The sequence below is a fragment of the Gammaproteobacteria bacterium genome, from assembly GCA_016200485.1.
Taxonomy (GTDB): Bacteria; Pseudomonadota; Gammaproteobacteria; order Tenderiales; family Tenderiaceae; genus JACQEP01.
In genome coordinates this window covers 57,672-288,357 of the sequence record JACQEP010000004.1, presented here as the reverse complement: position 1 = coordinate 288,357, position 230,686 = coordinate 57,672, and the positions used below count along the sequence as shown (strand labels likewise).

Annotated in this window: 231 protein-coding genes, 2 tRNA genes, 2 pseudogenes and 1 CRISPR repeat array (2 of these 236 only partly in view); of the genes and pseudogenes, 164 read left to right on the top strand and 71 right to left on the bottom strand. The window is 51.8% G+C overall.

Annotation, left to right across the window (positions count from 1 at the left end):
- The 25 genes from HY272_02010 to HY272_01890 all read right to left on the bottom strand — a co-directional run.
- On the bottom strand, positions 1–1,311 hold the 5' portion of the coding sequence (locus HY272_02010; GenBank protein ID MBI3771471.1) for a hypothetical protein. Its footprint begins 750 nt before the window's first position; the window shows 1,311 of its 2,061 coding nt (coding positions 1–1,311); it begins with the start codon at positions 1,309–1,311; its stop codon lies beyond the left edge, outside the window.
- On the bottom strand, positions 1,304–1,558 hold the full coding sequence (locus HY272_02005) for a DUF1799 domain-containing protein (GenBank protein MBI3771470.1): 255 nt from the start codon (positions 1,556–1,558) through the stop codon (positions 1,304–1,306). The genes HY272_02010 and HY272_02005 overlap by 8 nt, the downstream gene beginning before the upstream one ends.
- 35 nt (positions 1,559–1,593) lie before the next feature.
- Positions 1,594–1,962 carry a hypothetical protein gene (locus HY272_02000; protein ID MBI3771469.1) on the bottom strand — a complete coding sequence of 123 codons (369 nt, stop codon included), beginning with the start codon at positions 1,960–1,962 and terminating at the stop codon, positions 1,594–1,596.
- A complete protein-coding gene (locus HY272_01995; GenBank protein ID MBI3771468.1) occupies positions 1,962–2,225 on the bottom strand; it encodes a hypothetical protein in 264 nt (87 codons plus the stop codon). Before HY272_01995 ends, HY272_02000 begins: the two co-directional genes overlap by 1 nt.
- On the bottom strand, positions 2,215–3,171 hold the full coding sequence (locus tag HY272_01990) for a hypothetical protein (GenBank protein MBI3771467.1): 957 nt from the start codon (positions 3,169–3,171) through the stop codon (positions 2,215–2,217). The genes HY272_01995 and HY272_01990 overlap by 11 nt, the downstream gene beginning before the upstream one ends.
- Complete coding sequence (locus HY272_01985; protein MBI3771466.1) at positions 3,171–3,605, bottom strand: DUF1834 family protein; 435 nt, start codon at positions 3,603–3,605, stop codon at positions 3,171–3,173. The genes HY272_01990 and HY272_01985 overlap by 1 nt, the downstream gene beginning before the upstream one ends.
- Positions 3,602–4,108 carry a phage virion morphogenesis protein gene (locus HY272_01980; protein ID MBI3771465.1) on the bottom strand — a complete coding sequence of 169 codons (507 nt, stop codon included), beginning with the start codon at positions 4,106–4,108 and terminating at the stop codon, positions 3,602–3,604. The genes HY272_01985 and HY272_01980 overlap by 4 nt, the downstream gene beginning before the upstream one ends.
- Positions 4,108–4,521: a DUF1320 domain-containing protein gene (locus HY272_01975; GenBank protein ID MBI3771464.1), complete on the bottom strand. Its 414-nt coding sequence runs from the start codon at positions 4,519–4,521 to the stop codon at positions 4,108–4,110. The genes HY272_01980 and HY272_01975 overlap by 1 nt, the downstream gene beginning before the upstream one ends.
- A complete protein-coding gene (locus tag HY272_01970; GenBank protein MBI3771463.1) occupies positions 4,521–4,844 on the bottom strand; it encodes a hypothetical protein in 324 nt (107 codons plus the stop codon). Before HY272_01970 ends, HY272_01975 begins: the two co-directional genes overlap by 1 nt.
- A 3-nt stretch (positions 4,845–4,847) precedes the next feature.
- A complete protein-coding gene (locus tag HY272_01965; protein MBI3771462.1) occupies positions 4,848–5,228 on the bottom strand; it encodes a hypothetical protein in 381 nt (126 codons plus the stop codon).
- 2 nt (positions 5,229–5,230) lie between these two features.
- The gene (locus HY272_01960) at positions 5,231–5,458 is read right to left on the bottom strand and encodes a hypothetical protein (GenBank protein MBI3771461.1); all 228 of its coding nucleotides are present in this window, start codon (positions 5,456–5,458) and stop codon (positions 5,231–5,233) included.
- Positions 5,455–5,688, bottom strand: a complete 234-nt coding sequence (locus HY272_01955; protein MBI3771460.1) for a hypothetical protein — start codon at positions 5,686–5,688, stop codon at positions 5,455–5,457. Before HY272_01955 ends, HY272_01960 begins: the two co-directional genes overlap by 4 nt.
- 22 nt (positions 5,689–5,710) lie before the next feature.
- On the bottom strand, positions 5,711–6,754 hold the full coding sequence (locus HY272_01950; GenBank protein ID MBI3771459.1) for a hypothetical protein: 1,044 nt from the start codon (positions 6,752–6,754) through the stop codon (positions 5,711–5,713).
- Positions 6,751–7,254 (bottom strand): hypothetical protein, encoded by a 504-nt coding sequence (locus HY272_01945; GenBank protein ID MBI3771458.1) that lies wholly within the window; start codon positions 7,252–7,254, stop codon positions 6,751–6,753. The genes HY272_01950 and HY272_01945 overlap by 4 nt, the downstream gene beginning before the upstream one ends.
- Complete coding sequence (locus tag HY272_01940) at positions 7,251–8,105, bottom strand: hypothetical protein (GenBank protein MBI3771457.1); 855 nt, start codon at positions 8,103–8,105, stop codon at positions 7,251–7,253. The genes HY272_01945 and HY272_01940 overlap by 4 nt, the downstream gene beginning before the upstream one ends.
- Complete coding sequence (locus tag HY272_01935; GenBank protein ID MBI3771456.1) at positions 8,105–8,437, bottom strand: hypothetical protein; 333 nt, start codon at positions 8,435–8,437, stop codon at positions 8,105–8,107. The genes HY272_01940 and HY272_01935 overlap by 1 nt, the downstream gene beginning before the upstream one ends.
- Positions 8,437–8,850 carry a hypothetical protein gene (locus tag HY272_01930; protein ID MBI3771455.1) on the bottom strand — a complete coding sequence of 138 codons (414 nt, stop codon included), beginning with the start codon at positions 8,848–8,850 and terminating at the stop codon, positions 8,437–8,439. Before HY272_01930 ends, HY272_01935 begins: the two co-directional genes overlap by 1 nt.
- 223 nt (positions 8,851–9,073) lie before the next feature.
- Entirely contained in the window at positions 9,074–10,009 is a 936-nt protein-coding gene (locus HY272_01925) for a major capsid protein (protein ID MBI3771454.1), read from the bottom strand.
- Positions 10,010–10,021: 12 nt separating this feature from the next.
- Complete coding sequence (locus tag HY272_01920; protein MBI3771453.1) at positions 10,022–10,369, bottom strand: DUF2190 family protein; 348 nt, start codon at positions 10,367–10,369, stop codon at positions 10,022–10,024.
- Between the two features lie 10 nt (positions 10,370–10,379).
- Entirely contained in the window at positions 10,380–11,534 is a 1,155-nt protein-coding gene (locus HY272_01915; GenBank protein ID MBI3771452.1) for a hypothetical protein, read from the bottom strand.
- 230 nt (positions 11,535–11,764) lie between these two features.
- Positions 11,765–12,007, bottom strand: coding sequence for a hypothetical protein (locus HY272_01910; protein ID MBI3771451.1), 243 nt, complete (start codon positions 12,005–12,007; stop codon positions 11,765–11,767).
- A gap of 135 nt (positions 12,008–12,142) precedes the next feature.
- The gene (locus HY272_01905) at positions 12,143–12,574 is read right to left on the bottom strand and encodes a hypothetical protein (protein MBI3771450.1); all 432 of its coding nucleotides are present in this window, start codon (positions 12,572–12,574) and stop codon (positions 12,143–12,145) included.
- A gap of 474 nt (positions 12,575–13,048) precedes the next feature.
- On the bottom strand, positions 13,049–13,408 hold the full coding sequence (locus HY272_01900) for a hypothetical protein (protein MBI3771449.1): 360 nt from the start codon (positions 13,406–13,408) through the stop codon (positions 13,049–13,051).
- The gene (locus HY272_01895; GenBank protein MBI3771448.1) at positions 13,405–14,178 is read right to left on the bottom strand and encodes a hypothetical protein; all 774 of its coding nucleotides are present in this window, start codon (positions 14,176–14,178) and stop codon (positions 13,405–13,407) included. The genes HY272_01900 and HY272_01895 overlap by 4 nt, the downstream gene beginning before the upstream one ends.
- On the bottom strand, positions 14,153–14,527 hold the full coding sequence (locus tag HY272_01890) for a helix-turn-helix transcriptional regulator (GenBank protein ID MBI3771447.1): 375 nt from the start codon (positions 14,525–14,527) through the stop codon (positions 14,153–14,155). Before HY272_01890 ends, HY272_01895 begins: the two co-directional genes overlap by 26 nt.
- A gap of 119 nt (positions 14,528–14,646) precedes the next feature.
- Between HY272_01890 and HY272_01885 the strand changes: the two genes are divergently transcribed.
- From HY272_01885 to cas6f, 34 genes are all read left to right on the top strand, one after another.
- Positions 14,647–14,874 carry a hypothetical protein gene (locus HY272_01885; protein ID MBI3771446.1) on the top strand — a complete coding sequence of 76 codons (228 nt, stop codon included), beginning with the start codon at positions 14,647–14,649 and terminating at the stop codon, positions 14,872–14,874.
- Positions 14,871–15,104: a hypothetical protein gene (locus tag HY272_01880; GenBank protein MBI3771445.1), complete on the top strand. Its 234-nt coding sequence runs from the start codon at positions 14,871–14,873 to the stop codon at positions 15,102–15,104. The genes HY272_01885 and HY272_01880 overlap by 4 nt, the downstream gene beginning before the upstream one ends.
- Positions 15,101–15,346, top strand: coding sequence for a hypothetical protein (locus tag HY272_01875; GenBank protein MBI3771444.1), 246 nt, complete (start codon positions 15,101–15,103; stop codon positions 15,344–15,346). The genes HY272_01880 and HY272_01875 overlap by 4 nt, the downstream gene beginning before the upstream one ends.
- Positions 15,343–15,825 carry a hypothetical protein gene (locus HY272_01870; protein MBI3771443.1) on the top strand — a complete coding sequence of 161 codons (483 nt, stop codon included), beginning with the start codon at positions 15,343–15,345 and terminating at the stop codon, positions 15,823–15,825. The genes HY272_01875 and HY272_01870 overlap by 4 nt, the downstream gene beginning before the upstream one ends.
- Entirely contained in the window at positions 15,822–16,826 is a 1,005-nt protein-coding gene (locus tag HY272_01865) for a hypothetical protein (protein ID MBI3771442.1), read from the top strand. The genes HY272_01870 and HY272_01865 overlap by 4 nt, the downstream gene beginning before the upstream one ends.
- Positions 16,827–16,832: 6 nt before the next feature.
- Positions 16,833–18,533, top strand: a complete 1,701-nt coding sequence (locus HY272_01860; protein MBI3771441.1) for a DDE-type integrase/transposase/recombinase — start codon at positions 16,833–16,835, stop codon at positions 18,531–18,533.
- Positions 18,534–18,575: 42 nt separating this feature from the next.
- Entirely contained in the window at positions 18,576–19,547 is a 972-nt protein-coding gene (locus HY272_01855) for an AAA family ATPase (GenBank protein MBI3771440.1), read from the top strand.
- 2 nt (positions 19,548–19,549) lie between these two features.
- Complete coding sequence (locus HY272_01850) at positions 19,550–19,765, top strand: hypothetical protein (protein MBI3771439.1); 216 nt, start codon at positions 19,550–19,552, stop codon at positions 19,763–19,765.
- Positions 19,762–20,016 carry a hypothetical protein gene (locus HY272_01845; GenBank protein ID MBI3771438.1) on the top strand — a complete coding sequence of 85 codons (255 nt, stop codon included), beginning with the start codon at positions 19,762–19,764 and terminating at the stop codon, positions 20,014–20,016. The genes HY272_01850 and HY272_01845 overlap by 4 nt, the downstream gene beginning before the upstream one ends.
- A 100-nt stretch (positions 20,017–20,116) precedes the next feature.
- Positions 20,117–20,338, top strand: a complete 222-nt coding sequence (locus tag HY272_01840) for a hypothetical protein (GenBank protein ID MBI3771437.1) — start codon at positions 20,117–20,119, stop codon at positions 20,336–20,338.
- A complete protein-coding gene (locus HY272_01835; protein ID MBI3771436.1) occupies positions 20,329–20,871 on the top strand; it encodes a hypothetical protein in 543 nt (180 codons plus the stop codon). The genes HY272_01840 and HY272_01835 overlap by 10 nt, the downstream gene beginning before the upstream one ends.
- Positions 20,868–21,260 carry a hypothetical protein gene (locus HY272_01830; GenBank protein MBI3771435.1) on the top strand — a complete coding sequence of 131 codons (393 nt, stop codon included), beginning with the start codon at positions 20,868–20,870 and terminating at the stop codon, positions 21,258–21,260. The genes HY272_01835 and HY272_01830 overlap by 4 nt, the downstream gene beginning before the upstream one ends.
- Positions 21,257–21,784, top strand: a complete 528-nt coding sequence (locus HY272_01825) for a host-nuclease inhibitor Gam family protein (GenBank protein MBI3771434.1) — start codon at positions 21,257–21,259, stop codon at positions 21,782–21,784. The genes HY272_01830 and HY272_01825 overlap by 4 nt, the downstream gene beginning before the upstream one ends.
- A gap of 141 nt (positions 21,785–21,925) precedes the next feature.
- Positions 21,926–22,372 (top strand): hypothetical protein, encoded by a 447-nt coding sequence (locus tag HY272_01820; protein MBI3771433.1) that lies wholly within the window; start codon positions 21,926–21,928, stop codon positions 22,370–22,372.
- 10 nt (positions 22,373–22,382) lie between these two features.
- Entirely contained in the window at positions 22,383–22,667 is a 285-nt protein-coding gene (locus tag HY272_01815; GenBank protein MBI3771432.1) for a hypothetical protein, read from the top strand.
- 5 nt (positions 22,668–22,672) lie between these two features.
- The gene (locus HY272_01810; protein MBI3771431.1) at positions 22,673–23,119 is read left to right on the top strand and encodes a regulatory protein GemA; all 447 of its coding nucleotides are present in this window, start codon (positions 22,673–22,675) and stop codon (positions 23,117–23,119) included.
- Positions 23,112–23,522 (top strand): hypothetical protein, encoded by a 411-nt coding sequence (locus HY272_01805; GenBank protein MBI3771430.1) that lies wholly within the window; start codon positions 23,112–23,114, stop codon positions 23,520–23,522. The genes HY272_01810 and HY272_01805 overlap by 8 nt, the downstream gene beginning before the upstream one ends.
- A gap of 76 nt (positions 23,523–23,598) precedes the next feature.
- On the top strand, positions 23,599–23,778 hold the full coding sequence (locus HY272_01800; protein MBI3771429.1) for a hypothetical protein: 180 nt from the start codon (positions 23,599–23,601) through the stop codon (positions 23,776–23,778).
- Positions 23,775–24,281: a peptidase M15A gene (locus HY272_01795; protein MBI3771428.1), complete on the top strand. Its 507-nt coding sequence runs from the start codon at positions 23,775–23,777 to the stop codon at positions 24,279–24,281. Before HY272_01800 ends, HY272_01795 begins: the two co-directional genes overlap by 4 nt.
- A 58-nt stretch (positions 24,282–24,339) precedes the next feature.
- Complete coding sequence (locus tag HY272_01790; GenBank protein MBI3771427.1) at positions 24,340–24,588, top strand: TraR/DksA C4-type zinc finger protein; 249 nt, start codon at positions 24,340–24,342, stop codon at positions 24,586–24,588.
- Positions 24,585–24,821: a hypothetical protein gene (locus HY272_01785; protein MBI3771426.1), complete on the top strand. Its 237-nt coding sequence runs from the start codon at positions 24,585–24,587 to the stop codon at positions 24,819–24,821. Before HY272_01790 ends, HY272_01785 begins: the two co-directional genes overlap by 4 nt.
- Position 24,822: 1 nt before the next feature.
- Positions 24,823–25,320, top strand: a complete 498-nt coding sequence (locus HY272_01780) for a DUF1804 family protein (GenBank protein ID MBI3771425.1) — start codon at positions 24,823–24,825, stop codon at positions 25,318–25,320.
- A gap of 181 nt (positions 25,321–25,501) precedes the next feature.
- Positions 25,502–27,115, top strand: a complete 1,614-nt coding sequence (gene terL, locus HY272_01775) for a phage terminase large subunit (protein MBI3771424.1) — start codon at positions 25,502–25,504, stop codon at positions 27,113–27,115.
- Positions 27,116–27,308: 193 nt separating this feature from the next.
- Positions 27,309–28,811, top strand: coding sequence for a DUF935 family protein (locus tag HY272_01770; GenBank protein MBI3771423.1), 1,503 nt, complete (start codon positions 27,309–27,311; stop codon positions 28,809–28,811).
- Entirely contained in the window at positions 28,801–29,364 is a 564-nt protein-coding gene (locus tag HY272_01765) for a hypothetical protein (GenBank protein ID MBI3771422.1), read from the top strand. Before HY272_01770 ends, HY272_01765 begins: the two co-directional genes overlap by 11 nt.
- Before the next feature lie 2 nt (positions 29,365–29,366).
- Entirely contained in the window at positions 29,367–30,611 is a 1,245-nt protein-coding gene (locus tag HY272_01760; protein MBI3771421.1) for a minor capsid protein, read from the top strand.
- Positions 30,612–30,887: 276 nt separating this feature from the next.
- The gene (locus tag HY272_01755; GenBank protein ID MBI3771420.1) at positions 30,888–31,649 is read left to right on the top strand and encodes a DNA adenine methylase; all 762 of its coding nucleotides are present in this window, start codon (positions 30,888–30,890) and stop codon (positions 31,647–31,649) included.
- A gap of 383 nt (positions 31,650–32,032) precedes the next feature.
- On the top strand, positions 32,033–32,899 hold the full coding sequence (locus HY272_01750; protein MBI3771419.1) for a hypothetical protein: 867 nt from the start codon (positions 32,033–32,035) through the stop codon (positions 32,897–32,899).
- 114 nt (positions 32,900–33,013) lie between these two features.
- Complete coding sequence (gene cas1f, locus HY272_01745) at positions 33,014–33,994, top strand: type I-F CRISPR-associated endonuclease Cas1 (protein MBI3771418.1); 981 nt, start codon at positions 33,014–33,016, stop codon at positions 33,992–33,994.
- Positions 33,991–37,272, top strand: a complete 3,282-nt coding sequence (cas3f, locus tag HY272_01740) for a type I-F CRISPR-associated helicase Cas3 (protein ID MBI3771417.1) — start codon at positions 33,991–33,993, stop codon at positions 37,270–37,272. The genes cas1f and cas3f overlap by 4 nt, the downstream gene beginning before the upstream one ends.
- A gap of 76 nt (positions 37,273–37,348) precedes the next feature.
- Positions 37,349–38,662, top strand: a complete 1,314-nt coding sequence (gene csy1 / locus HY272_01735; protein ID MBI3771416.1) for a type I-F CRISPR-associated protein Csy1 — start codon at positions 37,349–37,351, stop codon at positions 38,660–38,662.
- On the top strand, positions 38,655–39,626 hold the full coding sequence (csy2, locus tag HY272_01730; GenBank protein MBI3771415.1) for a type I-F CRISPR-associated protein Csy2: 972 nt from the start codon (positions 38,655–38,657) through the stop codon (positions 39,624–39,626). Before csy1 ends, csy2 begins: the two co-directional genes overlap by 8 nt.
- 12 nt (positions 39,627–39,638) lie before the next feature.
- Complete coding sequence (gene csy3, locus HY272_01725) at positions 39,639–40,664, top strand: type I-F CRISPR-associated protein Csy3 (GenBank protein ID MBI3771414.1); 1,026 nt, start codon at positions 39,639–39,641, stop codon at positions 40,662–40,664.
- A gap of 3 nt (positions 40,665–40,667) precedes the next feature.
- Positions 40,668–41,234 carry a type I-F CRISPR-associated endoribonuclease Cas6/Csy4 gene (cas6f, locus tag HY272_01720; GenBank protein MBI3771413.1) on the top strand — a complete coding sequence of 189 codons (567 nt, stop codon included), beginning with the start codon at positions 40,668–40,670 and terminating at the stop codon, positions 41,232–41,234.
- A gap of 130 nt (positions 41,235–41,364) precedes the next feature.
- A CRISPR array of direct repeats spans positions 41,365–42,834; the repeat unit is 28 nt; unit sequence GTTCACTGCCGCATAGGCAGCTCAGAAA.
- Positions 42,835–42,870: 36 nt separating this feature from the next.
- Here cas6f and ppsA read toward each other — a convergent pair.
- Together ppsA and HY272_01710 are read right to left on the bottom strand one after the other, a co-directional pair.
- A complete protein-coding gene (gene ppsA, locus HY272_01715) occupies positions 42,871–45,246 on the bottom strand; it encodes a phosphoenolpyruvate synthase (GenBank protein MBI3771412.1) in 2,376 nt (791 codons plus the stop codon).
- A 92-nt stretch (positions 45,247–45,338) separates the two neighbouring features.
- Entirely contained in the window at positions 45,339–46,970 is a 1,632-nt protein-coding gene (locus HY272_01710) for an alpha-D-glucose phosphate-specific phosphoglucomutase (protein ID MBI3771411.1), read from the bottom strand.
- Positions 46,971–47,292: 322 nt separating this feature from the next.
- Between HY272_01710 and htpG the strand changes: the two genes are divergently transcribed.
- The 5 genes and pseudogenes from htpG (at position 47,293) to HY272_01685 (ending at position 54,862) form a co-directional block, all read left to right on the top strand.
- Positions 47,293–49,188, top strand: a complete 1,896-nt coding sequence (gene htpG / locus HY272_01705) for a molecular chaperone HtpG (protein ID MBI3771410.1) — start codon at positions 47,293–47,295, stop codon at positions 49,186–49,188.
- A 70-nt stretch (positions 49,189–49,258) separates the two neighbouring features.
- Positions 49,259–49,651, top strand: coding sequence for an RNA-binding protein (locus HY272_01700; GenBank protein MBI3771409.1), 393 nt, complete (start codon positions 49,259–49,261; stop codon positions 49,649–49,651).
- Positions 49,652–49,655: 4 nt separating this feature from the next.
- Positions 49,656–50,094, top strand: a pseudogene (locus HY272_01695) (NUDIX hydrolase).
- Positions 50,095–50,265: 171 nt separating this feature from the next.
- The gene (locus HY272_01690; GenBank protein ID MBI3771408.1) at positions 50,266–53,688 is read left to right on the top strand and encodes a PAS domain S-box protein; all 3,423 of its coding nucleotides are present in this window, start codon (positions 50,266–50,268) and stop codon (positions 53,686–53,688) included.
- A gap of 70 nt (positions 53,689–53,758) precedes the next feature.
- Positions 53,759–54,862, top strand: a complete 1,104-nt coding sequence (locus HY272_01685) for a ferrochelatase (protein ID MBI3771407.1) — start codon at positions 53,759–53,761, stop codon at positions 54,860–54,862.
- A gap of 23 nt (positions 54,863–54,885) precedes the next feature.
- On the opposite strand, the gene HY272_01680 is transcribed toward HY272_01685, so the two are convergent.
- Genes HY272_01680 through HY272_01670 form a run of 3 tightly spaced genes read right to left on the bottom strand, consistent with a single transcriptional unit; the run spans position 54,886 to position 56,511 of the window.
- Positions 54,886–55,185, bottom strand: coding sequence for a SemiSWEET transporter (locus HY272_01680; protein ID MBI3771406.1), 300 nt, complete (start codon positions 55,183–55,185; stop codon positions 54,886–54,888).
- Between the two features lie 3 nt (positions 55,186–55,188).
- Positions 55,189–55,923 (bottom strand): UDP-2,3-diacylglucosamine diphosphatase, encoded by a 735-nt coding sequence (locus tag HY272_01675; protein MBI3771405.1) that lies wholly within the window; start codon positions 55,921–55,923, stop codon positions 55,189–55,191.
- 3 nt (positions 55,924–55,926) lie between these two features.
- Positions 55,927–56,511, bottom strand: a complete 585-nt coding sequence (locus HY272_01670) for a peptidyl-prolyl cis-trans isomerase (GenBank protein MBI3771404.1) — start codon at positions 56,509–56,511, stop codon at positions 55,927–55,929.
- 94 nt (positions 56,512–56,605) lie between these two features.
- On the opposite strand from HY272_01670, the gene HY272_01665 reads away from it, so the two are divergent.
- The 3 genes from HY272_01665 to HY272_01655 all read left to right on the top strand — a co-directional run bounded on the left by HY272_01665 (position 56,606) and on the right by HY272_01655 (position 59,898).
- Positions 56,606–58,027, top strand: coding sequence for a glutamate--tRNA ligase (locus HY272_01665; GenBank protein MBI3771403.1), 1,422 nt, complete (start codon positions 56,606–56,608; stop codon positions 58,025–58,027).
- Positions 58,028–58,270: 243 nt separating this feature from the next.
- On the top strand, positions 58,271–59,656 hold the full coding sequence (locus HY272_01660) for a cysteine--tRNA ligase (protein ID MBI3771402.1): 1,386 nt from the start codon (positions 58,271–58,273) through the stop codon (positions 59,654–59,656).
- A 56-nt stretch (positions 59,657–59,712) separates the two neighbouring features.
- Positions 59,713–59,898, top strand: coding sequence for a hypothetical protein (locus HY272_01655; protein ID MBI3771401.1), 186 nt, complete (start codon positions 59,713–59,715; stop codon positions 59,896–59,898).
- 13 nt (positions 59,899–59,911) lie between these two features.
- Here HY272_01655 and folD read toward each other — a convergent pair whose 3' ends face one another.
- The 7 genes from folD to HY272_01620 form a co-directional block, all read right to left on the bottom strand.
- Positions 59,912–60,769, bottom strand: coding sequence for a bifunctional methylenetetrahydrofolate dehydrogenase/methenyltetrahydrofolate cyclohydrolase FolD (gene folD, locus HY272_01650; protein ID MBI3771400.1), 858 nt, complete (start codon positions 60,767–60,769; stop codon positions 59,912–59,914).
- A gap of 87 nt (positions 60,770–60,856) precedes the next feature.
- Entirely contained in the window at positions 60,857–62,128 is a 1,272-nt protein-coding gene (locus HY272_01645; protein MBI3771399.1) for a BamA/TamA family outer membrane protein, read from the bottom strand.
- 171 nt (positions 62,129–62,299) lie between these two features.
- On the bottom strand, positions 62,300–63,868 hold the full coding sequence (locus HY272_01640) for a phosphoethanolamine--lipid A transferase (protein MBI3771398.1): 1,569 nt from the start codon (positions 63,866–63,868) through the stop codon (positions 62,300–62,302).
- Positions 63,869–64,224: 356 nt separating this feature from the next.
- Positions 64,225–65,430: an ABC transporter permease gene (locus HY272_01635; GenBank protein ID MBI3771397.1), complete on the bottom strand. Its 1,206-nt coding sequence runs from the start codon at positions 65,428–65,430 to the stop codon at positions 64,225–64,227.
- A complete protein-coding gene (locus HY272_01630; protein ID MBI3771396.1) occupies positions 65,430–66,137 on the bottom strand; it encodes an ABC transporter ATP-binding protein in 708 nt (235 codons plus the stop codon). Before HY272_01630 ends, HY272_01635 begins: the two co-directional genes overlap by 1 nt.
- Complete coding sequence (locus HY272_01625) at positions 66,134–67,390, bottom strand: efflux RND transporter periplasmic adaptor subunit (GenBank protein MBI3771395.1); 1,257 nt, start codon at positions 67,388–67,390, stop codon at positions 66,134–66,136. Before HY272_01625 ends, HY272_01630 begins: the two co-directional genes overlap by 4 nt.
- A 144-nt stretch (positions 67,391–67,534) precedes the next feature.
- Positions 67,535–68,404 carry a LysR family transcriptional regulator gene (locus HY272_01620; GenBank protein ID MBI3771394.1) on the bottom strand — a complete coding sequence of 290 codons (870 nt, stop codon included), beginning with the start codon at positions 68,402–68,404 and terminating at the stop codon, positions 67,535–67,537.
- Between the two features lie 263 nt (positions 68,405–68,667).
- On the opposite strand from HY272_01620, the gene leuC reads away from it, so the two are divergent.
- From leuC to HY272_01580, 8 genes are all read left to right on the top strand, one after another.
- A complete protein-coding gene (gene leuC, locus HY272_01615) occupies positions 68,668–70,086 on the top strand; it encodes a 3-isopropylmalate dehydratase large subunit (GenBank protein MBI3771393.1) in 1,419 nt (472 codons plus the stop codon).
- Between the two features lie 133 nt (positions 70,087–70,219).
- Complete coding sequence (gene leuD / locus HY272_01610) at positions 70,220–70,858, top strand: 3-isopropylmalate dehydratase small subunit (GenBank protein ID MBI3771392.1); 639 nt, start codon at positions 70,220–70,222, stop codon at positions 70,856–70,858.
- A gap of 45 nt (positions 70,859–70,903) precedes the next feature.
- Entirely contained in the window at positions 70,904–71,284 is a 381-nt protein-coding gene (locus HY272_01605) for a GxxExxY protein (GenBank protein MBI3771391.1), read from the top strand.
- A gap of 47 nt (positions 71,285–71,331) precedes the next feature.
- Positions 71,332–72,408 (top strand): 3-isopropylmalate dehydrogenase, encoded by a 1,077-nt coding sequence (gene leuB / locus HY272_01600; protein MBI3771390.1) that lies wholly within the window; start codon positions 71,332–71,334, stop codon positions 72,406–72,408.
- A 93-nt stretch (positions 72,409–72,501) separates the two neighbouring features.
- The gene (asd, locus tag HY272_01595) at positions 72,502–73,614 is read left to right on the top strand and encodes an aspartate-semialdehyde dehydrogenase (GenBank protein ID MBI3771389.1); all 1,113 of its coding nucleotides are present in this window, start codon (positions 72,502–72,504) and stop codon (positions 73,612–73,614) included.
- A 10-nt stretch (positions 73,615–73,624) separates the two neighbouring features.
- Positions 73,625–74,641: an aspartate-semialdehyde dehydrogenase gene (locus tag HY272_01590; protein ID MBI3771388.1), complete on the top strand. Its 1,017-nt coding sequence runs from the start codon at positions 73,625–73,627 to the stop codon at positions 74,639–74,641.
- 186 nt (positions 74,642–74,827) lie between these two features.
- Positions 74,828–77,449 (top strand): FimV family protein, encoded by a 2,622-nt coding sequence (locus HY272_01585; protein MBI3771387.1) that lies wholly within the window; start codon positions 74,828–74,830, stop codon positions 77,447–77,449.
- Positions 77,450–77,531: 82 nt separating this feature from the next.
- Positions 77,532–78,239, top strand: a complete 708-nt coding sequence (locus HY272_01580) for a hypothetical protein (protein MBI3771386.1) — start codon at positions 77,532–77,534, stop codon at positions 78,237–78,239.
- Between the two features lie 74 nt (positions 78,240–78,313).
- Here HY272_01580 and glgB read toward each other — a convergent pair whose 3' ends face one another.
- On the bottom strand, positions 78,314–80,506 hold the full coding sequence (gene glgB, locus HY272_01575) for a 1,4-alpha-glucan branching protein GlgB (protein MBI3771385.1): 2,193 nt from the start codon (positions 80,504–80,506) through the stop codon (positions 78,314–78,316).
- A 160-nt stretch (positions 80,507–80,666) separates the two neighbouring features.
- Between glgB and glgC the strand changes: the two genes are divergently transcribed.
- The 3 genes from glgC to malQ are packed head-to-tail and all read left to right on the top strand — an operon-like array spanning position 80,667 to position 85,115.
- A complete protein-coding gene (glgC, locus tag HY272_01570) occupies positions 80,667–81,932 on the top strand; it encodes a glucose-1-phosphate adenylyltransferase (protein ID MBI3771384.1) in 1,266 nt (421 codons plus the stop codon).
- Positions 81,933–81,963: 31 nt separating this feature from the next.
- Complete coding sequence (locus HY272_01565; protein MBI3771383.1) at positions 81,964–83,634, top strand: glycoside hydrolase; 1,671 nt, start codon at positions 81,964–81,966, stop codon at positions 83,632–83,634.
- A 17-nt stretch (positions 83,635–83,651) separates the two neighbouring features.
- Positions 83,652–85,115 carry a 4-alpha-glucanotransferase gene (gene malQ, locus HY272_01560; protein ID MBI3771382.1) on the top strand — a complete coding sequence of 488 codons (1,464 nt, stop codon included), beginning with the start codon at positions 83,652–83,654 and terminating at the stop codon, positions 85,113–85,115.
- Positions 85,116–85,558: 443 nt separating this feature from the next.
- Here malQ and HY272_01555 read toward each other — a convergent pair whose 3' ends face one another.
- The 3 genes from HY272_01555 to HY272_01545 all read right to left on the bottom strand — a co-directional run bounded on the left by HY272_01555 (position 85,559) and on the right by HY272_01545 (position 90,185).
- Entirely contained in the window at positions 85,559–87,169 is a 1,611-nt protein-coding gene (locus HY272_01555) for a methyl-accepting chemotaxis protein (GenBank protein ID MBI3771381.1), read from the bottom strand.
- Positions 87,170–87,412: 243 nt separating this feature from the next.
- On the bottom strand, positions 87,413–89,971 hold the full coding sequence (glgP, locus tag HY272_01550) for an alpha-glucan family phosphorylase (GenBank protein ID MBI3771380.1): 2,559 nt from the start codon (positions 89,969–89,971) through the stop codon (positions 87,413–87,415).
- A 127-nt stretch (positions 89,972–90,098) separates the two neighbouring features.
- Positions 90,099–90,185 (bottom strand) — tRNA-Leu (locus HY272_01545).
- A 234-nt stretch (positions 90,186–90,419) separates the two neighbouring features.
- Here HY272_01545 and queA point away from each other — a divergent pair.
- Complete coding sequence (queA, locus tag HY272_01540; GenBank protein ID MBI3771379.1) at positions 90,420–91,451, top strand: tRNA preQ1(34) S-adenosylmethionine ribosyltransferase-isomerase QueA; 1,032 nt, start codon at positions 90,420–90,422, stop codon at positions 91,449–91,451.
- Here the strand turns inward: queA and HY272_01535 are convergent.
- Complete coding sequence (locus HY272_01535; protein ID MBI3771378.1) at positions 91,448–92,071, bottom strand: DedA family protein; 624 nt, start codon at positions 92,069–92,071, stop codon at positions 91,448–91,450. The genes queA and HY272_01535 overlap by 4 nt on opposite strands.
- A gap of 155 nt (positions 92,072–92,226) precedes the next feature.
- On the opposite strand from HY272_01535, the gene tgt reads away from it, so the two are divergent.
- The 4 genes from tgt (at position 92,227) to secF (ending at position 96,585) form a co-directional block, all read left to right on the top strand.
- Complete coding sequence (tgt, locus tag HY272_01530) at positions 92,227–93,342, top strand: tRNA guanosine(34) transglycosylase Tgt (GenBank protein MBI3771377.1); 1,116 nt, start codon at positions 92,227–92,229, stop codon at positions 93,340–93,342.
- A 71-nt stretch (positions 93,343–93,413) separates the two neighbouring features.
- Positions 93,414–93,743, top strand: a complete 330-nt coding sequence (yajC, locus tag HY272_01525; GenBank protein ID MBI3771376.1) for a preprotein translocase subunit YajC — start codon at positions 93,414–93,416, stop codon at positions 93,741–93,743.
- Between the two features lie 35 nt (positions 93,744–93,778).
- Complete coding sequence (gene secD / locus HY272_01520; GenBank protein MBI3771375.1) at positions 93,779–95,635, top strand: protein translocase subunit SecD; 1,857 nt, start codon at positions 93,779–93,781, stop codon at positions 95,633–95,635.
- A 14-nt stretch (positions 95,636–95,649) separates the two neighbouring features.
- Positions 95,650–96,585, top strand: coding sequence for a protein translocase subunit SecF (gene secF / locus HY272_01515; GenBank protein ID MBI3771374.1), 936 nt, complete (start codon positions 95,650–95,652; stop codon positions 96,583–96,585).
- 53 nt (positions 96,586–96,638) lie between these two features.
- Here secF and HY272_01510 read toward each other — a convergent pair whose 3' ends face one another.
- Positions 96,639–98,012 carry a GGDEF domain-containing protein gene (locus HY272_01510; GenBank protein MBI3771373.1) on the bottom strand — a complete coding sequence of 458 codons (1,374 nt, stop codon included), beginning with the start codon at positions 98,010–98,012 and terminating at the stop codon, positions 96,639–96,641.
- A gap of 401 nt (positions 98,013–98,413) precedes the next feature.
- Here HY272_01510 and HY272_01505 point away from each other — a divergent pair, with 401 nt between their 5' ends.
- The 12 genes from HY272_01505 (at position 98,414) to HY272_01450 (ending at position 108,909) form a co-directional block, all read left to right on the top strand.
- On the top strand, positions 98,414–99,670 hold the full coding sequence (locus tag HY272_01505; protein ID MBI3771372.1) for a serine hydroxymethyltransferase: 1,257 nt from the start codon (positions 98,414–98,416) through the stop codon (positions 99,668–99,670).
- A 29-nt stretch (positions 99,671–99,699) separates the two neighbouring features.
- Complete coding sequence (gene nrdR, locus HY272_01500; protein MBI3771371.1) at positions 99,700–100,254, top strand: transcriptional regulator NrdR; 555 nt, start codon at positions 99,700–99,702, stop codon at positions 100,252–100,254.
- A gap of 227 nt (positions 100,255–100,481) precedes the next feature.
- On the top strand, positions 100,482–101,552 hold the full coding sequence (ribD, locus tag HY272_01495) for a bifunctional diaminohydroxyphosphoribosylaminopyrimidine deaminase/5-amino-6-(5-phosphoribosylamino)uracil reductase RibD (GenBank protein ID MBI3771370.1): 1,071 nt from the start codon (positions 100,482–100,484) through the stop codon (positions 101,550–101,552).
- 138 nt (positions 101,553–101,690) lie between these two features.
- Positions 101,691–102,353 carry a riboflavin synthase gene (locus tag HY272_01490; GenBank protein ID MBI3771369.1) on the top strand — a complete coding sequence of 221 codons (663 nt, stop codon included), beginning with the start codon at positions 101,691–101,693 and terminating at the stop codon, positions 102,351–102,353.
- A 6-nt stretch (positions 102,354–102,359) separates the two neighbouring features.
- Complete coding sequence (gene ribB / locus HY272_01485; GenBank protein ID MBI3771368.1) at positions 102,360–103,472, top strand: 3,4-dihydroxy-2-butanone-4-phosphate synthase; 1,113 nt, start codon at positions 102,360–102,362, stop codon at positions 103,470–103,472.
- A 196-nt stretch (positions 103,473–103,668) separates the two neighbouring features.
- Complete coding sequence (gene ribE / locus HY272_01480; GenBank protein ID MBI3771367.1) at positions 103,669–104,148, top strand: 6,7-dimethyl-8-ribityllumazine synthase; 480 nt, start codon at positions 103,669–103,671, stop codon at positions 104,146–104,148.
- A gap of 43 nt (positions 104,149–104,191) precedes the next feature.
- Positions 104,192–104,635 carry a transcription antitermination factor NusB gene (gene nusB, locus HY272_01475; GenBank protein ID MBI3771366.1) on the top strand — a complete coding sequence of 148 codons (444 nt, stop codon included), beginning with the start codon at positions 104,192–104,194 and terminating at the stop codon, positions 104,633–104,635.
- Positions 104,636–104,933: 298 nt separating this feature from the next.
- Positions 104,934–105,908: a thiamine-phosphate kinase gene (thiL, locus tag HY272_01470; GenBank protein MBI3771365.1), complete on the top strand. Its 975-nt coding sequence runs from the start codon at positions 104,934–104,936 to the stop codon at positions 105,906–105,908.
- A gap of 64 nt (positions 105,909–105,972) precedes the next feature.
- Entirely contained in the window at positions 105,973–106,374 is a 402-nt protein-coding gene (locus HY272_01465; protein ID MBI3771364.1) for a phosphatidylglycerophosphatase A, read from the top strand.
- 298 nt (positions 106,375–106,672) lie between these two features.
- Positions 106,673–107,680: a hypothetical protein gene (locus tag HY272_01460; protein ID MBI3771363.1), complete on the top strand. Its 1,008-nt coding sequence runs from the start codon at positions 106,673–106,675 to the stop codon at positions 107,678–107,680.
- A gap of 319 nt (positions 107,681–107,999) precedes the next feature.
- Entirely contained in the window at positions 108,000–108,401 is a 402-nt protein-coding gene (locus tag HY272_01455) for a hypothetical protein (protein ID MBI3771362.1), read from the top strand.
- A 25-nt stretch (positions 108,402–108,426) separates the two neighbouring features.
- Entirely contained in the window at positions 108,427–108,909 is a 483-nt protein-coding gene (locus HY272_01450; protein ID MBI3771361.1) for a hypothetical protein, read from the top strand.
- 112 nt (positions 108,910–109,021) lie between these two features.
- On the opposite strand, the gene HY272_01445 is transcribed toward HY272_01450, so the two are convergent.
- Positions 109,022–109,231 (bottom strand): cold-shock protein, encoded by a 210-nt coding sequence (locus HY272_01445; protein ID MBI3771360.1) that lies wholly within the window; start codon positions 109,229–109,231, stop codon positions 109,022–109,024.
- A 758-nt stretch (positions 109,232–109,989) separates the two neighbouring features.
- Here HY272_01445 and HY272_01440 point away from each other — a divergent pair.
- Both HY272_01440 and HY272_01435 read left to right on the top strand, forming a co-directional pair.
- Complete coding sequence (locus tag HY272_01440) at positions 109,990–110,580, top strand: DUF3820 family protein (GenBank protein MBI3771359.1); 591 nt, start codon at positions 109,990–109,992, stop codon at positions 110,578–110,580.
- Positions 110,577–110,834 carry a hypothetical protein gene (locus HY272_01435; GenBank protein MBI3771358.1) on the top strand — a complete coding sequence of 86 codons (258 nt, stop codon included), beginning with the start codon at positions 110,577–110,579 and terminating at the stop codon, positions 110,832–110,834. Before HY272_01440 ends, HY272_01435 begins: the two co-directional genes overlap by 4 nt.
- Before the next feature lie 121 nt (positions 110,835–110,955).
- On the opposite strand, the gene HY272_01430 is transcribed toward HY272_01435, so the two are convergent.
- The 6 genes from HY272_01430 to HY272_01405 form a co-directional block, all read right to left on the bottom strand.
- Positions 110,956–113,385, bottom strand: a complete 2,430-nt coding sequence (locus HY272_01430; GenBank protein ID MBI3771357.1) for an EAL domain-containing protein — start codon at positions 113,383–113,385, stop codon at positions 110,956–110,958.
- Positions 113,386–113,633: 248 nt separating this feature from the next.
- On the bottom strand, positions 113,634–114,440 hold the full coding sequence (locus HY272_01425) for a GTP cyclohydrolase I FolE2 (GenBank protein MBI3771356.1): 807 nt from the start codon (positions 114,438–114,440) through the stop codon (positions 113,634–113,636).
- 3 nt (positions 114,441–114,443) lie between these two features.
- The gene (queD, locus tag HY272_01420; protein ID MBI3771355.1) at positions 114,444–114,827 is read right to left on the bottom strand and encodes a 6-carboxytetrahydropterin synthase QueD; all 384 of its coding nucleotides are present in this window, start codon (positions 114,825–114,827) and stop codon (positions 114,444–114,446) included.
- Positions 114,828–114,844: 17 nt separating this feature from the next.
- Positions 114,845–116,740 carry a 1-deoxy-D-xylulose-5-phosphate synthase gene (gene dxs, locus HY272_01415; protein MBI3771354.1) on the bottom strand — a complete coding sequence of 632 codons (1,896 nt, stop codon included), beginning with the start codon at positions 116,738–116,740 and terminating at the stop codon, positions 114,845–114,847.
- A gap of 176 nt (positions 116,741–116,916) precedes the next feature.
- Positions 116,917–117,819: a (2E,6E)-farnesyl diphosphate synthase gene (gene ispA, locus HY272_01410; protein MBI3771353.1), complete on the bottom strand. Its 903-nt coding sequence runs from the start codon at positions 117,817–117,819 to the stop codon at positions 116,917–116,919.
- Positions 117,812–118,057, bottom strand: coding sequence for an exodeoxyribonuclease VII small subunit (locus HY272_01405; protein ID MBI3771352.1), 246 nt, complete (start codon positions 118,055–118,057; stop codon positions 117,812–117,814). Before HY272_01405 ends, ispA begins: the two co-directional genes overlap by 8 nt.
- Positions 118,058–118,176: 119 nt before the next feature.
- On the opposite strand from HY272_01405, the gene HY272_01400 reads away from it, so the two are divergent.
- From HY272_01400 to parC, 10 genes are all read left to right on the top strand, one after another.
- On the top strand, positions 118,177–118,599 hold the full coding sequence (locus HY272_01400) for a rubrerythrin (GenBank protein MBI3771351.1): 423 nt from the start codon (positions 118,177–118,179) through the stop codon (positions 118,597–118,599).
- A gap of 55 nt (positions 118,600–118,654) precedes the next feature.
- Complete coding sequence (locus HY272_01395) at positions 118,655–119,995, top strand: Fe-S oxidoreductase (protein ID MBI3771350.1); 1,341 nt, start codon at positions 118,655–118,657, stop codon at positions 119,993–119,995.
- A 16-nt stretch (positions 119,996–120,011) separates the two neighbouring features.
- The gene (locus HY272_01390; protein MBI3771349.1) at positions 120,012–120,596 is read left to right on the top strand and encodes a DUF3501 family protein; all 585 of its coding nucleotides are present in this window, start codon (positions 120,012–120,014) and stop codon (positions 120,594–120,596) included.
- Positions 120,597–120,767: 171 nt separating this feature from the next.
- Complete coding sequence (parE, locus tag HY272_01385) at positions 120,768–122,657, top strand: DNA topoisomerase IV subunit B (GenBank protein ID MBI3771348.1); 1,890 nt, start codon at positions 120,768–120,770, stop codon at positions 122,655–122,657.
- 240 nt (positions 122,658–122,897) lie between these two features.
- Positions 122,898–124,529, top strand: coding sequence for a methyl-accepting chemotaxis protein (locus HY272_01380; protein ID MBI3771347.1), 1,632 nt, complete (start codon positions 122,898–122,900; stop codon positions 124,527–124,529).
- A gap of 141 nt (positions 124,530–124,670) precedes the next feature.
- Positions 124,671–125,642, top strand: a complete 972-nt coding sequence (locus tag HY272_01375) for a c-type cytochrome (protein ID MBI3771346.1) — start codon at positions 124,671–124,673, stop codon at positions 125,640–125,642.
- Between the two features lie 21 nt (positions 125,643–125,663).
- Complete coding sequence (locus tag HY272_01370) at positions 125,664–125,996, top strand: methylamine utilization protein (protein ID MBI3771345.1); 333 nt, start codon at positions 125,664–125,666, stop codon at positions 125,994–125,996.
- A complete protein-coding gene (locus tag HY272_01365) occupies positions 125,996–126,655 on the top strand; it encodes a c-type cytochrome (protein ID MBI3771344.1) in 660 nt (219 codons plus the stop codon). Before HY272_01370 ends, HY272_01365 begins: the two co-directional genes overlap by 1 nt.
- Positions 126,656–126,728: 73 nt before the next feature.
- A complete protein-coding gene (locus tag HY272_01360; GenBank protein MBI3771343.1) occupies positions 126,729–127,406 on the top strand; it encodes a c-type cytochrome in 678 nt (225 codons plus the stop codon).
- A gap of 121 nt (positions 127,407–127,527) precedes the next feature.
- Positions 127,528–129,783 (top strand): DNA topoisomerase IV subunit A, encoded by a 2,256-nt coding sequence (gene parC, locus HY272_01355; GenBank protein ID MBI3771342.1) that lies wholly within the window; start codon positions 127,528–127,530, stop codon positions 129,781–129,783.
- On the opposite strand, the gene HY272_01350 is transcribed toward parC, so the two are convergent.
- A complete protein-coding gene (locus HY272_01350) occupies positions 129,747–131,558 on the bottom strand; it encodes a SulP family inorganic anion transporter (GenBank protein ID MBI3771341.1) in 1,812 nt (603 codons plus the stop codon). The genes parC and HY272_01350 overlap by 37 nt on opposite strands.
- Positions 131,559–131,817: 259 nt before the next feature.
- On the opposite strand from HY272_01350, the gene htpX reads away from it, so the two are divergent.
- From htpX to HY272_01325, 5 genes are all read left to right on the top strand, one after another.
- On the top strand, positions 131,818–132,699 hold the full coding sequence (gene htpX, locus HY272_01345; GenBank protein MBI3771340.1) for a protease HtpX: 882 nt from the start codon (positions 131,818–131,820) through the stop codon (positions 132,697–132,699).
- 211 nt (positions 132,700–132,910) lie between these two features.
- Positions 132,911–133,231 (top strand): c-type cytochrome, encoded by a 321-nt coding sequence (locus tag HY272_01340; GenBank protein MBI3771339.1) that lies wholly within the window; start codon positions 132,911–132,913, stop codon positions 133,229–133,231.
- 187 nt (positions 133,232–133,418) lie between these two features.
- Positions 133,419–134,102 (top strand): response regulator transcription factor, encoded by a 684-nt coding sequence (locus HY272_01335; GenBank protein ID MBI3771338.1) that lies wholly within the window; start codon positions 133,419–133,421, stop codon positions 134,100–134,102.
- Positions 134,099–135,448, top strand: coding sequence for a GHKL domain-containing protein (locus tag HY272_01330; GenBank protein ID MBI3771337.1), 1,350 nt, complete (start codon positions 134,099–134,101; stop codon positions 135,446–135,448). Before HY272_01335 ends, HY272_01330 begins: the two co-directional genes overlap by 4 nt.
- Before the next feature lie 179 nt (positions 135,449–135,627).
- Positions 135,628–135,801, top strand: a complete 174-nt coding sequence (locus HY272_01325; GenBank protein MBI3771336.1) for a hypothetical protein — start codon at positions 135,628–135,630, stop codon at positions 135,799–135,801.
- Between the two features lie 14 nt (positions 135,802–135,815).
- On the opposite strand, the gene HY272_01320 is transcribed toward HY272_01325, so the two are convergent.
- The 3 genes from HY272_01320 to lon all read right to left on the bottom strand — a co-directional run bounded on the left by HY272_01320 (position 135,816) and on the right by lon (position 139,472).
- On the bottom strand, positions 135,816–136,610 hold the full coding sequence (locus HY272_01320) for a fused MFS/spermidine synthase (GenBank protein MBI3771335.1): 795 nt from the start codon (positions 136,608–136,610) through the stop codon (positions 135,816–135,818).
- A 9-nt stretch (positions 136,611–136,619) separates the two neighbouring features.
- Complete coding sequence (locus HY272_01315; protein ID MBI3771334.1) at positions 136,620–136,955, bottom strand: DUF2591 family protein; 336 nt, start codon at positions 136,953–136,955, stop codon at positions 136,620–136,622.
- 117 nt (positions 136,956–137,072) lie between these two features.
- Positions 137,073–139,472, bottom strand: a complete 2,400-nt coding sequence (gene lon, locus HY272_01310) for an endopeptidase La (protein ID MBI3771333.1) — start codon at positions 139,470–139,472, stop codon at positions 137,073–137,075.
- Between the two features lie 247 nt (positions 139,473–139,719).
- Here lon and HY272_01305 point away from each other — a divergent pair, with 247 nt between their 5' ends.
- Positions 139,720–140,322, top strand: coding sequence for an NUDIX domain-containing protein (locus HY272_01305; protein MBI3771332.1), 603 nt, complete (start codon positions 139,720–139,722; stop codon positions 140,320–140,322).
- Positions 140,323–140,428: 106 nt separating this feature from the next.
- On the opposite strand, the gene HY272_01300 is transcribed toward HY272_01305, so the two are convergent.
- Positions 140,429–141,781 (bottom strand): MFS transporter, encoded by a 1,353-nt coding sequence (locus HY272_01300; protein ID MBI3771331.1) that lies wholly within the window; start codon positions 141,779–141,781, stop codon positions 140,429–140,431.
- 130 nt (positions 141,782–141,911) lie between these two features.
- On the opposite strand from HY272_01300, the gene HY272_01295 reads away from it, so the two are divergent.
- The 8 genes from HY272_01295 to HY272_01260 all read left to right on the top strand — a co-directional run bounded on the left by HY272_01295 (position 141,912) and on the right by HY272_01260 (position 151,780).
- Positions 141,912–142,307: a DUF1249 domain-containing protein gene (locus tag HY272_01295; protein ID MBI3771330.1), complete on the top strand. Its 396-nt coding sequence runs from the start codon at positions 141,912–141,914 to the stop codon at positions 142,305–142,307.
- 856 nt (positions 142,308–143,163) lie between these two features.
- The gene (locus HY272_01290; protein ID MBI3771329.1) at positions 143,164–144,489 is read left to right on the top strand and encodes a methyl-accepting chemotaxis protein; all 1,326 of its coding nucleotides are present in this window, start codon (positions 143,164–143,166) and stop codon (positions 144,487–144,489) included.
- A gap of 15 nt (positions 144,490–144,504) precedes the next feature.
- Positions 144,505–144,996, top strand: a complete 492-nt coding sequence (locus HY272_01285) for a purine-binding chemotaxis protein CheW (protein MBI3771328.1) — start codon at positions 144,505–144,507, stop codon at positions 144,994–144,996.
- Positions 144,986–146,236, top strand: a complete 1,251-nt coding sequence (locus HY272_01280) for a hypothetical protein (protein ID MBI3771327.1) — start codon at positions 144,986–144,988, stop codon at positions 146,234–146,236. Before HY272_01285 ends, HY272_01280 begins: the two co-directional genes overlap by 11 nt.
- Positions 146,237–146,251: 15 nt before the next feature.
- Positions 146,252–146,932: a purine-binding chemotaxis protein CheW gene (locus tag HY272_01275; protein MBI3771326.1), complete on the top strand. Its 681-nt coding sequence runs from the start codon at positions 146,252–146,254 to the stop codon at positions 146,930–146,932.
- Between the two features lie 8 nt (positions 146,933–146,940).
- Positions 146,941–149,715, top strand: coding sequence for a hybrid sensor histidine kinase/response regulator (locus HY272_01270; GenBank protein ID MBI3771325.1), 2,775 nt, complete (start codon positions 146,941–146,943; stop codon positions 149,713–149,715).
- Positions 149,712–150,758, top strand: a complete 1,047-nt coding sequence (locus HY272_01265; protein MBI3771324.1) for a chemotaxis response regulator protein-glutamate methylesterase — start codon at positions 149,712–149,714, stop codon at positions 150,756–150,758. Before HY272_01270 ends, HY272_01265 begins: the two co-directional genes overlap by 4 nt.
- Positions 150,755–151,780, top strand: coding sequence for a diguanylate cyclase (locus HY272_01260; GenBank protein ID MBI3771323.1), 1,026 nt, complete (start codon positions 150,755–150,757; stop codon positions 151,778–151,780). The genes HY272_01265 and HY272_01260 overlap by 4 nt, the downstream gene beginning before the upstream one ends.
- Positions 151,781–151,792: 12 nt before the next feature.
- On the opposite strand, the gene HY272_01255 is transcribed toward HY272_01260, so the two are convergent.
- Together HY272_01255 and ccsA are read right to left on the bottom strand one after the other, a co-directional pair.
- Entirely contained in the window at positions 151,793–153,076 is a 1,284-nt protein-coding gene (locus HY272_01255; GenBank protein MBI3771322.1) for an HlyC/CorC family transporter, read from the bottom strand.
- 19 nt (positions 153,077–153,095) lie between these two features.
- On the bottom strand, positions 153,096–153,899 hold the full coding sequence (ccsA, locus tag HY272_01250; protein MBI3771321.1) for a cytochrome c biogenesis protein CcsA: 804 nt from the start codon (positions 153,897–153,899) through the stop codon (positions 153,096–153,098).
- A gap of 147 nt (positions 153,900–154,046) precedes the next feature.
- On the opposite strand from ccsA, the gene HY272_01245 reads away from it, so the two are divergent.
- From HY272_01245 to HY272_01200, 10 genes are all read left to right on the top strand, one after another.
- On the top strand, positions 154,047–154,814 hold the full coding sequence (locus tag HY272_01245; protein MBI3771320.1) for a 3',5'-cyclic-nucleotide phosphodiesterase: 768 nt from the start codon (positions 154,047–154,049) through the stop codon (positions 154,812–154,814).
- Positions 154,815–154,848: 34 nt separating this feature from the next.
- Entirely contained in the window at positions 154,849–156,210 is a 1,362-nt protein-coding gene (gene ffh / locus HY272_01240; protein ID MBI3771319.1) for a signal recognition particle protein, read from the top strand.
- Between the two features lie 104 nt (positions 156,211–156,314).
- Entirely contained in the window at positions 156,315–156,560 is a 246-nt protein-coding gene (gene rpsP, locus HY272_01235; GenBank protein MBI3771318.1) for a 30S ribosomal protein S16, read from the top strand.
- Positions 156,561–156,604: 44 nt separating this feature from the next.
- The gene (gene rimM / locus HY272_01230; protein MBI3771317.1) at positions 156,605–157,117 is read left to right on the top strand and encodes a ribosome maturation factor RimM; all 513 of its coding nucleotides are present in this window, start codon (positions 156,605–156,607) and stop codon (positions 157,115–157,117) included.
- 16 nt (positions 157,118–157,133) lie between these two features.
- Positions 157,134–157,892 (top strand): tRNA (guanosine(37)-N1)-methyltransferase TrmD, encoded by a 759-nt coding sequence (gene trmD / locus HY272_01225; protein MBI3771316.1) that lies wholly within the window; start codon positions 157,134–157,136, stop codon positions 157,890–157,892.
- A gap of 26 nt (positions 157,893–157,918) precedes the next feature.
- Positions 157,919–158,263, top strand: a complete 345-nt coding sequence (gene rplS / locus HY272_01220; GenBank protein MBI3771315.1) for a 50S ribosomal protein L19 — start codon at positions 157,919–157,921, stop codon at positions 158,261–158,263.
- A gap of 17 nt (positions 158,264–158,280) precedes the next feature.
- A complete protein-coding gene (locus HY272_01215) occupies positions 158,281–160,056 on the top strand; it encodes a hypothetical protein (protein ID MBI3771314.1) in 1,776 nt (591 codons plus the stop codon).
- 10 nt (positions 160,057–160,066) lie between these two features.
- The gene (locus HY272_01210) at positions 160,067–160,552 is read left to right on the top strand and encodes a methylated-DNA--[protein]-cysteine S-methyltransferase (GenBank protein MBI3771313.1); all 486 of its coding nucleotides are present in this window, start codon (positions 160,067–160,069) and stop codon (positions 160,550–160,552) included.
- Positions 160,536–161,459 (top strand): site-specific tyrosine recombinase XerD, encoded by a 924-nt coding sequence (gene xerD, locus HY272_01205; GenBank protein ID MBI3771312.1) that lies wholly within the window; start codon positions 160,536–160,538, stop codon positions 161,457–161,459. The genes HY272_01210 and xerD overlap by 17 nt, the downstream gene beginning before the upstream one ends.
- A 59-nt stretch (positions 161,460–161,518) precedes the next feature.
- Positions 161,519–162,238: a DsbC family protein gene (locus tag HY272_01200; protein ID MBI3771311.1), complete on the top strand. Its 720-nt coding sequence runs from the start codon at positions 161,519–161,521 to the stop codon at positions 162,236–162,238.
- Between the two features lie 194 nt (positions 162,239–162,432).
- On the opposite strand, the gene HY272_01195 is transcribed toward HY272_01200, so the two are convergent.
- The 7 genes from HY272_01195 to flgA form a co-directional block, all read right to left on the bottom strand.
- Positions 162,433–162,924 carry a DUF934 domain-containing protein gene (locus tag HY272_01195; protein ID MBI3771310.1) on the bottom strand — a complete coding sequence of 164 codons (492 nt, stop codon included), beginning with the start codon at positions 162,922–162,924 and terminating at the stop codon, positions 162,433–162,435.
- On the bottom strand, positions 162,908–164,563 hold the full coding sequence (locus HY272_01190) for a nitrite/sulfite reductase (protein ID MBI3771309.1): 1,656 nt from the start codon (positions 164,561–164,563) through the stop codon (positions 162,908–162,910). Before HY272_01190 ends, HY272_01195 begins: the two co-directional genes overlap by 17 nt.
- A 157-nt stretch (positions 164,564–164,720) precedes the next feature.
- A tRNA-Arg gene (locus HY272_01185) sits at positions 164,721–164,796 on the bottom strand.
- A gap of 98 nt (positions 164,797–164,894) precedes the next feature.
- Entirely contained in the window at positions 164,895–165,623 is a 729-nt protein-coding gene (locus tag HY272_01180; protein ID MBI3771308.1) for a flagellar brake protein, read from the bottom strand.
- A 73-nt stretch (positions 165,624–165,696) separates the two neighbouring features.
- Positions 165,697–166,191 (bottom strand): flagellar protein FlgN, encoded by a 495-nt coding sequence (locus HY272_01175; GenBank protein ID MBI3771307.1) that lies wholly within the window; start codon positions 166,189–166,191, stop codon positions 165,697–165,699.
- A 21-nt stretch (positions 166,192–166,212) separates the two neighbouring features.
- Complete coding sequence (gene flgM / locus HY272_01170) at positions 166,213–166,536, bottom strand: flagellar biosynthesis anti-sigma factor FlgM (protein ID MBI3771306.1); 324 nt, start codon at positions 166,534–166,536, stop codon at positions 166,213–166,215.
- A gap of 110 nt (positions 166,537–166,646) precedes the next feature.
- Positions 166,647–167,348, bottom strand: a complete 702-nt coding sequence (gene flgA / locus HY272_01165) for a flagellar basal body P-ring formation protein FlgA (protein MBI3771305.1) — start codon at positions 167,346–167,348, stop codon at positions 166,647–166,649.
- Between the two features lie 141 nt (positions 167,349–167,489).
- Between flgA and HY272_01160 the strand changes: the two genes are divergently transcribed.
- The 17 genes from HY272_01160 (at position 167,490) to HY272_01080 (ending at position 183,369) form a co-directional block, all read left to right on the top strand.
- Positions 167,490–168,431 (top strand): chemotaxis protein CheV, encoded by a 942-nt coding sequence (locus tag HY272_01160; GenBank protein MBI3771304.1) that lies wholly within the window; start codon positions 167,490–167,492, stop codon positions 168,429–168,431.
- Between the two features lie 73 nt (positions 168,432–168,504).
- Positions 168,505–169,392 (top strand): protein-glutamate O-methyltransferase CheR, encoded by an 888-nt coding sequence (locus HY272_01155; GenBank protein ID MBI3771303.1) that lies wholly within the window; start codon positions 168,505–168,507, stop codon positions 169,390–169,392.
- 178 nt (positions 169,393–169,570) lie between these two features.
- Positions 169,571–169,975 carry a flagellar basal body rod protein FlgB gene (flgB, locus tag HY272_01150; GenBank protein ID MBI3771302.1) on the top strand — a complete coding sequence of 135 codons (405 nt, stop codon included), beginning with the start codon at positions 169,571–169,573 and terminating at the stop codon, positions 169,973–169,975.
- 2 nt (positions 169,976–169,977) lie between these two features.
- Positions 169,978–170,391, top strand: coding sequence for a flagellar basal body rod protein FlgC (gene flgC / locus HY272_01145; GenBank protein MBI3771301.1), 414 nt, complete (start codon positions 169,978–169,980; stop codon positions 170,389–170,391).
- Positions 170,392–170,407: 16 nt separating this feature from the next.
- Complete coding sequence (locus HY272_01140) at positions 170,408–171,100, top strand: flagellar hook assembly protein FlgD (GenBank protein MBI3771300.1); 693 nt, start codon at positions 170,408–170,410, stop codon at positions 171,098–171,100.
- A 20-nt stretch (positions 171,101–171,120) separates the two neighbouring features.
- Positions 171,121–172,365: a flagellar hook protein FlgE gene (flgE, locus tag HY272_01135; GenBank protein MBI3771299.1), complete on the top strand. Its 1,245-nt coding sequence runs from the start codon at positions 171,121–171,123 to the stop codon at positions 172,363–172,365.
- Between the two features lie 19 nt (positions 172,366–172,384).
- Positions 172,385–173,128 carry a flagellar basal body rod protein FlgF gene (locus HY272_01130; GenBank protein ID MBI3771298.1) on the top strand — a complete coding sequence of 248 codons (744 nt, stop codon included), beginning with the start codon at positions 172,385–172,387 and terminating at the stop codon, positions 173,126–173,128.
- 24 nt (positions 173,129–173,152) lie between these two features.
- Positions 173,153–173,938 carry a flagellar basal-body rod protein FlgG gene (gene flgG / locus HY272_01125; protein MBI3771297.1) on the top strand — a complete coding sequence of 262 codons (786 nt, stop codon included), beginning with the start codon at positions 173,153–173,155 and terminating at the stop codon, positions 173,936–173,938.
- Between the two features lie 24 nt (positions 173,939–173,962).
- Positions 173,963–174,682 (top strand): flagellar basal body L-ring protein FlgH, encoded by a 720-nt coding sequence (flgH, locus tag HY272_01120; GenBank protein ID MBI3771296.1) that lies wholly within the window; start codon positions 173,963–173,965, stop codon positions 174,680–174,682.
- A 20-nt stretch (positions 174,683–174,702) separates the two neighbouring features.
- On the top strand, positions 174,703–175,812 hold the full coding sequence (locus HY272_01115; protein ID MBI3771295.1) for a flagellar basal body P-ring protein FlgI: 1,110 nt from the start codon (positions 174,703–174,705) through the stop codon (positions 175,810–175,812).
- Between the two features lie 13 nt (positions 175,813–175,825).
- Positions 175,826–176,749 (top strand): flagellar assembly peptidoglycan hydrolase FlgJ, encoded by a 924-nt coding sequence (gene flgJ / locus HY272_01110; protein MBI3771294.1) that lies wholly within the window; start codon positions 175,826–175,828, stop codon positions 176,747–176,749.
- Positions 176,750–176,809: 60 nt separating this feature from the next.
- Positions 176,810–178,714, top strand: a complete 1,905-nt coding sequence (flgK, locus tag HY272_01105) for a flagellar hook-associated protein FlgK (GenBank protein MBI3771293.1) — start codon at positions 176,810–176,812, stop codon at positions 178,712–178,714.
- Positions 178,715–178,738: 24 nt separating this feature from the next.
- The gene (flgL, locus tag HY272_01100; protein ID MBI3771292.1) at positions 178,739–179,626 is read left to right on the top strand and encodes a flagellar hook-associated protein FlgL; all 888 of its coding nucleotides are present in this window, start codon (positions 178,739–178,741) and stop codon (positions 179,624–179,626) included.
- Between the two features lie 239 nt (positions 179,627–179,865).
- Complete coding sequence (locus HY272_01095) at positions 179,866–180,051, top strand: hypothetical protein (protein ID MBI3771291.1); 186 nt, start codon at positions 179,866–179,868, stop codon at positions 180,049–180,051.
- A gap of 5 nt (positions 180,052–180,056) precedes the next feature.
- Positions 180,057–181,067 carry a motility associated factor glycosyltransferase family protein gene (locus HY272_01090; GenBank protein ID MBI3771290.1) on the top strand — a complete coding sequence of 337 codons (1,011 nt, stop codon included), beginning with the start codon at positions 180,057–180,059 and terminating at the stop codon, positions 181,065–181,067.
- The gene (locus tag HY272_01085) at positions 181,060–182,637 is read left to right on the top strand and encodes a B12-binding domain-containing radical SAM protein (protein ID MBI3771289.1); all 1,578 of its coding nucleotides are present in this window, start codon (positions 181,060–181,062) and stop codon (positions 182,635–182,637) included. The genes HY272_01090 and HY272_01085 overlap by 8 nt, the downstream gene beginning before the upstream one ends.
- Positions 182,638–182,670: 33 nt before the next feature.
- The gene (locus HY272_01080) at positions 182,671–183,369 is read left to right on the top strand and encodes an acylneuraminate cytidylyltransferase family protein (GenBank protein ID MBI3771288.1); all 699 of its coding nucleotides are present in this window, start codon (positions 182,671–182,673) and stop codon (positions 183,367–183,369) included.
- A 131-nt stretch (positions 183,370–183,500) separates the two neighbouring features.
- Here HY272_01080 and HY272_01075 read toward each other — a convergent pair whose 3' ends face one another.
- The 7 genes from HY272_01075 to HY272_01045 are packed head-to-tail and all read right to left on the bottom strand — an operon-like array spanning position 183,501 to position 192,093.
- Entirely contained in the window at positions 183,501–184,550 is a 1,050-nt protein-coding gene (locus tag HY272_01075) for a nucleotidyltransferase family protein (protein ID MBI3771287.1), read from the bottom strand.
- A complete protein-coding gene (locus HY272_01070; protein ID MBI3771286.1) occupies positions 184,547–185,197 on the bottom strand; it encodes an acetyltransferase in 651 nt (216 codons plus the stop codon). Before HY272_01070 ends, HY272_01075 begins: the two co-directional genes overlap by 4 nt.
- Positions 185,194–186,279: an N-acetylneuraminate synthase gene (gene neuB, locus HY272_01065; GenBank protein ID MBI3771285.1), complete on the bottom strand. Its 1,086-nt coding sequence runs from the start codon at positions 186,277–186,279 to the stop codon at positions 185,194–185,196. The genes HY272_01070 and neuB overlap by 4 nt, the downstream gene beginning before the upstream one ends.
- A complete protein-coding gene (neuC, locus tag HY272_01060; protein MBI3771284.1) occupies positions 186,276–187,430 on the bottom strand; it encodes a UDP-N-acetylglucosamine 2-epimerase (hydrolyzing) in 1,155 nt (384 codons plus the stop codon). The genes neuB and neuC overlap by 4 nt, the downstream gene beginning before the upstream one ends.
- Positions 187,423–188,598, bottom strand: coding sequence for a LegC family aminotransferase (locus tag HY272_01055; GenBank protein MBI3771283.1), 1,176 nt, complete (start codon positions 188,596–188,598; stop codon positions 187,423–187,425). Before HY272_01055 ends, neuC begins: the two co-directional genes overlap by 8 nt.
- Entirely contained in the window at positions 188,598–189,611 is a 1,014-nt protein-coding gene (locus tag HY272_01050) for an SDR family NAD(P)-dependent oxidoreductase (GenBank protein ID MBI3771282.1), read from the bottom strand. Before HY272_01050 ends, HY272_01055 begins: the two co-directional genes overlap by 1 nt.
- Positions 189,604–192,093, bottom strand: a complete 2,490-nt coding sequence (locus HY272_01045; protein MBI3771281.1) for a DUF115 domain-containing protein — start codon at positions 192,091–192,093, stop codon at positions 189,604–189,606. Before HY272_01045 ends, HY272_01050 begins: the two co-directional genes overlap by 8 nt.
- Positions 192,094–192,463: 370 nt before the next feature.
- Here HY272_01045 and HY272_01040 point away from each other — a divergent pair, with 370 nt between their 5' ends.
- The 41 genes and pseudogenes from HY272_01040 to motD all read left to right on the top strand — a co-directional run.
- Positions 192,464–193,291 carry a flagellin FliC gene (locus HY272_01040; GenBank protein MBI3771280.1) on the top strand — a complete coding sequence of 276 codons (828 nt, stop codon included), beginning with the start codon at positions 192,464–192,466 and terminating at the stop codon, positions 193,289–193,291.
- 85 nt (positions 193,292–193,376) lie between these two features.
- Complete coding sequence (locus tag HY272_01035; GenBank protein MBI3771279.1) at positions 193,377–193,742, top strand: flagellar protein FlaG; 366 nt, start codon at positions 193,377–193,379, stop codon at positions 193,740–193,742.
- A gap of 76 nt (positions 193,743–193,818) precedes the next feature.
- On the top strand, positions 193,819–195,126 hold the full coding sequence (gene fliD / locus HY272_01030) for a flagellar filament capping protein FliD (GenBank protein ID MBI3771278.1): 1,308 nt from the start codon (positions 193,819–193,821) through the stop codon (positions 195,124–195,126).
- 56 nt (positions 195,127–195,182) lie between these two features.
- Complete coding sequence (gene fliS, locus HY272_01025) at positions 195,183–195,605, top strand: flagellar export chaperone FliS (protein MBI3771277.1); 423 nt, start codon at positions 195,183–195,185, stop codon at positions 195,603–195,605.
- Between the two features lie 9 nt (positions 195,606–195,614).
- A complete protein-coding gene (locus tag HY272_01020) occupies positions 195,615–195,968 on the top strand; it encodes a flagellar protein FliT (protein ID MBI3771276.1) in 354 nt (117 codons plus the stop codon).
- Positions 195,969–196,087: 119 nt separating this feature from the next.
- Positions 196,088–196,621 (top strand): PilZ domain-containing protein, encoded by a 534-nt coding sequence (locus HY272_01015; protein MBI3771275.1) that lies wholly within the window; start codon positions 196,088–196,090, stop codon positions 196,619–196,621.
- Positions 196,622–196,816: 195 nt separating this feature from the next.
- Positions 196,817–198,259: pseudogene (locus tag HY272_01010) on the top strand (sigma-54-dependent Fis family transcriptional regulator).
- A 121-nt stretch (positions 198,260–198,380) separates the two neighbouring features.
- The gene (locus HY272_01005; GenBank protein MBI3771274.1) at positions 198,381–199,601 is read left to right on the top strand and encodes a HAMP domain-containing histidine kinase; all 1,221 of its coding nucleotides are present in this window, start codon (positions 198,381–198,383) and stop codon (positions 199,599–199,601) included.
- Positions 199,598–200,935 carry a sigma-54-dependent Fis family transcriptional regulator gene (locus tag HY272_01000; protein MBI3771273.1) on the top strand — a complete coding sequence of 446 codons (1,338 nt, stop codon included), beginning with the start codon at positions 199,598–199,600 and terminating at the stop codon, positions 200,933–200,935. Before HY272_01005 ends, HY272_01000 begins: the two co-directional genes overlap by 4 nt.
- 15 nt (positions 200,936–200,950) lie before the next feature.
- Positions 200,951–201,271 carry a flagellar hook-basal body complex protein FliE gene (gene fliE / locus HY272_00995; protein ID MBI3771272.1) on the top strand — a complete coding sequence of 107 codons (321 nt, stop codon included), beginning with the start codon at positions 200,951–200,953 and terminating at the stop codon, positions 201,269–201,271.
- A gap of 27 nt (positions 201,272–201,298) precedes the next feature.
- The gene (gene fliF / locus HY272_00990; protein ID MBI3771271.1) at positions 201,299–202,891 is read left to right on the top strand and encodes a flagellar M-ring protein FliF; all 1,593 of its coding nucleotides are present in this window, start codon (positions 201,299–201,301) and stop codon (positions 202,889–202,891) included.
- Entirely contained in the window at positions 202,884–203,897 is a 1,014-nt protein-coding gene (gene fliG / locus HY272_00985) for a flagellar motor switch protein FliG (protein ID MBI3771270.1), read from the top strand. The genes fliF and fliG overlap by 8 nt, the downstream gene beginning before the upstream one ends.
- On the top strand, positions 203,890–204,549 hold the full coding sequence (locus tag HY272_00980; GenBank protein MBI3771269.1) for a flagellar assembly protein FliH: 660 nt from the start codon (positions 203,890–203,892) through the stop codon (positions 204,547–204,549). The genes fliG and HY272_00980 overlap by 8 nt, the downstream gene beginning before the upstream one ends.
- Positions 204,530–205,909 (top strand): flagellar protein export ATPase FliI, encoded by a 1,380-nt coding sequence (gene fliI, locus HY272_00975; protein MBI3771268.1) that lies wholly within the window; start codon positions 204,530–204,532, stop codon positions 205,907–205,909. The genes HY272_00980 and fliI overlap by 20 nt, the downstream gene beginning before the upstream one ends.
- A 21-nt stretch (positions 205,910–205,930) precedes the next feature.
- The gene (gene fliJ, locus HY272_00970; protein MBI3771267.1) at positions 205,931–206,374 is read left to right on the top strand and encodes a flagellar export protein FliJ; all 444 of its coding nucleotides are present in this window, start codon (positions 205,931–205,933) and stop codon (positions 206,372–206,374) included.
- A gap of 226 nt (positions 206,375–206,600) precedes the next feature.
- The gene (locus tag HY272_00965; protein ID MBI3771266.1) at positions 206,601–206,903 is read left to right on the top strand and encodes an STAS domain-containing protein; all 303 of its coding nucleotides are present in this window, start codon (positions 206,601–206,603) and stop codon (positions 206,901–206,903) included.
- 47 nt (positions 206,904–206,950) lie between these two features.
- Complete coding sequence (locus HY272_00960; GenBank protein MBI3771265.1) at positions 206,951–207,313, top strand: response regulator; 363 nt, start codon at positions 206,951–206,953, stop codon at positions 207,311–207,313.
- 15 nt (positions 207,314–207,328) lie between these two features.
- On the top strand, positions 207,329–209,464 hold the full coding sequence (locus HY272_00955) for a chemotaxis protein CheA (GenBank protein MBI3771264.1): 2,136 nt from the start codon (positions 207,329–207,331) through the stop codon (positions 209,462–209,464).
- Between the two features lie 26 nt (positions 209,465–209,490).
- Positions 209,491–210,015: a chemotaxis protein CheW gene (locus HY272_00950; protein MBI3771263.1), complete on the top strand. Its 525-nt coding sequence runs from the start codon at positions 209,491–209,493 to the stop codon at positions 210,013–210,015.
- Positions 210,016–210,078: 63 nt separating this feature from the next.
- Positions 210,079–210,909 carry a protein-glutamate O-methyltransferase gene (locus HY272_00945; protein MBI3771262.1) on the top strand — a complete coding sequence of 277 codons (831 nt, stop codon included), beginning with the start codon at positions 210,079–210,081 and terminating at the stop codon, positions 210,907–210,909.
- Positions 210,906–211,556: a chemoreceptor glutamine deamidase CheD gene (cheD, locus tag HY272_00940; protein MBI3771261.1), complete on the top strand. Its 651-nt coding sequence runs from the start codon at positions 210,906–210,908 to the stop codon at positions 211,554–211,556. Before HY272_00945 ends, cheD begins: the two co-directional genes overlap by 4 nt.
- Before the next feature lie 15 nt (positions 211,557–211,571).
- Positions 211,572–212,651 carry a chemotaxis response regulator protein-glutamate methylesterase gene (locus HY272_00935; protein ID MBI3771260.1) on the top strand — a complete coding sequence of 360 codons (1,080 nt, stop codon included), beginning with the start codon at positions 211,572–211,574 and terminating at the stop codon, positions 212,649–212,651.
- 86 nt (positions 212,652–212,737) lie between these two features.
- Positions 212,738–214,054, top strand: a complete 1,317-nt coding sequence (locus HY272_00930) for a flagellar hook-length control protein FliK (GenBank protein MBI3771259.1) — start codon at positions 212,738–212,740, stop codon at positions 214,052–214,054.
- 223 nt (positions 214,055–214,277) lie between these two features.
- Entirely contained in the window at positions 214,278–214,805 is a 528-nt protein-coding gene (locus HY272_00925; protein MBI3771258.1) for a flagellar basal body-associated FliL family protein, read from the top strand.
- A gap of 4 nt (positions 214,806–214,809) precedes the next feature.
- Positions 214,810–215,805: a flagellar motor switch protein FliM gene (fliM, locus tag HY272_00920; GenBank protein ID MBI3771257.1), complete on the top strand. Its 996-nt coding sequence runs from the start codon at positions 214,810–214,812 to the stop codon at positions 215,803–215,805.
- Between the two features lie 14 nt (positions 215,806–215,819).
- Positions 215,820–216,245: a flagellar motor switch protein FliN gene (gene fliN, locus HY272_00915; GenBank protein MBI3771256.1), complete on the top strand. Its 426-nt coding sequence runs from the start codon at positions 215,820–215,822 to the stop codon at positions 216,243–216,245.
- An 85-nt stretch (positions 216,246–216,330) separates the two neighbouring features.
- Entirely contained in the window at positions 216,331–216,738 is a 408-nt protein-coding gene (fliO, locus tag HY272_00910; GenBank protein ID MBI3771255.1) for a flagellar biosynthetic protein FliO, read from the top strand.
- A complete protein-coding gene (gene fliP, locus HY272_00905; GenBank protein MBI3771254.1) occupies positions 216,735–217,475 on the top strand; it encodes a flagellar type III secretion system pore protein FliP in 741 nt (246 codons plus the stop codon). The genes fliO and fliP overlap by 4 nt, the downstream gene beginning before the upstream one ends.
- A gap of 3 nt (positions 217,476–217,478) precedes the next feature.
- Positions 217,479–217,748, top strand: coding sequence for a flagellar biosynthesis protein FliQ (gene fliQ / locus HY272_00900; protein MBI3771253.1), 270 nt, complete (start codon positions 217,479–217,481; stop codon positions 217,746–217,748).
- On the top strand, positions 217,741–218,535 hold the full coding sequence (gene fliR, locus HY272_00895; protein MBI3771252.1) for a flagellar biosynthetic protein FliR: 795 nt from the start codon (positions 217,741–217,743) through the stop codon (positions 218,533–218,535). The genes fliQ and fliR overlap by 8 nt, the downstream gene beginning before the upstream one ends.
- 2 nt (positions 218,536–218,537) lie before the next feature.
- The gene (flhB, locus tag HY272_00890) at positions 218,538–219,683 is read left to right on the top strand and encodes a flagellar biosynthesis protein FlhB (protein MBI3771251.1); all 1,146 of its coding nucleotides are present in this window, start codon (positions 218,538–218,540) and stop codon (positions 219,681–219,683) included.
- Between the two features lie 25 nt (positions 219,684–219,708).
- The gene (gene flhA / locus HY272_00885; GenBank protein ID MBI3771250.1) at positions 219,709–221,775 is read left to right on the top strand and encodes a flagellar biosynthesis protein FlhA; all 2,067 of its coding nucleotides are present in this window, start codon (positions 219,709–219,711) and stop codon (positions 221,773–221,775) included.
- A gap of 53 nt (positions 221,776–221,828) precedes the next feature.
- Positions 221,829–223,004 (top strand): flagellar biosynthesis protein FlhF, encoded by a 1,176-nt coding sequence (gene flhF / locus HY272_00880; protein ID MBI3771249.1) that lies wholly within the window; start codon positions 221,829–221,831, stop codon positions 223,002–223,004.
- A 47-nt stretch (positions 223,005–223,051) separates the two neighbouring features.
- On the top strand, positions 223,052–223,867 hold the full coding sequence (locus tag HY272_00875; protein MBI3771248.1) for a MinD/ParA family protein: 816 nt from the start codon (positions 223,052–223,054) through the stop codon (positions 223,865–223,867).
- A gap of 21 nt (positions 223,868–223,888) precedes the next feature.
- Positions 223,889–224,635 carry an RNA polymerase sigma factor FliA gene (locus tag HY272_00870; GenBank protein ID MBI3771247.1) on the top strand — a complete coding sequence of 249 codons (747 nt, stop codon included), beginning with the start codon at positions 223,889–223,891 and terminating at the stop codon, positions 224,633–224,635.
- A gap of 79 nt (positions 224,636–224,714) precedes the next feature.
- Entirely contained in the window at positions 224,715–225,107 is a 393-nt protein-coding gene (gene cheY, locus HY272_00865) for a chemotaxis response regulator CheY (protein MBI3771246.1), read from the top strand.
- A gap of 39 nt (positions 225,108–225,146) precedes the next feature.
- Positions 225,147–225,878 (top strand): protein phosphatase CheZ, encoded by a 732-nt coding sequence (locus HY272_00860; protein ID MBI3771245.1) that lies wholly within the window; start codon positions 225,147–225,149, stop codon positions 225,876–225,878.
- Positions 225,879–225,888: 10 nt separating this feature from the next.
- On the top strand, positions 225,889–228,018 hold the full coding sequence (locus HY272_00855; protein MBI3771244.1) for a chemotaxis protein CheA: 2,130 nt from the start codon (positions 225,889–225,891) through the stop codon (positions 228,016–228,018).
- Positions 228,019–228,027: 9 nt separating this feature from the next.
- Positions 228,028–229,089 carry a chemotaxis response regulator protein-glutamate methylesterase gene (locus HY272_00850; protein MBI3771243.1) on the top strand — a complete coding sequence of 354 codons (1,062 nt, stop codon included), beginning with the start codon at positions 228,028–228,030 and terminating at the stop codon, positions 229,087–229,089.
- Positions 229,090–229,092: 3 nt separating this feature from the next.
- Complete coding sequence (locus HY272_00845; GenBank protein ID MBI3771242.1) at positions 229,093–229,833, top strand: flagellar motor protein; 741 nt, start codon at positions 229,093–229,095, stop codon at positions 229,831–229,833.
- Positions 229,834–229,941: 108 nt separating this feature from the next.
- Positions 229,942–230,686, top strand: partial view of a flagellar motor protein MotD gene (motD, locus tag HY272_00840; GenBank protein ID MBI3771241.1) — the 5' portion only. 344 nt of this gene lie beyond the right edge of the window; the window shows 745 of its 1,089 coding nt (coding positions 1–745); its start codon is at positions 229,942–229,944; its stop codon lies beyond the right edge, outside the window.

Below are 230,686 nucleotides of genomic sequence, written 5' to 3'. Positions count from 1 at the left end.
GGTGTAGTTATCGCGAACAACTTGTTCGGCGGCGGCGAGGCGATCTATGTACGCATCATTGACGGTCTTGGTCTGTTCAACGACCAGCTTGGCCATCGCCTGGCCATATTCCTCGGCGGACTGCGTTGCATCGGGATAAGCCTGGCGGGCCAGTTCGTACATGTATTTGCCGTATTCTTCGGCGGTTTCCAGATCGCGCCGCGAATCGCGAGGGCGACCTTTGTTAGTAGCGGGTGGCGGCAAAGCTGGCGCGGCTGGCGCCGCATTGCCCGGCTTGCCAATGCCTTCAAGCTTGGCCACGAACGCTTCAGTCTCTTTTTCAATCTGCTGCCGCTTTTCGCGGCGGGCTTCAAGAATGGCGTCGAGACGATCAAACATACCGGGGCCGACTTCTAAATTTAAAATTGCACCCGTCGCGCCGATGACATCACCCAGATCAATGAACTCCTGTTTCAATTTAAACAGCGTGAACGCACCGACCTTGGCCCAATCGGGCAACTTATTTGGGTCTTTAATGAACTCATCGAGGGCGATTGTTGCCTGATTTAACTCTTCCGTAATATCGCCGATTAGGTCGTTTAATCCCGCCTTACCGATGCTTCTGGCCAATGATCCTGCCGCATCGCCAAGGTTCGAGAATTTGCCGCCCAACGTATCCATCTGCCGCGCCATACCACCGGCGAAATCCTCTTCACCAATCCGCCGCAAATACTTGGTGATCTCTTCCGCGTTGTTTCCCACGATGGTAGTGACGCCCTTGAACCTGAGCGCCACCTGATCGCCCTGCACGCTAGCCTTGATGCCGAATTCTTTCAGCCGCTCGAATTCTCCCGTCGCGGCATCGGCCACTGCCTCGATCATTTGATCGAGTGACTTACCCATCGCCGAGGCTGTGTTGCCGTATGACCGGAGAGAGTCTTCTGAGGCATCCAGTCCAAGTGCCTTTAATTTGATGAAGGCTTCGACCACTTCTTGCAATTGGTAGGGTGTAGTGGTTGCGAATTTTTCGATCATCGAAAATGCTTGATCAGCTGCGGCCGTAGAACCTGTGACCGTGACCAGGCTGGCGTTTAGCCTTTGAAACTCCGCATTGATGTCAACGATATTCTTTACAAGATTCAAAGCGCCATAGGCCGCGAATGCGCCGTAGAGCGCTTTGACTTGTCCGGCTAAATGAGACAACCCGGCGGCCGACTTTTCAGCCGTCTTGCTAAATTGCGCCGTCTTGGCATCGACCTGATCCAGCGTGGCTGCATACTGCTTGCCGTCGACGGTGATGACAATACTTAACTCGGCAACTTGTTTACCCATTCTGCACCAGCATCGCCCCTTCGATCACCGCCAATAATTCCAGACTCAGATCCACATCCCAGCCACGCTTCTCGATCACCGGCAAAAACACATTGAAGTCCAGCCCGGTCGCGCCTTCGAATCCCGTCCGCCATTGCCGCTTGAGGGTTTGGTACAGCGCCCAGAGCGGCGCTTCCCATTCCAGTAGCGGCGGCATGTCGCTTTCCTCCGGCTCCTCGCCGAGATCGGCAAGCGCCTTTAACGCCATTGGTCCGCCCGAGCGTATCCACTCGACTCGGGCGGTCAGGCGTTTTTTGCGTCGTCGACCTCGTTGGCTAAATGCAAGGCAAGCCCCTTCACCTTGCCAAACACGAATGTCTGCGCGACATCGATGAGCATGAACTGATCGATGGCGTCGGGTGTGCATGCTGCTGGCTCACGCTCGGCGTTGACCACACCGCTCCAGCCCTTGATGCAGTGTTTTCCGACCAGTTGCGCGTAGCGGGTCACGTCGCGCTTCACGTCGGTGAGCTTGCCTTTGTCATCACGCACCTCGATCACCGTTTCGCGCACCAGTTTTTGATCGACATCTTCGGGCAATGGAATCAGCTCCAGCGTGATTCCAGCCTCTGGCCATTTCACTTCTTGTTTGGGTGCACCCAGCATCAACATCAGTTTTTCTCCCGTGTCATTCCATACGTTTTATCCAGTGCATCGATGAGCGTGGGATCGGTGACTGTGACGCGACCGCCTCGCACTTCCAGCATCGCGCCGTCGATTTCGATATCGCGCTGCTGATAATGCGCATCGATGAACGTGACGCCCTCTCCCTCGGCAACCGCTCCATGCGTTGCCCTACCTCGCGCATCCATGCGCTCGTTACCCTCTCCCGCTAGCGGGAGAGGGGATTCAGTCTGAGCACTCTTATGACGCATAGCTGGCAATCCCATTCACAAGCACGATGGTCGGTGCCGCGCCGCCGGAGTGGGCGCGCCAGTTGGTATCGATCAACAACCCCTTGCTGGTTGGCACCTTGTGCTTGGGTTTATCGAACTCGACATTGGCGATATTCACGGTCAGCGAGTTATCGCCAGCGGCGTTCTTGCTCACCAACACCAGCGGCTTGGAGGTGTGGCCTTCCATGTAGTCCATCACCGCAGAATCGCTGCCGAATAACGCTGTCAGACTGCCACTGATCGATGGCAGACCCAGAATGTGAGCGCCGTACCCAGCGAGTCCATCTGCAATATGCACCGACTCATGATTATTACTGATGCTGATGTTAGCCGCTGTGACACGACCTAGCGTATTGGATCCGGAGACATCGTAAATATTCCCCGCCTTTTTACAGGCGCGGTTGGCGGCAAAGCTGGTGGGGGAGGCATGAAATACCGCACTCGGGCGCGGAACCACTTCCACTGCTGGTGCCAGATCAAGGCTCATGTTCTGATCGCGCTCAGCGATATTCCAGCTGATCGAGTTGATCACAGTATCCAGCCAGCGGCGATATTTGGGCGCATCGGTGTACCCCAGATCCAACAATGCAAACGGCCGGTCGCTCAGGCCGAGCGTGAAGGTATGCGTGTATGGCCCGGCACCGGTCGTCACCGGCGCACCCAACAATAGCGCCAGCCATTGGCCGATGTCGTTGAGGTCGAGCGGCGCGTTAAGCTTTGCAGTCCACGCCTCATCGGAATCCCCGAGCTTCGCGCCCAGCGGCGACGAGTTGTCGATGGTATTGTTCTCGGCATAGGGTTCGCTATCACTGATTTCAAGATCGAGGAATTTCATCTTGAACGCGGCAGGTGTCGGCGCGGTGCGCGCCACCAGCTGACGCTGCAGCAGCAGTTGTGAATTTCCGCCTTTGTAATTGGTTGGCATTAGTAGCTCTCCTCAGTGGCAGCAGTAAATTGAATGGCATAAATGGCGTCGAGCTTGGTGACGCGCACCGCGCCGATCTCGACCAGATTGAAATAACCGCAGCCGCCGGGCGCGTAGCCCAGCAGTGCGGTCGCGGCTTGCTGGATCATGGCGTAGGCGCCGTCATCGGCTTTGCGCGCTGCGCCGAAGCCGCGCAGATTGCGAGTCTTCACAAACACAGTGACAGTGACATCGCCCTCCTGATAACGGCTATTACCCGCCTCAGTGTCATAGGCTGCACCGTTGATCAGCGTATAAACGGCGGGCAATGGGTCAGAGGTGTTTTCCAGCACCTGCTCTTCATATTCCAGCGTGGCGATGGTGCGTAACCCGGCGCATTGATCCTGCAATCGCGACAGCACGGCATCATCAAGAATTGTTAAATCCAGATTCATCGCGGCATCACTCCCTGCACATAGCTGCGCATGATGTGGTCGACCTCGATGCGGTCGGTGCGGCTCAGACCAAGGAACGGACGGGCGGGAATCTTGACCTTGCGCCCGCGTCCGGCCATGTCGCCAAACTGGTGAATGGCGCCGTATTTCCTATTGGTGCCGATGGCGACGGAATCGCCGCTGACGTTATAAGTGATCGAGCCCATCAGGTGCCCGCGATCAATCAGCGGCAGCATGTTGCCAAGCGTTCGTTGTGCACGGGACGTCAAGCCGCCGCGTTTTTTAAATGCCTTGCGGCCGCCGATGCGCGCCAGCTTGGTGACATAGGACAATGGCTGCCACTTGCTGCCGTCCGGCGCTTCGCTCTTGCGGAAACGCGCCTTGGTCGCGCTCACCACATAACTGCCGATCTCCGCAAGCATCGCCTGTCGATCCAGCGCTTGCAGTTTGCGCAGCGCGGCGCGGACTTCTTCGTCGTGAACGATGAGCTTTGCCCCAGCCATTAGTATGTCTCCCAGTCGTGATTGCTCACGCCTTGTGACGTAGTGACACGCATGCCGCCCACGGCCTGGGTATCCTGTTCGCCCAACGTCGCCTTGCCGCTGGCGATGTCGCGCAGCCAGGCGATGGCCTTGTCGTGATTCTTCTCGGCGTGTTCCGGCGCGCCGTTGGAGTAGAGATAAAACAGCACCAGGTCACCGCAGATACGTTTCAACGGACTGGCGTCAATCAGCGCCTGCGCCAGCGGCAGGCTGTAGGCCTGTTGCAGATAGCTGTCGATGGTGGCACCGGCGTCGGCGATCGCCTCATCCAGCACCGCAGTATCGATCTGGCCACGGTTCAAACGATCAGTGAGCTGCTCCAGCTCGGTATTACCGAAGCGGTCGATCAGCTGTTTGCGGGTGATATAGGTCATCAGTTTTGTCCTCGCACTGCGGCAGTGACCTTGTCATTCCATTCGCCATAGACATTGTCCGTGACGCTGAAGGCCTCAACGATCAGGTCATACTCTGTGCCATCCGTCAGCACCAACTGATGTGACACGCGGCCGACAAAGCGGCCATTCGCGCCCGCATATGTAAGCGCCACCGGCCAACTATCGCCACTCACATTCACACCGCCGGACTTAATCGTGGCGCGCACGGTATACGCCCCATCGAGCAAGGCGCCAGACTCAGCGTTCTTGAGCTGGGCCAGCTCGATGGTGTTGGTGTTGCGGATGTAGAGCAGTTCAGGCATCGGTTACACCGCGTTCAGGGTGTTCGTTATCGTCAACTGCCAGCTCTGCGCCGAGGTTTTTGTGCCGAGCGCTTCGACCTTGCGGTTCATCATCGTGCCTGCCGATGCGGCGTTGAAGACGCCCCATTCGGCCCAGGCCCAGTTGGCGTCGGCCGTACCGAACAGTGAGCGGAACGTCAGCACATTCGCCGAGCGCTGTGGGTAGGTGGCCTCCATCGCCTTGCGCAGCTTGTTAGTCGCGGCTTGCAAATCGGTTTGCGTCGCTGCAAATACGGCAGTGGAATCGCCTACCCCAAGGTAGGCGTTGGCGGCATTGAACGCGGTGACGGCTTCACCGATGGATTGCTGTGCGACATAGTCGCGGAATGCATTTGTCATTCCCATGATTAAGCCTCCTGCGGCGCGTGGTTGACGGTGGCAATGACGATCTCGGCCGGCTGCAGCCGGAACAGTGCACAGGCATCATCAAAGCTCAACGCTTCATCGGCTTCATTCACCGGACATCCGTGGCCATGCAGGAACACCATGCGGGCGTGGTCGTGATTCACATCCACAATGCCCGGCTCATAGCTTTTTTCACCACAAAACCCTGAGTGATGCATATTCATCTTCATACACGTGGCTCCTCTTTTGCCAAGATGGCGTAGCCATTGCCGTCGCCAGTAAACAATTTGAGCGTGTCGCCCTCGCCCTTACGGTAGGTGATGGCCGTCTCAATCCCATCGCCGCCCTCGATGATCTCGGCGGGCTCCTTGACTTCGCCTGGCGCTGGCGGCTCGCCATCGAACTTCACCAGTTCGAAGCGCTGCTCTGTAATTTGTGCCTGCATTTTTTCGTTGCGCATTAGTTCACCTTTGTCTTGCCGTTTAGCGTTGAGTAACTGTAATCGATGCCGACAGCGTTGGATAATTTTTCAGTGCCGCCGCGAGCGTGGGATAAATGCTGAGCTTGGCTGTGAGCCGCGCGATAATGCTGCCGATCGCCTGTCGCGATGCCGAATCGGTCACGGACACTGCCAACGTATCGAGCGCCTGGATTAACCCCAGCAGCGTGGTTTGTTCGGCCACGCTCAGATCGAGCGTGTCGGCGCGGTTCAGTGATGCCAGGATGCTGACGGATTCGGCCACGGAAACATTGAGATCATCGGCGCGGGCGAGCAACGCGAATACGGCCTGCGCGGCGTCGGTGATTGAAACGCCGAGCGCGTCTGCCAGCTGTAGGGCGACCACAATATTCGTCAACCCTTCGGTCAGTGACAGGCTCACCGTATCGCCCGTGATCAGAGTGACTTGAATCGTTGCACCATCCGTCACTGACATCGTCACGGCATCGCTGCGCGCCAGCGTGGAGAAATTGTTCGACACATCGACAATCGAGATATTCAGAGCATCCGTCCGCGCCAAGAGCGCGAACACTGCCTGCGTGGCATCCGTGATCGAGATGCCGAGGGTATCGGCCAGTTGCAGCGCGACCACAATATTAGTCAACCCCTCAGCGGTGGACATGCTCACGGTATCGCTGGCTGCCAGGCTTACCAGCAGATTGCTGACATCGGTGACAGACATATCCAGCCCGTCGGCGCGGGTCAGCAATGAGAGAAGATTCACTGCCTCGCTAATGGCGAGATCGAGCGCATCGGTGCGGTTGCTGGAGAGTTGACTGGTTTGCGCATCGGTAATGGCAGCAGAGAGGGTATCTGCAGTGGCGATCACGACTGAAACCGTCTGAACCGTGTCGGTGATTGAAATGTCCAGCGCGTCGGCCAGGCTGGATAGAAGTACCGACCCGGAGACGTCACTCAATGACACAGACAATGTATCACTGGCTGTGATCAGTGTTGGGCCGCCACCCGCACTAGCCTGTGTGGTACCCAGTGGGATCGTGCCAAAGGGTGCTGATCCGAAACTCATAACGCGGGCCAGCCCGTTGACCAATCATAGGCCAGCGCATCCGCGAAATTCGTCGTCGAACGCACAGCATCTTTATGCAGCCCCGCGACACCGGCAATGGTCGCCTCTAGCATTTGGAGCGCAGTGGATTTCGCCATCACGCGATCTACGACTGCTTGCAACGGCACATTGCGAATCTGTGCCTCGACAGTCAACAGCGGCGCCGCATCGCTGGCGTTGCCGCTCGCCGTATAGGCGCGGGCCTCGGCAATTTTCAGGCTCCAGCTAGACATTTCCGCCGCTGATACTCCGGCGGTCGCCCGCTCGCGCACTGTCGCGGCGTGCGCGTCGATGGCAGTGCATATTTCAGCCTGCGTGTCGGCGAGCATGTAGCCGTCAATGATCGTCTGGACGGCGGCGTCATTGCTCGATATCCACTCGCCATTGCGTTGCTCGAGCCAATGACCCGAGGCCGCGATAACTCGATGAAGCCCCGACCCTTTTTCGGCGTACGTAATCATGCGGACCCCAGTACGATTAATGGCGAATTTGAGTTGCTGAACATGAAGGGCGGCGAAACCGGGTCAGGCAACGCTAACCAACCGGCGGAGACATCCTTATACGTATAGGTATTTTGCAACAACGAGGCATCCATGCCGACCGGTGAAAACGATGCTGCGGATGCGGGCGATGCCAACATTGCTGGGACGCCATCACTGATGGCGGCGGCGTAATACCAGCCCGGATTCAGTCGTTTAGTACTGAAGGTTGAGGTCTTTTTGCCCGTGGTGCCCGCGTCTATATCGGTCGATTCCAGTATCAGATTATTCGGATAACCCGAAAACGCATCGATATCGTAGAGGCCGATGCGGATTTTTTTCCCCGCCGCCGCGGTCGATACATAGCAGATGAGCGAATTGACAGCGATCATGCCCTGCGTTAGGTACGGTGTTGCATATAGTCGATTCGCACTCAGCGTTACAGTAGCGCCGCCAAACCCGGCAATGTGTTCCGACGCAACAAACGCGCCCACAATGTTTGAAGATACTGCAGGCATCGTCGCGTTAAAATTGCCGGCAATTGCAGTGCATATTACATCTGCGCTCGCTCCTGAGAGCACCAATTTCGTCGGCGTCGCGGAATTATAGACGCCGGAGGCATAGGTCGCGAGTACCTTATATCGCTGTAACGTGTTGCCAGCCAGCACGATACCCAGTCCCCATTCCCAATTGTTACCATCGTGGATCGCGTAACTACACAGACTATTGATTGCGAATGCGTCACTAAAACGCACAAAGCCGGTGACGGCTGACAATGTCACGGTGCCGTTCCCTGCCGTTATAGTTGTCTCTTTTATGCCGTTTGCGTGCATTATTTGTCCCCGGTTTTCACATAGCCGTCGTGATCAATAATCCACCCGAGTGATTTGCTGCTCACATCTGCGACTGGACCATCGCGGAATTCGTGCGGTTGCCAGTGATGTAATTCGCTGCCCTCATGGCGCATGATCAATAAATGCGGAACTCGCAATCCGCGCCACCGCGCACGTGACCACCGAATCACTAAATATTTCGCCTCGCCGCGCAGCCAGCGTGGCAATGCGTAACTCACACAATTGCGGCCGCGCAGAATGACAGCTACCGCAATGGCCATCATCGTTACGATGATCAACGCGATCACGCCGATGATGGCCAGCACAAACATCAGGCGCTGTCCTTCGGTTGCAACATCGCCCACGCCGCATCGCGCTCGGCGGCGGTGACTTTCACTGCCCAACCCAGAATTTCATTCAGCGCGCTGACGTCCGGCTTTTTGTCCTTGGTCCAGTGCGCCATGCTGTCCGCATCGAGCTTGGCGATTGCCTTAACGATTTCTGCCTGGCGGCCGATTGGAGTCGTAGGTTCGTCGGCGCTTTCAGTGGTTTTGGTCTTGAGCTGGACAACTTTGCCGCTCGTATCGCTGCCCGCATTATCTGCAGCGGCTTCTTTAGGCTTAATAGCATTCACCGCCAGCAGTGAGTCCGCATGTTTGCCGTCGAGTTCGATGTCGGCGCCGATGGCGTAGCCTTCGCCGTCGTGATTGATCGGCGTCAATGCTTCGTAGCGTTTCTGGGTCATATTGGGTTCCTCGGGTTAATCCCAACTCCCGGCGCAGATGCGCCGGGAGACTGCTTGGGTCGGGCGGTTACCGGCATGGCTACGTTTGGTCGCGGGCCGATATCCATGCTGTACGGCCAACACACCTCAGGCAGAGCCGCCCTTCATCCTCATCATCACGGTATTCAATCTGGTCTCTCCCAGCGTCACGCCTGGATCAGCGGCGTTCCCGCGGGGAATCCCGTTACGCCACGGCATTGGTGATCAGATAACCGGCGCTCGCACCTGCGATCACAGGCGAGAGTTCATCGGTCACTGGGTACACCCAGCTCTTGGCGTTGCGATCCTGGTACGGCGACTCGACGATCGGGTAGCCGCGCAGGCGGTAGGTGTAGCCGTAGCTCGGCAGGCCCATGTCAACCAGACCGCCGACTTCGGTGTAGGCCACTACTGCATGTTTGCCCCACACGTCAGTCATGGCGCCGCTGGCGTCTTCATACACAGCTTCACCGACCATCACGCGCTGCACACCGAACAACGATGCCAGCAACTCGGTGGTCACCACGTCGCGCCCGGTGTACTTGATGCGGTCGATGATCGAGGCGTGCACTTTGAGTGCATTGAACGCCTTGGCCGAGAGCAGCACGGTGTTGGGGCGACGACCGATCAGGCTGCGCACTGCTTCCTTGGCGGTCTCGATATTGGCGATCGGCGTCGACGCCGCATCGTTCCATTGCGAGGTGCCGGAGAGCGTGGTCTTGTTGCTGGCGGCGTAGTTGGCTGCGGTGGTCGCCAGATCGGCCTGCGCCTTCTCGTTGCGGAGAGCGATGATGTTCTGCGTCTTCATTACCGCGATACGTGCCATGTCGATACTGGGCACGGCATTCGCTTCTTCCATGAGTTCGAACGGCACCAGGCCTTCGAGCGCATGTTGCTCCAGCGCAAACGCGCTGCCCTGATAACCGTACTGCACGCGCTTGGTGTTGCCGCCTGGCACGCGGCCCGTCGCATACAGGCGGAAGTCTTCCTTGTTGAAGGAGATGATCTTGCCGCCGCGTTGTTCGACGGGCACGACCGGGAACAGCGATTCGCCTACCAGGTCGGCGTTCTTGTAGCCCTGGGCTACGGTCGTCAGGATCGGGTCAATGACGCGAGCCTGGCTGGGAGTTAATTGCGGCATGGTTCAGTCTCCTTATGCAGCGTTTGGAATCAAAAGTACTTCGATGAGTTGGTCGGCGGCAGTCGCGGCTTCCAGCGCGATACCCACCTTGGCGCCGGAGACTGCCCAGGTAATGGCCTTGCCATTGGCGTCGGACTTCACCGTGGCGCCAGCGGCCACAGCGGCGCCTGCTGCGATGACAGCGGTGCCGAGGGCATCCACCGGAATCTTTTCGCCGGACACACCCGCCGTGCGCGCACCGCCCAGCGTGTTGACATCGGCGCCTGCCTGCGCACCCGCCGGAGTGACGAAGCGGTTAGCGGCGACGGTGCCGGTGAGGGTCACCGCCAACGTCAGCAATGCAATGTTCTGTTGACTCATGGATAGCTCCTTATAGCTTGCTGACGGCGGACACCGCCGTCATATAATCGGTGCCCGGATGGGCGGCTTGGTAATCCTTCGCCTTCTGGTGCTTCGCGAGCTGTTCGCCATCCACTGCGTGGCCCTGTGGCGCTGTGAACTCGGCGCGTTCGCCTTTCACGTTTTCAGCGGCGCTCTCACCCAACGCTACTTGCTGCGGCACGGCGCTGACAAAATCCTTAAACCACTGCAGCGGCGACTTCTTGATCTTCTGCGCCTTATCACCTTCACCGGCGCTGAATTCGAACTGCGCCTCGGTGGCATCGGAGAGCTGCAGCATGAAGTCCACCGCGCCTTCTGCTTGAGCAGGCGTCAGATGGCTGCCTTTAACGAAGGCAGAGAATTCACCCTGCAGGCGTTGACGGCGTTCGGCGTCAAGCTGCTGTTGCAGCGTGGTTTGTTGTGCGCTGAAATCGGCCTGCGCCTTTTTAACAGCGGCATCGAGCGCTGCTTGATGTTCTTCTGGTGTCACGATGGTTTCTCCTTTGTTGGGAGCGGAAAAAATAGATGAAGGTTTGGCGTTGTCGTTCATGATGCTGTTGGCGTGATCGGCCAGGCTGCTGACTTCGTAGTCCGGCATCACGCGGTCGGCTTCTTCGGCGCCAAACTTCTCGATCAGGAACTCGCGCATCCGGCGCATCATCCGCGCCAAGATGTTCGGCGTAACCCAATCCGCCTCGAAATCGAACACCTCACCCTCGGCGCGGGCTGAGTAGTTCATCGCATCGAGCGCAATGGCCGGGCGCTTGGCGCCCAGGAAGCCCACGTGTTCGAGGGCGAAGCCGTTTTGCGGTGTCTTATAGACGCGCACCGAGCGCTTGCGATAGGCGCCATCCTCGGCAGCCTTGGAGAACTCCGGATGCACATCGCGGAACTTGGCGAATAACGAATCGCCATCACGCTTCAATTCATTCACCCAGCCGTAGGCGGGATCGTTGACCTGAGGGTGACCGATCACAATGGGCGCGGCAGTGGCGGCACTATGATTAGCCACCATCTGGTCCAGTTCATCGTTGGACCAGGTGCGGCGCGTGCCATCGGATGACACCTGCTCGCCCGCACGAAAGACCTCGATGAAGTCATCGAAGCCGCGAAAATCAGAGTGGAGAACGTTTGCCTTTGACATGCCGCCATGATGGCAGCGGCGAAGGTGTTTATTGAGTTGCGAAAAATTTCACAGGTGGGAATATTCAGGTAGCAGTAATAGCGTGCATCTTGCAGGCGTTTACGTCAAGCGCCGTCTGATACCAATGTAGGGCGGGTTAGCGCAGCGTAACCCGCCGGATGGAGAATAAGAGAATGAACATGCAGTCCGAATTAAAAGTTTCTCTACGCAATAAAAGCGGCGCCAACCTATTACTTAAGCCCATCATTGGGCAAGAGGGCGATACCAACTTCATTCAGATAGCCTGCTTCGCCTTTGATGAACTCCAAGGGCATGCCGGGGATAAGGATGTAATTGATCACCCATCCACCCGCGAACTTCATTTTAATTTCGATGGGGACGGCCACACCAGAGAATCTGACCTCTACTTTTTTCCCGACAGGAGCACTTGATATGGCGTTTGAAATAAACTTTTCTAACTCAATCTCTGTCATTGCATCCTCCTTCTGTTGACTCAACTTCCCCACGGGCGCGCCAAGCACGCCCACCCTACATGGATTACAAGGAGACCACCATGAAACCGATATCCACCGCAATGATCAATGAAGCCAGGGCTCGAGCATTCAGCATCAATGCCCTTTCACCGAGGGCGATGGCCGCCCTGCCGATAATTCGAGCAGAGATCGGTCGGCTGCTGGAAACGGAAGCTTCATTCGCCCAAGCCAAACCAGCATTAGAAAGATTAATTGATCGGCTTCGTTCAGACCTGCCGGCGCCGTGAGAGGGCGCACGCCCTCAATCTCATTATGCATTGCCAACTCCAGCCTCTGCTGGTGACGCTCCAACAATACACGCCACGCCCCCGCAGAGATGCCGCTCCAGGCGCCCGCGCCTGGAGCTTTAACATAGGCGGCAATGGCGGAGTCCGCCTCCTCTTCGAAGGCCTCATCATACTCCAGCTTGCGGATGTCCATCAGGCGCGCGCGAAACATATCATTCAACGGCCACAGCAATTCAATAACACGCCACCAACTTAAATATTCACCTTGTTCATCGTTCATTTTTCCCTCCTCACCATAACGATTGATGAAAAAAGGGGCGCTGTTCGCGCCCCGTTTGTATTTTTGCCATAGCCCCGGCACCGTATATCGTTTTTAAATGGTTTTTAAATGGGGTTAAGGCGCGTGGACGGGATGGAACACCCAAAACCTAGGTAAGGGTGGCGGGAATCCCGGCGAAGCGCCTTAAGGTGGCGTTTTCGGGCCATTGGGCGACCAGGATATTTTTATTTCGAGCAGGGCTGCAATATCAGTTGCCAGCTCATCCAACGAGAAATGGACGTTGCTTCTTCATTTTTCCCTCCTTTCCGATTGCCCGCCCCGGTTCCGCTGGCGCTCCACCCAAGCGGCGGCGCTGGCAATAGCGTTTAAAGGCCTTTGAAACCCCTTGAAAAACCGTTTTCATGACCGCATCCATACAAGGGCCGCACCCGGAGGGGTGTGGCGGCTTGTGGGGCGTTTGGCTGGGGGGGTGTTTTAAGGTAGCCTGGATGGAGTGCAATAAAATTCGCTGATCTCCGCTTGTGTAGGGCTTTTGTTCTGATGTACCACCTCTTCAATATCAACAAACCGGACAGCGGCGAGCTGGCTTCCATTGCGCGCCAAAATACCGCAGGCCCACCGAGCAAACATTGAAGACCCCCATTGTTTTTCTCGACGAAGCACCCCGATATTCATATGGTCTGGCGATACGTATAAATCTTTTACAAAGACCGACTGTCTAAACTCATCCATTGCCTTCCTGTCGGCTGGAGTTGAATTATCGCCGGACGCATTCGCCGCACAAAAAAACAATGCTTCGAAGATCAGCAACGCGAATCCATTCATCTTTTTCATACATATCCTTTTTTGAGGATCGCCTCTACTTCGAGCAGCGCTGCGACATCAATTGCAAGCTTATCCAGCGCAGGAAGCGAACATGTTTTTGCAAAGACCATGCACCTGTCCACCAAGGCATTCATGAGTTCTTCTTTCCCAGCCTTAGCTAATAACTCATCCACATTATCACCCCAGACTTCGCGATCTCTGTACATCTCCTGCTCATCCACCCTTTTTTGTAACTTCAAGCCAACAGCATGATTAGCGTCGGTGAGTACTTGATAGTAAACCGCACATTCGAACTTCTTTATCCGCTGCATTACAGAACACATATCCCCCAAAATTACCGACCGATCCATCGCAGCAAGCCCCTGCTGTTCCTGCCTGGTACAATGAGAATATTCTTTGGCAATCCTCACTGGCGCATTAATGAGCAGCTTTTTGAATTCAACCATTGCCTCTGGGCATCGATCTGCTAGCAGCAAATAAGACGGGGGGCGAAGGAATGTTTTAATTGGATAAGAGGTTGTTGATCGCGCCATCAGTCCATACGCCTCCTGAAGCAGCGATATAGCTTCATCCATGCTCTTCTCATTCCTCTTTTGAGTAGCATCCTTCAGCAGTTGATCCGCCCGCGCTTCTTCAGACGTATCCGGCCTAACAGTTACCTCGGAAACAGTGAGGGTCATTGCTGGCTGATTATTTTTATTACCCCCAAATAACGTATTCCAAAACCCCATGATTACCCCCCCTTGTTTATCTTTATTGGTCTTGCTTCTTTCGTTCACGCACACCACGGGCGGTTCCTTTGCTCACATCACTTTCCAGCTTGGCATGCAAATAGGCGCGTAGTTGGCCCTGCGCTACCTCGCTCAGACTGCGGTAGCCATCCATCACTTCGCGCTCCTGCAGCGTTAGCAACAGCGGCTGAGGGCCATCAATACCGGGACCGACCAGGACATAGAACACATCCAGCCCCTTACCCATCAGTATCGCTAGAGCTTCAGGTGGGATTTTGGAACCATTCTCCCACGCTGAAACAGTCGCCTTTCTTACCCCGCACAGTTCCGCCACATCCCCCTGCTTCAGACCAAGACGCTCTCGTTCCTCAATAAATCTTTTGTAAACCGTATCCATATGTATTGACGATACGGTAAACCGTATCTATACTCCTTTCAACGGCTGCGAATTTACAGCCCGACACCCCAAAAAATGGCAGCCCTGCCAGGCCGCCCCCAATATTCAAGGAGTCCCCCATGCACTGGGCAGACATCTACTCACTGATGGTGAAGGCTGGTTGGCCCCCCTCCAAGATGGCCAAGTACCTCAAGGTGCAGCCGTCAGCCATTAGCCAGGTCATTCGTGACCAACACCGTAGCCACAAAATAGCAAGCTTCATTTCTAAAGTCACCAACACCCCGCTGCACCGCCTGTTTCCCAATGGCCGGTATGACACCCCGAGCAAAAGAGGGGCGGCGGCATGAACACCTCAGTCGACTTTAACGCCACCCCGTCATCCGAAGAGCTGCTGCCCTACATAAAGGTAACCGCTCAATTCCTGGCCGATGGCCAGTTCACACTGGCACAGATCGGCGACATTCATAAATTCTCTCTGGAGATGTGGCGGACATTCGAAATCCCCGGATATGCCCTCGGGATGATTGCCGCAAGCGTGATGGGCCTATCTCCAAATCACGCCGGAGGTGCCGCATGACCCCCCTCACCCACATCGACCCCACCCACACCCATGTCTGCGAGGTGCTGCGCGAGATCGGCAGCCACTCCGATTGCAACTTCGACTATACCGCAGGGCTGGCCCGCCGCCTGACGCAGTTTGGCCCCATCGAGGACTTGACCGTGCGCGAGCTGCTGGAACGCTGCCGCGCCCATAACGACTACTACAACCATTTGTTTGCGCCCTTGGCGTCTATTTCGAAAATGGAGATGAATGAATGAGTGATCAAAACGTAATTGATTTACCGAAGCTGAGCAATCGCGGCTGGCGCTACACGCGCACACAGGCACCGCGTGTGCAGGATGAATTTGAGGCGGATGTGTGTCGCGGTCTCTATTTGTGGATTGACTGGTATGACAACGACTACAACGTGGGGAATAGCCCATCAATCAACGCCTCGCAGCTCCCCCCTTATGAGGCAGCGCTTGATGACCGCGAAGAGGTGGTTCGTGTACCGCTGGAGCACTTCATCCGCGCTGGCGCGATGTGGCTGCTCGGCGCTCATGGCAATAACGGCGCAACCCTGACGTTCGAAAACAGGCCTCAACTTGATGCCTTCAACAATTCGCTGGATAGCTATGCCTCCATGCTGGAGCGACTGGCGCAGGAGGCGCGCAACCTCAAGATCAACGACGCCGACCTGACGGTTGCATGGGATGAGAAGGCGTGGCAACGGACCGAAGAGGGAGCGCATCAATGAGCAAGACCAAACAGAGTACCACCCCGGCCCCCGCCGCCAACATTGCCCTGGCGCATGACGACGAGGCGCGCATCATTGCCAAGCGGGTGCTGGCGCTGCAAGACCAGGTGCAATGTAATCTGCCAGTGGCGGAGGGCCGGCCGCTGCACGGAGAGGCACTGAATGCATGGCTAGAACGAGAGGAGTTACAAGAGGATTTTGGCAAGGTCGGGCGTGGCATCGGCTATCTGCTCAAAAAGAAGGAGCTGGGCCACGGCGCATTCATGGGATGGATAGAGGACCGGGGCCGCAGCTACCGGAGCGTTAACGAAGACATCAAAGTAGCGAGCATGCTGGTGCATCTGTCAGAGGCAAATATGCGGCGCGCCGCAACTTTGCCACAACGGAAGCTGGCCGCCCTGGCCAGCGCCCCCGCTCCGATGATCGACGACCTGTTCGCCTCTGGCGCCCTGGATGAAGCCGCAGTCATGAACCGCGAGGAGCTGCGCGAACTGATCAATCTGCGCCAGCAGCTGGAGAAGAAGGCCGCCAAGGAGGCGGAGCTGCGCGAGGTGATTGCCGAGCAGGATGAGGCGCTGCGCCGCCGCCAGCTGCTGCCGGAGACCAACCAGCATGTGCTGGAGCTGCGCCGGGCGGTGCTGGACGAGACCGAGGCGCTGCGCGCCAACGCCCACACCTTGCAGTCGGTGATGGAGCGGGTGGCGCTGCTGCCGCTCGACCTGCCGCGCGCCGAGTTTGACGCCATTGTCCATCCGCTGATGTACGCCCTGCAGGGGCTGCATGCCACGGCGAGCGCGCTGTTTGCCCACGGCTTTGACCGCTTTGCGGATTACCACGCCGACATCGACGTGCTCCCGCCTCAACTGGCGGAAGAGGATGCGGCACGCGGGCAGCGCCAGTATCAGTCGTTCATGGCCATTGCGGAGCAGCGCGCCAAGCATCGGCAGATCGACCTGTCGCTGCAACCCCGTCGCGGCCGCCCACGCAAGCAGCAGGGGTAGCCACCGATGAGTCACAGATTAGCCGTTAAGCGGCCGCCACACCTGCGTGTAGTGGGGGCCACAGAGCCAGACCCCGAGCCTCCTGTGTTGTCTGCCAGGCAAGAGCAGAAGCAGTACGCCCTGGTGGTGGTGATGCGCTACGTGCGCAAACTACGCGCCGGGCTGGGGACTGACTCCATGAACCCGAGCATTGACGAGTTTGTTCGCCAGTTCAATAAGGGGCTGCTGCCGGTCACGTTGCTGACGGCGCTGGTGACGTTGCGCCCTACCAGGATCGGCGCCTGCCCTGATCGCGCCACGCTGTATCGCTGGGACAAGCAGTACACGAAGTACCTCCAGGGTGAGCGGCTGGCGGGGGCGCCAAAGCACAAGGGGAGCCAGCGTCAGGTGTACGAGTGGGAGCCGCGTGCGCTGCATTATCTGTATAGCGCCAATGACGTGAAGCCTGCGTGGATCGCCAAGATGCTGCAACAGGAGGGGATCAAGGATGCCACCCCGGCGCGCGTCAGGAGCTGGCATAAAACATTGCCCGCCGACGTGCGCAACAATCGCAGCCGGTTGGGTGACCTCAAGTACGACAGCACTCAACGCCCCTATGTGCGCCGCACAGTCGAGCATATCGCTGTCGGGGACTGCTACCAGTCGGATGGGAACATGATGCCGATCTATTTGCAGCACCCGACGGGCCAGCGTCCGGCGCGCTACGAGATCACGCCAGCCATTGATGTGCGCAGCCGTTATCTGGCGGGTTATTGGTTGTCGGAGTCTGAATCAGCTGTCTCCACATTGCACGCGCTGACCGATGCCATCATCAAGAACAACCATGTGCCGCTCGATGTGCAGGCGGACAACGGCCCCGGCTTTTCAAACAAGATGGTGCGCCGTTTTTATGACCGTCTCGGCATTGATCCTACACACCCGCGGGCACGCAACCCAAAGGACAACGGGTACATCGAGCGCTGGCACCAGACATTACAGAACGAGTTCCTGCGCCGCTTCCCCGGTTACTGCGGCCCCGGCAAATCACCCGAGGCGCTGAAGAAGTATCTGGCCGCCGTCGAACGCGGCGAGATTCAATTGATGACGCTGGAACAGTTCCGGGTCGAGCTAGATCAGTTTATCCGCTGGTACAACGAAGAACGCATCCACCATGAAGTCGGCGGCACCCCCGCCAGCCTATGGCAGGCACTCCAGCCGCGCCCGCCGCTGGAGATCGAGCACGCATTCTTTTGGGATCATGCGTCGCGCGTCGTGCAGCGCTGCGCGGTCAGTCTGCTGAATCGCGAGTATCTGAACAGGACGAGCCTGGGCGCTTATAACCAGGAGCGCGTGATCGTCGAATACAACATCTATGACGATAGCTACGTGCGCATTCTGGACGGGCAGGAACGCTGGATTTGTGATGCCCAAAAAATCAAGAGCGCCCCTTATCGTTCCACCTCCGCAATGGAAGACAAGAGAATCAAGGCCGAGAGCAATGCACAACGACGCCTGGATTTAAAGAAAGAGGAGAGAGCACGCCGCGCCCAGCGCGGGATCGACGCCGATCAGGCCAGTCATGTCATCGAAGACATGGGCCTCAACAACACCTTCACCACGATTGAATCATTCGGAACCGAGATCGACCCCTTCGGGTCGCTCCCGGAATTTGAACCGGCGCGCGGGGATCGGCTGGACGCCAATCTGTTCGATCCCTTTGAGCCTTGATGCAGCACTTTCAACAACGTCAACAACAGGAGGAAGTATAGCATGAGCAAGGAAATCAGTTACCCGGCCCACTATCAGGCCGAGGATGTACAGCAGTGCCGGCGCATTCACGCCTGGCTGGCGGTGGGGTCGCACAGCCAGGCGGAGCTGGCGCGGGCCGCGGGGGTGGATGGCAGCACGATGAGCCAGGTGATTAATGGCAAGTTCCTCTCGCCGCCCGCGAAGTGGCTGCTGAAACTGGTGGATGCCATCGACAGTCAGCTGGAGCGTGACCGCTCGGGCCGGGCGGACATCCCATTCTGCGAGACCTCTATTTACAAGAGCGTGGATCGCATCTGCCGCCGCGCGCATAGCGATCAGGATATCGGTGTTTATTACGGCGCGGTGGGCATCGGCAAGACCACAGCTCTGCGTGAATACGCCCGCCGTTCGCCCAGCGCCATCATCGTCGAGGCGTTCGACGGCATCGACAACTCCACCTTTGTGCGCATGGTGGTCACCGCCACGGGGACGGTGATTGCGCCGAGCGCGAGCCTGGCGACCAAGATCGACGCGGTGATCAATGCACTGCGGACCACTGACCGGGTGATTCTGGTGGATGAGGCGGACCACCTGCCGGACAAATCCTTCGGTGCGCTGCGCCGCATCTCCGACATCGCCCAGGTGGGGGTAGTCCTGGTGGGCAACATCGAACTGCTGGCGCGACTGACGGAAGCCACGGGCTGCCGCAAGCAGCTGTGCGACCGCGTGGGGTTCTGGCCGTCCGTCGCCGAGCAGGTCAGCGGCGATGACATCCGCATGATGGTGCACGCCTATTTAACCGGCGATGAAACGCTGGGTGAAGAGGTGTTAAAGGCGTTTGAAAAACACTGTAAAGGCCGCGCCCGTCCCCTGCGCAATTTGCTGCGCAACACCTGGCGCTATGCGCGCAATAACAAGACCGCCATCACTGCGTCATTAATCAGCGACATCAACAGCAAGACGATGGCCGGCCTGCATGCGATGAGGGTTTGATCATGCAAACGTTCAGCGATGAATACATTGAGCATTGGGGCAACGAGTTTGAAGCGCGTGAACTATGGCGCTATGGCGTTTTGTTTGAGGCATTCCTGAACTATCCGCGCGAAATTCTTGATGCGGTATCACGAAGGTCACGACCGCTGTTCGCTAGCACTCGGCGGTTTGGCGCTGAAGCTGACGTCAGTCACGTAAACATGGAGGTGGCGCAATGAGAAACCGGATTCTCTACAACCTGACGCTTGCCGAGGTCGCGACGATGAAGCTGCAGGAAATGGGTATCGATGTCGCCTGCATCGATGTCACGGAGATGCGCCCCAAAATCTGGCTGCGCGGCCGCGACGAAGATTTGCGCGCCAAGCTGGGCGGCGGTCTGCACATGATTCGTCCCGCCGCCAGCGGGCGCGAGGTGGTGATGGCGACCTCGTTTGAAAATTGCCAATTACATTGGGGGTGCGAGCTATGAACGGGTGGATGGTGTTAGCGATCTGGACAGGCATGTTTATGGGTATGGTCATCGGATTGTTGGTCTCCGCACTGATGGGTGCGAATGAGGAGCATCACTGATGATGCTCGCCACACAACCCGTGCTGCACGTAGTCAGCAAACGCTATATGGCGTCAGTAGGTCTGTGCGGATTTGCGATGTGGGGCCAGGACATGCCTTACGGCGAGCGCAAATATCTGCTATCCGCGCATGTCTCCCGTCTGCTGCACTGGCGGGCGATGACCGTGATCGTGGGCCCGCTGTTCCTGCAATTCAGTTGGCGGGCGCGGCAATGGGCGTGATGGGCGTGTGCCCCGATTGCGGCTTCAAGTTCACGCTCGACGCGGCGTTGCAGGATGCGCATGCACGCCAGGCATTGGCGGCGGCGCTGGAGATTGCGCCGTCGCTGGCCAGCCGCATTGTTGCCTATATGGGGTTGTTCAGTCCTGGGTGTCGTGCGATGCGCATGGATGCGCTGGCGGCGCGATTGAATGAATTGGCGGCGGCCATCAAAGCGGCTGAGGTACAACGTGACGGCCGCAGCTGGGCCGCACCACTCGACTACTGGCGCGAAGCCATCGACCACATGCTCGGCACCCGCGACAAGCTGCGCCTGCCGCTCAAGGATCACGGCTATCTCTTCGCCGTGGTCGCCAACATGAGCATGAAGGCGGCGGGCCAGAAAGAACAAAAGATCGAACAGCAACGCCGTGTGCGCCCGGAAGGCAACCGGACAGGTACGCCACAGCCCGTTGACCAGGCGGCACGCAGAGCGCTCGCCGACCAACATTTGGCAAAAATCCGTGGCCGCAAACATTCAGGGGAGATTTCATGATCGATATGGATCGTCAGGTCATCAAGGAACGAGTGCTCGACATCCTCAAGCAACATGTCGGGCCGAATAACTGCATCAAGAAGGAAGCACTGTGGTCATCTGCCACCGGCGACGTGATTATCCCTTGGCGGCGCATCGACCAAACTCGCCCGCTGCGCTCAATGATTGAAGCGCTGCAACGCGCGGGCGAACCGATTGCTCATAAGTCCGGCAAGGGCGGCGGCTATTTCTATGCCGACAATCCGGACGATCTCACCGAAGAAGCCGACTGGCACCACGTGCGTGCCATGTCATCCCTGCGCCGCGAGAAAGCGCTGCGGAAAATCACCACCCCCGAGCTGCTGTCGCAAGTGGCGCTCGAACTTAACCAAGAGGAACCAACGCAATGAGCAAAGTAACCCGCATTAAAACCGAGGCAGTGCAATCCCGCGTGCCGCAGAGCCGCGAAGAAGCTGTCGACGCTATCGCCGAGATCGGTCGCCGTCAACGCGAGCGCGCCCGTATTCAAACCATCATGAACGATGAACTGGCGGCGATTCGCCAGAAATACGAAGAGGAAGCGCGGCCACATGCCGACGCCATCTCTGCACTCACCGAAGGTGTGCACACCTGGTGCGAAGCCAACCGTGACACGCTCACCCAGGGCGGCAAGGTGAAAACCGCCAACCTCGCCAGTGGCGAAGTACGCTGGCGCATGCGGCCGCCTTCCGTCTCTGCGCGTGGCTTGGACAAAGTATTGCAGGCACTCAAGGATTTACAGCTCTTACGTTTCATCCGCATCAAGGAAGAGCTGGATAAAGAAGCCGTGCTGGCCGAGCCAGAGGCAGTGCAGCACATCAAAGGCATCTCGATCCAGCAGAAGGAAGACTTCGTGATCGTGCCGTTTGAAACCGAGTTAGAAGAAGTCGCGTAGTCAACACATCGTACCCGCGCCACGCGGGCGGTGCGCTGACTGAGCCGACACATCAGCAGCAGTGCGGGTCTAGTCCCTTCCAACCGGATGACCGCGCCGACTAGCCCCCGTAAGGGGCGATTTTAACGAAGAGAGAACACGATGATCAGATACATAATTGCCTTCATGCTCCTATTATCGGCGCCGTCATTGATGGCCGATGAACGCGCCCTTTGGCTGAACATGGGTGGCGTCAGTTGGCATCCGGGTACCAGCGGGATGAACGGCCGTAATCCTGGCATTGGCGTGGAACTGGAACTCGACAAGCAGAGCTTCATCGCAGCGGGCAAATATCGCAATAGTTTATCGCAAGATTCACATTACATCGTTTATGGCTGGCGGCCTTATGAGCACGGGTCGATCAGCGGCGGCGCCTTCGCTGGAGTGATCGATGGTTACAAATGGCGCGATGGCCGCATGATCCCGATGGCCGCGCCCTACATGATGATCAAGAGCCGCTGCGTCGCGCTGAATCTGATTTTCATTCCGAAGGTGGAAAAGCATGTCGCGTCGACGGTGGCGCTGCAGGTGAAATTTAAAATCAAGTAAAGGGGGATGTATGTCTGAGGAATATCGACCAAGCAATGGCACTGAGGGTGAATGTTTTATCGCAGCCTGGTGTGATCACTGCGAACGTGACAAGGCATACCGTGATGGATACGGTGATGGTTGTCCGATCGTCAGCGCGACTTTTATTTACAACGTTAATAATCCTGAGTACCCAAACGAATGGACATACGATGCAAACGGCAAACCCTGTTGCACGGCGTTTGTTCCTGTGGGTGAGGTCATACCGCTCAGGGATGATAAGACCGTTGATATGTTCGAGCAAGAGCTAGGATAAAGCCGATGACCAACAACCGCCACCGTTATTACACGCTGCTCCAAGTCGGCCGTCAGCAGCTCGGCTGGGACGATGATGTTTATCGCGCCTTCCTGGCCGCGCACGGCGCGAAAGAGCAGGATGGACATGTGTCTGCCACCACGATGTCGATCGGCGCGCTGGTGGCTGCTGTGGAGGCGATGAAAGCCAAGGGATTCAAGCCCGCCTCCAAGCGTAGCAGCGGCAAAACCGAAGATTGGCGCACCGCACGCGTCAATAAAATCATTGCGATCTGGTGCCAGCTGGCTGACGCAGGTGTGATGTATGACCGCAGTGAAAAGGCGATGCTGAAATTCTGCGCCGCAATTACCGGTAAAGCTCGCCTGGAGTGGGCATCATCACCAGATCTGAATCGTTGCATTGAAGTGTTGAAGGACAAGGCCCGTCATGCCGGGGTGACGTTGAATGGATGATCTGCAGCTGGTCGATCCGGCATTGCTGCCGCCGCGCATCAAGCGACTGATCGCGATCATCGGACTGCCTGAGACATTTCTGCTGCTCCAGCGGCGCGGCGGCGTACCGTGTTACATCCCCACGACCATCGAGCATTCGCAGCAGCTCAAGGCGATTCTGCAACCTGAATCTATCGCGGCGCTGGCCAAGTCTGACCTGGCCGGGCAAACGATCGAGTTGCCGAAGGATGACAAGATCGTCAAGCAACTGCGTAACCTCGCTATCCGTGCCGCCGTCGCGCGATCGAATAAAATCCGGACAGCGAGAGATTACAAACTCAGCCGTCGTCAGGTGATCAATATCTGCCAGAGCGACAACGAAAATCCGACGCCTGATTTATTCGGCAAAACGGGATCACAATAAGCCGCTCACCTGATTCTGCGGTTTGCGAATTATTTCACATCCTCGCAAACGTTAACCTCTGCGCCATGATCCCGTCATGGCCATCACACCACAAAACAAACGCCCACGGCACTATGCCGCCGAAATCATCCTCATGCGCACACGCGCTGAGCGTGCGGCCGCGTTGGAGAAAGTGCCGCCCGAGTGGCTCGGGTTGATCGAAGCACATGTGCGCAATCATCTCGCGCGGCAACGCCACCGGAAGGCGGCGGCATGAAGCGCATCCAGCTCTCCCGCAACTTCTTCCTTGATGAGTTCACCCGTTCCGATATCGCTGCGCGTAACGGCATTATGATCAATGTTCCATTAGAGTCGATTGAGTTTTACAACCTTACCCAATTATGCCTACAGGTGTTGCAACCCATCCGTGACGCATTAGGCCCGGTGCATATCACTTCTGGTTATCGACCGCCGCTCGTTAATAAATGGGTAAACGGCTCAAAGGACTCTGACCATTTGCGAGGCCAAGCGGCTGACTTTGTCGTGGCTGGGCACACGCCGTTGCAGGTCTGTGATTTGATCGCGGCCAACCTCGATACCTATCACCAACTGATCCACGAATTCGGGCAATGGACGCATATCGCGTGGCATCCCGGTAAGGCGCTGTGTGATCAGATGACGGCGATCAAGATGCCGCGCCTAACGCGAAAACCTAAGACGATTTACGTCCCCGGCATCTGGTCAATGGATGACGCCCTGGAGATCGCGCGTGGCGAGTGATTATTTTGGACAAGGAGACCGTTATGAAATTTAAATTCTCGTGGCTGGGGGCGCTGTAATGCTGGAACGTTTTGCTGACCCCATCGATGCCGCCAGCGACTTCACCGATCGCCTGAATCAATCGGCCATTGAGCGTGAACTGACGCAGACCAAAACAACAGAGAAGCCGTTGATGATCGATGGCCTGCCGTGTTGCCGTGACTGTGGCAACACAATTCCGATCAATCGGCTCGAAGCAAAACCGGATGCGGCGCGGTGTACCGAGTGCCAGTGTGTTCACGACAAAAAGAAAGGTGGTTATCGATGAGTGGCAATGATCAGGTCATGCTGATGCTGGGTGAAATCAAGGGCGAGTTGACCGGCATCCGGTCGGCGGTGGATAAGCAAGGGGTCAAGATCGACGGTATTGATGACCGATTGCGTAACGTCGAAACACAAGCCGCCCGCAATGGCATGGTCGCGGGAGGCGTTTCCGGGCTCGGCATAATGCTCATCGCCGAAGCGGTCAAGGCCGCAGTCTTCAATAACCACGGAGCATGATGTGGCGCATCCACAGGAAATCCGCGCAGTCGTAAGGCGCGCCTATATCTTTGAGCGATTATCACTGGACGCGGCGGCCGACAAGGCCGACGTGAGTTATGGCACCGCGCGCAAATGGAAACGTGAAGCGGCGGAGACGGGTGATGACTGGGACAAGGCGCGCGCGGCTTCACGCCTGGCCGAGAGCGGATCCAGCGCCGTGACGGCGCAATTGCTCGAAGACTTCGTGCTGCTGTTTCAAACCACGGTCGAACAAATCCGCGATGGCGCTGCCAATCCATTGGCCAAGGCGCAGGCGCTTTCACAACTCGCTGACGCCTACACCAAGACCATGAAGGCGGCCGGTGGCGGCGATGCGAAACTGGCGAAACTGGCGGTGGCGCTGGAAGTGATCGAAGAGTTGGCCAAATTTATCCGTGAACATTACCCGCATCAGCTTGAAGCGTTCGCGGCGATTCTGGAGCCATTTGGGCAGCGAGTGAGCGAGGTGTTTGGGTGAGCGTTATTTTATTCATTGTATTGCTGCTTGTTTGGTGCATCGGTTATTTCGTCACCGAAGTAGCGATAGAGGCAATTGGGATGTGCGCTGGGGTTGAAACTAAAAACACCATCGCTCGCCGTGCGGCCATATTTTTTTCATGGCCACTCTTGGTCTTGTGGTTTCTGTTTATTGACCGCTAATGGCCAAACACTCGCCCAAGAATTTCCTCCTCAGCCTCTCCCTGCTGGCCGATGACCTGCGCCGTATCATCGAGGCGGAGGTCTCGGGATTCACCGTTGACCCCGCCGCCTCGGCGCAACGTAGAAATCAGGGGCGTGACAGCCTCGAATTTTTTGCGCGCACCTATTTCCCGCACTATGTCAAATATGAAAACAGCCTGCTGCATGAATTTCTGTATCAGGAGCTGCCGGTGATCGTGAACAGTCACGCGGGTGAGTTGCTGGGTGTTGCGGCGCCGCGTGGTGAGGCGAAGTCAACGATCACGTCACAGATCTTCGTGATCTGGTGCATTGTTTTCCAGTTGAAGCATTTCATTCCCATCATCATGGACGCCTTCGACCAGGCGGCGACGATGTCGGAGGCAATTAAGGCAGAGCTTGAAGCCAATCCACGTTTGCAAATGGACTTTCCGGAGGCCGTGGGCCAGGGTCGCGTGTGGCAGCAGGGCGTGATTCTTACAGCGCAGAACATCAAGGTGCAGGCCTTCGGTTCCGGTAAGCGCATGCGCGGTTTGCGGCATGGCCCGCACCGGCCCGACCTGGTGGTCTGTGACGATCTGGAAAATGATGAAAACGTGCGCAGCCCGGAGCAGCGCGACAAGCTCGAATCGTGGCTGAAAAAGACCGTGCTCAAATTGGGTGCCGCCGATGGCTCGATGGATGTCGTCTATATAGGCACCGTGTTGCATTACGACTCGGTGCTGTCGCGCATTCTGAAAAACCCGCTGTGGCGGACCAAGCGTTTTCAGGCGGTGATTGAATGGCCGCACCGCATGGACTTGTGGGACAAGTTCGAGGAATTTCTGCTCAATGAGGGTGAGGATGCCGCGATGGCGTTCTACCGCGAGCGGCAGGCAATGATGGATACGGGCGCGGTGGTGAGCTGGCCATCGGCACGGCCGTTACACCGCCTGATGATCGTGCGTGCGCGCGACGGGCATGAGGCATTTGATTCCGAGCTGCAGAACGATCCGATCAATTCCAAGGATGCGCCCTTCGGCACGGTTCAATATTGGGTGATGCCGTGCCGGGATTGGATATTTTTCGGTAGCGTCGATCCTTCGCTCGGCAAGAATAATAAGGGCCGTGATCCCTCGGCGATTCTGGTGGGTGGTTTTGATCGAGAGCACGGCATTCTGGATGTGGTCGAGGCCGCGATCGCCAAACGCTTGCCGGACCGGATCATCGAAGATGTGATCTCAATGCATGTGGAATATCACTGCCTGGTGTGGATAGTGGAAGCGGTACAGTTCCAGGAGTTCCTGCGCACTGAGCTGGTCAAACGTTCCGCTGCGCGAGGTACACCGGTGCCTGCCGTGGGGGTCACGCCACACGCGGACAAAGCACTGCGCATCGAATCCCTGCAACCGCATGTCGCCAACGGCTTGATTCGTTTTCATCCCAAGCAAAAAACATTACTGGAGCAGCTGCGTCACTGGCCCAAAGCCGATCACGACGATGGACCTGATGCGCTGCATATGTTGTGGATGGCCGCCATCAGCCGCATGGGCGGTGTGCCCACAATCGCCACGCGCGGGCGGCGCAATACGACAGATTTGCGGAGGTATGGATGAGCTTCGTACCCGCACCATCACCATGCCCTAATTGCGGGCGCGTGGACTGGATAACGAATCATGGAAACCTGTACGCAAAGTCATCGCTCGCGGAGTTAATACTGAAGGCCAATCGTGAATATGTGCGCGCGGGGTTGCTTCCAGATGAATGGGATGCGTTCGACAAATTATGGGAACAGGCGAGTAAACAACTATGAACACCACCGACCTCAAAAACGCCAGCCGCCAGAATCTCGCCCGCGAGATTGCGACGCGCGATACCGATCCGAATTTTTTCTCGGCCCTCACCGTGCTGCCGAACCCGGATACGGTGCTGCGGCGGCTGGGTAAAGCTGACGAAGCCTTCGATGCGATCATCTCCGATGCCCATGTGATGGGTGAGCTGCGCGTCATCCGTTCGGCACTGTTGGGTTTCGAGTGGCGGTTGCAGGCGGGAGGTGAAACGCCCGCCGATGTACGTGCGCTGGAGTTGTGCGAGCAGTTCATGAAGGTGCGCCCAGCATCTGGCCTGCGCTGGCCGGACGTGCTCTGGAACATGGCGCAAGCGGTGTTCCGTGGTTATCAAGCCCATGAGGTGGTGTGGGCGCGGCAGGATCAATATCTGATGCCCTCGGCGGTGGTGGATCGCCCGTCGCGTCGTTTTGCGTTCGACATCAACAACACGCTGCGATTGAAAACGCGCTCTCAGCCGATGTTGGGCGAAGAACTCGGTCCCTATAAATGGTTGTTGACCCGCCACATGCCGAGCCACGACAACCCCTATGGCGTGGCGCTGTATTCGAGCTGTCTCTGGCCCTACACCTTTAAGCATTCCGGGTTCCGCTACTTCGTGAAGTTCTGCGAGAAATACGGCATTCCGTGGGCCATCGGCAAATATCCGCCCGGCACGTCGCAGGCCGATCAGGACGCGCTGGCCGATGCGCTGGCGAGAATGGTGGAAGATGCCGTGGCGGCGATTCCCGATAACGGCACGGTAGAGCTGTTGGAATCCAGTTCCAGCGGTCAATTGGTGCATGAGCGTCTGATCGACATCAGCAACCGCGAGATGAGCAAGGCGCTCACCTCACAAACACTGGCCACCGAGATCCAGGGCCAGGGTTCCCGCGCGGCGGCGGATACTCATCGTGGCCGTGAGCAGGATGTGAACGAGTCCGACCGCACCATCGTCGCCGACACAATGAGCGAGTTGTTCGCCTGGATCACCGAAATCAACATCGCCGGGGCGCAGCCGCCACGCTTCGAGTTTTACGAAGAGGCCGACGCGCGCCAGGACTGGGTGGAGGCGATCGACAAGGCGCGCGGCTATATCAATATCCCGGCCGCGTGGGCTCATGAACGATTGCAGATTCCCATGCCTCAAGAGGGCGAGGACGTGCTGCCGCGCACCGCTGCTGCACCCGCCATGCCGCAACAATTCAGCAGTCATTCCTGCCCGCATTGCAGTCATGATTTTGCGGCGGATGCCGGAGGCGATGCGATCGACCGCCTCGCCGATCAAGCCGCCACCGAGGCCGACAACATCATCGCCGACATGGCCGCGCCGATTCGTGAATTACTGAATCAGGTGGAGACGCTGGAACAGTTCCGCGACGGGCTGGTGAAGCTGTATCCCAAAATCGACGATCAGCGGCTGGGAGAGTTGACCCAGCAGGCGTTGATGGTGGGGATGTTGAAGGGGGTGGATGATGCTGGCTGATGTGGCCGTGCTCTTCGCCCGCGCTGACAGCAATTACAAGGCTCTGATTGGTTGCGACGTGTGGGATGAAGAAAGGGATGCCACGGGCTGGCCGGGCGGCCAGCCCGTGGTAGCTCATCCACCGTGCCGAGCTTGGGGACGGCTACGGACATTCGCCAAACCACGCGAAGGTGAACGCGAGCTGGCCTTATGGGCTGTTGAACAAGTGAGACAGTTTGGCGGGGTGCTAGAGCACCCCGAAGCATCTCTGCTGTGGCTGACGGCTGGACTCCCTGCGCCAGGCGAACGCGATGAGTGGCGGGGGTGGACACTACCTATACATCAGCACTGGTGGGGGCATCGGGCAAAAAAAGCGACGTGGCTTTACATTGTAGGTTGTGACCCGGCGAATGTGCCGCCGATACCAATTAGACTGGATGAGCCGACGCATGTGGTACAAAGCAGGAAGCGTAGCGGCTACCGCCCACATATAACCAAGGCGGAACGCGAGCACACGCCGCTGGTATTTGCTGAGTGGCTGTGTGAATTGGCACGTCGCTGTGGGGGGGCATAACAGTGTCTGAACCGCAATACGGCAGCGTCCCGTTTCAGGAAGCCATCGACCATTTCCGTGGCAAACTCAATTTGCCCACGGAGTACTGGGATCAGATCGCGGGCGAAACCAACGCCAAAGCATTCACCGTCGCCGGAGCTACCAAGCTTGATCTGCTCAAGGATATCCGTGCGGCGGTCGACGACGCGATCGCTAACGGCACTACCATCACCGATTTCCGCAAGCAGTTCGATGAGGCCGTGGCCAAGCATGGCTGGAGTTACAAGGGCACTCGCGGTTGGCGCACGCGCATCATCTATGACACCAATCTGCGCACCGCCCACGCGGCAGGGGCATGGCAGCAAGCCCAGCGTACCAAGAAACGGCGGCCCTATCTGCAATACATGACTGCCGGTGATTCGCGCGTGCGGCCGCAGCATGCGATGTGGGATGGTACGGTGCTACCCATCGATGATGCCTGGTGGAGTACTCATTATCCGCCGAATGGCTGGGGCTGCCGTTGCACGGTGCGGACGTTGTCGCAACGTCAAATGGAGCAAGAAGGGTTAGTAGTCTCTAACGCCCCCGCGCTGGATCCAACCGAACGCATCAACGTTGTCAGTGGTGAGGTCTACGGTGACGTGCCCAAAGGCATCGATGTCGGCTGGGATTACAACGTCGGCAAGGCATGGTTGGGGCCGGATATCGCATTCGGTGAAGCAGTGATGCAAATGCCGGTGGATTTACGGACTACGGCGCTCGCTAACGCCAGCGATCTGGTACCGCATTTGACGAATGATTTTTCCCCTTGGGCCAATTCATTGCTCACTCGCAAGCGCCCGTTGGGTGAGATTAAAACGGTGGGCTATTTATCACCGTCATCCGTCGACGGATTGGTCGCCCGAGGCAAAGCACCGACCACGGCCGTGATTACCATCACCGATAAAGATGTCATGCACATGCTGCGTGACGCCAAGGACGGACGCCACATCCCGGCAGATATGGTTCGCGCGCTGCCTGAGTTTCTCGATAAACCAGAAGCCGTCCTTTATGACAAGCGCGACCATAGTTTGCTGTATGTGTTCAGCACACCAGGGGAAGATCGGCGCAGTAAATTGGTGATGAAAGTTAACTACAAGATCAAAGCCAGAACCACGGGCGGTGGCCGTCACTCTGCGCAGACTAATGCGATTAGTCCAGGCGGTTTGGTCGAACTGCGAAATCTGAAAGACGCGAACTTTTACGAATTGGTGGAAGGGAAAATATGACCGCTCAGGAGGTACGCCACTTCCCTCGTAAGAGTAGCCCGCTACCAGGGCGGGATTACCCAACCGGACCGGCGATTTCCCGGTTGTCAGAGCGGTCAATACGAATTATCGGCCCATCCGGGCCAATTTTCAAGGAGAAGGACGCGACCAGGAAGGTGTTAGAGCACCGTCCCGGCCGCCAACCCACGGTAACTCAGACCGTGAGCCAGCCAAGGCGCCCCCGCCGCGATCGCAGCCGGGTAAGCCTATCACAATCAACACCAAAAAGAGGCTCACATGACACACCCGATCATCCCCTGGATTGGCGGCAAACGTCGCCTGGCTAAACACCTATTACCCATCTTCCCGGCGCACGACTGTTACGTTGAATTATTCTGCGGCGCGGCGGCCCTCTTTTTCATGAAGGAGCCCGCCAAAACCGAGGTAGTCAACGATATCAACGGTGAGCTGGTGAACTTGTACCGGGTCGTTAAGTATCATCTGGAGGAATTCCACCGCCAATTTAAACATGCCCTGGTCAGCCGCCAGATGTATGAGTGGTTGCAAATGACCCACCCGGAAACCCTGACCGATATCCAGCGGGCGTCCCGGTTTTTCTACCTGCAAAAAATGAGTTTCGGCGGCAAGGTACATGGCCAAACCTTCGGTACCGCCCCCAGCAGCCCACCACGATTGAACCTGCTGCGCCTCGAAGAAGATCTGAGCGAAGCCCACCTCCGGCTGTCCAGATGTTACATCGAGAACCTGTCCTGGCTAAGATGTTTGGCAAAATACGACCGGGAGTACACCCTGTTCTATGCCGATCCCCCGTATTGGGAGACCGAGGGTTATGGGGTGGACTTCGGTTTAGAGCAGTATGAGGCACTGGCCGAATCCGCCAGGACGATCAAAGGCAAGATGATCATCAGCGTCAACGACCACCCAGAGATGCGGCGAGTGTTTTCCGGGCTGACAATCTCGACCGTAGACATCCCCTACACCGTCGGTGGTGGCGGGCGCGCCAAATTGGCAAAGGAGTTGATTATTAGAAACTGGTGAAGAGGGTTTAGGGCGGCTTTAAAGTGTCATCAATAGCCACTTAATGGTGATTTGAAGACACTTTATTACCAGTATTCTGGCTAATTATTGCTGGTAAAAATGGTCGATTTGCTATTTTTTGTCGCATTTTCACTGTTAAATTTAATCTAGGCCGTTTTTGTGTAACTGTTTGTTATTAGGCGAAATCTGGCGCGTTTTTTGTTTGAGTCCGTTATCGCATTTCTGTCACCACCCCACATGGATGGCGGAAGATAGGGCAATGCAGGAGCAATTGCCGGGATGCACGAGGTAGGGCAACGCATGGAGCAGTTGCCGAGGAGAGGGTAATTGCCCGGCTTTTCCAGACCTTCAATCCACCCTCCATATCAGAGAGATGTTGATAAATGAAAACCGACATGGCGCTGTTCGAAAGCCATCAAATCCGCCGGGTCTATGACAACGAGTCGGAAACCTGGTGGTTCTCCGTAGTCGATATTGTTCAGGTGCTTACACAGCAGCCCGATTTCCAAGTAGCCCGGAACTATTGGAAAGTATTGAAAAATCGTCTGGCCAAGGAAGGTAGTGAAGTGGTTACAAATTGTAACCAGTTGAAAATGGCCGCCGCCGACGGCAAGCAACGCCCCACCGATGTCGCCACCGCCGAAACCCTGCTCCGTCTGATGCAGTCCGTCCCCAGCCCCAAGGCAGAACCGATCAAATTATGGCTGGCCAAGGTCGGTTACGAACGGATGCAGGAAATGGCCGACCCCTCACGCTCGCTCGACCGCGCCCGCGAAACCTGGAAACAACATGGCCGCAGCGACAAATGGATACAGCAACGCATGACCGGGCAGGAGAGCCGCAACAAACTCACCGACTACTGGGCCGACCACGACATAAAACAGGGTGAAGAGTTTGCCATCCTCACCAACATCATTCATCAGGAGTGGACTGGCGTAAGCGTAAAACAACACAAAGAAATGAAAGGACTTAAAGATCACAACCTGCACGACCACATGACCGAAGCAGAGCTGATCTTCACCGCACTGGCCGAATTGTCCACCCGTCAGATCGCCGAAAGCACCGATGCCACAGGCATGAAAGAAAATGAAAACGCCGCAAAGAGTGGCGGCGGCATCGCCAAACGGGCACGCAAAGAGCTGGAAAGCAAAACGGGTAACAAGGTGGTTTCAGGCAGTCATTATTTACCGGTCACCAGAAACAAACAGCTGACAAAATCCAAGGCGGCCAAAAAGAAGAGAAAGAGCTGAGCAGCCTGATTATGAATTCGGTGGTGAAGGAGACGGTGTGAGCGGGATAGAAAATGTAGGGCGGATGAGCGTTTTTTGCGTAATCCGCTGGATGGGGATAGAGAGATAGGAAATATGGATGACATATCACCCAGCGATTTAAAAAGTGTTTTGCACTCCAAGCGTGCCAACATCTATTACCTGCAACATTGCCGCGTGCTGGTGAATGGTGGGCGAGTGGAGTACGTCACTGATGAGGGCAAGTCATCCCTCTATTGGAATATCCCCATCGCCAACACCACCTGTGTTTTGCTGGGGACAGGAACCTCGATCACCCAAGCGGCGATGCGCGAATTGGCCAAAGCTGGTGTGCTGGTGGGTTTCTGTGGTGGAGGCGGCACACCGCTGTTCAGCGCCAACGAAGTGGATGTGGAGGTTGCCTGGTTATCACCACAAAGCGAATACCGACCCACCGAATATCTTCAGTGCTGGGTACGTTTCTGGTTTGACGATGCACTGCGCCTTGAAGCGGCCAAACGTTTTCAGCAGGCGCGACTGCAACGTCTGGAGCAGCAGTGGCTGAATAGTCGTCCCCTCCGTGAGGCAGGTTTTGATATATTGCGCAATCTGCTTCAACCCCTGTTGGAACGCACCGCAGCTGCCATTGAAGTGGCACCCAGTACCAATGATCTGCTCACCCTTGAAGCTCGTCTGACCAAGGAGCTTTTTAAAATCGCCGTGCGCACGGTGGGATATGACGAAGAGTTCACCCGCGCCAAAAATGGTACAGGCTCTGATCCAGCTAATCGCTTTCTCGATCACGGCAATTACCTTGCTTACGGACTTGGCGCCACAGCCACATGGGTATTGGGACTGCCTCATGGTTTGGCGGTGCTGCATGGCAAAACACGGCGAGGTGGTTTGGTGTTTGATGTTGCCGATCTGGTGAAAGACGCCACTATCCTGCCGCAGGCATTTATTTCCGCCATGGCCGGACATGACGAACAGGAGTTCCGCCAAGCCTGCATCGAAGGGCTGACCCGCAATGAGTCACTCGATTTTATGATTGATACCCTGAAGGCCATTGCAACGGAGTTGGGGAGCAAAGCTCAATGAATGTATTGCTTGTCTCTCAATGCAGCAAACGGGCGCTGAGTGAGACGCGCCGTATTCTCGATCAGTTCGCGGAACGCCGGGGTGATCGCACCTGGCAAACCCATATCACCAGGGATGGGCTGCAAACCCTGCATAAAATGCTGCGCAAAACCGCGCGTAAAAATACCGCTGTCGCGTGCCATTGGATCAGAGGTAAAGACCACAGCGAATTGTTGTGGATCGTGGGTGACGCCACGCAATTCAATGCCCAAGGGGCCACGCCGACCAATACCACGCAACGCAATGTGTTGCGCAGCCAGGATGAAAACGATTGGCACAGTGGTGAGGACATTCGTCTGATCGCCTCATTGGCAGGGCTATTACACGATCTGGGCAAGGCTAATGATGCCTTTCAAAAAAAGCTCAAAAGCAAAACTCCTTTAGCAGATGCCTATCGCCACGAATGGGTATCGCTACGACTGTTTGAAGCCTTTGTGAGCGGCAGCAGTGATGAAACGTGGCTGCAACGCTTGGTGGAATTGACGCCGGAGAAAATGCCGGTCTGGTTAAATGAAATAAAGAGTGATGGCCTTGGTAAATCACAACGAGGCCCGTTCAGAACCTTCGACAACAAAGCGCCATTGGCAAGTCTCATAGGTTGGTTGATCGTCAGCCATCATCGTGTGCCAGCACCGATAGGGGATGATCATCCTTCGTTAGAACAGCTGGGCGAATTGCCAAGGAGTATCGCTGCAAATTGGTGTGGTGCAAGAGAGGTAAGCGAACAAGAGCGAGCCGCGTGTTGGTCGTTCAGAAAAGGGTTGCCCTTCGCCAGTAAACACTGGTGTGAACACGCCAGTAAACTTGCCAAAGCCATATTGCAACGCCCGCAGCTGCTTACCACCGACTGGTTTGAAAACCCTTATGTCGTGCACCTTTCGCGCATGGCGCTGATGCTGGCTGACCACTACTACTCAGCGCAAGAGAGCCACAGCCGTTATGGCGATGCCGATTTTCCGTTGATCGCCAATACCCTGCGCGATGGCAGCAACACCCCCAATCAACGTCTCGATGAACACCTGATTGGAGTAGAGATCAACGCCAGCCGAATCATGCAGGCGTTGCCGCGTATGGGTCATCAGTTACCACGCATTGCTCGCCACAAGGGCTTTTGCCAGCGCAGAAAAATTCCCCGGTTCCGCTGGCAGGACAAAGCCTTCGATCTGGCATCCAGCCTTCAGACCAAGAGCAGTGAACAGGGCTTTTTCGGCATCAACATGGCCTCAACGGGGTGCGGTAAAACACTCGCCAATGGCCGCATCATGTATGGCCTGGCCGATCCTCAACAGGGGGTGCGTTTCAATATTGCGCTGGGGTTGCGAACACTCACGCTGCAAACCGGTGATGCCTATCGCACACGTTTGGGCTTGGGAGATGAGGACATGGCCGTGCTCGTCGGTGGCGGCCCTGTCCGCGAGTTGTTTGAAAAACAGAAAGAGCTTGATCGACAGGAGAGCTCGCTCGCCCAGCGTGGAGCAGAATCCAGCGAAGGACTCATCCCGGAGAGTAACCACGTCCATTTTGAAGGCAGCCTGGAGGATGGCCCGCTCAACAAATGGCTAAGCAGCAACCACGATGCGCAAAAGCTGCTGAACGCACCGATTCTCGCCTGCACCATCGACCACCTGATGCCAGCCACCGAAAGCACCCGTGGCGGCCACCAGATTGCGCCCATGTTGCGATTGATGAGTTCAGACCTGGTGTTGGATGAGCCAGATGACTTCGCCCTGGAAGATCTGCCAGCGCTCACCCGCTTGGTGCATTGGGCGGGCATGTTAGGCAGCCGGGTTCTGCTCTCATCCGCCACGTTGCCACCTGCGCTGGTACAGGGATTGTTCCAAGCCTATTTGGCCGGGCGCAGTGTCTATCAAAAGAATCGCGGTCTGCACGGATTGGCAGTCAACATCTGCTGCGCCTGGTTTGATGAATTAAATACGCCCCAAAGCACTCTTTGTGACGCAGGGGACAATTATCTTCAGGCCCATTTGCAGTTCGTAGATAAGCGCCAGACCCAACTGGCCAAAGCCGCGCAACAGGAGCAACGCCGCAAGGCAGTGATCAAACCGCTGGAGATAGCCCTGGGGCAGACGCGGCCAGCGATCTGCCAAGCCTTGGCTGCCGAACTACATCAACAGCTCCACGCCTTGCACGCCGCTCACCACACCCCTGACCCCATCACCGGCAAGCGCGTAAGTTTCGGCCTGATTCGCATGGCCAATATCAACCCGCTGGTACAGGTGGCCCAGGCGCTCTACACACTGGGCGGGCAGAGCGATTGCCATGTTCATCTCTGTGTCTACCACGCGCAGCATCCACTGCTGGTGCGCTCCGCCATTGAGAAGAGGCTGGATAAACTGCTTAACCGCAACGAAGACCACGACATCTTTGCCGATGCCGAACTGCGCCAGATACTGGATCAGTTGCAGGAGCAGAATCACCTCTTTGTCATCCTGGCGACTCAAGTCGCCGAAGTGGGCCGCGATCACGACTACGACTGGGCCATCGTCGAACCCTCCTCCATGCGCTCCATCATCCAGCTGGCTGGACGGGTGCGACGCCATCGCCAAGGCATGGTGGAAAGTCCCAATATCTATTTGCTCGATACCAATGTCCTCCATTTGGAAAAGCCAGGGGAGCCAGCATTCTGCCGCCCCGGATTTGAAAGCAACCACTTCAGATTGGAGAGCCATCGTACCAGTGGCCTGCTGACGCAGGATCAGTTAGCTGTCATTGATGCCAGTAGCCGCATTCGTGAGCGCGAACCGTCAAACCCAAAACAGAATCTCGTGGACCTGGAACACGCCTGCCTGCACGACCTGATGCTCGGGGCAAAGGAGGGGGATCAACAGATTCGCTTGCCCGCCCTCTGGTGGTGGCAGACCCGCGCCAACCTCAGCGCATACCTGCAAAACAGACAACCGTTTCGTTATGACCCGGACGACAACCAGCGCTACGCCCTGTTGCTTGATGATGATGGGCAGATTGAATTTTGTCAGTACCTGCCCAATGGCGTTGTTAATCACGTTAACAATCTTTTGCACCGCATAGAGCTAATTCAAGGCCCTCGCATCAGCTTTTGGGGGGCGCCTGATTATTTGGCGGCAGTGAGTGAGCTGGCAGAGTTTCTCAACCAGGACGAAGCAGCGTGTGCCCGGCGCTATGGCTACATTGATCTGCCAGAGGATAAGAACGGAAAGGGGTGGAGTTACGATCAGGCGTTGGGGTTTAGCAAATATTGAATGAGTTTCAGGATGGAAGTTTTGATTTAACAACATAACGAAGTATTGAAATCAGTGCGTCAATTGGAGGGTATGAATGGAAACAGATGATCAACATAACGAGAGCATTGTCCAGATAAGGGCGGTAATAGCAGGCTTTCTTCAAGAACGCCTCCAGCCCAAACTGGAGAAGCTCAAAGAGGATGAGGAGGAGAAGCGCCAGGAGTTGGTCGAGGCACATGTGCCGGAGACCTGGATTGCCGATGCTGCCCGCCGCGTTGGGCAGATTCAGCAGGTAACTCATGCGATCAAATATATCCACTCAGATGCCAAAGGCACCAATCTGAGTGTCTTGGGTAATCCGCAGTCGGGAGAGTTGCTTGTCGGCACCCATACCGCGCCTGAGCAGTGCCCGCCCGATGTGGTGGGTAATGCAGCCGCGCTGGATGTGTATAAATTTCTGCGGCTGGAGGTGGATGAAAAAAACCTGCTCGCCAGGGCTGCCGAAAACGATCCGGCGATGCAGGCCGCTTTGTCTGCCAATAGCGAGCTTGCTTCAACATGGATGGAGAGCTTCGCCAAGCTTGCCGAAAGCTCAGGAACGCCCACGTCGCATAAATTGGCCAAGCAACTCTATTGGCCGGTAGGCGATGGGCAATACCATCTGTTAGCACCGTTGTTTCCCACTTCGCTAGTGCATCATGTCTGGAGCACTGTTCGTGAAGACCGTTTTTCAGAAGCGGCCAAGGCGGCGCGTGATGCCCGGCGCAACGATCAAGAGCACGCTCACGGTTATCGTGAATATCCCAACATGGTTATCCAGCAGTTCGGGGGAACCAAGCCCCAAAATATCAGCCAGTTGAATAGTGAGCGCTATGGCGAAAACTATCTGCTCCGTTCGGTTCCACCGAGCTGGCAGTCCGATCAGGTTAAACCGCCCTTGCGCGTAGAGAGCGTATTCGATGGCTGGTTTGGCCGCCGTCCCCGTGTGAAAGAGTTGATGCGCATTCTGCGCGAGTTTCTCTATCGCGTGCAGGATGTTAACAACATGCACGTTCGCAATAAGCGCATTGAACTGGTGGGCTATATCGTCGATGAGCTGTTGTCATTCGCGGCGGAGCTGCGCGACATCGAAGAGAGCTGGACGCTGCAAAAGGAGTGCAAGCTCAACATCAACGAGCGGTGTTGGCTTAATCCATATCGAACGCATGAGGATGAGGAGTTCCGGAAAACGTATGTCTGGGGCGATTGGAAAGAGGCAGTGTGTAAACGCTTTGCCAATTGGTTGAATGCCGGGCTGAGTGATCCCAAGAATCCATTGCCTTTTGGTGATGCAGCTGCGGGTCAATGGCAATCGGATTTAGATAAAGCGTTACGTATGTTGCATCTGGAGGTGGAGAGTTATGAATAATCCCGATGCCGTTATTCTCCTGCCCTGTTTGCAGGTGCAAAATGCCAATGCCGTCTCTGGCCCGCTGACCTGGGGCTTTCCATCGCCCACTGCCTTTGCCGGTTTTATACACGCCATGCAACGCAAGGTTGCGGATGAACTGGCGCTGAGGTTTGAAGGGGTGGGGATTGTCTGCCACCGTTTTGAGCCACAGGTAAGCCGTCCCGCTGGCAAATATACCCAGGTGTTTAATCTGACTCGCAACCCGCTGACGAAAGATGGTTCCACCGCCGCCATCGTGGAAGAGGGGCGTGCTCACATGGAGATAAGTCTGCTTATTGCCATTCAAGGCCGCATTGATAGCGATGAGATTGAGTTTGTTGCGCAACGCTTGATGCAAGTTGCGCACACCATGCGTTTGGCTGGAGGAAGCCTGTTGCCGCAACGGCAAGGCAAGCGTTATGAGCCACAGCTCCTTATGCTGCCGCAAAGTGAGGTTGAGCGTGACGCCATCTTCCGCAAATTAAAACGGCGGCTGCTGCCTGGGTTTGCGCTGGTACAGCGCGAGGATCGTCTGGCGGACCATCTTGGCGAAATGCGGGCAACGAATGCCAATGCTAACGCCCTGGATGCCCTGCTCGATCTTGCGCGGCTGAATATAGAACCAGATCAGCCCAACCCTGATAAACCGGAGGAGAAACAGTGGGGTATCCGCAGGCATCCCGGCTGGCTGGTGCCTATTCCGGTTGGTTACGCGGCCATCTCAGCGCTCTATCAGCCGGGCGAGGTGCTCAACGCCCGCGATGATGGCACGCCATTCCGTTTCGTTGAGAGCCTCTATTCATTGGGCGAGTGGGTGAGTCCGCACCGTTTAACTTCATTGCAACAACTTCTATGGCATCACCACTCAGACATAGAGCGCGGTCTCTATTGCTGTGTGAATCACTATTCAAATCAACCAGACACCATTAACAATATCGTTTAAGGAGAAGACATCATGGTAGACAAAACAGCTTCCGTATTGGCATTCGAACGCAAACTAGACCCTTCCGATGCGCTCTTTAGTGCAGGCCGTTGGGATGGCAGGGAGAATGGTCATCAATGGCAGGTTGTTGAGGTGCGCGCAAAATCGGTGCGTGGCACCATATCAAATCGCCTTGCCACCAAAGACCAAGATCCTGCAAAGCTGGATGCCTCTATTCAATCCCCCAATCTGCAAACAGTTGATGTGGCGACATTGCCCAATGATGCAGACACCTTGCGCGCCCGTTTCACACTCAAGGTGCTCGGTGGTGCAGGTACGCCATCCGCTTGCAATAGTATGGAGTATCAAAAACAGTTACAGACCACTGTTCAGCAGTATGTCGAAAACAATGGTTTTGCCGAATTGGCGCGTCGTTATGCACACAACATAGCCAATGGCCGCTTTTTGTGGCGCAACCGGTTGGGGGCTGAGCAGGTGGTTGTGCAGGTTAATCATCTTCAGGATGGCAAACAGATTCAAAGCTGGGAATTTGACGCACTGAATTTTTCACTGCGCAGTTTCGATGTGCCGGCAGCGGCAAAAGCCAACTTCGATGCCTTGGTGGAAGTAATCAAAAATGGTCTCGCAGGAAAGGCATTTGCGTTGCTGGAAATAATCGCCTACGCCCGTGTAGGGGATGGCCAGGAGGTCTACCCATCCCAGGAGTTGATTCTGGATCGTGGCGACAAAAAGGGCCAAAAGAGCAAAACCCTTTATAAAATAGATGGCGTCGCCGGAATGCATAGCCAGAAAATCGGCAATGCTCTGCGCACTATTGATACCTGGTATGAGGATGTCGATGGCATCGGCCCGATTGCGGTAGAGCCCTATGGATCGGTGACATCACAAGGTAAGGCCTATCGTCAGCCCAAGCAAAAAACGGACTTCTACAACCTGCTGGATGGCTGGGTTCTCAAGGGCAAAGCGCCGGAGCAGGGCAATCAACACTACGTTATGGCGACATTGATTCGGGGCGGTGTATTTGGTGAGAAGGACTGATTCATGGATCACTACCAGAACATAAAGATACTCCCTGACCCGGAGTTTCCTTCGCATATGTTAATAAGCGCCCTGTTCGCCAAGTTGCACCGGGCCTTGGTGCAACTTGATAGTAACGCTATTGGCATCAGCTTTCCAAAAGTGGACAACGGGAAGCCGTCACTGGGAAACCTGCTGCGCCTGCATGGAACAGCAACGGCACTGCAAGCCCTGGAGGAACAAAACTGGTTGATGAAGATGCGCGATCACATCGAGGCTGGCGAAGTGATGCCAGTGCCCGCCAATGCACAACACTGCCGGGTAAAAAGGGTGCAGGCGAAATCCAGTGCTGAGCGGTTGCGTCGCCGCTACTGCAAACGCCATGAGGGGGTAACGGAGCGGGATGTTGTCGCACTAATCCCTGACAGTGTGGAGGCAACCCTTTCGTTGCCATACATGCAACTCAAAAGCGAAAGCACAGGGCAAAGCTTTCGCCTGTTCATAGAACATCAATCGCCTCAATCACAACCCGTGACAGGCATGTTCAACAGCTACGGCCTAAGCACTCAGGCAACAGTCCCTTGGTTTTGACCCTTTTTTAGGGTGAACAAGTTGAGGCAAATAAAAACAATCACTTACGCCCGCCCCTAGAAAAAGGGGTGGGCTTCCTTATTTGGGAAATGCTCTTTAACAATTAGGAAGTTACAATTGGTTGGTTGTAGTTCACTGCCGCATAGGCAGCTCAGAAAATAGCCAATGCCGGTACGGCGTTGAATGGCGCGTTCACTGCCGCATAGGCAGCTCAGAAAATGAAACACAAACACCCGTCACCATTATCGAAGTTCACTGCCGCATAGGCAGCTCAGAAACGATCAGCGTATTAACCTAGAGGCGCATGCAAGTTCACTGCCGCATAGGCAGCTCAGAAAGTACTGCTTTGCCAGTTCCCACAACTGCACGGGTTCACTGCCGCATAGGCAGCTCAGAAAAGCAACACGGCGTGATCTGGGGCGTGGCCAGCGTTCACTGCCGCATAGGCAGCTCAGAAAATCCAGTCCATTCATCGCCGATCAATCCAATAGTTCACTGCCGCATAGGCAGCTCAGAAAGACAACGAAGGCTATCCTCAGCGGCCCTTTAAGTTCACTGCCGCATAGGCAGCTCAGAAACAAAGCCAAGCCCAAAGTTAAGCCCAAAGCCAGTTCACTGCCGCATAGGCAGCTCAGAAAAATGACTCCGTTCATCAATGCGTCGAGCTTTTGTTCACTGCCGCATAGGCAGCTCAGAAACGCCGAAATGGTAGACCCATAATCATAAGTTTCGTTCACTGCCGCATAGGCAGCTCAGAAAATTGATAACGGCTCTTACATTCATGCCAATCGTGTTCACTGCCGCATAGGCAGCTCAGAAAGCCAACCCGGTGAGTACGGTCAAATCTGTGCTGTTCACTGCCGCATAGGCAGCTCAGAAAGTTGGGGCGGGGAATGTCGCTACGCCGTTATTGTTCACTGCCGCATAGGCAGCTCAGAAAACCGGAATCCAAATGGCTGGTAATGCGGCGGAGTTCACTGCCGCATAGGCAGCTCAGAAAGTAAAGATGACCAGTAACGCGAACGCGACAGAGTTCACTGCCGCATAGGCAGCTCAGAAATTATGGTCGTGATGTTTTCATTACGATCGTCGGTTCACTGCCGCATAGGCAGCTCAGAAAACATACTCGCCCGCCATCAATCCCAGCACACGGTTCACTGCCGCATAGGCAGCTCAGAAACGCCTGGTGCGCTTGCCGACGGGACGCGCAACGTTCACTGCCGCATAGGCAGCTCAGAAAGATGACGTGTCTATGCGCTCGGCATTGCTCGAGTTCACTGCCGCATAGGCAGCTCAGAAAACGCAGAATCAAGGCTCGATCGGCGTAGGTGTGTTCACTGCCGCATAGGCAGCTCAGAAATCATTACGCCGGCGAGAGCTCCGCAAGGATGGGTTCACTGCCGCATAGGCAGCTCAGAAAAGTGCCACCTGGGATTGGGGACGATGACAAAAGTTCACTGCCGCATAGGCAGCTCAGAAAGCAAGACCAGGTCAATGCCGGGTATCCGATATGTTCACTGCCGCATAGGCAGCTCAGAAAAGTTTCCGGCGTAGCCTGTCAGATGTTACAGCGTTCACTGCCGCATTGGCAGTCTTCGGGGACGGAGCACGGTTCGGTTAAAAATTTTCCAGCGATCTAGTTTTTTATTTTCTCCATCTCCAACACCACCTGCGTCATGCGCAATACGCTATCTGGATTGAGCGAGATTGATTCTATGCCTTGTTGCACCAGCCATTGCGTGATTTCGGGAAAGTCAGACGGTGCCTGGCCGCAGATGCCGACATATTTACCCTGACGGCGACAGGCGTCAATAGCGAGTTTCATGAGGGCTAGCACGGCTTCGTTGCGTTCATCGATGCCGGTGACCAATCCCGAATCACGATCGACGCCGAGTGTGAGTTGGGTCAGGTCATTGGAGCCGATGGAGAAGCCATCGAAGTGTTCCAGAAATTGATCGGCGAGCAGGGCGTTGGCGGGGATTTCGCACATGATATATATGCGCAGGCCATTTTCGCCGCGTTTTAATCCTTCAGCGGCCATTAATTCCAATACTTTTTTGCCTTCCTCAACGGTGCGGACAAAGGGGATCATGACGGTGACATTGTTGAGCCCCATCGTTTCGCGCACCATCTTTAGTGCGGCGCATTCGAGGCGGAAACATTCGGCGAATTCAGCGGACGGATAGCGATAGGCGCCGCGAAAACCGATCATTGGATTTTCTTCTTTCGGTTCGAAGCGTTCGCCGCCTATCAGGGCGGCGTATTCATTGGATTTGAAGTCGCTGGTGCGAACGATCACCTGGCGTGGGTAAAAAGCAGCAGCGATGGTGGCGATGCCTTCGGCGAGGCGCGTGATGTAATAACTGCGGCGGTCGGGATAACCGGCAGTGAGTTTGTCGATAGTGTGGCGCGTGGCTTCGTCGAGTGTGTTGTATTCAAGCAGGGCGCGCGGATGAATGCGAATGGTGCTGTTGATGATGAATTCCAGTCGCGCCAGGCCGACACCTTCCACCGGCAGCCGCGCGGTTTCAAAAGCGATTTCGGGATTGGCGAGGTTAAGCATGATCTTGGTGCGTGGCTTGCCAAGTGCGCTCAGGTCAATCTCTGATTTGCTGTAACGTTGTGCGCCCTCGTAGACAAAGCCACTGTCACCTTCGGCGCATGACACCGTGATGTCCACGCCACTGTGAATGCGCGCGGTGGCGTCGCCGGTGCCGACGACGGCCGGGATGCCGAGTTCGCGCGCCAGGATGGCAGCATGGCAGGTACGGCCGCCACGATTGGTGACGATGGCGGCGGCGATTTTCATGACCGGTTCCCAGTCGGGGTCGGTGATGTCGGTGATCAGGATTTCGCCGGGTTGCAATTCATGCATCTGTGCCGCTTCAAGAATCACGCGGGCCTTGCCGACGGCGATTTTCTGGCCAACGCTTTTACCGGTGACGAGAACCTTGCCACGGCTTTGTAATTGAAACACTTGCTGGATGTTCGCGTCTTGTGTTGTTTTTACTGTTTCTGGTCGCGCCTGGACGATAAATAGTTTTCCGCTATCGCCATCTTTGGCCCATTCGATGTCCATCGGCCGGCCATAGTGGTTTTCGATGGTCACCGCATAGCGTGCCAGTTGCAGTACCTCGTCATCGGAAATTGCGAAGCGGGCGCTGTCTTCCTGGCGCACAGCGACATTTTGCGTTGACAGGCCGACCATCGATGAGGAGGTATAGATCATTTTGATCGCTTTGCTGCCGAGCTGGCGCTTGATGATCGGGCGATGTCCGGTACTCAGCGTTGGTTTGAAGACATAAAACTCATCGGGATTGACTGCACCCTGGACGATGTTTTCACCAAGACCATAGGCGGCGGTAATGAACACCGCATCACGAAAGCCGGATTCAGTATCGATCGAGAACATGACGCCGGAAGTGGCGATATCCGAGCGCACCATCTTTTGTACGCCGATCGACAGTGCAACACTCATGTGATCGAAGCCTTTATCGACGCGATAGGAAATGGCGCGATCGGTGTAGAGCGAGGCAAAAACCTGCTTGCAGGTTTGCAGCAAGTTTTTACCGCCGCGAATATTCAAATAGGTTTCTTGTTGACCGGCAAACGAGGCAGAGGGCAAATCTTCGGCGGTCGCAGAGCTACGCACAGCGACATCAGGATTGGGGCCGTATTCCGGTTCCATTTCCTGATATGCTTGCCGAATCTCGGCGGCAAGCTCAGGCGGCAGTTCGCCATGCAAGATCCAGTGCCGGATTTGGGCGCCGGTGCGGGCGAGGGCGGTGACATCACGGGTATCGAGTTGCTCCAGTGCCGCGGTAATGCAGCCAGTGAGGTGGTTGTAGTCGAGATAATCGCGAAACGCGGCGGCAGTGGTGGCAAAGCCGTTGGGGACAAGCACACCCTTGGCTGAGAGCGTGCGGTACATTTCACCGAGCGAGGCGTTTTTGCCCCCGACCAGCGGCACATCGTTGATGCCAAGTTCATTGAAGCGGCGGATGTAGTTCATAAGAACAGGGTAAAGGGAAAAGGGGAAAGATAAAAGGGGCGCCGCAGGCGCTCAATCCCTTTACCCTTTTATCTTTCCTCTTTTCCCTGGGGTCAAGTAATCACCGTCGGCTTATCGCGACCCGTATACCGTTTCACGCCTGCAATCTTGTCGGCAATCCCAATCAAATCGGCCAGCGCCGCTTGCGCATCAAGGGCTTGCTTACTCGGATCGGCTTCGTAACGTTCCAGATAGATACGTAGCGTGGCACCCTCAGTGCCAGTGCCGGAGAGACGAAATACAATGCGGCTGCCATCGGAAAAACCAATCCGTACCCCTTGTTTGCGGCTGACCGAGCCATCGATCGGATCGGTGTAGCTGAAATCATCGGCGAAACTGATATGGATGTCGCTGAACTTGCGGCCGGGCAGACTTTCCAGCTGATCGCGCAGTTGTTCAATCATGGTTTCGGCGGGACTAAGCTCGATGCCTTCATAGTCATGACGCGAATAATAATTGCGGCCATATTGATGCCAGTGGTCGCGGACAATTTCACTGACACCCTGGCCACGCACTGCCAGCACGTTGAGCCAGAACAGCACGGCCCAGAGGCCATCTTTTTCGCGCACATGACTGGAGCTGGTGCCAAAACTTTCTTCACCGCAGAGTGTGACGCGACCGGCGTCCATCAGATTGCCGAAGAATTTCCAGCCGGTCGGGGTTTCAAAACATTCAATGCCGAGTTGTTTGGCAACGCGATCGACGGCCTCGCTGGTGGGCATCGAGCGGGCAACGCCTGCTAGACCCTTGTGGTACCCCGGTGCCAAAGTGGCGTTGGCGGTGAGCACGGCGAGACTGTCGCTGGGGGTAACGAAGAAATTGTTGCCCAGGATCATGTTGCGATCGCCATCGCCATCCGAGGCGGCGCCAAAGTCGGGCGCATCGTCGCCGAACATGATCTTCACCAAATCTTCGGCATAGGTCAGGTTGGGGTCGGGGTGGCCACCGCCGAAATCGGGCAGCGGCACGGCATTCATCACGGTGCCGGCCGGTGCGCCCAGCGTTTCTTCAAGGATCGCCTTGGCGTAAGGGCCAGTGATGGCATGCATGGCGTCAAAGCGCATGCGGAAGCCTTTATTGAACAGTTCGCGGATCGCCTTGAAATCGAATAACTTGGCCATCAGGTCGGCATAATCGGTGACCGGGTCGATGATCTCGACCTTGGTTTTGCCGAGGGTGGTGGTGCCGAGCATTGAAAGCTCGATGGATGGGCTGTCAATGGTCTGATATTGGCTGATGGTTTTGCTATGGTTATAAATGGCCTCGGTGACCTTTTCCGGCGCCGGGCCGCCGTTGCCGATGTTGTATTTGATGCCAAAGTCGCCATCCGGACCGCCGGGATTGTGGCTGGCCGAGAGGACGATACCGCCGAAGGCCTTGTGTTTGCGGATCACGCATGAGGCCGCTGGCGTCGAGAGTAGCCCGCCACGGCCGATCAGAATGCGGCCAAAACCATTGGCCACGGCCATGCGGACGATGGTCTGAATGGCGTGATCGTTGTAATATCGCCCATCCCCGCCAACAACGAGGGTTTTGCCTTGATAGCCTTCCAAACTATCGAAGATAGACTGGACGAAATTCTCAAGGTAATTAGGTTGTTGGAAGACCGCAACGCGCTTGCGCAGGCCCGAGGTGCCGGGCTTTTGGTCAGTAAAGGGCGTGGTGTTAACGGTATGTGGGTTCATACAAATACTGTAACCCATAAGCATCGGATATTGAACGGGGATGGCGCTTGAATTTTTTGAAGGGAGCCCCCATGTCGGGATGATTCCCGGAATATTCCGTAGGAAACAATCATTCGCCATATAGGGGCGCATGAAAATACAAAATTCCAACGCGGAGGCGCGGAGACGCAGAGGTGAAACAGGGTGATTCCCCGGCATTTTACCCTCTTCCTAACCCTTTCTCTGCAAAGGGGAAGGGACTTGATATTGGATTTTTTCTCCGCGTCTCTGCGCCTCCGCGTTGGATTTTTTAGGATTTTATAAAATTGGAAGGAGACATTGCATGACAGTAGGCGCACATAAAGAAACCCTAGGTTTTCAGACTGAAGTGAAACAGCTGCTGAAGCTGATGATTCACTCCCTCTATTCCAATAAAGAAATATTCCTGAGGGAATTGATCTCCAATGCCTCGGACGCCTGTGACAAATTGCGCTTTGAAGCGCTGACTGATGATGCCCTGCTGGCGGACGGCGGTGAATTGCAAATCCAGATCGAATTCGATAAAGACGCGCGCACGCTCACCGTGCGTGACAACGGCGTGGGTATGAGCCGTGAAGAAGTGATCGATAACATCGGTACCATCGCCAAATCCGGCACGCGCCAATTTTTTGAGTCGCTGACCGGTGATCAGGCCAGAGACGCGCAATTGATCGGTCAATTTGGTGTTGGTTTCTATTCTGCGTTTATCATCGCCGACAAGGTGACAGTATTAACCCGTCGCGCAGGCATGGGGCCGGAGCACGGTGTGCGCTGGGAATCTGCGGGCGAGGGTGATTACACTATCGAGACTGCTGAACGCGCGGTACGTGGTACAGAAGTCACTTTGCATCTGCGCGCTGGGGAAGATGAATTTCTGGATGATTATCGTCTGCGCAGTATTATTCGCAAGTATTCCGACCATATAAGTCTGCCAGTGCGGATGCGTGCCCAGGATAAGGACAAAAAAGATGAGTGGGAAACCATCAATTCCGCCTCTGCCTTGTGGGCGCGGCCGAAGAGCGAGATCAAGGCCGAGGAATACGACGAATTCTACAAGCATATTGGTCATGACTATGAATCGCCGTTGGCACACGTGCACACCAAGGTCGAAGGCAGCAGTGCCTATACCTCGCTGTTGTTTGTGCCAAAACGCGCGCCGTTTGATTTGTGGGACCGTGAACGGCGTCATGGTATCAAGTTATATGTGAAGCGCGTATTCATCATGGACGATGCCGAGCAGTTAATGCCGAGTTATCTGCGCTTTATCCGTGGCGTGGTCGATTCCGACGATTTACCGCTCAATGTGTCGCGTGAAATCCTGCAACGCAATCCGCAGCTGGACAAGATTCGCGCTGCCTCGGTGAAGAAGGTGCTCGGGTTGCTCGAAGACCTGGCCAAGAATGATGTGGAAAAATACAAGCAGTTCTGGGGCGAGTTCGGTCGAGTGATGAAGGAAGGCCCAGCCGAGGATTTCGCCAATCAGGAACGTATTGCCAAGCTGCTGCGTTTTGCCTCGACGCATAATGATGATGCAAGCCAGACGGTATCGATTGAAGATTACGTCGGCCGGATGAAGGAATCGCAGGAAGTGATTTATTACATTACGGCGGATAGTTTCGCGGCCGCCAAGAACAGCCCGCATCTGGAAGTATTCCGCAAAAAGGGTATCGAAGTTCTGCTGATGTCTGATCGTGTCGATGAGTGGATGATGTCATCGCTGCATGAATTCAACGGCAAGAAATTCCAATCAGTGGCCAAGGGCGATTTGGATCTCGGTAAGCTCGAGGATGAAAAAGAGAAAGAGCAGATCGACAAGGCCGCTGATGAATACAAGGATCTGATCGAACGCATGCAGAAAGCCTTAGGGGATAAGGTCAAGGAAGTGCGGGTCAGCCATCGCTTGACGCGTTCGCCGTCATGTCTGGTGGTGCAGGAACACGATATGGCGCTGAGTATGCAAAAAATACTTAAACAGGCGGGTCACAGCGTACCATCATTGCAACCGGTGCTGGAGATCAACCCGGCGCATCCATTAGTCACACGTTTGCGCAGCGAGACGGCCGATCAACGTTTTGGTGACTGGAGTCATGTGTTGTTTAATCAGGCGCTGCTCAGTGAAGGCGGCCAGCTTGAAGATCCGGCGGCCTTTGTCAGTCGCTTGAACGACTTGTTGCTGTCGGTGGCGGGACAGAGTTCCTGATCTGACAGATGGATCAACGCAGGAGTTCAGGTAGGGGCGGGTTTTAAACCTGCCCCTATGTTTTTGTCACATGAATGAATCCGCCAAAATCCGCATCGACAAATGGTTATGGGCAGCGCGCTTCTATAAAACGCGCAGCCTCGCCACAGCAGCCATCGATGGTGGCCATGTCCGTATTAATGGTGAGCGTGCCAAACCCTCTCGTACAGTGAATATCGGAGACGAGCTCACACTCCGCAAGGATGTGTATGAGTTTGTAGTGGTTGTTACCGGCATCTCATCCCAAAGAGGCCCTGCCAGTACCGCCCAAACTTTGTATCAAGAAACCGAGGCCAGCCAAACTGCGCGGGTGAAGTTGGCGGAACAGCGGCGGTTGGATGCATCGCTTAATGTAGCGAGTGCTGGCCGACCTGATAAGCGAGCGCGGCGTAAAATCATTCGTTTCATTCGCCAGGAAGATTGAGCCCATGCCCGTTCCCCAAACGCCACTCGTTGCTGCTGACATTATCATCGAACTTATAGATCGTCCCGGACAACCTGTTATTTTTATCGAGCGCCACCATCCGCCCTTGGGCTGGGCCTTTCCTGGTGGCTTTGTCGATATCGGCGAGAGTGTTGAACAGGCAGCGGTGCGTGAGGCCGAGGAAGAAACCGGACTCAAGGTACAACTTAAAATTTTACTCGGGTGCTACTCCTGCCCCGATCGAGACCCCGCGCCGCCATACCGTCAGCCTGGTGTATGTGGCTGAAGCAAGCGGTGAGCCACGGGCGCAGGATGATGCCAAGTCGATTCTGATACGCGATCCCCTGGCCCCACCGTCACCCTTGGTCTTTGATCATCCGCAGATTCTGGCGGATTATTGCCGGTATCGGGAGCGGGGGATGGTGGCTCCGTTGCGGTTATGAGCCCCTGGTGTAAAACCGTATCTGGCTATAGATACATAAAACTAAAAGACTGGTTCAGTCGTTAATAATTCCATGCTAAATTAAAGGCCGAATATACTGAAATTTCAGGAATACATATCGGTTGATCGATAGCTGTTGATGTAGATTCTGATTGCATTTGGGGTGCATGCGTTGATGATTTACCTTGTGGCTTGTATACGCCGTCACCTTTGGGCCATAGTTGGCCTGTTTTGGGTCATCATTTCAGCTCAGGCCGGTGAGTCATTCAAGATAGGTGTCTATGACGCCAAGCCTGTAGCTTATCGGGCGGCGGATGGCAGCTATCGTGGATTGGCGATAGAGGTGTTGGAAGAGGTGGCCAGAAAAAATGACTGGTCGCTTGAGTATGTCGCGGCCCCATTGCCTGAATTATTGGCCCGAGTCGAGCATGGTGGCGTCGATATCGTTGTCGGTGTCGCCGATGTCAGAGATCGCAGTCGGCATTATCTTATGTCACGCGAAACGCTGGTCAGTAACTGGGGTGTGGTTTATGGCACTCCGCAAGCAAAGATAGAAACCTTTCTTGATCTGGCTGGCAAGCGCATCGCCATGATGGGTGGCAGCAATCAGAGTGTTGAATTGAAAAGAGTACTGCATCAATTCAATGTCAGTTATTCAGAGGTTCCCGCCATTGATTATGGCGAGGCGTTACGATTGGTGGAAGAGGGGAAGGCAGATGCCGGACTGGCGGATAGATTCTCAATTATTACGCGAGATGAAAGCCAATTAATTGTACCGACTCCCATCATGTTTAATCCCGTTGAATTGCGTTATGCGGTACGCGCGGGGTTGGATGGCGTGCTGGCCAAGATTGATGATGAAGTTAGATCCGAAAAGCTTAACCCCCATTCTTTATTTAATAATTTTTTTGACCGTAGTCTAGGCGCTGGTCAACACCTTTTCAATTATGTCTCGGCGAAATGGCTGGCGATCGGCGTTGTTGTGTTGGTGGTTCTGCTGTCGATCATCAGTGTTTTTCTGCGGCGCGAGGTGGCGCGCCGTACGGGTGAATTGAGGCAGAAAACAATTGATCTGCGGAAGGCACGTTATGAACTGGAGCAGGATAAGGAGTTTCTGACGGCACTATTGCACAGTTTGCAGAATGGCGTCATGGCGTGTGATGCAGATGGCAGACTCACGGTGTTTAATCGCGCTGCTCGTGATTTTCAGGGATACAAAGAGAGTGAGTTGCCCAAGGAACGGTGGGCAGATATCTACAATCTTTATGACGATGATGGCCGGCTCAGATTGGGGATTGAGCGTAATCCATTGTATCTGGCGTGGCGCGGGGCAACACTGAATGATCTGCAGGTGACTTTGATCCCGCCTGGGGGGGAGCCTCATACGGCGATGGTGAGTGGGCAACCTTTTTATGGTGCCGATGGCAAGAAGCTGGGAGCGGTAGTCAGTTATCATGATGTGACGGAATATAAACGCGTTGAGGGTTTATTGTTGCGACGCAATGCCGAGTTCGAAGCCGTTTTTAAATCCATTCAGGATGTCGTGATCTACGTCAATAGAAGTAATCGGATTATGATGGTGAATCCGGCTGCGCAAGAACTATTTGGATATTCTCAAAAAGAATTAATCGGCAGTGAGGTAGGGGTATTGTATGCCAAGGATCGGCAGTACGCAGAGAATGGCGTAGATGAAAATTTGTGGCGCAATAATGGATTAATACCAAGCGTGGCTTGTAGCCGTAAGGATGGTTCAACGTTCATAGGTGAGACCACGAGTGGTCAGGTAATGGATGCTGCGGGCAACAAGCTTGGCAAGATTATCGTTGTTCGCGATATTACCGCGCGTCTTGCGGCTGAAATGGAGGTGAGGCGTAGCAATCGCGCCTTGAAGGCAATCAAGGCGGCGAATGAGGCAATCGCCTATGCGCAAAATGAGGAGCAATTGTACGCCGATATTTGCCGGGTTTGTGTTGGAGAGGCTGGTTATCGTATGGCCTGGATTGGCCTGGCTCAACATGACAGTGAAAAGCGGATTGTGCCAGCCGCATCGGCGGGTTTCGATGATAACTATTTGGAAACTGCGAAGATCACCTGGGACGAAAATGATACCGGTCGTGGTCCAGCGGGGCGAGCGCTTCGGACAGGACAGCCAGCGATAGTGAGATTTGTCGATTCCGATCCTTCGTTCATGCCTTGGCGGGCGGCGGCGGAAAAACGTGGCTATCGTTCTGTGGTGGCTATCCCGTTGTTTATTTCAGGTCGTCCTTATGGGGTATTGGTAATATACGCGACTGCTGCAGATGCCTTTGACGAAGAAGAGGTGCGCCTCCTTGGCGACTTGGCTTCTGATGTAATCTATGGTGTCGGTGCGTTACGGGCTCATCATGAACGCGAGCAGCTACAACGCCAATTGCGCCAGGCGCAGAAGATGGAGGCGGTAGGCCAATTAACGGGTGGCATCGCCCATGATTTCAATAATATTCTCGCCAGTGTATTGGGCTATGCCGATCTTGCGCTGTTTGAAAAGAGTGTGCAGCAGGATGAACGGGTAAAAATGTACATGGAAGAAGTGATTAATTCTGGCAAGCGGGCGCGGGATTTGGTCGCCAAGCTGCTCGCCTTTAGTCGTGGTGGTAATGAGCCGGTACGTCCCATGCCGGTCGGAGTGCTGTTGAAGGAAACATTGCAAATGTTGCGGTCTACGCTGCCCGCAACAATCAAAACTGATTTATTGATTGATCCTGAATTGCCATCTGTGATGACTGATTCTGTGCAGTTTCAGCAGGTGATTTTGAATTTATGTATCAATGCACGCGATGCGATGTCAGAGGGTGGGGTGATCGGCGTCACTGCAAAAGTGGCGGTAACAACCGCTATTTGTACCTCGTGTCATACCCCATTCTATGGTGACTTTGTTGAAATTTCGGTGGGCGATACCGGTTCCGGCATCGATGCTGATTTATTGTCCAGAATTTTTGATCCTTTCTTTACGACCAAGGAAGTGGGTAAGGGGTCGGGTATGGGCTTGTCGGTGGTGCATGGCATTGTTCATAGTATGGGCGGACATTTACTGGTGGAAAGTGAGCCTGGTAAGGGGGCGGTGTTTAAGATTTATCTCCGTCGTGCTGAAGGTAAACCGAATGCACAGACGGATGATCTTGTAAGGAATCCTGAGTATGTTGAGCTACAGGGGCGTATTTTAGTGGTGGATGATGATATTGCTGTGGCGCGAATGATGGAGCACACCCTCAAACAGCGTGGTTTGGAGGTGGAGGTTGTTACCGAGCCAAAGCGCGCCATTGAATTATTCGAACTCAAGACGGATGCTTTTAATCTTGTGATTACGGATTATCAAATGCCTGGAATGACTGGAGTAGAGCTTGCCAGCCAGTTATTGAAAATGCAGCCTTCGTTGCCGGTGGTGCTATATACGGCATACAGTGATGTGACGATTGAGAACCGCTCGCGCGATGCCGGTGTGGCCAAAGTGCTGCACAAGCCGGTGGATATCCATGAACTGTTGCGTACGCTGGATGAGCTGTTGCATAGCGAAGAAAAGGTCATTTACCTCAATAATCCTCGTTTACGCCATTGATGACATATCCCGGAGTATGTTGTTCATGCGTTATACTTGCGGTAACTGATTGAGAAAGGCGGGGAAAACAGTGTCTTACCAGGGTATTTCCAATTATAAGCATGACAGTATTGATGCCCTTGGCATTTTGGTATGCAATCTTGGTTCGCCGGATGCGCCTACCCCCGAGGCAGTTCGTCGCTATCTCAAGGAATTTCTATCTGACCCGCGGGTGGTTGAAATGCCGCGTTGGTTATGGTGGCTGATTCTGAATGGCGTCATTCTCCAGATACGTCCCAGAAAATCTGCGCATATGTATCAATCGGTCTGGACTGATGAGGGGGCGCCTTTGTTGAAAATCTCTCGGCGTCAGTCAGTGGCGTTACAGTCTGAATTGGAGCAACGCCTGCGCGGTCCGGTACGGGTGGTGTTGGCCATGCGCTATGGTAATCCGTCCATTGCCGCCGGGCTGGCGCAATTGCGCGATGCCAACGTGCGGCGGGTGCTGGTGTTGCCGTTATATCCGCAATATTCTGCCCCCGCGACAGCCGCTGTTTTTGATGCCGTCGTCGATGAACTCAAGACTTGGCGCTGGGTGCCTGAATTGCGGTTCATTAATAATTATTGTGACGATCCTGCGCACATCAATGCCTTGGCCGCCAGCATCCATGAACATTTTGACCGGCACGGCATGCCACAGAAATTATTGTTTTCCTTTCATGGTATGCCCAAGCGTTTTTTCCTGAACGGGGATCCCTATTATTGTCAGTGCCAGCGAACCGCGCGCCTGGTTGCGGAAAAACTCGGTCTGAAAGAGGAGCAGTGGCAACTGACCTTTCAATCGCGCTTTGGGCGAGATGAATGGCTCAAACCCTATACCGATAAAACCCTGGAGGCATTGCCAGGAAAAGGCATCAAGCGTGTAGCTGTAGTATGTCCCGGATTTTCCGCCGATTGTCTGGAAACTTTAGAAGAAATCGCCGTGACTAATCGTGCATTTTTTTTAGGGGCCGGTGGTGAGCGTTACGATTATATTCCGGCACTCAATGATCGTGCCGATCATATTCAGGGGCTCGCCGATCTGGTTTTGAAGCATATTCAGGGTTGGCCCGAGGCCGATCCTGATTGGAATGCCTCGCAAGCCATGCAGGTGGCTATGGAGAGGTGTAAGCGAGCGGACGCCAAACGTTTGTAGGGTGCGCCATGCGCACCTGTTATTCACAAGCCACGTTCATCCGTAGCTTTGAGTTTCTGTCTCTGTTGAACAATGTCTTTAATCTTGAGCCAAAGAATGAAAAGTGCCAATGCCAATGTAATTATATTGGCAATAATCACGGGTTTCGATCCAATCAGCACGCCGTAGACCAGCCATAACAAAACCCCTGAACTGAATAGCAGGAACATCACCAAAGAAATATCGGCCGCCGAGCGCGAGCGCCAAGTATTGATCACTTGCGGGATGAAGGCGAGGGTGGTGAGCGCCCCGGCCAGGGTGCCGATGAGATCAACGTTGATCATGTTTTAGACGGTTATTTTTTGGTGGTTGAAATGCAGTTGCCATGATGCCGGATTGCACTCCAGCCAGCTATCCTGCTGATACCAATCGCCGAGTACGATGCGTTGTGCGCGTGATCCATCCAGCATTATTTCATGTAGAGCCGGGCGGTGAGTGTGGCCGTGAATCAGCCGTGGTACCCCGTGATGTTGCATCACCGCGGTTACCGCGGCGGGTGTCACATCCATGATCTCCATTTGCTTGGCATGACTGAGGCGCTGGCTTTCTTGGCGATAATGGCGTGCCGTCGCCAGCCGTTGTTCAGCGCTCAAATTGAGAAATTGTAGCTGCCAGGCGGGATCACGTACCTGGCTGCGAAAGGCCTGATATTCATGATCATCGGTACAGAGTGTGTCGCCGTGCATCAATAATGTTCGCTGCCCATAGAGATCAATGACAGTTGGATCACTGAGCAGTTGGCAACCGGTCGCGGCTTCAAAATCCGCACCCAGCAGAAAATCCCGATTACCGTGCATCACATACACCGGCACGCCGGATTTCGTCAGCTCACGCAATGCCGAGATAGCAGGCTGCTGGTCGGCGGTGATCACATCGTCGCCGACCCAGGCCTCGAACAGATCGCCCAGGATGTAGAGCGCCTCGGCATGGCGCGCCTGGTCATCAATAAATCTGATAAAACGTTCGCTGATCCCGGGGTGTTCCTCCCCCAGATGGATGTCGGCGATGAATAATATCGTCATGAATTATTTGGTGGTTCCAACCACCGTCGCCTTGGTAATGATCATCGGGCTTTGTGGCACTTCAGCCGGGAAGGGGCCACCGCTGCCGGTTTTGACCTTGGCGATCTTGTCGACAGTCTCCATGCCCTCGATCACCTTGCCGAAGACGGCATAGCCGTAGGGGTCAAAGCCGCCGGGATTGAGGCCCTGGTTGTCCACCAGATTGATGAAAAACTGGGAGGTGCCGGAGTTCGGATCCATGGTGCGGGCCATGGAAATGGTGCCTCGATCATTTTTGAGCCCGTTTTTGGCCTCGTTCTTGATCGGGGCGCGGGTCGGCTTTTTGGTGTAATCCTGGCTGAAACCACCGCCCTGGATCACAAATCCCTGAATCACCCGGTGAAAGATCGTGCCATCATAGAACCCGGCCTTCACATAGCCGAGAAAGTTTTCGACGGTGACAGGTGCCGCTTTGGCATCCAATTCCAGTAGAATACGGCCCTGATTTGTTTCGAACAGGACCTGTGGCTTAGTGGCATCGGTCGCCATGGCAGCAGAGCAGAAGGCCAGCAGGCCGGTGAGAAACAGGCGTTGGAATAATGATTTCATGGGAGACTCCTGTGATGTCCGCAGATGGATAAGCAACGCCCAATGATAGCGATTTGTGCCCATAGGCAAAAGCTAAAGATGAAGTAACCCAAAAATGACAATGACCATGAAAACCCGTTTTGCCCCCAGCCCCACCGGCTTGCTGCATATCGGCAATGTCCGTACCGCCTTGTTCAATGCCTTACTGGCACGCGGTCACCAGGGGACGTTTCTGCTGCGCATAGAAGATACCGATCAGGAACGCAGTCGCGATGAATACACCGAGGCCCTGAAGTTCGATCTGCATTGGTTGCAGATGGGCTGGCAGGAAGGGCCGGATGTCGGTGGCGAACACGCCCCCTATGCCCAGTCGCAGTGCGACGAGATTTATCGCCATTATTTTGATGAATTGGAAAAACGCGATCTGGCCTATCCCTGTTTTTGCAGCCAGCGCGAACTGGATTTGTCGCGCAAGACACAGTTGTCGGCGGGCCGGCCGCCGCGCTATGCCGGTACTTGTGCCCGTTTGTCACCCGCTGAGCGTGAAGCGCGCATTGCCAAGGGATTAGTCCCGACCTTGCGCTTCCGGGTACATGACGGCAACAGCGTTGAGTTCGATGACTTCGTGCGCGGACCCCAGAAATTCAGCACTACCGATATCGGCGACTTCATTATTCGTCGTGCCGATGGCAGCACCGCATTCTTTTTTAGCAACGCCATTGATGACGCGCGCATGGAAGTAACTCATGTACTGCGCGGTGAAGATCATCTCACCAACACGCCACGCCAGATTTTGTTGCTGCAAGCGCTGGGGCTGCGCATTCCCGGCTATGGCCATATCTCGATGATCGTCGGCGATGATGGTGCGCCGTTGTCGAAACGCCACGGTAGCCGTAGTGTGCGTGAATTGCGCGAAATGGGCTTTTTGCCGCTGGCGGTGGTGAATTATCTGGCACGGCTCGGTCACTATTACGAAGACGCGACCCACATGAGCTTTGATGAGTTGGCGGCGCGCTTTGAGTTGAGCAAGCTAGGCCGTTCACCGGCGCGTTATGACTACGGCCAGTTGCTTTATTATCAACAGGAGGCTGTGGCGCGTTGCGATGATGAAAGTCTATGGCAATGGATGGGCAGCGAAGTGCAACAGTTCGTCCCTGCTGTCCAAAAAACCGCCTTTGTCGCTGCCGTGCGGCCGAACGTCGTGTTGCCACCGGATGCTGAGCGCTGGGCGCGCATCCTGTTTGTCGATCCGCTCGAACTGAGCGAAGAGGCGAGGGTGTCAGTGGAAGAGGCGGGTGCTGCATTTTTTGAGCACGCGCTTAACGCGCTGGCAACGCATGGCACCGAGTTCAAGGCCGTGGCCAATGGCATCAAAGAGAGCCTGGGTGTTAAGGGCAAGGCGCTGTTTCATCCCCTGCGTGCGGCATTGACCGGTGTGATCGATGGTCCGGAGATGGGACAGATATTGCCGTTGTTGTCAGTCGAGCGGGCACGAGCTCGGTTGCAAATGTGCCGTGATCTTTGTGCTCGGCATTAGCCTGATCGGGTAGAGCTGATCCTGTTAGGAGGCGGGGTGGCGCGTAGCGACGCGAGGGCATGGATGCCCGAGGTAGGGCTTGGCGGGAGCAGTTGCCGAGGGTGGTGGTTGCTGGAAGATGCAATGGTGTATGGTTTCTCAAACACATCACCCCGCCCTTTGGGCACCCCTCCTCATTTCATGAGGAGGGGAGATAAAACATAATCATACGATGACCAGTTAGATTTAAGGCGATTTTTTACCATGCTAAAAATTCACAACAACCTCACCAAACAAAAAGAAGTCTTCAAACCGATTGAGGACGGCAAAGTAAAAATGTACGTCTGTGGCATGACAGTCTATGACTATTGCCATGTCGGTCATGCGCGCGTGTTGGTGGTGTTCGATATGGTCGTGCGGTATCTGCGCTATCTTGGCTATGACGTTACTTACGTCCGCAACATCACCGACATCGACGACAAGATCATCAAGCGCGCCAGTGAAAACCGCGAACACATCAATGACCTCACCGGCCGCTTTATCATCGCCATGCATGAAGATGCCGATAAACTGGGTGTATTGAGACCAGATCATGAGCCACGCGCCACGGCCTCCATTGACGATATTGTTACCATGATCAAGATACTGGTCGACAAGGGGTACGCCTACGTCGGCAGCAATGGTGACGTGTATTACGATGTCAGTAAATTCGAAACCTACGGCCAGTTATCCGGCAAACGGCTGGAAGATTTGCGCGCCGGTGCCCGTGTCGAAATCTCTGAAGCTAAAGATGATCCGCTGGATTTCGTGTTGTGGAAAATCGCCAAACCTGGCGAACCGAGCTGGCCATCACCCTGTGGCGCAGGCCGTCCCGGCTGGCACATCGAATGTTCGGCGATGTCGACGCAATGTTTAGGCAACCATTTTGATATTCACGGCGGCGGCCTCGATTTGCAGTTTCCGCATCATGAAAACGAAATCGCCCAGAGCGAAGCGGCGACCGGCTGCAAATTCGTCAATGTCTGGATGCATAATGGTTTTGTCCAGATTAATGAAGAAAAGATGTCCAAGTCGCTGGGCAATTTCTTCACGCTGCGCGAAGTGTTAAAACAATACGCACCTGAAGTCATTCGCTATTTTATTCTTGCCAGTCACTATCGCAGCCCTTTGAATTACGCTGATCAAAACCTTGATTCGGCCAAGGCGGCGCTGGATCGTTTCTACACATCGTTACGCGGCGTGAATGTAGGTCAAGTTAATGACGGCGGCGAATACGAGACACGCTTCCGCACAGTAATGGAGGATGATTTCAATACGCCGGAAGCCATGGCGGTGTTGTTTGATCTGGCCAATGCGCTAAATCGTGCCAAGGTAGAGCAAAACAATGTCGAGATTGCGCGTCTGGCAGGTGCGTTGAAATATTTGGGTGGTGTGCTGGGTTTGTTGCAGGATGACGCCGACGTTTTCCTCAAAGGCGGTGTTAGTAATGGAGGATTGAGTGACGCGGAGATCGAAGCGTTGATTCAACAACGCCTCGATGCCCGTAAAGCTAAAAACTGGGCTGAGGCCGATCGCGTTCGCAACGAGCTGCAAGCCAAGGGTATCATTCTTGAGGATGGCGCCGGCGGGACCACCTGGCGGCGGGGTTAACAAAGGTTAACTTCTAGGGGTACGGCTTCAAGCCCAGTCCCCTAACGGCCGTTATATTGAGCATCAACCTGATGCTCAATACCATGATAATCAACCAGAAAATAGAACAAGTCGCGACCCGGATTTCCCTTACTTGCCCCTGGCTCAAGCGGGTCGGTTTTTATGGATTTTTATTCTTTTTAATCAAAGGCTTGGCGTGGCTGATTGTGCCGGCCGTTCTGCACTACATGGGGACGCAATAAGCCCAAAAGGGTTTTAATCCTGTCTCAGGCTTTCCGCCACATATAAGGTATTCTGCAATAGCGTCGCGATGGTCATCGGCCCGACGCCGCCGGGGACGGGGGTAATCCAGCCCGCGCGTTTGGCTGCACCTCCATAATCCACATCGCCTACTAGTTTGCCGCTATCCAGCCGATTAATGCCGACGTCGATCACCATCGCACCCTCCCTGATCCATGCTCCAGGAATAAAATTGGGTTTGCCGACGGCTACCACTAATATCTCGGCGCGGCGCACGTGGGCCTCCAGATTTTTGGTGAAACGGTGACAGGTGGTGACGGTGCAACCCGCTAGCAGCAGTTCCAGGCCCATCGGCCGGCCGACGATGTTGGAGGCGCCGACGATGACAGCCTCTTTGCCTTTGAGTTCTTCGCCGGTGTGTTCCAGCAGTGTGATGATGCCCCAGGGAGTGCAGGGGCGCAGTTTGGGGAGGCGCTGTGCCAGCCGGCCGACGTTATAGGGATGGAAGCCGTCAACATCTTTGTCTGGCGCGATGCGCTCGATCACCATTTCTGTATCAATGTGCTGCGGCAGCGGTAATTGCACCAGGATGCCATCGATCTCGGGATCGTTGTTCAGGCGATCGATCACGGCCAGCAGTTCGTCCTGGGGTGTCTCTGCCGCTAAGTCATAGGATTTGGAAATGAAGCCGACTTCGGCGCAGGATTTGCGCTTGTTACTGACATAGACTTGCGAGGCGGCATCGGAGCCCACCAACACCACGGCCAAGCCAGGCGCTCGCTGGCCCAGGGCCAGACGATGCGCGACCCGTTGTTTGACGTTTTGGCGGATGTGGGCGGCGATGGCTTTGCCATCAATGATTTTTGCAGCCATGAGCGAGCGTTTTGTGGGGTCTGGGAATCTGCACAGAATACCAGAAATGGCTTTATTGATGAATGCCTGGCGCAGACCTGGGTGTTGCTACCCCGGATTGTCCACCGAGAACATGCTCCACGGATAGGTGATGAAGAGCTGACTCTGCATGCCCTCTTCACCATTGGCGAGGTCGAGGCGGATGATGACGCCGGAGAGGATCACCCGAAAACCGATGCCATAACTGCTGCGGCTATCCTTGAGCAGTTCATTGCTGTGATCGGTCACCATGCCGCGTTCCCAAAAAGCGGCTAGCTGCATGCCGGTGCGAATCCCCTTGGCGATGAAGATGTCGAACGGCGTCCGTTCATCGGTTAGATTCCAGCGATACTCCGTGCCATAAAACAACACCTGTGAGGCATAGAAGCGGTAGTTGTCGAAGGCACGCAGCCGCTGTGTGCCACCCAACGGTGAGGCGGTGCCATAACGGTTCTGGGCGATGAGGCTGTTGATACGTTTCTTTTCGGTAGTGAGACATTTATCTCGTTCACCGCCGACCGGGTATTGTGAGCAATTCAGACCAGAGGTCTGTTGGAGTGTGGCGTAATCGGTCTCGCCCTTGCGAGTGACATGGGTCCGCGAGTGGAAGAGGTTAAAGGCCAGCGTATCCCAACGCCGCATCGGTATGTAGTAAGAGAGGTTGTAATCGGTCACCCAATAATGGCTCTCATCGGCGGCAGCATCGCGCGGTAGCTTGGCGGCAAATTCGAAGCGCACTCCATTGCGTGGATCAAGCCGGTCATCGGTGAGATCAACAGAACCGCCCAGCGCATAATCGGTATTCTGCTTCCATTGTGTATCCACCCCTGCAAAGGCCTTGCCGTCCTTGTCGAGAATCTCATGCAGGCGGTTGCGGCCCCTCAGGGCGCGGGCGAAGAGCTCATAACGGCGTTCATCCAGCGTATAGGTCAGTTGTCCGAGGATGTAACTCCCCTCGATCTTGGGGCGGATCACATCGTCCGGATCGGAGTTGATACCCCGGTCATAGGAAGTAGGCGCCACCAGATAATCGTTGTATCCGACATCGAAGATTAGCCGTTGTGGCAGGAGGTGGTAATCCAGCAAAGCGGCGCCTTTGGCTTCAAAATCTCCCTGGATGTAATAGCCAGTAAAGTCGGCATCGTTACCCGCGATGTTCAGCACACTAGCTCCGCCACCTGCGGCGCTGCCCAGGCCGGGAATTTCACCAACGATGGGATAGACGTAATAACCGAAGTCTTTGCCGAATTGATCTTTGCGCCGCTCGATTGCGGCATCGCATAGCGCAGATGTCAGCAGCAGAATGGCGGAGATATATATCGAAATGGGAGAGACACGCATCGTGAAGCCCCTGAGTTTCCCCTCGCCGGGGCATATTTGCTGTGAACGGTTGTCTGCTTAATTCTAGACCATACGGTTAGGAGCGCGTGAAGTATTCTTGTGTTGCGGGGGAGATTTAATGGGATGGAATAGGGTAACTTCCTGAAATTCAGCTAAGGCGCTGACACCACGTCAGGAATGTTTCCTGCAAGCGTGCGAAATATCCTGATCCGCCTTGTAGACGCTGGTTTTGACATCCAGCAATCCCAGAACAGAATGAAACAGATTGTCGTGCGAATATTCGCGGGCGCTGTTTTGTCTGAGGCAGGTTTCATCGATGCCATAGGCTTGTTTGTAACCGTCTGACAGCCAGAGCATCATGGGGACATGTTTCTGATCTTCGGGAGCGATCATGTAAGGGAGCCCATGCAGATAAATGCCGTTTTCTCCCAATGATTCCCCGTGATCGGAGACATAGAGCATTGCTGAATTGAATGTCTTGGCATTGTTTTTCAGCAGCTTGATGGTATGGGCCAGAAAATAATCGGTGTACAGAATCGTATTGTCATAGGCGTTGACAATGGTCTGTTGCTCACAGGATTGGACCTGATCTTGCTGGCATTCGGGCGTGAACTCGGTGAAGGAGGGTGGATGCCGCTTCGAATAGGCGGGGCCGTGTGATCCCTTTTGATGCAGGACAATAACAACATCGCCTTGTGCCTTATCCAGATAGTCCTGGAGCTTGTTCAGCAAGATTTCGTCATAACATTCATCTGGGCGACAGAGCTCAGGTATTTTCAGAGACGACACATCCTCTTGTGCCACGCGGTCACAGACGCCCTTGCAGCCGGAATTATTGTCGCGCCATAAAACATCGATGTTGGCATGTTTTAGAACGTCAAGCAGGTTTTCCTGTTCGGATGCTGCTTGAATACTGTAATCGCTCCGGCCAAGCAGAGAGAACATGCAGGGTACGGATTCGGCGGTGGAGGTGCCACACGATGAAACATTATTGAAGAAAATGACATTCTGTTCGCGGGTGTAGCGATTTGTATCGCGCGCGTAGCCGCCAAGGGAGAAATGCCGTGCCCTGGCGGTTTCACCGACGACAAAGATGAATACGGATTTTTTACCTCTTTTCTGCCATGTGCTGGCCTGGCGTGCCTCGGTTCCGATCGGCGTGAGCCTGACAGGCGCGTCATGAGCCGATGTCGTTTGAGTGAACCTTGCCAGGGAATAGAGTGGATAGCTGGGATTCATGTAGTAGCGCAGTTCGTGGTGTTCGCGCCCGATGATCGAGAGATCTTTGTAAAATGCAATTGCTAGCAAACTAACGATGGCGAGGCTGGCGGTGATGTAACCGCCTTGCCACAAGAGATGCTTGGTGAATGGTTTGTATTTGAGTTTGGTGAAGACAACGATTGTTGCGGGCAGCAGTCCAAAGAAAACCAGATACGCCAACATTTTCCAGGAGAGTAGTTCGGTAGCTTCTCGTGAATCGGTATCAGCAACGTTCTGAATCATCCGGTCATCAATGATGACGTTATAGGTGTCCAGGAAATAACCTGTGAGCGAGGAGCTGATGAGCATCAAGATCAAAATGGGCTTGGTGAGATGTTTGATGGCAAACAGGGAAAGCAACAGATACAAGCTGGAAAAGAGGATGACGACCACTACCAGGTAGAGCAAGGCGCTGGGTATCGATGCAGTACCGATGATGCTGGATAGCGAGGAATAGAAGCGCTGGTTGTCAGAGATCAATATGAAAATCGCACATAGAAACACTATCTTAAATACATTGTGCTCCGTATTTTTCCAAGCGATGATTTTGGCACCAATTTTTTGTTTAAAAGCCAACCACATATATTCGTATTGAAACTCGGTTTAATTTAAGCCTAAAGCAACTAATAAGCTGCTTTTTTGTACAGCAAGTAGAATAACCATTGGACAGGTAATTATATCCAATTGGATTCAGGTTTTATTACCTTAATTTTTGTATTTTACTTCTCGGGGACGATTTAGGGTGGGGCGCCTGCCGTTGTTTGGGCAGTTTGGGGGTAAAGATTACCATGGAAGAGCCACTGACTCCATATATTGTGTTCCTTCTGCATAGTGAATTACTCGTGCCTTAATGCGTCGATGGGGTTTAGCTGTGCCGCCTTGCGAGCCGGGAAGTAGCCGAATACTACGCCGACGGCGGCCGAGAACAGGAAGGCCTCCAAGATGATGCCACCATCGGGCATGAAAGGTACCTGCAGCGCGCCAGCGATGAGGTAGGAGGCGAAGACTGCCAGCACGATGCCAACGATGCCGCCCACGGATGACAGCACGACGGCTTCCACCAGGAATTGGCGCTGGACTTCACGCTCCAACGCGCCGATGGCGAGGCGGATACCGATCTCGCGGGTACGCTCGGTGACGGAGACGAGCATGATGTTCATGATGCCGATGCCGCCGACAATCAGACTTACGGCAGCCACGGCGCCAAGCAGGGCGGTCATGATCTGGGTGGTGCCGGTCATGGTTTTGGCGATCTCTTTCATGTCGATGACGCTAAAGTCGTCTTCTTGGCCGCTGCTGATGTGGCGGCGTTCGCGCAAAACGCGCTCAATGTCGTCGCTAACTGAGTCAGTCGATGCGCCTGCGCGGGCGGAAACAAACATTGAGTTGACGTCCTGATTACCTGCTATGCGGCGCCAGAAGCTGCGCAAGGGAATGAGGACGATATCGTCTTGATCTTGCCCCATGGCGGATTGGCCTTTGGTGGCAAGCACGCCGACGACTTGGCAGGAAATACTTCCCAGGCGAATGCTGGTACCGATCGGATCCTGCTGACCGAACAGTTGCTGGCGCAGGCTTTCGCCGAGCAGGCATGCTGCTGCCCCGGCGCGCAGCTCACCGCTGGTGAAATTGCGTCCCGCCGCCAGATTCCAATTGCGCACGGTGAGGTATTGGGCATCGATGCCCGTGACGTTGGTGGACCAGTTGGCGTTGCCATAGACCGCCATGACCGATTGGGCCGATGAGGCCGAGACCCCCGCAATCGACGGGATGTCACGCCCCAGCGCTTCCGCATCTGCCAGATCAAAGGGCTTGGCCGATTCGCGCGCGCCAGGGCGGTGGCGCTGGCCTGGACGCACTATGAGTAAGTTACTGCCCAGGCTTTCGATCTGAGCCGTGACCTTGGCGGTGGTGCCGTTACCAATCGTCACCATGGTGATCACCGCCGCCACACCGATGACGATGCCAAGCATGGTTAACGCCGAGCGCATCAGGTTGCGGCGGATTTCGCGCAGTGCTAGCGATAACGCACTCCACCACATCAGCGTGTTCCTCCATTGAATTCATCACGTTGGATCGTGTCGTCGAGAAACTGCACGACACGTTTGGCAAAGGCGGCGATGTCTGCTTCGTGGGTGACCATGATGATGGTGATATTCCGTTCGCGATTGAGATTACTGAGTAGCTGCATGATCTCGTGGCCACGCTGGGTATCGAGATTGCCGGTGGGTTCGTCAGCTAGCACCAGGGCAGGTTCGGTGATTAACGCGCGGGCGATGGCAACACGCTGTTGCTGGCCGCCAGAGAGTTCGGCTGGCGTGTGATTTTCACGGCCTTCGAGTCCGACAGCGGCCAATGCCGCACGGGCGCGGGCGTGACGCTCGCGGGTGGGAATGCGGCGATAAATCAGCGGCAGTTCGACATTCTCCAGCGCCGTAGTGCGGGCGAGCAGATTAAATCCCTGAAACACAAATCCAATGTAGTGACGACGCAGCAATGCCCGCTGATTGCGCGATAGTTGTTCCACGGGTTCGCCATGAAACAGATATTGCCCGTTGCTGGGTATATCGAGACAACCGAGGATATTCATGCAAGTGGATTTTCCCGAACCGCTCGGTCCCATCATGGCGACGAATTCGCCTTCGCGGATCGTCAGATCAACATCGTGCAAGGCATTGACACTTGCTGCGCCGCGGCCGTAGGTCTTGCTCAAGCTGCGCAGGGCAATCAGTGGCCGATCATTGTTCATCGCGCGGGTCCAGTCGCCACATCCACCAACAAGGCAGTGCCGGGCTGCAGCTCGCCAGTTGTAACTTGTGTCATGCGTCCGTCACTGGCGCCAGTTTTGACATCGACTGGCGTGGGCACATTGTTTTGCAGCAGCCATACCTGTTTCTGCTTGTTTTTGCCTTGGGCTTGTTCATTGCGATCGCGCCGGCCCCAACGCGGAAAAAGCTGGTCGAGCAGGCTGCGTTGTTCTTTGGCCTGAGTCACAGGCGGAGTGAAACGCAGTGCTGCATTGGGTACCAGCAGGGCATCATGAATCTGTTCGACCATGACTTGGGCGGTGGCCGTCATGCCTGGGCGCAGGGCGAGATCTTTGTTGTCGAGCGCCAGCACCGTCTCATAACTCACTACGCCCCCCGTGGTTTGGGGTGCCAGGCGTACTTGGATAATCTTGGCCGGAAAACTCCGGTCGCCGTAGGCATCCACGGTAAAGGTCGCAATCTGGCCAACGTGTATTTGGCCGATATCGGCTTCATCAACCGAGACATGCAGCTCCATCTGGCTCAGGCTTTCCGCGAGTGTGAAGAGCACAGGGGCTTGCAACGAGGCGGCCACAGTCTGGCCGGGTTCGATATTTCGTTTAAGCACAATGCCGTCAATCGGTGAGCGAATGGCGGCTTTAGTGAGTCGGGTCTGTTCGGCATCGAGTGTGGCCTTGGCTTGCGATACCTGTGCCTTCGCGCTGGACTGGTCGGCCACGGCACGGTCACGGGCGGCGCGGGTGGCTTCCATATCCTGGGATGGGCACAGCCCCTGTTGTGCCAGTGTCTCACAACGTTTCAGTTTCAATTCGGTTTCCTGAACCGTTGCATTGGCTTGCAAGACGCGCGCTTCGGCAACGTCCAACGCAGCACGGACTTGTGTGACGCGCGCCTGTTGTTCGTCGGTGTTGATACGCGCCAGTACCTGGCCACGTTTGACGCGATCATTGAAGTCGACAGCAATCGATTCGATGGTGCCGGAGATCTCGCTGCCGACATCGACCTGATTCAGTGGCGCCAGGGTGCCAGTGGCAGTAACCGTGACTGTGAGGTCTCCACGTTGCACCTCGGCAGTGATGAACTGTTGCGGCGCCTTGGTGTTGCCTTTGAAGAAAAACACGGCAATCAGCCCGATGATAACGAGCGCGATTACAGTGATGATCAACCCGCGGCGACGCGGAGCCTGCTGGGCCAGCAGTTGCTGAAGGTTGGTAGCCGGTTGCTTGTTGCTCATGCGCGAGTGGCTCCTGTCGGAATGTGTGTCAGATATCGGCTGATTTTAGAGGTTACCGACTGACCTATAAAAGCAGGGAATTTCAAAATTGGACAATCCATGAACATTTTCGTTTGTACATCAGCATAAGTGAAATAAAACAGCTTAGGTAGAGGTCGCACACGCCTCGATCAACGCGCGCGCCGCATTGGAGAGCGTGCGCTGCGGGTGACGTACCACGCCTAAAGTACGTTTTACCGCGAATTCTTTGTTGCGTCGCACGTGCAGGCTGCGGTCGAGCATGGTCTCAGGCAAGAAACTCCAGCCCAGACCGATCGACACCATCATCTTGATCGTTTCCAGGTAATTGGTTTCCAGGACGACGTGCAGGTTTCTGGCCTGAGCCCCAAGTTTTTGCTCGATCAGTTCGCGAGTGAAGGTGCCATGAGCGGGGAGAATCGCCGGGTGCTGGCACAGTTGGGCGAGTGTAATCTGTTTTTTTCGGCTCAAGGGATGGTCGGTAGCGGTGACCAGGTGCAGAGTATCCTCCCACAACGGCAATAATTCCAGCGTGCTATGGCGTGGATCGGGCAGAGTGACAATGGCCAGTTCCAGTTCACCGTGTTCCACCGCGCGGCAGGCGGCTTCGGAGTCCATGAAGCGTAAATCAAGCTGTACGTCGGGGTGGGCGCGAGTATAACTGCGTAACACCGGAGGTAGTCGGTGGAGGCCGATATGGTGGCTGGTGGCGAGGCTGAGGCGGCCGCCGATCTCGCCGCCAAGGTTGGCGATCGCGCGGCGGCTGTCTTCTATAGCGTTGAGGATCAGGCTGGCGTGTAGTTGCAGGGCGCGGCCGGCCTCGGTGAGTTCGATGCGATGACCGATGCGGTCGAAGAAACGGGCGTTGAGCTCCTGTTCCAGTGCCGCGATGCGCTTGCTCACCGCGGGTTGCGTGAGAAATAGTGATTCGGAGGCGCGGGTGAATGAGCCCTGTTCGGCGACGGTGAGAAAGGCCTGGAGTTCTTCGATATTCATATATCTATTTTAACTATTCCTAAAAGTTATGCAATTAATAAAAAACATGAATTAGTATTATGATTTGTATGGAGGTACTATAGGGATCGTGATGGAACCTAGGGAACCTCTGATTAATTTGATCAAGCAGATGGATGCAAGGCGCAAATGGGCGAAAAAGCGGAGTTTACACGCAGTAAATGAGCATTTTGAGCCCATTTGCAACGCCGCAGACGCTGCTTCAGCGGATTAATCAGAGGTTCCCTAAGAATATGGAGTGATCCGTGGCAAGCAAGACCTTGTACGACAAATTGTGGGATGCCCACGTGGTGCGTCAGAACGATGATGGCAGTTGCTTGATCTATATTGACCGGCAGCTGGTGCATGAAGTGACCTCGCCGCAGGCGTTCGATGGCTTGCGCATGGCGGGCCGCAAGCCGTGGCGGGTGAGTGCCAATCTGGCAACGCCGGACCACAACGTGCCGACCATCGGCCGTGATCAAGGCATCGCGGGCATAACTGATCCGATTTCTAAATTGCAGGTCGAGACGCTGGACGACAACTGCAATTACTTCGGCATCACCGAATTCAAGATGAATGATCTGCGGCAGGGCATTGTTCATGTCGTTGGTCCGGAGCAGGGTGCAACGTTGCCAGGTATGACGGTGGTGTGTGGTGATTCGCATACGTCGACGCATGGCGCACTCGGCGCCTTGGCGCACGGGATTGGAACGTCTGAAGTTGAGCACGTGATGGCAACGCAGTGTTTGATTCAGAAAAAATCGAAGAACATGCTGGTGCGAGTGAACGGCAAGGTCGGTTCAGGAGTAACCGCTAAGGATATCGTGCTCGCGATCATCGGTAAAATCGGCACGGCCGGTGGCACTGGTTACGCAATTGAGTTCGCCGGCGAGGCGATCATGGATCTTTCCATCGAAGGCCGGATGACGGTTTGTAATATGGCGATCGAAGCCGGTGCCCGTGCCGGGATGGTGGCTGTCGATGACAAGACCATTGAGTATGTGAAAGGTCGCCCCTATGCGCCGAAAAGTGAGCAGTGGGCGCAAGCGGTGGCAGCATGGCGTGATTTGCACAGTGATGCGGATGCCAAGTTCGACGTCGTAGTTGAATTGAATGCCGCGCAGATTAAGCCACAAGTCACTTGGGGTACGTCACCGGAGATGGTCGTGGCCATCGACGGTAAGGTGCCCGATCCGGCGGCGGAAAAAGATGCAGTGAAGCGTACCGGCATGGAAAAGGCATTGGCCTACATGGGATTGGCGGCGAATACACCCATCAATGAAATCAAGGTTGATATAGTCTTCATAGGTTCCTGTACCAATTCGCGGATCGAAGATTTACGTGCCGCCGCAGCGGTTGCCAAAGGACGCAAGGTGGCGGCCAATGTGAAGCAGGTGCTCGTGGTGCCCGGATCCGGTCTGGTGAAACAACAGGCCGAAAAAGAAGGGCTGGATAAGATTTTCATCGACGCTGGTTTTGAGTGGCGTGAGCCGGGTTGCTCGATGTGTCTGGCAATGAATGCGGATCGCTTGGAACCGGGTGAGCGTTGCGCCTCGACATCGAATCGTAATTTTGAAGGTCGCCAGGGACAGGGCGGACGCACGCATCTGGTGAGTCCAGCCATGGCGGCAGCGGCTGCAATTGCAGGTCATTTTATCGATGTGCGGGAACTGAAAATCTAAGATCTAACGCGGAGGCGCAAAGAATTTATAACTGGGTTTCTCTGCGTCTTTGCGTCTCGGCAACCGCTCCATGCGTTGCCCTACCTCGCGCATCCATGCGCTCGTCCGTGTTGGGTTTTGAAAGGCGAATGATATGAATAAATTTATAACACTTAACAGTTTGGTAGTACCGCTGGATCGGCCGAATGTCGATACCGATGCCATTATTCCGAAGCAATTTTTGAAATCGATCAAACGTGTTGGTTTCGGTCCTAATTTATTCGATGAATGGCGTTATCTCGATCATGGCGAGCCGGGAAGGGATAATAGCAAGCGGCCCTTGAATCCTGAGTTCGTGCTCAATCAATCACGTTATCAGGGTGCGAGGATTTTGCTGGCGCGCGATAACTTTGGTTGCGGTTCATCGCGTGAGCATGCGCCGTGGGCGCTGGAAGACTACGGTTTCCGGAGTATCATTGCCCCGAGTTTTGCCGATATTTTTTACAATAATTGTTTCAAGAACGGCATTTTGCCGATTGTGCTCTCTGCGACGGTGGTAGATGAATTGTTTAAAGAAACGGTAAAGACCGAAGGTTACCGTCTGGAAATCGATCTGCCTAATCAAAAGGTGGTTACCCCGTCCGGCGAATCATTTGCCTTTGAAGTAGATGCCTTCCGCAAACATTGCTTGTTAAATGGTCTGGATGATATCGGCTTGACTCTGCAGCATGTGGATGACATCAAGGCCTATGAAGCAAAGCGTAAGGTTGTCGCGCCCTGGTTGTTTACTTAAGAGCGATTAACCGCAAAGGACGCAAAGGAACGCCAAGGAAAATAAATGAATGCAGAAAAGATTGGGAAAATTATTCTTGATTGTGCATTTAAGGTTCATTCGGCATTGGGGCCTGGGTTGTTAGAAAGCGCCTATGAAGCATGTTTGGCTTATGAGCTTGCTAAGCAAGTGGATGTGAAACGCCAGGTTGGTTTGCCTGTGCATTATGATGGATTGAAACTTGATGTGGGATATCGGATCGATTTGCTGGTTGCGGATGCCGTTGTAATGGAGCTGAAAGCGGTAGATAAGATTACTGATATCCATTTGGCTCAGCTTCTGAGTTATCTCAAGCTGGGAGATTATCGTTTGGGTTTTTTGCTTAACTTTAATGTAAAACATATGAAGGATGGCTTGAAGCGGGTTGTGAATCAGCTGCAATCTTAGCGTTCCTTTGCGTCCTTCGCGGTTTATGATGATTTTTGAGAGAAAATATGACCAAAAAGATAGCTGTACTACCCGGTGACGGCATCGGCCCGGAGATTGTCGCCGAGGCAGTGAAGGTGTTGAAATGCCTGAGTGCTGATTACGGTTTGAAGATCGAGCTGGAAGAGGCGCCCATTGGCGGCGCGGGTTACGATGCCGCTGCTGATCCCTTGCCAGAGCAAACATTGAAGCTGGCCAAGCAGGCAGACGCGGTGTTGCTCGGTGCCGTCGGTGGCCCGAAATACGATACCTTGCCTCGCGACAAACGGCCGGAGCGTGGTTTGTTGCGCATCCGCAAGGAACTGAATCTGTTTGCCAATCTGCGACCGGCATTTTTGTATCCTGAGTTGGCAGATGCCTCGACACTGAAGCCGGAAGTGGTGGCTGGACTCGACATCATGATTGTTCGTGAACTGACGGGGGATATTTATTTCGGTCAGCCGCGTGGCATTGAAGTGCGCAATGGTGAGCGCGTTGGATTTAATACCATGCTTTATTCGGAATCTGAGGTGCGGCGTGTCGCCCATGTCGCCTTCAAGAGTGCGATGAAGCGTAACAAGAAGCTGTGTTCGGTCGAAAAGGCCAATGTCTTGGAGTGCAGCGAGTTGTGGAAAGAAGTTGTGATCGACGTTGCCAAGGAATATCCACAGATTGAGTTGTCGCACATGTATGTCGACAACGCGGCGATGCAGTTGATACGCAATCCGAAGCAGTTTGACGTGATTGTGACCGGTAATATCTTCGGTGACATTCTGTCGGATGAGGCTTCTATGCTGACGGGTTCCATCGGCATGTTGCCGTCTGCTTCCTTGGACCAGAATAATAAGGGTATGTATGAGCCAATCCACGGCTCGGCGCCGGACATTGCCGGTAAAAATATTGCCAATCCACTGGCCACGATTCTGTCGGTAGAGATGATGTTGCGCTATTCTTTGAATGAGCTTGCATTGGCGGATTGGATCCGGAACGCGGTTAAGCAGGTGTTAGGGCAGGGATATCGAACCGGGGATATTTATACCGAGGGCACCAGGAAGATAGGTACCTGCGGCATGGGTGACGCTGTGGTGGCGGCGTTACGGGTTTAAAGGCTGTTTACCGCGAAGGCCGCAACGTAACGCAAAGTAGAAACAATTTTTTACTTTGCGGCTTTTGCGGTTCTAATCTTTGAGGAATAAAAAATGAAAAGAGTAGGGCTAATCGGTTGGCGTGGGATGGTCGGTTCGGTACTGATGCAGCGGATGCGTGAAGAGCGGGATTTCGATCATATCGATCCCGTATTCTTCACCACTTCACAGATCGGCGGCAAGGGGCCGGATATTGGTAAGGACGTGCCGCCGCTCAAAGATGCTGGTAGCATCGACGATCTCAAGGCGATGGATGTGATCATCACCTGCCAGGGCGGCGATTACACCAAGGATATTTATCCGCAATTGCGCGGCGCAGGTTGGAAAGGTTATTGGATCGATGCCGCTTCTGCCTTACGCATGAAAGATGATGCCATCATCGTTCTCGATCCGGTTAACAAGCATGTGATCAAAGATGGCTTGAAGAAAGGCATCAAGACCTATGTCGGCGGTAACTGCACCGTATCACTGATGCTGATGGCGATTGGTGGCTTGTTCGACAAAGGTTTGATCGAGTGGATCAGCCCAATGACCTATCAGGCGGCTTCCGGTGCCGGTGCGCGTAATATGCGCGAATTGATTCAGCAAATGGGCGCGGTGAATGGTGAAGTTAAGGCGCTGGTGGATAACCCGGCGTCGGCGATACTTGAAATTGACAAGAAGGTTGCTGATTTCCTGCGTTCCGATCGTTATCCGCTTGAGGCCTGGCCGGTGCCGCTGGCGGGGTCTTTGATTCCATGGATTGACGTGCAACTCGAAAGTGGCCAGAGCAAGGAAGAGTGGAAGGCGCAGGTCGAATGTAACAAGATTCTGGGCCGTAGCGACAAGCAAATTCCAATTGATGGTTTGTGCGTGCGTATCGGCGCCATGCGTTGTCACAGTCAGGCGCTGACGATCAAGATGACGAAGGATGTTTCGCTGGATGAGATTCATGGCATCATCGCTGCACATAATGATTGGGTGAAAGTAGTACCCAATGATCGCGCGATCACCATGCGTGAGTTGACGCCGGCGGCGGTTACCGGGACCCTGACGGTGCCCGTAGGTCGCATGCGCAAGCTGAATATGGGGCCGCAGTATTTGTCTGCATTTACCGTGGGTGACCAGTTGTTGTGGGGGGCGGCCGAGCCGCTACGCCGCATGTTGCGTATCTTGTTGGAACATTAAGGAGTTGGCGGTGAATCAGGGTGTGAATGTTGCCGTCGTCGGCGCGACGGGTACGGTCGGCGAGACTTTGCTTGAAATTCTCGAGGCGCGAGCCTTTCCTGTGGCTAATCTGTATCCGCTTGAAGAAATGGATGCGGCCGGTGGCCGGGTGCAGTTCGGTGGCAAGAATCTGCGGGTGGAAGATGTCGCCAAGTTTGATTTTTCTCAAACTCAGATCGCATTTTTTTGCGCCAGTGCACGTGTGTCGCGCGAATTTTCCCCCAAGGCTGCTGCTGCCAATTGTGTGGTGATTGACCGAACGCCGGAATTCCGTCTGGAAGAGGATGTGCCGCTGATCGTGCCGGAGGTCAATGCAGCAGCACTTGCCAATTTCCGCGACAACAACATTATTGCTATGCCAAGTTGCATGGTGATACAACTGGCGATGGTGCTTAAACCTTTGCATGATGCAGCCGGCGTCGAACGTGTCAATGTGGTGACTTTTCAAGCAGTGTCGGGTGCCGGTCAGTCGGGGGTGGGGGAATTGGCAAAGCAAACGGCTAATTTGCTCAATGCCCAACCTATTAAACCGAAACTCTTTCCCAAGCAGATTGCCTTCAATGTGATTCCTCAGGTCGGTGATTTTGAGTCGAATGGTTACAGTGAAGAGGAAATGAAGATCGTCACCGAAACCCGCAAGCTTTTTGGTGATGCGATACAGGCGATTAACCCGACAACCGTGCGTGTGCCAGTATTTTTTGGCCATAGTGCCGCCGTGCATATCGAAACTAAAACCAAGCTTACCGCTGAGGCCGCGCGCGCCTTATTGAAACGGGCTCCGGGGTTGATGGTGTGTGACGATGGTCATTATCCGACCCCTGTGAGTGATGCAGTAGGTAAGGATAAGGTCTGTGTTGGACGAATTCGGGAAGATTTGTCACATTCCAAGGGTTTAGATTTGTGGATTACGGTCGATAACGTTCGCAAAGGAGCGGCTTTGAACGGTATTCAGATCGCGGAAATTCTGTTAAAAGAATATCTGAACTGAGTCGCAGGACGGGAAGGCCGGCCTTCCTGAGGATGGAAAAAGGATATTTTCCATTCGGACCACAGGGATTCAATAGCGATTTATGAAACTCACAACACAGCCGTTATATAGATCAACGGTCACTAATGTGTGATGCATAAACGAGACGGAAAATTGTATAAGGGATTGAAAATACGGAAGTTGGCCGTGGCTCTTGGAGCCTGCCTGTGGGTGCCGGCCGGAGCTTATGCCTTGGGAATGGGCGACATCTCGGTTCAGTCTGCTCTCAATGAGCCCTTAAAGGCAGAAATCAAACTACTGGCAACCACTCCTGCCGAGCTGGAAGGGTTGACGGTGCAATTGGCGACCAATGCCGCTTTTGAAAAGCTCGGTGTGGAGCGTACTCCGGCCTTGGCCAATATTGTGTTTGAGGTCATCAAACAGGGGCGTGGCGCCCCCTACGTCAAACTCAGTTCCAATCGCGCGATACGTGAACCCTTTCTTGATTTTGTCGTCACCGTCAACTGGGCCAATGGCCAGATGTTGCGCGAGTATACCCTGCTGTTGGATCCACCTGTCTTTGATGCTGAAGAAAAGGCGATGCCGGTTGAGGCGCCGACGACAGGCTCGGCAAAAATTGAGCGTGAACAGCCCGTTGTCGTTGCGCCGCGTGCGCAGCCGGTAGCACCGTCTGCAGCAGTAGGTAGTTATGGGCCAACGCAACGTACGGATACCTTGTGGACGATTGCCAAACGGATGCGATCGAATGATTCCGTGGGCATCGCACAAATGATGGTGGCACTGGTGAAAGAAAATCCAGAAGCCTTCATGGGGGGCAATGTAAACGGGCTGAAGGCCGGCTACATATTGCGTGCCCCGGAGATGGATGTGATTGGCGCGCTTTCCAAAGATGAGGCGGTCGCCGAGACCAATCGCCAATATCAGCAGTGGTTGGCGAGTGGCCATCGTGGTTCGAATGTCATGGCGGGTGTCAGACAGGAAGTTGCGGGACAACAAGCTGCCACAGCAGCCGAGTCGACGCCAGCAACATCGAGCGCGGTAGCGCCTAATTCAGCGGCTACACCTTCTGCGAATGCGCGGCTGAAGTTGGTGACGCCGGATGAAACTCAGACGGCGAATGGATTGGGTGGTACCGGTAAGAGTGGCAAGGGGGGATCCTTGCAGAAAGAGCTGGCCATCGCCCAGGAAACCGCCGAGGCAATGCGCCAGGAGAATACCGATTTGCACAATCGTGTTGCGGAGCTGGAAAAGCAAATCCAGGCCATGCAACGGCTGATTACGCTTAAGGACGATACTTTTTCGGCGCTGCAAAGCGGCGTGACGCAAGGCACAACGCCGCAGGTAGGCGCAGCAACACCGGAAACAGTGGGACCGGAAGTGGCGCAACCGTCACCAGCAGCTCCCACGCCAAAGCCGAAGCCGGTTTCTCAGCCTGAACCCGAGCAAAGTTTTGTTGATCAGTTGTTGGCTGATCCAAAGCTTTTAGGTTTGGCGGTGGGCATACCTTTATTGTTGGTGTTGGGTGTGGTTGCGTATCTGCGTAAACGCCGGCAAGGTGCTGTTGATGAACCGATCCCTGGCGGTGTTTCGTTTGAATCGCTTGTGGCAGCTAAATCGCAGACCAGGTCGTCAGCGGCGCCCGCTGCGGCGGCAACGGTATCGAGTACTCCTGGCAATGAATTTGAATCCGCTGTGGCTGGGGTGCCGGAATATTCAACTTCCGATATCGGTTCCATCCATACTGAAGAAGCCGATATCGATCCCGTCGCCGAAGCAGATGTCTATCTTGCCTATCGCCGTTATGAGCAGGCCGAGGTATTGTTGAAAGAGGCGATACGTAATCATCCAGACCGGAGTGAACTCCGGTTGAAATTGATGGAGATTTATCACACCACCAAGAATAAGGAAGCTTTTGAAGCCCAGGCAGAATCTCTGTATGCCATGGCAGGCGGGCAGGGTAATCAAGTGTGGTCGCAAGCGATTGAGATGGGGCGTGAGTTATGTCCGGAACATCCATTATTTGCCGAAGCGGGTGCTGCGGTAGCGGCAGTCGATGCTGAGCCGGGCGCTACTTCTGGCGCTGATAACAACCTCGAGTTTGATGTATCAGCGGCATCTGCAACATTGAGCGATGCTGATCTTGCTGCGAGCCTGGATGTGGGGGATATGAATGCCCTGGATACCAAGGCTGGCGATGCATTGAATCTGAATCTTGACCTGCCAGGTGAGATAAATTTTGACCTGGGGACTGAACCAACGGTTGCCAAAAATACGGATTTGGATTCGTCGCTGGAACAACGTGCCGATGATTTGTTGTCTTCGCTTGTCAGTGATGAGACTGTTGCTGCCGAGTCTGTAGTGGGTTTGGGTGAATCCAGTGAATGGACGCTGGAGGCAGCGGTTTCCGAATTTGGCGGACTCGATCTCAAATCAGAGATGCCGCCGGAAGAACATGTCGCCGTGACGCCTGTTGATGCGGAACATGTGGAAGTCAATAAAAACTGGGGATTGGAAGAAACGGCGGCGGAGATGGGCGATGTAACCGTGGTTGCTGAACAAACTTCAGTGGCCAATCAGGAGTGGAATCTGGATGAAGCGGTTTCTCAATTTGGCCCCATCGAAGAAGAGCTGGAATCAACGGTGTTCGACAGTTCCGACGATGTCGTGGGAACGAAATTGGATTTGGCCAAGGCCTACATCGACATGGGTGACCAGGCGGGGGCGCGCACGATTCTCGATGAGGTTGTTGTCGAGGGGAGTGAAATGCAACGCCAAGAGGCCCAGCACTTAATTCAGCAGATTGGTTGATCTGAATAAACCATAAACCGCGCTTTTTCGCAAAAACACGAATATACGCGTAAGTTCGGATCGTTTTTCAGGAAGATTTTCGATGAGTTGCAAAATAATCGAAGCGGTTCATCCAGTCATCCGTATTGCAGCCTTTTTGATTTTTAGCCTGTCAATTTCGCTGGGTTCAATCAATCAGTTTTATCTCGCCCTCGGTCTTATTTTGATGCTCATTGCCTGTAATGGCGGGCGCACGATGCGTGTTGCATGGCCGATGGTATGGCGATTGCGTTGGTTTTTCCTTTCCATAGTGTTGATTTATTGCTGGCTAACGCCTGGTCAGAGCCTCTGGCAGGGTGCGCCGGAGTGGTTGCCGAGCAGGGAAGGGCTGGCACTTGCTGTGCATCGGATTGCGGTGCTGGTGCTGATCGTGACTGCGGTGAGTTTGTTATTGTTGACGACGCAACGTGAGCCGTTAATCAGTGCGCTTTATTGGTTGGTGTCGCCGTTGCGTTTGTTCGGGGTGAACCCGGAGCGAATGGCAGTGCGTATTGTGATGACCTTGGAGTGTGTGAATGAGGTGCAATCACTCGTGGCAGGGCAGGTGAAGTCTCTGCCCTCGCAATCATCAAAGCTGGCGCAATATGGATCGGCCGCGGCCACGATTTTCAGTCAGGTGGTACGCCGCGGTGATGAAAGCGTGTGTACGACTATTGAATTGGAAATCTCCGCCAGGCCATCAGCGCAACAATGGCTATTGCCATTGGGATTGGTGCTAAGTTTTTACGCGGTGAGTTATATTGCCATTTAACAGTTTGTCAAAAAACCTGATCACAAGGGCAAAAATCAATCGTAGGGGCGATTCATGAATCGCCCCTACATTATTTAACCAATCCGTCGCAGCACAACCCCGGCCAATGGCGGCAGCGTAAACTCTATGGAGTGGGGGCGCCCCATCCATGGAATGGGTTCTGAGACCAGCCCCGCGCCATTGCCCATATTGCTGCCACCATAATAGGCAGAGTCTGTGCAAAGAATTTCCTGATAAACACCTGCCTCGGGTACGCCGATACGATAACGTTCGCGAGGTACTGGTGTGAAGTTCAGTCCGACGATGACGAAGTCATTATGGCTGCTGTGGCGTAAATAAGTGAGTACCGATTGCGCGGCATCATGGCAATCAATCCACTCAAAACCCGCAGCTTCGAAATCGAAATGATGCAGCGCCTTATTTTCGCGATACATGCGATTGAGATCACGCACCAGGGTTCGAATCCCCTGGTGCAGTGGGTAGTCAAGGACATACCAATCCAGGGTATCGGCGCTGTTCCACTCCTGGCCCTGGGCGAATTCGCAGCCCATGAAAAGTAGTTTTTTGCCGGGATGAGTGAACATGTAGAAATACAACAACCGCAAGTTGGCGAACCGTTGCCATTCGTCCCCCGGCATCTTGTTGAGCATGGAACCCTTGCCATGCACCACTTCATCGTGTGAGAACGGCAGGATAAAATTTTCGGTGAAGGCGTAGAGCAAGCTGAAGGTCAACAGGTCATGATGATAATGGCGGTGGATAGGATCCTTGCTGAAATATTGCAAGCTATCGTTCATCCAGCCCATGTTCCATTTGGTGCTAAAGCCTAGTCCGCCGAGATAAACGGGGCGCGACACCATTGGCCAGGCGGTGGATTCCTCGGCCATGATCATGGTGCCGGGGTGGCGTTGATGAGTGGCTTCATTCAATTGGCGCAAGAAGGAAATCGCTTCGAGGTTTTCCCTGCCACCATAGATGTTGGGTACCCATTCGCCTTCGTTGCGGGAGTAGTCGAGATACAGCATCGAGGCGACGGCGTCGACGCGCAGGCCGTCGATGTGGAATTCTTCAAGCCAGTAAAGAGCGCTGGAAAAGAGGAAATTGCGCACCTCATTGCGGCCATAATTGAAGATCAATGTGCCCCAGTCGCGATGTTCGCCCAGGCGTGGGTCTTCATGCTCATACAATGCCGAGCCGTCAAAGCGGGCGAGTCCGAAGGCATCTTTCGGGAAATGGCCTGGCACCCAGTCCAACAGAACGCCGATATTGTGACGATGACAGTAGTCGACGAAATAGCGGAAATCATCGGGCTTACCGAAACGGCTGGTGGGGGCGTAATAGCCTGTCGCTTGATAACCCCAAGAGCCATCAAACGGGTGCTCGGTGATAGGCAATAACTCAATGTGGGTAAAGCCAAGGTCACGCACATGGCCGACAATGCGGTGCGCAAGTTCGCGATAATTTAGAAAGTTACCCGCCTCATCTCGCTGCCAGGAGCCAAGATGGACTTCGTAAATAGACATCGCTTCGTGAAGCCAGCTGTTTTGTTCGCGAAGGTGCAGCCAATTCTGATCTTGCCACTGATATTGGCTGGGATCGGTGATGATTGAGGCGGTGCCTGGGCGCAGTTCGAAATATTGACCATAGGGGTCTGACTTGGTCAGCAGTTCACCGCTATTGCGGTTGCGGATTTCAAATTTGTAATAATCGCCGCTGTGCAATCCGGGAATGAACAATTCCCAGACACCGGTATCGCCGCGCACGCGCATCGGATGGCGGCGGCCATCCCATTCGTTGAAGTCGCCCACGACGCTGATACGTTCGGCATTGGGAGCCCAAGTGGCGAATAACACCCCCTCGATGCCTTCGTGGACGTGGGGGTGTGCACCTAAAATTCGATAGGCATGCCAGTGCTTGCCTTCGCCAAAGAGGTGAAGGTCAAATTCTGAAAGTACGGGTGGAAAACAATAAGGGTCGTACTGAATGTGGGTTTGATTGTGATCGTCTTGCCAGCGTAGCCGGTAAAGATCCTTGATCTTGTCAGTAGGCCCCCGCCATTCGAAAATATCCGTGCCGGGAAGACGTTCCAAGGTGATATTGGTATCGGCAATTCCCACTGTGCGGGCGCGGGGAATAAAAGCTCGGATTAACGATTTACCATCGCTCAACGTGTGGCGCCCCAACACTGCAAAAGGATCGTGATGGCGAGCCTCGATGATACGGCTAATGTCCGACGAAAGTGTAATACCGTCCACAGCGATTCCCATTTTGGAGGCCACAATGGCCGCTATAATTTTAAGAGGAAACCTGAGCAGATTTTCCTTTATTATCTACGTTTGATGATAGCATAAGTTTTATTCTTCTCGTGCCGTTAATGACTGAGGGCACGGGTAGGGATTATGAGGCATAACTCGTGAGGGAGGGACCATGACACTAGAGGATACCCGGTTTGTGAGCCGTTTGACGCGAGATACCTTGGCACTGATCCTGGCTGGTGGGCGTGGCACGCGCTTAAAGCAATTGACGACCTGGCGCGTAAAACCAGCCGTGCCATTCGGCGGCAAGTTTCGGATCATCGATTTCCCGCTTTCGAACTGTATTAATTCGGGCATACGCAAGATCGGCGTGCTGACGCAATATAAATCTCACTCACTGATCCGGCATATTCAGCAGGGGTGGGGTTACTTTCGTGGTGAATTCGGCGAATTCGTCGAGTTGTTGCCAGCCCAGCAGCGGATAGAAACCTCCTGGTATGAGGGTACGGCCGACGCCGTATATCAAAATCTCGATATTATTCGCGGCCACATGCCTGAATATGTGTTGATCCTGGCGGGGGATCATATATATAAAATGGATTATGGTCCGATGATTGCGGAACATGTGGCGAACAATGCCGACATGACGATTGGTTGTATTGAGGTGTCTTTGGATCGAGCGACGGCCTTTGGTGTGATGAATATCGATGCCGATAATCGCATCCGTGGCTTCGAAGAAAAACCTGAACAACCGAAACCAATGCCGGGAAATCCCGATGTTGCGCTGGCGTCGATGGGGATTTATGTGTTTAATCGTGATTTTCTGTTTGAACAATTAGTTCGCGATGCCGACTTGCCAGGATCGTCACATGATTTTGGTAAAGACATTATTCCTCACGTGCTGGAGAAATATCGTATCTTCTCCTATTCCTTCCGTGATGTGCAGTCCGGACGCCAGGGGTATTGGCGCGACGTGGGAACCGTGGACGCCTTTTGGGAGGCAAATATAGAGTTGGCATCAGTGACGCCGGAATTAAATATGTATGATTCGCGATGGCCAATTTGGACTTACCAGGAACAGCTGCCTCCCGCCAAGTTTATTTTTGATGATGATGGGCGTCGTGGCATGGCGGTAGACTCGATGGTGTCCGGAGGCTGCTTGATTTCGGGGGCGACAGTTCGCCACTCAGTATTGTTTTCGAACGTTTATGTGCATTCGTTTAGCACTGTGGAGGAATCAGTGGTGTTGCCGAATGTTGAGATTGGAAGAAACTGCCGTATTCGACGTGCCGTCATTGATAAAGGTTGTTCTATTCCTCCGGGCACTGTGATTGGTGAAGACCTTGCTGCCGATAGCAAGCGTTTTCATGTCAGTGAAGGCGGGATAGTACTAGTATCCCCGGAAATGCTGGGGCAAGAATTACACTATGCCCGTTGATCACAAGTTAAAGCTGGTGTTGTGTTGGCACATGCACCAGCCAAATTATTTCGATCCCGTTACCGGGGAGTACAAGCTTCCCTGGACTTATCTGCATGTCATTAAAGACTATGTCGATATGGCCGCGCATCTGGAGGCAGTGCCAGATGCGCGGGCGGTGGTTAATTTCGCCCCCATCTTATTGGAGCAAATCGAACATTACACGCAACAGGTGCATCAATATCTGAATCATAATGGACGCCTGGCGGATCATTTGCTGGCCGCCTTGGCGTCGCCAGCGTTGCCAACGGAGGCCGAAGCGCGCGCGATTTTGGTAAAAGCGTGCTTGCGGGCAAATCAGCAAACTATTATCAAACGATTTCCGGCCTATGACCGGCTGGCGGGGTTTGCGCTGCGGTTGTTGGAGCGCCCTGATGAATTTAAATACGTCAGTGATCAGTATCTCGCGGACATCGTGACCTGGTATCACCTTGGTTGGTTGGGTGAGACGGTGCGTCGCAGCGATGCGCGCGCCAAACAGCTAATAGAAAAAGCCGAGGGGTTTACCTACCATGATCGGCATCAACTGGTGGTGATCATTGGTGAGTTACTGGCGGGTGTATTGCCGCGTTATCGCCGCCTGGCAGAACAAGGCCGTATCGAATTGTCGATGACGCCTTACGCGCACCCAATTATGCCATTGTTGCTGGACATTGAAAGTGCGCGTGAAGCGATGCCGAATGCGATTTTGCCCTTGATGGAAAAATACCCGGGGGGAAGTGAGCGCGCGCAATGGCATGTCAGGCAGGGGCTCGCCTCTTTTGAGCGTATTTTTGGTATTCGTCCACAGGGTTGCTGGCCGTCTGAAGGTTCCGTGAGTGATGCGACTTTATCCCTGTTGGCAGATCAGGGATTAAAATGGGCAGCGAGCGGCGAGAGTGTATTGCGCAACAGTCTGGCACGTCCTGAGACGTTGCCCGAAGTACGTGAGGCAAAATCCATTCATCGTCCCTATGCGACGGCAAATGGGCGCATGACCTGTTTTTTTCGCGATGACGGGCTCTCCGATCTGATTGGATTCTCGTATTCCAAATGGCATGCGGATGATGCGGTCGCGGATCTGGTGCACCATCTTGAGAATATTGCAACCGCGTGTCATGGTCAGCCCGATAGCGTGGTATCTATTATTCTCGATGGCGAGAATGCCTGGGAATATTATCCAGAGAATGGTTATCACTTCCTCAGCGCACTATATAAACGTCTGAGTTCTCATCCGCGTATTGAGCTAACGACATTTTCTAATGTATTGAAGAAAATAGAACCGCTTGCCCGATTGCCAAGAGTGGTAGCGGGCAGTTGGGTCTATGGCACGTTTTCCACCTGGATCGGTGAGCCCGACAAAAATCGTGGCTGGGATATGTTGGCCGATGCCAAGCGTACCTATGATCGTGCCATTGTCCAAAAACAATTTTCCGGAGAACAGCGTCAGGCGCTGGATCGTCAGTTGGCAGTATGTGAAGGTTCGGATTGGTTTTGGTGGTTTGGTGATTACAATCCAGCGGAAGCGGTACGCGATTTTGAATATCTCTATCGATTGCAGTTGGCGACGCTTTACGAATTGTTGGATGAAGAACCACCGGAATATTTGGCCCATAGTTTCACCCGTGGGGGTGGTAATCCGACGACGGGGGGAGTGATGCGCCCCGGGCAGGAGATTAAGTGAGCGATCATCGGTCGCCGATGGGACGCCGTCGCGCTGGAGTTCTCTTGCATCCCACTTCGCTGCCAGGTGGTATGGGTAATGGTGATTTGGGACCCGATGCCTATCGTTTTGTTGAGTTTCTCGCCACGGCCGGAATCAGCCTCTGGCAGATGTTGCCGATTGCGCCGACGCATGGTGATTTATCGCCTTATCATGCCTTGTCAGTCCATGCCGGTAACCCATTATTAATCAGTCTTGATTGGTTGATCGCGCGCGGTTGGCTAGATGCCGAAAAGGTGCCAGCGCATGTTGAGGCACGAGGTTATCGCTATCAGCGATTGAATGAGGCGTGGCGCGGATTTCAGGCGCGCGCGACTCAGCAGGAGCGTGAGGAATTCGGGCGTTTTCAGCTGGGACAGAGTCACTGGCTGGATGATTACGCATTGTTCCAGTCGTTGCGCAAATTACACGGCGGCAAGAGTTGGCTGGATTGGCCCGCCGAGTTCCGTGATCGTGAGCCCAAAGCGCTGGCGCGCGCGCGCAAGTCCTTGTCAGAGGATATCGATCGTATTCGCTTCGAACAGTTCATTTTTCACTGGCAATGGCGAGAATTGCGTCGGTATGCCAGTGATCGCGGCGTGCTGTTGTTTGGTGACATGCCGATTTTTGTTTCGCACGATAGCGCAGAAGTGTGGGGACATCCTGAATATTTCGCGCTTGATGAAGCAGGGCAGCCGCTCACTGTCGCAGGAGTGCCGCCGGATTATTTCGCGGCGACGGGGCAACGCTGGGGGAACCCTCATTATCGTTGGGAGCGGATGGAGGCCGATGGCTTTAAATGGTGGAAGGCACGCATTGCGACTCAACTGGCGTTATTTGATTGGGTACGCATCGATCACTTTCGCGGTTTTGAGGCTTATTGGGAGATTCCGGCACATTCCCAGACTGCAATCGAAGGTCGTTGGGTGAAGGCGCCGGGCGAAGCCCTGTTTCAATCGTTGCAGGAAACGTTTGATCCACTGCCGCTGGTTGCGGAGGACCTTGGGATTATTACGCCCGAGGTTGAATCTTTGCGTAAACAGTTTCGGTTGCCTGGCATGAAAATCCTACAATTTGCCTTTGAGGGCGGTGCAAGCAATCCCTATTTGCCACATAACCATCAGTCTGATTTCATTGTTTATACGGGTACGCATGATAACGATACGACTGTCGGTTGGTACAATAATCTGAATCCTGATTTGCAGGTGCGAATCCTTGATTATCTAGGTCAAACCAATGAGTTCATGCCTTGGGCCTTGATCCGCTGTGCCTTGGCCTCTGTGTCGCAGGTGGCGATCATTCCGTTACAAGATATATTGGGTCTGGATGGAAAGCACAGAATGAATATGCCAGGTACCACTAGCAATAACTGGACTTGGCGTTTTTCATGGGATCAATTTGAGCCGTCGACGGCGGAGCGGCTGCGTCATATGGTAGAGACATACGGCCGTTTTGTGCGTTGATCGGCTAGTGTAGATATCAAAAAGGGCGTGAGCGGCGAGTTAAGCCCTGTTATCGCTCAGAACAAATCGATATTGTCATTCTTGCTGGCAGGTGCGGAGGTTGGTCGTGCAACTTCAGTGTGTCGTGAGCCTAGTTGTTCGGCCAAAACGAATTTCTTCACTAGGTTATCCAGATAAACTGCTTCACGATAGTGTCGCTACCTCGTGACCAATTTATGGCGTCCATGCCATAAATTGACTCGCTGACGCGACAACTGATTCCTTTTGCCCCGACCGTCCTGCGTCCGCTACGTCTTCGTACAACATCGTTCGCTTCGCTCTCTCATGGCACTCAACATAGCTACCACAATGACTCTACGGCGACTATACCCGCTGCCGCAGCCTCTACGTCGCTCGCTATCGCTCTCAACTCCGAGTCCACGGACGGGGTCGCCTATCGGGGACTAACCGCCACCGCTTCGCTCTCCTTGGCGGTCAGCGTCGGCTACTGTTTCGATCTCGTCGGAGGTTTGTTTGGAACTGTATGAGGTTTGTTCGGCAACCTGACTGATGTTCAGAATGGTGTTGGTGATTGCTTTCGCGGTTGCTTGCTGATCCTTCAATATTTCGGCGATTTTTTTATTCACTTCACGGATTGTCGTTGCTGATTGCGTAATATTGCTTAAGGCGCTACGCGCCTCAAGGGTCTGTGAAACGCTCACGTCTGCCCGGTTGCAGCCTTCCATCATGGCCGATGCTGCGCTACTCGCGCTCGCTTGAAGTTTTTCGATACGCTGATTGATATCTTGCGTGGCAGCTTGTGTGGTCTGCGCCAGTTTGCGGACCTCGTCAGCTACTACAGCAAACCCCCGTCCCTGGTCTCCGGCACGTGCGGCCTCGATGGCAGCATTGAGCGCCAGCAGGTTGGTTTGATCTGCAATACCACGAATGGCTTCGACGACCTGTCCAATGTTTTGGCTCTCGTCCTTGAGCGCCTCGATCAGGGTCGCTGTCTGTTTGATATCATTGGCCAACAACTTTACTGCGGCTACCGACTCATCGAGCACTTTGCCGATGACTCCAATTTGTCGGTTCACATCCTCGGCGGTTGTTACGGCCGTCCCCGAGTTTTCGACGGAGGCAAGCATGGACTGTGACATTTCGTTCATTGAGAGGTTAACCTGGTCGGTATCATCGCGCTGACTCTTTACCCCTTCGCTAGTCATGCGTGACACCATTGCGACGCGTTGTGCAGTCTCCGCCAATCGATCCGCCGCAACCCTTACATTTGCAATCAGTCTGCCAAGTTGTTGTGCCAGTTGTCTGGCGGATTCTGCGATATAGCCTGCTTCATCATTGGCTTTATGATCTATAACGACAGTGAAATCGCCATCTTGCAGTTTCTTCATACTTCCCGCCAGATTAAATATGGGTCGGGTAAGTTGTCTATTAATAACAAAATAAATAAATGCACCACCTAGCAATAGGGTGACGATCTCGACTGCCATCCCGATATTCATTTTTATTTTAATTTGTCGCAAGATCTCTTCACCACGCGTCTCCGCCGCCAGATCTACTGCAGCTGAAGTCTCGTACAATAGAGTCATGGCTGGTCTGTCTATGCCCTTAACGCTGTTATCCGCAGACTGGATGTTGCGATAACTACTCTGCTGCAAGATATCGATAGCAGCTTGATACTTCTGGTGATTTGATTCGTGCATGGCCAAGAACCCATGCAATTTTTGCTTGACTATGTCTGAGGGAATGTCTTTGATGGCAGTGTTGGTGAGCTCGACTACTTTGGCATATTGCGCCTCATAAATATTCCAGCGCTGCTTCAGGTGCGTGTCATCAGCGCCCCGCAGTAGGACATTCTTCCATTCATGGACCTCTGTTTCAAATGCAATCTGGGTTATGAAAATTTCATCCTGTGCGCTATCCAGATGCCGAAGCTCGGCATACATTGCCTCTATGCTGGCAGACGATGACATTATGGTGTAAAGAGTCGAGAATCCCACAATGATGCTACTTAGAATGAACAGGAGCAGTAGTTTCGTGCCCAGGCCAAAACGCATGTAGTTATTCCCCTTCCATGTCTGTTACGCAAAAGTATGCTTTAGATATTAAATAGTAATATTGGTATCGGCCGATAATGTTGCCAATAAACAATGTTATAGCTAGTGTTGTTTGGATGATGCTGTGCGCAATGAGCGTTGAAATAGCCCCGCGTGGGAGGGGCCGTTTAGGGTGCCGTAGCGATGGAAAATGCTCAAGGCGTAGCGAACCACAGGTGGGGGTAGTAGTGTGTGTCTAGTGGTTTAGAGCCAAAGCATCAATCCCGTTTCAAAGGGATGGCTCAGCGACCGGTGATAGGGATAGCAACGAATTTTGTAGTATTGCAAGCCAGCCAAGACCGGGTGAAGATCAATCGTGAATATGGTCTCCCCCTCGTTATTATGGCTGCTGGCAGTGAGTGGATGGCATGAATGTACTTTGAATTCACGATTACCATCTTCCCCGCCGAGCAGACACTCAACAATCACGTCACTGGCATTCAGGTCATGCAATGAAGCGGCGATCTGAATCGGCAATGTAGCGCCGGTTTTGATTTCCTCAATCGATTCGTCCAAACGCCGGATGCTGACATGGGGCCAGGCTTGGCGGATTTTGTGTTTCCATTGCGCGAGTTGTCGTGCAGGATTGCCATTGTCGGCGCCGAGCGCTCTTCGGGCCTTGCTGGCGGGGTAATAATAATTACGCACATAATCCATGACCATGCGTTGAGAGTTATAACGCGGAATAATGGATTTCATCGAAGCCTTGGACATTTTGATCCAGTCATCAGAATGGCCGTGACCATTGCGTTTGTAATACAGAGGTATCAAGTCATCCTCGACGATGTCGAGCAATGTATCGGCTTCCTCGTGGTTACGATAGTCTGCTGAATATTGCGAGCCATGTGGACGAATTGCCCAGCCATTATCACCGGTGTAACCTTCGCCCCACCAGCCATCGAGGACACTCAGATTCACCACGCCATTCATGCCTGCTTTTTGGCCTGACGTTCCGCTGGCCTCCAGTGGATATTCCGGCGTGTTGACCCAAACGTCTACGCCGGCCACCAGTTTGCGCGCCAGTTCGATGTCGTAACCTTCGAGCAATAGTAATCGCCCCTCGAATTCCGGCCGCTTTGACAAATCATGAATGCTGCGGATCAGATTTTGGCCGGGCTGATCGCTGGGGTGTGCCTTGCCGGCGAAGATCAAGATCATCGGGCGTTCAGGATTATTGACCAGACGTGCGAGGCGTTCCGGATCGGATAAAAGGAGTGTTGCCCGTTTGTAAGTGGCAAACCGGCGGGCAAATCCCAGCGTCAGAATATCGTTGCCATTGGGCGTGAGAAAGCGAGTGACTCGATCAATCTGTACCTCGGAACAACAATTGCGACGGAGCTGGATGGTCAAGCGATGTTTGAGTTCGGCAAACAATTCCGATTTAAGTGATTGACGCACGCTCCAATAGGTGTAATTGGGGATGCTGTCGATGCGATGCCAATATTTTTCATTGAGTAATGCATTTCGCCATTCAGCGCCAAAGCGGATATCAAAAAGGCTGGTCCACTCGCGCGCGATGAATGTGGGTAAGTGCACGCCGTTGGTGATATGGCCGATCGGATTTTCCTCATGAGGAATTTGTGGCCAGATGTAACTTTCCATGCGTGAAGCAACCTGACCATGAATACGGCTGACACCATTATGAAAGCGTGAACCGCGCAGTGCCAGGGAAGTCATGTTGAAACCACGATAATTAATTGGTGAACTGCCCAGTTCAAGAAAACGCTCCATGCTGATTTCAAGCTGAGGAACGTAGCTGTTGAACAAAGGCTTGATCAAGTCGTGATCGAAGATGTCATGCCCAGCAGGGACAGGCGTATGGGTTGTGAAAATGGTGCCCGAGGCGACTAATTCCAGAGCGCTGTCGAAGTCCATGTCTTGGTTGATGTGTTCACGGCAACGTTCAAGGATATGAAAGGCGGCATGACCTTCGTTGATATGCCAGGCGCTGGGTTGGAGGCCCAGGGCACGGATGGCGCGAACGCCGCCGATGCCGAGGACGATTTCCTGCAGGATACGAGTATCGGAACCGCCGCCGTAGAGTTGATAGGTGATGGAACGATCCTGACGATTGTTTTCAGGGAGATCGCTGTCGAGCAGGTAGAGATCGATATGGCCCGCCTTGGCGCGCCAGAGTTTCAGACGAATTTTGCGTTCCGGTAATTCAATCTCAACATGGATCTCCTGCCCCTCGTCGTTGAGCGCCGGTTGTACGGGCAGGTCTGCGAAATTGGTCGGCATGTAATGGGCAATTTGCTGTCCCTGAGCGTCAATGGTCTGGGTGAAATAACCTTGACGATAGAGCATGCCAATCGCAACGAAGGGGATGCCGAGATCGCTGGCTGCCTTACAGTGGTCGCCTGCCAGAATGCCCAGGCCGCCCGAATAAATGGGCAGGCTTTCGTGAAAACCAAATTCGGCGCAGAAATAAGCGATCAGATCGCGTCCCGGCTGGAGCAGGGTGTCGGTCGTGGTCAGTTTGCGCGATCGATGATAAGCGTTATAGGCGGAGATGGCGCGCGTGTAATCTTCGATATAAATCGAATCCTGCGCGGCTTCGTCGAGGCGCGATTGGGCGACGCGACGCAAGAAAACTTTTGGATTATTGCTGCACGCACTCCACAGTTCAGTATCAAGCCGGGCAAAGAGGGAGCGGATTTGCCGGTCCCAGCTGTACATCAGGTCATTGGCGAGTTCTTCAAGACCTTTGAGTCGTTCGGGAATGATCGGTTGAACTTCAAGAGAGTAACGTGTGCCAGCCATGCTTTTTATTGATTCCGTTTTTCGCAGTGATGCTGCAAGTGTAAATTTAAAGAATAATTATACCAAGATGCAAGGTGCATCTGTGGTGATCGGTATCATTAATTTTGGGCAAGGCACAGCAAGTGCCTGGTGCCGGGAGAGAGAATCGAACTCTCATGATGTCACCATCACTGGATTTTGAGTCCAGCGCGTCTACCAATTCCGCCATCCCGGCGCGGGGAGGTGCGTAGTATAGCCGATTTGGCGCGATCGGCAAGTAGTGGATGGGGGTTAAAGATCCAACGCGGAGGCGCAGAGGAAAAACTCCAAAATAAACGGTTCGTTGATACCTGCCCTGTGGCTTCAATGATCCCCCAAGCATTGGCTCTTCTCCGCGCCTCTGCGCCTCCGCGTTGGATTTTACGCCTTGAATTTCCCCGCGAGCGATAACCTGCTACCATCGCCGCCCATGCAGCGCAGTGACTTTCATTTTGAGCTGCCGCCGGAGCTGATTGCCCAGCGGCCATTGGCGGAGCGTTGTGGCAGCCGCTTGCTGGTGCTGGACCATGGTTCGCATCAGCGTGTGGATCGTCAGTTCAGCGATATCGTCGATTTGCTCGCGGCGGGTGATTTGCTGGTATTCAACGATACCCGGGTGATCCCTGCACGACTGTTCGGCGTCAAGTTGAGCGGCGGCAAGATCGAGGTGCTGGTCGAGCGGGTCCTGAACGAACACGACGTGCTGGCGCAGATTCGGGCCAGTAAGTCTCCGAAACCGGGTTCGACATTGCAGTTGGACGGTGGCATCAGCGCCGAAGTGCGAGCCCGTCATGATGACTTATTCGAGCTACGGTTTCTTGATCCTCGGCCAGTGTTGGAGATTTTGGACGCCGCCGGACATGTCCCGCTGCCACCCTATATAGACCGGGCCGATGATACCCATGATCTCCAGCGTTATCAGACCGTCTACGCGCGGCGGCCTGGTGCGGTAGCAGCGCCCACCGCCGGGCTGCATTTCGATCAGCCCTTGCTTGATCGATTGCGCGACAAAGGGATCGAGTCGACTTTCGTCACCCTGCATGTGGGGGCGGGAACGTTCCAGCCAGTACGAGTTGATGACCTACAGCACCATCGGATGCACGCCGAGCGGGTCGAGGTTGGCGCCGAAACCTGTGCCGCTATCGAACGGACCCGGCAGCGCGGTGGCCGGGTGGTGGCGGTTGGCACGACTGCAGTACGGAGTTTGGAAGGGGCCGTGAGTGACGGCCAACTTAAACCGTTCCAGGGTGAGACGCGGCTTTTTATTACGCCGGGGTATCAGTTCCAGGTGGTCGATTGCCTGGTCACCAATTTCCATTTACCTGAATCGACCCTGTTGATGTTGGTCTGCGCCTTCGGGGGTTATGAATCAGTGATGGCGGCGTATCAACACGCAATCAGGCAGAGGTATCGCTTCTTCAGTTATGGTGATGCGATGTTTGTTACGAAACAAGCAATTTAAGCTGTCCGCCGGCCGTTTTTGATGTGCCGGTAGATATACCAGCCAATGGCTGCCGCCAGGATGACGCCGATCAATACGTCGAAGCGGTGAAAATAGACGCCTAATGTTTTCCAGTTTTCACCGAGTTTCATGCCGATCCACGCCAGCCCCCAGCTCCAGATGTATGATCCGGCGAAGGTGTAGACACAGAACCGTCCCAGCGCCATGCGGCTGATACCGGCAGGAAAGGCGATGAAGGTGCGGATTACCGGCAGCAGGCGGCCGATGAAAATAGTGATGTCGCCATGGCGCTGAAACCAGCGGTCGGCCAGTGCCAGGTCGTGATGCGACACGAGGACATAGCGGCCATATTTTTCCACCAGCGGCCGGCCGCCCTTCATACCGACGTAATAAGCCATCAGCGAGCCCAGCACACAGCCCACCGCCCCCGCCAGTGCCACGGCCCACAGCTCCATGGTCTGCATGTAAACCAGATAACCGGCGAACGGCATGATGATTTCGGAAGGCAGAGGGATGCATGCGCTCTCGATCGCCATCAGCAGCACAATGCCGCCGTAGCCCAAGTGTGAAATAGTGGCGATGATGAAGCCGGCGAGTACGGCAATAATTTTTTCAATCATTCTGCGTGTGCTTTCGGTAATAATTAATGTGCCGCGATTCTAGCATGTGAAGCTTACTGCTCTGTTATCAAGATCGGCAATACGCACACTGGATGACGAAATGAGGGTCACAGTGGGATAATGGCGCCCCCGTAGATTGGATAGCGAAAGACAAAATGCAGTTTGAACTATTAAAAACCGATGGTGCCGCCCGTCGCGGGCGTATGACTTTTGAGCGTGGCACAGTGGAAACGCCGGCCTTCATGCCCGTGGGGACCTATGGCACGGTGAAGGCGATGCTGCCGGAAGAACTGCGTGAGCTAGGTGCTGAAATTATCCTTGGCAACACCTTTCATCTGATGCTGCGCCCCGGCACCGAGGTGATCCGGGCCCACGGTGACCTCCACGATTTCATGAACTGGCAGGGGCCGATCCTGACCGATTCCGGCGGCTTTCAGGTGTTCAGCCTGGGCGAGATCCGCAAAATCAGCGAAGAAGGGGTGAGTTTTCGCTCGCCGGTCAATGGCGATGCCGTCTTCCTCGACCCCGAGACCTCGATGGCAGTACAGCGGGCGCTGGGCTCCGACATTGTCATGATCTTTGATGAATGTACCCCGTATCCGGCCACTGAGCAGCAGGCGCGCGAGTCGATGGAACTATCCCTGCGCTGGGCCAAGCGTTCAAAGGCCGCTCACGGCGATAACCCGGCCGCCTTGTTCGGCATCGTGCAAGGGGGGATGTATCCACCGCTGCGCTCGGTTTCCATCGCCGGGCTGCGTGAAATCGGTTTTGACGGTTATGCCATCGGTGGTCTCTCCGTGGGTGAGACTGAGGCTGAGCGGGTCATGATCCTCGACCACCTCATGCCCGAGATGCCGGAGGACCGGCCCCGTTACCTGATGGGGGTGGGCAAGCCGGAGGATATCGTCGAGGCGGTACGGCGCGGCATCGACATGTTCGATTGCGTGATGCCGACCCGCAACGCCCGCAACGGCCATCTGTTTGTCCACGGCGGGGAGATCCGCATCCGCAATGCCCGTTATCAAAGCGATACCCGGCCCCTGGATGAAAACTGCAGTTGTTACACCTGCCGCCACTACAGTCGCGCTTATCTGCGACATCTGGACAAGTGCAATGAAATCTTGGGCGCCCACCTGAACAGCATCCACAACCTCTACTATTATCAGGAACTGATGAAGGGCTTGCGGCAGGCAATCGCTGCCGGGCAACTGGAGGCATTTATCAAAGACTTTTATGCCCGTCGCAGCCAAGGCCGGGAAGCTGTGGCATAATGACGGCCTTTCACGGGGACGCTGTTCCCCGCGCTGGGAATAATCGATAAAACATAAGGAAGGGGTAAGCCATGAGTTTTCTGATTTCCGATGCCTGGGCACAACAAGCACCCGCAGCGGGCGGTGAAGCTGGCCTGATCAATTTTGTATTTCTGATCGTAATTTTCATTATTTTCTATTTCCTGTTGCTGCGCCCGCAGATGAAACGCGCCAAGGAGCACAAGAAAATGTGTGAATCATTGTCCAAAAACGATGAAGTGGTGACCAATGGTGGCGTTGTCGGCCGCGTAAGTAAAGTCGATGACAACTTCATTTCGTTGGAAGTAGCGGAGGGTGTTACGATGCAAGTGCAAAAATCCGCCATTGCGTCATTACTGCCCAAGGGCACATTCAAGAGCTAATCATCCTCCGGATTTAAGATCGGGATCTTAAACGCATGCATAATCAATATCCGTGGTGGAAAAATCTGCTGATCGTCATCATAGTTGCGGCGGGCACACTCTATGCCGTGCCCAATCTTTATGGCGAAGATCCGGCGCTGCAAATTTCTGCGAGTCATGGCGGTGGTCTCAATGCTGCGGCTGTTGATGATATACGGGCGCGCCTGAAGCAAATGGGGATTACCCCCAAGTCGATTGAGTCTGAACCCCGTGGCTTGATTGTGCGTTTCGCCAATACTGAAGATCAGTTTTTGGCGCGGGATAATTTGAATCAAGATCTGGCCGGCGACTATGTTATTGCGCTTAATTTAGTGCCAGCGACGCCAGGCTGGCTGGGTGCAATCCGCGCCAAGCCTATGTATCTCGGTCTTGATTTGCGCGGTGGTGTGCACTTTCTGCTGGATGTCGATACCGAAGCGGCCATTGGTCTGGCCGAGGAACGGTATGTTGAAGAATTTCGCGTTTTGTTGCGTGATAAGAAAACGCGTTATCTTACCATTGGCCGTAGTAGCAGGGGTTTAGAACTCAAATTCCGCGAGGCTGCCGAGCGTGATAAAGCGCTTGAGTTGCTGAAGACTCAATATCGCAATCTGATCCTGGCTACGGAAGATAGCGATGGAACTTATTATGTCACTGGGCAGATCAGCGAACAGGAAAAGCGCGAAACGCGAAAATTTGCCGTGCAGCAAAACGTCACCACGCTGCGTAATCGCGTCAATGAACTGGGCGTTGCCGAGCCGGTGATCCAGCAGCAGGGTGAGAGTCGCATCGTGGTGCAGTTACCGGGTGTACAGGATACCGCTCGCGCCAAGGAAATCCTTGGGGCCACGGCAACACTGGAATTTCGGATGGCTGACGACACCCATACCGTGCAGGATGCGCTGCAAGGGCGCGTCCCAGCGGGTGCCAGGTTATACAAAGAGCGTAATGGTCAACCGGTGTTGCTCAAGAACCGGATCATTATCACGGGCGATGCCATTATTGATGCCTCTTCGGGCATCGATCAGCGCGATGGCAGTGCCGCAGTATTCATCAGTCTTGATGGCAAGGGCGCCAACAAGATGTATGACACCACCAAGGAAAATGTCGGCAAGCTGATGGCGGTGGTGTTTATCGAGACCAAGATCGATACCCAAACGATCGACGGTCAACAGGTCAAGACCAAACGCAAGGTGGAAGAAGTCATCAGCCTGGCACAAATTCGCGAGCCCTTTAGCAAACGTTTCCAGATCACAGGTCTGGACAATCCTGAAGAAGCCCGCGATCTGGCCTTGTTGTTGCGTGCCGGTGCGCTCTCGGCGCCAATCGAAATTATCGAGGAACGCACCGTCGGCCCGAGCCTGGGTGCGGAGAATATCGCCAAGGGCTTTAATTCAACGCTGATCGGTTTCGCCGTCATTGCTCTGTTCATGGCGATTTATTACCGCTTTTTCGGGGTGTTGGCCGGCATATCCTTGTTCGTCAATATCGTGTGCCTGATCGCGATCCTGTCGCTGTTGCAGGCGACGCTGACCTTGCCGGGTATTGCCGGTATTGCGCTCACGGTAGGCATGGCGATCGACAGTAATGTCTTGATCTTTGAGCGTATCCGCGATGAAATGCGGGCAGGGTCGTCACCGCAGGCCGCGATTTATGCGGGTTATGATCGTGCCTGGAACACCATTTTCGACTCGAACGTCACTATATTCATCGCCGGTCTGGCGCTGTTTCTGCTCGGTTCGGGACCGGTGCGCGGATTTGCAGTGGTGTTGTGTATCGGCATCCTGACCTCGATGTTCAGCGCCGTGCTCGTCTCGCGTGCTTTGGTCAATGTGATCTACGGTCAACGTAAGTTGACCAAGCTGAAGATTTAACTGGGAGTAAGCACATGGAATTTTTCCCCGTAAGGAGTGATATCCCGTTCATGAAGTTTGCCGGGATCACGGCGGTGATTTCGGCAGTGACATTTGTTCTTGCGGTGGCAGCGCTGACAGTTCGTGGTCTGAATCTCAGTATCGATTTCACGGGAGGTACCGTGATGGAGATGCATTACGAACAGGCCGCAGACGCGCAACAGATTCGAGCTACTCTGGAGAATAACAACTACCACGATGTGACCGTGCAGAATTTTGGTACGGCGCGTGATGTGCTCATCCGGTTGCCACTGCAAGGCGATGTCTCTTCGGCCCAACAGAGCCAGAATGTGCTCAATGTGCTCCGGCAGCTTGAGCCCACTGTTGAATTGCGGCGCGTTGAATTCATCGGCCCGCAGGTTGGAAAGGAATTGTACGAGAGTGGGGGGTTGGCACTGTTGTTGGTTTGTGCCGGGATTATGGCTTATCTGGCGTTGCGTTTTGAGTGGCGCTTCGCGGTGGCAGCGATCATTGCAAATATGCACGACGTGGTGATTATTCTTGGCTGTTTCGCCCTGTTTCAATGGGAATTTTCAATCACCGTGTTGGCGGGTGTGCTCGCGATTTTAGGTTACTCGGTGAATGAATCAGTGGTTGTGTTCGACCGGATACGCGAAAACTTTCGCAAGATGCGCAAGGCATCGGTGTCGGAGGTGATCGATAACGCCATCACCCGCACCATGTCCCGTACCGTGATCACGCACTTAATGACGCAGCTGATGGTGTTTTCCATGCTGTTGTTCGGCGGTGCAACCTTGCACTACTTTGCGCTGGCGTTGACCATCGGTATTTTGTTTGGCATCTATTCTTCGGTGCTCGTTGCCAGTCCGATTGTGATGTGGCTGGGTATTTCGCGGGAGAATCTGATGCCGGTGCAGCAAGAAGGTGCCAAACTCGATACGCGGCCCTAGAAGTTAGTGTAAATACCTCTCATAAAAAAACCCGCTGCGGCGGGTTTTTTTGTTTAGTGGTTTTCAGCCACGAGATGCTGCCGCGTCTTCTGTGTCCCCATGGTGTGAACTTCAATGCGGCTGCGGCCGCTGCGCTTGGCGCGATACATCGCCATGTCGGCGCGCTTGATTAACTCATCTGGAGTTTCACCCGGACTGTAGAGCGCGATCCCGGCGGAAAAGGTGGGTGTCGTAATTGCAACACCGCTATCCATGACGTACTTTGACTCGGAGATGCGCTGTTTGACCTTATCCAGGGCGCTGAAGGCGCCATCGATGTCGGTGTTCGGCATCAAGACGGCAAACTCTTCGCCACCATAACGGGCCACGGTATCGTGGTGGCGGAATACGGCGAGGATGTGCTGCGAAAAATGCTTGAGCACGGCATCGCCGGCGGCATGGCCGTACTTATCATTGATGGGTTTGAATTCATCCAGATCGATAATCGCCAATGCCAGCGGTGTGCCATAGCGCTGAGCACGCATCACTTCATCTTCCATCCGTTGCAATAAGGCGCGACGATTGGGGAGTGATGTCAATTCATCGGTAATACTGAGGCGATGCACGCGTGCTAGCTCTTCAGACAGATGTTCGCTCGATAGTTCGATATCTTCCAGCTTGCGATGGATGGAATCAAACTTGGTCACCAAATCCTGATGCGATTTGATCAGGTTGCCACATTGGCGCAGATAAGTATCGCGAATGGCGCTAACTTCCTGTGTGGTATCGACCTGGCTTAATGCATCCATTGTGTTACGCAGCAGATCTGCCAGTTCATGATTGAGTACAATTGCGTGATGGACTTGTTCGCCGAGACATTCCTGGATGAGTTGGATATTGTCCCGTGTCTTATCAATGTGAGGGACCGGGCAAAAAGGAATCGCATCCTCTCCCGTGACCACGGCGGTGCTCGGCGCGAAAGAATTTTTCGCGGGCGCTGTTTGTTTAATACTTTCGCTAATGTGTTCTACCGTGCTGGCGGGCAGTGGAGTGTCGAATTGACTGACGACGGCGGCCATGGCTTGCTTTAGCGCGGCTGTTTCCGAATGGTTCAATTTGCGTTGTTCATTGAGCAGCTGTTTGAGCTGCTGATAAACGGATTCGAGTTGTTCCGGATTCAGGTTAGGGGTGATGCTGATCTGTAGCAGATGCAGATCGACCCGCAACGGGGAACCCACAGGTAATGCCTCAGTGAGTGCGCCGATCAGATCTTGCTGCAAACGACAATGCAAGAGATCCGCACGCTGATGTTGAGATTCAATCTCAACAAGGGTGCGATCGATGTGGCGAAGTACGCTGCTACCCGTCTGAGTCGTACCCAGGACATCCAGAATCCGCAGGATGCGGTCACGTCCTGAATTCGAAGGGTGTGTTGTTGGTGCTGCCAAAGTGCCACCTCGTAAGCCGCACTGCTTTGTTGTTGCCCGAGGTCCGTTCGGGTGATCCCTGTTCCTGCAAATACAACGTTGACAAATCAGCCCGAACTTTATTCTCTATCCTCTAAAAAACCATTAACTACAGCATGCGTGGTGACTGGCAATAGTCGTGGCGCTAAAAATGAATTAAAATTATATGGTTATTGTTTTATTATTGGGAGCATGTTTTTGAAAGCGATAATAAGCATTTCATGGAATGCTTGTAAAGCATAAACATTTCTTCCCTCTTGGTTTTTCAGTTTTTGCACAATAACCTATCGATTTGTAAGTATATCAGAATGCAGAAAGCTCTGGAATCAGGTATCCTTATTCACTTTTTTTAAGGCATCAACCAGCGGAGAGTAGGCCTAGCCATGTACACCAAGGATATGACCGTAGCGGCGTTTGACCCAGAACTGTGGGGCGCCATGGAACAGGAGCGCGTCCGGCAGGAGCAGCACATCGAATTGATCGCTTCCGAGAATTACGCCAGCCCACGGGTACTCGAGGCCCAGGGGTCAGTGCTGACCAACAAATATGCGGAAGGTTACCCCGGTAAGCGCTACTACGGGGGTTGCGAATATGTGGATATTGCCGAACAGCTGGCCATCGACCGGGTGAAGCAGTTGTTTGGTGCCGATTACGCCAACGTCCAGCCGCATTCCGGCTCTCAGGCCAATGCCGCAGTCTACATGGCCCTGCTCAATCCAGGCGATACCGTGATGGGCATGAGTCTGGCCCATGGTGGACATTTGACCCATGGCGCCAAGGTCAATTTCTCCGGCAAGATCTATAATGCGGTTCAATACGGCCTCAACGAGAAGACCGGCGAGATCGACTATGATCAGGCCGAGGCTCTGGCCAAGGAACATAAGCCGAAGATGGTGGTGGCCGGTTTTAGCGCTTATTCCCGAGTTGTGGATTGGCAACGCTTCCGTGAAATTGCCGATAGCGTGGGTGCCTATCTGATGGTGGATATGGCCCACGTCGCCGGGTTGATCGCCGCCGGGGTTTACCCGAGCCCGGTCAAGATCGCTGATGTCACCACCTCAACCACGCACAAGACGTTGCGTGGCCCTCGTGGCGGGATCATCCTGGCCAAGGCCAATCCTGAGATCGAAAAAAAGCTTAATTCAATGATTTTCCCTGGTACCCAAGGTGGCCCCTTGATGCATGTCATCGCTGCCAAGGCAGTGGCTTTTAAGGAGGCCCTGGAGCCTTCTTTCAAGGATTATCAGCGGCAGGTGGTGGTCAATGCCCGGGCGATGGCCAAGGTGTTCATCGAGCGCGATTACGATGTGGTGTCGGGTGGTACGGACGATCACTTGTTCCTGGTCAGTTTTATCAAGCAAGGTCTGACCGGTAAGGATGTCGATGCCTGGCTCGGTAGTGCCCACATTACTGTTAACAAGAATGCAGTGCCTAATGATCCGCAATCACCGTTTGTGACCAGCGGTATTCGCATCGGCACGCCGGCGATTACCACCCGTGGCTTTAATGAAGCCGATTCCAAAGCGTTGGCAGGATGGATCTGCGACATTATCGATGCCCGTGGTAATGCCGAGGCGATCGCCAAGGTCAAGGCCAGGGTGGCGGAGATCTGTCGCCGCCTGCCGGTGTATCAGGGCTAGGCGGGGTATAGAGAGGGCGAGGAGCGACGATGCGCTGTCCGTTTTGCGGTGCGGCTGATACCAAGGTCATTGACTCGCGCCTCGCCAATGAGGGTGATAACGTGAGGCGGCGGCGCGAATGTTTAACTTGCGCCGAACGCTTCACCACCTTCGAATCCGCCGAGCTGAGCATGCCACGTGTGGTGAAGCAGGATGGCAGCCGTCAGCCCTTCGTCGAAGAAAAGCTCCGTTCCGGGATGTTGCGGGCGCTGGAAAAACGCCCGGTCGATACCGATGCGGTAGAACAGGCATTACACAAGATCAAGCACCGGTTGCGTGCCACGGGTGAACGAGAAGTCCCCTCGCGTCTGCTGGGCGAGTGGGTGATGGAAGCGCTGGCCGAGTTGGACCAAGTCGCCTATATCCGTTTTGCTTCGGTTTACCGCAGCTTTGAAGATGTAAGCGAATTCCGCGAGGCGATCGAACGTCTGGAGAAAGAACCATCGGCACAATTGAAGAAACAGCAGATTTCCTTGTTGCCGGGCGAGGATACGGCGCCTGCGCCGGAAAAAATCCAACGCGGAGACGCGGAGACGCGGAGTTAATGCAGAGTGGTCGCGTGCATTGGTGTATTTTAAATTTTCTCCTGAGAACGCGCTTGCAAGATAACATGCTAACAAAGCTGGAGTGTCAACAGTTCGGTGAGATGCCAAATTGAAGTCCCATTTTTTCTTTTACCTGGGTTTTCTCTGCGTCTTTGCGCCTCAGCGTTGGAATTTTTTAGGTGTAATCCTTTCCCATGACCGCATTTTCCGCAGATGATTACCGTTACATGGCGCGAGCGCTGGAGCTTGCCGCGCGCGGAATCAATACGACGCATCCTAATCCCCGCGTCGGTTGTGTCATCGTCAAGGATGGCAGGGTCGTAGGTGAGGGTTGGCATGAACGTGCGGGTGAATCTCATGCCGAGATATTTGCGTTACGTGAAGCAGGGGTGTGGGCGCACGGCGCGACAGTATATGTCACCCTTGAACCGTGCAGCCATCATGGTCGCACACCACCTTGTACCGAGGCATTAACGGCGGCTGAAGTGGCGCGGGTGGTGGTGGCGATGGAAGACCCGTTTCCGCAAGTGGCCGGCCGTGGTGTGGCGCAGTTGCGGGCAGCGGGCATTGACGTTGAGATTGGTTTGTTGGCGGAACAAGCGTCGGCGCTGAATGCCGGATTTATCAGCCGCTGTCGCCGCGAGCGTCCTTTTGTGCGCTGCAAGTTGGCGATGAGTCTTGATGGTCATACCGCGCTGGCGTCGGGCGTGAGTCAATGGATCAGCAGTGATGCCGCCCGTCAGGATGTGCAACGGTTACGGGCATCAAGTGCGGCAATTTTAAGCAGTATCGAAACGGTTTTGGCGGATGATCCGTTGCTTGATGTGCGGTTACCAGAGGTGACGCGGCAACCGGTACGGGTGATTGTAGATAGCCGTTTGCGTTTGCCGTCAACGGCAAAACTGTTTTCGGTGTCGGGTGAAATCTGGGTGGGTTGCGCCGAGGCTGACTCAGGCCGCAAAGGAGCGTTGATCAAGGCAGGTGCCAGCATCATCGAAACCGGTTACGATCATAGTGGCCGCCATCTGGATTTGACACGTTTGTTGCAGGAATTGGCGCGGCGCGAAATTAACGATTTGCTGGTTGAAGCCGGCCCCGCCCTGAACGGCGCCTTGTTGGCGGCGGGATTGGTGGATGAGATTATTTTGTACATGGCACCGCATTTGTTGGGACAAACGGCGCGCCCGTTGTTTCATTTGCCGGTGATTGAGCAAATGACACAACGTGTCGCGCTGGAAATTCTGGATGTGCGGATGGTAGGGCAGGATTTGCGGTTGACGGCACGGCCTGTGCAGTGAGTTAACCGTTAAAACCCAAAAATCCGACGCGGAGGCGCAAAGACGCAGAGATGTTAGAAAGATTCAGCCCTTGAGTTGCTTTTCTCCGCGTCTTTGCGTCTCTGCGTTAGATTTTTTGTTTTAAGGAAAGTAAGCATCATGTTTACCGGCATTATCGAACAAACGGGAACCATTGCCACGATTACTGCCAAAGGCGCTGATCGCCGTTTGCGCATAGACGCGCCGGCGTTGGGTCTTTCCGATATCGCATTGGGGGATAGCATTGCGGTGGATGGTGTTTGCCTGACGGCAGTGGCGCATGATGCCGTTGGTTTTGCAATGGACGTATCGGCGGAATCATTGAGTCGCACCACGATCGGTGAGTTTACTGTCGGTCGGCGTGTCAATCTGGAAAAGGCATTAACACCGACCACACGTTTAGGTGGCCATCTGGTCAGCGGCCATGTGGATGGCGTGGGAGTGATTGAGCGGCGTGAAGCAGTCGGTGAGTCGATCCGTTTCACTATCCGCGTGCCGGACGCCTTGGCCAAATATATTGCGGTCAAAGGTTCAATTTGTGTCGATGGCGTCAGTTTGACCGTGAATGCCGTTGATGGCGCCTGTTTTGAAATGAATATCATTCCGCACACGGCAACGCTGACGACCATCGGCGAATATACCGTTGATCGACGCGTGAATATTGAGGTCGATATCATCGCCCGTTATCTTGAGCGTTTATTGCTGGGTGAACGTGCAGCGCAACCAGGGCAAACAGGCGTGAGTCTGGAATTATTACGCGCGCATGGTTATCTCAAGGATTGAATCGCGATGAAACTGAATACCGTTGAAGAAATCATCGCTGACATCCGCCAGGGTAAAATGGTGGTGCTGATGGATGATGAAGATCGCGAAAATGAGGGCGATCTGGTGATGGCGGCGCAATGTGTGCGGCCGGAAGATATCAATTTCATGGCGCGTTATGCACGTGGTTTGATTTGCCTGACGTTAACGCGTGAACGTTGTGAGCAATTGCGGTTGCCACTGATGGTGGCGGATACCAATGCCAAACATGCCACCAACTTCACGGTTTCGATCGAGGCAGCGCAGGGCGTGACCACAGGCATTTCTGCTGCGGATCGTGCAACGACGGTGCAAGCGGCGGTAAATCCCAGTGCCAAGCCGGAAGACATTGTGCAGCCGGGACACATCTTCCCGTTGATGGCGCAACAGGGGGGCGTTTTGACGCGCGCCGGACATACCGAGGCCGGTTGTGATTTGGCGAGGCTGGCGGGGTTTGAGCCGGCATCGGTGATTATCGAAATCCTCAATGACGATGGCAGCATGGCGCGACGGCCACAACTGGAAGTCTTTGCCCGCGAGCATGGGCTGAAGTTGGGAACGGTCGCCGATTTGATTCAATATCGATTGCGTCATGAGCGTACGGTTGAGCGCGTGGCCGAGTGTAATCTGGCGACGGAGTATGGCGAGTTTCATTTATATGCCTATCAGGATTATGTCGATCAAGGTTTGCATCTGGCCCTGGTTAAAGGGCGGGTTGAGGGCGAGGCGCCAGTGACGGTGCGGGTGCATCTGACCGATACGATGAGCGATCTCATTGGCGCGCAGCGCGGCGATTGCGGGATGCCGCTGAAGGTGGCTATGGAACACATTACCAATGAGGACAATGCCGTCGTGGTCTTGCTGCGGCGGCAGGAAAAACCGGATGAGCTGGTGCGCCGTATCCGTGACTATCAGCTCCAGGATCGCGGGGTAACCCTGCCGCGGCCGCCCCAGGTCGTAGACCTGCGCAGTTATGGGGTCGGGGCACGGATCCTGGCTGACCTTGGGGTGCGCCGGATGAGGGTGGTCGGGGCGCCGCGTAAGCTCCACGGTTTGCCCGGATTTGGCCTGGAAGTAGTGGAATATATTCAGGACAGTTAGAATAGCGGCCGCTATATCATTGGCGTAGAAATTGATAGCTCGCCGAAATACTCTCTCTCCCTCAGGGAGAGGGTTGGGGTGAGGGGATCAATAATGAGATAATGTTTTGTAGCCTGGGTTAAGCGATAGTGCAACCCAGGGGTGACGGAGAGCGAAGTTTGGCGACATCCCGGAATTCGCATTGAAAGGATAAAAAATGCACGAAGTTAATCGGATCGAAGGTGATTTCAATGCCACAGGGGCACGGTTTGCCATTGTCGCCAGCCGCTTTAACAGCTTCGTGGTCGATCATCTGATCGCCGGTGCCATCGATTGCCTGGTGCGCCATGGCGTCAAGGTCAAGGACATCGATCTGATTCACGTTCCGGGGGCTTTTGAATTGCCCTTGGCCGTACAACGTGTGGCTCAGAAAAAGAAACACGACGCTATCATCGCTATTGGTGCGGTGATTCGGGGTGGTACACCACACTTTGAATATGTGGCTGGAGAGGCTGTCAAAGGTGTTTCTAGCGCGGCATTGCAATTTAATGTGCCGGTCGCGTTTGGCGTCTTGACCGTCGATACCATTGAGCAGGCGATTGAGCGTTCCGGTACCAAGGCCGGAAATAAAGGTGTCGAAGCCGCAATGTCGGCCATTGAAATGGTCAATGTTTTGCGGAAAGTGGATTCACTGTAAGCATTGCTGACACAGCAACGCTACTCATCGTTGGAGAATTTTTTTGAGTCGTTCCCGTTCCAAAGCGCGACATTGCGCGGTGCAGGCCATCTATCAATGGCAAGTGACCGGCAATGATCTTGTTGAAATCTTCGAGCAATTTCTGGTCGAGCGCAATATGGGCAAGGTCAGCATCCCTTATTTCAAGGACCTGCTCTATGGCGTCGTTACGCATCTGGATCAACTGGATACGTGTCTGCAAGCCTATCTTGATCGCTCCGTCGAGGAAGTCGATGGGGTTGAGCGCGCCGTGTTGCGCATGGGGGCGTACGAGCTGATGTTTAAGCCGGAAGTGCCTTATCGCGTTGCCATCAATGAGGCATTGGAGGCGGTGAAGGTCTTCGGCGCCGAGCAGGGTTTTAAATACGTCAACGGTGTCCTGGATAAAGTAGCGCAACAAGTCCGGGCAGTGGAAATTCAGAGTTCGGCAAAATCCAAATCCAAGTAATCATCGTCACAACATAATGTAGAGTGGGTTAGGTGGCCCTAAGCCCACCACCCCACCCCTTCGGGAGGAGGAGAGTTTCTCTCCCCTCCTTGGATAAGGGTGAGGAGGGAGAGAAAAAGGTCCAGTGGACCTTTTTCCCGACGAACGGGTGCGCACGCGCACCCCGGGCGGGATGTGGACGCGAAGCGGAAGGGGTGGTTGAAACCGCCGACAGAGTAACGTGTATTTCTTTCTCGTCGTACCTTGTATAAATGCCGATGTATTCAGCGCGAAAGCAGGAAGGGGATCAAAAAGCTTTATGGCCTTGACCGAATTCGGCTTGATCGAACGCTTCTTCAAGCAGCAACGTGTTCAACGCAGCGATGTTGATTTAGGTATCGGTGATGACGCCGCGTTGGTCACAGTGCCCGCAGGTCAGCAGCTGGTGGTGGCGATTGATACTCTGGTTGCCGGTGTTCATTTCCCAGTGGATACATCTCCTGCGCACATCGGTTATAAATCCCTGGCCGTCAATCTCAGCGATCTGGCAGCGATGGGGGCGGAGCCAGCATGGGCGACTTTGGCGCTGACCTTGCCAGAATCCAATGCCGATTGGCTGGCAGCCTTTGCCGCCGGATTTTTTGAGCTGGCGGAACGTTACCAGCTGCAACTTATTGGCGGAGATACCTGCCGTGGCCCGCTCACAGTATCCGTGCAAATTGCGGGTCTGGTGCCGACGGGGCAGGCGTTGATGAGGTCAAAGGCCAATATAGGCGATTTGATCTTTGTGACCGGGCAGATAGGTGATGCCGGAATAGGATTGAAATTGCGGCTTGATTTGGACCGCGGACATCCTGCCCGCAAGATCGAAAACGCTGCCTATTTCATCGAGCGTCTTGAAAAACCTCAGCCGCGAATCGATGCCGGATTGGCCCTCAGGGGGTTGGCCACGGCCGCGATCGATGTCTCCGACGGTCTGGCGGCGGATCTGGGGCACATCTTGGAAGCGAGCGGGGTTGGCGCAGTCATAAATCTGGAACAGCTACCCGTCGCCACTGAGCTGAAGAAAAACGGTGACGCCTGGTGGCAGATGGCCATCAGCGCCGGTGACGATTACGAATTGTGCTTTACCGCATCCGCTGACCAGCGACAAGAAGTAGAACAAGCCATGCAGCGCATCGGCTGTCCCTGCGCCTGTATCGGCCAGATTGAATCGAAACCGGGCCTACGGTTACATCTGGCAGGCCGGGATCAGAAACTTGCTGTAACGGGGTATCAACACTTTGGCAGCTAACTTACCCACGCCACATTGGCGCAATCCGATTCATATCCTCGCCTTTGGTTTTGGCGCCGGCGTCATGCCCAAGGCGCCAGGCACGTGGGGGACTATAATCGCATTGCCCATTTACTTCGCGCTTGCGGGCTTGCCGATGATGTTTTATCTGGCTGTCGTCGCCCTGATGTTTGTATTCGGAATTTGGATTTGCCACACCACTGCCCGCGATCTCAACGTGCATGACCATCCCGGTATCGTCTGGGATGAAATTGTCGGTTATTTAATCACCATGATTGCAGTTCCCGTGGAAGGCTGGTGGTGGCTGATGGGGTTTGTATTATTTCGCTTGTTTGATATCACCAAACCTTTTCCCATTCGCCAACTCGATCGCCAAGTGAAAGGCGGCTTTGGCATTATGGTCGATGATGTTGTCGCGGCACTTTATGCGGCATTGGTGTTGCAGTTGATCATTCGGCTTCTGTAGTCACAAGACGTTGGGGAGAAGGTTCAGCTATCCCCTCTCTGCATTACTCAATAAAGTTTAGTCTATTAATCAGAGGTTCTCAGGCAGTAATCAATCTATTTGAAATATCACATTAGTAATCTTGCTGATCCTGCTCCTGCACCAAGTCATGCCTGGATAATGAACTGTATCGGGCTATACTGGATAAATACACGTTTTCTGAAAACACTAAAAGATTATTAGGGGATGGCTTCAATAAATGGAGATATATAAGTCTTAAAAGAAATCAACAATCAGAAATAACGGGAGGAAATATTTTATGAAATCGATCGGAATATTGGGCACCGCGTTTTTGGCAACCACACTGGCGGCCTGTGGTGGGGGAGGGGAAGCGGAACCAAGGGTTGGTTCTGCCCCGGCCTCTACATCCGCTGTCTCGCTGACCAGCAACAATGCCGCAACTGCAGCTGGCGTGGCCTACTCCGCAGGGAGTGGAGGAAAAAATACGGGGGGCAGCAACTTGGTCGCAAGTCTCTCTGGTCCATCTGATGAAAGTACCCATTTCAACCTGCGCGGTTTGGTTCATCAAAATGTCATGAAGGCGCTGGCGCAGAAAAATCAGCTTACTCCTAATACGGCAAGAGCAGTTATTTCGCTTCCTGTGATGAATTGCCCTGGTGGTGGTACGCGCAATACTGGCTGGGATGATAAAGATACACCGGATATGGGGGATGATATAGTTACTATAATTGAGAATAACTGCATTGAGGATGGCGTAAAAACTAATGGCTCGGTGACAATCGCATTCACTTCGGTGACGGGTGATCTTACTGTGGGTGGAGCATGGTCCTATGCCGCTAAGACAACATACAGCAACTTTGTGTGGACTGAGGCGGGAGAAAACACAACAATGAATGGTGCGGCCGCAATCACAATGTCCACCTCGGATAATGTGTTGTTCAAATTTGAATTCTCTGCGCTAGCAGGCGGAGATACGTTTACTATTAGCGATAGTTCAGACACCATTCAGTTGATCGATTTCGCTATCACTGGCACTGATAACGACAACACTACCGAATATATCTTTGCACTTGATGGGAAGATGGCCAGCGTTAAGCTGGGTGGTTCGGTAACTGCTAAGACAACCGCGCCATTTATGGGGCTTGGTGTGAATGATCCGAGTAGTGGTGTAATGGTGCTTACCGGTGCGAATAACACGAAGATCACCATGACAACTATTGATTCGACGAATGTCCGGTTGGAAACGGATTCAAATGGCGACGGCATCGTTGACGATACTAAAACGGTGACCTGGAATTCACTGTAATGTTCATTTCCAAGTGGCTAACCAACAAATCCACCATTGGCGGGTTTGTTGGTTTTTTGTTAAGGAGGTATCGGGACAGCCAGAGATATAAAGTCAGGTTCTGATTTTTGAGGCGCTAAGAAGGCAGCGAAAAAAGCAGTAATTTCCGAATATTCAATGAATGTATTAGGGTTTGAGGCCCATTGGTGTTATTATCATTAGTGTTGTTTTTTCCTCAATCCGGCGCCAGCGTAAATAGTACGCCCAATATCTCCTGTTCTTTCAATATTGCCGGAGTATTTATTTCACATGTCATGTGCTCACATTAGGAGCTGATCGTATGGAAGGTATCAGTGATATAAAAATTGTGGGCCTGGATGAGCGGCGTCAGCCACGTGTCAGGAAAGAGCCCTATATCGACCTCTACTTCAAGCTCTCTCATAAAGCCCCCGCCGACTGGTGCCAAAACTTTAATGACATGCTGGCCAAACATGGGTCATCGCCAAAAATAAAACCGGCCGAAGGCGTGTTCATAGAAACCTGGGTTAGATCGCCTGATGAAATTGTCAGTCACCTGGAACTGCTCAAGAAAAAAGTGGCTGAATGTAGCTTGGCCTATATCGAAAAGATTCGGCAGCAGCAGGCGCGTGGATTAGAGGATGGCGATGCGCTGCAGAACGAAACAGGTGAGCAAGGCCGACTCAATAAAATAGTCGCTGGTTTAATCTTCGAAAGCAATTAATGTCTATAACCTAAGAGATACACAAATGCGTAAAGCGATCATTAGCCAGGAAAGACCAGATAATTCCGCTGCCGCCAACCATCGCCAGTGGCTTGATATCGAATCGTTGGCGCAGGTTGAGTTGACATCCGAAGACCCGAATTATCCCATAGAGTTATCTCTGTTGTCAGAAAGCGAACAGAGCTGGCGTGCGCAACACCCGGGCAGACAGACCATCCGTTTACGTTTTGATCAGCCGCAAACGATCAGTACCATTCATTTGGTATTTGAAGAAAATGAACGCGAACGTACGCAGGAATTTTTATTGCGCTGGTCAGCAGGTGAAAGTGGAGTGTATCAGGAGATTGTGCGTCAGCAATATCATTTCAGTCCGCCAAATTGCAGTTGCGAGCTTGAACACTACAGTGTGGATCTTAAAGGAGTGATAGCGTTGGAATTGATGATTATTCCGGACATCAGCAGGGGAGATGCACGCGCCTCACTGAAACAGTTTCGTCTGGCCGGTTAATATCAGATCAATGCTGGTGTTCTTCGAGGAAGTTAAAGGTCTGGCGAGAATGGATGTGGCAATAAAAAAAGGGTGCCAGCGGCACCCTTTCCGAGGAACTAATTGGAACTAATCACATCGTAACAACGTTAGCTGCTTGCAGGCCCTTAGGGCCGCGCTCGGTTTCGTAAGAAACCTTTTGGCCTTCGTCCAGACTTTTGTAACCATTGCCGACAATAGCGCGGAAGTGAACGAACACATCTGCTCCGCCATCGTCCTGAGTAATAAAACCAAAGCCTTTATCGGCATTGAACCACTTAATCGTACCCGTTAATTTAGACATGATGTCTCCTGAAGAATAGTTTAATAAAATTTGTAAACGTACCGTGAAGCAAGCGGGACGAATTACTTAATAATGACAAGCAAGCAGAGAGTGAAGAGCTTCAGGACAGCAGGACTTAGTAAGTAAGAAGTGGTGTAGCGAAGTATTTCAGGCTCAAATTGTTGTAATAAAGTAGGTCTGTATCACAGGCCTTGATGCATACTATAACAGGTTTTGCGGGAATGTATAGTAATATTTTTGTCCGGCGACTGAGGTTAATGCGGGGCCTCGCATTTTATAGCCCTCGACATATTTTCAATCGGCTCCCTTTCCTGGTTGTCGATGTTTTAAGTCCTCGGCCCATTTCGCGTAGCATTCCGGCGTTGTTTCAATAACCTGGACAGCCTTGGCATGTTCGTTCGTGGTGCGGATCGTGTCCTTCATGATCGCGATTTCAGTGATTTCCCTTGGCGATTGTTTGGTAGAAACATGTCTATCGTTAAATACAGTGTAATAAGCGATTAAACCAATTTATCATGCTCTCGCTGTTGTAATGTGCATTATTGTCAAGCGATAGGTGGCGCGCGGATATTGAGTATTCAAAATAAAAACACAGACCGGATGGCAATCGGTGTTACTATCGAAGTAGGTATATTCCCCGGTGCCAGTGCCGGAGTTGGCATGTCCGTTCTAAATTTGGCCCTTATCTGCCTGTAAATCACGATGCTTACAGATGAGTGTAAGTCTTGCAATGACATACTTTCCAAGAAGGCGGTGCAATGGGTATTAAAGGCACTTATGGTGATCCAAGGTTAATGTCGAAGCTGGCCAATTATCGTATGCCGTTTGGGAAGCATTTTAATGTGCTTTTGATTGATCTACCTCAGCCGTATTTGAACTGGTTTTGCAAAAATGGATTTCCGCAAAGCGAGCTAGGTGAACTTATGCGCATTGTGCATGAGACCAATGCCGATGGTATGGAGAACCTTTTTGAGCCGTTAAGAAAACAGGGTGTTGATCAGTATCCTGGCGAACCTAACATGCAATTGCCACAGGCCTTGCTGGTTGATATTGTTGCACAAGCGGGCAATGAAGGTGATGTGGTTACACCGGCGCGTGCTGATGAATATAAACACATTGAAACGATTAGGCATTTGTTAAAGCGCGATATTCCTATGGGAGTGATCTCCGGTTACGAGACTGAGCAGAGCCTCAAGGTTGATCCGATTGATATGAGGTGCGAGAAAATGGCGGATAAGATAAATTCAGCAGGCAAGGTATTGGCAAAGGTGCGTCGTCCTACAAGAATCCCGGGCGCGAGAAATCTAGTCTTAACCGTCGTCCAAGACGGATTGCTGTTTAAACGATGATTACCAGCGCGGAATATTGCTCGTTCAAAATACGCTACCGTGTGATGTTGGTTGAGGAAACCTGTCCTCCTGATGGTATGAGTGGTCTTTGGCACCGCTATGTGATTGGGGTGGATGAAGCAAGAATTGAAGGTAGAAAGCCTGGTTCGTTAACCGATGTGGAAAAACACGCCGAACTTATGGTGGAAGGTCTCAACGAACGGGTGAATAATCCCTCTGCTTCAGCCTACGGACGGCGTCGCATACGCAAGTAATGCGCGCAACCATACAGCAAGCAATTCTGGTGATAGTCCAGATATGGACGTCGCGCGTTTCCTATATCATCTGTGGAATGAGGGAAAGGGTAGGGGCGGGTTTTAAACCCGCCCCTACGTGCTACACTGCAATGCTGTCGCGGCTGAAGTCGGTGATTGGAGTGGTGTTTGGTTTCCAGGAAGTATGTTTCAGCCAGCCCGGGAGTGCAGAAGCCGTCATCGGCGTGCCGATGTAGTAGCCTTGGGCCAGATCACAACCCATTTCGCGTAACAATTCTAACGCAGCTTCGTTATCCACGCCTTCGGCAATGACCTGGTGCCCCATGTTGTGGGCGAGGTCAATGGTGGAACGGACAATGACTTTATCTTCGTTGTTGATCAGCATATCTTTGACAAACGATTTGTCGATCTTGATTTCTTCGACCGGCAATTGTTTCAGATACATGAGTGATGAATAGCCGGTCCCAAAGTCATCGATGGAGAGTTTGACACCCATACGATGCAATTTGGTGAGCGTAGTCATGGCGCGAATCGGGTCTTCCATGATCGCACTTTCAGTAATTTCCATTTGTAGTTGTTCTGCCGGAATGTTCCAGCGATCCAGGCTGCTGGCAACATGAGTGACCAAGTCGGGATCATGCAGGCTGCGGGCGGAGAGGTTCACCGCCATGCGCAGATAGAGGCCGCTGTTGTTCCAGAGATGTGCCTGATGCAATGCCTCATTCAATACAAACACAGTTAATGGTTTGATCAGGCCGGTGTGTTCTGCCAATGGAATGAATTCGTCGGGCATGATCGAGCCTTTTTGCGGGTGATCCCAACGTACCAGGGCTTCGACGCCGGTGATTTGATGCTTGCGCAAATCGGCGGTGGGTTGATAGTGAAGTTTGAGTTGAGCCGCTTCCAGCGCACGCCGCAATTCGCCGACCATGGCCAGACGGCTGACACTGTGCAAATCCTGACTTGGATCGTAGAAGGTGTAGCCGATTTGTGAGCGTTTGGCGACGTACATGGCGACGTCGGCGCGGCGCATCAAATGTACTGACTCTTCCCCGTCTTTCGGATAAAGGGCGATGCCGATGCTAATGCCGACATGGAATTGCTGGCCTTCGAGGGAGAAGGGCGGTGACATGGCCTCGATAATTTTTTTCGCTGCATGTTCGGCCTGGTCGCGATGCTGAATGATGGGCAGCAAGACGGCAAATTCGTCACCACCGAGTCGGGCAACGGTGTCGGAATCGCGCAGCGCACTGCGCATTCTGACGGCGACTTGTTGCAATAATAAATCGCCATAGTGGTGTCCCAGGGTGTCATTGATTTCCTTGAAGCGATCCAGATCCATCAACATCAATGCCAATGCGTGGCCATCGCGTTTGGCGGTGCGGGTGGCTTGTTGCAGGCGATCCTGTAGTAGTGCCCGGTTGGGAAGTTCGGTCAAGGCATCATGCAGGGCCTGATGTTGCAGTTCTTTGTTGACCGTGGCCAGTTCGCGGGTGCGTTTGATGACGCGGCGCTCCAAATCTTCCTGGAGGGATTTCAATTCCATTTCCGATTGCTTGCGATCGGTGATGTCGCGGCAGACAACGATCGACAGGCAACCTTCGATCTGGCACATCTCGCTGAGCGACGCCTCAAGATTAAATGTGCTGCCATCTTTGCGGCGGCCGAGAATCTCAAGTGACTGTGGTTGATCCGGGGATGCAGCATTTTTTTGAATTCGGGCTTTATATGAAGAGTAGAATGGTGAGGTGAATAGCATGTCGATATCTTGGCCGACAACTTCTTTAGCGTCGTATCCAAAGATACGTTCGGCAGCGAGGTTGAATGACTGAATCAAGCCTTGTTCATCGAGCGTGATCAGCGCATCGACCACGTTGTCCATGATGGCGCGGATACGGGCCTCGCGTGCGGACAGAGCCTCACCCTGATTGACCAGTTCGCGGCGCATGTGTTCGAGGTCGGTCGCCAGGGTATTGATTTCGATAATCGGGGTGCGAACTTCCAAGCGTTCGGTAGAAAGTCCGGCGGCAATTTTGCGTGCGGCAGCACTGAGTTGCTGCAAGGGGCGTGACAGGACGGGTCCCAGCAGGCTGGTGATGAGGGTGGCGGACAAAAGATAAATGGCAGCGATGATAAAGCCAGCATTGCGTGTGTCGGCGATCAGCTGTGAGGTAGGACGCTCATCATAGGCAATGTGCAGGGTGTATTTTGTGGCGCCTAGAGAGAGGGGGGTGGCGACATAAAAAACGGAATCATTATTGTCGCCAAAGGCAGGGTCGGAGCGGCTGTCTGGCGCGGGGTGCACCAGTTCGGCATGGACTAAATCGCCATTGTTGAGAGCGTCAATCAACTGGTAAGGGCGCTCGGGTTCCTGCGCAATTAATCCAGCCGTGCGCTGGGCATCAATATAGGCATGATTGATGAATTGCTGACGGTAATTGTTTTCAATTCTGGGGATCACCAATAGCAGCAGCAGAACCATCAAAAAAAGATGAATGGTCAATTCTGCCAGCACAATACGGCTGGTGAATCTGTTCAACAGCTCGGGCATTGGTAACTATCCTCAGTTCGGGGTTCGCGTGTCGATCCTAAAAGCCAGTCCGACGGTATCTAACCAAGACGCCGGGGTGCTGCTGTGTTATGTGAGGGCATCTTTAAAAAATACGGGCTTTGAAGTAAAAGCCCTGACCTAAACGCAGCAGTAACTGCCAGTGTGGAGGGACAACTCTACCTCGAAGTGCGCATGGACTCAAGCCCAATGCGCGCTAGTTGAGAAGATTATCTAAGACTGGTGGCTAACTATTTGTTTTTGCTTTTGTCCCACTCGACGAGTGCATAAGCGGAGTGATTGTGGATCGACTCGAAGTTTTCTGATTCCACAGTGTAGGCGGTGATCCGGGGGTCGGCGTTGAGGCGGGCGGCGATGTCGCGCACCATGTCTTCGACGAATTTGGGATTATCGTAGGCGCGCTCAGTAACATATTTTTCGTCTGGGCGTTTGAGTAGCCCATACAATTCGCAGGAAGCTTCTTCCTCGACCATCTGTATGATGTCTTCGATCCAGACGAAATCGCAGGTGCGCGCCATGATGGTGACGTGCGAACGCTGATTATGAGCGCCGCGCTCGGAAATTTCCTTGGAGCATGGGCAGAGACTGGTGACGGGTACCACGACCTTGATCGCGACATCGGTCTTACCCTTACGGATTTCGCCGATCAGGGTGACGTTGTAATCCATCAGTGCTTTGACTTTGGATACCGGCGCCGGCTTGTCGATGAAATAGGGGAAGTTCATTTCGATATGGCCGGTTTCAGCTTCGAGCTTTTCCGCCATTTCGTGCAACATGGCATTGAAGTTTTCGACCGAGATTTCGCGTTCATAGCTGTTGAGAATCTCAACAAAGCGCGACATGTGCGTGCCTTTGAAATTGTGCGGCAGGTTCACGTACATATTGAAGCTGGCAATCGTGTGTTGCTGACCTTGCGACCGGTCCTTGACGCGGACAGGATGGCGAATGTCCTTGATCCCGACCTTGTTGATCGGAATGCGGCGGGTGTCAGCCGAGCTCTGGACATCGGCGATGTTGGCTGTGATCTTTGTGGCCATGGTTTAGTCCTCCTCGGTGTAGCGGACGCAAGCCCGCTCGGTCTCCCAGACCGTGATGGCGCTGACGCGGACGTGAGGGCCATTCAGTGCCTGGCCCAGCGCCTGATAAATATGAGCGGCGATGTTTTCCGCTGTTGGATTGATTTGATCGAAAGGACTCAGTTCGTTCAGAAACTGGTGATCCAGCCGGTCGCAAACCGCTTTTGCTTGCTGGCGGATATGTTTGAAGTCCATGCCGATGCCCAGGCCATCCAGTTTCGTGGCCGTGACTTCGACTTCGACCTTCCAGTTATGGCCGTGCAGGCGGGCGCAGTCGCCGGGATAGTTGCGCAAGGCATGGGCGGCGGCGAAATCGGTAATGACTTTGAGTGTGTAACGGGAAGACATAATAATAGTTGACTTAATTAGTAAGAATTTACCTGAGCCAGAGGTGTTTGGCAAGTGTCAGTAGCCAAGTAGCCCTGAATTTTTTGTGTGATTGAGGCAGTATCAAGGCCGCACTCCGCCAACAGTTCTTCACGGCTGCCTTGATCGATAAATTTGTCAGGCAGGCCGATCGGCAATACGGGGGTGTGAAGTTGATGCTGTACCAACACGTCGATTACCGCGCTACCCGCGCCGCCGAGGACGGCATTTTCTTCGACGGTCACCAGTAACTCATGTTCGGCGGCCAGTTGGCAGATCAGCGTTTCGTCGAGCGGTTTGACGAAACGCATGTTGACTACGGTGGCGTCCAGGGTCTCGCCCGCCGTCACTGCCGGGGTCACCATACTGCCAAAGGCAAGAATCGCGACCTTGCGGCCACGGCGGCGCACTTCGGCTTTACCGATGGGCAGTGTCGTCAATGTCGGATTGACGGCGACACCGGGGCCACCGCCACGCGGGTAACGCACGGCGGCAGGGCCATCGTGCAGGAAGCCGGTGGAGAGCATCTGGCGGCACTCGTTTTCGTCGGCCGGGGCCATGATCACCAAGTTGGGAATGCAACCCAGGAAGCTGAGATCGAAACTGCCGGCGTGGGTCGGGCCATCGGGGCCGACCAGTCCGGCGCGATCGATGGCGAACAACACCGGCAGATTTTGCAGCGCCACATCATGAATCAGTTGATCATAGGCGCGCTGTAAAAAGGTGGAGTAGATGGCGACCACCGGTTTCATGCCATCGCAGGCCAGGCCCGCGGCCAGGGTGACGGCGTGTTGCTCGGCGATGCCGACGTCGAAATAACGGTGCGGAAAGCGTTCAGAAAATTCCACCAACCCTGAACCTTCGCGCATTGCGGGGGTAATGCCGACCAAACGTGCATCGGCTGCCGCCATATCACACAGCCAATTACCGAAGATTTGAGTATAGGTAAGCGTACTGCTGCCGGGCGCCAATGTGCCGCTGTCCGGATCGAACTTACCCACGCCGTGATAGGCCAGTGGATTCAGTTCGGCAGGTGCAAAGCCTTTGCCCTTGCGGGTGACAATGTGCAGGAATTGCGGGCCGGAAAGTTCGCGCATGTTACGCAAGGTGCTGACGAGCGTCGTCATGTCATGGCCATCAATCGGGCCGATGTAGTTAAAGCCCAGCTCTTCAAACATGGTGCCCGGCACGACCATGCCTTTCATATGTTCTTCGGCGCGGCGCGCCAGTTCCCAGACCGACGGCATCTTGCCCAGCACCTTTTTACTGCCTTCGCGCATGCTGGCGTAGAATTTGCCGGAGAGGATGCGCGCCAGATACTTCGACATGCCGCCGACATTGGGCGAGATCGACATATCGTTGTCGTTTAAGATCACCAATAGATTGGCGTCGAGATCACCGGCGTGATTCAGGGCCTCGAAGGCCATGCCCGCGGTCATCGCGCCATCGCCAATCACAGCGACGACTTTACGATCGATACCTTGGGCTTGCGCCGCCAGCGCCATGCCTAACGCGGCGCTGATCGAGGTGCTGGAATGGCCGACGCCAAAGGTGTCGTATGGGCTTTCATCGCGCTTGGGAAAACCGGCGATGCCGTTTTTCTTGCGCAGCGTCGCCATCTGGTAGCGGCGACCAGTGAGAATTTTGTGGGGATAGCTCTGATGGCCCACATCCCAGATCAGCCTGTCTTCCGGCGTGTTGAAGACATGGTGCAGGGCGACAGTTAGCTCCACGGTGCCCAGCCCCGCCGCCAGATGGCCGCCGGTGCTGCTGACGCTGCGAATCAAAAAGCGCCTGACCTCGCTGGCAACATGCTCCAGCTCGGCCACCGACATGCGTCGCAAATCGGCAGGCGATTCAAGGGTATCGAGCAAGGGGTAACTGGAGGTCGGCATGTAATGAGTAGGCTGCAACAGCGAAAACGGGTAATTATGAAGGGTAGGCGGGTGGGGTGCAAGTAAAAGGCTGGCGTAAAAGCATTAACCGCAAAGGCCGCTAAGGGACGCCAAGAAAGAAAACCTGTGGAGGGAGCGCTTAACTTTGCGTTCCTTGGCGGCCTTCGCGGTTAGCTTTAGCTCTTCCGCGCCACAATATATTCTGCCATCCACCGCAGCGGGTCGGCGCTGGGGCCGAAGCCGGTCAGGCTGGCGATGGCTTCGTCTTTAAGCTCTTGCGCCCGTTCCTTGGCGCCATCGAGTCCAAGCAGAGCGGGGTAGGTGGGTTTGTTCAGGGCCTGATCGGCGCCTTGGGCTTTGCCCAGGGTTTCGGTGGTGCCTTCTATATCAAGAATATCGTCCTGGATTTGAAAGGCGAGACCGATGCAGTGGGCGTAGTGGTCGAGGACCAGACTTTCGGTAGATGCCTGTGCCGCAGACAGGGCGCCAAGCCGGACGCTGGCGCGGATCAGGGCGCCGGTCTTGTGAATGTGCATGTTTTCCAGGGCGGGCAAATCCAAATCCTTGCCGACGGCCGCCAAGTCGATGGCTTGCCCCCCGACCATGCCACGCGAACCCGCCGCGGTGGCCAGGCAGTCGATCATTTGTAGTTTCCGCTCGGCGGGTACCTGGATCGCGGCATCGTGGGCGAGGATGTGAAAGGCCAGTGGTTGCAGGGCATCGCCCGCCAGGATTGCCGTCGCTTCGTCGAAGGCCCGATGACAGGTAGGTTTGCCCCGACGCAGGTCGTCGTTGTCCATCGCCGGCAGATCGTCATGGATCAGCGAATAGACGTGGATCAGTTCCACGGCCGAGGCGGGGCCATCGAGTTGCTCCGGCGCTAAACCCAAGGCGGTGCCACTGGCGTACACCAGAAACGGGCGCACGCGTTTGCCGCCATCGAGGCTGGAGTAGCGCATCGCCTCGTGTAGTCGTTGGGGGACAATTTTGGCCGTTGGCAACCAGTGGTTGAGGGCGGATTCCACCCGCGACTGGTAGTGGCGCAACAGGTCGCTCAGGGTGTTGCTGGAATCAATCATCGGCGCTGAAATCTTCGGCCTCGGCGCTCGGCGTTTTTTCGAGCAGGATCTGCACCTTTTGTTCCGCTGCCTTGAGCGCCTGCTGGCAGGTGCGGGTGAGATTGACGCCGCGTTCGAAGAGCTGCAAAGATTCTTCCAGCGAGACATCGCCTTGTTCCATGCGCTCGACCAGCGCCTCAAGCTCGGCCAAGGCCGATTCGAAGTCAGGGGTTTGCTCGGGTGCACGTTTCTTGGCCAAGGGGGATGTCCTTCTGTTTCGCAGAGGTGCTAACTCTACTCAGACTTCCCTCAATGGTCAAACTGGGCTAGAGTCGAGAACGGGTTCAGTTTTATCCATATATGAAGGAGGTTGTGCGCATGGCCTTAAAAGGAAGCAAGACGGAACAAAACCTCAAGGCAGCCTTTGCCGGGGAATCGCAGGCGAATCGCCGCTATCTCTATTTCGCTGCCAAGGCCGATGTCGAAGGTCATAACGACGTGGCGGCGGTGTTCCGTTCTACGGCCGAAGGCGAGACCGGCCATGCCCATGGCCATCTGGAATATCTGGAGGTCTGTGGCGATCCGGCCACGGGTCTGCCCATCGGCGGCACGCTCGACAATATTCGTGCGGCGATCGCGGGCGAAACCTACGAATATAGCGATATGTATCCCGGCATGGCCAGGGTGGCCCGTGACGAGGGTTTTGATGAAATTGCAGACTGGTTTGAAACCCTGGCCAAGGCCGAACGTTCACATGCCAACCGGTTTCAGAAGGCGCTGGAGGCGATGAACGAAGAGTAGGCCGCGTGTTTCATCCTGCCAGTGAATTAGTGCGGGAGGCATAATGCCGGATTCGATGCGCCCGCCGCGCGAAGAAGGTTTAGAAGCGCCACAACGCCAGCCCTTGGCTTGGCAGATGCCGGAGTTTTACGATCAGGATGCGTTACACTCGGAAATGGCGCGGGTGTTTGATATCTGCGCCTCCTGTCGCCGTTGCGTCAATCTCTGTAATGCCTTCCCCACCTTGTTCGATTTGATCGATGCCAGTGAAGCCATGGATGTCGATGGTGTCACTACCGATGACTATGAAAAGGTTGTCGATCAATGTTATCTCTGCGATTTGTGCCATGTCACCAAATGCCCTTATGTGGCTCCGCATTCGTGGGCGGTGGATTTTCCGCAATTGATGTTGCGGGCTAAGGCTGTGCATTTCAAACAGCATGGTGCCAGTCGACGCGATAAATGGTTGACTGCGACCGATGAAGTGGGGCGTTTGGCGGGGATCCCCATCATTGCGCAAACGATTAATGGCATCACGCAAACCCCATCCTTACGCAAACAGATGGAGAAACATTTGGGGATTGCGCAAGAGGCGTGGCTGCCTCCGTTTGATGATCAAACCCTGCGCAAACGCTTGAAAACGCGTCCGTTGATGGGGGGGGATCGAATCGAATCCACGTCGCGGACACATGGCAAAGTGGCGGTGTTTGCCACCTGTTATGGCAATCAGCATGAGCCGCGTATTGTCCAGGATCTGGTCGCGATTCTGGATCACAATCACATCCCCTGGACGTTAACCGAGACTGAACGTTGTTGCGGCATGCCCAAACTCGAATTGGGCGACTTGCAGAGTGTGGTTGAGGCCAAGGAATTTAATATTCCAATATTGTCGCGCTTGGTGGATGAAGGCTGGGATTTGCTGGCGGTGGTACCGTCATGCGTGTTGCTGTTCAAACAGCAATTGCCGTCAATGTTCCCGAATGATTCTGCCGTTGCTAAAGTGAGCCAGGCCTTTTTTGATCCTTTTGAGTATCTGAGTTTGCGTCATCGTGAAGCAAAACTGAAACTGGATTTCACACGCGCGTTGGGAAAAATTGTTTATCATGTTTCCTGTCATCAGCGTGTGCAATTCAATGGCGTTAAGGCGCGGGAGTTGTTGTCTTTGATTCCGAATACCGAACTTGAAGTGGTGGAACGTTGTTCCGGTCATAATGGAACTTACGCTGTGAAGGTTGAGAATTACTCGCATGCGGTGAAGATTGCGCAGCCGGTGGTGAATGTGATCAAAGCCGCGATGCCGGATCATTATGGCAGCGATTGTCCGTTGGCCGGACATCATTTGGCGGGGATTTTAGATGATAGTACTGTGCCGCGTCATCCGCTGACGTTGCTACGGATGGCCTATGGGATATTCTGAACAAGATATTGCAAAGATGCAGAAATTGACGCGCGCTGATTTATTCTCCCTGGAAGAATATGCCCAACGCCGCCCTGAATTCCGACAGCAGGTGATGGCACATAAACAACGGCGCGTGATCGCGCTGGGCCCGTACGCAACGTTGCATTTTGAAGATCGATTGACCATGCACTATCAGGTGCAGGAGATGTTGCGTGCGGAACGTATTTTTGAGTCTGCGGAAATAGAAGCCGAGCTTGCTACTTATAATCCGTTGGTACCGGATGGCCACAACTGGAAGGCGACGTTGATGCTGGAATACGCCGATCCGGTACAGCGGTCAGCAGCGCTGAGCCAGTTGGTGGGGATTGAACACAAGGTCTGGATTCAGATAGCCGATTGCGAGCCGGTATTTGGCGTCGCCGATGAAGACCTGCAACGTTCCACGGCTGAGAAAACCTCAGCCGTGCATTTTCTGCGTTTTGAACTGACTGAGCCGATGATTGAGGCATTGCGTGGGGGCGGTAATCTGGCGTTGGGGATCGATCATCCCCATTACCACGTTATGATTGAGGTGGCCGAGGATGTTCGTAGGACGCTGCTGGCGGATTTGTATTGTTGAAATTGACATCATTACCAAAACATCAGCCCCTTTCCCCGCAAGCGGGGAGAGGGAGAGGGTGGGAGTCTGATTGAGCCATCATTAATATGCGCATGTTAGTCCTTTGTCCTTTGTTCCTCCCGTGCTAAATTGACGCCAGTTGATTATCAAGTATGAGATTTGAAGTCGCCTATGAGCAATAAATACGACGCCTCAGCGATAGAAGTGCTGAGTGGCCTGGAGCCGGTGCGCAAGCGCCCCGGGATGTACACCGACACCACCCGCCCCAATCATCTGGCGCAAGAAGTCGTCGACAACAGCGTCGATGAGGCGATTGCCGGTCATGCCACGTCTGTCGATGTCACGCTGCATAAAGATGGCTCGGTCGAGGTCAAGGACGATGGTCGCGGCATGCCGGTGGACATCCACCCCGAGGAAAAGATTCCCGGCGTCGAGGTGATCCTGACCAAGCTTCATGCGGGTGGCAAGTTCTCGAACAAGAATTATCAATTCTCGGGTGGCCTGCACGGCGTCGGCGTGTCGGTGGTGAATGCCTTGTCGAAGCGTCTGGACGTGTGGGTGCGGCGCGATGGTCAGGAATATCACATGGCCTTTGCCAATGGCGACAGGGCCGAGAAACTTAAAGTGGTCGGCAAGGTGGGCAAGCAAATCACCGGTACCACGGTGCGTTTCTGGCCGGACCCGAAATATTTCGATTCGCCCAAAATCTCCGTGCTCAAACTCAAGCATGTACTGCGTGCCAAGGCAGTGTTGTGTTCCGGCTTGCGGGTGAGTTTGCATGATGTGGCGACGGGGGAGAAGGAAGAATGGTGTTATCAGGATGGGCTGCACGATTATCTCAGCACCGCCTTGCGTGAATACGAATTTATTCCAGCGGAATTGTTCGTGGGTACCATGGCCGCGCAACGGGAAGCCGCTGAGTGGGCTGTCGCCTGGCTGCCCGAAGGCGGCGAATTGGTTGCCGAGAGTTACGTCAATCTGATCCCCACCGAGCAGGGCGGCACCCATGTTAATGGTCTGCGTACCGGCTTGACCGAGGCGATTCGCGAATTTTGTGAATTTCGCAATTTGATCCCGCGCGGTGTGAAACTCGCGCCGGAAGATATCTGGGATCGTTGCGCCTATGTGTTGTCAGTAAAACTGGAAGATCCGCAATTCAGTGGTCAGACCAAAGAGCGCTTGTCATCGCGTGAGTGTGCCGCGTTTGTCTCAGGCGTAGTCAAAGATTCCTTCAGTCTGTGGCTGAATCAGCATACCGATGTCGGCGAACAAATCGCCCAGCTCGCCATAGACAATGCCCAGTCGCGGTTACGTGCGGGCAAAAAAGTGGTGCGTAAAAAAGCCACGGCGGGTCCAGCCCTGCCGGGTAAGCTGGCGGATTGTACGACGCAGGATATTGGTCGTACCGAGTTGTTTTTGGTCGAAGGAGACTCGGCCGGCGGTTCCGCCAAGCAGGCGCGTGACCGTGTATTCCAGGCGATTATGCCGTTGCGCGGTAAAATCCTGAATACCTGGGAAGTGAACTCCGACGAAGTACTGGCGTCACAAGAAGTGCATGACATAGTGCTGGCCATCGGTGTTGAACCGGGCTCACCGGACATTCAGGCATTACGCTACGGCAAGATCTGTATCCTCGCCGATGCCGATTCCGACGGCGCACATATCGCTACTTTGCTTTGCGCCTTGTTCCTGCGTCATTTCCGGCCCTTGGTTCAAGCGGGGCATGTCTTTGTCGCCATGCCGCCCTTGTATCGCATCGACGTCGGCAAACAAGTGTTTTATGCGCTCGATGATGCCGAGAAGCAGGGCATCCTTGATCGCATCGCCGCTGAAAAAATTAAAGGCAAGGTCGGAATACAGCGCTTCAAAGGGCTGGGTGAAATGAATCCTATCCAGTTGCGTGAGACCACCATCGCCCCCGATACCCGGCGACTGGTACAACTGACGCTGGATGTAGCCGATGACACCGATGGCTTGATGGACATGTTGCTGGCCAAAAAGCGCGCAGCCGATCGGCGTCAATGGTTAGAAACCAAAGGTGATTTGGCACAGATTGGGTAGGGATTTTGTTTGCTGTAGCGAGTTCCGGGAATGAAGCGTAAAAAAGTTTACGATTATTGACAGCGTTGCCAAAGAGTCCAGATTTTATTGTAACTATATAAATCCGCTATACATTTGTTGTAATTTATTATTTTGATTGCACTAAAGTCCCCCCCCCCCTGGCCGTTACAGACTTTGTAATTACTACTGACAGCCAAATGGCGGCTGCCGGCATGGGTTATGGATTTAAGGGACGGGTCGATGACAAACAACATAGAACGTTTTCTCGGCAATATTACCTGGCGCACGAAGATTCTGGGTTTGTCGAGTATTTTTGCCATCGGATCTCTGGTTGTGGGCGGCATCGGTGCCTATGCAATCCAGAAATTGAACGACGATGTGCAACAGTTGAACGCCGAGTCTGCGTCGCGCATGAATACCGTTGCTGACGCGCAATTCGCGCTACTGAAAATGAGTTATGCCCAGGCCGCGGTTATTGCCTTTGTCGATCCTGCCGACACGCGCAAGGCGGCGGTGGATGCCATCAAGGCGGCAGCTCAATTGGATGAAAAGATTCAAAACCTGCAAGCCGCCTTGCCCGACGACAAAACAGTTGCCGATCTGGCGCGTCTGGTGCCGCTGCTCAAATCCAAACGCATGGAAATCATCAAACTGGCGCGTGCCAACCAGGATGTCGAGGCATTGGCCCAGATCAAGGCGATGGAGGCTGATTTTCATCGTGTTGATGAGCTGTCTGATCAGATCATTTCCGAACAACGCATGATGATGCAGGAGGCGTTGAAGGATATTGAGAATAAAGGCCAAAAGACCATTCTACTGTTGGCATTGTCTGTGATGGGCGGGATCGGCATTAGTGTTTTTCTCGGGTTGCTGGCGTCTCACTATTCAGTGAAACCGATGACCAAGCTTGAACAGGCCATGCAGTCGTTGGCGACAGGTGATTTGCGTATCACACTTGATGAGCCAGGTAAGGATGAAGTAGGTAAAATGGTCAAGGCGATGAATAGCACGGTGACCGACCTGCATGCCATTGTCTCCAAGATTCATTCTGATGCCGGTACCCTGACTGCTGAGGCAGAACACATCGCGACGGCGGCAGACATGATTCACGATGTTTCGACGCGTTTGCATGCTAGCGTTGAAGGGATAAAAGATTCCTCGGATACGGTTACCACAACCACGGGCGGTGCAGTAGAGCAGCTGGAAGAGGCGGCCAACCGCGCTCAGCAAACGGCCGATAGTGCGGAAAGTACTGCCCACAAGATCAATGAAACCACCCAGGCATTCGAGCGTTTCCAACAGCAAATGGAAGCCACTGCCAATGTCACGCGCGAACTGGCCAAGACGGCGGAAACAATCACTCATATCACCAAGACTATTCGCGATATTTCTTCACAAACCAATTTGTTGGCCTTGAATGCAGCAATCGAAGCGGCCCGTGCTGGTGAACAGGGGCGTGGTTTCGCCGTGGTGGCCGATGAAGTGCGTCAATTGGCGACCAGGACCGAGGCCGCGACGACGGAGATTTCAGGCCTGGTGGAAACGATTTCCGGCAGTGTTGCTGAAGCAGTAGGCATGCTTGAAAAATCAGTCACGGAATCGCGCACCAATATTGCGCGCCTGGGAGAAGTTGCAGCCAATACCAGCCAGGGTCGTGATCAGGCCGTGTATTTGCGTGAAGCAATGCAGGAAGTAGTACAGATGATGGTGGAGCAGGAAAAGGCGGTGGAGGGCATCAATCAGGCAGTTAATGATCTTTTTGAACTCAGTGCAGAGACCAGCCGCCAGACCGAGATGTTGCATGGCTTGTCGTCTTCGCTCAACGGTGCGGCCATGGGGTTAAATCATGTGGTGGATAAGTTCAAGTTATAAATATTGTAGTCGTTATCAATAGTCGTAGTTTTTAGTTTTCTCTTGCGAGGCAAATAGGAGGCTCTCATGTATAAATCTGTGTTTAGTCATCGTTCGCTAACAACCGGCGTCGCCGCTGTGTTGTTTGGCGTTGTGCTTGGAATGGTGGGAGGTGTCACACAAGCGGCGTCAGGCCCGAGTGAGGATGATGTGAAGACTTTTCTTCGTCCGATGGAAGTGCCACAACCGGCGGATAATCTTTCAACCTCAGAGCGTGTGGAACTGGGTAAGGCCTTGTTCTTCGATCCGCGCCTGTCAGGTTCGGGCTGGATTAGTTGCGCCACTTGTCACAATCCAGTATTGGGCTGGTCGGATGGTTTGCCAACCGCCATCGGTCACGGCATGAAAGTGTTGGGCCGTTCTACGCCAACGATCCTCAATGGCGCTTATCAGAAATTCCAGTTTTGGGATGGTCGTGCCGCGACACTGGAACAGCAGGCATTGGGTCCGATTCAGGCCGAGCCGGAAATGGCTGGCAACATGGGAAATGTTATCAGAGATTTGAGTGCTATCCCCAAGTACAAGCAGATGTTTGAAGTGGCCTATCCAGGCAAAGGTATCAACAACGATACCATTGCCAAAGCGATTGCAGCGTTTGAGCGGAGCGTAGTGTCCACCGATTCACCATTTGATTTGTGGCTGAAGGGTCAAAACACCATGGCTGAGGCTGCTTTGCGTGGTTTTGAAATTTTTAAAGGCAAAGCAAATTGTGCTGCTTGTCACAGCGGTTACAACTTCTCCGACAGCGGGTTCCATAATATCGGTCTGCCGGATAACACCGATGAAGGTCGTTTCAAAATCAAGGCTATCAAGGTTATGAAGGGCTCCTTCAAGACTCCAACCTTGCGTGATGTGGCGCTGACCGCGCCGTATATGCATAACGGACAGTACAAGTCGCTGGAAGAAGTGGTTGATCACTACAACAGTGGTGGTACACCAACGTTCGATAATCTTGATCCGAACATGAAGAAGCTGAATCTGTCGAAGCAAGAGAAAAAGGATCTGGTGGAGTTCCTGAAATCACTGACCGGAGCACCGCTGGCGATCACCTACCCGCAGCTGCCAGTTAAATGATTGGTTAAAAGGAGATAAATCATGTTGCGTATTAGTTATCTGGTTACAATGGCGACGATGGTGGTCGCTACGACTGCGGCAGCGGGCGAGATTACCATTGGTCAGAAGGATAAAACCTTTGTGATGAATGGTGCCAAGGTCGAAACTGTTACGGTTAAAGTGGGTGATACTATCAACTTTAAGAACGAAGATCCGTGGTTCCACAATATATTTTCGCTTTCGGATCTGAAGACTTTCGATTTAGGTTCTTATCCTCAAGGTCAATCGAAACCAGTAGTCTTCGATAAGGCCGGTACGGCTGAGGTTGAATGTGCCATTCATCCGACCATGATGCTTAAGGTCGAGGTTAAATAATGATGAAACAGCAGCCCTTCAAAATGCTGCTAAAAGGCGTGCTGGCGTTGGCCGTAATGGCCAGCGCCTTTTCCGCGCAGGCCACGGATAGCCGGGAAGATATCGCCAAGGCTCAATCCAAGCCGATGATTCGCGGAGGCATTGTCTTTCGTAGCTATTGTATATTGTGTCATGGTGAGCGTGGCGATGGTGTGGCGCGTGCCACCAAATTATATGGACAGGAGAGTCTAGCTATCAAGTCTCAGCAGAGTGATTATTATGACAAAATCATCCGCGGTGGTGGTCCAGCTGTAGGGCGATCCGAATTCATGCCGAACTGGGGTAATGAATTATCGGAAGAACAAATTAATGATGTGGTTTCCTATTTGGAAGTGGTCACCGATCCGGTCGGGCGTGGTGAAGTGGTGTTCAAGACTAATTGCGTGTTGTGTCATGGCGTCAAAGGCGATGGCAAAGGACGGGCCTCGGTGTTGTTTGATCCACCGCCGGCGAATCTGACCAAGAGTGACAAGAATGACGACTATAAACGCATGATCATCACCATGGGCGGCAAAGCGATGGGCCGCTCCGAGGTGATGCCGATCTGGGGTCAGCAGATATCGCCGCAACAGATTGATGACGTAGTCGCTTATTTACGCACAATTTTAATTAAGGAATAGCGATAGGCAAATGGTATGGCGCCTGCGGGCGTCTTACTTCTTTCATGACTATTATTCAATTACGGACATGCCTATGAGAATTTCTTTACGTCTAAAGGCGATTATTTTCGGCTGCCTCGTCGGTGTTACCGGCGTCGCAGCAGCGGCTACTGAGTCTCGGCAAGTGGTTGAACAGGAAATGGCGAGTGCCAAGGCGCTGGTGCGGCAAATGACGCGTGGCGGTTTGGTGTATAAGACCTATTGCGTGTTATGTCACGGCGGTCAGGGTGACGGTGAGGCGCGTATTACAAAATTGCATGATAATCTCGATCTCAAGATCACCAAGCGGCCGCTCGACTATTATCAAGAAATAATCCGCGATGGTGGGCCTGCTGTGGGTCGTTCCGAATTCATGCCCACCTGGCAGGATGAATTATCCGAAGAGCAGATCCAGGACGTGGCCGAGTATCTTTATGCAGTGACCGATCCGGTCAGACGAGGGGAAGTGGTTTTCAAGACCAATTGTATTCTTTGTCATGGCGTGAAAGGGGATGGCAAGGGACGGGCCTCTGCGTTGTTTGATCCTCCGCCTGCCAATCTGACGCGCAGCGACAAGAACGACGATTATAAACGGATGATTATCACCATGGGCGGTAAAGCAATGGGCCGCTCTGAGGTGATGCCAATCTGGGGTGAGCAGTTGAAGGCCAATGAAATCGACGATGTGGTGGCCTATTTGCGGACGATTCTGGCGGTGGCGCCTGCCAATTGAAAGTTAAAAGAGGGATGTTGATATCCCGCAATCACATGTAGGGGCGATTCATGAATCGCCCCTACTACTTTGAGATGCCATCAGTATAATGGGGCGTAGATAACCGCAGGAATGAACCCCCATGAGTGATATCCAGCAGCGCCCCGATGACGGCATCGAGCAAATGCCGCTCAAGCAATTCACTGAGAAGGCTTATCTCGAATATTCGATGTACGTCATTCTCGACCGCGCCTTGCCCAATCTTGGGGATGGCCTCAAGCCGGTGCAGCGGCGCATCGTGTATGCCATGTCGGAATTGGGGTTGGAGGCGACGGCCAAGTACAAAAAATCGGCCCGTACGGTCGGTGATGTGCTCGGTAAATTTCATCCTCATGGCGATTCGGCCTGCTACGAAGCCATGGTGCTGATGGCGCAGCCGTTCTCCTCGCGTTACCCGTTAATCGACGGTCAGGGCAACTGGGGTTCGCCGGATGATCCAAAATCCTTTGCCGCGATGCGTTATACCGAGTCGCGGATGGCGCGTTACGCTGAATTGTTGCTGTCCGAGCTGGGGCAGGGCACGGTCGATTGGGTGCCAAATTTCGATGGTACGCTGGACGAACCGGCAGTGTTACCGGCGCGGGTGCCGAATGTGCTGCTCAACGGCGCCACCGGCATTGCCGTGGGCATGGCCACCGATATTCCGCCCCATAATCTGCGCGAGGTGGTCAGTGCCTGTATTCGGCTGCTGGATGAGCCAGAGGCCACGTTGTCACAGCTCTGCGAACACATCAAAGGCCCGGATTTCCCGACGGGTGCCGAGATCATTACCCCGCGCGCTGAAATCAAGCAAATGTACAAAACCGGCAACGGCTCGATCCGGATGCGTGCGACCTACGAAGAGGAAGACGGCGATATCGTGATCACGGCGTTGCCGTATCAGGTCTCCGGCGCCAAAATTCTGGAGCAGATCGCGGCGCAGATGAATGACAAGAAATTACCGATGGTCGAAGACTTACGCGATGAATCCGATCATGAAAATCCTACCCGGCTGGTGATTACGCCGCGTTCCAACCGCGTGGAAATTGAATCGTTGATGTCGCACCTGTTTGCTACCACCGATCTGGAACGCAGTTATCGTATCAATCTCAACATGATTGGTATTAACGGTCGGCCACAGGTCAAGAATCTGAAGGAAATCCTCGGCGAATGGCTGGAGTTCCGCACCGTCACTGTGCGGCGGCGCTTGGAACACCGCCTGGATAAAGTGAATCGTCGTCTGCATTTGCTGGATGGCTTGTTGATTGCGTATCTCAATCTCGATGAAGTGATCCGCATCATTCGTACCGAGGATGAACCGAAAGCGATATTGATCAAACGCTTCAAACTCTCGGAAGAACAAGCGGATTACATCCTCGATACTCGCTTGCGGCAATTGGCGCGGCTGGAAGAGATGAAAATTCGCGCTGAGCAAAAAGAACTGGCCGATGAACGTGACGATCTGGAAACAACGCTGAAGTCGAAACAACGGCTCAAGACGTTGATTCGTGATGAGTTGACGGCAGATGCCGAGCAATATGGGGATGAGCGTCGTTCGAAACTGGTCGCGCGTGACGCCGCGCAAGCCATCGATGAATCAGCGCTGACGCCTGCCGAACCCGTGACAGTGGTTCTTTCCGAAAAAGGCTGGGTCCGTGCCGCCAAGGGACATGAAATCGATCCCACTACCATGGGTTATAAGGCGGGGGATAGTTTCCTTGCCGCCGTCCATGGCCGCAGCAACCAATTGGCAGTATTTCTGGATTCGAGTGGTCGCAGTTATTCGCTGCCTGCGCATGGGTTGCCCTCGGCGCGTGGTCAGGGTGAGCCTTTAACCGGCCGCTTGAATCCACCGCCCGGCAGTCAATTTGTGGGTGTAATGATTGGTGCGCCCGAAGATTTGTATCTGGTGGCGACCGATGCCGGGTATGGCTTTGTCGTCAAACTTGAAGATCTCTTTGCCAAAAACAAGAACGGCAAGGTGGTGCTGAATGTGTCGCAGGGGGCCAAGGTGCTGGCGCCGGCGCGCATCACCAATCTGGAAAATGATCAGGTCGTCGCGGTTTCCAACACGGGCCACATGCTGGTGTTCCCGTTGAAGGAACTGCCGCAAATGGCGCGCGGCAAGGGCAATAAGATTATGGGCCTGCCTTCCGCCAAGGTGGCGAGCCGTGAGGAGTTTATGGCGGGCGTGTTGAGTTTGCCAACGGAGTCGTCAGTGATTCTACACTGCGGGCAACGCAAGTTAACGCTTAATGGCAAGGATTTGAAGCACTATGTCGCTGAACGGGGCCGGCGCGGCCTTAAATTGCCGCGCAATTATCAGCGTGTCGATCGGATGTTGTCTGAATCCAAATAAGTGGTGTGATTGGACTCAATATTGGCGGGTGGCGGTGGTGGGCACTCGCCAAAGACACGGGCGTTACAGCGTTGGCAACGTTGCGGATCGAGTTGACCAAAAATAGTTTTGATAGCGGTCGCTTTGGCGGCAAAAATGTGATCGTTGCCGATGATATCCAGATAGCCACCCTCACGCAGCAAGGTCAGTACCCGTGATTTGACGCTACAGAGATATAAATCACCGCCTAATTCGCGTCGTCTCAAGGTTTCACGTTTAAGTAATTCCGCGCCGGCAATGTCAATGAAGTTTATTCCACTGCAAATGATGAGTACCCGTGTCTGTTCCGGGTTGTAAAAATCAATGGCATGGAGTGCTTCCTCTACATCGTGTACCGCACCAAAAAATAACGAGCCATCGATGCGTATAATTTTAAGTTGTGGACATTCCGTGCGACCGGTGCCGGCGATGAAGCGGCGGTTGGCATCCTCCGGATCAGGCACTCTGGCGATAATCCCCGGATGAGAGATTCGAATCAGATGCAACACCAGTGACAACAATACACCTGAATAAATGGCAAAGGTCAGATCCACGAACAAGGTCGAAAGAAACGTGGTAAACAACACGGCGGTATCAGAACGGCTGGCCTTGAAGATGACTTTGATGCTGTGAAAATCAACCAGTTGATAGGCGATGTAAATCAACACCGCCGCCATTGCCGCGATCGGTAAATGGCTGACCAGCGGTGCCAGCATGAGCATGATCAGCGCAATGCCGACAGCACTGAAAATGGCCGCCATCGGCGTGCGTGCGCCGCTCGCATGATTGAGCACGGAGCGGGTAAACGAGCCAGATGAGGCATAGCTGGAAAAGAAGCTGCCCGCGATGTTGGAGAGTCCCTGGCCGATGAATTCCCGATTTGGGTCGTGATATTGATGACTGCTATTGGCAATGCTGCGGGAGATGGCGACGGCCTCCACCAGCCCCAGGATTGAGATCGCCAATGCCGCTGCCATCAGTTGCCGCCAGGTGTCGAGCGAGAGGTCCGGGCTCGTAAGTGGAGGCAGTGATGACGGAACCGCCCCGACAGTCTGGATGCCATCTTTACCGAGCACAAACATGCATAACGTGCCTGCCGTAATGGCGATCAGGAATCGTGGCCACTTCGGGACAAAACGATAAATAAAGATCGCTGTCGCCAGTGTGACGGTGGCAATGATAATGGTGGAGGGCTTCCACTCGGGTAACTGTTGTAACCAGCTGGTCCAGGTATATAAAAACGGCTGATTCGCGGGCAGGCTGATCCCGAAAATATGTTTGAGCTGGCTCGTTAAAATCAGGATTGCCGCGCCCGCGGTGAAGCCTACCTTGACGCTATGCGAGATGAAATTGACCAGCTCGCCGAGCCGAGCCACCCCCAGCGCCACTTGAGTGAGGCCCGCGAGAAAGGTGACGGTGAGCACCAGGGTAATGTAGTGCTCGCTGCCGGGGACGGCCAGCGGGCTGATCGTGGCAAAGATGACGATGGAAATGGCCGTGGTCGGGCCCGAGATCAAGTGTAGGGATGAGCCAAACAGGGCGGCGACGATGACGGGAATGATGGCGGTATAAAAGCCATATTCGACCGGTAACCCCGCGAGCAAGGCCAGTGCGATACTCTGGGGCAAAACAATGACCGCGCCGGTCAGCCCGGCCGAGAGGTCGGCGCGCAAAGTATCGCGGTTGAGGTAGCGCCACCAGCGCGGGCTGCTTAGGGATAATTTCTTGGTTGTTAGGTTGTTATTAACCTCATCCATGAATCTGAGTGACCTTGCCGCGCTACGCCATAGACTGTTCTACATTAGAACCCGCATATGTACAGTATCGGCTGCTAACGTGCTGACTGGAGCGTAAAAAACACAAAAATGTGGCAAAATGCCGCCTGATTCGGGTGGATTCAGGGGCGGATGTCGAGCCCTTGAACTTTGCTTGGTAGACCCTATCTAATGGAACGGTATTCTACGCGTATTCGTAGCATGCAATAACACACTTATCAATGGTTTTATTGGAGGAAAAATGAAACGCATTATGCTGTTTCTGGCAACCAACCTGGCAATTATGCTCGTGCTCAGCATTTCGCTGCGCCTGCTGGGTGTAGAGAGTATTCTTGATCGGCAGGGCATTGATCTCAATCTCAATTCATTGTTGATCTTTGCCGCAGTATTCGGCATGGGCGGTTCGTTTATCTCGCTGGCGATTTCGAAGTGGATGGCCAAGCGTACGATGGGTGCCCAAGTCATCGAACAGCCGCGTGATGAAGTCGAGCGTTGGCTGGTGAACACTGTGCGCCGTCAAGCGCAAGCCGCTGGCATCGGCATGCCGGAAGTGGCTATTTTTCATGCGGCCGAACCCAATGCCTTTGCCACAGGCATGCGTCGCGATGCAGCCCTGGTCGCCGTCAGCACCGGTCTGCTGCATAACATGAATCGTGATGAAGTCGAAGCCGTGCTGGCGCATGAAGTGAGCCATGTGGCCAACGGTGACATGATTACGCTGGCGCTGATTCAAGGTGTGGTCAATACCTTTGTCATGTTCCTGTCGCGCGTCATTGGTCATACCGTCGATCGCGTGATATTCAAAAACGAGCGCGGTCACGGCATCGCCTTTTTCGTCACCTCAATGGTCGCTGAACTGGTGCTGGGTATTCTGGCGTCGATCATTGTGATGTGGTTTAGTCGCCAGCGTGAATTTCGCGCCGATGCAGGCGGCGCCAGCCTGGCCGGTCGCGAGAAGATGATCTCGGCGCTGGAGCGTCTGAAACGTGCCCATACTGGCCCCTTGCCGGATCAATTGGCCGCCTTTGGCATTGCCGGCGGCGTAGGGGCGGGGCTAAAACGGCTGTTTATGAGCCATCCGCCCCTGGATGAGCGGATTGCAATGTTGCGCCAAGGGCGCTAATACCTCCTCTACGTTTCAAAGCTACTATCCGGGCGGCACCTGCCGCCCGGTTTTTTCTTGTAAACAGCAGGTTAGCTTGCTGAACCCCATTCAGGCTGCATTCAGTTTAATTTGGTTATCTTAGGATCCGAAGCAGACATCCTCCGGCCATTGAGGTGGTGTGAGAAGGATGATTACAGGTTATTAATGTAATTCCGTTAGGAGAACTGTCATGAAGCGTATTATTACGGTTGTTGTTCTGGCCTCTTCGTTTGTTGCGGCGCCGGCCATGGCCAATCTGGATCTGGCGAAGGCAAGTGGTTGCCTGGCTTGCCACAGTGTTGATGCCAAGGTTGTTGGTCCAGCATGGAAAGATGTTGCTGCCAAGTATAAAGGTCAAGGCGATGCCAAGGCCACCTTGGTCGAGTCTATCAAGAAAGGTAGCAAAGGTAAGTGGACTGCTGTTACCGGCGGCGTACCGATGCCTCCGTACTCGCCCCGCGTTGCTGATGAAAACATCAATAAATTGGCCGACTTTATTCTCGGCCTGTAAGTGTAAGTCAAGGACTCCATACATAAACCCTACCCCTGTGTAGAAGTCCTTTTTTTGAGCGCCCCGGGTGTGCCTAATTCCCCCCCCCACAGGCCCCCGGGGTTTTTTTCTTTTCTCTCGCACCATTATCCGTACTGCACAATTTCCGGTTATCCTTATTGCTCACTGAACTAAGAGGGTGCTGTTGATGAGGTTGCTGGTTGTTGAGGATGAGACAGAGCTACGCCAACAATTGTTCGATCGTCTGTCCCATGAGGGCTATGCCGTGGATGTCGCGGCGGATGGTGAGGAAGGGTTGTATCTGGGGTTGGAATTTCCGATCGATGTTGCCGTTGTTGATATCGGCTTGCCCAAGCTTTCCGGTATTGAAATGTTGCAACGTCTGCGGGCGGCAGGCAAGACTTTTCCGGTGTTGATTCTGACCGCGCGTGGCCGTTGGCAGGATAAGGTGGAAGGGCTTGATGCTGGCGCTGACGATTATCTGGTCAAACCTTTTCATATCGAAGAGCTGGTCGCGCGGTTAAAGGCGCTGGTACGGCGTGCTGTAGGGCTGGCACAGCCGACATTGCAATGCGGACCCGTCCGGCTCAATACCGTCACCCAGGAAGTCACAGTGGCTGGTAATGCCTTGGAACTCACCGCATTTGAATACAAGGTGCTTGAATACCTGATGCTCAATACCGGGCAGGTGGTTTCGAAAACCGAGCTGACGGACCATATTTATGCTCAGGATTTTGAGCGTGATAGTAATGTCATCGAGGTTTTTGTCGGACGTTTGCGGCGTAAGCTGGATCCGGATAATAGCCTGCAACCGATCGAAACGTTGCGGGGCCGTGGTTATCGATTCACCTTGGTACGGAGTCCGGAGTGATCCTTTCCATCAATGGCCGGATGTTGATTACGGCCGGTATCATATTGATCAGTTTTCTCGGTATCACGGGATTGATCTTGGAAAAATCCTTTCGTTTTTCCACCGAAGAATCATTCAAGGAACGCTTGCAGGTGCATGCGAGTGCGTTGATTGCCTCGGCAGAGCAGGAAAAAGATGGATCAATCGTATTGGCCTATGCGTTGCCCGAGTCGCGGTTCTTTACAGTGGGATCAGGCTTGTATGCCAAAATATTGTCCAACAATGGGTCGATTGAATGGTCATCGCCGTCGATGGAAGGGATCAACATTTCATCGTATGGCGGCTTGCGCCGTGCCGAAGATCGTTATGAATATCTGACGACCTCTGAGGGCGAGCCGGTGCTGAGTTACAGTATTGGTGTGACGTGGGGGGAACACGAAAAATTCAAGGAAGGTTACACCTTCGTTGTGGCTGAGTCACTCTATCGTTACAACAATCAACTGCATCAATTCCGGAATAATCTTTGGGGCTGGCTGGGCGGCATCACGGTGGTATTACTGATGATGCTGACATTGATCCTGAGATGGGGATTATTGCCCTTGCGCAAGGTAGCTGCGGATCTGCGTGAGATTGAGGCGGGGCGGCATATCGTGTTGGAAGGCGATTATCCCAAGGAACTGCTGGGGCTGACGGATAATCTCAATGCCTTGATTCGCACCAATCGTGAACATGAGGCGCGTTATCGCGCAAGCCTGGGTGATTTGGCCCACAGTCTGAAAACCCCGCTGGCGGTGTTGCGGGGTGCCGTCGAGGCACCACAGCATTCGTTATCAGAATTACGTTCAGCGGTCGAAGAGCAGGTTGAACGCATGGATCAGATTGTTCAATATCAATTACAGCGCGCTGCGACGGCAGGACGTACTGCATTGGCGGCACCGGTGAATGTGTCGGTGGTCGCTAACAGAGTGGTTAAGGCTCTGGATAAGGTGTATGCCGAAAAACGAGTCGAGTGTTCAGTGGCGATAGAGCCTGACCTGGTGGCACATTGTGATGAGGCGGATCTAATGGAGTTATTCGGCAACCTGGTGGATAACGCTTACAAGTGGTGCCGGTCACGGGTAGCAATTTCGGTGCGTAATGAGCGCGGGGTGATGCATCAATTGGCGATTGTCATTGCCGATGATGGTCCTGGGATCGCTGAGGAAGATATTGACCGGGTGTTACGGCGGGGCGAGCGCCTGGATCAGTCCAAGGCGGGGCATGGACTGGGTTTGTCCCTGGTGAGGGATATCGTGGGTTTATACCAGGGCGAACTGACTATTGGGCGGTCCCAGTGGGGAGGGGCCGAAATTCGGCTTGTGCTGTAAAAATATTATATAACTAATTGAATATAATAGAAATATACCTATCAAGTAATTGGTCAAAAATACCGATATATTATATGGGTATAGAGCTTTAAAATAGTGTACCCCCAGAAGCGTTGTATCCAATAAGAGGAGTCAGGAGTATGGATATCAGCGGTGTTTTAGGATCAGTGGTAAATCAGGTGTCACGCCCGAAAACGGGTGAAGACATGGCACTGGAGGTGACGAACAAGGCAGTGACAGTGGAAGCAACCACGGTTGTGGAAGTGGTCAACACTGTTACTCAGCCGGCACAGGAAGTTCCCAAGGAAAAACTACCCCTCCATCTAGGCCGTAATGTGAACACTACTGCTTGAGGCGGTGACAAGGCCTATCCCAAGATCAATTCGCCATTTGCCAATGGATTGGTGACGAAGAGATTGCCGACGACGGCACTGAAATCCAGGCCGTAGTCGGTGCTTAGTTTGCGTGCTTTCTTCAACAGCGCTGGTTGTGTAAGCAGGGCTGGTTTTTGTTTGAACGCGATAATGATGACATTGTTATGACCGGCGACGGTCAGACATAAGGTCTGGCGTTCAAAGCACTGACGTATCTCCCACAAGACATGACGAAACTGATCGGCATTCTCCGCGATCAGATTCATGACCATGACCCCGTCGTTGCGGAGTCGCATGTGGCAAAGTTCATAGAAACGGGCGTCGAGCAACAGCGGGGATGTGGTCCCGATGTGGCTATAGATATCGACGAGTAATGTATCGTATTTGTGGCGGCTTCGCGCCATGAATTGTTCCGCGGGATGGGCAGTGATTTCGATATTGCGGGCCTTGGGTAATAAAAAATATTCCTGACACACATGTATCATTGCCGAATCGGATTCTACAATCTGTAATGAGGTCTTGGGCAGAATGTGATGTAAATAACGCACCATGTCGCCTCCCCCCAGGCCGAGCATCAGCATTTTGCCTGGGCGTCGTTGAAACAATAAAAACGACATCATCAATTCCATGTAGGACAGGATTAGCTTGTGAGGCGCCTGTAATGACATGGCGCTTTGTACCGTCTGTGTATCGACGCGCAGCAGACGTAGATCCTTATCTTGAGAGACGATGATGGTTTGTTGCTCAGACTGGATACGGTAGATTTCTTTACCGGCTGGGAAGTTCATCACTGGGCCTTATTGGTTATCGATATTTTCGCCCAATTTGGCGACGATATAAGCGCACATGGCGGCCTCAAGCACGGATTTACCTTGGGCATTGATGTCCGGTTCCAGGGAGGCCGTCCATTCCTGAGAGTGTTCCCAATCCCAGTTTAGATCAATATGCGATTGTTCGATGATCGGGCCGCCTTGCGACCAGTAGCGGGTGGGGGCCCATTGTCTGGGGGCGAGCGATGGGTGCGGGGTGTAAAGTAGTCCATCGCCGTTCTGGGCAACGGTAACCTGGATATTCTGGACCCTGGCAACCCAGTAGTCCAATTGTGCAAGACTCATTTCACGTACCCGCATCATCACGTTTGCCTATCCGGCCATGAACCGTTATCAGATATAACAGAGGGATGTGCGTGAATTCAACTTGTTGCCATTAACGGTAATGTGTTGGCGGAGTCCATGTGGGGCGATTCATGATTAGCCGCCAAAAATAATTTCTGCGACCTGTTTGTAGTGGGTGACAAAGTGGGCCGTCATACCTTTGGTGATGTGTTCGGGCAAAGACTCAAAATCACCGCGATTGGCCTCCGGCAGAATGACTTCCAGAAGATTGGCGCGACGCGCGGCGATCAGCTTTTCGCGCACACCACCGATTACGAGAACATGACCCGTGAGTGTCAGTTCGCCGGTCATGGCAATCGGGCGTGGGATTTTTTCACCGCGTGCCAGCGATAACAGGGCGGTGGCCATAGTGATGCCCGCAGAGGGGCCATCCTTGGGGGTGGCACCTTCCGGGACATGGACGTGAACGAAGGCGTTGTCGAAGAACGTGGCGTTGGGCGCGAAGTTCTTTAAGTTTGCACTGATGTAACTATAGGCAATTTCAGCTGATTCGCGCATGACATCGCCTAACTGCCCCGTGAGCTTGAAACCACGATTTTTGGTGTGCACGCAGTTGGCTTCGATGGTGAGCGTGACGCCGCCGAGGGTGGTCCACGCCAAACCTGCGACGATGCCGACGCCGGTGGGTAGACGATCACGATGATAGAAGGGGCGGCCCAAATAGGTTTCGACATTTTTGGGACCGACATTGATGACCTTGCGACTGCGCGGTTTGCTGACGATTTGTACCACGGTCTTGCGCACGATGCGACCGAGTTGTTTTTCAAGATTTCGTACCCCTGCCTCACGGGCATAACCTTCAATTAAGAGCCGCAATGCGGAATCACTGATCTTGAGACGACTGGGTTTGACGCCAGCCTTTTTCAATTGCCGTGGCCAGAGATGGTGTTTGGCTATCTCTACCTTTTCTTCGGCAATGTAACCTGCCAGGCGAATGATTTCCATGCGATCGAGCAGTGGGCCGGGAATGGTGTCGAGTTGGTTAGCGGTGCAAATGAACAAGACCTTTGATAAATCCAGGCGCACATCCAGATAGTGATCGAGAAAATCGCTGTTTTGCTCCGGGTCGAGTACTTCCAGCAATGCTGAGGCGGGATCGCCACGATAAGAGCTGCCGATCTTATCGATCTCATCGAGCATGATGATCGGGTTGGCAGTGCCAACTTCTTTCATTGCCTGCACGACCTTGCCGGGCATGGCGCCAATGTAGGTGCGACGATGGCCTTTGATTTCGGCCTCATCACGCATGCCACCGACCGAGAAACGGTAGAACTGGCGGCCGAGCGTGCGGGCGATGGAACGGCCGATGGAGGTCTTGCCGACACCCGGCGGGCCGACCAGTAAAAGTATCGAACCCGCGACTTCGCCTTTCAGTGAACCGACGGCAAGAAATTCGATAATGCGGTCTTTGACATCGGCCAGACCATCATGATCTTCATCCAATATCTTGCGGGCTGCTTTAAGTTCCAGTTTGTCTTTTGAGTATTTGCCCCAGGGCAGAACAGTGATCCAATCCAGATAACTGCGCGTGACGCCATATTCCGGTGAGCTCGGGTCCAAAACACGCATTTTGTCCAATTCCTCTTCGATGCGCGTGGCAACGGAAGCAGGGATATTGAGTTCCTTTATTCGGTCCGTGAATTTATCCAGGTCAGCGGTGCGATCGTCTTTGGCAATCCCAAGCTCTTGCTGGATGACTTTTAATTGTTCACGCAGGAAAAACTTGCGTTGGTGTTCGGTGATTTTTTTCTCAACTGATTGCCGAATCTGAGCCTGAAGTCTGGCGACATCCAGTTCCTTTTTGATCAGGATCAACACCTTTTGCATTCGACGACGAATGTTGATCGTCTCCATGACTTCCTGTAATTCTTCCTTGCTGGCGGTGGTGAGCGCGGCGGCAAAGTCGGTCAGTGGTGATGGATCATTCGGGCCGAAGCGATCAAGAAAATATTTTAATTCTTCGCTATAAAGCGGATTGAGCGGCACCAGTTCTTTCAGGGTGTTGATGATGGCGATAGCGTAGGCTTTGAGTTCATCGTTCCCCGATGGTTTGGGTTCGGACGGATATTCCACTTCGGCCAGAAAGGGTGGTTTAGTGGATAACCATTTGGTGACGCGGAAGCGCTGCACACCTTCGGCGATGAATTGCAGCTTGCCGTCAGAACGCATGGGATGGTGGAGATAGACTACGCTGCCCATGGGGTAGAAGTCGTCCTGGGTGGCATCCATTTCGTCTTCGGATTTGACGAGCAACAAACCGCCGACCTGAGCCGGGGTGTCGCCGATCTTTTTAACGGTATTCAGCCATGGATCTTCGCTCATTAATATTGGCAGCGTTTGTGCCGGGAAGAATGGGCGTTCAGCCAGCGGCAGGATGAAGAGTGTCTTGGGCAACGTCCGGCTAGGTAGATTTAAGTCAGAACCGTCGCGTTCCAGAAAGTTCGGTTCGATTAATTCTTCTTTGTGACGCCGCATTTTTTGCGAAACTCGTTTGGCAGCCATGTCAGTCTCCCGCTCTGCGACGCCGACCCAGGGTAAAATTCCTTATCCATTGTGTATCTATTATGTTTTTAACCCACCCTAGGAGAACATCGACCGCTGCGTCAATAACTTCAATCCTATGGGGTCGAAAGCAGTCTTTGTCCTGAGGTTGGTCAGTTGGCGATTATCGTGATTTGGATTAAGGTTGAATGCTGAGAGAATTTTTGGGTTAGGGGTGGTTATGAAAAATGCCGAGGTAAACATTATTTCCAAAACATTGTGTTTTGAGGGCTTCTTTCGCGTTTATAAATTTCGTCTGCAACACAGTCTATTTGCCGGCGGTGTTTGTCAGCCGATCAGCCGGGAATTATTTGCGCGGGGCCATGCGGTGGCCATGTTGCCGTATGATCCGCGGCGAGATGAAGTAGTGATGATAGAACAATTTCGGATCGGGGCCTTGGAGCATCCGCGTGGAGCATGGTTGACGGAGATTGTGGCAGGCATGATCGCACCTGGTGAAGATGCAACCGCCGTGGCACGGCGTGAGTCGCTGGAAGAAGCCGGTTGCGAGGTTGAGGCGCTGGAGCCGATTTTCCATACCTGGTATCCCAGTCCCGGCGGTTGCGATGAAACAATCCGGCTTTATTGCGGTAAGGTGAATGCGGAAAGGGTGGGGGGGGTGCACGGTCTGGCGCACGAAGGTGAAGATATTCGCGTGTTTAGTTTGCCGTTTGCAGAAGCATGGAAATTACTGGAAGCGGGTCAGGTGAACTCCGCTGCACCGATTATCGCCTTGCAGTGGCTGGCAATGAATCGGGAGCGGTTGAGGCGGATTTGGTGTTGAGCGTTATTTTTATCCGCAAAAAACGCCAATAAACGTAAAGATGAGGTAAAAACTTTCTGTCCCCTCAATTTCCTTGGTAGTCTTGGTGTCCTTGGTGGTTTCAGATTTATGTCCAGCGATCGATCTTGGCAGCTTCTCTGCCACGGGGTTCATTGACCGTCATGAGCACGAGTAATCCCATAATAAAAAACAGCAGTGTCGAAAGTATCGCCAGCCGGTGATTGCCGCTAAACAGGAAATTGACGGCGCCATAGGTCAGCGGTCCGATGATGGCGGCAAGCTTGCCGGCCAATCCCCATAATCCAAAGAACTCTCCACTGCGGCTGGGTGGCGAAAACTCCCCAACCATCGCCCGCCCCGCAGATTGGCTGGCGCCCAGGGCGATACCGATTAAATTGGCGGCGATCCAAAATTGAGTTTCGCTCTGCGCCAGATAGGCCAATACAATGGCCGCGATCCATACGCACAACGTTATCGCGATACAGGTTTTGGAGCCGATGCGATCCTGAATCTGGCCAAAGCCAAAGGCGCCAGCGGCGGCAGTGACGTTTACCACGAGGATCAAGATCAAAGTATCGCGGGTGGTGAACCCCATGACTTCCTGAGCATAAACAGCCGCCAATACAATTACCGTGTTGATCCCACAATAATAAATGGTGAGGGCGCCGAGAAAGCGAAACAAATCTTTGTAGTGGCGTGCGTGGTGCAAGGTTTCGCTGACGCGTGTGAAGCCGGTACGAACATAGCCACTAAACTTCAATCGTTGATTTGGTTGGGCGCGTTCTTTTAGAAACAACAATGTGGGCAGGGCGGCGAGTGCGAATATGGTGGCGACGATAAGGTTGGTGCCTGGAACATAATCGGCGGCGGTTGCACCAGACGCCTCCATGCTCTGTATGTAGAGGATGCATAGGCCCAAGGTTAAGAGTCCGCCCAGGTAACCCGTGGTCCAGCCGTAACCGGAAAGTCTACCCATGGTTTCAGGCGTGGCCAACTCTGGAAGAAAAGAGGCAATAAAATTTTCTCCGGCGGCGAACATCACGGTGGCCACGATTACCAGGATTAGGCCGAGGGCAATGTCACCGGGGCCGACCAGGGCCAAGAGTGCGGTAAAGATTACGCAACCAATAGTACTCGCCATCAGAAATTTTTTCTTTGAGGCAGAGTAGTCGGCGATGGCCCCCAACACGGGGGCGCTGAGCAGGACCAAGGCATTGGCGGCAGCCATACCCAAGGTCCAACATAAAGTGGCGCTGCCGGGGTGTATTTGATCCAAATTCTTGGCTACCACGCCAACGAAATAGGCGTTGAAGATGGCCGTCAGGATGACTGTGGTATAACCGGAGTTAGCAAAATCGTAGAAACACCAGGCCACCCGTTCGCGGTGAGTAGCGGGGGGAATGTTGGGATTAGGGACCGCGGGCGGAACGGTTGGAGGAGCGTTGGAATCTATAGACATGGACATGGCGAAGTTTATACCGGGAATTGTATGCTTTGTCACGGTACCCTTAATTCAATTAGGTAATAGACGATATTACTTAGTAAGGCCTTTTGGTTAATATGTAAAAGAGGGCAGCTACGGGACGACGATGAGTATTTACGAGCGCAATTTTCGACGGCTAGTAACATTGCTGCCTGAGTTGAGGGTGGCAGTCTCGTCGGTGCCCGCGTCTAACGTTGGAGTGCTGAGAGTTGAGGTGGTTGAACGCCATAAATACACCACCTTGGTCAGTCTTGCCCAGCCCTTACCATTATTTTTGCCCCCGTTAACCATGACGGTGTGTATCTATCACGATGCTAAAGTCGCGGAAGTTATTGATTATCAAGAAAGTGGTCGCCTGAGGGCGCGTTATGATTACCCCAATCCCGATATGTTCCAGGTACGGGAAAAACGCCGAGTGAATGAGTTCCTGGGGGAGTGGCTGGATTTTTGCCTGTTGCCAAGGCGGCGCTATGGGCAGTTGTTGCTGGTGGGTGGCGCCTGAATCGCCAGCATTGCCATTTGCAGTGCTTACCCCACCGTTTTTACTAAAGTTTTCGCTTTTTTTGCCGTTCTCTGCACCAGAGCTTAGGGTATTTGCCGTTTGATTTTCCGTTGTTCGAGATGCCGTGCGTCAGCATGTGTGGTTTCGAGCCAATGTATCGGAATTTACACAGATCGAGAAAAGGATAGCTATGACTGCGCAATCAAAAAGGTCGTTTTTTAAGGATCTATCAATACCCACCAAGATCAATCTGGTGGTTGGGATAGGATTTTTGACCGTTGTTAGCTTGTCGACAATAAATATTTTTATTACCGACAGCAAACGGGCAATTGATCTGGCCAAGGAACGCACCGAAGACATGACCACGCTTTATTTCGATGGTCTGAATACCATGATGCTGACCGGCACCATGTCGCAACGTGAAATCCTGCAAGGGAAAATGGCGCGTCGTCCCAATGTGGTCGAGGCGCGCGTGATTCGTGGTGAACCTGTGAAACAACAATTTGGACCTGGTTTTGAAAGTGAACAGCCACGCGATGAGTTGGACCAGCGGGTCCTGAAAGGTGAAGAGATCAAGGTGATAGAAGAGACGCCGCAGGGACGGGTGTTGACGGTGCTGACGCCATTCAAACCGACGCACAATACGCGTGGTGTCGATTGTCTGCAATGTCATAACGTCCCCATAGGCTCGGTGAATGGAGGAATTCGAGTGAGTTATTCGCTAGCCCCCATGGATAAAGAGCTGCAAGCGGAAATGGTTGAAGAGGCAGGTACGAATTTTGCGTTTTTAGTAATCGGCCTTATTGTCATCAATATCTTCTTGCGCGGCTGGTTTTCAAAGCCATTTGCACACTTGATGGATGTGGTGGCAAGACGTGCGGAAGGTGATGTTAATGTCCGTTTCGAATTGACCAGTAAGGATGAGATCGGGCGTCTTGGGCAATCATTCAATGCCATGTCGGAGAAGATCAATACCGCCGCAGAACGAGAACATGCCGCTGCACAAGAGTTGCGGAACAAGGTGGATATTCTACTGGAAGTGGTAAATAAAGCCTCTCGTGGTGACATGACGGGACAGGTAACCTTCTCCGGGCATGATGCCATTGGCGAGCTGGGTTCTGGATTGCAGGGCATGATCAATAATATTCGTGATCTCATCGAAGAACGCAGAAAAGCAGTCGAAGAATTGCGACGCAAGGTGGAGATGATCCAGCAAGCCGTCACGAAGGCGGCGAGTGGAGATTTGACAGTCAAGATCAATGTTGAGGGCGAGGATGCTCTGGGGCAGCTTGCACGCGGCGTGCAGACCATGATTCATAACCTCAATCTATTGGTGGCACAGGTGCAGCAATCGGGTATTCAAGTGACATCGTCCGCAACCCAGATTGCGGCATCCGCCAAGGAACAGGAGGCGACTGTTGCTGAGCAGGCAGCGACTGTGAATGAGGTAGTGACGACAGCGACGGAGATATCCGCCACCGCTAAAGAGCTTGTCAATACTATGGACGAGGTTTCCAAAGTGGCAGAGGTGACCGCAGAATCCGCAACTAGTGGGCAAACTGGGTTGAAGGCCATGGAAACTACCATGCACCAAATGATGGAAGCATCATCAGCCATTGCCGCCAAACTTGAAATCTTGAATGAAAAGGCAAGCAATATTAATACTGTTGTCACCACGATTACCAAGGTGGCGGATCAAACCAATTTGTTGTCGTTGAATGCGGCAATCGAGGCCGAAAAGGCCGGAGAATATGGGCTTGGCTTCTCGGTGGTGGCCACAGAAATCAGACGTTTGGCGGACCAGACAGCCGTTGCGACCTGGGATATCGAACAAATGGTCAAGGAAATGCAGACGGCAGTAACGGCAGGCGTCATGAGCGTTGAGAAATTTACGGAGGAAGTGCGTCGCAGCGTTGCTGAGGTCAGTACGATTAGCACGAGCATGGCGGGTATTATCAAGCAGGTGCAAGCATTGACCCCGCGTTTCGAGAGTGTACATGAGGGTATGCAGTTCCAGTCTCAAGGGGCGGAGCAGATTAAGCATGCGATCATTCAGCTCTCGGAGTCGGCACAACAAACTGTGGATTCTCTGCGGCAATCACATGCATCGATTGAGCATCTCAATGAGGCCGCGCATCGACTGCAGGGCGGGGTATCCAAGTTCAAGGTTACGGCAACCTAAAGAGGGCATGCGCCCATGATGGTGTTGCTGTTCAAGCTGGATAATGCGAAATATGCTCTCGACGTTGCTCACATCGTTGAGATTATGCCTAGGATCGCGATTAAGCCATTGCCCAGGGTCCCAGATTATATCCCTGGGCTGATCAATTATCGTGGACGGATAGTCCCGGTGGTTGATTTGGCAATGCTGGTGCATAAACACCCCGCGAGTCACTCGCTGAGTACGCGCATTATTTTGGTTCAATTTGATTCCGAGGAGGGTCATAGTCAGTTGGTTGGAATGATTGCAGAGTGTGCAACCGAAACAACAAAAATTGATGTGCATGATGCCCTGACGACGGGCATCAGTTCTAATATGGACGCATTTGTAGATGCAATCATTTTGGATAGGGATGAAATGATAGGTATCGTTAATTTGGCTCGTTTAATGCCTCATGAGTTGCAGATTGTAGTGAGTGGTAGTCATGAGGCGATGAATCATGAGGCGGGGATTGGTAATGCCCCTTGAGACAATTTCCAATTTAATAAAAAAAAGAATTGGAATCATCTCCGATTCAATTGGTATGTCGTCCATTGAGCGCGCTGTTAGATCCCGTATGACCGAGTGCGGAGAGCGTGATGTTGAGTCATATCTAGATCGAGTCGTGGCGTCGGTAGAAGAGCTTCAACAGCTGATTAATGAAGTAACAGTCTCAGAAACCTGGTTTTTTCGCGATCAAATCCCATTCGCTTTGTTAACTGAATATGTCAGCCAAGTCTGGTTACAGGATAAGCCCGGCGAAGTTCTAAAGATACTCAGTATCCCCTGTTCTACAGGGGAGGAGCCGTTTTCCATTGCTATAACTCTACTTGAGGCCGGTCTGACAGTCGATGAATTTCACATTGAAGCGATTGATGTCAATACTCGAGTGTTGGAAATGGCGCGCCGCGGTTGTTATGGAAAAAATTCATTTAGAGGAAAAACAAATCCAGATGAATCGCCGTTCCTGGAGCGTGTGGGAAGCGAATATGTGGTTTCGGAGTTCGTCAAAAGTGCCATTACGTTCAGGCATGGAAATATCCTGGATAAGGAATTTAAATCAGAAACAGGTCGTTACAATATTGTTTTTTGCCGAAACTTGCTGATTTATTTTGATGTTGATACAAAAAATACCGCTATTAAGAATTTGTATAGCTTGATGGCGGATGATGGGCTGTTGTTCCTCGGTCATGCCGAAACCGGACGTATTGCCCAAGGATTGTTTTCACCGGTCAGGCATCCTGGGGCGTTCGCATATCAGAAATCAGTTGCTGGTGCCGTTTCTGATTTCCTTTCAAGTAAGCAAAGGCCGTTGCCACGTCAGCCATTGCTCGAGCAGGTAGATGCAAAGCCGCTGCCAACGCCTGAATTTACTCATATTGCTAATGAAAATTCAAAGACGACGATACTGGCAGAACTGGAAGTTAATGACCCGCTGCAAAAAATTCAAACACTCGCTGATCTTGGTGAGCTTGATGAGGCGAAACATGAGTGTCTGAAATATATTCGCAACCATCAGAATGACCCCAAAGGGTACTATTTAATGGGGGTCATTGCGCTGGCTATGGATGATGATCGTGGAGCAGAAGATTGGTTACGGAAAACTATATATCTTGATCCCGGGCATTATGAGGGACTGGTTCAGCTAGCGATCCTTGCAGAGGAACAAGGTAATGCCGCTGGGGCGAAAAATTACCGGGCGCGAGCGGAACGGGTCAAGGCGTCATAGGGATGCAATTACAAAATGAACGATGATGTGAATAAGATAGATGATTGCTGGAATCGGATTGGCGTCTGGTCGAAGTCCAATCGCTCATGTGAGCAGTTGACGCAATACATTCATTGCGCCAACTGCCCGGTATTTTCTTTGGCAGGTCGACAGTTGTTAAATAATGCCCCACCTGAGGGATACTTGCTGGAATGGGCGGAATTTCTGTCTGTCGAGCAAAAACAAAAGGAACGCAATACCTCGTCTGTTATTTTGTTCAGATTGGGTGATGAGTGGCTGGGAATGCCGTCAGCTTTGGTGGATGAAGTGGTTCCGATGAGGAAGATTCACCGAGTACCACATCGCAAAAGTGCAATTTTGCGGGGATTGGTGACAATTCGAGGTGAATTGCAGATATGTGTATCTATGGGGAGCCTATTGAATATTACGCGTGGCGAGATATCGGGCACTAATGTTATTAAAGGTATTTACGAACGGCTGATGATCATCTCGTTAAAGGGTTCTAAATATGCTTTTCCGGTCAGTGAAGTGAGGGGGGTACATCGGTATGGCGTTTCTGCGGTGATGGATGCTCCTGCCACGGCGCTTAATTGCTCAGTTCACTTCCTAAAAGGAATGCTGGTGGTAGATAACAAACATATCGGGATTCTTGATCAAGAACTCCTGTTCTCAGCGCTGGGTAGAGGAATATTGTAGGAGGCGCTATGGTCGATACATCGATGATGGATTTATATCGGAGTGAAGTCGAGCAGCAGGCTGCAGTGCTGAATGATGCATTTCTGGTTTTAGAAAATGACCCTGCGGCGGGTGTTCAGTTAGAAGCCGCAATGCGTGCCGCTCATTCCATCAAGGGTGCAGCCAAGTTATTGGATATCCCGATCGTCGTTAAGCTGGCGCATGTAATGGAGGATTGTCTTGTTGCGGCGCAACAGGGACGCCTTATATTAAGCAGTGATGCGATCGATATCTTGCTAAAAGGCATGGATGTGATTGGACAGATTTCTGTCTTTGATGCCGGGCCGGAAGAGTGGTTGAAACTCAATCAGGATCACTATGCTAGTGTCCTGACTAACCTTGAGACAATTCAATCATTGAAATCTGAGGTCGCTGCTGAGGTTGAATCAAATCAACATTCGGCACTGGCCAAGGATGTCCCTGCGCACTCATCACCCGTGTCGCAAGCCGCCCCAGAAATGAATGTGGCTGACATGTCCATGTTCGAGTTATTTAGAGTTGAATCTGATCAGCAAGGGAGGGTGCTTAATGAAGGTTTGCTGGATTTAGAACAAGATGCACGCTCGCCCGAGCGACTGGAGCCATTGATGCGCGCCGCTCATTCCATCAAGGGTGCGGCACGATTAGTGGGTTTACAGGCCGTCGTAAGTTTAGCGCACGTCATGGAGGACGTGTTTGTTGCCGCCCAGAAGGGATCGTTGGTGTTGGGAGGGAACCAGATCGATGTCTTGTTGCGTGGTGTGGATACCATCACCGAGATCGCCCGCTTTGAGGGAGAAGTGAATGGTTGGTTGGCGGCCAATCAGTTGCGTTATGATGAGCTGATCGCTAATTTGCGCGCAGTATTTGAAGGAAAATCACCAGTCACTTCAGAGCAAACCGTATCTGCCGCGTCGGCAGTAGTAACATCGCCTCAGCCGGAGTTGGAAACTGTCGTGGCGCCCGCGCCAACACAACAGGCGGCGGCGAAGAAGCAGGACAAATCCACTGCGCAACCGAAAGAAAGAGTATTGCGCGTCAGCGCCGATCAGCTCAATCGTTTGATGGGGCTGGCTGGCGAGTCGCTGGTCGAGTCGCGGTGGTTATATCCTTATGCCAGCTCATTGCAACGATTAAAACGTCAACAGACGGACTTGATCGGTGTGCTTGATAGTTTGCGGGAGCATCTGGATAGAGAACGGGGGAGTGACACGCTGGTAACATTGGCTAGAAGTGCTCAGAAGCAGGCGTCATTCTGTCGTGAGACGATGGCGGATCGTCTGGCTGAGCTGGAGTCTTATGATCGCCGCTCAACGAACTTGTCTTCTCGTTTGCATAGAGAAGTAGTGAAAAGCCGAATGCGCCCGTTTGGTGATGGAGTGCATGGATTTCCGCGCATGGTGCGTGATATTTCGCGTTCTCTGGGCAAGGATGTGCAGTTGGTGATTCAAGGTGAGACAACGCTTGTTGATCGTGACATCCTGGACAAGATTGAGGCGCCACTCAATCATTTATTAAGAAACGCAATAGATCACGGTATAGACTCCGCAGAAGACCGGGCCGCCGCAGGCAAGCCAGCCAAGGGCACTATTACCTTAAGTGCATATCACAATGCAGGAATGTTGTCGATTGTGGTTGCCGATGACGGGCGTGGTGTTGATCTTGAGAGACTGCGACGCAAGGTGCTGGAAAAAAAACTGGTTGACGAGTCGATGGCGGAAACGCTGGGTGAGACCGAATTGCTGGAATTTCTGTTCTTGCCGAGTTTTAGCACGAAGGATTCCGTGAGTGAGATATCAGGGCGTGGTGTCGGTCTTGATGTTGTTCATGACGTGGTACAGGAAATGCGGGGTACGGTGCGTGCGTTAACTGAATTTGGCAAGGGTACGCGTTTTCAGATGCAACTACCGCTGACATTGTCCGTTATCCCGGCATTGTTGGTGGAAATATCCGGCGAGCCTTACGCGTTTCCTCTGGCCAGGATCGACAAGATACTCAGGATTGAAAATGAAATCATCCAGGAGGCCGAAGGCAATCAATTTTTCACGGTGGATGGCAAGAGTGTAGGGCTGGTTTCCGCGTCACAAATTATTGGTATGGCAGATAGCGTCGAGCTTGAAGGTCAATTGTCGGTCGTTGTTTTGCATGAACGCAATGGTTATTACGGATTGGTGGTTGAAAAATTTCTTGGCGAGCGTGAGCTGGTGGTCCAGGTGATGCCAGAACAGTTAGGTAAGGTTCAGGATATTAGCTCCGCTGCGTTAATGGAAGATGGTTCGCCAGTGTTAATTGTCGATGTCGATGATCTTTTGCGGTCGGTTGAGAAGGTATTGAGGACCAAGCGGCTCAGTAAAGTAAATGCTGTTCAGGTGGAGGACCTGCCGCGTAAGCGCGTGCTGGTGGTGGATGACTCGATCACGGTGCGCGAAGTCGAGAGGAAGCTGCTTGAAAGTGCGGGTTACGCCGTTGATGTTGCCGTTGATGGCATGGATGGGTTGAATGCATTGCGAATGGGCCAATACAATATGTTGGTGACTGATGTCGATATGCCGCGTATGAATGGTATTGAGCTTGTAAAAACGGTGAGACAGGATCCCACGCTGCGCAGTATTCCCATCATGATGGTCTCTTATAAGGATCGTGACGAGGATCGCATGCGAGGGCTTGAGGCAGGTGCGGATTATTATCTTACCAAGGGGAGTTTTCATGATCAGGGCCTGCTTCAGGCAGCAGTTGATTTAATTGGAAAGGCTGACGAAGTATGAGAATCGGGATAGTCAATGATTCTGCTCTGGCGGTTGAAGCGCTACGACAGGTTGTAATCAGCGTTCCAGAATACAGTGTCGCCTGGATTGCCCATGATGGTGCTGAATCTGTATGGCGCTGCACTCAAGAACGGCCAGACTTGATTCTAATGGATTTGATCATGCCGGTGATGGATGGTGTCGAGGCGACCCGCCGCATCATGGAGCATACTCCTTGTCCGATTGTCGTTGTCACGGCGACAGTCGAAGGTAATGCCTCGAAGGTGTTTCAGGCGATGGGTGCGGGAGCGCTTGATGCAGTCAACACGCCAGTACTGGGCGCTGATGGTGAAGGCGAGGGAAAAAAACAATTATTGAGCAAGATCAGCACCATTGCCCGTTTAATCCGGAGTCAGAAAACGGTGATAGCCCATGCGCAACCCATGTCGTCGTCGATTCGGCGGGTGATGACGAGCAATGAAAAACTGGTTGCCATTGGTGCATCATCGGGGGGGCCTCAAGCGCTGGCGAAGGTTCTTTCTGGATTGTCCGCAGATTTTCCGGCACCAGTAGTCATTGTTCAGCATGTGGATCAAAAGTTTTCTCAAGAATTGGCGGAATGGTTGAATAATCAATGCTGCCTTGAGGTGCGTCTCGCACAAGCAGGAGACACCTTAAAGAAAGGAAGAGTATTGATTGCCGGTAACAACGATCACTTGATTTTGAAAGCAGATCGTACTTTGGCGTACACGCCAGATCCGATCGATCAGCCATATCGCCCTTCCGTTGATGTGTTTTTTAATAGCTTGGTGCAGTACTGGACGGGCGATTTGATTGCGGTGTTGTTAACGGGGATGGGGCGCGATGGAGCTCAGGGGTTATTGCAGTTGCGTAACAAAGGGGTTCATACTATCGCCCAAAATGAAGCTACCTGCGCTGTATATGGTATGCCCAAGGCAGCGGTTCAATTGAATGCGGCCGTCGAAGTGCTCCCGATCGATGAGATCAGTAAAACACTTGTGCAGTACTTTAGTGGGAGTCTGCAGCAAGGCATGAGAGTATGAGCGAAGAAGAAACTAGTCAGCAGGCGGGACAGCAATTCGGCGAAAGCGCTGAAGAATCCCGTTTGCGTGTCATGTTGGTGGATGACCAGGCAATTATCTCTGAAGCCTTGCGCAGAATGTTGGCTGAAGAAACGGATATCGATTATCACTATTGCGGTGATCCCGCGCAGGCAATGAATCAAGCGATTGAATTCCAGCCGACGGTTATTTTGCAAGATTTGGTGATGCCGGATATCGATGGAATGTTGTTGTTGAAGTTTTATCGTTCCAATCCCAAAACCAAAGCTATCCCGGTGATCGTGCTTTCCAGTAAAGAGGATCCAAAAGTAAAGAGTGAGGCTTTTGAAAAAGGCGCTAGCGATTACTTGGTGAAATTTCCTGACAAAATCGAGGTGGTTGCCCGTGTGCGGGCCCACTCGCGCAGTTTTCTGGCGCAAAAGCAGCGTGATGAGGCCTATCGTGCCTTGCATGAGTTGCAAAAAGAATTAGAGGTGAAGAATTCCGAACTGGAGCGATTGTCATCGCAGGATGGCCTGACGGGGATTGCCAATCGTCGCACCTTTGATGGATTTATTTCGAAGGAATGGTCGCGTGCGTCTCGGGAAAGCAAGCCGCTCTCTTTGATCTTGATCGATATTGATCATTTCAAAAAATACAACGATGGCTATGGGCATCAGGGCGGAGACGCTTGTTTGCGTAGCGTGGCACACGCCTTGGCGGCGACGGTGAAGCGTCCGACCGATTTGGTGGCACGTTACGGGGGTGAAGAATTTGCGGTGGTGATGCCGGATACCGATGCAGCAGGTGCTGCCAATATTGCGGCGGCGTTGCGCGAAAATGTCGATACCATGAATCTGCCTCATGCACACTCTGATACCGCGGATCACGTGACCATTAGTCTCGGCGTTGCGACGATGGTGCCTGTGGCGGATAAGAAACCAGAAGAATTGATTGTCAAATCAGACGAAGCACTTTACCACGCCAAAAAAACAGGGCGTAACCGCTTTTGCGCTGCCACTTAAAGTGGCCTCTGATTAATCCTTGGTAATGACGAGTGTTGTGCGCAATGCCGGGTGAATGCGTACTGTCTTGATCGCGTTGGTAGTGGTTTGCACGATGTCGATGGGATAGCCCGCAATACGGACACTGGTCCCCGGTTCGGGGATGGATTCAAGATATTCGATAATCAGGCCATTGAGCGTTTTGGGGCCATCGGTGGGCAGCTCCCACTGCATTAATCGGTTAATTTCGCGAATATATGCTGCGCCATCCACTAGATACGTGCCGTCCTCCTGTGGATGAATATCGCGGATCGCCGCTGCGGCGTCAGTGGTAAATTCACCGACGATTTCTTCCAGAATATCTTCCAGCGTAATCAAACCCTCAATGTCGCCGTATTCGTCAACGACGAAGGCGATGCGGCGTTTCTCGCGCTGGAAGTTTAAAAGTTGAGTGGTGAGCGGTGTACCCTCAGGGACGAAATTGGCCTCACGGGTAATACCAAGCAGCGCTTCCTTGTTGAATTGATTACTTGTCATCAGGCGCAGCGCATTGCGAGCATGGAGGAAGCCAATCACATTTTCGATGTCACCGCGATATACCGGGAGTCGCGTATGTTGGCAGTGAGTGAGTTGATTCAGGATTTCCTGCTCGTTGTGTTCAACGTCTATACCCACGATCTCATTGCGCGGAATCATGATGTCATCGACGGTGACTTTCTCCAGGTCCAGAATACTGACCAGCATTTCCTGGTGACGGCGGGGGATCAGCGCGCCCGCTTCATGGACGACGGAGCGTAATTCTTCAGTACTCAATGAATGCATGGCGCCGCTCTTGGTCGAGATGCCGAAGAGGCGTAATACACCGTTGGACATGATGCTGATGGTCCAGACCACGGGGTAGCTGATTTTCATCAGCGGGAACAGGACAAAGACAGCAGGAAAGGCAACGCGTTCAGGATGTAGCGCAGCCAATGTTTTGGGCGCCACCTCACCGAAAATCAATACCAGGAACGTCAGGATGCCAGCGGCAATAGCGATCCCGTTATCGCCCCAGAGGCGTAGGCCGATCAAGGTGCTGACTGATGACGCGAGGATATGGACAAAGGTATTGCCGAACAGGATCAGGCCGATCAACCGGTCAGGACGGTTGAGCATGCTTTGTGCGAGTATCGCCCCTCGGTGTTTGGCGCGCACTAGATGACGCAAACGATAGCGATTGAGACTCATCAGTGCTGTTTCCGCAGCAGCGAAACAGCCCGATAGCGTGACAAAGATCAGTAACAGCGCAATGAGGACGTGTAACGGAATTTCTTCCATATAAAGATCCCGGTTCGCGTTAGCGTCCCAAGATGACCTCCAGCACGACCTTGCTGCCCAAGTAGGCCAGTGCCAGGGCAAGAAAACCGCCGAGCGTCCAGCGGATCGCAGTGCGGCCGCGCCAGCCAAATCGCCAGCGTCCCCACAATAAGGTACCGAAGACGCACCAGGCGATGAGCGACAAAACTGTTTTGTGAACCAGGTGCTGGGCAAAAATATTTTCCAGAAACATGATCCCGGTGATCAGTGACAAGCTGTGTAGTACAAAACCGACGGCAATCATTTGGAACAACAATGTCTCCATCGTTTGCAGTGGCGGCAGGGCGCGGATAAAACCGCCGGGGTGGCGATTGCGCAGGTGATAATCCTGGATTGCGAGGATGATGGCTTGTACTGCCGCAATGCTGAGCAAGCTATAGGCCAGGATCGAGATCAGAATATGAATCTCAATCGGATTCTGCCAATTGAACAGCATGTGGCTGGCGCTGAAGCTGTGTTGCAAGACGATGGCAATTGCCGCTGAAGGGAAGGCGATTATCCCAAGATTTTCCGTAGGCCGGCTCAGCGCCGTGATGATGATCAATACCGCGACCACCCAGGTCATGAGCGAGGCCGCGTGGAAGACGCCCAGGTTCAGGCCGCCTTCGCTGAACAGGGAAAGAAAGAGAATCCAGCTATGCAGGCTGACCGCGACAATAGCTATCCCAAGCGCCTGCCATTTGCCGGCCGGGGCGCTGGAACGGGTCGAAAGCCGGTAGCCCAGGATAAAGGCCGAGACCAGGTACAGAAAAAAGCTAATGATGCCGATAACCAAGCTGTGCATATTTCTTGATTTCCTTAGGAATTTGCAATGATGGCATAACCAGTGGACCGGTTAAAGGGGGCACGACGCCTTAGTGGGTTGATGGTGAGGCAAGAAAGTAACGTGCTATAGTCTAAAGAAATTTGTCTTGGGACAGACAATATACGCATGAGACTACGCGTTCTAGGATGCAGCGGGGGGATCGGGAAAAAGCTGAGGACCACCTCCCTGCTGGTGGACGATGATGTCCTGATCGATGCTGGCAGCGGCGTAGGGGATCTGACCCTTGACGAGATGGCGGGCATCCGCCATATTTTTCTAACTCATACCCATCTTGATCATGTGGCCTTTCTGCCGTTGCTGGTGGATAGCATTTTTGAGCGTATTCACGAGCCCGTCGTAGTTCATGGTTTGCCGGAAACCATCAAAGGGATTCAGGACCACATCTTCAACTGGGTCATTTGGCCCGATTTTTCCAAACTCCCGACGCGGGAGCGGCCGGTGATGCGGTTTCAGGTTGAGCGCTCGGGTTCGATCTGTACCGTCGGTGGCCGCCGCTTTGAGTTGATCCCCGTCAATCATATTGTTCCCACGGTCGGTTACCGGGTGGAATCTGCCGCGGGTAAATCCTTTGCCTTTAGCGGTGACACCGCCAACAACGACACATTTTGGGATGCGTTGAATGTGCATGGCAGGCTCGATTTATTGTTGCTGGAGGTGGCCTTCAGTAACGAAGATGAGGCGCTGAGCCGAGTGGCACGACACTATTGCGCCAAGACCCTGGCCGAAGACATTCATAAACTCAAGTTAGATCCCGACATCTACCTTACCCACCACAAGCCAGATGCCGAAAAGTCCATCCTCAAAGAGGTCAAATCCCTGATTAAGGGGCGGGCGATAAAAGCACTTAAGAACGGGCTCGTATTCCAGCTATAATGTTCCACTTCGTGGAACTGATAAGTGATTCCCCATGTTTGAAGGTTTAACAGAACGACTGTCGCGAACCCTGCGTGACCTGCGCGGCGTTGGCCGCCTGACCGAAGACAATATCAAGGATGCCCTGCGTGAAGTGCGCATGGCGCTGCTGGAGGCGGACGTCTCGCTGCCAGTGGTGCGCGACTTCATCGAGCGAGTGAAAAACCGCGCTGTCGGCCACGATGTGATCAAGAGTCTGACTCCGGGCCAGGCTCTGATCGGCGTGGTGCGTGATGAGCTGGTCGAGATCATGGGCCAGGCCAATGCCGAATTGGCGCTCAATGCGGCACCGCCCGCCATCGTCTTGATGGCCGGTTTGCAGGGTTCGGGTAAAACCACCACCGTCGCCAAGTTGGCACGGTTCCTCAAGGAACGCAAAAAGAAATCGGTGATGGTGGTGAGCTGCGACGTCTACCGTCCGGCCGCGATCGAGCAGCTGCAAACCTTGGCCAATGACGTCGGTGTCCAATTTTTCCCCAGTCGGCCCGATCAGGCCCCGGTCGCCATCGCCCAGGCCGCCATAGAGCAGGCCCGCAAACTGTTTATTGACGTACTCTTGATCGATACCGCCGGCCGCCTCCATGTCGACGCCGAGATGATGGACGAGATCAAGCGCTTGCATGCTGCCGTGCAGCCGATCGAGACCCTGTTCGTGGTCGACAGCATGACTGGCCAGGATGCCGCCAATACCGCCAAGGCCTTTAATGACGCCCTGCCGCTGACCGGGGTGGTACTGACCAAAACCGACGGCGACGCCCGCGGCGGGGCCGCGCTCTCGATCCGCCACATCACCGGCAAACCGATCAAATTCCTGGGGGTGGGGGAGAAGACCGAGGCCCTGGAGCCGTTTTACCCTGACCGCCTGGCCTCGCGCATCCTGGGCATGGGAGACGTCCTGAGCTTGGTCGAGCAGGCCGAGCGCAGCCTGGACAAGGGCGAGGCCGAAAAGATCGCCCAGAAGCTCAAAAAGGGCAAGGGTTTTGATCTGGAGGACTTCCGTAGCCAGTTGCAGCAGATGCAGAAAATGGGGGGTGTGGCCTCCCTGATGGACAAGCTGCCCGGCGTCGGGGGGATGTCCAAAGATCTAAAAGAGCAAGTAAATGATAAGGATTTCAATAGGATAGAGGCTATCATTAATTCAATGACCCCCTCTGAACGGCGGAATCCGGATATTATCAAGGGCTCCCGCAAGCGGCGTATTGCTGCCGGTTCCGGGGTCGAAGTCCAGGATGTTAACCGCCTGCTGAAACAGTTCGCCCAGATGCAAAAGATGATGAAGCAATTCCAGAAGGGCGGCATGGCCAAGCTGTTGCGCGGCCTGGGTGGGCGACTACCCCAGGGGTTGAAGCCCTTTTAATGATTTAATGCTTTCATTTTTCGTTGGTTAGCGTAAAATGTGCGGATTTTTAACGGCCTGAACCAATGGGGCAGGCTTGGATTTGTTTTTCACGAGGAAAGGTAATGGTCACAATTCGTTTGTCTCGCGGTGGCGCCAAGAAACGGCCCTTCTATCATGTGGTGGTGACGGATTCACGTAGTTCGCGTGATGGCCGCCATCTGGAGCGCGTCGGTTTCTTCAATCCGGTTGCTTCCGGCCAGGAAGAGCGCATCCGTTTGGATAATGACCGCATCAACTACTGGTTGGGTCAAGGCGCCAAAGCCTCTGATCGCGTTGCCAAGTTGATCAAGGATTCCGCAGCTGCCTAAATGTTGGCGCTGCGCCTTGCCGCGACGCAAGTAAGTGTTTGAGTATGGAAAGCGAGCGGCAAGAGCGGGTGGTGGTTGGCAAGATCACTGGCGTCTTCGGGGTTAAGGGTTGGCTCAAGGTCTACTCTCACACTGAACCACCAGAGAATATTTTCAACTACAGCCCTTGGATGATCACTCTGGGTGGGGCATTGCGGCCAATCAAGGTACTTGAGCACCGAGTGCATGGCAAAGGCATGGTCGTCCACCTGGATCAGTACGACGATCGCGATCTGTCTCAGAAACTGGTCGGGGCAGAGATCTCGATAACGCGGGAGCAATTACCTCCTGCAGCGCCCGGCGAGTATTACTGGGCCGATTTGATTGGATTGAATGTTGTCACGCAAAGCGGTGTAACACTGGGGCGCGTAGAACAACTGCTGGAAACCGGCGCCAATGATGTGCTGGTGGTCAGCGGCGATCGAGAACGGTTGATTCCGTTTGTCATCGATGAATTTGTAAAGCAGATTGATTTGGAACAGGGTGTAATAAGGGTCGATTGGGATCCGGAATTTTAGGGGAACCTCTTACGCGATGCGTTTTGACGTCGTCACCCTGTTTCCCGAAATGTTCCAAGTGTTGTTCGATTACGGGGTTTGTGGTCGGGCGGCACGGGCCGGGGTGTTTGCGCTGGAGTGTCATAATCCGCGCGATTACACCCATGACCGGCACCGGACTGTGGATGATCGCCCGTATGGTGGCGGTCCCGGAATGGTGATGTTGATCGAGCCGTTGCGCCAGGCGATACGCGCCGCGCGACAGGCCAATCCCGAGGCGAAGGTGGTGTATTTGTCGCCGCAAGGGAAACAGTTCGATCAACGCGTGGCCCATGAATGGTCGCAACGCAGCGGTGTGATTCTGGTCGCCGGGCGTTACGAAGGTATCGATGAACGTATCATCGAGCTTGAGGTCGACGAGGAATGGTCGGTTGGCGATTATGTCCTCAGCGGTGGCGAGTTTGCGGCGATGACGGTGATTGACGCGGTGACACGCTTGTTGCCGGGAGTACTGGGGCACGCGGAATCTGCACAACAGGACTCGTTCATGGACGGCCTGTTGGATTGCCCGCACTACACGCGGCCTGAAGTGTACGAGGGGCGTGCGGTGCCAGAGGTGCTGCTTGGCGGCAACCACGAGGCGATTCGCCGCTGGCGTCTGAAACAGGCGCTGGGACGTACCTGGCAACGAAGGCCGGAGCTGTTACAGAGTTTGGAGTTGACGGCAGAGCAGCGCCGATTGTTGGAAGAATTTATCGCTGAATCGCCGGTGGCGGCGCAGCGGGAACGGAAGTGACGGATTATTAGATTGAGGAAAGCACAATGAGCAATATTGTCCAGCAAATTGAAAAAGAAATGATGAGTCGCGAACTGCCTGAGTTCGGGCCGGGTGACACTGTTGTCGTCCAAGTCAAAGTCAAAGAAGGCGACCGCGTACGTTTGCAGAGCTATGAAGGCGTTGTCATCGCCAAGAGCAATCGTGGTGTGAATTCATCTTTCACCGTGCGCAAGATTTCTCACGGCGAAGGTGTGGAGCGCGTGTTCCAGACATATAGCCCGGCGATTGACTCAGTTGAGGTGAAGCGTCGTGGTGATGTGCGTCGCGCCAAGCTGTACTACCTGCGCGATCTGGAAGGCAAGGCCGCGCGTATCAAAGAGAAGCTGTAAGCGTAACTCTTCTCAAAATGCCCATACCGATGAGGGGGACGCAAAACCTGGTTCGAGGTTTTGTTGTCCCCTTCTTCTTTTTGTGTGGCAGTGTATTGGCGGCATCGTCTGCTGATGAAATTATCGCCCTCTCTGCCGCCGGGGCTCCTACTCTGGCGCTAAAACTCCTTCAGCAATCCGAACTCAAGCGCGATGTCGATCCTGCCGCCTGGATGCAGTGGCAGCAGCAAAAAATTGCCATTTACCAACAACAGCAAAAGTGGGATCAGGTGATACGCGAATTGGAAGGCGTGCTTACCGAGGATTTGTCCGCGGAATTTATGTTGTGGGCCTGGACGCAGATGGCGCAATCGTATTTGGCGACCGATCGTGGCGATGAGGCACGTGTCTTGTTAACGCAAAAGATTTGGTTAAGTTCTGATTTACCCGTGCAGACCTTGCAAACATGGCGTCGCATGTTGGTGGAAAGCTACCTTAGCGAAGATAAGGTGGCGGACGCATATACCGCCATACTGCGTTATCATCAGGATTATGCTGAAGATAACGCGATCGAGTGGACGATGATTCAGGCGCGGGTCTTGTTGGCGAACAATCGAGCGTCGGAAGCAATAGCGATGCTAAAGGCGGTAAATGATCGACGTGCCGAGGTGATTGTCGCAATGGCGAGACATCGGCTGGGCGAGACGTTGGAGCCCGCGTTAATTGAATCGTTGCTGATGAAACTGGGTGAGCCTGGATTAACGTTTGAACTGCGGCAACAGTTGTTAAATGTTTTGGTTGGGCAGGCCAATCTTTTGCCAACAGGGGCGCAGCAGATTCAGTTACTTGAGCAGATTGTGATTGCGGCTGAGGATGTGGAAGGCATTGAGGGTTCGCTGGCGGTCGATCGTCTCTGGCGTGCCTATCAGGATTATGGTGATCAACTGGCCAATAAATCGCAATTACTGGTGGGGGATTTTGAGCCCTGGTATGGTGAAATTGATCGGATTGAAAAAATTTCGCCGTTAGAGGCGCGTGCGTTGTTGGCAGTGATTGCGAGTCATGACGAGAAAGGTGCCGCCCATCAGGTTCATCTGCGCTTTAGTCACATTTTGGCCGCACAGGAACGAGAGAAGGCTTTGTTAAAACCACTCTATCTTGGCGCCAGTCAGACTATGGACGTCGGTTCTCTACCCGAGCCCGTGCTTTACCTATTGATCGATCAGGCGCTGAATGGCGGCGATCAAGCCAGCGCCGCCAGACTGATGAATTTATTGCAGGGTTCGAGTGGTGCTGTGCAGACGATTGATTGGCGGTTGCGGCGGGCGAGATCGCAAATTCTGACAGGCGTAGCGTCGGTGGGAGCGGATATCGTGAAAGAATTGTTGCGTAGCGGCCAGACTCTGGACCGCACGCAATTTGAATATTTGATCCGAATCGGTTTTGATCTGCAGCGGGCTGGACAATTGGACGCGGCGTTCCAGCTATTCTCATTAATGTTAAATGATGCGCCGGAGCTGAGTCTGCGCCGCGAACTATTGTTCTGGATGGCAGATATTCGTGTGGCTGAGAAGAAGTTTGACGAGGCGGCGCGGTTATATTTTCAGGCCGCAGATGTGATTAAAACAGGCGTCCAGGATCTCTCGCCACAGATAGCGCGACAACAGGCGGCACAGACATTGGTGAAAGCGGGTTATCTCGATGACGCGCGACAGGTATATGAACACATGTTGCAGGACGTGGGAGATTCGGAGTGGCGTGCGGTGTTGCAGCGTGAGTTGCAACAGCTGCAATTGTTGGCGAGGCATCATTAAGGTCAGTCCGATGCCAGATTATGCGGCGGTGATAGCGACCCCCATTCCAGGCGTACGCCTGGGCTTAATCTTCTCGGGTGAGAAAATCAGTGAAATTGATTTTGTCGGCGCCAGTCAGAGTTATGCGTTATCGAGAGTAGGCGCCGTTCAAGATGCCATGAATCAGCTACAAGAGTATTTTCTTGATCCTAAAAGGATGTTCTCGCTTGAAATAGCCGTGACTGGTACGCCGTTCCAAAAACGCGTTTGGCACCAGTTGCAGCAGATTCCTGCGGGTGAAACGCGAACCTATGGCGAGTTGGCCAAGCGCATGCATACCAGCCCGCGCGCAGTAGGGGCTGCCTGTCGCAGCAATCCCTTACCGATTATTATTCCCTGTCACCGCGTAGTCGCGGCCAATGGTATTGGGGGATTCATGGGCAAGCAAAGTGGGCGCGCCATGCTGATCAAGCAGTGGCTGTTGCGCCATGAGGGTGTCGATGTCGCAGCTGCTTGAGGAGTCCCCAATCAATGCGCCTGATCAGGCCTTGATTGAGACCTTTCTGGATAGTTTTTGGATGGAGCGTGGTGGCAGTGAGCATACATTGCAGGCGTATGGTGCTGACTTGCGTGGTCTGGCGCGGTATTTGGCGGCGCATAAAAAAGATTTGCTGAATGTGCAGCGTGCCGATTTGCTGGGCTATCTTGCGCATCGCGTGCAACAGGGAACCAAGCCGCGTTCGACGGCCCGCTTGTTATCGAGCATCCGCCGCTTCTATCAGCACTTGATCCGCCAGCGGCAAATCACGGCCGATCCCAGCGCGTTGATTGAAGCGCCGAAGTTGGGTCGCCCTTTGCCTAAGTCGCTGACGGAAGCGGATGTGGAATCTTTGCTTGCGGCGCCGTTGGTGAGCGGGCCCCTCGGCCTACGTGATCGAACGATGCTGGAATTGCTCTATGCCTGTGGTTTGCGGGTGTCGGAACTGGTTGAGCTACGGCTGGATCAAATTAATATGAATCAAGGTCTGGTTCGAATTATGGGTAAAGGGGGTAAGGAACGTCTGGTGCCGATGGGAGAGGAATCTCAGGAATGGTTGCAGCGTTATCTGCAGCAAACCCGTTCGGAATTATTGGGTGGTCAGCTTAGCGATGCGGTTTTTGTGACACGCCGTGGCGAGGGCATGACTCGGCAGGCCTTTTGGCACATGATTAAACGCTATGCCCTGCAGGCGGGGATTAGCAAGCCATTGTCGCCGCATACCTTGCGCCATGCGTTTGCGACACATTTATTGAATCATGGTGCCGATTTGCGCGTGCTGCAGATGTTACTGGGGCATAGCGATTTGTCCACGACCCAGATTTACACCCATGTGGCGCGTGAGCGGTTGAAGACGCTGCATGCACAACACCATCCTCGAGGTTAGACTGGAAATTATTTTGATTATCCAATAAGGTGAGATTTTATATGCGTGTAGGAATTTCTATGAAAAAGGTATTGTTTGTAGGCATGGTGTGCGTGTTGGGATGGATGACCGCACAGGCGGACGATAAGGTTGAGAAGATTCGCACGGTATTACAAAAGGCGATTCCCGGAGCTCAGCCAGATACCATAGTGCCTTCACCGGCAACGGGTATGTATGAAGTGACGTATGGTGCCGAAATTTATTATGTCACTGAGGATGCAAAATATATGATCCAGGGTGATGTGATCGATATTCAGCAGAAGAAGAATCTTACCGAGAGTAAACGTTCGGCGGGACGGAAGGCATTGATGACCTCGGTCAGCGAATCCGATATGATTGTTTTTTCCCCAAAGCAGGTGAAATATCGGGTGACGGTATTCACCGATGTTGATTGCACGTTCTGCCGGCGCATGCATCAGGAGATCGCGGAATATAATAACAATGGCATTGAGATCCGGTATTTGTTGTATCCGCGCACCGGGCTGAATTCCCCTTCTTACTATAAGGCCCAATCAGTGTGGTGCTCTGGCGATAGAAAACGTGCGTTGACTGAGGCGAAGCTGGGTAAGAACGTGGCGGAGAAAAAGTGTAGCAATCCCATCGAAAAAACCATGAAGTTGGCAAGTCAAATTGGGTTGGAAGGTACGCCGACATTGGTGCTTGAAAATGGAACAGTACTCGGCGGATACGTTCCGCCAGTCAAACTTAAGGAGTTGCTGGAGTCTGGATACGGTTCCTGAGACAGGGGTCGTCGGCGACTTTATCAGAAAAAACTTGCATTTACCTGAATATTGACTATAAATAAAGTGGATGCCATGGAGGCTGATGGGCGCCCAGCATGGAAGCAGGATGCGGGGAATGGATGCGGGGGGCTCAACGCTCGGAAAGGAACCAAGACAGGCGGCCAGAAGGCCGCCTGTCTGTTTTGGGGCTTTTAATATCTCTGATAGAGGGGGCGGGGTTCGTCGCTGCTGGCCTGATATTTCACTGTCAGCTCGTCAAACGCCGCCAGGGCAGATTCAATATTCTGCCGCGGGTGTACTTCAAAGGCATCAAAGCCCACACGTTCCATATAGAGCAGCTGATCCCGCAGTACCTCACCCACCGCGCGTATTTCGCCGCGATAGCCATACTGTTGGCGCAGCTGGCGCGCAAACGAGTAGACGCGGCCGTCACGGAAGACGGGGAAGCTCAGCGCAATCACAGGGAAACGCGTTACTTCCGCCGCGATGGCTTCCAGGTCATCGTCACCTGTCAGACAGACGCCGAGTTTGCCGCTGCGTTGTTCCAACGTGGAGCGGTGAGTTTGCCAAAGACGCAGCGGTACGATGATGTCACCGCTTGGCAAGCTGCTAATTTCAGTTTCCGGCGCAACCAGGGTCCAGTGATCGTCGACGATCCGCCGCTGTTTAATGATTTGTTTCATAGACCCGTTCCTTGAAAGGTTCGATGCCGATGCGGTTGAAGGTGTCGACGAAGCGTTCTCCTTCTACGCGCTTATCGACATAGACACACATGAGCTTCTCAAGAGTATTGGCAACTTCCGCTTTGGGTACGGAGCGGCCGAGACGTTCACCCAAGCGTCCCTCGTTGAGGGCAAAGCCACCGAGTGAAAACTGATACCAATGTTCACCTTTCTTGTCGACGCCGAGGATGCCGATGTGGCCGATGTCATGATGACCGCAACCATTCATGCAGCCCGACATCTTCAGTCGCAACTCACCTAAATCATAAAGATAATCGAGCTGTTCAAAGCGTTGCTGCACCATCAGTGCGACATCGATGGAACTGGCGTTGGCCAGTTCGCAAAAATCGGAACCGGGGCAGCAGATCATGTCGGCAAGGGTACCGATGCATGGTGTGGCCAGTTCTTGCGCCGCTAATGCCTGCCATAGCGTGTAAAGATCGGAGTGTTTGACATCCGTAAGTACCAGATTCTGATCATGCGTGGCGCGGATCAGGCCAAAACTGTAACGATCGGCAAGCTCGGCAACAGCATCCATCTGGATATCGGTGATATCGCCCGGCGGTGTGCCGGTAGCCTTGAGGGCGATAAAGACCACGCGATAGCCTTTGACCTTGTGATCGGCAACGTTGTATTTCAACCAGCGATTAAAGGCCGCATCAGTGCCGGCTTTGACCAGGATTTCACGGTCATCGCCAGCACCAGGGGCGTAGGGCAGTGGGGCGAAGAAGGCTTTGACGCGCTCGATCTCGCGTGCATCGAGTTGCATCTGATCCTTGATCTTGTGCCACTCGGCTTCTACCTTTTCGCGGAAGCGTTCGATGCCCAGGCTTTGGACCAGGATTTTGATGCGGGCCTTATATTTGTTGTCGCGGCGACCGTGGAGATTATAAATCCGCAGAATCGCTTCGAGATAAGAAAGCAAATGTTCTTTCTCGATAAAGGGACGAATGGTTTGTGCCAGAATCGGGGTCCGGCCCAGGCCACCACCGACCAACACCTGAAAACCGACTTCCCCCGAGTTGTTGCGCACTAAACGTAAACCGATATCATGTACCAATGTTGCCGCGCGATCATGGCTGGCGCCGGTCACGGCAATCTTGAATTTACGTGGTAGATAGGCGAATTCCGGATGGAAGGTGGACCACTGGCGAATGATTTCGCAATACGGTCTTGGGTCTTCAATCTCGTCTGCAGCGGCACCGGCAAGAGGATCACTGGTGACATTGCGAATGCAGTTACCACTGGTCTGGATGGCGTGCATTTGCACTGAAGCCAGATCCGCCAGGATGTCCGGTGCATCTTCGATGCGCGGCCAGTTGTACTGTATGTTTTGGCGCGTGGTGAAATGGCCATAGCCCTTGTCGTATTTGCGGGCAATATGGGCCAGCATTCGCATCTGACGTGAAGAGAGCAAACCATAAGGTATGGCCACACGCAGCATCGGCGCATGGAGCTGGACATAGAGTCCATTCATCAGGCGCAACGTCATGAATTCGTCGTTACTGAGTTCGCCCGCCAGAAAACGACGGGTTTGATCGCGAAACTGGGCGACGCGCTCGTCGACGGCGCGCTGATCATATTGGTTATAGATGTACATCCCCGGGCCTTGGTGGCCGGTATTGGGGACGGTATCTTGATATGCAGGACTCTGTTTTAACATGGCAGTAATGGGTAAATGGCCTTAGAAAATGATAGTCGATTTTCTATATAATAGAAACAATCAATTTTTTATAATAACATACCGTTACGTTATATGGCGCCCAGAGCAGGAATCTAACCTGCGACCTATCCCTTAGGAGGGGATCGCTCTATACACTGAGCTACCGGGGCGGATGTGATTTTGAATATCGGCTCGGACTGAATTACCAATTCAAACAGTGGGTTAAGTATAGCAAGCAGGAGGGGACGTGAAAACAGCCCCGTTAAACCTAATCCATTTCGTCTTCTTCGCCGTTGCGGCGTTGTTGTGCCAAGCGCTGCAGGTTCATGATGCTCTTTTCGAGCAGACGTTGCTGGGGTTTGAGCATGTCGATAAATTGAATGCCCAGGAACGAATGTGACTGCCCGGGAATCGGGGATTTGATGACGCGAATAATCACCTCACAGCGAATAGACTGTTTTACGTCCAGGGGTAAAGGAAAGGTGCATTCCAGATGCTGTCCTGATTCTATTTGGGCGGGCAATTTTTTATCCACCTGAATACCTAAACCGCCCACCGATAAATCGCGAATTAATCCATGAATCACCGGTATTTTTTTATCCTCTGTGCGTAATTCAACAGGGTAGGGATGGGCAGCGCTGAGTTTAATGCGGATGGCTTCTCGGCGCTGTAAATAGTCCATTACGTTGGGGATTGCCAGGACATGGAGAGGAAGATTGTTCTCTAACTTGGTTTCGATGAGGTTGGCTTCAAAACTGAGGTTGATACCCTCGAAAGTACCCCTGATCATAACCTTGCCGATTTGGCCTAAAAGATTGTTACCGAGGTCCGGCTGTAGTGCATCGATCATGAACCGGTTTTGCTCGGGGTCCAACCCAATAACCATGGAGATAAATTCTTCAGGGCGATCAAAGAGTTTAAGGGTCAGCAGCGCACGCTGGGTAAAGAGGCGCTTTAGAAAGCCCTTAATGCGGATTTGATCAGTCAGCTGCTCCATCGATTCACCAGACAATACCCAATAAAGTCACCGAAATCATGGTGATGTTCAGGGCCTATCTTAGCCCGATTACTTAGGCTTTGGCCAGAGTACTGCTTTGATCGGCCGGAGGGGTTTGTCCGTTGGCGTTGTAAAGGGTTGGGTTGCGTTGGTTTTGGCCACGAAGGATGGCCAGTGCCATTTCGGCGGCCTGGCGGTTGGCGGCAATGATATTGCCGTTGATGAGATTTTGGCGCTGGCATTGTTCTAGTAACTGATTCAAGGTCAGGAAGGTGTCGTGTAAGCGTTGTTTTTCAGCCCGAGGTGCACTGGCAATAAACTGATCTATTCCGCTTCGCGACAGTGATAGCCCAGCCTTGGTGAGTAATTGATGTTGCTGAAGCGTCAGTGTCGCCAGGGTCTCGCTCAATTCATTTTTGAACTGAGTATATTGTTCAATCGCAGAGATATCGCGTTTAATCAGCGCCTGATTTTCATCAATAAGAATCTTTGCCATTTCTTCAGTGGCAGCAATTTGCTGGAGGATTACTTTCTCCATAGTCAGGCCAGTGTCCTTGGCGGCTGTCATTAATGACTCCTTTGCTCTTTATTAACCACGGGCATTATTAAGGGCGCCTTCAAAATTCAACATTTTATCGGCGACGCGTTCGGGATTGATGTCGTATTGTTTGTTATTGACTGCTGCGCGCACGTCATCGACTTTTTGTAGATTAACAGCCGGCTCTTTGGCGATTACTTTTTCCAGAGCTTGTAGTTGTGCCGCAGTGTCAGTCACAGTGACTCGATCTTCCTGAGAACGAGTGGGTTCAACAGTAGGTTTTGTGGTTTGTGCAGCCTGCTGTTTTTGAACTTGGCTCGCCTCTGTGGTGTTTTGCGACGGGCTTGAGACGTTACCAGATATCTCTATGGCCATTTCTAACTTCTCCTACGCAAAAAATTCATACATTTTATATCGACTTTAGGGAGATAAAACTTGAGGAGCTTATCTCTCTTCATGAACAGTAATGTAGATTTAACTATTTGTTACATCGGTACTTTTACCAATCCTGCGGCGACAGCAGTGGCCTCGATTTTACGTTGAGAAGATAAGTTCTCCACAGGAATTTGCTCGCCCTCAGTCGCATCACTCAAAGCAGTGCCTTCCATGCGAATTGAGAAAGATTCACCTTCAGCAATAATAGTGACGCGGTTGCCGCGACGAATAATTTTCTGGGTATCCAGGTCGCTAGGAGTGATGACGGTGCTATCACTGAGGGGGCGTTTAGAGATCTTGCCCACCAAGGATTGAATATCCGTGTAATAGCCGCTTGCCAGAGGTGAGACATCCCGTTCATCGAGCCTGATATCACTGAACTGTATGGGTGTGTTTCTGGCGACTGGGCGATTGGCAACCGCAATTTGAACAAAGGATTTTACGGTGACCGGCAAGTGAATAGTCCAAGTCTTGCCGCTGCGGCAACTGACACTGACGGTAGTGTTGCCGCTCTTGCGTTGCGGGGATAGAAATTCAGTTTGTAGCGGGGTGCTGCAACTGGGAAGCCTTAATCGAGGATCGAGGCCGCCAGCGGCCACCTCATGGCGACCGGGGATAGAACCAAGGCTTTGTTCAACAAAGGTTTTAGCTTGTGCCTGGATGAGATCAAGGGGCTGTATGCTTACGGAGTCAGCAGCCCCTGGGAGGCTGTTGCCCAGCAACAAAATCATTGTTAATAGTTTTATCTTCACAAATACCCACTTTGAGCTATGAATCTGTCAAAGATTGTTAAGCAAGACCCGTGCCGGGTTATTGGGGCTCAAGATTAAACCCGGTAGGTCGATAAGATTTTCATGAAAATCCCATTCTTATAACTTCTTAGGGGCATTATCATGGCGGGTGTAATTGATTCGGTTGATCAGCGAACGCAGTTGGCTGGCCATAACCGTTTGGAATTGCTTACTTTTCGTCTACGTGGCAAACAACGGTTCGGAATCAATGTATTCAAGGTACAGGAAGTATTGCAGTGCCCGGCACTGACACAAATTCCGCATTCACATCCTGTGGTACGAGGGGTGGCGACGATGCGTGGCAAAACCATTCCCGTGATGGATCTAAGCATGGCGATTGGTGCGGGTGCGATCGGGGATACCAGCAAGTGTTTTATGATCGTGACCGAGTATAACCGTTCGACTCAGGCATTTCTGGTGGGTGCTGTCGAACGGATCGTGAATTTAAATTGGGAAGAGATCCTGCCGCCGCCGAAGGGATCGGGCAAAGATAGTTACCTGACAGCAGTGACCCGAATCGATAATGAATTAGTTGAAATTATCGATGTGGAGAAGGTGCTGGCCGAAGTGACGCAGGCTTCGACCGAGGTTTCAAAAGAGGTGACTGATTCTGTTGAGTCGTCATTGAGTGAACAGCATATCCTGGTCGTTGACGATTCCAGCGTTGCCCGTAATCAGATTAAGCGTACACTGGATCAGTTGGGATTACAGTGTACGTTGGCAACGAATGGTCGGGAAGCGCTAAAAATGCTTCAGGAATGGGCTGAAACTCAAGATGAGCGGTTGGATAGACTGGCGATGGTCCTGTCGGATGTTGAGATGCCAGAAATGGATGGTTATACGCTCACCATTGAGATTCGCAAGGATAGCCGCTTACAGAAGCTGTATGTTTTGCTGCATACCTCGTTGAGTGGGACATTCAATTTGGCAATGGTGCAAAAAGTCGGGGCTGACAAATTTGTGCCAAAGTTTAAACCGGATGAATTGGCCGGCGAGGTGTTGCAGCGGGTGCGGGAGTTTGTGCAATCGCGCGCCAATGGCTAATATTAGATTTGAGCCAATCTAAGACATTGAGCACAGAAAATAGAGAGTTATATAATTGCATTCAGGGGTGCGCGTGACGAATCAATCTATTTCTGCTCAGGATTACGAATCGTTTAGGATCTTTCTTGAAGAGGCCTGTGGAATCGTTCTGGGCGAAAACAAGCACTATCTGGTTGCCAGCCGGTTAAATAGGCTATTAAAAGAACTCAATGTCGTCTCCGTTGGCGAGCTGATCACGCAAATGAAACGCGATCCACGATCCGGGTTACGAGAGCGCATTGTCGATGCTATGACCACCAACGAAACCTTCTGGTTTCGTGACAATCATCCCTATGCACTGCTTAAAGACCTTGTGTTTCCGAATGTCGCCAAAGCGAGGCCGTCACAGGTCAAAATCTGGTCAGCAGCGTGTTCATCTGGTCAAGAGCCATATTCTATTAGCATGATTTTGCAGGAATATCTTGCGCTACGGCCAGGAAGTCTGACTGATAATATTCAAATTACTGCAACTGACATATCGCCAACTATGCTGGAAATGGCGAGGACTGGCCGGTATGACAATCTTGCATTATCCCGCGGCCTTTCCCAGGAACGGCGTGAACGCTTTTTTAGAAAGGCGGGCGATATGTGGGAAGTAAAGGACGAGCTCAAGAAGCGTATAAAGTTCACAGAGATAAATTTGATGAACAGTTATGCATCCCTTGGGAAATTCCAGATCATATTTTGCCGCAATGTGCTGATCTATTTTTCGACCGAACTCAAGCGTGATATTTTGTCACGCATGGCGCAAGCGCTGGTACCAGGTGGATATTTATTTATGGGGTCCACGGAAACTTTGGCCAGTTATTCCGATGCCTTTGATACAGTGCGTCATGAAGGCGGAATAGTTTATCAATTAAAAGATGTACCAAACCCTTCAAAATCAGGTTACACGCCTGGCGTCGCAATGCGACGTAGTTGAGTCATCTCTGGTTGTAAATCAATCGTTGTGGGATTCATTGCCGTTGGCATGGCAGGACTTTGCCGCTTGCGCCTGTCAAAAATGCTTGTAAATTCATAACTAATTGTTATTTAATAAATAATTGTAGTTGGCATGACAATTGCTCATGTAATGTCTATAGGACCATATGAGGCATTGCATGATATTCAGTCTAGACAATATGTTTGGTGTGCATGAAACCGCATTGAAACTGCGGGCGCAACGTTCGGAAATAATCGCAGCGAACATTGCGAACTCAGATACGCCTGGGTACAAAGCGCGTGATATCGATTTTTCAACGGCATTAAAACAAGCGCAATCAGGTCAATCGAGCGTCGGCCTTTCGGCTACAAGAGAAGGACATATTTCAGATACCGCTTCCTCTGTGCAGCACGATGGCATTAGATATCGGGTTCCATTTCAGGCGGCACTTGATGGCAATACCGTTGAGAGCCAAGTGGAGCAGGCGGCTTTTGCCAAAAATGCAGTCGAATATCAAGCGACGTTAACCTTTATAGAAGGTCGGATCAGTACTCTGAAGCAAGCGATCAAAGGTGGTGAATAATTATGTCACTATTTGAGACTTTTGAAATTTCTGGTTCTGCGATGAATGCGCAGTCGGTGAGGTTAAATACTGTGGCTAGTAATATGGCCAACGCGGATACCGTCAGCGGCGACCCGAACACGGTTTACAAAGCTAGACAGCCGGTATTTTCCACACTGCTGAAAAATGCCGGATTACAGCAGGATATGGCCGGGGTAAAAATTAATGGTGTGATTGAGAGTAACGCGCCTCCAATAAAACGCTATGAGCCAAATCATCCGATGGCTGATGCACAGGGAAATATCTACCTTCCCAACGTCAACATGGTTGAGGAAATGGCGAATATGATGTCGGCCTCACGTTCTTATCAGAATAATGTAGAGGTTTTTAATACAACCAAGCAATTGTTAATGAGAACACTTCAGCTTGGGCGCTAACGCAAGGAGCCATTAAATGACAACGTCATCACTAGATATGAAATTGCTCGATAGTCTTGGGCTTACTCAAGCAGCCGATGCCAAGGCCAAGGCTGGTCAGGCAAAAAAAATCGATAAGAGCCAGGATACATTTATGAAGCTGATTCTGGCGCAATTAAAAAATCAGGATCCAACGAAGCCAATGGATAATGGTGCTTTCCTATCCCAGTTGGCGCAGTTCAAGGCGGTATCTGGTATTGATGAACTGAAGTCATCGTTTGATAACTTTGCGGCCGGACTTCAATCCAATCAGGCATTGCAGGCATCGTCGATGGTTGGACGTTGGGTGATGGTGCCGAGCGAAACTGCAGTTTTATGGAGTGATCGGCCATTGATGGGGGCTGTGGATGTGCCTTCAGCAACGGGGAATGTCTCGGTGTTGGTTTCCTCGCCGGACGGACAAGTTCGTCGACATTTGGACTTGGGATCTCAGAAAGGTGGTAAGGCTGATTTTTCCTGGGATGGAAAAGATGATAACGGGCAGCCGATGTCGCCGGGCAATTATCAAATAAAGGCAAGCGCCTTGATCGATGGAAAAAAGCAGAGCATTGATACTTACTCGATTAGTCCGGTGGAAAGTGTGACGCTGAATAAAGGTGGCGGCGGGTTTACGCTCAACGTCGCTGGTATCGGTTCTGTCAATATGAACTCAGTCGCAAAGATCATGTAACGCAATAGAGGAGAAAATACATGCCATTTCGTATAGCACTTAGCGGCCTTAATGGTGCACAGGCCGATCTTAAAACTACCGCTAACAACATTGCTAACGCCAATACCACAGGGTTCAAGCAGTCGCGCGCGGAATTTGTCGACATATTCGCGATCGGTTATGGCGGGGTTTCATCCACGGCCATTGGTGGCGGTACACGCTTGGCGTCGGTGGCGCAGCAGTTTAGTCAGGGCAATGTCGATTTCACTAATAATAATCTCGATCTGGCCATTAACGGCCAGGGATTTTTTATTATGGACAACAATGGCTCTCGAATGTTGACTCGCGCCGGCGCATTCCGTGTGGACCGTGATGGCAATGTAGTCAACAGTAGTAATCATAAATTGCAGGTATTCCCGGCGACTGTGACGCCGACGGGTACCGTATTCGATACCGGTCGCTTGACTAGCCTTCAACTATCAACCTCCGTCGGATCGCCTAAAGCGACAGATCTAATTTCTTCGGACTTAAATTTGGATGCAAGCGCCATTGTGCCAGCTGCGGCCTTCAATATCGCCAATCCCCAGCCGGATCAATATAACTCATCGACGTCGATGACGGTCTATGACTCGTTGGGCAGTGCGCACACCGCGACACAATATTTTAGAAAAACGGCAGCCAATAGCTGGAATACCTATTTATACGTTGACAATACTTTGGTTACAACCGGCGGTGGAGCTAGTAATTTCGGCAGCATGACGTTCAGTCCAACAGGCGCGTTGCTAACCCCGGTTGGCGGACAGATTCCTTTCGATCCGTATGTGCCAACCACGGGTGCGTCTAATATCTCTTTGACCTTGAGTTTTGCCAAGGCAACTCAGTATGGTAGTCCGTTTGCCGTCAATTCTCTGAGCCAGAATGGTTATTCACCCGGGAGACTGAGCGGTATTGATATCGATGCAAAAGGCGTGGTCTCCGCACGCTATACCAACGGTCAATCCACTACGATGGGCAAAGTTGCATTAGGCAATGTCCAAAATCCACAAAGCTTGTCACCACAAGGCGATACGGAATGGGGGCAAACCTATGCAGCGGGTGATTTACTGTTGGGTGAGGCGGGTACTGGCAGTTTTGGGTTGATGCAGTCGGGAGCCCTGGAGGCATCCAATGTCGACGTGGCTGCGTCGCTGGTGAACTTAATTACAGCCCAGCGTAATTTTCAGGCGAACGCGCAGGTAATCACCACTGCCAATCAAGTAACGCAGACGATTATTCAAATGCGTTAATTCAAAATATAGGTGAAGCATGGATCGAGTGTTGTACATAGCAAGTGGCGGTAGCAAGGAAATTATGATGGCGCAGGCCCTCAACGCTAATAACCTTGCCAACGCAAATACAGTGGGTTTCAAGAAAGACCTGGCAGTTGCCCGGAGTCAGCCACTGTATGGTATTGGTCATCCATCGCGTGTTTATGTTCTTGAAGAGGATGGCGGGGCGGATCTGGCACCAGGTTCGCTTATGTCTACGGGCCGTGACATGGATGTCGCAGTCAGTGGCGATGGATGGATTGCAGTATCGGCCAATAGCGGAGATGAGGCATTTACTCGTGCCGGCGATCTTCGAATCACATCGACAGGATTGTTGACGACTGCAGCCGGACATCCTGTAATTGGTAACAGTGGTGCGCCAATTACATTGCCACCCTTTGAAAAAATCGAAATTGGCAATGATGGCACGATCACCATTCGTCCCCAGGGACAAGATGCGACAACATTAGCGGTCGTGGATCGCATAAAATTGGTAAAACCGGCGGCATCAGCCATTGAAAAGGGGGAGGATGGCCTGATGCGAGTCAAGGATCAAACAGTTTTGCCACCAGATGCTTCTGTACGACTGACGTCAGGCATGTTGGAAGGATCGAATGTCAATATTGTCGAGTCGATGATCAATATGGTGGAGCTGGCGCGAAAATATGAAATGCAGATCAAGGTGATGGAAACGGCAAGCAAAAATGACAACGCATCTACGCAAATGATGAGCATGAATTAATTCTAAAAATTCCGAGGTGATGTGATGAATCAAGCATTATGGGTAGCAAAAACCGGTCTGGATGCACAGCAGACTAGAATGTCGGCAATCTCCAACAACCTGGCGAACGTTAATACCATGGGCTACAAGCGTGGTCGAGCTGTTTTCGAGGATTTGCTATATCAAAATGTAAGGCAAGCAGGTGGCCAATCATCGCAAAACACGATTTTGCCGTCCGGCTTGATGATTGGGACCGGTGTGCGTACGGTTGCGACAGAAAAAATGTTCACTCAGGGTAACGCCGTTAATACCGATAATTCACTTGATGTTGCGGTGCAAGGGCGTGGATTCTTCCAAATTTTGCGTCCTGACGGAACCTTGGGCTATACCCGCGATGGCGAGTTTCAAATGGATGCGACAGGACAGTTAGTCACGTCCAATGGTTATGTTATGCAGCCAGCGATGACCATTCCTTCAAATGCCTTGAGCGTGACGATTGGTACAGATGGCACCGTTTCGGTCATGCTTCCTGGGCAGCCGACGCCGTCTCAAGTGGGCAAAATTCAATTGGCAGATTTTGTCAATCCTTCAGGGTTGCAACCGATTGGGGAAAATATGTTTATCGAGACTGCGGCCAGCGGTACTCCACAGACGAGTAATCCCGGCTTGAATGGGGTCGGTACGGTCATTCAGGGATCTCTTGAGAGCTCAAACGTTAATGTGGTTGAAGAATTGATCGGGATGATTGAGGCGCAGCGCGCATATGAGATGAATTCAAAGGCGATTACGACGGTTGATCAAATGCTGCAGTATGCAGCAAATAACCTCTAGTCTTAGTGTGAGGCGGGTGACGTGATGTACATCGTGAATAAGAGTGTAATGATGATCGGAGTAGTGACCGTGATGGCACTTTTTGGTGGTTGCTCAACCATCGACCGGAAGGCTTCGGAAGAAGAATTCCAATCGTCACGTCCGGCCTATTTGACGCCGCCACAACCAGTCAATGGTGCTATTTATCAGTCCGGTTATGAGATGTCATTGTATGATGACATGAAAGCGCGCCGGGTGGGTGACATTATTACAATTGTCCTCCTGGAGAATACAAATGCATCGAAGAAGGCAAGCACTAATACTGCCAAGGATAGCAGTATGGCGATGGCTAATCCGACATTGTTCGGAAGGAAGCCGAGCTTCAGTCTGCCGCGGCCTTTCCAGCCGTCTATAAATGGGATGACCTTAGAGACATCAATTGATTCCAAGAATAGTTTCAAAGGCGAAGGAGATTCTTCTCAGAGTAATAGTCTTACAGGAAATATTACGGTTTCGGTTGCCGAAGTGTTGCCCAACGGCAACCTATTTGTCAGAGGCCAAAAGCGGCTGACTATTAATCAAGGTGATGAGCTGGTCCAATTCTCCGGCTATGTGCGTGCTGCAGATATTCGTCCAGATAATACAGTTATTTCATCAAAGGTGGCCGATGCAAAAATCGCTTATATCGGTGAAGGGACGCTCGCAGATGTGAATTCGCAAGGATGGCTTGGGCGATTCTTTAATAGCAAGTGGTGGCCGTTCTAATACTATAAGGTATGACACATATGAAACGGATTATCTTAATTTTTAGTATCGGCCTGGCGCTAATTATTAACTCGGTTCCAGTGATGGCTGAAAGAATTAAGGATCTTGCCACGGTGGCCGGAGTGCGAAGTAATCAGCTTGTCGGTTACGGGTTGGTCGTCGGATTGGATGGCACTGGCGACCAAACTTCACAAGCCCCTTTCACCGTGCAGAGCCTGAAGAGCATGTTGTCTCAGTTTGGTATTACCATACCGCCGGATGTAAATCCGCAGCTTAAGAATGTCGCTGCGGTATCAGTAAGTGCCGAGCTGCCACCTTTTGCCAAGTCTGGGCAAAAAATCGATGTCACGGTTTCTTCGATTGCCAACGCCAAAGGTTTGCGGGGCGGTACTCTGTTGATGACGCCGCTTAAAGGGGCGGATGGGAATATTTACGCTGTTGCTCAGGGAAATCTTGTCGTTGGCGGTTTTGGCGCAGGCGGCAGTGATGGTTCGAAAATAACAGTGAATATTCCAAGTGTCGGACGTATACCTGGCGGTGCAAACGTCGAACGCCCGGCGCCTACGCCATTCGGTAGCGAGGATAGTCTGGTATTGAATTTATTTTCCCCGGATTTTACGACGGCTAATCGTCTTTCCGATGCCATTAACGACAAAATAGGCCTTGGCACGGCACAGCCGATCGATGCCTCTTCGATCGCTGTTCAAGCCCCGCGCGATCATGGACAGCGAGTCGCTTTTGTTTCAATGCTGGAGCAGTTGACACTGGAGCCAGGCGAGCGTTCAGCGCGAGTGGTGATCAATTCGCGTACGGGAACTGTCGTGATTGGCCGCTATGTACGAGTGACATCTGCAGCTGTTACTCATGGCAGTCTTACAGTTGCCATTTCCGAAAAGCCAACGGTCAGTCAACCGGCACCATTGGCAGGGGGAAGTACTGTGGTTGTGCCGAGCTCCGATGTTCAGGTCAGGCAGGAGAAGAATAAGATGTTTATGTTTGAGCCTGGAATATCTCTTGATGAGATCGTGCGTGCAGTGAATGGTGTGGGTGCATCGCCTGGTGATTTGGTTGCGATTCTTGAGGCCTTGAAAGAGGCTGGTGCTTTGCGGGCGGAGCTGATCGTCATTTGACGAGCGAGTTTGCATGAGTCTTAATACGCGACAAGATGTTGTCACGGACTTTCAAGGGCTTCAGTCTTTGCGTGGCATGGCGAGCCAATCGTCGCCCGAGACACTTGAAAAAGTAGCCGTCCAATTCGAGGGAATTTTTTTGCAAATGATGCTTAAGAGTATGAGGGAGGCAAAGCTGGGCGATGGGATAATGGATAACGATCAGAGCCAAATGTATCAGGAGCTATATGACCAGCAGATTGCTTTGAATTTGGCGAATAAGCATCAAGGTGGAATTGCCGACGCGCTAATTCGCCAACTGAAAGCCGTTAACGGTGTGCCTAAAGAATCTAATAGTCCTGCAACAGGTTCGCTTGAAAAATATAGACCGGTTATAAAGGCTGCTGAAAGTGGCACCGTCCCCAGCTCTGCATCACAACGAATCGAGGAATTTAGCTCGCCACAGGACTTTGTGAATAAGCTATGGCCCTTGGCTGAACGCTATGCATCGTCAATCGGGCTTGACCCAAAGGTGATGTTGGCTCAGGCCGCGCTGGAAACGGGGTGGGGCCGGGCAGTCATCAGTGATGCGAGTGGTGGCAGTAGCCATAATTTATTCAATATCAAAGCGGATGAGCGTTGGACTGACAAGCGCGCAGTGATTTCCAGCTTGGAGTTTGAAGATGGGGTCGCGGTACAAAAGCGGGCCGCATTCCGGGCTTATCCGGATTTCGAATCCAGCTTTGCCGATTATGTCGGCTTTTTGCGGGCGAGCCCGCGTTATCAAGATGCCTTGGCGCAGACGCACGATGGAGCCAGTTTTGTCCGTGCCCTGCACCAGGCCGGTTATGCGACAGATCCTGAATACTCAAATAAAATCAATATGATAATGAATAGTGTCTGGCCCCCCGAAGGGGTGGCTAAACTCAAGAACGCTGCAGAAGTGCCGCTATCTTGAGTATAGGTGTTATCAGAAGTTGATGACGTCCACTATATTGCCTGAAATTAGGAACGAGCTATGTCGAGTGGTTTGTATAATATAGGCGTTGGAACTCTGGCCGCGGCTCAAACGAATCTACGGACGACGGCGCATAATGTCGCCAATGCTCAGACCGAAGGGTATAGTCGTCAGCGAGTTGAGTTGGAAACGCAGACTCCGTTGTTCCTCGGCGGAAATTACCTTGGGAGCGGTGTCAAGCTCGGCGGTATTACGCGTTCGTACGATAGCTTTCTTGTCGGTCAGGTGCGTGCGTATAACTCTAGTTATAGTCAGGCAAAAACGTTTGCCAGCCAATCGGGCCTGGTGGATCAACTCCTGGCAGATTCAAACGTCGGGATGATGCCCGCGGTTCAGTCTTTTTTTGGCGCGATGCAAGATGTGGCCAATGATCCTTCAGCGATTACGCCCCGTCAGGCCTTGCTCAATCAAGCGGGCACTCTGGTTGATCGTTTCCATTACCTGAACCAGCGCTTTGAAGAAATGAGATCTCAGGTCAATGGGCAAATGAAAGATACCGTAGCGGAGATTAATAGTTACGCGTCTGAAATCGCTGATCTAAATAAACAGATTGTTATCGCTGGTACCAATAATTCTCCGAATGATCTTCTTGATCGGCGAGATACGCTGATCAACAAATTATCAGAGAAAATTGCTGTCACCACAGTTCCTGACACTAATGGGGCTGTCAATGTATTCATAGGCAACGGACAACCGTTGGTGATCGGGTTTAGTCCCATGCAGTTATCGGTACAGCCAAACAAATTTGACATCAATATAAATGAGGTAGTGGTCTCTACTGGAGGTGCGGGAACGGTACAAATATCGAATATGATCACTGGCGGAACCTTGAGTGGGCTTTTGAATTTTAGAAATAATGTTTTAGACCCGGCTCAAGATGAACTTGGACGGTTAGCCATGGGTTTTGCATCCACGATTAATGCGCAGCATACACTCGGGCAAGATTTGAACGGCAATCTCGGCACGAATTTCTTTCAGAATCCCGCCTTGCAAGTGTTGCCGGCGACTGGAGCTCCGGCCGTAGTCGTGGCTAATCTTAGCAACGCGACTCAGTTGACCGGTAAAGAGTATATGTTGACCTACAACGGGGGTAATTCGTATACGCTGATTAGAAATTCTGATCAACAAACCACAGCCATTAATACCGGTGGCGCATCACCATATACTACACCAGTGGTTGATGGTTTTACCTTGACGCTTACGGCGGGTGCCGCTGCGGGTGATCAATTTCTCATCAGACCCACGCGCGGTGGGGCTCTGGGGATACAGGATCTGCTGGCCGATCCGCGTACGATCGCGGCCGCTGCACCAATCGCTACCAGCGTGGTGCCCGCCAATAGCGGGAGCGGGATAATTTCTGCGGGCAGCGTAACCAGTACCGCCAATTTGCCACTACCCGGTAATGTTACTTTGACCTACAACACGGGCCCCAATAATTTTACTGTTACAGGGGCCGTCCCAGGCGCGGGGCCGATACCCTATGTAGCCAGTGGCACGATAGCCTTTAATGGCCTCCAGTTTTCTATTTCAGGCAATCCGGCCAACGGTGACCAGTTCGTGATAGCGAACAATGTCGGTGGTATGGGAGACAATCGCAATGTGTTGCTGATAGCTGGGTTGCAGACGCAACGATTGCTTGCTAATGGCAGCGAAACTTATGGGGATACCTATGGCGGTTTGGTGAGTACTGTGGGTATTCAGACCAATAGTGCCCAGATTACGGAAAAGGCTCAGGCAGACTTGTTACAACAGGCGCAGGAGTCACAACAGGCTGTATCCGGGGTTAACCTTGACGAAGAGGCTGCCGATTTGGTGAGGTTTCAGCAGCTTTATCAGGCTGCAGCCCAGGTCATAACAACAGCGAATACGATATTTCAGACATTGTTAAGCGCAGTAGGGCGGTAGTGGATTATGAGAATCTCGACTAACATGTTTCAGCAGTTGGCGGTTAAAGGAATACTTGATCGCCAGATTGATATTAGTCATACCCAGCAGCAACTTTCTTCGGGCAAACGTATTCTTACCCCGTCTGATGATCCGACGGCGGCAGGGCAGGCGATGAATGTCCAGCAGCTGTTGCAAATAAATGATCAATATCAGAGAAACGCGAGTTCTGGACAGAGTCAACTGGAATTTGAGGAAGAGGTATTGACCTCGGTTGGCGATGTGCTGCAAAGGACGCGTGAGTTGGCAGTGCAGGGTTTGAATGGTTCGCAGGGTGCGGCTAACAGGCAGTCAATTGCTGCCGAAGTGACACAAAATTTGGAGGCCCTCTTAGGGTTGGCCAACACGAAGGACGGTACCGGAAAATTTCTCTTTAGCGGTTATAAGGTTCAGACACAGCCTTTTCTGGACACAGGAGCGGGAGTTTATGTCTATCAGGGCGATCAGGGGCAGCGGGTGGTACAAATTAGTCCTCTTCGTCAGATAGCGTCCGGGGATAGCGGATATGATGTATTCACGAATTTACCTGCAGCGGCCGGCGGAACTCAGGACATGTTCAAGATATTGTACGACCTCGCGACCTCATTGAATGCAAACAACCCGTCCGGCAACAGCTTGACGGATATCGACACAGCTATGAATAGCATCTTGCGTGTCCGTGGCAACATTGGCGCCAGACTGAGCGCGATCGACTCGCAAAAGCAAATTAATGAGCAGTTCCAGACCCAGATGACGGGGGCGCTGTCTGATATACAGGATCTGGACTATGCGTCCGCTGTGAGCCATATGAATTTGCAAATGATAGGGATGCAGGCCGCTCAGCAAACATTTCAGAAGGTTCAAGGTCTGAATCTTTTTGATTATTTGCGATAATTTTTCTTGAGGTAGATGGAGTTCACTTGTAATGGGCTAGGTGCCATTAGCGTCAATGCTTACTGAGTGGTTATGTCGTATGGATACTGCACTGTTATGCGCGACCAAAAAACGTGCGCTTTTATAAATATTCCAGCCCGATTATTTCTAGCCGTAATCTCCATTTAATAGACTAAATATTAAACAAAAATGGCCGCTATAACCTACTGAAGCATAATTTGCTTCAAATGGAGGCGCATATGAGTGATTTCCTGAAAGGCACATACAAAATTAATACGGAAATTGTTGATGAGTGTGAGAAAGACGGAGATTTGGATAGTGAATTCCGAAAGAAGGCATTGAATTCTATTGGCGGTAGCATGGTATTTGTTGAGCGCAATAAATTCGTTTGGACCGGAGAGGATGAAAATGAACCCAAGGAGTGAGTTCAATGAGTCAATTCGACGTTCTCGTCGATAAGATTGAAAATATTGGTCACGATTGGCACGGAAGCACAATAATTAAGAACTCTGAAGCTAACGTCCGTCACATTGATAAATCAATCAAAGATCTTCCAGGTCTAGCCTCCCAAAAGGCCAGCAGTGCTGTTGTCGTGAGTGCCGGTCCGAGCTTGCACTACACCAATACGCTGAAAACGCTCGCCGATTCAAAGTATCAAGGAACAATCATTGCTATTGATGGCTCTTATGTGAAGTGCCTTAGGGCTGGAATCGTTCCCGATTATGTTTTGACGTTGGATCCACACCCAACACGACTTGTTCGTTGGTTTGGTGATCCTGATTTTGAGAAAAACACTATCGGCGACGATTACTTCGCAAGACAAGACCTTGATATTGATTTTAGAAAAAATTCTGTTCTACAAAATAACGATAATATTGAAATTGTAAATCGATATGCTAAAAATACAAAATTGATTATCGCTTCAACTGCTCCTGCTAATGTTGTTTCACGTACAAAGGAAGCAGGATTCGATATGTATTGGTGGTTGCCATTAGTGGATAATCCTGAATCCGAAAACAGTCTTACTCGGAGAATGTATAACTTTGCCAAGTTGCCCGCATTGAATACGGGGGGGAATGTTGGCACTGCGGCATGGGTATTTGCACAATTTTGGCTTAAAGTTAAAAATATCGCCGTTATAGGTATGGACCTTGGGTATAAAATAGATCTTCCTTATACCATGACACAAACCTATTATGAATTGGCTCAAATATTGGGTGAGGAGGGCATCACTAAAGAATTATTTCCAGTGATTAAGAATCCACTAACTGGCGAAAAATTTTATACTGACCCGACATATTATTGGTATCGCAGAAATATACTTGAGCTGGTTGCAAACTCTGCATCCACTTTATACAACTGTACGGAAGGCGGAACGTTATTCGGGGATGGCATTACCTGCATCAGGTTGAAAGATTTTCTGGATAAAACAGATGGCTAAAATACTTTTTATTAACCCTGTCGTGCGCGAGGAAGACGTTCCAAGGCACATCCCTTACGGTATGGCTATACTTGCCGAAATCGCAAGGAAAAGTGGGCATGCGGTTCAAGTATATGATGCGAATGCCTGGCGCAAAGGGTTTAATATCGTAAAGCAAGTCCTTGAGGCCGATCATTGGGATGTGGTCGCTATTGGCGGCTTAACGACAACATATAATTTTATAAAGGAAGTATGTCGGCTAGCGAAGATTCATGCCGCAGATAGTTTTTTGATCGCGGGTGGCGGATTTCTTACGAGCATGCCTAAAGAAATAATGGACTGGGTGCCTCAGATTGACTTGGGCATTATTGGCGAAGCTTACATCACATTTCCTGAAGTGCTAGCAAAGGTAGATAACAAGGATTTCGATTGGGGAAATACGCTTGGCGTTGTTCATCGTGATAACGGAAAAATCACTGTCAACAAGGAGCGGCCAAATATTTCTGATATCGATACCATACCCTGGCCGGCATGGGATCTATTTCCGCTTGAAGAGATATATTTAAAAAACTCTTCATCGCTTTTCAGTGAAGAGGCCTATTATGCCAAACGACGTATCGATGTAAATGCAAGTTATGGTTGTAATCTGGTCTGCCGTTATTGCTGGCATCTTGGAACAACAGGGGACATGATAGTTCGTGAAGATCCAACCGGGGAAAATGATGTAGCGTTTACTTATGGAAGAAACATTCGTTATCATTCACCTGACTACATCGTAAGTTTGGTAAAACACCTTAAGGGTGAATATGGCATAGATTTTGTAAACTTTCTTGATGAAAACCTGATGACCATGGATCGCTACAGTAAAATGACATGGTTAGATGAGTTGTGCCGTAAATGGATTGAAGGAGGATTGCAACCAGATTGTCGCCGCTTGAATGTTCCATTTGATCAAGTTGAAAACCATGGTGTTTTCTGGAGCGGTACTAGTCATGCAGCGCTTCATCGACCTGAAATTCTGAAAAAGATGTATGAAGCCGGTTGTACACATTTGGTATATGGTCTGGAGTCATTCGATAAAAGGATTCTAAAAAAGCTTGGAAAAGGATCAACTTCCGAGAAAAATGAGCAGAGCATTAGTATTTGTCTAGAATCTGGCATTAAGCCTATACCTAACATTATCATAGGATTTCCTGAGGAAGATTTTAAAAGTCTCAGAAACACCATTGAGTCATTGGTCAAGCTTGGAATACATGCCAAGCCTCATTTTGCCACTGCTTACCCAGGCTCTGAATGGTATTATACCTACAAAGATTCCATAATTGAGCAGTATGACGGTAACCTGGAAAGATACATTATGGATCTTGGTGATGCCACAAAAATTACTGCAACGATTTGCCACAAGTTTTCAGGTATGGAACTCCTGGGGTTGCAGGAGATAGTGGCCAAGAAAGATCTAAGATTGCTGGATTTGGCAGAAAAACACTGGAATAAATCTGACGAATCTATAAAGCCATACGCAATTCCTAAACCTTCACATAATTTTATTGCTGAAAAGATATCGGCCCCCATGTTAAAGAATTTAAAGTGATTAATTTATTCATGGTATGAAGGAAGTGTTTTGATAGGAAAAAATAAAATCTTGGCCATTATCCCGGCTAGGGCCGGTTCAAAAGGATTGCCGAATAAAAATATTCTCGACTGTGGCGGAAAGCCATTGCTCGCATGGACCATTGAGGCTTCTCGTGGGTGCAAATATATTGATCGAACGATTGTAAGCACAGATTCAAAAAATATCGCAGATATCGCAGAAAAATATGGTGCATGGACACCTTTTATTAGACCAGAATACCTTTCCAGCGATACGGCGAGCGGAAATGATGTTGTGGCACATGCGATTGAAAATACCGATTTTGATGCTGATTTTGTGATTTTATTGCAGCCGACGTCTCCCCTAAGGGATAAAAATCACATTATTGAAGCCATTGATATGTTTTTTTTACAGAAGCGATCAGGCAATGACACATTGGTCTCGGTAAAGGAAATTGATAGCAAGTTGTTATGGGCCTTCGGTCTTAATCAAAATGGTTATATCTACAGTCACTTCGGGATTGATCTGAGTAGTCCACGGCGCCAGTCTTTACCTAAGTGTTACCTTCCTAATGGTGCCATTTATATCGCACCGGTAGATGGTTTTCACGGATTTTATGGGGATGAGACCATCCCTTATATCATGAGTGAGCAATCTTCTATTGATGTTGATTGTCAGCATGATCTTGAAAGGGCCTGCGAATTACTGCAGACGAGGAAGATAGACTCCTAGGGGTATCCTATCCCATATGTTCGCAAGAGGGACGTCTTTTGTAAACCCACTATTGCTTAATGTCGGTTCCCTCTGAGTTGTGGAGCCAATCTTTTTGTTCTCATATGGCCGTCTAAATTCAGAATAAACTACTATTGTTCGAACTGATCAAAATATTCACTATGCGCCTGTTCGAAATCCTCAACTCGACCAACATCCATCCAATATTCGCGTAGAGGAAAGCTACCAACAGTTATATTTTTTGCAAGTATCACTTCTATAAGTGTCGTCATATCGTAGAATTGATTGTGTGGTATGTCATTGATTATTTCATGATCTAGCATATAAATTCCAGCATTAACTTGGTAATATTGAATTGGTTTTTCGCTTATTCCAGTAATTCTGTGCCGATCTAGGCTGACAACTCCATAGGGAATTTGATAGCGATATTCCCGAACACACATGGTGATGGTGTTTTGTTGTTGCTTATGGAATTCAGATAGACGCACGAAGTCAACCTTGGTGAGTAAGTCGCCATTCATGACAAAAAACGGAAGATCAATCTTGTCTTTGATAAGGCTTAGTGCACCGGCCGTACCAAGACGTTTGTTTTCTTCGATGTAAGTAATTGACGCGTCCCATTGTGATCCATCCTTAAAGTGTTCGCGAATCATATCGCCCTTATAATTAATGCAAACATAGAATTTATGAAATCCCTGGCTGACGAAATTTTCAATTATTGTCTCAAGAATAGGCTTGTTACCGATTGTCAGAAGCGGTTTTGGTTTTTTCTCCGTTAATGGACGGAGGCGAGTGCCTAATCCACCTGCCATGAGTACGACGGGATTATCACGAACTGGTTCTCTTGGGGGCTCTAAAAATGTTAATTTTGCGATACACCCACCAGCATCTAGCAATGGTAGATGACGAAGTGTGTGTCTCAGCATTGTGCGTTGCCATGAGCTTGGTTCCTCATCGATAAGGCCGGTAGTCGGGTTTTTATTCATGTACTCCTGGACTGGAGTATCTAGTCCCCGTCCCTTGAGTATGGCCCGGCGAATGTCGCCATCTGTTACGGTGCCTATCAAATGATCATTATCATCGACCACTAAAGCGATCTGCATTCGTCCAGTATCGATAACCTGCATGACTTTTTGCATGGTATCGCTGGGTTTTACTGCAATAGTGCGCCAATCATTCATGAGCTTTGTAACCTCTTTTTGGTGACGGCAGGTATGCCTGCTACCATGGTATTAGGGGGAACGTCGTGTATGACGACTGCGCCAGAAGCAACAATAGAATTGTCGCCAATAGAGATGTTTTGGTTTAGTACGGCACCTGCACCTATGTGAACATTGACGCCTATATGACATTGCCCGCATAGAATGGCACCGCTGGCAATGTGACTATGGGTGCCAATGTTGCAATGGTGCTCTATGATGGCGCCAGAATTAACAATAACATTATCACCAATAATCACAGCCGGTCCGACTCTGACTCCAGCGAGCAATTGAGTACCAAAACCGAGGGTGACTTCCAATTGACTGATGTTCGCGCTTGGGTGTATCAATTGCGCAAACTGATATCCTTTGCTACTAAATGTTTCATATATGCTACGACGCAATGAATTGTCGCCAACAGAGCCAATACCACTGACGAGAAGAATATCTTCCGGTTTGAATGCCAATACGCTTTGATCACCACCAAGTCTGGGAATGGTGGAAAGTTTATTGTCGCCACTATTGTCTGGGCAGACGAATCCTTTTATCTGCCAATGTAAGGATTGAAGTATTTCATATAAGACTAGCGCGTGCCCGCCATTGCCAAGGATGATTATGGGAGTATTCATAGTTGAATCTGATCATCCTCGGCATAATCCCGATGGGCGAAGTTACCAATCAATTTCCAATACTTAATAGGTGGAAGGCCACTTCCCGGACGTTTAACGGTAATATTTTCTTCCGTGAATATATCTCCCTTTTTGATTGGCTTTTTAGCTACCAGGCTTTTTCTGGCAATGGCGAGATTAGCGAGCTCATGGGAGGAAGGGCCCTTGATGCTATTACCCATAGCAAGGTAGACCTGGTGCACGCATTTGGTCAGTTCCTTAAGCTCAGTGGGCTCTAACGATGCTTTGTGGTCTGGTCCAGGCAGAGCTCGGTCCAAGGTGAAGTGTTTCTCGATGACAGTGGCTCCTTTTGCTGTAGCTGCAATGCTTACCGCGATTCCAGATGTATGATCCGAGTATCCCACGGCGAGACCAAAAGCATCACGTAACGAATCCATGGCACGTAGATTAACTTCATCATAAGGGCATGGGTACTCTGTGGTGCAATGTAGGAGTGTCACTCTGATTTTTAATACGGTCCATGCTTCTGGTGATTCTAGGCAGCGATTGAACTCCTCCTCAGAAGGAATATTGGAAAAATTTAGATAACCGAAGGCAAGTACACCGAGCGCTGTTTTTACCTCATCAAGAGTACTCATGCCAGTAGATAAAATAACGGAGACACCTTGCTGGGCAATATGTAATAAAAGTGGGGCGTTAGTAAGTTCACCGGAACCTATTTTTATCCTGGATATTTTCAGTGTCCTGATAAGAAAAGAAGCACTTTCAGTATCAAATGGAGAGCTAAGGAAATCAATATTTTTTTGTTGGCATCGATCAAGTAATAAATTGTGATCGCTAAATGACAATGCTAGCCGTTTTAACATGGCGAGCTGTGATTCTTGATCCCCGGTATTGGCTATTTGATAATTCGCTTTTGGCGCGTGGTGTGAGACTAGAAGCTCTGGAATAAAGGTCTGGAATTTGATTGCATCTGCGCCGCAGTCCGCTGCAATATCAATCATTGCCAAAGCCCGATCTAAATCACCATTATGGTTGACACCGGCCTCTGCGATAATATAGACGCCATCTTTGGTATTCATTTTCTGGAGTCCTGAAATCGCTTGCGGATAAGCTCATCACGCGAAAAATTTGATTTTAACACTGACATTATGCGACTAATGGCATTCCCGTCACCATAAGGGTTAGTGCTATCAGTGCAGTCAAGGGAAAACGCCTGGAGAATGGCTTTAGATATCGCCCGTCTTTCTGGATCACAATCGATGACTGACATCGCACGTAAGCGACCAAGCTGACGGTTACCAATGTTCACTGTTGCCACTTTGAAGCTGGGTGCTTCATATAGTCCACTGGATGAATTACCCACTATGGCATCGATCCTGGAAAGCAGACTGTAATATCGAAGTTGGCCAAGGGATGAATATACAAAAGTATTGGCTCGACTAGAAGTGTATTCTTTGATCATGCTATTTAATTTTAGTCCACCAGTATCGGCATTTGATAAGGTAAAAATAATGCCGCAATCAGCGCAAGTGTCATCCAGTGCGCCCAACAAAGCGGTGAGCTGGCGACCAGCATCATTATCCAGCGTAGGAGGGTGAAATGTGACCAGAATGTTTTTGTCGCGGAATTTAATGTTAAGATCTGTCTCAAGCTCATGCTTAGTAAGAAGCTTCATGTTTTTTATTACATCTATGGCCGGGCTTCCAACGGTATGTACTCGCCATGATTCTTCTCCAAGCTGGATTATACGTCTTGCGGCATCGGCATTAGTTGCAAAATGAAGGTGTGACAACTTTGTAATACAGTGTCTGAATGATTCGTCGTAGGCGCCCTCCGTGACATCGCCACCTGCGATATGGGCAATCGGAATTTTTGCCACCGCAGCCGCCTGTGTGGCCGCAAAAATTTCAAAGCGATCACCAAGCACCACAATCATGTCAGGATCAAGATTTGCGTAGGCATCGGCGAATCCTATGATACCCAGGCCGATTGATTTTGCTATGGCAACATCTGTGTCGCCGCTGAGGAGGGCTTCAACCGATGCGTTAATGGTAAAACCATCAGCCTCTATTTGTTGGTAGGTGAGTCCAAAGGCAGGGGATAAATGCATGCCGGTAACTATGATCTGTAACTTTAACTGGCTATCCTTGTCGATAGCTTGAAGCAATGGCCACAGAAGCCCATAATCAGCTCTCGACCCGGTGACAACGGAAATCTTTAGCTTACTCATGGCGTGATAGCCTCGTACCACTTGGTAAGCAGATTACACGTTCATGTAACTTCTCGGTGATTGATAAATCCATTCGTGGACAACTCTCATACATTGGGAGGCGGTGCATAGGGGTCCATATGGGTCTACATAATATGTTCGCTTCATGGCACATTCCTAGTAGCTCATCCCGTTCATGGCGAGTAATGCCTGAAAAGATCAGGAGATTTAGCCAATAATTACTTGAAGAATATTGTTGTTCATTAAATACATGGGCACCATTGAAATTGGCGTATAGACGATGATAGTTCTTGGCAATTTCACGCTTCTCTCTAATAAATGTAGGTAGCTTTTCCAGTTGAGCACACCCCAGGGCAGCATTAATATTAGGCATTCGGTAGTTATATCCTGTTTGATCATGATAAAACTCCCAGGCATGCGGTAACTTTGCAGTGGTGGTGATGTGGCGGGCCTGTTGAGCGATATCTTTATTATTAGTTAGTATTGCACCGCCGCCGCCGCAGGTAACAACTTTATTTCCGTTAAAGCTGAGTGTCGCAGATGCCCCCCAATTACCGCAGTGTTTACCTTTGTAGAAGGAGCCTAAGGCTTCAGCGGCGTCTTCTATTAAAGTGATATTGTATTCCTGGCAAACAGATTGAATTGAATCAAGGTCGCTTGGATGGCCAAAGGTGTGCATTACTACTAGGCCACGGATTCTGCGGCCGGTATTGCGATTGTAGCAGCCATCCGATTTTCTAATAGCGATCTGTTCAAGGTATGTGCGCAGTTTAACTGTATCGATCCCAAGTGACAGAAGATCAACATCGACAAAATGTGGGATTGCACCACAATATCTTACCGCATTGGCAGTCGCAACAAATGTGAGTGATGGAATTAAAACTTCGTCATCTGCGGAGACACCCGCTAGGATTAGGCATATATGGAGAGCGGCTGTGCCATTGACAGTCGCAATGGCATGATTGACCCCGGTGTATTCTTCCAGCATACGTTCGAAGCGGTTGACGTACTCACCTACCGAAGATACCCATCCACTATCGAGGCAGTCTTTTACATAATTCCATTCTTGACCGGAAAAGCTGGGCTCATGCAGGCCTATAGGTTTTCTTGCCTCAGGGAATGCGCCGGCGAGTATTTTGAATGCTTCTTGGATCGTTGTTTTGTTCATTATACGTTATAGCGGTCAATTTTATATCTTTGTAAGTTGCGTGGTTCGGTGAACCAGCGGATAGTCTCGGCAAGGCCACGGTGTAGCCCCTCTCGGCCCTCATATTCTGGAGACCAATGCAGCAAGCGTTTTGCTTTGCTATTGTCAGCGAAGAGGCGTTCAACCTCGCTATTTTCTGGTCGTAACCGCTGTTCATCGGTAACAATATTGATCTGTTTAGTCATAAGTTCGGCTATTATCCTAGCGGTTTCTCCGATAGAGATTTCAAAATTACTGCCTAGATTAATAACCTCGCCAAAAATATTACTGGGGGCTGTCGCAGCGGCAATAAAACCACTGACCGTGTCATGCACGTGGCTGAAATCTCGCGTCGGATGCACAGATCCCAGTTTAATTTCATGCTGGCCAGAGGCCAATTGGGTAATAATGGTTGGAATAACCGCCCGCGTCGATTGACGGGGACCATAAGTATTAAAAGGACGAATGACTGTTACTGGCGTATCAAATGATTGGTAAAAGGACAATGCCAATTGGTCAGCACCAATTTTAGTTGCAGAATAAGGAGACTGCCCTTGGAGTGGATGTTCCTCAGTAATAGGGACAAACTTCGCTGTACCATAAACTTCGCTGGTGGAGGTATGGATCATTCGAGATACCTTATGACGACGCGCCGCTTGAAGAATATTCAAGGTTCCGCGGATATTAGTATCAACGTAGTTATCTGGTGCCTGATAGGAGTAGGGAATGGCAATGAGCGCCGCCAGATGTAAAATGATATCGCAACCCTCGACGGCCGAGCTTACACCATGAGGATCGCGTATATCACCACTAAAAATTTCGAGTGAGTTCAGAACATCAGATGAAGAATCATCCAGCCAGCCACAAGAGTTAAACGAGTTGTACATCACAAAGGCTCTTACTCGATATCCGAGATTTACCAATCGCTCGGTAAGATGAGAGCCAATAAACCCATCAGCGCCCGTGACTAAAATCCTTTGTGAGCGATTACCCATGAGCCGAATCCTTATTTTCCAATAGATTTTTTGCCGCAAAATTAGCGGGATCTTTTTCAAGAATATAGCGGAAAACCCAGTCGGCGTTATCATTCTGACCAAGTTCACGATATATTAGGCCAACTCTAAGCATGGCATGGAAGTCATCCTCGGCGAATTCAAGATATTCAGTGAGTGTGTCCAATGCCCCAAGCAGATCGCCTTTAATACGGAGTAATTCCGAGAGTTGTGGAATATACACGGGCGACAGGGTTGCGAGTGACTTTAGGGCAATGGTAGCACTATCATAATCTCCCATGTCGAGAGCTATCATGGATAGGCGGCGCAATGCAGGCTCGATTGCCGGTGGGGCATCAGCATATTGATATTCGGTAATTGCTTTTGCTTGATTATTTTCTATTTCAGCCAAATATCCTGAGACCAAATGGGTAAGCGCGCGCGCGCGTTCATCTGGGTGTGCTTGTAAGCTTGACAAAAGTCGTTTAAGAGCCTGCGAGTCAGAGTTGTTATAAAGTTCGCTTGCCTTGTTGTCTATGCCACGAAGGTCTGCGAACGTCTTTGAGCGGCGCATGTGAGGTGTATCCATGTTTGATAGTGACGCATTGAAGCTCGCCTCAAGTTCGCTATATAGCTCATTTCCAGCGGCATTGGGTGAATTAATAATCCCGGCATGTTTGTCTTTTAAAATCAACACGCGCCCTGGTTGGTTATCTTTTTTCCATTGCTTTGAAAGTATGTCAATATCGGATGTGTTTTCTAATTCCATGCGACGTGACTTTGTTCGTTCTATGGCCTCATTTATTATTCTTGAGAGTTCCTTTATTCCAGCCTGATAGGCAAGATAATAGGAACGGCCGAGTTCTATGGCCGCATCTTCCTTTATTGTGGATGCATCAAATGGCTTGAGTAGCCGGACAAATTTTGTCATCCCAAATATTTTTGAAAAAATTGAATATTCTTTGTATTTCTTGCTAAGAATCTCTTCAATTTTGTCTAATTTTTCTTTATAGCCAGTTGATCTTCTTGGTGCGGTTTTATCAAATAGAGAATTGTTATATAGGATTGCCTTCGAAACTAGAGAATCCATCCGTTTTAACTTGTCAGCTGCTTGGGAAAGTTCATCAATAACATTGTTTAGATGTTTTGTTTTTGATACTTGATCATATTTCGACAGTATTGCGTCTATACTTTGCTTAATGGAGTGTGCCAGATCGCCCAGGATGATCTCCTGGCAAGGGGTATAGGAAATACCTTCTATCATGGCGGCACTAGGCGCAGGGTTGATGATCTTGATTCCGTGATCACAAGCAAGTTTTGCCTGTTGTTCTAAAGAGGTTACTGCCTTGAATAGAGAGTTTTCAGTTTCCGCCCAATCTCCAGCATTGGTTTTGACACGCCTAGTCGCCATGTTAATAGTTGGTCCTGCGATGCTTTCATTACTACCTTTTGCGTGAGAAAATCCCTCTCTGGAAAAACAGAGATCAACGCCCGCCAGGATAATTTGTGAAAACCCCATTTCTATAGCTAGAGATAACGCACAGTTAGTAACTGTTGGGCCAGCAGCGCTTAAAACATTGTCATTATCATAGCGATTCGTCCATGGAAATTTTTCATCGAAATAAACATTGCGGCCGCGCCACTGGCCAAGGAGCAGTGGCGTTATATGATTAGCATTTACTAGTAAAGTATGCTTCCAAAGCAGCAACATTTCTCGGCTGACATCGAAACTGATTGGATGCGGGTCTACTGAAACCACTATATCTGGGTATAAATTATATTCCAGAAGTCTCCGTGAAATACGCGATGCCGCGATGGTGGTGATTTTTGATTTGTTTTCCTGAATCCAGGGCAATATTTCATCCAGGGAGGGGCCTCCTCCCATGATAACGGCAGTTTGGCCAGACCCCAGTTTCCGAAGAACGGTGGCAGGTATATTATTTTCGGCAAGATTTTCTATTTGGCGTTGACAAAAGATGGAGGTGCCAAGTTGCGCCTGGGTTGCCCATAATCGAGTATTGTATGCGTGCTCGATATCGCACCAAATTTCTCGATACTGAGGTAAGTAACAATCTGTGACTGCTAATGATTTGAAGAGGGATATTGAATCGGTATACGCATACTCACTGAAATAGAATTCGGTGGCAGTTTGTTCCCACCTTGAAGCCGAGCAGCATGCTAATTTTTGTTGAGTATTTAGATCTGTGAACTCAGGGGTGACAACCTTAAAAATTTCGTCGTGTTCGATAAAGAGGTATCGACTGCCTTCGGGAATGCCACGATGGAGGATGTATTTGGGTAGTAGCCCTGAATCTGTACCCACGATGATGTATAGGTGGTTTTCACGAAATAATCGTTTGCCAAAGTGGCTTTGGTAGATCGATGTTGAATCGGTTTGCGTGAAGGTAATTCCATTAACGGAATACAGATACCTTTCTCCAAAGCGATTGGTGAGGAAGTTACCTAGTCCAGGTTGAATATCCATTTCTTAATGCCATTCTATAATTTAGTATGGATGGGATTTTGAGAAATACATGCAATATAAGTGCCAGTTTTATCAATAACATGATAGTTAATAGGTGGGTTTTATGTTAATAAAAAACATTAAAAAACAATAAGATATAATCTTTTTTCTGAGATAGTAAGTAAAGAAAGGTTGTCAGTCAGTCAAAAAAATGACTCACCCCCATGTAAATATCAAAGATAGTTAATGTGGCTAAAGTTTGGGGGTGCAAAGGTCGATACATTTGATGGGAGCGGTAAATATTTCCAATGTGAAGTATATCCGCTGAAGTCAACGGGGCGATTGTAGGCCAAAGGCCTTTTCTAACCCCCTCAGTATTAGGAGTAGCACCATGCCGCAAGTCATTAATACCAATATTATGTCCTTGAATGCTCAACGGAATTTGAACCGTTCGCAGATGGATATGCAAGTTGCTTTGCAACGTTTGTCTTCAGGGTTGCGCGTTAATAGCGCCAAGGATGACGCAGCTGGTTTGTCCATTTCTGCTCGTTTTACAGCGCAGATTCGTGGGTTCAATCAAGCCAGTCGCAACGCAGCTGATGCGGTTTCTCTGGCCCAAACGGGTGAAGGTGTACTGGCCGAAATTACCCAGAACTTGCAACGTATCCGTGAGCTTGCTGTTCAAGCCCGTAATGCTACTAATAGCCAAGGTGACCGTAAATCTCTGGATGACGAAGTTCAGGCGCTGAAAAGTGAAATTACCCGTGTTGCAGGCACCAAGTTCAATGGTACTGCTGTCGTAGGTGCTGGAGCGACCAGCTTCTTTTTCCAGATCGGTGCCGATGCAGGCGATACCATTAAAGTAGTAACCAGTAACGTCCTGAGTAAAACTGGTGTCGCGAGTGTATTGACTGCTGCTGCCGCGATATCTGTGACTTCCAGGGCCTCACGTATGATTGCGGCCGTCGACACCTACCTGAGTTCAGTCAACAGTCTCCGTGCTACGTTGGGTGTGGTTCAAAACCGGTTCGAATCGGTTATTCGTAATGCCCAGAACGTTGTTGAAAACCTCGAGGCATCTCGTAGCCGAGTCATGGATGCTGACTTTGCGGCTGAAACCGCTTCATTGACACGCTCGCAGATCATGCAACAGGCGGGTGTGGCTATGTTGGGGCAGGCCAATCAGGTTCCTCAGAACGTACTTTCGCTCTTGAAATAAGAGTGGTGATGGTGGTGAATTAAGGTTATCCCGGCTCCAGGGAATTCCTGGAGCTGGGTGATCTCACTACCAGGAGGTTAAGATCATGATTAGCGAGATTAATAATGTGACTGTGCAAGTGGCTTCAGCTGCTGCAAGGGCGCAATCGGTTCCTAAAGATAGCGCCGTAAAAACTGAATCAACACTCATCATCGCCCCGCCTCAACCAAAGGTTGATGCCAAGCGGGCTGATGTCTTTGAGGCGATGAGTAAAATTCAAAATTATGCCCATAAAGTTGAACGTAATTTAAACTTTAGTGTTGATGAAGGCAGTGGTAAGACGGTCATCAAGGTCGTTGATTCTGCCACTAATGAACTTGTGCGTCAGATTCAGGCTGAAGAAGTTTTACGGATAGCGCGTGCCTTGGAACAAGGAGATGCTTCAGGTTTTTTAATGGAAACCAAAGCCTAGGTAGTCGGCACGGGTTTTGCTTCTATTTTGCGCAGCGTCATTAGTGCGCGTTGTTGTGCAACTGAGGTGATTTATCATGGCATTGTCCGTTGGTGGTGTTGGTTCCGGGCTGGATGTAAACAGCATCGTCACCCAGTTGATGACACTGGAACGTAAGCCATTAACTCTCCTGCAAAAGCAGGAAAAATCCCTCAATACAGAACTGAGCGCCTATGGCAAGCTGAAAAGCGCATTATCGACATTCCAAACGGCTGTAACTAACCTGAGTACTAGCAGTGGGTTCGCCAAATTCTCGGCAACTTCTGCAGATACTACCAAATTTACCGCTACAGCCGATTCCACGGCAGTGGCTGCGACATACAATGTCAGAGTTGTTCAATTGGCACAGGCCCACAAGGTGTCGGCGACGGGCGTGTATGCCGCCCAGCAGGGTTCATTCAATATCACCTCGGGTACCAATACGTTTGGCGTCACTATTGACGCTACTAATAATTCGCTAACGGGTATTCGGGATGCGATCAATAACGCCGCAGGTAATACTAGTGTTTCTGCGTCGATTATCAATGATGTGACCGGGAATAAATTGGTGCTCACGGCAAAGAGTACTGGAGCAGCAAGCGCAATTTCCGCAGTCGATACGGCGGGAGCGGTTGCGGCAACATTGAGCTTTGCCACAGTGACAAACTTTGCCGCCCAGGATGCCCAGATTACCGTTGATGGTTTCACGGTGAATAGCGCTTCCAATACCGTGACCGGAGCGATTACAGGGGTCACCTTGACGCTTAATCAAACAGACACTGTAGCAAAAACTCTAACTGTTGGTCGTGATGTCGCCACAATTAAGGGGGATATACAGAAATTTATTGATGCCTATAATGGCGTTATCAATACCATACGTGATCTTGGCGGAAAAACCGGGACTCTGAGCGGTGACAGTGGTCTGCTCACCGTAGAGCGAGGAATTCGCGATGTGCTCAATACTGCGGCTACCGGCTTGTCTTTTAGCTATTTATCGGATATAGGAATTTCGACGCAGAAGGATGGCACATTGTCAATAAATTCTGCCAAACTCGATACCCAGTTGGGTACCGATTTTAATGGTGTGGTAAACCTGTTCTCCAATGCGACACAAGGATTCGCTGCACGTTTTAAATCCAAGGTAAGCGATTGGACAGTGGCCAATGGGATGATTGCAGGACGCGAGGATGGGATTAATGCCCGAATTAGCAGTGTTAAGGACCGGCAGACCGCACTTGAGTATCGATTGACGCTTATTGAGCAGCGCTATAAAAAACAATTTACAGCGTTGGATTCTTTAGTATCAAGTTTGCAAAATACGAGCAACTCATTGGCCCAGCAGTTGGCAAATCTGCCGAAGAGATAATGTGTTCTGAGTATTAGGAATTAAATGATAACCACAAGGAATCTTGGAGCATAACAATGAATTATTCTTCCAATCTAAACGGTGTGCTGAATGAGTACAAAAATATCGGGACTCATTCTGACGCTACATCGGCAACGCCGCATCGTCTGATTCAGATGTTGCTTGAAGGAGCTTTGGAGAAAATCAATCTTGCCAAGGGCTATATGCAGCGTGGTGAAATTGCGCTTAAAGGCAGTCATGTTTCGTGGGCGATTTCAATTATCGATGGTTTGCGGATGAGTTTGGATAAAGAGGCCGGGGGGGAAATCGCCACCAATCTGGATGCACTTTATAATTATATGGGGCGGCGTTTGGCGGAGGCGAATCTGAAAAACGACACGGCTATGCTGGATGAAGTGGCTGGGCTGTTGAAGGAAATCAAAGCAGGTTGGGATGCCATTCCTCAGATATTGGCTAAAGAAAAACAATTGGTGCCTTAGGTTTCTCCTGTGGACGTTGTTCCCAATACCGGATCCATTCAAGGTTCTTCTGAGCAAGCATTGGCTAATGCGCTGCAAATTTCCCGGGAAATGCTGGAGTTGGCGCGCACGGGGGAATGGCCTCAAGTCATCGCGCTTGAAGAGCGCCGGGGGCTATTGCTCCAGGGGATTTTGTCATCAGCTCATGCGTCTCTGATCCGCCCCGCACATCTACGAGAAAAGCTGGAGGCGCTGGTGGCGTATGATGAGGCGCTGATGTCCCTGGCGCGGGAGGCGCAGCAAGAAATCATATCGGCACTGGAACAGCTCGGAAAGTCACGCCAAGGAGTTAGCCGGTACCATGAGAATCAAATGTTGGAGTAGGCGTTAACGGTCCTACGTAAACAAGCTTATTTCTACCTCTTTTTCTACATAACATAACAACATTGCTTTTTCCTCCATTTTCAGTTTTGCTATAGGTTCTTGTTTGTCGAGGGGTGGCAATGAGTGATTCTTTATCAGGCGTGACTTGCGAGACCCATATGGCTTTGCGTTGGGAGCGCGCAGAGGGGGAGGGAGATGCTGCGTTTGCCTCAATGGCTGCCCTTAATGAAGATCGCTTGCGAATCATTAATGGCATTGACGAGTACCAGGCCGAATCTGAAGAGGATATGCTTGAGATCGCAGTTCAGCTCCAACGCCTGGAGTTCAAGGTTAATCTGGCTCTCGATATGCTCAGTGAGCTATTGTTGGGGCGGGCCAATGTGCCGCAACCGATGCCGGTTTCGTTAAGCTTGTCACGCTTGAGTTGGCAGGGTAATCCGCTGCCTGGGGTGGGCGAGCTGCTGCGGGTCGAGGTGTATTTGCATCGGCGTTACCCCTTTCCCATCGTGCTGACGGGACGTGTCGAAAAACTCATTGGCGATCAGGTGGAGCTGTTGCTGGATCCGCAGCCGGAGTCGGTCAGGATTTTATTAGAAAAGTTTATTTTTCGCTGCCATCGTCGTCAGATTGCCCGCTTGCGTCAAAAAATCTAAAAATATTTTTAATTAACAATAAGATATCTTCAATGGCGTGCTTGCCACGCTAACTCCCTTTGGGTTCTTGCCATGCCGACAATTATTTGACATGATTGGTTAACGGCTTGATTTCGACGGTGATGTCGAGTTCCGGCAAAGACGTTCTTGATTGGACGAATTTACCCATTATCTATAAGGAGTGACGCTGTGTCAGTGACGGAAGCCCCGGTGTTACTGATTGACAATAATGAGGCCCGTAGAAAGCAATTGCAGGCCGTTTTTGAGTTTATTGAGGTCAGCGATGTCATGGCCAGCAGCAGCGATTCCTTCAAAGAGTTGATGCGAGAGGGGCAAAAGCCTCCCGCCACCATAGTGTTGGGGGCGTGTAGCTCGGCTGAGCAGATGTCTCAGATTTTAGAGCAATTGCGCATATCCGATGCCAATTTGCCGCTGATATTGTTTAAAGAGGATGTGGATGCCGGTGCGTGCCCGGAGTCGTTGATCCATGAGGCGATAGGGTTTATCGAGCAGCCTATCAAGTATCGTCAGTTGTTGCATGTGTTACAGCAGGCGCAACTCTATCGCAATAATCGTGAAACTCACGCCGTGGGGCGTGCCTCGCCTGAGTTATTCCGCAGCTTGGTGGGTAATAGCCGCAGTATTCGTCAGGTGCGCAAGTTAATCCAGCAAGTGGCGGCCTCCGATGCCAATGTGTTGATTCTGGGTGAGTCTGGAACCGGCAAAGAAGTGGTGGCCCGTAACCTGCATTATTATTCGGCGCGTCGTGAAAAACCGTTTGTGCCGATCAACTGCGGAGCTATTCCGGCAGATTTGCTGGAAAGCGAACTTTTTGGCCATGAGAAGGGTGCGTTTACCGGTGCGATCACAGCCCGCCAAGGTCGTTTTGAAATGGCTGAGGGTGGCTCGCTGTTTCTCGATGAAATCGGTGATATGAGCCTGCACATGCAGGTGAAGTTGTTGCGCGTGTTGCAGGAGCGCACCTTTGAGCGCGTGGGGAGTAACAAGAGCATTACCTCCGATGTGCGCATTGTGGCAGTGACGCACCGCGATCTGTAGCAGGCCATCAAGGATGGGGAGTTCCGCGAGGATCTCTATTACCGTCTCAACGTGTTCCCGATCGAAATGCCGCCGTTGCGCGAGCGAGTAGAGGATATCCCGTTGCTCGTGAACGAATTGATTACCCGGCTGGAGCATGAGGGGCGAGGTTCGGTGCGACTGACGCCGGGCGCGGTCGTGAGTCTGTGCCAATATCATTGGCCAGGCAATGTTCGTGAATTGGCGAACCTGGTCGAGCGGATGGTGATTATGCATCCAATGGGGGTGGTGGATGTTGGAGATTTGCCGGCCAAATTCCAGGTAGGGTCCGAGTCCAGTGAGCCAGTGGCTGAGGCCATCATGAATCGGGTCATGGCCAAGGAGAGTGTTACCGTCACTGAGGCAATGCCACGTTTGCCGCGCGAGGGGATTGATTTGAAGGAGTATCTGGCTGATCTGGAGAAGCACTATATTATGCAGGCCATTGAAGAGGCCGGTGGTGTGGTGGCCCATGCGGCGAGCCGTCTTAAATTGCGGCGGACCACGTTGGTTGAAAAAATGCGGAAATATGGCCTGCAACGGGTCGAAGAACTGACGTAATTTTGACTTGCCAAAATTGATCGATCTTATAACTCATTGATTTTGTATAGCTGATGTAGTTGGCCCGTTCTTTGCACGTTATATCAGAAGCAACCCAAAGTTGCTCTGATGCAGGCAGGATATGGCTGACGTAAAACCGACCAATTTGGCACATCTGGAAGAGACCTTTCAGACCTTTAACCGGCTCTCCGAAGAGTTGGCGAGTTCCTATCATGCGTTGCAAACCCAGGTAGTTGATCTTCAGAGCAAGTTGTCCAGGGCTCAGGATGGTCATGTTAAGCAATTCGAAGAAACGCGTCGCCTAGCCAATCGTCTGGAGTGTTTGTTGGAAGCGCTGCCCGCAGGTGTGGTGGTGCTCGATGGGTTAGGGGTTGTTCGCGAATCAAACCCGGTGGCGGTTGAATTGCTCGGTCAACCGCTTGCGGGAGAATCCTGGCGCAAGGTGATCACACGTTGTTTTGCGCCGCAATTTGACGATGGGCACGAGGTATCGTTGCGTGATGGCCGGCGCGTCAGTATTGCAACCAGTTCGCTCGGCAGGGAACCGGGTCAAATTATTCTGCTAAAGGATGTTACCGAAACTCGCCGCTTGCAGGATCGGTTGGCGCGGTTGCAACAAATGTCGGCGATGGGGCATATGGCGGCAACGCTGGCACATCAAATTAGAACTCCGGTCGCTTCTGCATTGCTCTACGTTTCCCATCTCTGCAGCAACAATATTCCATTTGAAAAATCGTCTGCGTATGCGCTCAAGATCAAGGCCCAGTTGCAACATATCGAAAGTATGGTGAGAGATATGCTAAGTATTACTCGCGGAGAGTCTGAGAATCATGACGATGAGTTCCCGCTTTCTATGCTGCTTGAAGGCTTGGAAACAACCGTAATATCTCAAATTGAAGATAGAGGCGGGGTGCTGAAGATTAATAATACTGCTGGATCAGTGGTGGTGAACGGTAATTATCATTCTTTACTGGGAGCATTTACCAACTTGATCATCAACGCGATTGCGGCTTCAAATAACAGCGTTGAGATTATCGTGACCAGTAAGTTAAGTGATGATGCTCTTCAGATTGAGGTCTCCGATAAGGGTGAAGGAATTCCCGATCACGTCAAAAACTCGCTCTATGAGCCATTTGTGACAACCAAGATTCAAGGAACGGGATTGGGTCTTGCCGTAGTTAAAAGTGTGATTGACAAGCATGGTGGGGAAATAGGGTTTGTGACTGAATCAGGAGTGGGGACGACATTTATTGTCAAGCTTCCTCTGGTTAAAGGCGATGATATTAAAAACGAAGTAAATGGATTTATAAATACAAAAAATAAAAGCGAGGTAACTGCATGAGTTTGGCAACGGTGTTGGTGGTTGAGGATGATGCTTCATTACGTGAAGCCCTCTGTGACACACTTGAGCTTGCAGGTTACACGGTGAAAGGCGTCTCTGATGGAAATTCAGCGCTGAAGATGGTCGAGGAACAATCGATTTCAATGGTAGTAAGTGATGTCCATATGAGGCCAGTAGATGGCAATGCATTGCTTCAGAAACTGAAACAAAGAGACCCTAATTTACCTGTTGTGCTCATGACCGCCTATGGCAGTGTCGAGAAGGCGGTTGAGGCGATGCGGCAGGGGGCGGATGATTATCTGGTCAAACCGTTTGATGCAGAAGTGTTGGTCAATATGGTTAGTCGTTATATCAGTAATGTCGAAATTAGTTCAGATATTGTGGCAGAAGACCCGCGCTCGATTGAGTTGCTGGCGCTTGCGGAGCGAGTGGCGGCGTCGGAGGCAACAGTGATTATTTCCGGTGAGAGTGGTACGGGTAAAGAGGTTGTTGCGCGCCACATTCATCGCTGTTCGAATCGCCATGACCAGCCATTTGTGGCTATTAATTGTGCCGCGATTCCGGAAAATATGCTGGAGGCCGTGCTCTTTGGTTATGAGAAAGGGGCATTTACCGGGGCGTATCAGGCCAGTACAGGCAAGTTTGAGCAGGCCCAGGGCGGGACCCTGCTGCTGGATGAAATATCTGAGATGGATCTCGGATTGCAGGCAAAGTTGTTGCGTGTCATTCAGGAGCGTGAGGTGGAGCGCCTGGGTGGAAAGAAAGCCATTCCGCTTGATGTGAGAATCCTTGCGACGACCAATCGAAATCTCAGAGAAGAAGTTACGAAGGGGCGATTCAGGGAAGATCTCTTTTATCGATTGAACGTATTTCCGATTCATGTGTTGCCATTAAGAAGTAGATCGCATGACATTATTCCATTGTCAAAGTTCATCGTATCCCGTCATTGGAAGAAACAAGGTGTTTCTCCAAGATTGACTGAGGCGGCGGCGAATAAGCTGATGACACACTCATGGCCAGGTAATGTGAGAGAGCTTGATAATGTTATTCAGCGGGCCATTATTCTAATGGCTGGATGTGATATCGAGGCCAAGTATATTCATTTCGAGCCAGACGCCTGCATTCCTGAAGGGGTGCTCGTGAATGATGACCCATGTCAATCTAAATTACTTACCGATGGAGTGAAAGATATTGAGAGAAATATCATTTTGGACGCACTTCGGGAATATGAAAACAGAAAGGATGTTGCCGAGAAACTGGGTATCAGTCCACGGACATTGAGATATAAACTGGCAAAACTGCGTGATCAGGGAATCCAGATCCCCGGGGAATAAAGTGAGGAAGCGGCTATGAGTACTATGGGCGTTGAACAAGTGTTGGCACAAATGCGAACTCTGGCGGCACAGGCGAAGGCCGAGCAGGCGCCAGCGATGGATAATGCCGAGAGGGTGAATTTTGGCGATTTACTGACAAAATCGGTAAAGGCAGTCAATGAGCTGCAAGTAACATCGACAGATTTGAAGACGAGATTTGACCAGGGCGATTCTTCTGTGTCGATTATTGATATTACATTGGCTTCTGAGAAGGCAAAAATTGCCTTTACAGCAATGACCGAGGTTAGAAATAAGCTGGTCCAGGCGTACCATGATGTGTTGAATATGCCGATTTAATTTTGCTGCAGTTAGGAATGGAATCGAATGGAGATATTAAAACCAGAATCAGTGACCGAGCCAGTCAAAGGGTTTGATAGGCTTACCCTGGTTCGGCAGGTCGGGCTCTTGGTGGGGTTCGCGGCATTGATCGCCGTGGCGGTATCGATTGCTTTGTGGGCGCAGAAACCTACTTACAGAATGTTATATGGCAATCTTGCCGATCAAGAGGTGCTCGAAATATCCAAAGCGCTGGATCAGGCCAATATTCCCTATGAGATTAATAAAAACACGGGCGCCATTATGGTAGACGCTTCCATGGTGCATGAGGCCAGGCTCAAGCTGGCGGGCGTCGGCTTGCCAAAATCAAGTGGTACTGGCTATGAGTTGCTGGATAAGGATCAGGGCTTTGGGGCGAGCCAAATGGCTGAAACTGCACGTTATCAGCGGGCATTGGAAGGAGAGTTGGCGCGTACAATTTCATCAATTAATAGCATACGGAGCGCGCGCGTTCATTTGGCATTGCCAAAGCAAAGTGCATTTGTAAGAGATAAAAAGAAGGCCACGGCTTCGGTCGTTGTCACCCTGAATCAGGGGCGGCAAATGAGTCAGGAGCAGGCTTCTTCCATTGTACATTTGGTGGCATCCAGTGTGCCAAATCTTGATTCTGAAAGTGTTACTGTGGTTGATCAGATGGGTAGGCTTTTGAGCTCGCCTGCTGTTAACAATGACATCAGATATTCGGCATCACAGTTTGAATATCGAAAAAATATTGAAGAATATTACGTTAAGCGCATTGAATCGATATTGGCACCGATTGTAGGCGCCGATAAGGTACGTGCGCAGGTGACTGCTGAACTTGATTATTCAGTTACGGAACAGACTCAGGAGAATTACAATCCTGATTTACCGGCTGTTCGTAGTGAACAGAGCATAGAAGAAGAAAGCAAAGGCGGCGCAGGTGGGCCGGCTGGGGTTCCTGGCACGCTTTCCAATCAACCGCCAGCGGGAGGTACCGTGCAGCCTAATGCAGCGAGTCAAACTGCGACCCAAGAATCCCCGCAAAACTCGAGTCGACGTTTGGTGCGTAATTATGAGCTGGATAGAACTATCTCTCATACGCGGATGCCCTCGGGGACCGTGCGCCGCCTATCTGTCGCTGTTGTGCTGGATCAAAATAGTGGTTCAGGTGGCAAAAAGATGACAGAGGCGGAAATTACACGTTTGACATCCTTTGTTAAAGAAGCTGTGGGTTTTGATTCGCAGCGGGGTGATAGCGTCAATGTCATTAGTGCTGAATTCCAGACTGTCGCTGAACCTGAGGCACCGGTAGCCGAGCCGTTGTTCGATTCTGGAATGCTGCTTGATATAGGAAAACAGGTGGCAGGCGTTGGTCTGATAATATTCATTGTGATTTTCGTGATAAAGCCCATCTTGAAGGCCTTGGCAGAGAAAGGGAAGCATAAAGGAATGGCCGGCGACGACATGGGTAGAATGGCCACCCTGGATAATTCAGGGGCTCTACTGGCTGCACAGCGCAAAAGCTATGATGAACAGTTAGCCACTGCGAAATCGCTGGCAACACAAGATCCGCGACGTGTGGCGCAGGTTGTTAAACAGTGGGTAGAAAAAGATGCCTAATCCTGACAGAAAGGCTGATCAGCTAAGTGGCTCCGAGCGCGCAGCAATTCTTCTAATGAGCTTAGGGGAGGCCGATGCCGCTGAAATATTAAAGCATATGGGGCCGAAGGAGGTCCAACGTGTGGGCACTGCGATGTCAACGATTAGTAATGTACCCAAGGAAGTTGTATTTGAGGTGCTAACAACTTTTGTGGGTGAGCTTGATAATCAAGCATCGCTGGGGGGATCTGAAGAATATATTCGTAATATTCTTGTCAGCGCGTTGGGTCAGGATAAGGCCGGGCAGGTCATCGATCGCATCTTATTTGGTCATTCATCCAAGGGCTTGGAAGCATTGAAATGGATGGAACCAAAATCAGTCGCCGAATTGATCAGGCGCGAGCATCCACAAATTATTGCTATTGTACTGTCATATCTTGAGCCAGATCATGCAGCCGAAATTTTATCTCTTTTGCCGGAGCGAACACGTTCTGACGTGATCATGAGAATCGCATCTCTGGATGGTATTCAACCTGCTGCACTAAATGAACTTGATAATATCTTGGAGAAACAGTTCTCGGGCAATAATAATGTTCAAACATCGAATGTCGGTGGTAAGAAGACGGCGGCCAATATTCTTAACTTCATGGATACTAATATTGAAGGTGAGATCATGGAGGAAATCAAGGAAGCCGACCCTGACTTGGGACAGGGAATAGAAGATTTGATGTTTGTGTTTGATAACATCGCTGAAATCGATGACAGAGGTGTTCAGCTGCTGTTGAGAGAAATTTCATCCGAAACTCTGATCATGGCGCTCAAGGCAGCCGATGAGGCAGTCAAGGAAAAAATATTTAAAAATATGTCGAAGCGCGCTGGCGAAATGTTGCGTGACGACCTTGAGGCCAAGGGGCCAGTACGACTCAGTGATGCCGAGGCGGCACAGAAAGAAATCCTGGCTATTGCGCGTCGCATGATGGAAGCAGGTGAGCTCTCATTGGGTGGTAAGGGTGAAGAGTTTGTCTAATATTATCAAGAGCAATGATGTGAATGAGCCAAAAAAATGGGAGCGGCCTGAATTTTTTTCTGATGTAGAACATAGCTCCGGAATTCTTTCCGAGCATGTAGTTAGAAACAAGAATATTGTTTCTGATGACGAATTGAAAAGGATTTATGAGCAGGCACGGCAAGAGGGTTATGCTCATGGAACCGCCGATGGACTGGAGCAAGGGAGAAAACAGGCTGATAAAGAAAGGCGAACAATACTAAATATAATCGATCATTTTATAAATCCTCTTAAAGAGGTTGATGACAAGTTGGAAGAAGAGATAGTTAATCTTTCTATTGCGATTGCCAGGCAAATTATAAGAAGAGAATTTAAGACTGACCCGAAGCATATTGTCGGCGTTGTACGCGAGGCCATAGCAAGTTTGCCACCGATGTATTCAAAGGTGTCCATATATTTAAATCCTGCGGATGCGGAGATCGTCAGGGAAATATATGCCATTGGCAAGCAAGATGCACGAATTGAACTGCATGATGATCTTTCTGTTGAGAGAGGTGGATGCAGGGTGGAGACTGAGGAGTCTCTTATCGATGCCAGCATTGAAAACCGGATAGCTACGATTGCGGCTGAGTTATTAGGCGGTGAGCGGGAACATGACGCACGAAACACCTGAATATTATCTATCCAAGCAGAACGTACATAATAGACTTTCGCAAAGAAAGACGAGACTTGATACTGCGATTCCTATTCAGATATGTGGGAAGTTAACCAGGATGGTTGGCTTGACTCTGGAAGCGGTTGGAATTCGGGCGGTTATTGGTGGTAGATGTCTTATTTCTTCTTCTCTTGGCCTTCCTATCGAAGCGGAGGTTGTTGGCTTTTCCGGGGGAAAGACCTATTTGATGCCTGTGGGGGACATTAGAGGCCTGGTGCCTAATGCCTCGGTTTATCCTGTAAGTACTATTAGTGATGCTCCTGCGGGCCCAGAACTGCTGGGCCGTGTTCTGGATGGTACTGGCAAGCCTTTGGATGGTAAAGGGCCGCTCAAGACCTCGGCTCGTGTTTCATTGAATCCAAAAATGATTAATCCTCTTGACAGAAAACCCATTGAGCACCACTTGGATGTGGGGGTGCGTGCCATCAATGCTTTATATACTGTTGGACGTGGGCAGCGCATGGGGTTGTTCGCAGGAAGTGGTGTGGGTAAAAGTGTGCTGCTTGGCATGATGACAAGATTTACCAATGCTGATGTGATTGTGGTGGGACTCATTGGTGAGCGTGGCCGCGAAGTGAAAGAGTTCATTGAAAGGATTCTAGGCGAGGAAGGTATGTCGCGGGCGGTTGTGGTAGCGACTCCCGCGGATATGCCACCGCTGATGCGATTACATGGTGCATCGCTGGCCGCAAGTATTGCTGAATATTTTCGGGATCAGGGCAAAAATGTTCTTCTCCTTATGGACTCATTGACGCGCTATGCGCAGGCTCAACGCGAGATTGCGCTGGCGATTGGAGAACCACCTGCGACCAAGGGATATCCGCCTTCTGTTTTCTTCAAGTTACCACAGCTTGTGGAACGCGCAGGAAATAGTCGTGACGGAGTTGGATCGATAACGGCCTTCTATACGGTATTAACCGAGGGCGATGATGGTCAAGATCCTATTGCAGATGCGGCGCGCGCTATTCTGGATGGGCATATTGTGTTGTCGAGACGACTGGCCGATATGGGGCATTATCCTGCTATTGAAATTGAGGGTTCGATCAGCCGAGTTATGAATGAGATCGTGAGTCAGGATGATCAAATGATGGCCAGAAAGTTCAGGCAAATATATTCTACCTATGAACAGAATAGAGATCTAATCAGTATTGGCGCCTATGCCAAGGGTAGCGATAAACGGACCGATGAAGCCATTGCTTTGCATCCAAGCATGACGAGATTTCTGCAGCAGGGGATTGATGAGCGAGTGACCCACGAAGAATCATGTGCCGCACTCAGGACTCTATTTGCGAATGATCAATTGCCAGTTCAAAGATAATTCCCGGTCATAAAGTTGGACATGAAAAAATCAAAGAGATTTACGCCAATCGTCGATCTTGCACATGATGCTGAAAGAAAGGCGGCGGAATCTCTGGGCGCATCTTTGAAAAAATACGAGCAGGCTATCAACAGGCTGAGTGATCTGAAGCAATATCACAACGAATACGTGCGTCAATTTAGTCTGGTGGGAAAAACCGGTATGCCCAGTGCCAAGGCGGTTGATTATCGCCTCTTTTTGGAAAAATTAAAGCAGGCCATTGAACAGCAGGAGAAATCGATTGAACAGGCACTGCTCGATTTGGATCGTAGTAAAGCATTTTGGTTTTCGCAGAGGGGGCGATCCAAGGCGCTGGATAACGTACTGGCCAGGTATGTTGCTGACGAAAGAAAGATACAGGAGAAACGCGAACAAATTGAACAAGATGAGCGCAATAGTCGCGAGCCCGCAAATAAAACATCATAGGAACGTTTGAGGGCAGCCGCCTTAATTGATTTAATCCTTTCGTTGTTATCAAGTCTGTAGATTAGCTTTAAACCATTCTAACCCAATGTTTCCCAAAAATATTTCTTACATTATCTGCGGTTTTGAACGTTAAAGTCATTCAATAACCTGCCGTTAACCCATTAGAAGTGGTTCGGGTGGATATATTCAAGTTCAGGAATATCCCTATAAATAATAGAGGGATGATATGGATCATTTATCTAGCAACGATTCGCTTATGGTCATCGATTGTGGCGAATCGCTTGATGTCAGTGTAGTTATGGACTTCAGAGCGCTCATTCTTCAGGCGATGGTTTCTGATGGGGAGATTGTTCTGGATGCCACGCATCTAGAACGTATAGATGGCGCAGCCTTGCAATTGTTGACGGCGTTATTCAATGATGCAGACCAGGCAAAACACGCTATTCGATGGCAGTCGCCATCGCAGGCCCTCATTAATGCCGGAAAGTTATCAGGGCTTGGTGAAGTACTGCATTTAAACGCTGTTTAGGGATTGTTTACGGAATATAAAGATTATATGCAGGATAGGAGTCAGTTATGCCCACAATATTAGCCGTTGATGACTCTGCATCAATGCGACAAATGGTGTCGTTTACGTTGAAAGGAGCTGGCTACAGCGTTGTTGAGGCTGTTGATGGTCAAGATGCTCTGAGTAAGGCAAAGACGGCCAAGATTGATCTGGTGTTGACTGACGTCAACATGCCCAAGATGGATGGCATCGCTTTAATAAAGGCACTGCGTGTATTGCCGACTTTCAAGTTTACGCCAATTTTGATGCTGACTACTGAATCCGGGGCTGAAAAAAAGGTGGAAGGCAAGGCTGCGGGCGCTACAGGCTGGATAGTAAAACCTTTTAATCCAGATCAGTTGCTGGCCACTATTAAAAAGGTTATCAGGTAATACAAGGACCATGACATGAGCATCGACATCAGTCAATTTCTAGCCACCTTCTACGAAGAAAGTTTTGAAGGTCTCGATATCATGGAGTCTGAGCTGCTTAATCTTGATAGCAGTTCAGTGGATGATGAAACGATCAATAATATATTCAGGGCGGCTCACTCCATAAAAGGGGGAAGTGGTACCTTTGGGCTGAAAGAGGTTTCTAATTTTACACATGTACTTGAAACTCTTCTTGATGAAATGAGAAGCGGAAAGAGGAAGATTAGCCAGCCGGCGGTTGAGCTGATGTTGACATCGGTCGATGTCATTCGTGAAATGATGAAGTCGTTACAGTCTAAGCTGCCGCTGGATCAAGCCAGGATCAATATGGTTCATGCTAAATTAGAGGAAATGCTCAGTGGCGAGGAGCCGAAGAAGTCTCCAGAACAACAATCAGCGACATCAGAGGCGATAGCACCCATTATAAAGACGTCCAATATTGGCACGAGCTATAAAATAAAATTCACTCCAAAGTCACATCTTTTCAGAACTGGGAATGACCCCCTAAGAATATTGGCCGAACTTTCTGAGCTTGGTGATATGGAAGTAATTGCCAATCTCGACAAATTGCCGCACTTGGAAAAGCTAAATCCTGAAAATAGCTACCTTGCGTGGGAAATTATGCTTCATGGAGTAGTTGAAGAGTCGGCAATTAAAGACGTATTTTCATGGGTTGAGGATGATGCAGATATCACCATAGAAACAGTCAGTACCTCTTCTTCTAACGCGCAAGATAATGCATCAGCATTGACTGTGGATGTTATAAGTGAGTCCGTCACCCAACCCGAAGTAAAGGCAGCCTCAGGTGAGAGGGATAACGTTAATAGATCAAGTGTCGGTCAGGAAAATGCAGTATCCAAGACGGATCAATCTGCAGTGCGCCGCGCTGCACCATCAGACTCCGGGTCGATACGTGTTGGCATCGATAAAGTCGATGCGCTGATTGATATGGTTGGCGAGTTGGTCATTACCCAGTCGATGCTAAATCAAATTGGCGAAAAGTTTACTCTCGATAAGCTTCAAAAGCTGCAGGATGGTTTGGTCGAGCTTGAGAGGCATACCCGCGAGTTGCAAGAAAATGTGATGCGAATTCGTATGTTGCCCATTAGTTTCGCCTTTAACCGGTTTCCGAGGCTGGTGCACGATATTGGTAACCAGTTGGGGAAGAAAGTTGAGTTGAAACTTTCAGGTGAAAGCACAGAGTTGGATAAGACTGTGATGGAGAGGATCGGGGATCCTTTGGTACACCTTGTCCGTAATTCTCTTGATCATGGGATTGAGCTGCCTGAGAAGAGAAGGAAAATAGGAAAGCCAGAGACGGGCCATGTGCATTTAAATGCATTTCATCAAGGTGGAAATATCATTATAGAAATAACTGATGATGGTGCAGGGATTGATACAGACAAGATTCGTTGCAAAGCCATCGAGCGGGGAATTATTGGAGAAAACGATAACCTTAGCAAGGAGAAAACGCTGGAGCTGATCTTTGCGCCAGGTTTATCGACAGCTGAGCAGGTCAGCGATATTTCTGGTCGCGGTGTGGGCATGGACGTTGTCAGGAGAAATATTAACGAGCTTGGTGGAACCATTGAAATCATTTCTGAAATCGATGTCGGGACCACTTTTAGGGTCAGGTTGCCACTTACATTGGCTATTCTTGACGGACAACTGGTAAGGGTTGGAAGTGAAACGTTTATTGTGCCTCTGGTGTCAATCATTGAGTCACTGCAGGTAAAGGCAGAGCATGTGAAATCGATTGCCGGAGATGCCGAGTTATATCGTTTGCGTAACGAGTATATACCCGTTATCAGATTGCATAAGACATTTAACATAGAATCCGATAGTACCAAACTTGTTGGTGGATTACTTGTTGTTGTTGAAGGCGAAGGGCGATATGGCGGTATTTTTGTTGATGAATTGCTCGGTCAACAGCAGGTGGTTATCAAGAGTCTTGAGTCGAATTTCAAGAAAGTCGAAGGAATTTCAGGGGCAACTATTCTCGGTGATGGAACGGTGGCGCTAATCGTCGATACTCCTGGGCTGATTAAACTATCCAAGTTGAATCAGCATAGTTATTCTGAATTGAGCGAGCTTTCTTCGGCATTGGCATAGGATAAGCGTGTACAGGAGCAGATATTATGGAAGCTAGGCAAAGTATTGAATTGGATATTCTCAGTAGAAATACAGATACAGATCAATATCTGACATTTTTGCTGGCAGGTGAAGAGTATGGTATTGATATTCTCCGTGTGCAGGAAATCAAGGGATGGGATAACGTGACGCAAATCCCCAATACACCAAAATATATCAAAGGTGTGATCAATCTGCGAGGAACCATCGTCCCCATCGTTGACTTAAGACTGAGATTCCGGCTCGACCCAATAAGTTACGGCCAAACAACGGTTGTGATCGTCCTCAAAGTAGAGGGTGAAAAAGGAATGCGGACCATGGGAATAGTCGTTGATGCTGTTTCAGAGGTTTACAATATCAGCGATGATGGTATGAAGTCGGCGCCAGATTTCGGTCACGCTATTAGTACGGATTTCGTGCGCGGCCTGGCTACGGTGGACGATAAGATGATCATTGTCCTGAATATTGATAAATTACTCAATACAAGCGTATTGGAGCAAATTGATGAAGGTGTTGTCGCCTCGACTTTATAATACGAGGTTGAACGATTTGTGGGTAGGGATAACTATCATAAATGATGGCGAGAGTGGCCGCACATGGAAAAACAATATGTGCTTGACGATCATGAATTCGATCAGATAAGAAAGATCGTCTATGATCGCACAGGCATCAACCTTTCTGATGCGAAAAGGGAAATGGTCTATAGCCGTTTATCAAAACGGTTACGGCAGCTTGGGCTGGGTGGATTTCGTGAGTATTGTGCAATAATCCAAGAAGAAAGCAGTAATGAGCTTGGTGATTTCATTAATTCGATCACAACCAACCTGACCTCATTTTTTCGCGAGAAACATCATTTCGAATATCTCAAGCAGCAGTTAGTGCCCAGTATTGTGAAGGAAGGTCGCCCTGGAAATACCATTCGAATCTGGTCGGCGGGTTGCTCCACGGGTGAGGAGCCGTATAGTCTGGCAATTACCATGACAGAGACATTGCGAAGTTACCCAGGGTGGTCAGTAAAGATACTTGCCACTGATCTGGATACCGCAGTTCTGGCGAAGGGTCGAAGTGGGATCTATGGTGCCGAGCGAGTGAATGGTTTGTCTGAGCTTGTGGTGAAAAAATGGTTTAGCAGAGGATCTGGCGATAACGAGGGCATGGTGAGGGTAAAACCTGAGTTGCGGCAGATGATAATGTTTAAACAGCTAAATCTGATGGGTGAATGGCCTGTTAAACAGGATGTAGATATCATATTTTGCCGAAATGTGGTTATTTATTTTGATAAGCCAACCCAAACCAAATTATTCGATCGATTTGCGAATCATCTGAGGCCGCAAGGGTTTTTGTTTATAGGTCATTCAGAAAGCCTGTATAAGGTTTCGGATAGGTTTGATCTGTTGGGGCAAACAATATATCGGAAGATATCGTGAGCAGGACAGGAAAAATCAATCAATTTTCTGGATTGAGAGGTATTCCTGGGTTTGATCATATTAATAAATATTGGGATAAGTCATGCGATATGCCTGCGGCCAAGATATTGCCAGGTGAATATTATGTGACCGCCCTGGATGAGATCGTCGTGACCGTATTGGGGTCATGTATTTCCGCTTGTATCAGGGATGTGGTCTTTGGGATAGGTGGCATGAACCATTTCATGCTTCCAGTCAGTAGAGATGAAGTTAGTAGTCATCGCGGCCCTGCATTCAACACTACTTCAACCCGCTATGGTAACTTTGCCATGGAGGCGCTCATTAATAGCATTTTGAAGAATGGTGGATCAAAGGAGAACCTGGAGGTCAAGATATTTGGCGGGGGCAGAATCCTTGAACAGATGACCAATATCGGCGCCATGAATATCAGATTTGTGAAAGAGTTTATCAAATTAGAGCAATTAAAACTTGCGGCAGAAGACGTTGGCGATATATATCCCAGAAAAGTTTACTATTATCCTTTGTCAGGAAGGGTGAAGCTAAAAAAACTCAGGGCCGTGCATAACAATACGATTGTAGAAAGGGAAGTCAAGTATCTGGACGCACTGGAGCATGAAAAGATCGAGGGCGATATAGACCTGTTCTAATGTCAACGGATGGTTATGAATAGAATAAAAGTATTAATAGTCGATGATTCCGCGCTTATTAGAAAGCTGCTCTCGGAGTTAATTTCAAGCGACCCAGAATTGGAAGTAGTGGGTTGGGCGCAAGATCCTTATGTGGCCAGAGAGAAAATTAGAGAGTTGAATCCCGATGTGCTGACGCTTGATGTAGAAATGCCGCGCATGGATGGATTGACTTTTCTCAAAAATCTCATGCGATTACGTCCGATGCCAGTGGTGATGGTGTCGTCTCTGACGGAGGCTGGCGCGGATGTTACTTTGCAGGCATTAGAGTGTGGTGCAATTGATTTTGTTACCAAACCAAAAATCGATGTAGAGTCAGGTATTCGTGAATATCGCGATGATCTTGTGAATAAGATAAAGGTCGCGTCCAAGGTCAATATCAAGGCAAGACATAACGCACTTGCGACTTCACAAAATGTCCCGCCTAAATATTCTGCCGATGTGGTTCTCAATAAGGGGCGTTCCAAGCATTACAAGACTACCGATAAGCTGATTGCCATTGGCGCTTCTACGGGAGGTACCGAGGCGATTAAGGATGTGCTGATTGGATTGCCGCCGGATATGCCAGGCATTGTCATTACTCAACATATTCCCGAGGCATTTAGTGCGCCCTTCGCGGCACGAATGAACAAGTTATGTCAGCTGGAGGTCTCTGAAGCCCAGCATGACCAGCAGATATTGGCGGGACATGTGTACATCGCACCGGGTAACGCGCATTTATTGGTCGTCAAGAATGGGGCTCGTTATCGTTGTGAACTCAGCGATGGCCCTCCTGTAAATCGTCACCGTCCGTCGGTGGATGTGCTCTTTCGCTCCGTTGCGCAAAGTGCGGGACCCAATGCCGTTGGTATGATCCTTACAGGCATGGGGGATGATGGTGCGAGGGGACTCAAGGAGATGCTTGAAGCGGGAGCTAGGACCCTCGCCCAGGATGAAAAATCCAGCGTTGTTTGGGGAATGCCCGGTGAGGCCGTAAAACTTGGGGCGGCGGAGGAGATTTTGCCGTTGCACAAGATTTCACGGTGGTTGATCGACAAGGTGACGACGGAAGTTTAGTTTCTCGCTGAGCGATCGTTTCAGAGTTCTGGCACAAATATTGCTCATTATCTATAACTCCACTTCATTGAGCACCCGGATTACCGATGGAAAACTCAGCAACATCATCGCTAGTGACTTCGTCGCAGGTTATTAATCCTGCGCTTGCTTTTGGGCAGGGCACTAATCTATCAGAAAATCAACTAGTTATATCGGGTGAAGAGTTTGGGGATTTACTGCGGCAATTGTTGGGTGGGGTAGAGGAGCCTGCATCCGATGTGGCGGCAATGCAGCAACTATTGCCACAGGGCGGAGAGCCTTTGCCGCTATCGACCCTTGACTCATCGCTCTTGGCTAACGGTATGGCCGGCGGGGTGTCGCAAGATCAATCCCTGGAAATGCTGGTACAGCAATTTAAACAGCTCGGGCAACCCGTGCTGGAAGGGCAGCAGCCTTTGATTGAGGGGCAACAATCTACCTCGATCATTGTCTCGGGTACTCCGATTCTGCCGGGACCAGCGATAGACACACAATTATCTACCGGTGTGGAACGCACATTGCCACCGGCAATTCTGATGAAGTTGTCTGCTGGTGTTATCGGGGATGGTACTGGTACGCCACTGATTCCGTTAGAGGTGGCGGACACGGCCTTAGATTTACAGCCTACGCTGTTGCCAACACAGATATTGGCACATCTGAAAGCGAAGCAATCAGAGGTGTCTGATCAGGCGGATGTGACTCCGATAAAGTTGGAAAGTATTTCGCTACAGGAAAATACGGGAGTTTCTGACACATTAAGGGCTTCCATTGTGCCATTGATGGTCAGAACAAGCATGTCAGAGGGGATAGATAAGGGAATGGATTCTGATCTGGCAGCGTTGACTGGGCTTCATTCCTCGTCAAATGTGAGAGATCGTAGCGCAAACATCCTTAAATCAGTGGCTGAAACCACCACTAGCCCCATGAAGTCAAATTGGGCGACAGCGCTGGATATACCACTGGCAAGCCCACAATGGAAATCGGAGTTTGGTCAGCGCATCCTCATGATGACCAAGGAAGGGGTGCAGACAGCTGAGTTAAGACTTAATCCTGCGCATCTAGGGCCAATTGAGGTGCGGATAACACTTAACGATGACCAGGCAAGTATCAATTTCTCGGCAAATCACAGCTCAACCAGAGACGCGATCGAAAGCTCGATGCCAAGATTGCGTGAGTTGTTTCAGTCTAATGGCTTGATGCTTGCCGATGCCCAGGTATCTGGGCAATCTTCTCGCGATCCCCAGCAACGGCGTCAATCTGAACAGCGATCGATGAATGGTGGGACACTTGCACTCAATGATGAGGATATCAACGTGGGGATCGCTAGCCGCAGCTACTACCCGTCTGATCAAGGGTTGGCGCTGGCGGTTGATTTTTATGCGTGATTCCAAGGTCTGATTCCAGTCAGTCCAATTCTTTAATGCTGTTCCTGCCTTAACCCTTAATGCTGTCTAGCCTTTGACAGCGACCTCGTAAATTACTCATCAAAGCGTCAACATCCCGTCTCTCTTTTGATGTGAAATATGTAACCATCTGTATTTTATTAAAAAATAATACTGGTATAGACTTTGCATTGACTTTGTCAGTAAACACAAACTGGATGGATATATGGCTGAAAAAAAGACAGAAGCAAGTGAGAGCGAAGGCGCCGAGTCCGAAGCCCCAGGTAATAAAAAGAAAAAAATGATGCTGCTTTTGATCCTGGGCGGGTTGGGAGTCACCAGCATCGCAGGGACCGCGCTGTTTATGACTGGGGTTATCGGGCACAAGAAGGTTGAGGCGGAACAGCCTCAAGGGGCTGTAGCAAATGTTAAGAAGGTGCCCGTCTATTTTGCGTTTGATAAGCCGATTACTGTCAATTTTGAAACAGAAAGTGGGCTACGATTTTTACAGGTGGAGCTTGAGGTGATGACCTATGATCCACTCGTGCCGGATCAAATCAAAACGCATATGCCTGTTATTCGCAACGAATTGATCATGATTTTTAGTAGCCAAGACTATGGTGATCTGATTAGCCAAGAGGGCAAGGATAAAATTAGATCAACAGTGTTGAGTAAGCTACAGGCAATCATGACAGAGAAATCCGGCAAGCCGGGTATCGAAGAAGTCTATTTCACCAACTTTGTGATCCAATAAAAATATGTCAGTCAACGATCTACTTTCACAGGACGAAATAGACGCGCTGCTCCACGGAGTGGATGATAATGTAGTACAGGCGGCGGATATGGCCATGGATGGCGACGCCCGTCCATATGATTTTACCAGCCAAGATCGGATTGTTCGTGGGCGAATGCCAACGCTCGAAATGATCAATGAGCGGTTTGCCAGATATTTTAGAACGAGCCTGTTCAACATGTTGCGAAGATCCCCGGAAATTGCAGTAGGGGGAGTCCAGATGCTCAAGTTTGCCGAATACGTGCATAGCCTTTTTGTGCCAACGAGCTTGAATCTTGTTCATATCAGGCCACTACGTGGCACGGCCCTATTTGTATTCGATCCGAAATTGGTCTACATCGTTGTCGATAACTTTTTCGGAGGTAGTGGAAAATTCTATAACAAAATAGAAGGTAGAGAGTTTACACAGACGGAGGGAAGGATTATTGATTTAATGCTCCAGCATGCATTTGGTGATTTGACGAATGCATGGAGTCCTGTATTGCAAGTCGCATTTGAATATCAGAGTTCGGAAGTTAACCCGCATTTTGCAAACATAGTTTCACCAACGGAAGTGGTGGTGATTAGTACATTTCATGTTGATCTTGACGGTGGCGGCGGAGATTTTCATGTAACAATTCCATATTCCATGCTTGAGCCGATAAGAGATTTATTGGACGCGGGTACTGTCAGTGATCGTTCCGAAGTCGATGAGCGGTGGACAAATGCAGTAAAAGAAGACATCCAAGCCGCTGATGTCGATCTGAAAAGCACTCTCGTCGAGACGACATTGACGCTAAGACAAATTCTATCGCTAAAGCCGGGTGATGTAATTCCTGTGGAAATACCGGAGAAGATATCGATTGCTGCTGAGGACGTAGTGATATTTAGGGGGTTGTTTGGTCAGCATCGCGGTAATAACGCGATTAAGATATCAGAGACCGTGAAGCACGTAATGCCTATTTCTAAGATACAGATTTAGTTTAAGGAGTTTGTATGAGTAATGATCAAGTAGGTTCAGGCGAGCAGGATGCTGTGGCCGATGAATGGGCTGCGGCGCTTTCCGAGCAGCAGACGACATCCGAGACTGAAAAGCCGAAGCAGGAATATCAATCCGCCCCGCTCTCTGAGCTCGATGATACAGGTAATCGTGGTTCGAATGATCAGAATCTGGAAGTTATATTAGATATACCCGTAACTGTGTCCATGGAAATCGGAAGGACGAAGATATCAATTAGAAATCTATTGCAATTAAATCAAGGATCCGTCGTTGAGCTTGATAGGCTCGCAGGTGAACCGATGGATGTGCTCGTTAATGGAACTCTGATCGCTCATGGCGAGGTAGTTGTAGTGAATGAAAAATTTGGTATTCGCCTGACGGACGTTATTAGCGCTGCAGAGCGGATAAAGAAACTACGTTGATATCAGTAGGTTGGATAAAAATATGAGTAGCCGTTGTTATAGGGTATTAGTGGCGATATCTCTAATCGTATGCGCATCGGTTTTCATGATTGATCCTGTGCTTGCAGCGGAAGTCACGACTCAGAAGCTACCCAGGGCAACCCCCGAGATTTCGATTGGTGGGCAACTATTTAGAACAATTATTGGTTTGAGCTTTGTAATTGCAGTAATTATTGGCATAGGCTGGCTGGCAAAGCGTTACGGTACATTAAAGATGGGAAGCGATAATGCTCTAATCATCAGAAGTGGAATATCAGTTGGTCAAAAGGAAAGAGTTGTATTGATTGAGATCGGGGATGAGCAAATCCTTGTTGGTGTTGCGCCAGGCAATGTTACAAAACTGCATGTACTCAAAAACAAGGTTGCAATTAATCGTGATGTCTCCACGATGCCCGATGGAGGACAGTTTCTGGATCGCCTGAAAAAAGTGATGAAAGAGAAAGGTGGTCAATGAATATTGTGGCTGTTTTGATATTGATGCTTATTCCAGGGTTGGTATCGGCCCAGACAGGGCTAGATGCGGTCACCGTAACGGTAAATCCAAACGGTAGTCAGACGTATTCGCTCAGTATACAAGTGCTGGCAGTAATGACAGCGCTTACATTCTTGCCAGCGGCAATTCTGGCAATGACCAGTTTTACCAGAATTATCATTGTACTGGCTCTGCTCAGGCAGGCGATCGGGACAATGTCCACACCCACTAACCAAATATTAGTCGGATTGGCGCTGTTCTTGACATTCTTCATCATGACTCCAGTGCTTGAAAAATCATACGCCGATGGTATTGGCCCCTATCTTGATGAAAAAAAGAGTGTGGAAGAGGCATTTCCGGCCGCATTAGCGCCGTTTAAAAAATTCATGTCTAATCAAGTTAGAGATTCGGAATTGAACTTGTTTTCAGAGTTGGCCGGCATTGAGGTGGACGAGAACAAGATGGATGACATTCCAATGACGGTCTTAATCCCGGCATTTATGACGAGCGAGATTAAAACAGCGTTTCAAATAGGATTTTTGATATTCATCCCATTTCTGATTATAGATTTGGTTGTAGCGAGTGTACTGATGGCAATGGGGATGATGATGTTATCGCCGCTTGTTATTTCATTACCGTTCAAAATAATGCTTTTTGTACTGGTTGATGGTTGGGTGTTGATTATGGGTACGCTGGCATCCAGTTTTTATGTGAGTTAGATTATGACACCAGAAACCGTAATGAGTATCGCGGCCGATGCATTGCAGGTGGTAGTTTTGATGGTGCTGGTGATGTTAGTTCCTTCCTTGATAGTGGGTATTCTTGTAAGCGTATTCCAAGCAGCTACTCAAATCAACGAGTCAACGCTGACATTTATTCCAAAACTTCTCACCACTTTCGCCGTGTTGCTTGTTGCAGGGCCGTGGCTGCTTTCTTTGCTTGTAAATTATTTTGAGAGACTGGTTTTGGATATCCCAAACCTAATTGGATGATTATTGGGCCGTAACTATGGTTGTGACAGACGCCATGCTAATACAGTGGATCTCAGCCTTTATGCTGCCTTTTTTTCGAGTGGCGTCATTTGTGGCCGTAGCTCCCGTATTCAGTGTTGGCATGATCCCCGTGAAGATAAAATTAATATTATCCCTTGCGTTAACGGTTGCGATCGCGCCTGGAATTACTGAAACGGCAGCCACTGATTTTTCGAACTCAAGCATTATTTCTTTGATATTTAATCAAGTAGTCATTGGCGTTGCACTGGGGCTTGTCTGCCAGATCATTTTTTCGGCCATTATAAATGGGGGACAAATTATCGGTATGCAAATGGGTCTTGGTTTTGCCCAGATGATGGATCCGCAGACGGGGGTTAGTGTTCCGGTCATTGCCCAGTTTTATAACATTATGGCGATTCTTCTGTTTATATCGATTAATGGGCATCTGGCAATTGTTGGCGTGTTGTCGAGTAGTTTTGATCTGATTCCTGTTACAGGTAGTTTGTTAACTGAGAAATATCTATCAATCGCCACTTTCGGTACCTGGATATTTGCGGGCGGGATCATGATTGCCTTGCCAGCAGTGACAGCGTTGCTGGCAATCAATATTGTGCTCGGTGTGGTTACGCGTGCGGCTCCCCAAATGAATATTTTTGCAATTGGATTTGTGATCACAATTATGGCTGGATTTGTGATCATGCTTGTGACATTGCCAATCACATTTTCTCAAATGGTAGCTATGTTCGATCAGTCTACGGAAATGATGATGAGTATTCTGAGTGAATAGTAATGGCTGAATTCGACGGCCAAGAACGTACAGAACAACCCACTGAAAAACGCCTATCTGATGCAAAGGCGAAGGGGCAGGTGGCGAGATCGCGTGATCTTGGCACGACCTTGGTTCTTGTGTCGTCAGCAATAGGTTTGCTGGTGTTCGGAGGAATGATTATCAACGCACTCGCAGGCATTATGCGCACAAGCTTGACTCTTGATAAATCGCTTATTTTTAGTGATACATATGGAATACAGCTGTTCCTTGAGAGTATTCAAGTAGCTTTATTAAGTCTAGTTCCATTGGCGGTAATCATCCTCGTAGCCTCAATCTATGGCTCCACCGCCCTAAGCGGCTGGATTTTTTCGACAGAGGCTTTGGCTTTTAATTTTTCAAAGCTGGATCCTATTTCTGGGATAAAGCGGATGCTTGGTTTGAATAGCCTGGTTGAGGCGGGAAAAGCTTTTTTAAAGCTTCTATTGGTAGGTAGCGTTGGAATATTTGTTCTGTGGGTAAATACCGATGAAATGCTTGGCCTTGGTAAGCTATCGTTGGAGCATGCAATGGCATCGTCAGTGCAGGTTCTGGGATGGGTGTTTCTATGGGCAAGTTTGCCAATGATATTAGTGGCTGCGGTGGATGCGCCCTATCAGTTATGGAGCTTTCATAAGCAGCTTCGGATGACGCACGAAGAAATTAAGCAGGAACATAAGGAAACGGATGGTAGTCCAGAAATTAAGAGGAAGGTAAAGCAAATTCAGCAACAGATAGCAATGCAGCGAATGATGCAGAAAGTGCCTCAGGCCGATGTTGTCATCACGAACCCTACGCACTTTTCCGTTGCAATCAAGTATGACCAGAAGAAGATGCGGGCGCCCATTGTTGTTGCAAAAGGAGCTGATTTGGTGGCGTTCGAAATCAGACGTATAGCTCAAGGAGCTAATGTTCCAATCTTGTCAGCACCGCCATTGGCAAGGTCGATCTATCACCATACTGAACTGGATCAAGCAATTCCCGAAGGTTTATATGTGGCAGTCGCACAGGTATTGGCCTACATCTATCACTTAAAGAAGACTGGCTTCAGGTCATCGAAAAGGGAATTGCATGATTTGCCCATCCCGGACGAGTATGTGATTCCTGGAAATACCAGCGTAGCAGAATAGGAGTGGCAGTATGGCACAGACAGACATGACTGCGATGATTGTTTCTGGAGCCAAGCGTGGTCTTGGTATACCTATCATTATACTATTGATGCTGGCAATGATAGTTGTGCCATTGCCACCAATCATTCTTGATATGTTGTTTTCCTTCAATATTTCACTGGGTATCGTGGTTTTGCTTGCAGTTATTTATTCAAAGCGGCCGCTTGATTTTGGTGTGTTCCCTACAGTCATCCTGCTGACAACATTGATGCGGCTTTGTCTCAATATTGCAACTACACGTGTAATTCTTTTGGATGGTCATACCGGGACCGCAGCCGCCGGACATGTTATTGAATCCTTTGGCGAGTTTGTGATTGGCGGTAACTATGCGGTTGGTCTCGTGGTATTTGCCATCCTTGTCATTATCAACTTCGTTGTGGTTACCAAAGGTGCTGGTCGTGTGTCAGAAGTCGCGGCTCGTTTTACCCTTGATGCCATGCCTGGCAAGCAAATGGCGATAGACGCCGATCTTAATGCCGGTATCATCGGTCAAGAAGAAGCTAAAGCGCGGCGTAGTGATGTGGTACGTGAGGCAGACTTTTATGGTTCTATGGATGGTGCCGGGAAATTTGTGAGAGGTGATGCGGTTGCCGGTATTTTAATTCTGTTTATCAACATTATCGGCGGTCTTGCGATTGGTATTTTACAGCACGATATGGCTTTTCAAGACGCGTTGCGAAATTACACCTTGCTGACTATTGGTGATGGCTTGGTAGCCCAGATTCCTTCCTTGGTGTTGTCCGTCGCCACGGCAATTATTGTTACCCGTGTTTCCTCCGAACAAGATATCGGTGATGAAATTGTCTCGCAGCTGGTCGACGATCCTCGGGCATTGGGGATTTCTGCGGGGATTCTGGGAACGATAGGCGTGATACCCGGAATGCCGAATTTCGCATTTTTATCATTCGCTGGACTCGCGGGGGCAGGGGCATATTATATGGCCCGCAAAAAGGTTCGTGGCGCTGCGAAGAAAGATGTTGAGCAGCAGTCCATGACGACTGTTCAGCCTGAAGTGAAGGAATTGAGCTGGGATGATGTTGTACCTGTAGATACGGTGGGTTTGGAAGTTGGGTATCGATTGATCCCATTGGTCGATAAAAATCAGGGCGGCCAACTGATGATGCGCATCAAAGGTGTGCGTAAGAAATTGACGCAGGATCTTGGATTCTTAATTCCTGCTGTGCATATTCGAGATAATTTGGAGTTATCTCCAAATGCGTACCGGATTATTGTGTTAGGGACTACAGTCGGGCAGGGTGATATTTATTCCGATCGGGAATTGGCGATTAATCCAGGTCAAGTGTTTGGACGCATTTCGGGAATTCCTGGGAAGGATCCAGCATTTGGATTGGACGCAGTGTGGATCGAGCCTGCTCAACGCGATGAAGCGCAGACCATGGGTTATACCGTTGTCGATCCAAGTACCGTCATTGCCACGCACCTCAGTCATATTCTGACGACACATGCCCATGAATTGCTGGGACGAGAAGAAACCCAGAAGTTGTTGGATAGTCTTGCCCGGACTTCCCCCAAACTGGTGGAAGGATTGGTGCCGGATATTCTGCCGTTGTCAGTGGTGGTCAAGGTCTTGCAGAACCTGTTGGAAGAAGGCATTCCGATTCGCGATATGCGGCGCATCGCCGAAACCTTGGCGGGCGAGGGGACTAAGAGTCAAGACCCTGCCGTTTTGACGGCAGTGATCAGGGTTGCGCTAGGGAGATCAATTGTACAGAAAATCAATGGGTTAGTGAGAGAGTTGCCGGTAATCACTTTTGATCCTAACCTGGAACAGATATTGCAAGACTCAGTTAGGACAGCGGGTAGTGGCGGTTTGGGATTGGAACCAGGTTTGGCAGAACGAATGTATAAGTCCTTGGCGGAATCGGTTCAACGGCAGGAAATGCAAGGACAGCCTGCGGTGTTGCTGGTAACAGGAGTACTTCGTAATGTGCTGGCACGTTTGTTACGTAGTTCAATTCCGTCACTGAGAGTGCTGTCGTATAACGAAATACCAGATGATACTCAAATAAGAATTGTGGCGACTGTCGGGTAGAACGCGTGAGGTTGATGATGTGCGGAATCCCTCGGTTGGCTCAGGAGTAAGAGATGAAGATAAAACGATTCCTTGGCACTGATATTCGGCAGGCGATGCGCAAAGTACGTGAATCATTGGGCGAGGATGCTGTAATTTTATCAAACAAGCGGGTGAATGGTGGCGTGGAGGTGATCGCAGCCGTTGACTATGACGAGTCGGCGATTTATGACCAACAGCCGGGCGTTGAGAATGCAACTTCGCAGAATAGTGCGCGTGGCCAAAATCAGGAACCGGTCAAACCAAAAGTGGTATGGAGTCAGGAGCCTACATTGTTGGAAATGAAGGGCGAGTTGCGTTCGATGCGTGGACTATTGGAAACACAGCTTGCAAACCTGACAGCGGTTGATTTTGAAGTTAAGCATCCATTGCAGCATCAAATGCAGCAACGGATGTCAAAGCTGGGATTTGGTAAAGCGCTTTCCTCCCAATTGATAGAGAAACTGCCAAACGAAGGAAATATCGAGGATTTATGGCGCCGCATGTTGGGAAAGCTGGCGATTAATGTCAAGGTTACCGATGACGATATCTTAACCAATGGTGGCGTAATAGCGCTGATAGGCCCGACGGGCGTTGGCAAGACAACTACTATCGCCAAACTTGCGGCCAGATTCGCCTTGAGATTTGGGAATCGATCGGTGGCGTTGATTTCCACGGACAGTTACAGAATCGGGGCGCATGAGCAATTAAAGGCATATGCACGTATTCTTGATGTGCCATTCAAATTTGTTAATACCCGGGCCGGACTTGATGATGCACTGGCCGCCTTTTCCGATCGCAGGTTGGTATTAATTGACACTGCGGGAATGAGTCAGCGCGATATGCGCCTGAGTAAGCATCTTGAGTTATTGGGATATGATCGTGCCGAGGTGGCTACTTATCTTGTGGTTTCCACGACATCGCGGTTGTCCGGTTTAAACGACGTTGTTGCGACATATAAGAAGTTTAATGTTAAGGGTTGCATTCTGACCAAGATAGACGAAAGTACTTGCTTGGGGAGTGCGCTAGATGTGGTTATTCGCCATAACTTACCTGTGGCCTATGTCAGTGATGGTCAGCGAGTGCCAGAGGATTTACAGCCTGCTCGTTCTCATACGCTTGTCAGCCGGAGTGTAGTAATCATGCAGGATAATGCAGATCTGCTTGAAGATGGTATTCCTATGCACAGTGCGGGAGAGGCGGGTGGTTAATGTTAATGAGTGAAGCGCAGATGGATCAGGCCACTGGCCTAAGGCGAATGTCGAATCCCCATCCCGTGCGTGTGATTGCGGTGACCAGTGGTAAGGGGGGAACCGGAAAAACCAATGTCTCGGTAAATCTTGCGGTATCGATGGCCAAAGAAGGCAAGAAGGTTATGTTGCTGGATGCTGATCTTGGGTTGGCGAATATAGATGTGATGTTGGGGTTGTATCCAAAATACAATCTTTCCCATGTGATCAAGGGTGAAAGAACCTTGGAGGAAATTGTCGTTCATGGGCCAGATAATATTTGGGTGATTCCGGCGTCTTCGGGGACACAAATGATGGCGGAGTTGAGCCCGGCACAACATGCGGGTGTGATTAAAGCGTTTAGTGAATTGAGTGGTGATATTGATGTTTTGATTATTGATACGGCCGCAGGCATTTCTGACGCGGTGGTGAGTTTTACCCGCGCGGCACAAGAGGTGATCGTAGTGGTATGTGATGAACCGACGTCGATTACGGATGCCTACGCACTTATCAAGTTATTGAATCGTGATTACGGGCTTCAACGCTTTAGAATTTTGTGTAATATGGTCATTGGACCCCAAGATGGTAGGGAATTGTTTAACAAACTGGTCAAGGTCGCTGACCGGTTTTTAGATGTTACCCTGGAATTTATTGGGGCAATTCCCTATGACGAGTATTTGAAAAAGGCTTTACAGAAACAAAAACCAGTGGTGGATGCCTATCCCAGAAGCAAATCGGCGTTAGCATTTAAGGCTTTGGCTAAAAAGGCCGATAACTGGCCTATACCAAGGACTGCTGGGGGACATCTGGAGTTCTTTGTCGAAAGGTTGATCCAGAGCGCATGATGAACGTTTGGGGGCACCACAATGAATGGACTCGCGATGTACAGTGCTATGCAATCGAAGACTAAAAATGTAAAGGAAGAAATCGTTAACCAGCACGCACCGCTCGTGAAGCGGATTGCTTACCATTTGATGTGCCGGTTACCTCCCAGTGTTCAGGCGGACGACCTGATTCAGGCAGGTATGATTGGCCTGTTGGAGGCGGCCCGGAATTACGATTCCAAGCAAGGTGCCAGCTTTGAAACCTATGCCGGTATCCGAATTCGTGGCGCGATGCTGGATGAAATCAGAAAAAATGATTGGGCGCCGCGCTCGGTGCATCGCAAAGCCAGAAAAGTAGCCGAAGCAGTGCGTCAAATCGAGAATATGAAAGGCCGCGACGCACGCGATAACGAAGTCGCCGATGCGCTCGACATGTCGTTGGATGAATACCATCAGACACTACAGGCTGCCAGCGGTTACTTGATGCTCAGTTTTGACGATCTTGGCACCGATGATGAGGCAGTGGCGATTCACTTGGCTGATAACGGCTCTGCCAGCCCGTTTGATGGATTGCAGCGCGACGATTTTAAGCGTTCCTTGGCAGAGGCGATTGCAGGATTGCCGGAGCGCGAACGTTTGGTCATGACGCTTTATTATGATGAGGAGTTAAATTTGCGTGAGATCGGCGCCGTTTTGGGGGTGAGTGAATCCCGGGTCAGCCAGATTCATAGTCAGGCGCTTATTCGTCTCCAGGCCCGGCTGGGGCACTGGACAGGCAAGGAAGGCTAAAATTTTTGCCGTTGGTGCAGATATTTATATTTAAGAGCAGGGTACTAACGGAAAGAAATTGGTAAACGGAGGTTCGATTTTGGACAAGAATATGAAAATTCTCATTGTGGACGATTTCTCGACAATGAGAAGGATTATCAAAAATCTGCTTCGCGATCTCGGATTTAATAACACCCATGAGGCAGACGATGGTCAGACAGCATTGCCCATGCTGCAGGTGGGAAAATTCGATTTTCTGATTACAGATTGGAACATGCCTGGCATGCAGGGGATAGATTTGCTCAAGGCGGTGCGCGCCGATGCCAACTTGGCCAGTTTGCCGGTATTGATGGTGACTGCCGAAGCGAAGCGCGAGCAGATTGTCGAGGCGGCACAAGCGGGTGTCAGCGGGTATGTTATTAAACCGTTCACTGCGGCAACGCTCAAGGAAAAAATTGACAAAATATTTGAGCGTATTGAGGCGAATGGCTAGTTATTGGTTATGCAGAACCCACGACTCCAAGGTTAAATAATGACCAATCAAAATAACAATTATTTTCTGGAACAAGCCAAGCTTCTGGTACAGCAACTTGAATCCGGTGATGAGGTTGGTGCGGCACGCTCGATGGATGCGTTATCGCCACTGCAGGAATCGCACCTATTTCAAGAGCTAGGAAAACTGACGCGTGAGCTGCATAGCACGCTAAATAATTTTCAGCTTGATTCGCGCATTGCTGGGCTGACTGAAAAGGATATTCCTGACGCTAAAGAACGTCTCAATTATGTCATTGTGATGACGCAGCAGGCGGCGGATAGAACACTGACCTCTATTGAAAAGCTGCAACCGCTTACCGATGAACTTGGTTCGCGATCTAACGCATTGCAGAAAGAATGGGATAGATTCCAGCGCCGCGATATGCAAGTAGAGGAATTTCGTAAGCTCAGTAAGGAGCTGGAAACGTATTTTCAATGGCTGGGTGAGAATGTGCCTGCGATTCAGGGAAATATCTCGGATATCATGATGGCGCAGGATTTTCAGGATCTGACCGGCCAGATTATCAAACGTGTCATCAATCTGGTGCAGGAAGTAGAAGGCAGTTTGGTGGAATTAATTCGTATTACGGGTAGCCAGATTGTGAAACCTGTCGAGACTAGTAATGAGCGTGATATCACCGCTCAGGGGCCAGCGGTGCCAGGTATCGATAAAGGGGTGGTCAAGGGCCAGGATGATGTAGATGATCTGCTGTCGAGCTTAGGGTTCTGAGGCGCACCATATGGCAATCGATCTAAACGATGAGATATTACAGGATTTTCTTGTCGAGGCGAGTGAGATCGTGGAAAAGCTGGGCGAACAGCTGGTTGAACTTGAGCAGCGCCCGAATGACAAAGATCTGTTAAATTCCGTTTTTCGTGGGTTTCATACCGTCAAGGGGGGCGCCGGATTTCTTAATTTAACTTCGCTGGTGGCAGTATGTCATCGTGCTGAAGATGTATTCAATTTGCTGCGTCAAGGTGAGCGCAATGTTGATTCCTATTTGATGGATGTCATCCTGAGGGTGGTAGATGTTGTCAATGGGATGATGGATAGCATTAAAAGCGGTGTTGATCCTGAAGACGCAGATCCCTCTCTTTTGCAGGCATTAGAGGATTTGAAGGCGCCTGGTGCAGCAGCGCCTGCGCCGGTTGTTGAAGTAGAGATGGTAGCGGCACCTGTGGTAGCGATGCCGGCATCAGTCGCCAGTGAGGCCCCCGCGAGTGATGAAATTACAGACGACGAATTTGAATCGCTGCTGGATCAGTTGCAAGGTAAGCCTGGTGCAGGCAACCCTGCTACTGTGCCTGCAAGTACCGCTGTGGTACCGGCTTCTGATGAAATTAGTGAAGATGAATTTGAGGCTTTGCTGGATAAATTGCATAGTAACTCGGGTGCGACAGCACCTGTTGCGGCCAAACCCACACCTGCTCCAGCACCCAAAGCAGCGGCATCAGATGAGATCACGGACTCTGAATTTGATGCGTTGCTTGATGAGTTGTCAGCAAATCGCAAGGCGGGAGCGGCTACGCCTCCCGCTGCTGTGCCGGTTGAGGCAAAGCCTGCACCTGCGCCCGCAGCATCGGCACCGAAACCGGCTGCTGTTGCGGCGGCGCCAAAGCCCGCCGTTGAGGATAAATCTGCGTCTGAGACGGATGAGCATGACAAGAGCAAGGCCGCTGCGGCTTCAAAAGAGGCTGCTGTAGAAACTACGGTTCGTGTCGATACCAAGCGCCTGGATGACATCATGAATCTCGTTGGCGAGTTGGTGTTGGTTCGAAACCGCATGTCGACGCTGCGAAGCACTATGGCTGATGAAGAAGTTACAAAAGCCATTGCCAATCTCGATCTGGTGACTTCCGACTTGCAAACCGCAGTGATGAAGACGCGGATGCAGCCGATCAAGAAAGTGTTTGGCCGTTTCCCGCGCGTGGTACGGGATTTGGCGCGCAGTCTTAAGAAAGAAGTCAATCTCGAGTTGCATGGTGAGGAAACCGACCTGGACAAGAATCTGGTGGAGGCCCTCGCCGACCCGCTGGTTCACCTGGTGCGTAATGCAGTCGATCATGGTGTGGAATCGCCGGATGAGCGTGTGGCAGCAGGAAAACCACGGGCGGGGACGGTGGTGTTGTCAGCAGAACAGGAAGGCGATCATATTCTTCTTACTATTGAAGACGATGGCAAAGGTATGGATCCCGAAGTTCTGCGGCGTAAGGCGGTGGAAAAAGGGATGATGGATGAAGATGCCGCTGCGCGTCTCGATGATCGTGCCTGTTTCAATTTGATCTTTGCACCAGGCTTTTCCACCAAGACTGAAATCTCGGATGTATCCGGGCGCGGTGTGGGGATGGACGTAGTTAAAACGCGTATCGCACAACTCAATGGCGCCGTTGAAATTGATTCTCTCAAGGGTCGAGGCAGCCGGATTGTGATCAAGTTACCGTTAACCCTGGCAATCATGCCGACATTGATGGTAGTGCTGGGTAAGCAGATTTTTGCGTTCCCGCTGGCGAATGTGAATGAGATATTTGATCGTGAGTCGGCCAGGATCAGTACTGTCGATAGCAAGGATGTGGTGGTCATTCGTGACCGAGCGGTGCCATTGGTACATCTTGGCCGCTGGTTGGTGAATGATCCGAGTTATGACAGTCGTTCGGTTCAGGGTTATGTCGTAATCACCACCGTGGGTACCCAGCAAATTGGATTTATTGTCGATAACCTGGTGGGACAGGAAGAGGTCGTCATTAAACCTTTGGGTGCGCTTTTGCATGGAACAAAGGGTGTGTCTGGTGCGACGATTACTGGCAATGGGGGCATAGCGTTGATTTTGGATATGCCAGGTTTGATGGAAGCCTACGCCCATACGATTTAGGAGAGTTTTATGCCAGTGCGGGTCTTAGTGGTCGATGACTCGGCATTCTTCAGAAAACGATTGACAGAGATACTGTCGAGCGATAGCCATATCGAAGTTGTCGGCGCGGCCAGTAATGGCAAGGAAGCGGTAGATCAGGTCGCGAAATTAAAACCTGATGTGGTGACCATGGATATCGAAATGCCGATCATGGATGGCATCAGTGCTGTACGGCGCATTATGGAATCCACACCGACGCCCATATTGATGTTTTCATCGCTGACAACCGAAGGGGCAAAGGCAACCTTTGATGCCTTGGATGCCGGTGCCGTCGATTTTCTTCCAAAACAAATGGAGGAAATTTCCTCCGATCGCGAGACAGTCAAGCGACAGTTGTGTGCGCGTGTGCGTTTAATCGGGGCGCGGGGATTGGCGAAGTCTAGTGCTGTGAAGACCCCCAAGAAACCTATGCCAGCGATGCCTGTTGTCACCCCATCGGTGAAACCAGCGGTGCGCAAGGGTAAGTATCGGTTGGTGGCGATAGGTACCTCGACCGGTGGGCCGGTGGCATTGCAAGAAGTATTGACGCAGTTACCCAAGAATTTTCCTTTGCCCATTGTTTTGATTCAGCATATGCCGTCCACATTTACGCCGGCATTTGCAGAACGCTTGAACAAGTTATGCCAGATTGCAGTTAAAGAAGCGCATGATGGCGACGTTCTGACTCCAGGGACAGCATTTCTGGCGCCGGGTGGCAAGCAAATGTTGATTGAAGCGCAACACAGTGGTGCGCCACATATCAGAATTATTGAGGCTGAGGCCGGACAGACCTACAAACCGAGTGTCGATGTTACGTTTACCTCTGTGGCGGGTGTTTATGACGGTGATGTCTTGGCCGTAGTACTCACCGGGATGGGGGCAGATGGACGTGAGGGTGCGCGCGTACTCAAACAAAAAGGAGCGACAGTGTGGGCGCAGGATGAGGCATCCTGTGTCATCTACGGCATGCCAGCGGCGATTGTAGAGGCGGGGCTTGCGGATCGGGTGGTGTCATTGAAAGACGTGGGATCAGGGTTGGTGGAATCGGTTTAGGCCATGGATATACTCACCATCCTCGGTGTAGCACTTGGCCTGGGCGCCATACTCGGTGGTAACGCGTTGGAAGGCGGTCACATTGGGTCTTTGCTACAGCTGACCGCATTTTTGATCGTGGCGGGGGGGACAATCGGAGCAATATTGGTCCAAACGCCGATGTCCGTCTTCTTGCGTTCACTGACCATGCTGATGTGGATGGTGTTTCCGCCCAAGGTGGAAGAGAAGGGCGCCATCGAGAAGATTATTAGCTGGAGTAGCATTGCACGCAAGGAAGGGCTGTTGGGTTTGGAGTCCTTGGTTGAAGCGGAAACCGATCTCTTTGCCCAGAAAGGCTTGCAATTGCTGGTGGATGGTAGTGAGCCAGAGGCCATTCGCAAGATTCTGGAGGTCGAAATTGGCACCAAGGAACATTTCGATACCCAGGCCGCCAAGGTTTATGAAGGTATGGGAGGATATTCTCCAACCATCGGGATTATCGGTGCGGTCATGGGTTTGATCCATGTCATGAATAATCTTGCTGATCCCAGCAAGCTGGGTTCAGGGATTGCGGTGGCCTTCGTGGCGACGATCTATGGGGTCGGCATGGCCAATTTGTTCCTGTTGCCGATTGCGAATAAGCTAAAAGGTCTGATTCACAAGCAAACGCAGTTTCGAGAGATGCTGATCGAGGGCATCATTTCCATCGCCGAAGGTGAAAATCCGCGCAGTATCGAGACCAAACTCCAGGGATACTTGCATTAGTGATAGGGATAATATAAATCGGCGCCGTAATAGGCACGTATCTTGCACCATTAATGAATGGTCGACATTTTGACAGCCATTGTCCAGGAAGATGGCGAGCAGGAATACATGGCACGCAAGAAAAAGCACGAAGAACATGAAAACCACGAACGTTGGCTGGTTTCCTATGCCGACTTTATTACCCTCCTGTTTGCCTTTTTCGTGGTGATGTATGCCTTGTCTTCGATTAATGAAGGTAAGTTTCGTGTCTTGTCCCAGTCTTTAATCTCGGCTTTTCATGCGGCACCCAGAAGCTTGGAACCGGTGCAGGTAGGGACGCCGATTACGGCGCCTCAGTCCCCGTTTGAAAGTGTGCGGCCCGATCCAACCACCGCTCAGTTAATACGAGTCCCGGTTCAACAACAACGAGAACTCAGAACGGCAGGGGGTAAGGCGTCCGAGTTGCAAAAGGACAATATGAAACGCATCTCGCAAGATAAAAAAAATGCGCAGGATACCAAGAAAGAGAAAATGAAACGTATCTCTCAGGACATGCAAAAGGCTCTCAGTCAGTTAATCGATAAGAATCAGGCCAAAATTAGTCAGAGCGAAGATAGGATTGAAGTAGAAATCAACTCGGCTGTGTTATTTGCCACTGGTAGCACACATATTCAGCCGGAAGCCGTGAAGGTGTTAACCGACGTGGGCGGAGTGTTGAGTAAATTCGAAAATCCGATCAAGGTCGAAGGCTATACGGATAACCAGCCCTTCAGGAGTTCAGAATTTCGATCAAATTGGGAACTTTCGGCTTCTAGAGCCGCCAGCGTTGTACATCTGTTCGATGATGTTAAGGTGGCGCCAGAGCGCATGATGG

Coding starts and splice junctions, on each gene's coding strand:
- nrdR (MBI3771371.1), top strand. CDS start 99,700: ATGCGCTGTCCGTTTTGCGGTGCGGCTGATACCAAGGTCATTGACTCG.
- HY272_01955 (MBI3771460.1), bottom strand. CDS start 5,688: ATGCGCAACGAAAAAATGCAGGCACAAATTACAGAGCAGCGCTTCGAA.
- HY272_01395 (MBI3771350.1), top strand. CDS start 118,655: ATGCGCCCGCCGCGCGAAGAAGGTTTAGAAGCGCCACAACGCCAGCCC.
- HY272_01935 (MBI3771456.1), bottom strand. CDS start 8,437: ATGTTTGTGCTGGCCATCATCGGCGTGATCGCGTTGATCATCGTAACG.
- cas6f (MBI3771413.1), top strand. CDS start 40,668: ATGGATCACTACCAGAACATAAAGATACTCCCTGACCCGGAGTTTCCT.
- HY272_01285 (MBI3771328.1), top strand. CDS start 144,505: ATGATGGTGTTGCTGTTCAAGCTGGATAATGCGAAATATGCTCTCGAC.
- HY272_01755 (MBI3771420.1), top strand. CDS start 30,888: ATGACACACCCGATCATCCCCTGGATTGGCGGCAAACGTCGCCTGGCT.
- HY272_01555 (MBI3771381.1), bottom strand. CDS start 87,169: ATGCGTTTTGGCCTGGGCACGAAACTACTGCTCCTGTTCATTCTAAGT.
- HY272_01450 (MBI3771361.1), top strand. CDS start 108,427: ATGCGTAAAGCGATCATTAGCCAGGAAAGACCAGATAATTCCGCTGCC.
- yajC (MBI3771376.1), top strand. CDS start 93,414: ATGAGTTTTCTGATTTCCGATGCCTGGGCACAACAAGCACCCGCAGCG.
- HY272_01040 (MBI3771280.1), top strand. CDS start 192,464: ATGCCGCAAGTCATTAATACCAATATTATGTCCTTGAATGCTCAACGG.
- HY272_01850 (MBI3771439.1), top strand. CDS start 19,550: ATGCAAACGTTCAGCGATGAATACATTGAGCATTGGGGCAACGAGTTT.
- parC (MBI3771342.1), top strand. CDS start 127,528: ATGAGTGATATCCAGCAGCGCCCCGATGACGGCATCGAGCAAATGCCG.
- fliQ (MBI3771253.1), top strand. CDS start 217,479: ATGACACCAGAAACCGTAATGAGTATCGCGGCCGATGCATTGCAGGTG.
- flgG (MBI3771297.1), top strand. CDS start 173,153: ATGAATCAAGCATTATGGGTAGCAAAAACCGGTCTGGATGCACAGCAG.
- HY272_01200 (MBI3771311.1), top strand. CDS start 161,519: ATGAAAAAGGTATTGTTTGTAGGCATGGTGTGCGTGTTGGGATGGATG.
- ffh (MBI3771319.1), top strand. CDS start 154,849: ATGTTTGAAGGTTTAACAGAACGACTGTCGCGAACCCTGCGTGACCTG.
- terL (MBI3771424.1), top strand. CDS start 25,502: ATGGCCAAACACTCGCCCAAGAATTTCCTCCTCAGCCTCTCCCTGCTG.
- HY272_01245 (MBI3771320.1), top strand. CDS start 154,047: ATGAGACTACGCGTTCTAGGATGCAGCGGGGGGATCGGGAAAAAGCTG.
- tgt (MBI3771377.1), top strand. CDS start 92,227: ATGCAGTTTGAACTATTAAAAACCGATGGTGCCGCCCGTCGCGGGCGT.
- HY272_00950 (MBI3771263.1), top strand. CDS start 209,491: ATGGAAGCTAGGCAAAGTATTGAATTGGATATTCTCAGTAGAAATACA.
- HY272_00860 (MBI3771245.1), top strand. CDS start 225,147: ATGACCAATCAAAATAACAATTATTTTCTGGAACAAGCCAAGCTTCTG.
- flhB (MBI3771251.1), top strand. CDS start 218,538: ATGGCTGAATTCGACGGCCAAGAACGTACAGAACAACCCACTGAAAAA.
- HY272_01750 (MBI3771419.1), top strand. CDS start 32,033: ATGAAAACCGACATGGCGCTGTTCGAAAGCCATCAAATCCGCCGGGTC.
- HY272_01425 (MBI3771356.1), bottom strand. CDS start 114,440: ATGGCCACAAAGATCACAGCCAACATCGCCGATGTCCAGAGCTCGGCT.
- HY272_01885 (MBI3771446.1), top strand. CDS start 14,647: ATGCACTGGGCAGACATCTACTCACTGATGGTGAAGGCTGGTTGGCCC.
- rplS (MBI3771315.1), top strand. CDS start 157,919: ATGAGCAATATTGTCCAGCAAATTGAAAAAGAAATGATGAGTCGCGAA.
- htpX (MBI3771340.1), top strand. CDS start 131,818: ATGAAACGCATTATGCTGTTTCTGGCAACCAACCTGGCAATTATGCTC.
- HY272_01130 (MBI3771298.1), top strand. CDS start 172,385: ATGGATCGAGTGTTGTACATAGCAAGTGGCGGTAGCAAGGAAATTATG.
- HY272_01305 (MBI3771332.1), top strand. CDS start 139,720: ATGAAAAATGCCGAGGTAAACATTATTTCCAAAACATTGTGTTTTGAG.
- HY272_01900 (MBI3771449.1), bottom strand. CDS start 13,408: ATGAAAAAGATGAATGGATTCGCGTTGCTGATCTTCGAAGCATTGTTT.
- HY272_00845 (MBI3771242.1), top strand. CDS start 229,093: ATGGATATACTCACCATCCTCGGTGTAGCACTTGGCCTGGGCGCCATA.
- csy3 (MBI3771414.1), top strand. CDS start 39,639: ATGGTAGACAAAACAGCTTCCGTATTGGCATTCGAACGCAAACTAGAC.
- fliE (MBI3771272.1), top strand. CDS start 200,951: ATGAGTACTATGGGCGTTGAACAAGTGTTGGCACAAATGCGAACTCTG.
- HY272_01965 (MBI3771462.1), bottom strand. CDS start 5,228: ATGGGAATGACAAATGCATTCCGCGACTATGTCGCACAGCAATCCATC.
- HY272_01505 (MBI3771372.1), top strand. CDS start 98,414: ATGTACACCAAGGATATGACCGTAGCGGCGTTTGACCCAGAACTGTGG.
- htpG (MBI3771410.1), top strand. CDS start 47,293: ATGACAGTAGGCGCACATAAAGAAACCCTAGGTTTTCAGACTGAAGTG.
- HY272_01315 (MBI3771334.1), bottom strand. CDS start 136,955: ATGATGCGGGTACGTGAAATGAGTCTTGCACAATTGGACTACTGGGTT.
- HY272_01090 (MBI3771290.1), top strand. CDS start 180,057: ATGAGTCAATTCGACGTTCTCGTCGATAAGATTGAAAATATTGGTCAC.
- HY272_01045 (MBI3771281.1), bottom strand. CDS start 192,093: ATGGATATTCAACCTGGACTAGGTAACTTCCTCACCAATCGCTTTGGA.
- HY272_01255 (MBI3771322.1), bottom strand. CDS start 153,076: ATGGAAGAAATTCCGTTACACGTCCTCATTGCGCTGTTACTGATCTTT.
- HY272_01905 (MBI3771450.1), bottom strand. CDS start 12,574: ATGAACGATGAACAAGGTGAATATTTAAGTTGGTGGCGTGTTATTGAA.
- HY272_01630 (MBI3771396.1), bottom strand. CDS start 66,137: ATGAACAATGATCGGCCACTGATTGCCCTGCGCAGCTTGAGCAAGACC.
- HY272_01865 (MBI3771442.1), top strand. CDS start 15,822: ATGAGCAAGACCAAACAGAGTACCACCCCGGCCCCCGCCGCCAACATT.
- neuB (MBI3771285.1), bottom strand. CDS start 186,279: ATGAATACCAAAGATGGCGTCTATATTATCGCAGAGGCCGGTGTCAAC.
- HY272_01085 (MBI3771289.1), top strand. CDS start 181,060: ATGGCTAAAATACTTTTTATTAACCCTGTCGTGCGCGAGGAAGACGTT.
- parE (MBI3771348.1), top strand. CDS start 120,768: ATGAGCAATAAATACGACGCCTCAGCGATAGAAGTGCTGAGTGGCCTG.
- HY272_01430 (MBI3771357.1), bottom strand. CDS start 113,385: ATGCCCGAGCTGTTGAACAGATTCACCAGCCGTATTGTGCTGGCAGAA.
- HY272_01645 (MBI3771399.1), bottom strand. CDS start 62,128: ATGCGTGTCTCTCCCATTTCGATATATATCTCCGCCATTCTGCTGCTG.
- HY272_01665 (MBI3771403.1), top strand. CDS start 56,606: ATGACAATGACCATGAAAACCCGTTTTGCCCCCAGCCCCACCGGCTTG.
- fliG (MBI3771270.1), top strand. CDS start 202,884: ATGCCTAATCCTGACAGAAAGGCTGATCAGCTAAGTGGCTCCGAGCGC.
- HY272_01670 (MBI3771404.1), bottom strand. CDS start 56,511: ATGAAATCATTATTCCAACGCCTGTTTCTCACCGGCCTGCTGGCCTTC.
- HY272_01295 (MBI3771330.1), top strand. CDS start 141,912: ATGAGTATTTACGAGCGCAATTTTCGACGGCTAGTAACATTGCTGCCT.
- HY272_01675 (MBI3771405.1), bottom strand. CDS start 55,923: ATGACGATATTATTCATCGCCGACATCCATCTGGGGGAGGAACACCCC.
- leuB (MBI3771390.1), top strand. CDS start 71,332: ATGACCAAAAAGATAGCTGTACTACCCGGTGACGGCATCGGCCCGGAG.
- HY272_01360 (MBI3771343.1), top strand. CDS start 126,729: ATGAGAATTTCTTTACGTCTAAAGGCGATTATTTTCGGCTGCCTCGTC.
- fliN (MBI3771256.1), top strand. CDS start 215,820: ATGAGTAATGATCAAGTAGGTTCAGGCGAGCAGGATGCTGTGGCCGAT.
- HY272_01960 (MBI3771461.1), bottom strand. CDS start 5,458: ATGAAGATGAATATGCATCACTCAGGGTTTTGTGGTGAAAAAAGCTAT.
- ribB (MBI3771368.1), top strand. CDS start 102,360: ATGAAACTGAATACCGTTGAAGAAATCATCGCTGACATCCGCCAGGGT.
- HY272_00925 (MBI3771258.1), top strand. CDS start 214,278: ATGGCTGAAAAAAAGACAGAAGCAAGTGAGAGCGAAGGCGCCGAGTCC.
- ribD (MBI3771370.1), top strand. CDS start 100,482: ATGGCGCGAGCGCTGGAGCTTGCCGCGCGCGGAATCAATACGACGCAT.
- HY272_01940 (MBI3771457.1), bottom strand. CDS start 8,105: ATGCACGCAAACGGCATAAAAGAGACAACTATAACGGCAGGGAACGGC.
- flgE (MBI3771299.1), top strand. CDS start 171,121: ATGCCATTTCGTATAGCACTTAGCGGCCTTAATGGTGCACAGGCCGAT.
- neuC (MBI3771284.1), bottom strand. CDS start 187,430: ATGAGTAAGCTAAAGATTTCCGTTGTCACCGGGTCGAGAGCTGATTAT.
- asd (MBI3771389.1), top strand. CDS start 72,502: ATGAAAAGAGTAGGGCTAATCGGTTGGCGTGGGATGGTCGGTTCGGTA.
- glgC (MBI3771384.1), top strand. CDS start 80,667: ATGACACTAGAGGATACCCGGTTTGTGAGCCGTTTGACGCGAGATACC.
- HY272_01365 (MBI3771344.1), top strand. CDS start 125,996: ATGATGAAACAGCAGCCCTTCAAAATGCTGCTAAAAGGCGTGCTGGCG.
- HY272_01280 (MBI3771327.1), top strand. CDS start 144,986: ATGCCCCTTGAGACAATTTCCAATTTAATAAAAAAAAGAATTGGAATC.
- HY272_01215 (MBI3771314.1), top strand. CDS start 158,281: ATGCCCATACCGATGAGGGGGACGCAAAACCTGGTTCGAGGTTTTGTT.
- HY272_01915 (MBI3771452.1), bottom strand. CDS start 11,534: ATGTCAAAGGCAAACGTTCTCCACTCTGATTTTCGCGGCTTCGATGAC.
- HY272_01875 (MBI3771444.1), top strand. CDS start 15,101: ATGACCCCCCTCACCCACATCGACCCCACCCACACCCATGTCTGCGAG.
- HY272_01805 (MBI3771430.1), top strand. CDS start 23,112: ATGGATGATCTGCAGCTGGTCGATCCGGCATTGCTGCCGCCGCGCATC.
- flgL (MBI3771292.1), top strand. CDS start 178,739: ATGTTTCAGCAGTTGGCGGTTAAAGGAATACTTGATCGCCAGATTGAT.
- HY272_01535 (MBI3771378.1), bottom strand. CDS start 92,071: ATGATTGAAAAAATTATTGCCGTACTCGCCGGCTTCATCATCGCCACT.
- glgB (MBI3771385.1), bottom strand. CDS start 80,506: ATGGGAATCGCTGTGGACGGTATTACACTTTCGTCGGACATTAGCCGT.
- HY272_01435 (MBI3771358.1), top strand. CDS start 110,577: ATGATTACCAGCGCGGAATATTGCTCGTTCAAAATACGCTACCGTGTG.
- HY272_00955 (MBI3771264.1), top strand. CDS start 207,329: ATGAGCATCGACATCAGTCAATTTCTAGCCACCTTCTACGAAGAAAGT.
- HY272_01605 (MBI3771391.1), top strand. CDS start 70,904: ATGAATGCAGAAAAGATTGGGAAAATTATTCTTGATTGTGCATTTAAG.
- HY272_01400 (MBI3771351.1), top strand. CDS start 118,177: ATGGCCTTAAAAGGAAGCAAGACGGAACAAAACCTCAAGGCAGCCTTT.
- fliO (MBI3771255.1), top strand. CDS start 216,331: ATGATTGATCCTGTGCTTGCAGCGGAAGTCACGACTCAGAAGCTACCC.
- HY272_01810 (MBI3771431.1), top strand. CDS start 22,673: ATGACCAACAACCGCCACCGTTATTACACGCTGCTCCAAGTCGGCCGT.
- fliD (MBI3771278.1), top strand. CDS start 193,819: ATGGCATTGTCCGTTGGTGGTGTTGGTTCCGGGCTGGATGTAAACAGC.
- HY272_01265 (MBI3771324.1), top strand. CDS start 149,712: ATGAGAATCGGGATAGTCAATGATTCTGCTCTGGCGGTTGAAGCGCTA.
- flgM (MBI3771306.1), bottom strand. CDS start 166,536: ATGGCCATAGAGATATCTGGTAACGTCTCAAGCCCGTCGCAAAACACC.
- HY272_01830 (MBI3771435.1), top strand. CDS start 20,868: ATGATCGATATGGATCGTCAGGTCATCAAGGAACGAGTGCTCGACATC.
- HY272_01210 (MBI3771313.1), top strand. CDS start 160,067: ATGCCAGATTATGCGGCGGTGATAGCGACCCCCATTCCAGGCGTACGC.
- HY272_01785 (MBI3771426.1), top strand. CDS start 24,585: ATGAGTGGCAATGATCAGGTCATGCTGATGCTGGGTGAAATCAAGGGC.
- ppsA (MBI3771412.1), bottom strand. CDS start 45,246: ATGAACTACATCCGCCGCTTCAATGAACTTGGCATCAACGATGTGCCG.
- HY272_01635 (MBI3771397.1), bottom strand. CDS start 65,430: ATGTGGTGGAGTGCGTTATCGCTAGCACTGCGCGAAATCCGCCGCAAC.
- HY272_01380 (MBI3771347.1), top strand. CDS start 122,898: ATGACAAACAACATAGAACGTTTTCTCGGCAATATTACCTGGCGCACG.
- leuD (MBI3771392.1), top strand. CDS start 70,220: ATGAATAAATTTATAACACTTAACAGTTTGGTAGTACCGCTGGATCGG.
- HY272_01095 (MBI3771291.1), top strand. CDS start 179,866: ATGAGTGATTTCCTGAAAGGCACATACAAAATTAATACGGAAATTGTT.
- flgC (MBI3771301.1), top strand. CDS start 169,978: ATGTCACTATTTGAGACTTTTGAAATTTCTGGTTCTGCGATGAATGCG.
- HY272_01980 (MBI3771465.1), bottom strand. CDS start 4,108: ATGGCTGGGGCAAAGCTCATCGTTCACGACGAAGAAGTCCGCGCCGCG.
- HY272_00960 (MBI3771265.1), top strand. CDS start 206,951: ATGCCCACAATATTAGCCGTTGATGACTCTGCATCAATGCGACAAATG.
- HY272_00945 (MBI3771262.1), top strand. CDS start 210,079: ATGGAAAAACAATATGTGCTTGACGATCATGAATTCGATCAGATAAGA.
- HY272_01835 (MBI3771436.1), top strand. CDS start 20,329: ATGGGCGTGATGGGCGTGTGCCCCGATTGCGGCTTCAAGTTCACGCTC.
- HY272_01990 (MBI3771467.1), bottom strand. CDS start 3,171: ATGCCAACCAATTACAAAGGCGGAAATTCACAACTGCTGCTGCAGCGT.
- HY272_01340 (MBI3771339.1), top strand. CDS start 132,911: ATGAAGCGTATTATTACGGTTGTTGTTCTGGCCTCTTCGTTTGTTGCG.
- secD (MBI3771375.1), top strand. CDS start 93,779: ATGCATAATCAATATCCGTGGTGGAAAAATCTGCTGATCGTCATCATA.
- HY272_01035 (MBI3771279.1), top strand. CDS start 193,377: ATGATTAGCGAGATTAATAATGTGACTGTGCAAGTGGCTTCAGCTGCT.
- trmD (MBI3771316.1), top strand. CDS start 157,134: ATGCGTTTTGACGTCGTCACCCTGTTTCCCGAAATGTTCCAAGTGTTG.
- HY272_01710 (MBI3771411.1), bottom strand. CDS start 46,970: ATGAACCCACATACCGTTAACACCACGCCCTTTACTGACCAAAAGCCC.
- queA (MBI3771379.1), top strand. CDS start 90,420: ATGCAGCGCAGTGACTTTCATTTTGAGCTGCCGCCGGAGCTGATTGCC.
- HY272_01290 (MBI3771329.1), top strand. CDS start 143,164: ATGGATGTGGTGGCAAGACGTGCGGAAGGTGATGTTAATGTCCGTTTC.
- HY272_01930 (MBI3771455.1), bottom strand. CDS start 8,850: ATGACCCAGAAACGCTACGAAGCATTGACGCCGATCAATCACGACGGC.
- HY272_01625 (MBI3771395.1), bottom strand. CDS start 67,390: ATGAGCAACAAGCAACCGGCTACCAACCTTCAGCAACTGCTGGCCCAG.
- HY272_01855 (MBI3771440.1), top strand. CDS start 18,576: ATGAGCAAGGAAATCAGTTACCCGGCCCACTATCAGGCCGAGGATGTA.
- flgB (MBI3771302.1), top strand. CDS start 169,571: ATGATATTCAGTCTAGACAATATGTTTGGTGTGCATGAAACCGCATTG.
- HY272_00850 (MBI3771243.1), top strand. CDS start 228,028: ATGCCAGTGCGGGTCTTAGTGGTCGATGACTCGGCATTCTTCAGAAAA.
- HY272_00870 (MBI3771247.1), top strand. CDS start 223,889: ATGAATGGACTCGCGATGTACAGTGCTATGCAATCGAAGACTAAAAAT.
- HY272_01765 (MBI3771422.1), top strand. CDS start 28,801: ATGCTGGCTGATGTGGCCGTGCTCTTCGCCCGCGCTGACAGCAATTAC.
- malQ (MBI3771382.1), top strand. CDS start 83,652: ATGGGACGCCGTCGCGCTGGAGTTCTCTTGCATCCCACTTCGCTGCCA.
- HY272_00875 (MBI3771248.1), top strand. CDS start 223,052: ATGTCGAATCCCCATCCCGTGCGTGTGATTGCGGTGACCAGTGGTAAG.
- fliS (MBI3771277.1), top strand. CDS start 195,183: ATGAATTATTCTTCCAATCTAAACGGTGTGCTGAATGAGTACAAAAAT.
- HY272_01800 (MBI3771429.1), top strand. CDS start 23,599: ATGGCCATCACACCACAAAACAAACGCCCACGGCACTATGCCGCCGAA.
- fliM (MBI3771257.1), top strand. CDS start 214,810: ATGTCAGTCAACGATCTACTTTCACAGGACGAAATAGACGCGCTGCTC.
- HY272_01795 (MBI3771428.1), top strand. CDS start 23,775: ATGAAGCGCATCCAGCTCTCCCGCAACTTCTTCCTTGATGAGTTCACC.
- HY272_01820 (MBI3771433.1), top strand. CDS start 21,926: ATGATCAGATACATAATTGCCTTCATGCTCCTATTATCGGCGCCGTCA.
- HY272_01925 (MBI3771454.1), bottom strand. CDS start 10,009: ATGCCGCAATTAACTCCCAGCCAGGCTCGCGTCATTGACCCGATCCTG.
- HY272_01445 (MBI3771360.1), bottom strand. CDS start 109,231: ATGTCTAAATTAACGGGTACGATTAAGTGGTTCAATGCCGATAAAGGC.
- cas1f (MBI3771418.1), top strand. CDS start 33,014: ATGGATGACATATCACCCAGCGATTTAAAAAGTGTTTTGCACTCCAAG.
- HY272_01070 (MBI3771286.1), bottom strand. CDS start 185,197: ATGAATACTCCCATAATCATCCTTGGCAATGGCGGGCACGCGCTAGTC.
- HY272_01880 (MBI3771445.1), top strand. CDS start 14,871: ATGAACACCTCAGTCGACTTTAACGCCACCCCGTCATCCGAAGAGCTG.
- HY272_01375 (MBI3771346.1), top strand. CDS start 124,671: ATGGTGGGAGGTGTCACACAAGCGGCGTCAGGCCCGAGTGAGGATGAT.
- HY272_01910 (MBI3771451.1), bottom strand. CDS start 12,007: ATGACAGAGATTGAGTTAGAAAAGTTTATTTCAAACGCCATATCAAGT.
- HY272_01580 (MBI3771386.1), top strand. CDS start 77,532: ATGAGTTGCAAAATAATCGAAGCGGTTCATCCAGTCATCCGTATTGCA.
- HY272_01055 (MBI3771283.1), bottom strand. CDS start 188,598: ATGAACAAAACAACGATCCAAGAAGCATTCAAAATACTCGCCGGCGCA.
- HY272_01860 (MBI3771441.1), top strand. CDS start 16,833: ATGAGTCACAGATTAGCCGTTAAGCGGCCGCCACACCTGCGTGTAGTG.
- HY272_01050 (MBI3771282.1), bottom strand. CDS start 189,611: ATGGGTAATCGCTCACAAAGGATTTTAGTCACGGGCGCTGATGGGTTT.
- HY272_01945 (MBI3771458.1), bottom strand. CDS start 7,254: ATGATTACGTACGCCGAAAAAGGGTCGGGGCTTCATCGAGTTATCGCG.
- HY272_01370 (MBI3771345.1), top strand. CDS start 125,664: ATGTTGCGTATTAGTTATCTGGTTACAATGGCGACGATGGTGGTCGCT.
- ribE (MBI3771367.1), top strand. CDS start 103,669: ATGCACGAAGTTAATCGGATCGAAGGTGATTTCAATGCCACAGGGGCA.
- HY272_01985 (MBI3771466.1), bottom strand. CDS start 3,605: ATGAATCTGGATTTAACAATTCTTGATGATGCCGTGCTGTCGCGATTG.
- rimM (MBI3771317.1), top strand. CDS start 156,605: ATGGAAAGCGAGCGGCAAGAGCGGGTGGTGGTTGGCAAGATCACTGGC.
- HY272_01275 (MBI3771326.1), top strand. CDS start 146,252: ATGAACGATGATGTGAATAAGATAGATGATTGCTGGAATCGGATTGGC.
- HY272_01620 (MBI3771394.1), bottom strand. CDS start 68,404: ATGAATATCGAAGAACTCCAGGCCTTTCTCACCGTCGCCGAACAGGGC.
- HY272_01390 (MBI3771349.1), top strand. CDS start 120,012: ATGCAGAAATTGACGCGCGCTGATTTATTCTCCCTGGAAGAATATGCC.
- HY272_01440 (MBI3771359.1), top strand. CDS start 109,990: ATGGGTATTAAAGGCACTTATGGTGATCCAAGGTTAATGTCGAAGCTG.
- rpsP (MBI3771318.1), top strand. CDS start 156,315: ATGGTCACAATTCGTTTGTCTCGCGGTGGCGCCAAGAAACGGCCCTTC.
- ccsA (MBI3771321.1), bottom strand. CDS start 153,899: ATGCACAGCTTGGTTATCGGCATCATTAGCTTTTTTCTGTACCTGGTC.
- HY272_01005 (MBI3771274.1), top strand. CDS start 198,381: ATGGCTGACGTAAAACCGACCAATTTGGCACATCTGGAAGAGACCTTT.
- fliI (MBI3771268.1), top strand. CDS start 204,530: ATGACGCACGAAACACCTGAATATTATCTATCCAAGCAGAACGTACAT.
- HY272_01140 (MBI3771300.1), top strand. CDS start 170,408: ATGACAACGTCATCACTAGATATGAAATTGCTCGATAGTCTTGGGCTT.
- fliJ (MBI3771267.1), top strand. CDS start 205,931: ATGAAAAAATCAAAGAGATTTACGCCAATCGTCGATCTTGCACATGAT.
- csy1 (MBI3771416.1), top strand. CDS start 37,349: ATGGAAACAGATGATCAACATAACGAGAGCATTGTCCAGATAAGGGCG.
- HY272_01175 (MBI3771307.1), bottom strand. CDS start 166,191: ATGACAGCCGCCAAGGACACTGGCCTGACTATGGAGAAAGTAATCCTC.
- HY272_01970 (MBI3771463.1), bottom strand. CDS start 4,844: ATGCCTGAACTGCTCTACATCCGCAACACCAACACCATCGAGCTGGCC.
- HY272_00855 (MBI3771244.1), top strand. CDS start 225,889: ATGGCAATCGATCTAAACGATGAGATATTACAGGATTTTCTTGTCGAG.
- HY272_01190 (MBI3771309.1), bottom strand. CDS start 164,563: ATGTACATCTATAACCAATATGATCAGCGCGCCGTCGACGAGCGCGTC.
- HY272_01770 (MBI3771423.1), top strand. CDS start 27,309: ATGAACACCACCGACCTCAAAAACGCCAGCCGCCAGAATCTCGCCCGC.
- HY272_00935 (MBI3771260.1), top strand. CDS start 211,572: ATGAATAGAATAAAAGTATTAATAGTCGATGATTCCGCGCTTATTAGA.
- HY272_01995 (MBI3771468.1), bottom strand. CDS start 2,225: ATGCGTCATAAGAGTGCTCAGACTGAATCCCCTCTCCCGCTAGCGGGA.
- HY272_01890 (MBI3771447.1), bottom strand. CDS start 14,527: ATGGATACGGTTTACAAAAGATTTATTGAGGAACGAGAGCGTCTTGGT.
- flgJ (MBI3771294.1), top strand. CDS start 175,826: ATGAGTCTTAATACGCGACAAGATGTTGTCACGGACTTTCAAGGGCTT.
- flhF (MBI3771249.1), top strand. CDS start 221,829: ATGAAGATAAAACGATTCCTTGGCACTGATATTCGGCAGGCGATGCGC.
- HY272_02005 (MBI3771470.1), bottom strand. CDS start 1,558: ATGGCGTTAAAGGCGCTTGCCGATCTCGGCGAGGAGCCGGAGGAAAGC.
- dxs (MBI3771354.1), bottom strand. CDS start 116,740: ATGCCGACCTCCAGTTACCCCTTGCTCGATACCCTTGAATCGCCTGCC.
- HY272_01840 (MBI3771437.1), top strand. CDS start 20,117: ATGATGCTCGCCACACAACCCGTGCTGCACGTAGTCAGCAAACGCTAT.
- HY272_01870 (MBI3771443.1), top strand. CDS start 15,343: ATGAGTGATCAAAACGTAATTGATTTACCGAAGCTGAGCAATCGCGGC.
- HY272_00965 (MBI3771266.1), top strand. CDS start 206,601: ATGGATCATTTATCTAGCAACGATTCGCTTATGGTCATCGATTGTGGC.
- HY272_01660 (MBI3771402.1), top strand. CDS start 58,271: ATGCTAAAAATTCACAACAACCTCACCAAACAAAAAGAAGTCTTCAAA.
- HY272_01350 (MBI3771341.1), bottom strand. CDS start 131,558: ATGGATGAGGTTAATAACAACCTAACAACCAAGAAATTATCCCTAAGC.
- HY272_01920 (MBI3771453.1), bottom strand. CDS start 10,369: ATGAGTCAACAGAACATTGCATTGCTGACGTTGGCGGTGACCCTCACC.
- HY272_01460 (MBI3771363.1), top strand. CDS start 106,673: ATGAAATCGATCGGAATATTGGGCACCGCGTTTTTGGCAACCACACTG.
- lon (MBI3771333.1), bottom strand. CDS start 139,472: ATGCGGCGTCACAAAGAAGAATTAATCGAACCGAACTTTCTGGAACGC.
- HY272_01825 (MBI3771434.1), top strand. CDS start 21,257: ATGAGCAAAGTAACCCGCATTAAAACCGAGGCAGTGCAATCCCGCGTG.
- HY272_01700 (MBI3771409.1), top strand. CDS start 49,259: ATGAATGAATCCGCCAAAATCCGCATCGACAAATGGTTATGGGCAGCG.
- cas3f (MBI3771417.1), top strand. CDS start 33,991: ATGAATGTATTGCTTGTCTCTCAATGCAGCAAACGGGCGCTGAGTGAG.
- folD (MBI3771400.1), bottom strand. CDS start 60,769: ATGGCTGCAAAAATCATTGATGGCAAAGCCATCGCCGCCCACATCCGC.
- flgK (MBI3771293.1), top strand. CDS start 176,810: ATGTCGAGTGGTTTGTATAATATAGGCGTTGGAACTCTGGCCGCGGCT.
- csy2 (MBI3771415.1), top strand. CDS start 38,655: ATGAATAATCCCGATGCCGTTATTCTCCTGCCCTGTTTGCAGGTGCAA.
- thiL (MBI3771365.1), top strand. CDS start 104,934: ATGGCCTTGACCGAATTCGGCTTGATCGAACGCTTCTTCAAGCAGCAA.
- HY272_01680 (MBI3771406.1), bottom strand. CDS start 55,185: ATGATCAACGTTGATCTCATCGGCACCCTGGCCGGGGCGCTCACCACC.
- secF (MBI3771374.1), top strand. CDS start 95,650: ATGGAATTTTTCCCCGTAAGGAGTGATATCCCGTTCATGAAGTTTGCC.
- HY272_01015 (MBI3771275.1), top strand. CDS start 196,088: ATGAGTGATTCTTTATCAGGCGTGACTTGCGAGACCCATATGGCTTTG.
- fliP (MBI3771254.1), top strand. CDS start 216,735: ATGAATATTGTGGCTGTTTTGATATTGATGCTTATTCCAGGGTTGGTA.
- HY272_01075 (MBI3771287.1), bottom strand. CDS start 184,550: ATGAATGATTGGCGCACTATTGCAGTAAAACCCAGCGATACCATGCAA.
- HY272_01115 (MBI3771295.1), top strand. CDS start 174,703: ATGAAACGGATTATCTTAATTTTTAGTATCGGCCTGGCGCTAATTATT.
- glgP (MBI3771380.1), bottom strand. CDS start 89,971: ATGGCTGGCACACGTTACTCTCTTGAAGTTCAACCGATCATTCCCGAA.
- queD (MBI3771355.1), bottom strand. CDS start 114,827: ATGTCTTCCCGTTACACACTCAAAGTCATTACCGATTTCGCCGCCGCC.
- flgH (MBI3771296.1), top strand. CDS start 173,963: ATGTACATCGTGAATAAGAGTGTAATGATGATCGGAGTAGTGACCGTG.
- HY272_01565 (MBI3771383.1), top strand. CDS start 81,964: ATGCACCAGCCAAATTATTTCGATCCCGTTACCGGGGAGTACAAGCTT.
- HY272_01975 (MBI3771464.1), bottom strand. CDS start 4,521: ATGACCTATATCACCCGCAAACAGCTGATCGACCGCTTCGGTAATACC.
- HY272_01790 (MBI3771427.1), top strand. CDS start 24,340: ATGCTGGAACGTTTTGCTGACCCCATCGATGCCGCCAGCGACTTCACC.
- HY272_01490 (MBI3771369.1), top strand. CDS start 101,691: ATGTTTACCGGCATTATCGAACAAACGGGAACCATTGCCACGATTACT.
- HY272_00930 (MBI3771259.1), top strand. CDS start 212,738: ATGGAAAACTCAGCAACATCATCGCTAGTGACTTCGTCGCAGGTTATT.
- HY272_01335 (MBI3771338.1), top strand. CDS start 133,419: ATGAGGTTGCTGGTTGTTGAGGATGAGACAGAGCTACGCCAACAATTG.
- HY272_01270 (MBI3771325.1), top strand. CDS start 146,941: ATGGTCGATACATCGATGATGGATTTATATCGGAGTGAAGTCGAGCAG.
- HY272_01195 (MBI3771310.1), bottom strand. CDS start 162,924: ATGAAACAAATCATTAAACAGCGGCGGATCGTCGACGATCACTGGACC.
- HY272_01260 (MBI3771323.1), top strand. CDS start 150,755: ATGAGCGAAGAAGAAACTAGTCAGCAGGCGGGACAGCAATTCGGCGAA.
- HY272_01320 (MBI3771335.1), bottom strand. CDS start 136,610: ATGAACTTCCCAGCCGGTAAAGAAATCTACCGTATCCAGTCTGAGCAA.
- HY272_01180 (MBI3771308.1), bottom strand. CDS start 165,623: ATGGAGCAGCTGACTGATCAAATCCGCATTAAGGGCTTTCTAAAGCGC.
- ispA (MBI3771353.1), bottom strand. CDS start 117,819: ATGATTGATTCCAGCAACACCCTGAGCGACCTGTTGCGCCACTACCAG.
- xerD (MBI3771312.1), top strand. CDS start 160,536: ATGTCGCAGCTGCTTGAGGAGTCCCCAATCAATGCGCCTGATCAGGCC.
- HY272_01300 (MBI3771331.1), bottom strand. CDS start 141,781: ATGTCTATAGATTCCAACGCTCCTCCAACCGTTCCGCCCGCGGTCCCT.
- HY272_01465 (MBI3771364.1), top strand. CDS start 105,973: ATGCCCAAGGCGCCAGGCACGTGGGGGACTATAATCGCATTGCCCATT.
- HY272_01815 (MBI3771432.1), top strand. CDS start 22,383: ATGTCTGAGGAATATCGACCAAGCAATGGCACTGAGGGTGAATGTTTT.
- HY272_01950 (MBI3771459.1), bottom strand. CDS start 6,754: ATGAGTTTCGGATCAGCACCCTTTGGCACGATCCCACTGGGTACCACA.
- HY272_02000 (MBI3771469.1), bottom strand. CDS start 1,962: ATGTTGATGCTGGGTGCACCCAAACAAGAAGTGAAATGGCCAGAGGCT.
- HY272_01000 (MBI3771273.1), top strand. CDS start 199,598: ATGAGTTTGGCAACGGTGTTGGTGGTTGAGGATGATGCTTCATTACGT.
- HY272_01160 (MBI3771304.1), top strand. CDS start 167,490: ATGGCGGGTGTAATTGATTCGGTTGATCAGCGAACGCAGTTGGCTGGC.
- fliF (MBI3771271.1), top strand. CDS start 201,299: ATGGAGATATTAAAACCAGAATCAGTGACCGAGCCAGTCAAAGGGTTT.
- HY272_01845 (MBI3771438.1), top strand. CDS start 19,762: ATGAGAAACCGGATTCTCTACAACCTGACGCTTGCCGAGGTCGCGACG.
- HY272_01455 (MBI3771362.1), top strand. CDS start 108,000: ATGGAAGGTATCAGTGATATAAAAATTGTGGGCCTGGATGAGCGGCGT.
- flhA (MBI3771250.1), top strand. CDS start 219,709: ATGACTGCGATGATTGTTTCTGGAGCCAAGCGTGGTCTTGGTATACCT.